The sequence below is a fragment of the Afifella sp. YEN Y35 genome (genome assembly GCF_047553465.1).
Lineage (GTDB): Bacteria > Pseudomonadota > Alphaproteobacteria > Rhizobiales > Afifellaceae > Afifella > Afifella aestuarii.
In genome coordinates this window covers 3610717-3812500 of sequence record NZ_CP180203.1, presented here as the reverse complement: position 1 = coordinate 3812500, position 201784 = coordinate 3610717, and the positions used below count along the sequence as shown (strand labels likewise).

The 201784-nt window shown below is 64.1% G+C and carries 176 protein-coding genes, 1 tRNA gene, 1 rRNA gene and 4 pseudogenes (2 of these 182 running past the window's edge); 83 read left to right on the top strand and 99 right to left on the bottom strand.

Going from position 1 to position 201784, the window contains the following annotated elements; all coding sequences use genetic code 11:
* A 16S ribosomal RNA gene (locus ACK8CP_RS18070) occupies positions 1 to 254 on the bottom strand (it extends 1214 nt beyond the left edge of the window).
* A 619-nt stretch (positions 255 to 873) separates the two neighbouring features.
* On the opposite strand from ACK8CP_RS18070, the gene ACK8CP_RS18065 reads away from it, so the two are divergent.
* The 4 genes from ACK8CP_RS18065 (at position 874) to ACK8CP_RS18050 (ending at position 4206) form a co-directional block, all read left to right on the top strand.
* On the top strand, positions 874 to 2811 hold the full coding sequence (locus ACK8CP_RS18065) for a peptidoglycan DD-metalloendopeptidase family protein (protein WP_234629120.1): 1938 nt from the start codon (positions 874 to 876) through the stop codon (positions 2809 to 2811).
* A 76-nt stretch (positions 2812 to 2887) separates the two neighbouring features.
* The gene (locus ACK8CP_RS18060) at positions 2888 to 3484 is read left to right on the top strand and encodes an SCO family protein (protein ID WP_414832737.1); all 597 of its coding nucleotides are present in this window, start codon (positions 2888 to 2890) and stop codon (positions 3482 to 3484) included.
* A gap of 95 nt (positions 3485 to 3579) precedes the next feature.
* Positions 3580 to 3738 (top strand): hypothetical protein, encoded by a 159-nt coding sequence (locus ACK8CP_RS18055; protein WP_164879548.1) that lies wholly within the window; start codon positions 3580 to 3582, stop codon positions 3736 to 3738.
* A 111-nt stretch (positions 3739 to 3849) separates the two neighbouring features.
* Positions 3850 to 4206, top strand: coding sequence for a DMT family protein (locus ACK8CP_RS18050; protein WP_414832736.1), 357 nt, complete (start codon positions 3850 to 3852; stop codon positions 4204 to 4206).
* Between the two features lie 22 nt (positions 4207 to 4228).
* On the opposite strand, the gene ACK8CP_RS18045 is transcribed toward ACK8CP_RS18050, so the two are convergent.
* Positions 4229 to 5056: a lytic murein transglycosylase gene (locus ACK8CP_RS18045; RefSeq protein WP_414832735.1), complete on the bottom strand. Its 828-nt coding sequence runs from the start codon at positions 5054 to 5056 to the stop codon at positions 4229 to 4231.
* Positions 5057 to 5306: 250 nt separating this feature from the next.
* Complete coding sequence (gene clpB, locus ACK8CP_RS18040) at positions 5307 to 7943, bottom strand: ATP-dependent chaperone ClpB (RefSeq protein ID WP_414832734.1); 2637 nt, start codon at positions 7941 to 7943, stop codon at positions 5307 to 5309.
* A 278-nt stretch (positions 7944 to 8221) separates the two neighbouring features.
* On the opposite strand from clpB, the gene ACK8CP_RS18035 reads away from it, so the two are divergent.
* Entirely contained in the window at positions 8222 to 8986 is a 765-nt protein-coding gene (locus tag ACK8CP_RS18035; protein ID WP_414832733.1) for an MOSC domain-containing protein, read from the top strand.
* Between the two features lie 151 nt (positions 8987 to 9137).
* Here the strand turns inward: ACK8CP_RS18035 and ACK8CP_RS18030 are convergent, their stop codons facing one another.
* From ACK8CP_RS18030 to ACK8CP_RS18010, 5 genes are all read right to left on the bottom strand, one after another.
* Complete coding sequence (locus ACK8CP_RS18030; RefSeq protein ID WP_414832732.1) at positions 9138 to 10055, bottom strand: DUF4167 domain-containing protein; 918 nt, start codon at positions 10053 to 10055, stop codon at positions 9138 to 9140.
* 251 nt (positions 10056 to 10306) lie between these two features.
* Positions 10307 to 11203 (bottom strand): peptide chain release factor N(5)-glutamine methyltransferase, encoded by an 897-nt coding sequence (gene prmC / locus ACK8CP_RS18025; protein WP_414832731.1) that lies wholly within the window; start codon positions 11201 to 11203, stop codon positions 10307 to 10309.
* A gap of 98 nt (positions 11204 to 11301) precedes the next feature.
* Entirely contained in the window at positions 11302 to 12381 is a 1080-nt protein-coding gene (gene prfA / locus ACK8CP_RS18020; protein WP_234629128.1) for a peptide chain release factor 1, read from the bottom strand.
* Positions 12382 to 12405: 24 nt separating this feature from the next.
* The gene (gene ptsP, locus ACK8CP_RS18015) at positions 12406 to 14673 is read right to left on the bottom strand and encodes a phosphoenolpyruvate--protein phosphotransferase (protein WP_414832730.1); all 2268 of its coding nucleotides are present in this window, start codon (positions 14671 to 14673) and stop codon (positions 12406 to 12408) included.
* An 87-nt stretch (positions 14674 to 14760) separates the two neighbouring features.
* Complete coding sequence (locus ACK8CP_RS18010; RefSeq protein ID WP_234629130.1) at positions 14761 to 16014, bottom strand: aspartate kinase; 1254 nt, start codon at positions 16012 to 16014, stop codon at positions 14761 to 14763.
* Positions 16015 to 16205: 191 nt separating this feature from the next.
* Here ACK8CP_RS18010 and ACK8CP_RS18005 point away from each other — a divergent pair, with 191 nt between their 5' ends.
* Positions 16206 to 16766, top strand: coding sequence for a CDP-alcohol phosphatidyltransferase family protein (locus ACK8CP_RS18005; protein WP_414832729.1), 561 nt, complete (start codon positions 16206 to 16208; stop codon positions 16764 to 16766).
* On the opposite strand, the gene ACK8CP_RS18000 is transcribed toward ACK8CP_RS18005, so the two are convergent.
* The gene (locus ACK8CP_RS18000) at positions 16704 to 17798 is read right to left on the bottom strand and encodes a hypothetical protein (RefSeq protein ID WP_414832728.1); all 1095 of its coding nucleotides are present in this window, start codon (positions 17796 to 17798) and stop codon (positions 16704 to 16706) included. The genes ACK8CP_RS18005 and ACK8CP_RS18000 overlap by 63 nt on opposite strands.
* 101 nt (positions 17799 to 17899) lie before the next feature.
* Here ACK8CP_RS18000 and ACK8CP_RS17995 point away from each other — a divergent pair.
* From ACK8CP_RS17995 to ACK8CP_RS17980, 4 genes and pseudogenes are all read left to right on the top strand, one after another.
* Positions 17900 to 18100, top strand: a pseudogene (locus tag ACK8CP_RS17995) (site-specific integrase); the annotation flags it as partial.
* A gap of 72 nt (positions 18101 to 18172) precedes the next feature.
* Positions 18173 to 18808, top strand: coding sequence for a tyrosine-type recombinase/integrase (locus ACK8CP_RS17990; protein WP_414834297.1), 636 nt, complete (start codon positions 18173 to 18175; stop codon positions 18806 to 18808).
* A 145-nt stretch (positions 18809 to 18953) separates the two neighbouring features.
* Positions 18954 to 19700 (top strand): bifunctional 2-polyprenyl-6-hydroxyphenol methylase/3-demethylubiquinol 3-O-methyltransferase UbiG, encoded by a 747-nt coding sequence (gene ubiG / locus ACK8CP_RS17985; RefSeq protein WP_234629406.1) that lies wholly within the window; start codon positions 18954 to 18956, stop codon positions 19698 to 19700.
* 93 nt (positions 19701 to 19793) lie between these two features.
* Positions 19794 to 20366 (top strand): YjbE family putative metal transport protein, encoded by a 573-nt coding sequence (locus tag ACK8CP_RS17980; RefSeq protein ID WP_414834296.1) that lies wholly within the window; start codon positions 19794 to 19796, stop codon positions 20364 to 20366.
* Between the two features lie 22 nt (positions 20367 to 20388).
* Here ACK8CP_RS17980 and trhA read toward each other — a convergent pair.
* Positions 20389 to 21035 (bottom strand): annotated as a pseudogene (trhA, locus tag ACK8CP_RS17975) (PAQR family membrane homeostasis protein TrhA).
* Positions 21036 to 21279: 244 nt separating this feature from the next.
* Between trhA and ACK8CP_RS17970 the strand changes: the two are divergent.
* The 3 genes from ACK8CP_RS17970 (at position 21280) to ACK8CP_RS17960 (ending at position 23165) form a co-directional block, all read left to right on the top strand.
* Positions 21280 to 21975, top strand: a complete 696-nt coding sequence (locus ACK8CP_RS17970) for a DUF1236 domain-containing protein (RefSeq protein WP_092814449.1) — start codon at positions 21280 to 21282, stop codon at positions 21973 to 21975.
* Between the two features lie 214 nt (positions 21976 to 22189).
* Positions 22190 to 22612, top strand: coding sequence for an antitoxin Xre/MbcA/ParS toxin-binding domain-containing protein (locus ACK8CP_RS17965; protein WP_414832727.1), 423 nt, complete (start codon positions 22190 to 22192; stop codon positions 22610 to 22612).
* A gap of 22 nt (positions 22613 to 22634) precedes the next feature.
* Positions 22635 to 23165, top strand: coding sequence for an RES family NAD+ phosphorylase (locus tag ACK8CP_RS17960; protein ID WP_414832726.1), 531 nt, complete (start codon positions 22635 to 22637; stop codon positions 23163 to 23165).
* Between the two features lie 60 nt (positions 23166 to 23225).
* Here ACK8CP_RS17960 and ACK8CP_RS17955 read toward each other — a convergent pair whose 3' ends face one another.
* From ACK8CP_RS17955 to ACK8CP_RS17935, 5 genes are all read right to left on the bottom strand, one after another.
* Positions 23226 to 24077 (bottom strand): cation diffusion facilitator family transporter, encoded by an 852-nt coding sequence (locus ACK8CP_RS17955; protein WP_234629135.1) that lies wholly within the window; start codon positions 24075 to 24077, stop codon positions 23226 to 23228.
* A gap of 188 nt (positions 24078 to 24265) precedes the next feature.
* The gene (locus ACK8CP_RS17950) at positions 24266 to 24754 is read right to left on the bottom strand and encodes a DUF1178 family protein (protein WP_414832725.1); all 489 of its coding nucleotides are present in this window, start codon (positions 24752 to 24754) and stop codon (positions 24266 to 24268) included.
* Positions 24751 to 25626, bottom strand: a complete 876-nt coding sequence (locus tag ACK8CP_RS17945; protein WP_414832724.1) for a carbon-nitrogen hydrolase family protein — start codon at positions 25624 to 25626, stop codon at positions 24751 to 24753. The genes ACK8CP_RS17950 and ACK8CP_RS17945 overlap by 4 nt, the downstream gene beginning before the upstream one ends.
* A complete protein-coding gene (grxC, locus tag ACK8CP_RS17940) occupies positions 25623 to 25892 on the bottom strand; it encodes a glutaredoxin 3 (RefSeq protein ID WP_414832723.1) in 270 nt (89 codons plus the stop codon). Before grxC ends, ACK8CP_RS17945 begins: the two co-directional genes overlap by 4 nt.
* Positions 25893 to 25982: 90 nt before the next feature.
* Entirely contained in the window at positions 25983 to 26774 is a 792-nt protein-coding gene (locus ACK8CP_RS17935) for a ComF family protein (protein WP_414832722.1), read from the bottom strand.
* Between the two features lie 51 nt (positions 26775 to 26825).
* On the opposite strand from ACK8CP_RS17935, the gene ACK8CP_RS17930 reads away from it, so the two are divergent.
* The gene (locus tag ACK8CP_RS17930; protein ID WP_414832721.1) at positions 26826 to 27707 is read left to right on the top strand and encodes a methyltransferase domain-containing protein; all 882 of its coding nucleotides are present in this window, start codon (positions 26826 to 26828) and stop codon (positions 27705 to 27707) included.
* A 62-nt stretch (positions 27708 to 27769) separates the two neighbouring features.
* Here ACK8CP_RS17930 and ACK8CP_RS17925 read toward each other — a convergent pair whose 3' ends face one another.
* The 4 genes from ACK8CP_RS17925 to ACK8CP_RS17910 are packed head-to-tail and all read right to left on the bottom strand — an operon-like array spanning position 27770 to position 30556.
* Positions 27770 to 27973: a Flp family type IVb pilin gene (locus tag ACK8CP_RS17925; protein WP_234629140.1), complete on the bottom strand. Its 204-nt coding sequence runs from the start codon at positions 27971 to 27973 to the stop codon at positions 27770 to 27772.
* 5 nt (positions 27974 to 27978) lie between these two features.
* A complete protein-coding gene (mutT, locus tag ACK8CP_RS17920) occupies positions 27979 to 28377 on the bottom strand; it encodes an 8-oxo-dGTP diphosphatase MutT (protein ID WP_128290911.1) in 399 nt (132 codons plus the stop codon).
* A gap of 11 nt (positions 28378 to 28388) precedes the next feature.
* On the bottom strand, positions 28389 to 29615 hold the full coding sequence (argJ, locus tag ACK8CP_RS17915; protein WP_414832720.1) for a bifunctional glutamate N-acetyltransferase/amino-acid acetyltransferase ArgJ: 1227 nt from the start codon (positions 29613 to 29615) through the stop codon (positions 28389 to 28391).
* Between the two features lie 2 nt (positions 29616 to 29617).
* On the bottom strand, positions 29618 to 30556 hold the full coding sequence (locus ACK8CP_RS17910; RefSeq protein WP_414832719.1) for a peptidylprolyl isomerase: 939 nt from the start codon (positions 30554 to 30556) through the stop codon (positions 29618 to 29620).
* A 213-nt stretch (positions 30557 to 30769) separates the two neighbouring features.
* Here ACK8CP_RS17910 and secA point away from each other — a divergent pair, with 213 nt between their 5' ends.
* From secA to ACK8CP_RS17880, 6 genes are all read left to right on the top strand, one after another.
* The gene (gene secA / locus ACK8CP_RS17905; RefSeq protein ID WP_414832718.1) at positions 30770 to 33556 is read left to right on the top strand and encodes a preprotein translocase subunit SecA; all 2787 of its coding nucleotides are present in this window, start codon (positions 30770 to 30772) and stop codon (positions 33554 to 33556) included.
* Positions 33557 to 33692: 136 nt separating this feature from the next.
* Positions 33693 to 35042: an adenylate/guanylate cyclase domain-containing protein gene (locus ACK8CP_RS17900; protein WP_414832717.1), complete on the top strand. Its 1350-nt coding sequence runs from the start codon at positions 33693 to 33695 to the stop codon at positions 35040 to 35042.
* A 250-nt stretch (positions 35043 to 35292) separates the two neighbouring features.
* Positions 35293 to 35520 (top strand): hypothetical protein, encoded by a 228-nt coding sequence (locus ACK8CP_RS17895; protein ID WP_139163753.1) that lies wholly within the window; start codon positions 35293 to 35295, stop codon positions 35518 to 35520.
* A gap of 403 nt (positions 35521 to 35923) precedes the next feature.
* Positions 35924 to 36463 carry a GNAT family N-acetyltransferase gene (locus tag ACK8CP_RS17890; RefSeq protein ID WP_414832716.1) on the top strand — a complete coding sequence of 180 codons (540 nt, stop codon included), beginning with the start codon at positions 35924 to 35926 and terminating at the stop codon, positions 36461 to 36463.
* A 154-nt stretch (positions 36464 to 36617) separates the two neighbouring features.
* Entirely contained in the window at positions 36618 to 37160 is a 543-nt protein-coding gene (locus ACK8CP_RS17885; RefSeq protein ID WP_234629148.1) for a TetR/AcrR family transcriptional regulator, read from the top strand.
* Positions 37157 to 38323, top strand: a complete 1167-nt coding sequence (locus tag ACK8CP_RS17880) for an MFS transporter (protein WP_414832715.1) — start codon at positions 37157 to 37159, stop codon at positions 38321 to 38323. The genes ACK8CP_RS17885 and ACK8CP_RS17880 overlap by 4 nt, the downstream gene beginning before the upstream one ends.
* Before the next feature lie 238 nt (positions 38324 to 38561).
* On the opposite strand, the gene ACK8CP_RS17875 is transcribed toward ACK8CP_RS17880, so the two are convergent.
* The 4 genes from ACK8CP_RS17875 to ACK8CP_RS17860 all read right to left on the bottom strand — a co-directional run bounded on the left by ACK8CP_RS17875 (position 38562) and on the right by ACK8CP_RS17860 (position 42161).
* Positions 38562 to 39764: a L,D-transpeptidase family protein gene (locus ACK8CP_RS17875; protein ID WP_414832714.1), complete on the bottom strand. Its 1203-nt coding sequence runs from the start codon at positions 39762 to 39764 to the stop codon at positions 38562 to 38564.
* Positions 39765 to 39983: 219 nt separating this feature from the next.
* Entirely contained in the window at positions 39984 to 40940 is a 957-nt protein-coding gene (locus ACK8CP_RS17870; protein ID WP_128290901.1) for an acetyl-CoA carboxylase carboxyltransferase subunit alpha, read from the bottom strand.
* Positions 40941 to 41055: 115 nt separating this feature from the next.
* The gene (locus tag ACK8CP_RS17865) at positions 41056 to 41934 is read right to left on the bottom strand and encodes a site-specific tyrosine recombinase XerD (RefSeq protein ID WP_234629409.1); all 879 of its coding nucleotides are present in this window, start codon (positions 41932 to 41934) and stop codon (positions 41056 to 41058) included.
* Positions 41935 to 42017: 83 nt separating this feature from the next.
* Entirely contained in the window at positions 42018 to 42161 is a 144-nt protein-coding gene (locus ACK8CP_RS17860) for a histidine kinase (RefSeq protein ID WP_092814517.1), read from the bottom strand.
* Between the two features lie 111 nt (positions 42162 to 42272).
* Here ACK8CP_RS17860 and ACK8CP_RS17855 point away from each other — a divergent pair, with 111 nt between their 5' ends.
* From ACK8CP_RS17855 to ACK8CP_RS17845, 3 genes are read left to right on the top strand one after another with little or no spacing between them, the layout of a single operon-like run.
* Entirely contained in the window at positions 42273 to 42875 is a 603-nt protein-coding gene (locus ACK8CP_RS17855; protein ID WP_128290900.1) for a shikimate kinase, read from the top strand.
* Positions 42872 to 44008 carry a 3-dehydroquinate synthase gene (gene aroB, locus ACK8CP_RS17850; protein ID WP_414832713.1) on the top strand — a complete coding sequence of 379 codons (1137 nt, stop codon included), beginning with the start codon at positions 42872 to 42874 and terminating at the stop codon, positions 44006 to 44008. The genes ACK8CP_RS17855 and aroB overlap by 4 nt, the downstream gene beginning before the upstream one ends.
* A 3-nt stretch (positions 44009 to 44011) precedes the next feature.
* Positions 44012 to 45304 (top strand): HlyC/CorC family transporter, encoded by a 1293-nt coding sequence (locus tag ACK8CP_RS17845; protein WP_414832712.1) that lies wholly within the window; start codon positions 44012 to 44014, stop codon positions 45302 to 45304.
* Positions 45305 to 45334: 30 nt separating this feature from the next.
* Here the strand turns inward: ACK8CP_RS17845 and ACK8CP_RS17840 are convergent, their stop codons facing one another.
* Complete coding sequence (locus tag ACK8CP_RS17840; RefSeq protein WP_234629153.1) at positions 45335 to 45607, bottom strand: BolA family protein; 273 nt, start codon at positions 45605 to 45607, stop codon at positions 45335 to 45337.
* 74 nt (positions 45608 to 45681) lie between these two features.
* Here ACK8CP_RS17840 and ACK8CP_RS17835 point away from each other — a divergent pair, with 74 nt between their 5' ends.
* The 3 genes from ACK8CP_RS17835 (at position 45682) to cobT (ending at position 49260) form a co-directional block, all read left to right on the top strand.
* The gene (locus ACK8CP_RS17835) at positions 45682 to 46308 is read left to right on the top strand and encodes a J domain-containing protein (protein ID WP_414832711.1); all 627 of its coding nucleotides are present in this window, start codon (positions 45682 to 45684) and stop codon (positions 46306 to 46308) included.
* Between the two features lie 63 nt (positions 46309 to 46371).
* Entirely contained in the window at positions 46372 to 47358 is a 987-nt protein-coding gene (gene cobS, locus ACK8CP_RS17830; protein ID WP_234629155.1) for a cobaltochelatase subunit CobS, read from the top strand.
* A gap of 15 nt (positions 47359 to 47373) precedes the next feature.
* Positions 47374 to 49260, top strand: coding sequence for a cobaltochelatase subunit CobT (gene cobT, locus ACK8CP_RS17825; protein WP_414832710.1), 1887 nt, complete (start codon positions 47374 to 47376; stop codon positions 49258 to 49260).
* Positions 49261 to 49351: 91 nt separating this feature from the next.
* Here the strand turns inward: cobT and ACK8CP_RS17820 are convergent, their stop codons facing one another.
* Both ACK8CP_RS17820 and rpmB read right to left on the bottom strand, forming a co-directional pair.
* Positions 49352 to 49960: a VUT family protein gene (locus ACK8CP_RS17820; RefSeq protein ID WP_414832709.1), complete on the bottom strand. Its 609-nt coding sequence runs from the start codon at positions 49958 to 49960 to the stop codon at positions 49352 to 49354.
* Between the two features lie 58 nt (positions 49961 to 50018).
* Positions 50019 to 50321 carry a 50S ribosomal protein L28 gene (gene rpmB, locus ACK8CP_RS17815; RefSeq protein WP_092814541.1) on the bottom strand — a complete coding sequence of 101 codons (303 nt, stop codon included), beginning with the start codon at positions 50319 to 50321 and terminating at the stop codon, positions 50019 to 50021.
* Positions 50322 to 50554: 233 nt separating this feature from the next.
* Here rpmB and ACK8CP_RS17810 point away from each other — a divergent pair, with 233 nt between their 5' ends.
* From ACK8CP_RS17810 to ACK8CP_RS17785, 6 genes are all read left to right on the top strand, one after another.
* Positions 50555 to 51373 (top strand): DUF3108 domain-containing protein, encoded by an 819-nt coding sequence (locus tag ACK8CP_RS17810; protein ID WP_414832708.1) that lies wholly within the window; start codon positions 50555 to 50557, stop codon positions 51371 to 51373.
* Positions 51374 to 51821: 448 nt separating this feature from the next.
* Positions 51822 to 55037, top strand: a complete 3216-nt coding sequence (locus tag ACK8CP_RS17805; RefSeq protein ID WP_414832707.1) for a helicase-related protein — start codon at positions 51822 to 51824, stop codon at positions 55035 to 55037.
* 30 nt (positions 55038 to 55067) lie between these two features.
* Positions 55068 to 55481 carry an RNA-binding S4 domain-containing protein gene (locus ACK8CP_RS17800; RefSeq protein WP_414832706.1) on the top strand — a complete coding sequence of 138 codons (414 nt, stop codon included), beginning with the start codon at positions 55068 to 55070 and terminating at the stop codon, positions 55479 to 55481.
* Positions 55482 to 55615: 134 nt separating this feature from the next.
* On the top strand, positions 55616 to 55954 hold the full coding sequence (gene fdxA, locus ACK8CP_RS17795) for a ferredoxin FdxA (protein ID WP_092814553.1): 339 nt from the start codon (positions 55616 to 55618) through the stop codon (positions 55952 to 55954).
* Between the two features lie 310 nt (positions 55955 to 56264).
* Entirely contained in the window at positions 56265 to 56828 is a 564-nt protein-coding gene (locus ACK8CP_RS17790) for a CarD family transcriptional regulator (RefSeq protein WP_128290889.1), read from the top strand.
* A gap of 161 nt (positions 56829 to 56989) precedes the next feature.
* Positions 56990 to 57850 (top strand): RNA polymerase factor sigma-32, encoded by an 861-nt coding sequence (locus tag ACK8CP_RS17785; protein WP_128290888.1) that lies wholly within the window; start codon positions 56990 to 56992, stop codon positions 57848 to 57850.
* 105 nt (positions 57851 to 57955) lie between these two features.
* Here the strand turns inward: ACK8CP_RS17785 and ACK8CP_RS17780 are convergent, their stop codons facing one another.
* From ACK8CP_RS17780 to ACK8CP_RS17725, 12 genes and pseudogenes are all read right to left on the bottom strand, one after another.
* On the bottom strand, positions 57956 to 59044 hold the full coding sequence (locus ACK8CP_RS17780; protein ID WP_414832705.1) for a methylenetetrahydrofolate reductase: 1089 nt from the start codon (positions 59042 to 59044) through the stop codon (positions 57956 to 57958).
* A 122-nt stretch (positions 59045 to 59166) separates the two neighbouring features.
* A pseudogene (locus ACK8CP_RS17775) lies at positions 59167 to 59673 on the bottom strand (methylenetetrahydrofolate reductase C-terminal domain-containing protein); the annotation flags it as partial.
* A gap of 195 nt (positions 59674 to 59868) precedes the next feature.
* Entirely contained in the window at positions 59869 to 60879 is a 1011-nt protein-coding gene (locus tag ACK8CP_RS17770; RefSeq protein ID WP_414832704.1) for an aldo/keto reductase, read from the bottom strand.
* 521 nt (positions 60880 to 61400) lie between these two features.
* Complete coding sequence (locus ACK8CP_RS17765) at positions 61401 to 61883, bottom strand: pyridoxamine 5'-phosphate oxidase family protein (protein ID WP_234629161.1); 483 nt, start codon at positions 61881 to 61883, stop codon at positions 61401 to 61403.
* Positions 61884 to 62465 carry a UbiX family flavin prenyltransferase gene (locus ACK8CP_RS17760; protein ID WP_234629162.1) on the bottom strand — a complete coding sequence of 194 codons (582 nt, stop codon included), beginning with the start codon at positions 62463 to 62465 and terminating at the stop codon, positions 61884 to 61886.
* Positions 62466 to 62484: 19 nt separating this feature from the next.
* Positions 62485 to 63495, bottom strand: coding sequence for an ABC transporter substrate-binding protein (locus ACK8CP_RS17755; RefSeq protein WP_234629163.1), 1011 nt, complete (start codon positions 63493 to 63495; stop codon positions 62485 to 62487).
* A gap of 18 nt (positions 63496 to 63513) precedes the next feature.
* Entirely contained in the window at positions 63514 to 64290 is a 777-nt protein-coding gene (locus tag ACK8CP_RS17750) for an ABC transporter ATP-binding protein (protein ID WP_414832703.1), read from the bottom strand.
* Between the two features lie 13 nt (positions 64291 to 64303).
* The gene (locus ACK8CP_RS17745) at positions 64304 to 65098 is read right to left on the bottom strand and encodes an ABC transporter permease (RefSeq protein WP_414832702.1); all 795 of its coding nucleotides are present in this window, start codon (positions 65096 to 65098) and stop codon (positions 64304 to 64306) included.
* A complete protein-coding gene (locus ACK8CP_RS17740) occupies positions 65095 to 66168 on the bottom strand; it encodes a pyridoxal phosphate-dependent aminotransferase (RefSeq protein ID WP_414832701.1) in 1074 nt (357 codons plus the stop codon). Before ACK8CP_RS17740 ends, ACK8CP_RS17745 begins: the two co-directional genes overlap by 4 nt.
* Before the next feature lie 23 nt (positions 66169 to 66191).
* A complete protein-coding gene (locus tag ACK8CP_RS17735) occupies positions 66192 to 66920 on the bottom strand; it encodes a hypothetical protein (protein ID WP_234629167.1) in 729 nt (242 codons plus the stop codon).
* Positions 66905 to 67936: a glutamate cyclase domain-containing protein gene (locus ACK8CP_RS17730; RefSeq protein ID WP_414832700.1), complete on the bottom strand. Its 1032-nt coding sequence runs from the start codon at positions 67934 to 67936 to the stop codon at positions 66905 to 66907. The genes ACK8CP_RS17735 and ACK8CP_RS17730 overlap by 16 nt, the downstream gene beginning before the upstream one ends.
* Entirely contained in the window at positions 67923 to 69275 is a 1353-nt protein-coding gene (locus ACK8CP_RS17725; RefSeq protein WP_414832699.1) for a UbiD family decarboxylase, read from the bottom strand. Before ACK8CP_RS17725 ends, ACK8CP_RS17730 begins: the two co-directional genes overlap by 14 nt.
* Positions 69276 to 69387: 112 nt before the next feature.
* Between ACK8CP_RS17725 and ACK8CP_RS17720 the strand changes: the two genes are divergently transcribed.
* Positions 69388 to 70194, top strand: coding sequence for an IclR family transcriptional regulator (locus tag ACK8CP_RS17720; RefSeq protein ID WP_234629170.1), 807 nt, complete (start codon positions 69388 to 69390; stop codon positions 70192 to 70194).
* Here the strand turns inward: ACK8CP_RS17720 and ACK8CP_RS17715 are convergent.
* The gene (locus ACK8CP_RS17715; RefSeq protein WP_414832698.1) at positions 70189 to 70680 is read right to left on the bottom strand and encodes a 4'-phosphopantetheinyl transferase family protein; all 492 of its coding nucleotides are present in this window, start codon (positions 70678 to 70680) and stop codon (positions 70189 to 70191) included. The genes ACK8CP_RS17720 and ACK8CP_RS17715 overlap by 6 nt on opposite strands.
* A 223-nt stretch (positions 70681 to 70903) precedes the next feature.
* Here ACK8CP_RS17715 and ACK8CP_RS17710 point away from each other — a divergent pair, with 223 nt between their 5' ends.
* Positions 70904 to 71356, top strand: a complete 453-nt coding sequence (locus tag ACK8CP_RS17710) for a hypothetical protein (protein ID WP_414832697.1) — start codon at positions 70904 to 70906, stop codon at positions 71354 to 71356.
* A gap of 141 nt (positions 71357 to 71497) precedes the next feature.
* Positions 71498 to 71842, top strand: coding sequence for a hypothetical protein (locus ACK8CP_RS17705; RefSeq protein WP_414832696.1), 345 nt, complete (start codon positions 71498 to 71500; stop codon positions 71840 to 71842).
* A gap of 519 nt (positions 71843 to 72361) precedes the next feature.
* Here the strand turns inward: ACK8CP_RS17705 and ACK8CP_RS17700 are convergent.
* The gene (locus ACK8CP_RS17700; RefSeq protein ID WP_414832695.1) at positions 72362 to 73570 is read right to left on the bottom strand and encodes a glycosyltransferase; all 1209 of its coding nucleotides are present in this window, start codon (positions 73568 to 73570) and stop codon (positions 72362 to 72364) included.
* 317 nt (positions 73571 to 73887) lie between these two features.
* Between ACK8CP_RS17700 and ACK8CP_RS17695 the strand changes: the two genes are divergently transcribed.
* Entirely contained in the window at positions 73888 to 75219 is a 1332-nt protein-coding gene (locus ACK8CP_RS17695; RefSeq protein WP_414832694.1) for a glycosyltransferase, read from the top strand.
* Positions 75189 to 76640 (top strand): oligosaccharide flippase family protein, encoded by a 1452-nt coding sequence (locus tag ACK8CP_RS17690; protein WP_414832693.1) that lies wholly within the window; start codon positions 75189 to 75191, stop codon positions 76638 to 76640. The genes ACK8CP_RS17695 and ACK8CP_RS17690 overlap by 31 nt, the downstream gene beginning before the upstream one ends.
* A 53-nt stretch (positions 76641 to 76693) precedes the next feature.
* On the opposite strand, the gene ACK8CP_RS17685 is transcribed toward ACK8CP_RS17690, so the two are convergent.
* The 3 genes from ACK8CP_RS17685 to ACK8CP_RS17675 form a co-directional block, all read right to left on the bottom strand.
* Positions 76694 to 78232, bottom strand: coding sequence for an O-antigen ligase family protein (locus tag ACK8CP_RS17685; protein ID WP_414832692.1), 1539 nt, complete (start codon positions 78230 to 78232; stop codon positions 76694 to 76696).
* An 82-nt stretch (positions 78233 to 78314) separates the two neighbouring features.
* Positions 78315 to 80291: an AAA family ATPase gene (locus ACK8CP_RS17680; protein WP_414832691.1), complete on the bottom strand. Its 1977-nt coding sequence runs from the start codon at positions 80289 to 80291 to the stop codon at positions 78315 to 78317.
* Positions 80281 to 81024, bottom strand: coding sequence for a sugar transferase (locus tag ACK8CP_RS17675; RefSeq protein ID WP_414832690.1), 744 nt, complete (start codon positions 81022 to 81024; stop codon positions 80281 to 80283). The genes ACK8CP_RS17680 and ACK8CP_RS17675 overlap by 11 nt, the downstream gene beginning before the upstream one ends.
* A 103-nt stretch (positions 81025 to 81127) precedes the next feature.
* Between ACK8CP_RS17675 and ACK8CP_RS17670 the strand changes: the two genes are divergently transcribed.
* From ACK8CP_RS17670 to ACK8CP_RS17660, 3 genes are all read left to right on the top strand, one after another.
* The gene (locus ACK8CP_RS17670) at positions 81128 to 82420 is read left to right on the top strand and encodes a polysaccharide biosynthesis/export family protein (protein WP_414832689.1); all 1293 of its coding nucleotides are present in this window, start codon (positions 81128 to 81130) and stop codon (positions 82418 to 82420) included.
* 163 nt (positions 82421 to 82583) lie between these two features.
* Entirely contained in the window at positions 82584 to 84224 is a 1641-nt protein-coding gene (locus tag ACK8CP_RS17665; RefSeq protein ID WP_414832688.1) for an amino acid adenylation domain-containing protein, read from the top strand.
* A gap of 42 nt (positions 84225 to 84266) precedes the next feature.
* Entirely contained in the window at positions 84267 to 85478 is a 1212-nt protein-coding gene (locus ACK8CP_RS17660; RefSeq protein ID WP_414832687.1) for a phosphopantetheine-binding protein, read from the top strand.
* Between the two features lie 41 nt (positions 85479 to 85519).
* On the opposite strand, the gene ACK8CP_RS17655 is transcribed toward ACK8CP_RS17660, so the two are convergent.
* The 8 genes from ACK8CP_RS17655 to ACK8CP_RS17620 form a co-directional block, all read right to left on the bottom strand.
* Positions 85520 to 87070 carry a hypothetical protein gene (locus ACK8CP_RS17655; protein ID WP_414832686.1) on the bottom strand — a complete coding sequence of 517 codons (1551 nt, stop codon included), beginning with the start codon at positions 87068 to 87070 and terminating at the stop codon, positions 85520 to 85522.
* 544 nt (positions 87071 to 87614) lie between these two features.
* Positions 87615 to 88757 (bottom strand): ABC transporter ATP-binding protein, encoded by a 1143-nt coding sequence (locus tag ACK8CP_RS17650; protein WP_414832685.1) that lies wholly within the window; start codon positions 88755 to 88757, stop codon positions 87615 to 87617.
* Between the two features lie 125 nt (positions 88758 to 88882).
* A complete protein-coding gene (locus ACK8CP_RS17645) occupies positions 88883 to 90301 on the bottom strand; it encodes an NAD(P)/FAD-dependent oxidoreductase (protein WP_414832684.1) in 1419 nt (472 codons plus the stop codon).
* 149 nt (positions 90302 to 90450) lie between these two features.
* A complete protein-coding gene (locus ACK8CP_RS17640) occupies positions 90451 to 91311 on the bottom strand; it encodes a carbohydrate ABC transporter permease (protein WP_234629185.1) in 861 nt (286 codons plus the stop codon).
* On the bottom strand, positions 91305 to 92276 hold the full coding sequence (locus tag ACK8CP_RS17635) for a carbohydrate ABC transporter permease (RefSeq protein ID WP_414832683.1): 972 nt from the start codon (positions 92274 to 92276) through the stop codon (positions 91305 to 91307). The genes ACK8CP_RS17640 and ACK8CP_RS17635 overlap by 7 nt, the downstream gene beginning before the upstream one ends.
* Positions 92273 to 93607, bottom strand: a complete 1335-nt coding sequence (locus tag ACK8CP_RS17630) for an ABC transporter substrate-binding protein (protein WP_414832682.1) — start codon at positions 93605 to 93607, stop codon at positions 92273 to 92275. The genes ACK8CP_RS17635 and ACK8CP_RS17630 overlap by 4 nt, the downstream gene beginning before the upstream one ends.
* An 848-nt stretch (positions 93608 to 94455) precedes the next feature.
* On the bottom strand, positions 94456 to 95298 hold the full coding sequence (locus tag ACK8CP_RS17625) for a sugar phosphate isomerase/epimerase family protein (RefSeq protein WP_414832681.1): 843 nt from the start codon (positions 95296 to 95298) through the stop codon (positions 94456 to 94458).
* Positions 95299 to 95441: 143 nt separating this feature from the next.
* Positions 95442 to 96137: a GntR family transcriptional regulator gene (locus ACK8CP_RS17620; protein ID WP_414832680.1), complete on the bottom strand. Its 696-nt coding sequence runs from the start codon at positions 96135 to 96137 to the stop codon at positions 95442 to 95444.
* A gap of 271 nt (positions 96138 to 96408) precedes the next feature.
* Between ACK8CP_RS17620 and ACK8CP_RS17615 the strand changes: the two genes are divergently transcribed.
* Together ACK8CP_RS17615 and ACK8CP_RS17610 are read left to right on the top strand one after the other, a co-directional pair.
* A complete protein-coding gene (locus tag ACK8CP_RS17615) occupies positions 96409 to 97422 on the top strand; it encodes an SIS domain-containing protein (protein WP_234629190.1) in 1014 nt (337 codons plus the stop codon).
* Positions 97409 to 98245 (top strand): PfkB family carbohydrate kinase, encoded by an 837-nt coding sequence (locus ACK8CP_RS17610; RefSeq protein ID WP_234629191.1) that lies wholly within the window; start codon positions 97409 to 97411, stop codon positions 98243 to 98245. Before ACK8CP_RS17615 ends, ACK8CP_RS17610 begins: the two co-directional genes overlap by 14 nt.
* A gap of 131 nt (positions 98246 to 98376) precedes the next feature.
* On the opposite strand, the gene ACK8CP_RS17605 is transcribed toward ACK8CP_RS17610, so the two are convergent.
* From ACK8CP_RS17605 to ACK8CP_RS17585, 5 genes and pseudogenes are all read right to left on the bottom strand, one after another.
* On the bottom strand, positions 98377 to 99576 hold the full coding sequence (locus ACK8CP_RS17605; protein WP_414834295.1) for a calcium-binding protein: 1200 nt from the start codon (positions 99574 to 99576) through the stop codon (positions 98377 to 98379).
* The gene (locus ACK8CP_RS17600; RefSeq protein ID WP_414832679.1) at positions 99552 to 101618 is read right to left on the bottom strand and encodes a calcium-binding protein; all 2067 of its coding nucleotides are present in this window, start codon (positions 101616 to 101618) and stop codon (positions 99552 to 99554) included. The genes ACK8CP_RS17605 and ACK8CP_RS17600 overlap by 25 nt, the downstream gene beginning before the upstream one ends.
* 362 nt (positions 101619 to 101980) lie before the next feature.
* Positions 101981 to 102052, bottom strand: a pseudogene (locus ACK8CP_RS17595) (hypothetical protein); the annotation flags it as partial.
* Positions 102053 to 102333: 281 nt separating this feature from the next.
* Positions 102334 to 103440 (bottom strand): hypothetical protein, encoded by a 1107-nt coding sequence (locus tag ACK8CP_RS17590; protein ID WP_414832678.1) that lies wholly within the window; start codon positions 103438 to 103440, stop codon positions 102334 to 102336.
* A 272-nt stretch (positions 103441 to 103712) separates the two neighbouring features.
* Positions 103713 to 104129 (bottom strand): hypothetical protein, encoded by a 417-nt coding sequence (locus tag ACK8CP_RS17585; RefSeq protein ID WP_414832677.1) that lies wholly within the window; start codon positions 104127 to 104129, stop codon positions 103713 to 103715.
* A gap of 80 nt (positions 104130 to 104209) precedes the next feature.
* Between ACK8CP_RS17585 and ACK8CP_RS17580 the strand changes: the two genes are divergently transcribed.
* The 3 genes from ACK8CP_RS17580 to arsH all read left to right on the top strand — a co-directional run bounded on the left by ACK8CP_RS17580 (position 104210) and on the right by arsH (position 106879).
* Entirely contained in the window at positions 104210 to 105370 is a 1161-nt protein-coding gene (locus ACK8CP_RS17580; protein ID WP_414832676.1) for a mandelate racemase/muconate lactonizing enzyme family protein, read from the top strand.
* 316 nt (positions 105371 to 105686) lie between these two features.
* Positions 105687 to 106049, top strand: coding sequence for an ArsR/SmtB family transcription factor (locus ACK8CP_RS17575; protein ID WP_414834294.1), 363 nt, complete (start codon positions 105687 to 105689; stop codon positions 106047 to 106049).
* Positions 106050 to 106162: 113 nt separating this feature from the next.
* A complete protein-coding gene (gene arsH, locus ACK8CP_RS17570; protein ID WP_414832675.1) occupies positions 106163 to 106879 on the top strand; it encodes an arsenical resistance protein ArsH in 717 nt (238 codons plus the stop codon).
* Between the two features lie 520 nt (positions 106880 to 107399).
* Here the strand turns inward: arsH and ACK8CP_RS17565 are convergent.
* A complete protein-coding gene (locus tag ACK8CP_RS17565) occupies positions 107400 to 108311 on the bottom strand; it encodes a LysR family transcriptional regulator (RefSeq protein ID WP_414832674.1) in 912 nt (303 codons plus the stop codon).
* A 114-nt stretch (positions 108312 to 108425) separates the two neighbouring features.
* Here ACK8CP_RS17565 and ACK8CP_RS17560 point away from each other — a divergent pair, with 114 nt between their 5' ends.
* Positions 108426 to 109010, top strand: coding sequence for a flavodoxin family protein (locus ACK8CP_RS17560; RefSeq protein WP_234629197.1), 585 nt, complete (start codon positions 108426 to 108428; stop codon positions 109008 to 109010).
* Between the two features lie 71 nt (positions 109011 to 109081).
* Here the strand turns inward: ACK8CP_RS17560 and ACK8CP_RS17555 are convergent, their stop codons facing one another.
* The 3 genes from ACK8CP_RS17555 to ACK8CP_RS17545 form a co-directional block, all read right to left on the bottom strand.
* The gene (locus ACK8CP_RS17555; RefSeq protein ID WP_414832673.1) at positions 109082 to 109519 is read right to left on the bottom strand and encodes a helix-turn-helix domain-containing protein; all 438 of its coding nucleotides are present in this window, start codon (positions 109517 to 109519) and stop codon (positions 109082 to 109084) included.
* A gap of 66 nt (positions 109520 to 109585) precedes the next feature.
* Positions 109586 to 110197, bottom strand: a complete 612-nt coding sequence (locus ACK8CP_RS17550; RefSeq protein ID WP_414832672.1) for a type II toxin-antitoxin system HicB family antitoxin — start codon at positions 110195 to 110197, stop codon at positions 109586 to 109588.
* Positions 110198 to 110316: 119 nt separating this feature from the next.
* A tRNA-Arg gene (locus tag ACK8CP_RS17545) sits at positions 110317 to 110393 on the bottom strand.
* 400 nt (positions 110394 to 110793) lie between these two features.
* Between ACK8CP_RS17545 and ACK8CP_RS17540 the strand changes: the two genes are divergently transcribed.
* Positions 110794 to 111414 carry a class I SAM-dependent DNA methyltransferase gene (locus tag ACK8CP_RS17540; RefSeq protein ID WP_414832671.1) on the top strand — a complete coding sequence of 207 codons (621 nt, stop codon included), beginning with the start codon at positions 110794 to 110796 and terminating at the stop codon, positions 111412 to 111414.
* A 123-nt stretch (positions 111415 to 111537) separates the two neighbouring features.
* On the top strand, positions 111538 to 111888 hold the full coding sequence (locus ACK8CP_RS17535; RefSeq protein ID WP_234629201.1) for a carboxymuconolactone decarboxylase family protein: 351 nt from the start codon (positions 111538 to 111540) through the stop codon (positions 111886 to 111888).
* A 133-nt stretch (positions 111889 to 112021) separates the two neighbouring features.
* Here ACK8CP_RS17535 and ACK8CP_RS17530 read toward each other — a convergent pair whose 3' ends face one another.
* Entirely contained in the window at positions 112022 to 113128 is a 1107-nt protein-coding gene (locus ACK8CP_RS17530) for an aldo/keto reductase (protein ID WP_414832670.1), read from the bottom strand.
* Between the two features lie 102 nt (positions 113129 to 113230).
* Here ACK8CP_RS17530 and ACK8CP_RS17525 point away from each other — a divergent pair, with 102 nt between their 5' ends.
* The 3 genes from ACK8CP_RS17525 (at position 113231) to ACK8CP_RS17515 (ending at position 115822) form a co-directional block, all read left to right on the top strand.
* Positions 113231 to 114127, top strand: coding sequence for a LysR family transcriptional regulator (locus ACK8CP_RS17525; protein ID WP_234629203.1), 897 nt, complete (start codon positions 113231 to 113233; stop codon positions 114125 to 114127).
* An 87-nt stretch (positions 114128 to 114214) separates the two neighbouring features.
* The gene (gene arfB, locus ACK8CP_RS17520) at positions 114215 to 114628 is read left to right on the top strand and encodes an alternative ribosome rescue aminoacyl-tRNA hydrolase ArfB (protein ID WP_234629204.1); all 414 of its coding nucleotides are present in this window, start codon (positions 114215 to 114217) and stop codon (positions 114626 to 114628) included.
* Positions 114629 to 114706: 78 nt separating this feature from the next.
* A complete protein-coding gene (locus ACK8CP_RS17515) occupies positions 114707 to 115822 on the top strand; it encodes a class II histone deacetylase (RefSeq protein ID WP_414832669.1) in 1116 nt (371 codons plus the stop codon).
* A gap of 93 nt (positions 115823 to 115915) precedes the next feature.
* Here ACK8CP_RS17515 and ACK8CP_RS17510 read toward each other — a convergent pair whose 3' ends face one another.
* The 4 genes from ACK8CP_RS17510 to ACK8CP_RS17495 form a co-directional block, all read right to left on the bottom strand.
* Positions 115916 to 116824 carry an MBL fold metallo-hydrolase gene (locus ACK8CP_RS17510; protein WP_414832668.1) on the bottom strand — a complete coding sequence of 303 codons (909 nt, stop codon included), beginning with the start codon at positions 116822 to 116824 and terminating at the stop codon, positions 115916 to 115918.
* Between the two features lie 229 nt (positions 116825 to 117053).
* A complete protein-coding gene (locus tag ACK8CP_RS17505; protein ID WP_414832667.1) occupies positions 117054 to 118262 on the bottom strand; it encodes an NnrS family protein in 1209 nt (402 codons plus the stop codon).
* A 3-nt stretch (positions 118263 to 118265) separates the two neighbouring features.
* On the bottom strand, positions 118266 to 118514 hold the full coding sequence (locus ACK8CP_RS17500; RefSeq protein ID WP_128290810.1) for a DUF2249 domain-containing protein: 249 nt from the start codon (positions 118512 to 118514) through the stop codon (positions 118266 to 118268).
* Between the two features lie 138 nt (positions 118515 to 118652).
* Complete coding sequence (locus tag ACK8CP_RS17495) at positions 118653 to 119468, bottom strand: APH(3')-I family aminoglycoside O-phosphotransferase (protein ID WP_414832666.1); 816 nt, start codon at positions 119466 to 119468, stop codon at positions 118653 to 118655.
* 335 nt (positions 119469 to 119803) lie between these two features.
* Between ACK8CP_RS17495 and nirK the strand changes: the two genes are divergently transcribed.
* Together nirK and ACK8CP_RS17485 are read left to right on the top strand one after the other, a co-directional pair.
* Positions 119804 to 120928, top strand: a complete 1125-nt coding sequence (gene nirK / locus ACK8CP_RS17490) for a copper-containing nitrite reductase (RefSeq protein WP_414832665.1) — start codon at positions 119804 to 119806, stop codon at positions 120926 to 120928.
* Positions 120929 to 121028: 100 nt separating this feature from the next.
* The gene (locus ACK8CP_RS17485; RefSeq protein WP_414832664.1) at positions 121029 to 121889 is read left to right on the top strand and encodes an SUMF1/EgtB/PvdO family nonheme iron enzyme; all 861 of its coding nucleotides are present in this window, start codon (positions 121029 to 121031) and stop codon (positions 121887 to 121889) included.
* 64 nt (positions 121890 to 121953) lie between these two features.
* Here ACK8CP_RS17485 and gyrB read toward each other — a convergent pair whose 3' ends face one another.
* Positions 121954 to 124389 carry a DNA topoisomerase (ATP-hydrolyzing) subunit B gene (gene gyrB, locus ACK8CP_RS17480; protein ID WP_234629211.1) on the bottom strand — a complete coding sequence of 812 codons (2436 nt, stop codon included), beginning with the start codon at positions 124387 to 124389 and terminating at the stop codon, positions 121954 to 121956.
* Between the two features lie 114 nt (positions 124390 to 124503).
* Positions 124504 to 125142 (bottom strand): TetR/AcrR family transcriptional regulator, encoded by a 639-nt coding sequence (locus tag ACK8CP_RS17475; RefSeq protein ID WP_414832663.1) that lies wholly within the window; start codon positions 125140 to 125142, stop codon positions 124504 to 124506.
* A 92-nt stretch (positions 125143 to 125234) separates the two neighbouring features.
* On the opposite strand from ACK8CP_RS17475, the gene ACK8CP_RS17470 reads away from it, so the two are divergent.
* A complete protein-coding gene (locus ACK8CP_RS17470; protein WP_414832662.1) occupies positions 125235 to 126455 on the top strand; it encodes an MFS transporter in 1221 nt (406 codons plus the stop codon).
* A 26-nt stretch (positions 126456 to 126481) separates the two neighbouring features.
* Here ACK8CP_RS17470 and recF read toward each other — a convergent pair whose 3' ends face one another.
* The 9 genes from recF to ACK8CP_RS17425 form a co-directional block, all read right to left on the bottom strand.
* Complete coding sequence (gene recF, locus ACK8CP_RS17465) at positions 126482 to 127621, bottom strand: DNA replication/repair protein RecF (RefSeq protein ID WP_414832661.1); 1140 nt, start codon at positions 127619 to 127621, stop codon at positions 126482 to 126484.
* A gap of 4 nt (positions 127622 to 127625) precedes the next feature.
* On the bottom strand, positions 127626 to 128741 hold the full coding sequence (gene dnaN / locus ACK8CP_RS17460; protein ID WP_414832660.1) for a DNA polymerase III subunit beta: 1116 nt from the start codon (positions 128739 to 128741) through the stop codon (positions 127626 to 127628).
* A 174-nt stretch (positions 128742 to 128915) separates the two neighbouring features.
* Complete coding sequence (dnaA, locus tag ACK8CP_RS17455; protein ID WP_414832659.1) at positions 128916 to 130361, bottom strand: chromosomal replication initiator protein DnaA; 1446 nt, start codon at positions 130359 to 130361, stop codon at positions 128916 to 128918.
* Positions 130362 to 130429: 68 nt separating this feature from the next.
* Complete coding sequence (locus ACK8CP_RS17450) at positions 130430 to 130864, bottom strand: rhodanese-like domain-containing protein (RefSeq protein ID WP_234629217.1); 435 nt, start codon at positions 130862 to 130864, stop codon at positions 130430 to 130432.
* A gap of 665 nt (positions 130865 to 131529) precedes the next feature.
* The gene (gene rpsT / locus ACK8CP_RS17445; protein ID WP_092814887.1) at positions 131530 to 131793 is read right to left on the bottom strand and encodes a 30S ribosomal protein S20; all 264 of its coding nucleotides are present in this window, start codon (positions 131791 to 131793) and stop codon (positions 131530 to 131532) included.
* A 312-nt stretch (positions 131794 to 132105) separates the two neighbouring features.
* The gene (locus ACK8CP_RS17440) at positions 132106 to 132924 is read right to left on the bottom strand and encodes an FAD binding domain-containing protein (RefSeq protein ID WP_414832658.1); all 819 of its coding nucleotides are present in this window, start codon (positions 132922 to 132924) and stop codon (positions 132106 to 132108) included.
* Positions 132925 to 132935: 11 nt separating this feature from the next.
* Positions 132936 to 135308 (bottom strand): xanthine dehydrogenase family protein molybdopterin-binding subunit, encoded by a 2373-nt coding sequence (locus tag ACK8CP_RS17435; protein ID WP_414832657.1) that lies wholly within the window; start codon positions 135306 to 135308, stop codon positions 132936 to 132938.
* Positions 135309 to 135389: 81 nt separating this feature from the next.
* On the bottom strand, positions 135390 to 135881 hold the full coding sequence (locus tag ACK8CP_RS17430) for a (2Fe-2S)-binding protein (RefSeq protein WP_128290803.1): 492 nt from the start codon (positions 135879 to 135881) through the stop codon (positions 135390 to 135392).
* A 78-nt stretch (positions 135882 to 135959) separates the two neighbouring features.
* A complete protein-coding gene (locus ACK8CP_RS17425) occupies positions 135960 to 136745 on the bottom strand; it encodes an SRPBCC family protein (RefSeq protein ID WP_414832656.1) in 786 nt (261 codons plus the stop codon).
* A gap of 140 nt (positions 136746 to 136885) precedes the next feature.
* Here ACK8CP_RS17425 and cysQ point away from each other — a divergent pair, with 140 nt between their 5' ends.
* The 4 genes from cysQ (at position 136886) to ACK8CP_RS17405 (ending at position 140539) form a co-directional block, all read left to right on the top strand.
* Positions 136886 to 137722 carry a 3'(2'),5'-bisphosphate nucleotidase CysQ gene (gene cysQ, locus ACK8CP_RS17420; RefSeq protein WP_414832655.1) on the top strand — a complete coding sequence of 279 codons (837 nt, stop codon included), beginning with the start codon at positions 136886 to 136888 and terminating at the stop codon, positions 137720 to 137722.
* On the top strand, positions 137712 to 138611 hold the full coding sequence (locus tag ACK8CP_RS17415) for a class I SAM-dependent methyltransferase (RefSeq protein ID WP_414832654.1): 900 nt from the start codon (positions 137712 to 137714) through the stop codon (positions 138609 to 138611). Before cysQ ends, ACK8CP_RS17415 begins: the two co-directional genes overlap by 11 nt.
* Positions 138608 to 139480: a TrmH family RNA methyltransferase gene (locus ACK8CP_RS17410; protein ID WP_414832653.1), complete on the top strand. Its 873-nt coding sequence runs from the start codon at positions 138608 to 138610 to the stop codon at positions 139478 to 139480. Before ACK8CP_RS17415 ends, ACK8CP_RS17410 begins: the two co-directional genes overlap by 4 nt.
* Positions 139481 to 139561: 81 nt before the next feature.
* On the top strand, positions 139562 to 140539 hold the full coding sequence (locus ACK8CP_RS17405; protein ID WP_414832652.1) for a complex I NDUFA9 subunit family protein: 978 nt from the start codon (positions 139562 to 139564) through the stop codon (positions 140537 to 140539).
* A gap of 119 nt (positions 140540 to 140658) precedes the next feature.
* Here the strand turns inward: ACK8CP_RS17405 and ACK8CP_RS17400 are convergent, their stop codons facing one another.
* Positions 140659 to 141465 carry an undecaprenyl-diphosphate phosphatase gene (locus tag ACK8CP_RS17400; RefSeq protein WP_414832651.1) on the bottom strand — a complete coding sequence of 269 codons (807 nt, stop codon included), beginning with the start codon at positions 141463 to 141465 and terminating at the stop codon, positions 140659 to 140661.
* Positions 141466 to 141621: 156 nt separating this feature from the next.
* Between ACK8CP_RS17400 and ACK8CP_RS17395 the strand changes: the two genes are divergently transcribed.
* Genes ACK8CP_RS17395 through ACK8CP_RS17385 form a run of 3 tightly spaced genes read left to right on the top strand, consistent with a single transcriptional unit; the run spans position 141622 to position 144316 of the window.
* Positions 141622 to 142314, top strand: coding sequence for a glutathione S-transferase family protein (locus ACK8CP_RS17395; protein ID WP_414832650.1), 693 nt, complete (start codon positions 141622 to 141624; stop codon positions 142312 to 142314).
* Positions 142315 to 142325: 11 nt separating this feature from the next.
* The gene (gene queG / locus ACK8CP_RS17390) at positions 142326 to 143450 is read left to right on the top strand and encodes a tRNA epoxyqueuosine(34) reductase QueG (RefSeq protein WP_414834293.1); all 1125 of its coding nucleotides are present in this window, start codon (positions 142326 to 142328) and stop codon (positions 143448 to 143450) included.
* Positions 143450 to 144316 (top strand): SDR family oxidoreductase, encoded by an 867-nt coding sequence (locus ACK8CP_RS17385; RefSeq protein ID WP_414832649.1) that lies wholly within the window; start codon positions 143450 to 143452, stop codon positions 144314 to 144316. The genes queG and ACK8CP_RS17385 overlap by 1 nt, the downstream gene beginning before the upstream one ends.
* Before the next feature lie 55 nt (positions 144317 to 144371).
* Here ACK8CP_RS17385 and ACK8CP_RS17380 read toward each other — a convergent pair whose 3' ends face one another.
* From ACK8CP_RS17380 to ACK8CP_RS17370, 3 genes are read right to left on the bottom strand one after another with little or no spacing between them, the layout of a single operon-like run.
* Positions 144372 to 145244: a BadF/BadG/BcrA/BcrD ATPase family protein gene (locus ACK8CP_RS17380; RefSeq protein ID WP_414832648.1), complete on the bottom strand. Its 873-nt coding sequence runs from the start codon at positions 145242 to 145244 to the stop codon at positions 144372 to 144374.
* Between the two features lie 56 nt (positions 145245 to 145300).
* Positions 145301 to 147943 (bottom strand): DNA ligase D, encoded by a 2643-nt coding sequence (gene ligD / locus ACK8CP_RS17375; protein WP_414832647.1) that lies wholly within the window; start codon positions 147941 to 147943, stop codon positions 145301 to 145303.
* A gap of 6 nt (positions 147944 to 147949) precedes the next feature.
* Positions 147950 to 148900 (bottom strand): Ku protein, encoded by a 951-nt coding sequence (locus ACK8CP_RS17370; protein WP_414832646.1) that lies wholly within the window; start codon positions 148898 to 148900, stop codon positions 147950 to 147952.
* Positions 148901 to 149064: 164 nt separating this feature from the next.
* Here ACK8CP_RS17370 and ACK8CP_RS17365 point away from each other — a divergent pair, with 164 nt between their 5' ends.
* Together ACK8CP_RS17365 and ACK8CP_RS17360 are read left to right on the top strand one after the other, a co-directional pair.
* Positions 149065 to 149844 carry a 3-hydroxybutyrate dehydrogenase gene (locus tag ACK8CP_RS17365; protein ID WP_414832645.1) on the top strand — a complete coding sequence of 260 codons (780 nt, stop codon included), beginning with the start codon at positions 149065 to 149067 and terminating at the stop codon, positions 149842 to 149844.
* Positions 149845 to 149884: 40 nt separating this feature from the next.
* The gene (locus ACK8CP_RS17360; RefSeq protein ID WP_414832644.1) at positions 149885 to 150472 is read left to right on the top strand and encodes an O-acetyl-ADP-ribose deacetylase; all 588 of its coding nucleotides are present in this window, start codon (positions 149885 to 149887) and stop codon (positions 150470 to 150472) included.
* 9 nt (positions 150473 to 150481) lie between these two features.
* Here ACK8CP_RS17360 and pyc read toward each other — a convergent pair whose 3' ends face one another.
* The 7 genes from pyc to ACK8CP_RS17325 form a co-directional block, all read right to left on the bottom strand.
* Entirely contained in the window at positions 150482 to 153964 is a 3483-nt protein-coding gene (gene pyc / locus ACK8CP_RS17355; RefSeq protein ID WP_414832643.1) for a pyruvate carboxylase, read from the bottom strand.
* A gap of 113 nt (positions 153965 to 154077) precedes the next feature.
* Complete coding sequence (locus tag ACK8CP_RS17350) at positions 154078 to 154353, bottom strand: glycine zipper domain-containing protein (protein WP_370642387.1); 276 nt, start codon at positions 154351 to 154353, stop codon at positions 154078 to 154080.
* Positions 154354 to 154487: 134 nt separating this feature from the next.
* Complete coding sequence (gene treY, locus ACK8CP_RS17345; protein WP_414832642.1) at positions 154488 to 157208, bottom strand: malto-oligosyltrehalose synthase; 2721 nt, start codon at positions 157206 to 157208, stop codon at positions 154488 to 154490.
* Positions 157201 to 158982, bottom strand: a complete 1782-nt coding sequence (gene treZ, locus ACK8CP_RS17340) for a malto-oligosyltrehalose trehalohydrolase (protein WP_414832641.1) — start codon at positions 158980 to 158982, stop codon at positions 157201 to 157203. Before treZ ends, treY begins: the two co-directional genes overlap by 8 nt.
* 116 nt (positions 158983 to 159098) lie before the next feature.
* On the bottom strand, positions 159099 to 160262 hold the full coding sequence (locus ACK8CP_RS17335) for a M20 aminoacylase family protein (protein ID WP_414832640.1): 1164 nt from the start codon (positions 160260 to 160262) through the stop codon (positions 159099 to 159101).
* Positions 160263 to 160349: 87 nt separating this feature from the next.
* Positions 160350 to 162491, bottom strand: a complete 2142-nt coding sequence (locus ACK8CP_RS17330; RefSeq protein ID WP_414832639.1) for a TRAP transporter permease — start codon at positions 162489 to 162491, stop codon at positions 160350 to 160352.
* A gap of 123 nt (positions 162492 to 162614) precedes the next feature.
* On the bottom strand, positions 162615 to 163625 hold the full coding sequence (locus tag ACK8CP_RS17325; RefSeq protein WP_414832638.1) for a TAXI family TRAP transporter solute-binding subunit: 1011 nt from the start codon (positions 163623 to 163625) through the stop codon (positions 162615 to 162617).
* A gap of 223 nt (positions 163626 to 163848) precedes the next feature.
* On the opposite strand from ACK8CP_RS17325, the gene ACK8CP_RS17320 reads away from it, so the two are divergent.
* A complete protein-coding gene (locus ACK8CP_RS17320; protein WP_414832637.1) occupies positions 163849 to 165147 on the top strand; it encodes a D-alanyl-D-alanine carboxypeptidase family protein in 1299 nt (432 codons plus the stop codon).
* A gap of 42 nt (positions 165148 to 165189) precedes the next feature.
* Here ACK8CP_RS17320 and ACK8CP_RS17315 read toward each other — a convergent pair whose 3' ends face one another.
* Positions 165190 to 165447, bottom strand: coding sequence for a sulfurtransferase TusA family protein (locus tag ACK8CP_RS17315; RefSeq protein WP_414832636.1), 258 nt, complete (start codon positions 165445 to 165447; stop codon positions 165190 to 165192).
* Between the two features lie 71 nt (positions 165448 to 165518).
* Between ACK8CP_RS17315 and ACK8CP_RS17310 the strand changes: the two genes are divergently transcribed.
* The 6 genes from ACK8CP_RS17310 (at position 165519) to ACK8CP_RS17285 (ending at position 173788) form a co-directional block, all read left to right on the top strand.
* Positions 165519 to 167357, top strand: a complete 1839-nt coding sequence (locus ACK8CP_RS17310) for a long-chain-acyl-CoA synthetase (RefSeq protein WP_414832635.1) — start codon at positions 165519 to 165521, stop codon at positions 167355 to 167357.
* An 8-nt stretch (positions 167358 to 167365) separates the two neighbouring features.
* The gene (locus ACK8CP_RS17305) at positions 167366 to 167917 is read left to right on the top strand and encodes a DUF924 family protein (protein ID WP_414832634.1); all 552 of its coding nucleotides are present in this window, start codon (positions 167366 to 167368) and stop codon (positions 167915 to 167917) included.
* Between the two features lie 105 nt (positions 167918 to 168022).
* Complete coding sequence (locus tag ACK8CP_RS17300; RefSeq protein ID WP_414832633.1) at positions 168023 to 169204, top strand: GNAT family N-acetyltransferase; 1182 nt, start codon at positions 168023 to 168025, stop codon at positions 169202 to 169204.
* Between the two features lie 168 nt (positions 169205 to 169372).
* Positions 169373 to 170611, top strand: a complete 1239-nt coding sequence (locus tag ACK8CP_RS17295; protein ID WP_414832632.1) for a matrixin family metalloprotease — start codon at positions 169373 to 169375, stop codon at positions 170609 to 170611.
* A gap of 124 nt (positions 170612 to 170735) precedes the next feature.
* Positions 170736 to 172190 (top strand): xylulokinase, encoded by a 1455-nt coding sequence (gene xylB / locus ACK8CP_RS17290; RefSeq protein WP_414832631.1) that lies wholly within the window; start codon positions 170736 to 170738, stop codon positions 172188 to 172190.
* 272 nt (positions 172191 to 172462) lie between these two features.
* Complete coding sequence (locus ACK8CP_RS17285; protein ID WP_414834292.1) at positions 172463 to 173788, top strand: NAD(P)-dependent oxidoreductase; 1326 nt, start codon at positions 172463 to 172465, stop codon at positions 173786 to 173788.
* 302 nt (positions 173789 to 174090) lie between these two features.
* Here ACK8CP_RS17285 and ACK8CP_RS17280 read toward each other — a convergent pair whose 3' ends face one another.
* Entirely contained in the window at positions 174091 to 174321 is a 231-nt protein-coding gene (locus ACK8CP_RS17280; protein ID WP_414832630.1) for a type II toxin-antitoxin system HicB family antitoxin, read from the bottom strand.
* A gap of 84 nt (positions 174322 to 174405) precedes the next feature.
* Between ACK8CP_RS17280 and preA the strand changes: the two genes are divergently transcribed.
* The 3 genes from preA (at position 174406) to ACK8CP_RS17265 (ending at position 176291) form a co-directional block, all read left to right on the top strand.
* Positions 174406 to 175740: an NAD-dependent dihydropyrimidine dehydrogenase subunit PreA gene (gene preA, locus ACK8CP_RS17275; protein ID WP_414832629.1), complete on the top strand. Its 1335-nt coding sequence runs from the start codon at positions 174406 to 174408 to the stop codon at positions 175738 to 175740.
* Between the two features lie 68 nt (positions 175741 to 175808).
* Positions 175809 to 176060: a DUF1902 domain-containing protein gene (locus ACK8CP_RS17270; RefSeq protein WP_414832628.1), complete on the top strand. Its 252-nt coding sequence runs from the start codon at positions 175809 to 175811 to the stop codon at positions 176058 to 176060.
* A 36-nt stretch (positions 176061 to 176096) separates the two neighbouring features.
* The gene (locus ACK8CP_RS17265; protein WP_234629248.1) at positions 176097 to 176291 is read left to right on the top strand and encodes a type II toxin-antitoxin system HicA family toxin; all 195 of its coding nucleotides are present in this window, start codon (positions 176097 to 176099) and stop codon (positions 176289 to 176291) included.
* Between the two features lie 6 nt (positions 176292 to 176297).
* Here ACK8CP_RS17265 and ACK8CP_RS17260 read toward each other — a convergent pair whose 3' ends face one another.
* The 5 genes from ACK8CP_RS17260 to rutR all read right to left on the bottom strand — a co-directional run bounded on the left by ACK8CP_RS17260 (position 176298) and on the right by rutR (position 180737).
* Positions 176298 to 177515: an NAD(P)/FAD-dependent oxidoreductase gene (locus ACK8CP_RS17260; RefSeq protein ID WP_414832627.1), complete on the bottom strand. Its 1218-nt coding sequence runs from the start codon at positions 177513 to 177515 to the stop codon at positions 176298 to 176300.
* Entirely contained in the window at positions 177512 to 178228 is a 717-nt protein-coding gene (locus tag ACK8CP_RS17255) for a methyltransferase domain-containing protein (RefSeq protein WP_414832626.1), read from the bottom strand. The genes ACK8CP_RS17260 and ACK8CP_RS17255 overlap by 4 nt, the downstream gene beginning before the upstream one ends.
* Positions 178225 to 179340, bottom strand: coding sequence for a type III polyketide synthase (locus tag ACK8CP_RS17250; RefSeq protein WP_414832625.1), 1116 nt, complete (start codon positions 179338 to 179340; stop codon positions 178225 to 178227). Before ACK8CP_RS17250 ends, ACK8CP_RS17255 begins: the two co-directional genes overlap by 4 nt.
* 116 nt (positions 179341 to 179456) lie before the next feature.
* Positions 179457 to 179975 carry a fasciclin domain-containing protein gene (locus ACK8CP_RS17245; RefSeq protein WP_414832624.1) on the bottom strand — a complete coding sequence of 173 codons (519 nt, stop codon included), beginning with the start codon at positions 179973 to 179975 and terminating at the stop codon, positions 179457 to 179459.
* 132 nt (positions 179976 to 180107) lie between these two features.
* Positions 180108 to 180737: an HTH-type transcriptional regulator RutR gene (rutR, locus tag ACK8CP_RS17240; protein ID WP_414832623.1), complete on the bottom strand. Its 630-nt coding sequence runs from the start codon at positions 180735 to 180737 to the stop codon at positions 180108 to 180110.
* Positions 180738 to 180857: 120 nt separating this feature from the next.
* Between rutR and ACK8CP_RS17235 the strand changes: the two genes are divergently transcribed.
* The 7 genes from ACK8CP_RS17235 to ACK8CP_RS17205 all read left to right on the top strand — a co-directional run bounded on the left by ACK8CP_RS17235 (position 180858) and on the right by ACK8CP_RS17205 (position 188470).
* Positions 180858 to 182126 (top strand): Zn-dependent hydrolase, encoded by a 1269-nt coding sequence (locus ACK8CP_RS17235; protein WP_414832622.1) that lies wholly within the window; start codon positions 180858 to 180860, stop codon positions 182124 to 182126.
* A gap of 193 nt (positions 182127 to 182319) precedes the next feature.
* Positions 182320 to 182625: an endonuclease domain-containing protein gene (locus tag ACK8CP_RS17230; RefSeq protein ID WP_414832621.1), complete on the top strand. Its 306-nt coding sequence runs from the start codon at positions 182320 to 182322 to the stop codon at positions 182623 to 182625.
* Positions 182626 to 182809: 184 nt separating this feature from the next.
* Positions 182810 to 184264, top strand: coding sequence for a dihydropyrimidinase (gene hydA / locus ACK8CP_RS17225; protein ID WP_234629255.1), 1455 nt, complete (start codon positions 182810 to 182812; stop codon positions 184262 to 184264).
* A gap of 59 nt (positions 184265 to 184323) precedes the next feature.
* Positions 184324 to 185172 carry an ABC transporter ATP-binding protein gene (locus ACK8CP_RS17220; protein WP_414832620.1) on the top strand — a complete coding sequence of 283 codons (849 nt, stop codon included), beginning with the start codon at positions 184324 to 184326 and terminating at the stop codon, positions 185170 to 185172.
* Positions 185173 to 185367: 195 nt separating this feature from the next.
* Positions 185368 to 186300, top strand: a complete 933-nt coding sequence (locus tag ACK8CP_RS17215; RefSeq protein ID WP_414832619.1) for an ABC transporter permease — start codon at positions 185368 to 185370, stop codon at positions 186298 to 186300.
* Positions 186297 to 187439: an ABC transporter permease gene (locus ACK8CP_RS17210; RefSeq protein WP_414832618.1), complete on the top strand. Its 1143-nt coding sequence runs from the start codon at positions 186297 to 186299 to the stop codon at positions 187437 to 187439. The genes ACK8CP_RS17215 and ACK8CP_RS17210 overlap by 4 nt, the downstream gene beginning before the upstream one ends.
* Before the next feature lie 32 nt (positions 187440 to 187471).
* Positions 187472 to 188470 (top strand): ABC transporter substrate-binding protein, encoded by a 999-nt coding sequence (locus ACK8CP_RS17205; protein ID WP_234629259.1) that lies wholly within the window; start codon positions 187472 to 187474, stop codon positions 188468 to 188470.
* A gap of 44 nt (positions 188471 to 188514) precedes the next feature.
* On the opposite strand, the gene ACK8CP_RS17200 is transcribed toward ACK8CP_RS17205, so the two are convergent.
* Together ACK8CP_RS17200 and ACK8CP_RS17195 are read right to left on the bottom strand one after the other, a co-directional pair.
* Positions 188515 to 189048 (bottom strand): MgtC/SapB family protein, encoded by a 534-nt coding sequence (locus ACK8CP_RS17200; protein ID WP_414832617.1) that lies wholly within the window; start codon positions 189046 to 189048, stop codon positions 188515 to 188517.
* A 161-nt stretch (positions 189049 to 189209) separates the two neighbouring features.
* Positions 189210 to 191384: a malate synthase G gene (locus ACK8CP_RS17195; protein WP_414832616.1), complete on the bottom strand. Its 2175-nt coding sequence runs from the start codon at positions 191382 to 191384 to the stop codon at positions 189210 to 189212.
* Between the two features lie 148 nt (positions 191385 to 191532).
* Between ACK8CP_RS17195 and ACK8CP_RS17190 the strand changes: the two genes are divergently transcribed.
* The 3 genes from ACK8CP_RS17190 (at position 191533) to pbpC (ending at position 199854) form a co-directional block, all read left to right on the top strand.
* The gene (locus ACK8CP_RS17190; RefSeq protein ID WP_414834291.1) at positions 191533 to 192183 is read left to right on the top strand and encodes a 5'-methylthioadenosine/S-adenosylhomocysteine nucleosidase; all 651 of its coding nucleotides are present in this window, start codon (positions 191533 to 191535) and stop codon (positions 192181 to 192183) included.
* Between the two features lie 97 nt (positions 192184 to 192280).
* On the top strand, positions 192281 to 197761 hold the full coding sequence (locus ACK8CP_RS17185) for an alpha-2-macroglobulin family protein (protein WP_414832615.1): 5481 nt from the start codon (positions 192281 to 192283) through the stop codon (positions 197759 to 197761).
* A gap of 62 nt (positions 197762 to 197823) precedes the next feature.
* A complete protein-coding gene (pbpC, locus tag ACK8CP_RS17180; protein ID WP_414832614.1) occupies positions 197824 to 199854 on the top strand; it encodes a penicillin-binding protein 1C in 2031 nt (676 codons plus the stop codon).
* A gap of 27 nt (positions 199855 to 199881) precedes the next feature.
* Here pbpC and ACK8CP_RS17175 read toward each other — a convergent pair whose 3' ends face one another.
* From ACK8CP_RS17175 to ACK8CP_RS17165, 3 genes are all read right to left on the bottom strand, one after another.
* A complete protein-coding gene (locus ACK8CP_RS17175; RefSeq protein ID WP_128290763.1) occupies positions 199882 to 200208 on the bottom strand; it encodes a helix-turn-helix domain-containing protein in 327 nt (108 codons plus the stop codon).
* A complete protein-coding gene (locus ACK8CP_RS17170; RefSeq protein WP_128290762.1) occupies positions 200195 to 200575 on the bottom strand; it encodes a type II toxin-antitoxin system RelE/ParE family toxin in 381 nt (126 codons plus the stop codon). Before ACK8CP_RS17170 ends, ACK8CP_RS17175 begins: the two co-directional genes overlap by 14 nt.
* A gap of 157 nt (positions 200576 to 200732) precedes the next feature.
* On the bottom strand, positions 200733 to 201784 hold the 3' portion of the coding sequence (locus tag ACK8CP_RS17165; protein WP_414834290.1) for a homospermidine synthase. The gene runs 394 nt beyond the window's last position; the window shows 1052 of its 1446 coding nt (coding positions 395–1446); its start codon lies off the right edge, out of view — the gene reads right to left on this strand; the stop codon is at positions 200733 to 200735.

The window sequence follows — 201784 nt, the reverse complement described above, 5'->3', positions numbered from 1 at the left end:
CGGATCGTTGCCTTGGTAGGCCGTTACCCCACCAACAAGCTAATCCGACGCGGGCTCATCCAATGGCAATAAATCTTTCCCCCGAAGGGCGTATACGGTATTAGCTCGAGTTTCCTCGGGTTATCCCGTACCACTGGGTAGATTCCCACGCGTTACTCACCCGTCTGCCACTCACTCCGAAGAGTGCGTTCGACTTGCATGTGTTAAGCCTGCCGCCAGCGTTCGTTCTGAGCCAGGATCAAACTCTCAAGTTGAATGAGAACTTTGATCGGCTATTGATCGCACGTCTTGACGAGGTCACACCGTCAAATACCCGCCGCTTCCGCAGCGTGCATCGACATGTGAGCTCAGAGAAAACGTCGACCGCCGAAGTCTCGTTCAGCTCTCAATATCCTCCGAAAAGGACATCAGAGCCGGCGGACATCGCCGTCCACGCTTCTCTTTCTTCAATAAACCAGATTGTCAAAGAACAGGCGATATCAACCGCCCCGGTCGCTCAAGTGAGCCTCTCGCGACCGCCAGAGTTTCACCGGTCTCGCCGGGATACGCCCTGGATAAGAATGGAAGCCGGCGATGAAGCGTCGAGCCCCGAAGAGCAGTGCTCCCCGCCGCCGGTGTCGCGGTATATATTCAGGCCGCCCCGACCTGTCAACACCGAGTTTTAAAAACATCGGCGCTTTTCAGAAAAAGCCGTCGAAAGCCCGGATTTCCGCGGCTTTCACTCGGTCGCGTTGACAGGGGGCACCCCCGCTGGCACGACGCGTCACGAAGCAGTCACATTCGCAACCCTATCGGAAGGCTGTCACACATCGCGCACGCGAGCTATACAGAGACGCGCATGCGGCGCGCATGCGGGGAAAGGAAAACGACGGGGTGCACCCTTTCTTGAAACAGCGCCCGGTTCCGTCCGTCGATCTGGGTGACGACGAACCGCTCTATCATCTCTCGCTGAAGCGGCGGCCAGACCGGCGGCGGCTCAGCCTGCGCTGGCTGGGTGGATCTGTCGTCACGGCCGTGTTCTCGGTGATCCTGGTGGGCGGCGCGCTGCAGGCGGCGATCGGGCTGAAGCCGGAAGGCATCATCCGTCCGGCCCTTGCCGCCATCGATCCGGGCCGTCTCGTCGGTGGCACCGTCGGGCGCAAGAGCGATCGCATTCGCGTCGAGCCCGACGGCGAAGAGCTGAAACGCGTCATTCAGGTTTCGACCGTCACCCGCGTCGACGACCGCGAACACATCAAGGTCCGCCCCTTCGTGCATGTCAGGCGCGCGCTCGCCGCCCCGGTCTCCGAAGACATCGTCGCCCGGGTGCCGAAGTTCAACGCGCTCGCTTTGTTTGCGGAAAGCAATTCGCCGGAGCCGTCCGAGACGGCGGCAGCCGAGACGATCTACGGCGCCGAGGTCGACGGCGAAGTGACCATCAAGAGCGAGCCCTTTCCCGTCAACGCCAAACGCTACGACGAGACCGCGGCGCTGAAGACGGCCGAAGTGGAGCGCATCATCCGCGAGAATGCGCCCTTCCTCGCCGAAGGCGCCGTGGAAGTCGCCTCGCTTCCCTATGTCGATCCCGGCCGCTTCGACGTGAGTTCGGCCGATCCCCTCTCCCTCAACAACCTCGCCGTCGCCATCGTCCCGGAAAACGTCTCTCTCATCGAGAAGAACGACGAGGCACCCGTCGACGAGGCGATCGAGGAAAAGATCGTCCAGGTCGCGACCGGCGACGCGCTGACCAAGCTCCTGGAGGCCGAAGGCGCCACGGAGGTGGAGGCGGCCGAGATCCAGTCGACGATGATCGCCAATTTCGCCTTCGATTTCCGTGCCGGCCAGAAGCTGCGCCTCGGCCTTGCCGAGGACGAAGCGGGCCGCGTCCGTCCGGTGCGCGTCAGCCTCTATTCCAACGGCCAGCATCTGGCGACGGTGGCGCTCTCAGATGGCGGCGCCTATGTGGCGGCGGCCGAGCCGAACTTCAGCGACGGAGATTTCGAGACCGCCAACATCGCCGACACGCGCTCCCGCTCTTCTCTTCCGAGCGTCTACAGCGCGCTCTGGCGCTCCGCCCTCAGCCTCGATATGGAGCCCGAGCTTGCCGAAAAGCTCGTGCGCATCTTCTCCTTCGACACCGATCTGCAGAGCCGGACCTCGAGGCGCGACGAATTCGAGGCCGTCTATACGGGCGATCCCGACGCGGAGGAACTCATCTACGCCTCGCTCACCGTCAACGGCGCCAAGCATCGCTTCTATCGCTACCGCGACGAGGAAGACGGCTCGATCGGCTATTACGATCCGGACGGCAAGAGTGCCAACAAGTTCCTCCTGCGCAAGCCGGTCCCGAACGGCGTCTTCCGGTCCGCTTTCGGCATGCGCAAGCACCCGATCCTCGGCCGCTACAAGCTGCATTCCGGCGTCGACTGGGCGGCGCCGCGCGGCAGCCCGATCATCGCCGCCGGCGACGGCATCATCGAGCGCGCCAGCTGGTTCTCCACCTATGGCCGGCGCGTCGAGATCAAGCACGCCAACGGCTATGTCTCCACCTACAACCACATGTCCGGCATCGCCAAAGGCATCAAGGTCGGCATGCGCGTCCATCAGGGACAGATCATCGGCTATATCGGCTCGACGGGTCTCTCGACCGGCCCGCATCTGCATTTCGAGGTTCTGGTCAACGGCCGCTTCGTCGACCCCTTGAAGATCCGCGTCCCGCGCGGCCACACTCTGACCGGTGCCGAGCTCGCCCGTTTCAACAAGGAGCGTCAGCGCATCGACGCCTTGATCGCACGCGACAATTCCTCCCGCGTCGCGACCCTCACCGACTGAGCCCGCAGCCCGGGCGCCGATCCCGAAAGGCGCCGGATCTCTCGTGGCGAAACCTGCCTGAAAGGAGCCTGACAACATGCGACGCGGCATCTTGATTGGACTTTGGATCGCGGTTGCCGCCGCTCTTGTCGGCGTCACGGCCCTCTGGGTCCTTTCCCGCAACCAGGGCGGCATCGCCGGCGGCGAGCGGCTCGGCGCCGATTTCACTCTCGTCGATGAACAAGGCGCGCCGGTCACCGAAGAGATTTTCGAGGGCCACCCCTCCGCCGTCTTCTTCGGCTTCACCCATTGCCCTGATGTCTGCCCGACGACGCTCGCCGACATGGCGAGCTGGCGCGAAGCGCTCGGCGACAAGGCGGACGATCTCGCCCTCGTCTTCGTCACCGTCGATCCGGAACGCGACACGCCCGAAGTGATGGCCGATTACGTCTCAGCCTTCGACGCCGGGATCCGGGGCATCACCGGCGAGCCCGACAAGGTGCGGGCCATGCTCGACGATTACCATGTCTTCTATCGCAAGGTGGAGACGGAGGGCGGCGACTACACCATGGACCACACCGCCTCGGTCTTCCTGCTCGACGGGGACGGTCGCCTCGCCGGCACCATCAATTTCAACGAAGACCGCGACGCAGCCCTCGCCAAGCTCAACCGCCTGCTCGACGGCGCTGCTTGAACGCCTGCCTGACGGCGCTGCTTGACCCATGCTTGACGGCCGCGCTTGACGGCCGCGCTTGACGGTGGAGCGCGCGACGGCGCAACATCGCCTCCATGAAGCTTCCCTTCGACGGCTCGCTCGCCTTCACCGCCGCCTCGGCCCTGCTCGCGCTCGCGGCGATCGTTTCCGTCTTTCTCGGCTGGCAGCTGAAGTCGGATGCGATCTTCATGTCGGTGCTGGTCTCGGGTCTGCCCGGCTGTTTCGGCATCTGAGACGCCTGTCCCGTCCGCGATTGATCACCGCGGCGGGAACGTTTCGGCGGTCTTCCTCATTGCTTCGCTCGCGGGAGCGTTGTCGGCATCCCGCCTTGTCTTAAGGTCACGATGACGCTTTCCATCCCGCCGCAGGTCGCGCCGATCCTGCTTCTGTCGGCATCCAATCTCTTCATGACGGTCGCCTGGTACGGGCATCTGCGCTTCACCGACCGGCCGCTGCCGCTCGTCATCCTCATTTCTTGGATGATCGCGCTGTTGGAATATTGCTTCGCCGTGCCGGCGAACCGCATCGGCTACCGCGCCTATAGCGCGGCGGAGCTGAAGACGATTCAGGAGGTCATCACCCTCGTCGTCTTCGTCGGCTTCTCCGCCATCTATTTGAAAGAGCCGATCACGCTCAACCAGCTCGTCGGCTTCGCCTTCATCGGGCTCGGCGCGTTCTTCATCTTCCGCGCGCCGATTTAGGCCTCCACCGGGCGATGCGCCGTCAGCTTCGCCCGGCCATTTTCGAGGCCATCACCGAGATCGTCTTCACGTAGACGTCGGCTTTGTTCCACTGGTGCAGCACGTTGTAATTCGTCGTGCCCGGTTCCCAGCCCTGCCCCGGCTGCCAGCCATAGGCCCGGAGATAATTGGCGGTGGAGGCGAGCACGTCCGGCACCGAATTGATGAGGTCGCGCCGCCCGTTGCCGTCGCCGTCGACGGCGAAGCGCAGATAGGACGAGGCGAGGAACTGCGTCTGGCCGAGTTCGCCGGCCCAGGCGCCGCGCATCTGCGCGGGAGCGATGTCGCCGCGCTGAACGATCTTCAGGGCCGCCAAGAGCTCGCCGGTGAAGAAGGCGGAGCGCCGGCAATCATAGGCGAGCGTGGCAAGCGACGGGAACGTCGCCATCGATCCGGAATTGCGGCCATAGCCGGTCTCCAGCCCCCAGATCGAGACGATCACCTCCGGCGGCACGCCGGTGCGCTTTTCGATCGACGACAGGAGCGACGAATACTGGCCGATGAGCTTGTGCCCCTTGCGGATCATCGCGTCGTTCACCCGCTTGCGGTAAAACTCGTCGAAGGAGAGCTTGAAGGAATGCTGGCCGCGATCGAGGCGAATGACCTTCGACTGATAGGAGACGCCCGACAGCGCCGAATCGATCACCCGCTGTGAGATGCCGGCTCTTGCCGCCTCCTGCTTGAAATCCTGCAGCCAGGCCGGAAAGCCCGCCGGCCCGTTGCCGCAGGATGCGGCCTGCGTCGTGGCGGAAAAACCTGCCGCCGCGCAGGCGAAAACCGCCGCGGCAACAACGCGTCTCATTGAAAGCATGAAAATGCCCCTGCCCTGTCATCCAAACGCTGCGACGTTAGCGCAGCCGGGAAGGACAAAGTCTTAAGGGCCAGGGGAGTTCCCGGCAGAGGCGCGCCCCGCCGCTGAAACGAGGCCGCTCGCGCGAGGGGCAGGAGGAAATGCCGGCACGCATAAAAAAACGCCCTCCCCGGGCTGCGGGGAGAGCGTTTGTGTCTTTTATGGAAAGGGACGGCGCCTCGCCGGAGCGGGGCGCCGTCGCCAAACGGCCTCAGGCGGCGATCGATTCGCCCTCCGTGCCGGTCTTGGAGCCGACGACATGGAAGAGGAGCCGGTCGGACCCCGCCGTCACCTTGACCTCAGCGCCGTCGCGGATCTCGCCGGCGAGGATTTTTTCCGCCAGCGGGTCCTGCACCTGCTTCTGGATCACCCGCTTCAACGGCCGCGCCCCATAGGCGGGGTCGTAGCCCTTCTCGGCGAGCCAGGCCGTGGCGCTGTCGTCGAGCGAGAGCTCGATCTTGCGGTCCTCCAGGAGCGTCTCGAGCCGCTTCAGCTGGATCGCCACGATCGCGGCCATCTGCTGACGCTTCAGCCTGTGGAACAGGATCACCTCGTCGACGCGGTTGAGGAATTCCGGCCGGAAGTTCGCCCGCACCACCTGCATCACCTCCTCACGCACGGCATCGACGTCCTCCGTCTCCTTGAGGTTGGAGAGGAACTCCGCCCCCAGATTGGAGGTCATGATGATGAGCGTGTTGCGGAAGTCGACGGTGCGGCCCTGGCCGTCCGTCAGCCGCCCGTCGTCGAGCACCTGCAGAAGCACGTTGAAGACGTCGGGATGCGCCTTTTCGATCTCGTCGAAGAGCACGACCTGATAGGGCCGCCGGCGGATCGCTTCGGTCAGCACGCCGCCTTCCTCGTAGCCGACATATCCCGGAGGCGCACCGATCAGCCGCGCCACGGAATGCTTCTCCATGAACTCCGACATGTCGATACGCACCATGGCGCTCTCGTCGTCGAACAGGAAGTCGGCGAGCGTCTTCGTGAGCTCCGTCTTGCCGACGCCCGTCGGGCCGAGGAACATGAAGGAACCGATCGGCCTATGCGGATCCTGCAGCCCGGCGCGCGCACGCCTGACTGCGGTCGAAACCGCATGCACCGCCTCGGCCTGGCCGATGACCCGCCGCGACAGCTCGTCCTCCATTCTGAGGAGCTTGTCGCGCTCGCCTTCGAGCATCTTGTCGACAGGAACGCCGGTCCAGCGCGACACGACATGGGCGATATGGTCGGGCGTCACCGCCTCTTCGACCAGTCCGCCGCCACCTTCGCCATTGGAGGCCTGCGCCTCGCGCTTTTCCGCTTCCTTCAGCTTCTTCTCGAGCTGCGGGATGACGCCATAGGCAAGCTCGCCCGCTTTGGCGAGATCGCCGCGGCGCTGCGCCTGTTCGAGATCGAAGCGCGCCTGGTCGAGCTCCTCCTTGAGCTTGGAGGCACCGGCGAGCTTTTCCTTCTCCGCCTGCCAGCGCTGGGTGAGCGCGGCCGATTCCTCTTCGAGGTCGGCAAGCTCCTTTTCCAGCTTTTCGAGCCGCTCATGCGAGGCCGCATCGGTCTCCTTCTTCAAGGCTTCCCGCTCGATCTTGAGCTGGATGATGCGCCGGTCGAGCTCGTCGAGCGCCTCCGGCTTGGAATCGACCTGCATGCGGAGCCTGGAGGCGGCCTCGTCCATCAGATCGATCGCCTTGTCCGGCAGAAACCGGTCGGTGATGTAGCGGTTGGAAAGCGTCGCCGCGGAAACGAGCGCCGAATCGGTGATGCGGACCCCGTGATGCACCTCGTACTTCTCTTTGAGGCCACGCAGGATCGAGATCGTGTCGGCGACATTCGGCTCGTTGACGAAGACCGGCTGGAAGCGCCGCGCCAGGGCTGCGTCCTTCTCGACATATTTGCGGTATTCGTCGAGCGTCGTCGCACCCACGCAGTGCAGCTCGCCGCGTGCCAGGGCCGGCTTCAAAAGGTTCGAGGCGTCCATGGCGCCTTCCGCCTTGCCCGCGCCCACCAGCGTGTGCAGCTCGTCGACGAAGAGGATGATGCCGCCGGCCGCCGCCTCGATTTCCGAGAGAACCGCCTTCAGCCGCTCTTCGAACTCGCCGCGATATTTCGCGCCGGCGATGAGCGCACCCATGTCGAGCGCGAGGAGCTTCTTCTCCTTCAGACTCTCGGGCACGTCGCCATTGGCGATGCGCAACGCCAGACCCTCCGCGATCGCGGTCTTGCCGACGCCCGGCTCGCCGATCAGCACAGGATTGTTCTTCGTGCGCCGCGACAGGACCTGGATGGCACGACGGATCTCCTCGTCGCGGCCGATCACCGGGTCGAGCTTGCCCGCCCGCGCCTCTTCGGTGAGGTCGCGCGCATATTTCTTCAAAGCGTCATAGCCCTGCTCGGCAGACGCCGAATCGGCCGTGCGCCCCTTGCGGATGTCGTTGATCGCGTCGTTGAGCCCGTTTGCCGTCACCCCGGCCTTGGAGAGAATGCCGGAGGTCGCCGCGCCCTTTTCGATGGCGAGCGCGAGAAGCAGCCGTTCGACGGTGACGAAGCTGTCGCCCGCCTTCTGCGCCACATCCTCCGCGGTCTGCAGAACCTTGGCGAGCGGCTGCGCCAGATAGAGCTGGCCGTTGCCGCCGGACACTTTCGGCAGCTTGGCGAGCGCCGCATCGTTGGCGAGCTGCGCCTCCTTCGGACGGCCGCCGGCGCGCGAAATGAGGCCCGCCGCCATGCCTTCCGGATCGTCGAGGAGAACTTTCAGAAGATGTTCGGGAAGGAACTGCTGATGCCCCTGCCCCAACGCGTAAGTCTGCGCAGACTGGATGAAGCCGCGCGCGCGTTCTGTGTATTTTTCAAAATTCATCGTTTGACCCCTTCCGGCGCCGGGACCCGAAGCATCCCGCACCTGACATGAGATTGAGGCCTTCTTCGGAAGCGCCCCGTATCGGGACCTCATATGGGTGTGGCTGATTTGCCACGCAATGGTCGCGGGGCCGATTTTCGAGCCTCGGCAACCGCTCTTTTGAGGGGGAGCGAAAAGCCCGCATTTGAGTAACCAGCAGCCCCCGGAAACGTACGTCTCCACCCTCCGGCGCGCACCGCCGGTTGACTTTCCCACCGCCGCAGCGGAAGCGAAAGCCCATGATCAAGGTCACCGCGCTTTACCGCTATCCCGTCAAAGGCCTGTCGCCGGAACACCTCACAGACGTGCGGCTCGACGAGGGCGAGACCATGCCCTTCGACCGCGCCTTTGCGATCGAGAACGGCCCCTCGGGCTTCGATCCGGAGAACCCGCAGCATCTTCCGAAGATCCGCTTTTTGATGCTGATGAAGAACGAGCGGCTCGCCACCTTCGAAAGTCGCTTCGACGAGGCGACGCAAGAGCTGTCGGTCAGGCCGAAGGATGGCGGCTCGGCCGGCTTTTCAGGCTCGCTGGCCACGCCGGAAGGCCGTGCGGCGCTCGAAGCCTGGGTGGCGGAAGAGTTCGCCGCGGAGCTGCGCGGTCCGCCGCGGCTTCTGCGCGTGCCCGGTCATTCCTTTTCCGACGTGAGCACGAAATCGCTGCATCTCGTCAATCTCGCAAGCCTGCGCGCATTCGAGGAAAAGCTCGGCCGCAGCCTCGATCCCCTGCGTTTCCGGCCCAACATCGTCATCGACGGGGCGCCGCCCTTTGCCGAATTCGACTGGATCGGCAAGACGCTGGACCTGCCGGAGATCACTCTCTCAGGGCGAAAGCGCACGCAGCGCTGCGCCGCCACCAATGTCGATCCAAAGACGGGCGCGCGCGACGCGGCCCTCCCGCGAGCCCTCTTGGAGCTCTACGGCCATTCCGATTTCGGCATCTATCTCACGGCCGCAACCGCCGGCTCGCTGCGCGAGGGCGACGCGTTTTCGCTTCCGGCCTGACGGCCTGAAACGGCAGGGTGAGGCAGGCGCCGAACCCGTAAATCGCGCAGGGCGGCAAGGCCGTCCGCCCATTCCGCGGAGCCGATAGCGGATACGAAAAAGGCGCGGGCCGAGACCCGCGCCTGATGTCACTGTTTCAATGAGCCGAAACTTATTCCGGAAAGGCTGCCAGAGCCGCAGCACCGTCGCGTGTCGGCTCGCCTTTTTCGTCGCTCTTGCCGTCGGCCTTCATCTCGACCTTGGCTTCGCCGTTGCCGTTGCCGTTGCCGTTGCTTTCGCTGTCGGCAGCCGCCGCCTTCTTGGTGCGGCGGCGTGGCTTCGGAGCCGGCGCGGCTTCGGCCGCCCCTTCGTCGCCGTCCGCGCCGTTCTCGGCCGCCTTGGCGGCTTTGCTGGAGCGGGAAGCACGAGCGGGCTTGGGCTTCTCGGCAGCGGGCTCATCCGAGCTCGCATCGTCCGAGTTGCCGGTGTCTGCGCTCTCGGCGACCGCGGCCGGACGACGGCGGGTACGGCGCGGACGGCGCTCGCTGCGCTCCTCGCCATCACCCTCGTTGTCGTCGTCGTTGTCGCTCGATGCGGCCTGTTCGTCGCGATTGCGGCCGTCGCGATTTCCCCGCCGTCCATCATCGCGGCGCCCGTCATCACGACGGTTATCGTCGCGGCGGTTATCGTCCCGATTTCCCGAGCCGCGCGTCTCGCGCTCGTCGGAATCGCGGTCGTCCTGGCGCGAATCGTTGCGCGAGGGCTGGCGATGGCCGTTCATCGGACGGTAGTCGTCGCTATCGTCGTCGTCGTCCTGATCCTGATTGTTGACGCTTTGCTGCTGCGGCATGTTCGCCTGCGCAGCCATCAGGATGCGGTTGTAGTGTTCTGCGTGCTGAAAATAGTTCTCGGCCGAGACATTGTCCCCCGAAGAAAGCGCATCGCGTGCCAGCAAGGCGTATTTGTCGGCGATGTGCTGAGCCGTTCCACGAACTTTGACGTCCGGCCCATTCGATTCATAGCTTCTCGAAAGAGGATTAGGCCCCTTGCGGTTGCGTCCCCGCGACCGCCTGTTCTGATTATGCCTCATCAACCGTTCTCGCTGGTTTAGAGCTTTTTGATCCGTGCCCCTACTCGCCACGGCTTGACCGAGGCTGAGTTTTCCAATCGCACGATTCCCAATTCAGCCGGAGCTGCCCGTGTCTTTAATGACCATCGGTGGCGAAGACGTGCAAACGATCCGCGCTGGGGGCGAAAACTTCGCCTGTCTCAAGGACATTTGTGTGGCGTTGTGCCCCGGATCGCCTCTTGACCGTAGCGAGATTGACTTGGATTTCCAAGTTATTTTTTCGCATTGCGGCAGGCGAAAGCAGCGTGTGCAACACTGTCATCACAAGCTTTCCTGGCGCTGACCACACGCACGATTCCGGCAAGATCGACTGTCTCGGAACATGCAGAAAGTCCGTTTTCCTTGAGAAGTGCCGTGACACTCTCCGCCTGGCCCGCGCCGATCTCAAGGATAAGTGCACCGCCTGGTTTCAAAAATTCGGGAGCGACCTCTGCGATCGCCCGGTAGGCGGCCAACCCGTCTTCGCCGCCATCGAGCGCCATCTTCGGATCGAAGCGTTCGACCTCCGGCATCAACGTCGCGACGACGTCGCTCTCTATATAGGGTGGATTGGAAACGATAAAAGTCAGGTTTTGCCGCGCGACCACCTCTCCGAGATCGCGGAAGTCGCCGTGAAACGGCAAAAATCGCTCATCCACCCCGTGCCTTGCGGCATTCTGCCGGGCCACATCGAGCGCTGCGGCGCTGAGATCGACCGCGACACATCGCGCTTCGCGAAGCTCCCGCAACAGCGCCACCGCGATGGCCCCGCTTCCCGTGCCGAGATCGGCGAAGAGGAGCGGCTCGCCACGCCCCTCGGACCCGAGAAAGGCGAGTGCGGTTTCGACGGCATGCTCCGTCTCCGGCCGCGGCGTCAAAACGTCCGGCCCGACCAGAAACGAAAGCCCCCAGAATTCCGCTTCTCCGAGAATGCGGACGACGGGCTCGCGCGCCACACGGCGGGCGATGAAGGCGGAAAACCGCGCCTCCTCCTCGCTCGTCACCAGCGCATCACCCGCAGAAATCAGCTGTTCGGCGGAAATCCCGCAGGCGGCAGCAAGAAGCAGCCGCGCGTCGCGCCCCGGATCGGCGATGCCGGCCGCCTTCAGGGTTGCGCGCGCTTGCTTCACAAGTGCGTCGCGGCTTGGCGCCCCGCGACCGGCCGGACGGCTCGCTATCGCCCCGCCCTCACGCCTGCGTCCTCATGTCCCGCCTCATGCCCGGACGCTCATGCCGGCTCGGCTTCGATCGCGGCAAGCCGGTTCGCCTGATCGTCGGCAACGAGCCCGTCGACGAGTTCGTCGAGCGCTTCGCCGGCCAGAACCTTGTCGAGCTTGTAGAGCGTCAGGTTGATGCGGTGGTCGGTCACCCGCCCCTGTGGGAAATTGTATGTACGAATGCGCTCCGAGCGGTCGCCCGTACCAACCTGGCTCTTGCGGGCCGAGGCGCGTTCGCTGTCGGCCTTTTCGCGCTCCATGTCATAAAGCCGCGCCTTCAGAACCTGCATGGCGCGCGCCCGGTTCTGGTGCTGCGACTTCTCCGACGAGGTGACGACGATGCCGGTCGGAAGATGCGTGATGCGCACCGCCGAATCGGTCGTGTTGACGTGCTGCCCGCCGGCGCCCGAGGCACGCATCGTGTCGATGCGCAGATCTTCCTGGCGGATCTCGATATCGACATCCTCCGCCTCCGGCAGGACGGCGACCGTCGCCGCCGAGGTATGGATGCGGCCGCCGCCTTCGGTCTCCGGCACGCGCTGCACCCGGTGCACGCCCGATTCGAATTTGAGCCGCGCATAGACGCTGCGCCCGGAGATGGAGGCGATCACTTCCTTGTAGCCGCCGACTTCGCCCTCCGAGACGGAGAGGATTTCGACCTTCCATTTCTTGAGGTCGGCATAGCGGCAATACATGCGGAAAAGGTCGCCGGCAAAAAGCGCCGCCTCGTCGCCGCCGGTGCCGGCCCTGACTTCCAGGATGGCGCTTTTGGAATCCGCCTCGTCGCGCGGCAGAAGCAGAACCCGGATCTCGTCGGCGAGCACGGCGATGCGCTTGCGCAGCGCATAGGCCTCTTCTTCGGCGAGTTCGCGCATCTCCGCATCGCTGTCGCGGTCGGCGGTCAGTGCCTCGGCGTCTTCGAGCTCCTGCTGGGCCGCAAGCAGCTCTTCGGCCTTGCCGGCCACCTCCTCGATCTCGGCAAGCTCGCGCGACAGGCGGATGAAGACCTCCGTCTCCGGCGCCTTGGTGAGTTCCGTGGTGATGGCGTTGCGGCGGGCGATCAGCCCGTCCAGTCGTTCTTTCGGTATCATCCGCTCTCTATAGCGAGAATTCGCTCACACGGGGATGCGTTCGATATTCGCCCAGGCCCGCAATTCGGTGCGGAGTTCCGAGGCGCTCACATCCCCGTCCAGCATGGCATTGAGCCGTTCGGCAAGGGGTTCGAGCCGCAATTCCAGGATCATCGCCTTGATCGGCCCGATCGACGACGGCGCCATCGACAGGGACCGGTAGCCGAGCGCCAGAAGCGCCATGGCTTCGAGCGGTCGCCCGGCGATTTCGCCGCACACGGAGACCGGCTTGCCCATATCGCGCGCCCGATGCGCGACCTTGCGCAAGGGGCGCAGAAACGCCGGCGACAAAGCATCGAAACGGCCGGCAAGCCGCGTCGAGCCGCGGTCGGACGCCATCAGAAACTGAAACAGATCGTTGGAGCCGACCGACAGGAAATCGACTTTCGCCAGAAGCTCGTCGAGCTGCCACAGAAGCGACGGCACCTCCAGCATCGCGCCGAGCTCCACCTTGTCGGCGGTCGGATGGTCGTGGCGCCGCAAATGCGCCTCTTCGCTCCGAACGATCTGCGCGGCGCGTTCAAATTCCGACACCTCTGTCACCATCGGGAACATGAGGCGCAAAGTGCGTCCCGCCGCCGCCTTCAACAAAGCGCGGATCTGCGTCTTCAGAAGCGCCGGCCGGTCGAGGCCGAGCCGGATCGCGCGCCAGCCGAGCGCCGGATTTTCTTCCGGATGCGTGCGGATATAGGGCAGCACCTTGTCGCCGCCGACATCGAGCGAGCGGAAGGTCACGGGCTTGTCGCCGGCCCCTTCCATGACGTCGCGATAAAACGCCTCCTGCTCGCCGAGGCGCGGAAACGACGAGGCGATCATGAACTGCAATTCGGTGCGGAAGAGCCCGATGCCCGACGCTCCGGATTCCTGAAGATGCGGCAGATCCATCATCAGCCCGGCATTGATCATCAAGGAGACGTCGACGCCGTCCTTGGTCGAGGCGGGTGTATCGCGCAGGCGGCGGAACTGCTCCTGCCGCCGCGCCCGGAAGCGCACCTTGTCGACATAGGCGAGCTCGATATCAGCCGGCGGGCGCAGATGCACCTCGCCCGTCTCCCCGTCGACGATGACGGGATCGCCCGATTCGGCGAGCGCCACGACGTTTTCCACCTGGCCGACGGTGGCGATGCCGAGAGCCCGCGCCACGATCGCCACATGATTCGTCGGCGCCCCGTCTTCGAGCACCAGGCCGCGCAGCTTGTCGCGGTCGTAATCGAGAAGTTCGGCCGCCCCCATATTGCGCGCGACGACCACCGCATCGGCCGGCATCTGCGCGCTGCCCGGACCGTGCGGACGGCCCATCAGCGTGCGCAACAGCCGGTTGCCGAGATCGTCGAGATCATGCAGCCGGTCGCGCAGATATGGATCGGCGCTGCGTGCGAGCCGCGCCCGCATGTCGCTCTGCACCTTCTCCACCGCCGCTTCCGCGGTGAGGCCCGCCGCCACCGCCTCGCGCAGCCGCCGCACCCAGCCCTGATCCTGCGCGAACATCCGGTAGGCTTCGAGAATGTCGCGATGTTCGCCTTGGCCCGCCTCCACGCCGCGCGCCAGAAGATCGTCGACGGACAGCCTCAGGCTCCGCATCGCCTCGTCGAGGCGCACGAGTTCCTGATCGACATCTTCCGCAATGAGCTGCGTCACCACCACGCGCGGTTCGTGCAGAAGCACTTTTCCGAGCCCGATTCCTTCCGAAAACGCCGCGCCTTCCAGACGAAAGGGACGGTTGAGATCGAGGTCGGCGCCGGGCGTGGCGAGGTCTTCGATTTCGCCGGCGGCAAACATTTCGGCGAGCACCATGGCTGTCGTCTGCAGGGCTTCCACCTCCTCCTCGGTGTAGGAGCGGTGGGCGCGGTTCTGGACGACGAGTACGCCGAGAGTGCGGCCGGCACGCAGCACCGGCACGCCGAGGAAGGAATTGTAGATCTCCTCCCCGGTCTCCGGCAGATAGGCGAAGGCCGGATGCTTCTGCGCATCGGGCAGATTGAGCGGTCGCGCCTCCGCCGCGATCAGGCCGACGAGGCCGCGGCCGACGCGCAGCGTGGCACGATGGACGGCCGAGGCCTTCAGACCTTCGGTGGCGAAGAGTTCGAGCGCCCCGTCGGCGCGCAGGATGTAGACGGAACAGACCTCCGTCACCATGTTGGCGGCGATCAGCCTGACGATCTTATCCAGACGATCTTGTGCGCCGATCGGCTCCGCCATGACTTCGCGGAGCCGCCTGAGCAGCACTCTCGGTCCGGCAAGCGTCTCTCGCATTGCGGGCAGACCCCCTCATCCCGTCGCCGTGCACAGTCTCTCACGGCCGCCCCGTCCCCCGTGAGCGCCGTATTCGACGTTAGCCCGTCAAGTCTTGTCCAGTTCGTATATTGAATGGAGGGTGCGTACGGCAAGTTCGGTATAGGCGGCGTCGATCAGGATGGAGATCTTGATCTCCGAGGTCGTGATCAACTGGATGTTGATGCCGCGCGCCGCGAGCGCCTTGAACGCCTCCGCCGCGACGCCCGCATGGCTGCGCATGCCGATGCCGATGACGGAGACTTTCGCAACGTCGCTCGACCCCGAGACCATCTCCATCGCCACGCCCGGCCGCATCCCCTCGATGAGGGCGAGCGCCCGCTCGAAATCGGTCGTGGTGACGGTGAAGGTGATGTCGGTGGTGCGCCCGTCCTCGGAAATGTTCTGCACGATCATGTCGACATTGATCGCCTGATCGGCGAGCGCGCCGAAAATGGTCGCGGCGACGCCGGGTCGGTCCTCGACGCGTCGGAGCGTGACCTTCGCCTCGTCCCTCGAATAGGCGATGCCGGTGACAAGCTGCTTTTCCACGATTTCGTCCTCGTCACAAATGAGCGTGCCGATGGGCAGATTGCCCTCGCCGACCTGCGGCGCTTCCGGGTCGTCGAAGGAGGAGCGCACGAAGGTTCTGACCCCGTGCACCATGGCGAGTTCGACGGATCTGACCTGCAGCACCTTGGCGCCGAGAGACGCCATTTCGAGCATTTCCTCAAACGCGATCTTCGGCAGGCGCCGGGCGCCCGATACGATTCGCGGATCCGTCGTATAGACGCCGTCGACGTCCGTATAGATGTCGCAGCGCTCCGCCCCGAGGGCCGCCGCGAGCGCCACCGCGCTCGTATCCGAGCCGCCGCGGCCGAGCGTGGCGATGCGGTTGTCGGGCGCGACGCCCTGGAAGCCCGCGACGACCGCCACCTGCTGGCGGCTCATGCGCTCGAGAAGCGTGCGGGAATCGATGTCGGCGATGCGCGCCACGCCGTGGGCGGCATCGGTGCGAAGCGGGATCTGCCAGCCGAGCCAGGAGCGCGCATCGACGCCGATCGATTGCAAGACGATGGCGAGAAGCCCGGCCGTCACCTGCTCGCCCGAAGCGACGACGGCATCGTATTCACGCGCGTCGTGCATCAGCGAGGCTTCGCGGCACAGTTTGACGAGCTTGTTCGTCTCGCCGGCCATCGCGGAAACGACGACGGCGACTTCGTGGCCGGCATCGACTTCACGTTTCACATGGCGCGCAACACGGCGGATGCGGTCGAGATCGGCGACAGAAGTGCCGCCGAATTTCATCACGAGGCGGGACATTTTCGGCTCGGCTAGGCCTGATGGAATTTGTGGGTACGACCCGCCAACAAAAATGGCGCAAGGCCGCGGCCGGGCACCCCGGCGCGCCGCTTTTAGCCGGGAATGCGCCCGGGGGCAATCGGGGCGGTGACGAGCAATCTGGACGGCGGTCCCCGCGGGGGGATCTCCTGAACAAACGATAACTCGGAATTATGAGCCTCACGACGAAGTCAGCGTACAAGACTGCCCTCGTCAACGCCTTGACGTTTTCTAGGTTGCTCGTCGGCGTTGCCTCAATCTTTCTCTTTCAGGATTCCGCCGGATTGTTGCTAGCGCTCGCCTTCCTGTACATGTTTATATCGGATTTGGCCGACGGCCATCTGGCCCGGCGCTGGGAGGCGGCAACTAGAGGTGGAGCAATCTTCGATTACGTCGTTGATCGCTTCAATATTTATCTTCAAATAGCGCTACTGGTCTCGATCGGCGTGCCGGTTTTATATTTTATGCCGTTCTTCCTGAGGGATACTCTCTATATTTTTGTCCAAACCTACATCGCCACACTTCGAATTGACGGGACAAAATCGATGAGTTTCGTGGGGACGGCATGCATATATTTGTATGTTCTATTTAGCTCATTGCTTGATATTCAAATTACGTACCTAAATAATATTTTATTCGCAGCTTTGATGTTATCTCTTGCTAATATGACCCTAAGAACCTATCGATTGCGAGCCCAGTTGATTGAGGAAGTTCGTCGTGATTTCCATATTTAATATATGTGGGGCAATTGCGACCAAGTAATTTAGAGCGTACTTGACCCAACCCCAATTACGGCGTTCTCGTATAAGTACAGCGAGGCGCTCATTGGCCTCGATTTCATCAATCAATTCCTTCGCGGGTCTGGACCTTTCGTCGGGCGGAACCAGCAAATGCCGATAAAGGTCGTTTTGATAGACCCCAATCCTCAGCAATTCCCGATCACGCAGAGCTCGTGCCAGCCTATGGAATGACAAGTACAATGTGACCGCAAGGCTCGTAGCAACCGTTGGCGCGCCCACCGCCAGCACCGTTGGCACAATTCCAAACTGCCCCCAACCTAAGTAGTTTGCGACTGCAATTAGAACGGTAAGGGATTGAATTATAAAGAATGGTCGGTCGAATACTCTAAGATATTTTTTTAGACCGCCGCTATAATCCGGATCGAACGGCTCATACCGGACATTTGTTCTCCTTAGCGCGACAAAGTACAATATAGCCAGCACGGCAGGTGTGGCCACGAGCAATGGATAGCAGATCAGGTATTGGTAGAATCGCACCAGCGTATAGGCTAAAAATGTTGGAAAATTACTGGTGGAGTCATAGACGTCAACCACAAAGCTTGCGGCCATTACAATGGAGGCCGCCAGCGCTATGATTCCCACCAAAACCGTAACTCCGTAAATAAACCACGCGAAACGGCTTTCGCCCAGCACACTCAAGAAAATTTCCTGAGCATTTGGCTGGTCTATTATCTCGTCGAAACTAAGTGTCGCCCTTCGTGCTATGGCAGCAACGAGCGGTACAGACGCTGTAGTTACTAGAAAATGAGCAAAGAACGGTGGATTTTCAAGGATTCCTATTCCGGTGTCATTCCAAATCATTCCTTCTGCAAATGCGATCGCCAAGAAGATGGCATACAAAGTAACAACAATTGCCAAATGAGCATCAACCAGTCTTTTAGGGTGAGGTTTAAATCCGGGAAATGCTCGGAACGGTGGAAGGAGCGAAAGAGCCTCAAAAGCCGAGCTTGTATCCCTTGCGCTCATAATTCCGAGTTATCCATCAGCGGTTTCGCACTGACAAGCCGCCCGCACTCCGTACAAAATAAACCATTTTGTGCAATCGCCGGCTTTTGCCGGAGAAATCAATGCGTTACCGGGAAGCGTGCGTCGAGTTTCTGTTTCATTGTGAGGTTGAGCGTAAACTCGCTTTCAACACTATTCAAGCTTATCGAAGCGATCTTTCAAGTTTTGGGGAGTTTTGCGGCAGCGGTTCTTTACCTCAGGCACTGGATGTCGAAGTTTTGAGGGCTTATCTTACTCACCTTTTGGGCGGACCGACTCCGGCGAAGCCAGCAACCGCGCGCCGCCACATGGCCTGCCTGCACGGTTTTTCTCGTTATGCGGCAAAGACATGGGGCGTGAGCGATCCGTTCAAGGAGTGGATGCCGGCGCTGAAGCGGCCGCGGCGCTTGCCCCGCGCCCTGTCCCTCGACGAGGTGCGAAGCCTGATCGCCGCCGGCCAGGCCGGGGCGGCTTCCGACCCCGACACGATCTTCGCTATCCTTCTCTTGAGCGCCACGGGCTTGCGCGTTTCCGAACTTTGTTCGATCCGCGCCGCAGACCTCTCGGGCGACGGATCCACCATCCATATCACCGGCAAGGGCTCGCGCGACCGGATCGTCTACGTGGCCGATGAGAAGCTCCGAAACGGCCTCATCGAACGCCGTGCCGCGCGCATCCATGAGGCCGGCATCACGGCGCCGCTTCTCCTCAACAGCCGCGGCACGCCGCTCCAACCGCAGACCTTGCGCCGTCGCCTCCACCGGCTGCGTCAGGGGCTCGGCATCGACAAGATCATCACGCCGCACATGCTGCGCCACACGGCCGCCACGCTTCTGATCGAGCGCGGCACCGATATCCGGTACGTGCAGCGACTTCTCGGCCACGCCTCTATCGCCACGACCGAACTCTACACGCGCGTCAACGATGTCGCCCTGAAGCGTGCTGTCGCCGCGGCCGATGTCGTGGGTTTTTTGCGCTCGCAGGCCGAATGAACAGCGCTTGCGGATGGCCGGAGGGGTGAGTGCAGCGCGCCGTTCCCCTTTGTCCATCCTCCTCCTGGAAAGCAGGTCGCAGCCGGGGAGGCTTGACTTCCGACCCGTTCGCCACCTCTTCTCCGCACGCGCCCAAGCGGAGGACATCATGCAGGCCGGCTCATCCACCATCGATCCCAAGGAAGTCGCCAAATTCGAGCAGAGCGCTCAGGATTGGTGGGGCGGCATCAAGAACAGCCCGCTGCATAAGCTCAATCCGGTGCGGCTCGATTATATCGTGCGCCATGTCTGCGAGCAGTTCGACCGCGACCCGCGCGCCCCGAAACCGTTTTCGGGGCTCGACATCGTCGATGTCGGCTGCGGCGGCGGGCTTCTCGCCGAACCGATGGCGCGTCTCGGCGCCAAAGTGACGGGCATCGATCCCTCCCCCGCCAACATCGAAGTCTCGACCGGCCACGCCGCCGAAAGCGGCCTCGTCATCGATTATCGCTGTGCGGCGGCGGAGGATCTCGCCGCCGAACGCGCCCTCTTCGATGTCGTCCTGTCGATGGAAGTGGTGGAGCACGTCACCGATGTGGAGGCCTATATCGCGGCCGCCGCAGCGCTCGTGAAGCCGGGCGGCCTCATGTTCCTCGCCACCTTGAACCGCACCATGAAATCCTTCGCGCTCGCCATCGTGGGCGTCGAATATGTGCTCGGCTGGCTGCCCCGCGGCACGCATGAGCACCATCGTTTCGTCAAGCCGCGCGAATTGGCCGACGCCTTGATGGCGGGAGGTCTCACGATCAAGGACGAGACCGGCGTCGTCTACAACCCGCTGACGGACAGAATGCGCCTGTCACGGGACATGGATGTGAACTATATGATGCTGGCAGAGCGGCCGGCACGCTGAGCGTCGACAGCCCGCACGTTTGAGCCTTTTCTTTTCGAACCTGCCAGTCACGTGATCACCAGCGCCGAGATCTGGTCGTTTCTGACCGTCGTCATGATCGACGTCGTGCTTGCCGGCGACAATGCCGTCGTCGTCGGCATGGCGGCGGCGGCGCTGCCGGCGAAGCAGCGCACCAAAGTCATTGCGATCGGCATCGCCGCGGCGACCGTCATGCGCATCGCCTTTGCGCTCGTGGCCGTCGAACTTTTGGAGATCATCGGCCTGTTGCTGGCCGGCGGCATCCTGCTTCTCTGGGTGTCGTGGAAGCTGTGGCGGGAACTCGAGGCCGATCGCAGGGCCTGCCACGAGAGCGGGCATCACGCCGCATCCATCGAAAACCCGCAGCCCAAATCCATGGCTCAGGCGGTCTTTCAGATCATTCTGGCGGATCTGTCGATGTCGCTCGACAACGTTCTCGCCGTCGCCGGGGCCGCGCACCAGCACCCCTGGGTGCTCGCCTCGGGCCTCGTTTTGTCGGTCGCGCTGATGGGCGTCGCGGCAAGCCTCATCGCCGACCTCCTGCACAAGCAGCGCTGGATCGCTTACGTCGGTCTTCTGATCATCGTCTATGTGGCCGGCCACATGATCTGGGAAGGCGTCGAAGAGATCGCCACGGTCGTCGCCTGAGAGCCCGCAGCGACCTGGCCGCTCACGCCGCCGCGCTCTTCAACACGGCGACGAAATGGATCGAAGCGGCCGCCACCACGAAGGCGTGCCAGATGGCGTTCTGGAACAGAAGCCGCTCCCAGACGTGAAAGATGACGCCCGCCGAATAGACGAGACGATGCCGCCGCCGATCACGAGCCAGACGACGGACGACGACAGCGCCTCCGTCAAAGGTCCGTAGGCGACGATGCCCGACCAGCCGAGGCCGAGATAGGCGACGAGCGCGACGCGATCGAAACGGTGCGGCACGAACAGTTTCCCGAAGACGCCCGCCGCCGCCACGCTCCACACGAAGGCGAGAAGCCACCAGGTTTCGCTCACCGCCATGAAGGGCGTGTAGGTGCCGGCGATCAGAAGGAAGATCGCCGAATGGTCGAGCCCCCTCAAGACGGCCTTCACGCTCCCCGCCGGCCACAGATTGTAGGCGGCCGAAATCCCGAGCGAGAGAACGAGCGTCCCGAGATAGACGCCCACCGCCGCCATTTCCCCGGCGGGCACGCGTCCGCTCAGGGCGAGCGGCACGGCGATCGCGGCTGCGATCGCCAGCGACAGGCCGAGCCCATGCACGATCCCGTCCGCCCACAATTCCGCCGGCGAATATTTGAACCGTGGTCCCGCCGCTCTGCGCATTCTGCCTCCTGTTCGCGACGCCGCCTGTCGCGATGGTTCGTCATCGTGGCTGATCATTGCGGCGCGTCGTTCGCTTTCGAGAATCACTTAGCGGGCACGACTGCGGCAGCAAGGCGCCTGCCGAACACGCTTGCGTCAGCGACTGTTGCGCACCCGCCACAGACTGGAGCGGTTTCGCGCAACGTGCCGGAACCGCTTCTCCCGCCTTCAGGTTGTAGCGCCATCAATCTGAACGGAGACGATCATGCGATTTGCCAAAAACGCGACGCTCGCAGCGGCCGCTCTTGCAGCGCTCTCGACCACCGCCCTCGCCCAGAGCGCGGCAACCGCCACCACCGACCTCAACATCCGCTCGGGCCCCGGGCCGGAATATCCGATCGTCGGCTACATTCCGGGCGAGGACGAGGTCACCGTGAACGGCTGCCTCCAGGGCAGCAAATGGTGCACCGTCACCCATGAAGGCACGCAAGGCTGGGCCTATTCCGATTATCTGACCGCACCGATCAGCGGCTCGCCCGTCGTCATGACCGACCATTACGCCGATGCCGGCGTGCCCGTGACCACCTACGAGCCTTCGGGCGCCGAAACCGGCGGCACGGCGGGCGGCGCGACCGGCATGGTCGGCGGCGCCGTCGCCGGCGCCTTGATCGGCGGCCCGGTGGGTGCGGCGGCGGGCGCCGCGATCGGCGGGGCTGCCGGAACGGTCGGCGGCTCTGCGGCCGGCGCCATCATCGACCCGCCGGAGACCGTCACCACCTATGTGCAGACGAACCCGGTGCAGCCCGTCTATCTCGACGGCGAAGTCGTGGTCGGCGCCGGCGTGCCCGAAACCGTCACGCTGACGCCGATCCCGGATTACGACTACGAATACGCCTATGTGAACGGCCAGCCGGTCCTCGTCGAACCGGGCAGCCACCGCATCGTCTACGTCGTCCGCTGATCCCGCAGGAGAAGGCCCGGGACCCGGGTCTTCTCACCCCCCCCAGCGGGCCTCCCCCCGGCCCGCAAAGACCCAGCCCAGAGACCCGCCCGCGTGGCGGGTCTTTCTGTGCGGCGCTCCTGAAATGCAGACACCTGGCAAGATTGCGCGATCTATGCCATATTGAATGGCATGTTGAGCGGACGTTTTGTCCGCGAAAACGCAGGAGCCTCAGATGACCTCGCAACCGGCAGCGAGCCTTCCGTCCAGGCGCCCGGCGCCGGGCACGCCCTTAGAGGGTGCCGGTCTCGTGGCGGCTTTTGTCGACGAGAAGGGCGGCATCGCGCTCGACGGCGTCGCGGAGCATTTCGGCATGTCGAAAACGCAGCTCGCCGAAACCATCGGCGTCAAGCGCGATACGCTCTACCGCGCCTCCCGTCTCACGGCGCCGAAGACGCAGGCACGAGCCTTGGAAATGCTGGAAATTCTGGGCCGTATCGCCGGCTGGGCAGGCGGCGAGAGACAGGCCATGGCCTGGTACCGCGCCGAGCCGATCCCGGCCTTCGGCGACCGCACCGCGGAAGCTCTGGTGAAAGACGGCAAGGCCGCAGCCGTCCGCGATTATCTCGACCATATCGCGCTCGGCGGCTTCGCCTGAGCCACCTCACGCGGAGGAAACGATGCGCTGGCAGGGGATCGCCTACCGCGCCCATGATCCGCGCTTTGCCTTCGCGCCGACATCCGGCGAAGGCGCCGCCGCCAAGGGCGGCCGCTTCAATCCGGTCGGCACCCCGGCGCTCTATCTCGCGCTTACCCTCGAAGGCATGTTCGTCGAGATGGGCCACGGTTTCGGCCACCGCCTCGAGCCGCTGACGGTCTGCTCTTACGACATCGATGTCGACGATCTCGTCGATCTGCGCGACGAGCGATCGCGGGGCCAGGCCGGCGTGACATTGTCCGAGATGGCCTCGCCTTGGGCCCTCGATCGGGCGGAAGGCCGCATTCCCGCCTCCTGGCGTCTGTCGCGCCGTCTCGTCGATGAAGGTGCCGCCGGCATTCTCGTCCCGTCCTTCGCACGCGGCGCACGGTCCGACATGGCCAATCTGGTCTTGTGGCGCTGGGGCCCGGACCGGCCGCACAAAGTGACCGTCCACGACCCGTCCGGCCGCCTCCCGAAAGACATCTCGTCCTGGAGCGCCGACGAGAGCTGAGGCTGCCATTCGCTGGCCAGCCCCGCACCGCGGACTGACGCACGCCCCCCCCGAACGAACCTAAGACGCGCGCTTCATCGCCTCGTCGGCGCAATGCAGGCCTTCCACCTCGATCGTCGCATGATCGATGTCGAAGCGCTCGGCGATGCGCGCCTTGATCGCCCGCACGGTGATATCGGTCGCCACCCCGTCGGCCAGCCGCGCATGCAGTGTCACCATCGGCCGCTCCTCGCTGATCGCCCAGGCATGCACGTGATGCACGTTGAGGACGCCTTCGACCGATTGCGGCAGATCGCGCTCGATCTCGCGCACATCGACGCCCGCCGGCGCGCCTTCGAGCAGGATATGCCCCGCCTGGCTCGTCACATACCAGGCGCTGCGCAGGATCAGGAGGCAGACGAGAAGCGACAGAAGCGGATCGATCGGCATCCATCCCGTCATCAGGATGACAATCGCAGCGATGATCGCGGCGACGGAGCCCAACAGATCCCCGAGCACATGCAGGATGGCGCCGCGCATGTTGAGGTTCTGCTCCTCGGAGCTGTGCAGCACGAAGAAGACGGCAATGTTGATGATGAGGCCGAGGACGGCGATCACCAGCATCGGCGTGCCCATCACCTCGACCGGCGCATTGAAGCGCCGCACCGCCTCCACGATGATCCACACGCAGATGGCGAGAAGCGCGATGCCGTTGACGAAGGCGATCAGAACCTGAAAGCGGTCGAAGCCATAAGTGCGCTTCCAATCCGCCGGGCGCCGCGCGATGCGAAAGGCGAACCAGGCGAGCGACAAGGACGCGAAATCGGTGAGCATGTGGCCGGCATCGGCGAGAAGGGCGAGCGAGCCGGAGAGAAAACCGCCGATCGCTTCGGCGAGCATGAACGAGCCGGTGAGCGCGGCGGCGATCGCCATGCGCTTTTCGTTGCCGCCCGCCCCGTGCGCATGCGCATGGCCGTGAGCATGGGAATGCCCGTGCGCGTGATCATGGCCATGATGATGATCGTGATGTCCGCCGATGGGAGCCTCCCGTGCCAATCCCCGCCGGTTTAGAAAACTCGACGGAAAAGGTCTAGATTGCTTTCACGCGGGACGGGCGCGGCCTAGTTGAAATCTTCCGGCAGGACCGGCAGCGGCTGGAACTCGATGCCCTCGTCCTTGAGCTCTTTGATCTCTTCGCGGCTCGCCTCGCCATAGATGCCGCGCGGATCGCTTTCCTTGTAATGGATGCGGCGCGCCTCTTCGGCGAAGCGGTTGCCGACGTAATCGGCATGCGCCTGAACATATTTGCGCACCTCGCGCATCGCCTCCAGAAGCGGCGCCGGCACGGTGGTCGCCACCTGCTGCCCCTTGCCGCCGCCGGCCGCGACAGGCGCATCCGCCGAACCCTGCTCGGGGGCAACGGCGTGGACCGGCTCGCGCTCGCGCCCGCCCGCGATCGCCGGCGCCATCAAGGCGCGTTCGACGGACGCCGAGCCGCAATGCGGACAGGAGAGCAGCCCGGCCTCCTGCTGCTCTTCGAAGGCTTTCGAGCTTGCAAACCAGGCGTCGAAGCCGTGGCCCTCGTCACAACGCAAATCGTAATGGATCATGATGCCGACCTCATCGGCGGCGCGACGGATGGCGCAAGGGATGGCCCGACTGAGGGCTGCGTGAAATTACGCTCGTTGGCGAGCGAGGGAATGCGGCCTCTGGCCTCTGCCGATTGCGCCGTGTCGATGTCGGCGAGGATCACCTCTTCGCCGTCCCCGCCCGCCTCAGACAGAACCTCGCCCCAGGGCGAGACGATGATGGAATGCCCAAAAGTCTCCCGGCCGTCGCGATGGGTCCCCGCCTGGGCGGCGGACATCATGAAGGCACCGTTCTCGATCGCCCGCGCGCGCTGAAGAACATGCCAATGCGCCTCGCCGGTCTTGCGGGTGAAGGCGGCCGGCGCCGTCAACACGTCCGCCCCCGCCTTGGCGAGCGCCCGGTAGAGCTGCGGAAAACGCACGTCGTAGCAGATCGAGACGCCGAGCGTGGCGAAGGCGAGCGGCACGAGCACCGCCTCGCCGCCCGCCGTATAGGTCGCCGATTCCCGCCAGCTCTCGCCGCCCGGCAGATCGACATCGAAGAGATGGATCTTGTCGTAGCGCGCCAGAATGGCGCCGTCCGGTCCCACCACGAAGCCGCGGTTGGCGATCTTCCCGTCCTGACTTTTCAGGGCGAGCGAGCCGACATGAAAGACGATGCCGAGCTCAGAGGCGAGCGCCCGGCAGGCGGCAAGCGTCGGATCGTCCGCTTCCGTCGTGATCGCCGCAAACAGCTTCTCGCGGTCGCGCTCGATGATGTTGCTCATCTCCGGCGTCTGCACGTAATCCGCCCCCGCCTCGGCGGCGCGGCGCGCCAGCCGTTCGATCGTGGCGATATTGTCGGCAACGACATTCGTGGCATTGAGCTGCAGACAGGCTGCCTTGAAACTCACGACCCGGCCTCCTCGCCCGCCAGCATGGGCTCCAGCCGCCCCTGCCGGTCGAGCGCATAAAGATCGTCGCAGCCGCCGACATGCCGGCTGCCGATGAAGATCTGCGGAAACGTCTGGCGTTTCGAGCGCGCCATCATCTCGGCCCGCTTGTCGGGCTCGAAGGTGGCGTCGATCTCTTCGTAATCCGCGCCCTTCTCCTGAAGCAGGCGGATCGCCGAGCTGCAGAAGCCGCAAAACTGCCGGGTATAAATGGTGACTTTGGCCATGAATGCTCCAAGCGTTGCCCCAGATATAGCCTCACGGAAAACTTCCGCAACAGAACCATCGGCTTAACGCCGCGCACCAGGATCGGAGCCTCACCCGAGCGGGACGACGCCGGCGCGCGCGAAGGTGACGACGTCGACCTCCTGCGCCCCCGCCTTGAGAAGCGCCTTCGTTGCCGCCTTCACCGTCGCGCCCGAGGTGTAGACATCGTCGACGAGAAGGATGCGATGGCCGGCGACGACGCCTCTTTGCGCGTCGCGCACCTTGAAGGCGCCGCGCAGATTGGCCTGCCGCTCCTTTTGCGACAGACCGACCTGCTGCCGCGTGCGCCGGCTGCGGATGAGCGCCCGCGGCACGAAACGGAGGCCGAGCTCCTCGGCGATGCCTTTGGCGAGCACGGCCGATTGATTGAAACGCCGCTGCCACAGACGCGAGCGGTGGAGCGGCACCGGCACCACGAGCGTGCCCTCGCGGACGAGGCCTCTCGCAGGCCGCAAAGTCAGCGCGATGAGCGTGCGGGCGACGGCCGCCTGATCGTAATATTTGAACTGATGCACGAGGCTGCGCGCCGTCTCGTCGAAGAGGACGGCCGACCGCGCCCGCGAAAACGGCGGCGGATCGGCAATTGCCTGCGCCGACAAAATCCCGTCTCCGAGATCGGCGGCGAAGGGAATGCCGAGCACCGGGCAGAACGGCTCTTCGATGAAGCGCAGCTTCGCCCAGCATTGCGGGCACAAGAGATCATGCGCGCCGACGGCCCGCCGGCACACTGGGCAGAGCGGCGGCAGAAGCAGGTCCGCGACCTGTCTCGCCCCCGCTTTGACGATATCGCGGACGCCGCTCCTGGCGCGGACCGGCTCCGATCCCGCCGCACGAAGAGACATGTCCCGTCGCATTGCGCTTCACCATCGCGCGTCTTGCGCTAGAACCCGAGCATGACCGCTCCCCCGATCCTCGACAAGCATCTCCTTCGCCGCCGCGAAGAGCGCGCCGCCCCCGCACCGGAGGGCATCGATTTCCTGATGCAACGGGCGATCGACGAAGTCGCCGTGCGCCTTGCCATGGTGGAGCGCCGTTTCGAACGAGCGGTCGCCGCCTTCGGCCGGGGCCCCGCACTTGCAGAGGCCCTTCTGGCGAGCGGCAAGGTGGATCAAATCCTGTCCCTGGAGCAGAGCCTTGCTGCGGCCAGATTGCACCCCGGCCAGGTCGCCGTCACCGACGACGAGGCGCTGCCGCTGGCGCCCGAAAGCGTCAATCTCTTCGCCTCCGTCCTCAGCCTTCACAACGCCAACGATCTGCCGGGCGCCCTCATTCAGATCCGCCGCGCCTTGCAGCCCGACGGTCTCTGCCTCGCCGTCTTTCCGGGCGGCGGGACGCTCGCCGAACTGCGCCACGCCTTCATGCACGCGGAAGCCGAGATGATGGGCGGCGTCAGCCCCCGCGTCATGCCTTTTGCCGATATCCGGGATGTCGGCGCGCTCCTGCAGCGGGCCGGCTTTGCCCTGCCGGTCGTCGACCGCGAAGTGGTGACCGTGCGCTACCGCGAGCCCTTGACGCTGATGGCGGAGCTGAAGGCGATGGGGGCCTCCAATGTGCTGTCTGAACGCGCCCGCAAACCGGTGACGCGGGCGCTCATCGCCCGTGCGGCGGAAGCCTACCGCGAACTCTACGGCGATGGAGAAGGACGGGTGCCGGCGACGTTCGAGCTTTACGCCGTGTCCGGCTGGGCGCCGCATGAAAGCCAGCAGAAGCCTGCGAAACGCGGCTCGGCGCAGGTGAGTCTTGCCCACCTTCTGGAAGAGAAGAACCGGAAATGAGCGGCCGCGCCTGAATGGGTCGGGAATGGGTGGGCCGGAGTGGGTCGGCCGAGAGGCGCGCTCTAGCCCCAGCCCATCTCGGCGAAATGCTCCGCGATTCCGTCGTAAAGGGCCGTCAGCGCGGGAATGAAGACGCTGAAGCCCGCCAGGAGGGCAATGGTAACCAGCGAGCCGATGAGGGCGTATTCGATCGCGGTCGCGCCGGATTCGTCACGACGGAGCGAGGTCCAAGCCAAAGCGAGTTCGCGCAGGCGCGATCTCAACATGTCGATCACAACAGATCGAGCAGATGGGAAATCAGCGGTTCGTCAGCTGGCGGCATGGCAAACTCTCTCATCTTTTGCGGCCGGACCCAGCGCAGTTCCTGTCCTTCGAGAGCCTGCGCCACGCCAGACCAGCGTCGGCAGACGTAGAGTGGCATCAGCAAATGAAGATTTGGATAAGCATGGCTGGCGAACGTCAGCGGCGCCAGACAGGCTTCCTGCACATCGATCCCGAGTTCCTCGCGCAATTCCCGGATGAGAGCAGCTTCGGGACTTTCGCTTGCCTCGACCTTGCCGCCGGGAAACTCCCACATGCCGCCGAACTCCTTATGGTCCGGGCGGCGGGCCAGAAGCACGCGCCCGTCGGGATCGACAAGCGCCACGGCGACGACGAGGAGAAGCTTCATCGCGGCCTCGTTCAGCTGCGATAATCGCCGTTGATGGCGACATATTCCTTGGTGAGATCGCAGGTCCAGACGGTCGCCTGGCCGGTTCCGAGACCGAGATCGACCTTCACCGCAAGTTCGTTCCCCGTCATATAGGCGGAGGCCGCCTCTTCCGAGTAATCCGGGTCGCGCGCACCGTCGACGGCGACGCGATGCGGACCGAACCAGATGGCGAGCCGGTCGCGGTCGGCGGGCTCGCCCGCCTTGCCGACGGCCATCACCACCCGCCCCCAATTGGCGTCCTCGCCGGCAACGGCCGTCTTCACCAGGGGTGAATTGGCGATCGAAAGCGCGATCGTCTTCGCCGACGCATCGGTTTCGGCGCCCGTCACGGCGACTTCGAGGAATTTGCGCGCGCCTTCCCCGTCCTTCACCACCTGGAAGGCGAGCTCGCGACAGACCTCGGTCAAAGCCTCCATGAAACTCTGAAAATCGCCACTTCCCGGCACGATCTCCGCACCGGCGGTGCCGGTGGCAAAGGCGAGCAGCGTGTCCGACGTGGAGGTATCGCTGTCGACGGTGATCGCGTTGAAGCTCGTCTTCACGGCCTCCGACAATGCCGTCTGCAAGGCCATCGGCGAAATCTTCGCATCGGTGAAAACGAAGGCGAGCATCGTCGCCATGTCCGGCGCGATCATGCCGGCGCCCTTGGCGATGCCCTGCACGTTCACCGTCCGGCCCCCGATCGTCACCTCTTGATGGGCGAGCTTCGGAAACGTGTCGGTGGTCATGATCGCTTCCGCCGCCTCGCGGAAACGATCGCCGCGCGCCTCTTGAGCGAGCGGGCCGAGATGCTGCCGGAACGGCTCCGGATCGAGCGGCTCGCCGATCACGCCGGTCGAGGCGAGAAAGATGTCTTCCGGCGCGCAGCCGAGGGCGTCGGCGGCCGCCTCTGCGCTCGCCTTCGTCGCGGCCGCGCCCTTGGCGCCGGTAAAAGCGTTGGCATTGCCGGAATTGACGACGAGCCCCGCGGCACGTCCGCGCGGAAGCTGCGCCCGGCACCAATCGACCGGCGCAGACGGGCATTTCGACCGCGTGAAGACACCGGCGACCGTCGCCGGCGGATCGAAGGCGATCAGAAGGAGGTCGGTGCGGCCCTTGTAGCGGATGCCGGCCGCAACCGTCGCAAGCCGAACTCCCTCAAGTTGCGGCAGCTCCGCGAATTCGCGGGGCGCCAGCGGCGAAACGCTTGCGCTCATTCTTACTGGTTCTGCCCCGCATCGGAATCGGAAGGAGCCCCGTCTTCGGCAGCCCCCTCATCGGACCCGGCTTCGGCATCCGCCGCAGGCTCGGCATTCGCCTTGTTGTAGACTTCGATGGTGGTGTCGTCGCGCAGCTTCGTCATCACCTCGTTGAACTTCTGCCGCACCAGAACGCCGCGCAGCTGTTCCTTGATGTCGTCAAGCGGCGGCGGGCTCGACATGCGCTTGTCTTCGAGCTTGATCACGTGCCAGCCGAATTCCGACTTCACCGGCTCCTCGCTGTATTCGCCGGGCTCCAACTCGAACACGGCCTTGTCGAATTCCGGCACCATGCGGCCTTTCGGGAAATAGCCGAGATCGCCACCCTGCGGGCCGCTCGGACCGGTCGACTTTTCCTTGGCGAGCTCGGCGAAATCCTTGCCGGCATCGAGCTCTTTGATGATCTCTTCGGCTTCTTCCTTGGTCGTCACGAGGATGTGGCGGGCATGCACCTCTTCCTCGGGTTTGAAGCCGGAAATCTGCTTGTCGTACTCCGCCTTCACCTCGTCATCGGTGACGGCGTTGACGATCTCCTTCTCCACATACTCGTTCCTGAGCGCGCGGGTCTTCAGGAATTCCAGGCGCTGGTCGAAATCCGGGGTCTTGTCGAGGCCCTTCTCGCGTGCCGCTTCCGCCAGGAGCTCCATGTCGACGAGGACGTCGACGAGAACGGCGCGCCGGCGCGGGCCGGGCACGCGGTCGAGTTCGTCGGAGAAATCGTTCGCCGCTTCCGACAGATCCTTTTCGGTGATGATCGTGTCGCCGACGCGGGCGACGGCATCGGGTGACGGCGCGTCCTGCGCCTGGGCTGACGCCATGAAGGCACCGGTCGCGATGACGAGAGCGGCGAGGGCGCCGCTCGCGCCGCCGATCTTGCACGACGTGTTCCGGATGGTCATGATAGGTCCTCGATCGACATCGGCGCGATGTCTGCGCAAGCGCCGCAGATTGACATGATTCACCTGCGTTCTTATCTCTCCCCCGGCCCGCCGTCCAGAAGCGGGGGCGCCGGCTCGACGGCTTTCAACGCTGATCCCCGCGCCACTTCAGAAGCGATGAGCGGCCTCACGACACGCCGACATCGGTAATTTGCCGACGAAGAGGATGTATTTATGCTGGGCTTGGGCAGTTTGGGCCGCAAGGTCTTTGGCACCCCGTCGGACCGCCGCGTCAAAAAGTATCGTCCCCTCGTCGATCAGATCAATGCGCTCGAGGACGAGACGGCAAGGCTGAGCGACGAAGAGCTCGCCGGCCGCACGCTGGAATTTCGCCAGCAGCTCGAAAACGGCGCCAAAGTCGACGATCTCCTGGTGCCGGCCTTCGCCACCGTGCGCGAGGCGGCCAAGCGCGTTCTCGGCCAGCGCCCCTTCGACGTGCAGCTCATCGGCGGCATGGTTTTGAACGAAGGCGCCATCTCCGAAATGAAGACGGGTGAAGGCAAGACGCTCGTCGCCACCCTGCCGGTCTATTTGAACGCGCTCACCGGCAAGGGCGTCCACGTCGTCACCGTCAACGATTATCTGGCGAGCCGCGACGCGGACTGGATGGGCCGCATCTACCGCTTCCTCGGCCTGTCCGTCGGCGTCATCGTCCACGGCCTGTCGCAGGACGAGCGCCGCCGCGCCTACCGTGCCGACGTCACCTACGGCACCAACAACGAATTCGGCTTCGACTATCTGCGCGACAATATGGAATACGACCTCGGTGCCATGGTGCAGCGCGGGCACCATTACGCCATCGTCGACGAGGTGGATTCCATCCTGATCGACGAGGCGCGCACGCCGCTCATCATTTCCGGTCCCGTGGAAGACAAGTCGGAACTCTATCAGGCGATCGACGCCATCATCCCGCAGCTGAAGCGGGAAGATTACGAAATCGACGAGAAGGTCCGCTCCGCAACGCTCACCGAAGACGGCACCGAGCATGCCGAGCGTCTCCTGGAGGCGGCCGGGCTTCTGAAGGGCGACAACCTCTATGACGTCGAAAACGTCGCCGTCGTCCATCATCTCAACAACGCCTTGAAGGCGCACAAGATCTTCCAGCGCGACAAGGATTACATCGTCAAGAACGGCCAGGTCGTCATCATCGACGAATTCACCGGCCGCATGATGGAAGGCCGGCGCTATTCGGAAGGCCTGCACCAGGCGCTGGAGGCCAAAGAGCACGTCAAGATCCAGCCGGAGAACCAGACGCTCGCCTCCATCACCTTCCAGAATTATTTCCGCCTCTACGAAAAGCTCGCCGGCATGACCGGCACGGCGATGACGGAAGCCGACGAGTTCATGGACATCTACGGCCTCGACGTCGTCGAGGTGCCGACCAATGTCCCGGTCGCCCGCATCGACGAGGACGACCAGGTCTTCCGCACGGTGGAAGAAAAATACGCCGCGATCATCGAGACGATCAAAGATTGCCGCGAGCGCGGTCAGCCGGTTCTCGTCGGCACCACCTCGATCGAAAAGTCGGAGCTTCTGGCGGAGCGCCTCAAGACGGGCGGCATCAAGGACTTCAACATCCTCAACGCCCGCCATCACGAGCAGGAAGCCATCATCATCTCCCAGGCCGGCAAGCCCGGCGCCATCACCATCGCCACCAACATGGCCGGCCGCGGCACCGACATTCAGCTCGGCGGCAATGTCGACATGCGCCTCGCCGCAGAGCTCGGCGAGATGGAGGAAGGGCCGGAGCGCGACGCCAAGACCCAGGCGATCAAGGCCGATCTGGAGCGTCTGAAGCGCGAGGCGCTCGATGCCGGCGGCCTGATGGTGCTCGCCACCGAGCGCCACGAAAGCCGGCGCATCGACAATCAGCTCCGCGGCCGTTCCGGCCGTCAGGGCGACCCCGGCCGTTCGCAATTCTATCTGTCCCTGCAGGACGATCTGATGCGCATCTTCGGCTCCGACCGCATGGACGGGATGCTGACGAAGCTCGGCCTCAAGGAGGGCGAGGCGATCGTCCATCCCTGGATCAACAAGGCCTTGGAGCGGGCGCAGAGCAAGGTCGAGGCGCACAACTTCGACATCCGCAAGAACCTGCTCAAATACGACGACGTCATGAACGACCAGCGCAAGGTCGTGTTCGAGCAGCGCATCGATCTGATGCGCCAGGAGGAGACGGCGGAGACCGTCCGCGACATGCGCCACGAGACGATCGACGAGATCGTCTCCAAGCACATCCCCGAGCGCGCCTATGCCGAGCAATGGGATGTGGAGGGCCTGAAGGCGGAAGTCGCACAGATCCTCGCCCTCGATCTGCCGATCGACGAATGGGCGGCGGAGGAAGGCATCGCCGATGCGGAGATGCGCGAGCGCATCGAAAAGGCCGCCGACGAGCTGATGGCCCGCAAGGCGAGCCGTTTCGGCCCCGAGCTCATGCGCATGGTCGAAAAGCAGATCCTCCTGCGCACGCTCGACCAGCTCTGGCGCGAGCATCTGGCGCAGCTCGATCAGCTCCGCTCGGTCATCGGCTTCCGTGGCTACGGCCAGCGCGACCCGCTGAACGAGTACAAAACCGAAGGCTTCGAGCTCTTCCAGGCGATGCTCTCCGAGCTTCGGCGTGCCGTCACCGCACAGCTCATGCATGTCGAACTCGCCGAGCGCGAGCCGCTTGAAGAGACGCTGCGCCCGCCGGAAGGCATCGCCCATCATGTCGATGCGACCACCGGCGAGGACGAATTCGCCATGGCCGATGGCGGCGGTTCGGAGCGGGCCGGCGCCGGCGCGCTTCCCGTCGGTGCGGGTGCGGTCGCCGCAAGCAGCGCCTATGCCGGCGGCGAAGGCGCAGGCGCGGCCACGATCGACCCGAACGACCCCTCCACCTGGGGCAAGGTCGGGCGCAACTCGCCCTGCCCGTGCGGCTCCGGCAAGAAGTTCAAGCACTGCCACGGCGCGCTCGTCTAAAGAGCCCGGCCCTACAACCAGCGCTCTAGCCGGCCCCCACCTGGCCGGCTAGAATTGTTTTGAGCAACAGCCCAGGATGACATCACCGCTCGTGCCACAGGCGCGAGCGGCTCTCGGTGTCGGCCAAGGATCTTTCATGTCCTCAAGCACACTCGTCGACAGCGTCACCTCCTGGCTGGTCGAGCAGGCCTTTGGCGAGCCAGACCCGACCGAGCTTTTTCAAGGCATGTGCGACCGCATCTTCGGCGTCGGCATCCCGATCGGCCGCGCCATGGTCAATTGGACCACGCTCCACCCGCTCTTTCAGGTGGAGGCGGTCATCTGGCGCGAGGGGCAGGAAGTGGCCTTCGAGCAGATCGCCTACAATCCCGAGCCCGATCATGTCAGCGAGGCGTGGCGGCAAAGCCCTTTCAAGGTGCTTGTGGAGAGCGGCAGCGACGTCTTCCGGCGCGCGCTCCAGGGGCCGGAGAAACTCGTCGATTTTCCTGTCCTGCAGGAATTCGCCGACGAAGGCTTCACCGATTACATCGCCTTTGCGATCGACCTCGCCATCCCCGGCACCGGCTTGGCGAACTCGCGCAGCGGCATCATCGTCTCGTATTGCTGCACGCGCCCGAGTGGCTTTTCGGATGGCGAGATCGCGGCGCTGCAGCGTGTCACCCGCCGCTTCGCCCTTTCCGGCAAGGTGATGATCCTGTCGCGCATGGCCGATACGATCGCCGAAACCTATCTCGGCCATCGCGCCGGCCCGCGCGTGCTCGGCGGCCAGATCCATCGCGGCGACGGCGAGACGGTGCCGGCGATCATCCTCTACAGCGACCTCAGAAATTCGACCGCCTTCGCCGAGCGCATCCCGCGCGCCGATTACATCGACCTGTTGAATTCCTATTTCGATTGCATCGCCGCCTCCATCGAAGAGGAAGGCGGCGACATCCTGAATTTCATCGGCGATGCCGTCATCGCGCTGTTCCCTCTCGATTGCTGGTCGTCGGAGAACGAAGCTGCGCAGGCCGCGAGCCGCGCCATCGAAAAGGGCTGGCAAAGGCTCGCGCTCTTGAACGAGGCCCGAATTGCGGCCGGTGAAGAGCCGCTCGATTACGGCGTCGGTCTGACGCGCGGCAACGTCATGTTCGGCAATATCGGCACGGCCTCGCGCCTGTCGTTTTCGGTGATCGGCCCGATCGTCAATCAGGTTGCGCGCGTTCAGGCGATGACAAAGGTTTTCGGCGTGCCGGCGCTTGCCGTGCAGAAGGTGGCGGACCACGCCCCGGCCCATTGGACGCCCCTCGGCGAACACACGCTCAGAGGCTTTTCGGAGCCCGTGGCGCTCTATGCCTGGGCGGGGCCGACGCCGCACCGCCTCCCCGAGCCGGTCATGGAAACCGGGGATCCGAGCGCACCCCCGAAAAAGCGCGCCCATCGCCCGCGCGAAAGCGCTGCCGAAATGGACTTCCTGGCCAACCGCGCCGTCCGCGCCAAGGGATGAGGTGGCATGCGAGCCCGTCGGTTCGCCGTCCCGCGTGCAGAACACAGCGTCTCTGAGCAGACAAGCAGCCCACAAAAAGCGCGAGGTCTGCGGTCAGAGCCGGCGTGCAGGAAAGACGCTGCGGCGCCGCTCTTCCCAAAGGTGCCGTGTGACGACGACGCGTCTTGAACCAGGAGTGCGCTCCCGCAAAAGTTGATCCACTGCGCATGAAGTATCTAAGCGTCAAATGGCAGTGCGGGGGACATTGCAGATGGCGGAAGTGAACAGGCGGCGCTGTGCGCTAAAGGTCGCGGGATGCGCCGGCGCCGCTTTTCTTGCTCTTTCCGCTTCCGTCGATAATTTGGTGACCTATTTATTTGGGCCCGGCTACCTGTGGATCGTCGGGGGAACGTTCATCGCCGCCTGCTGGGGCTACGAAGCTCTATGCCACGGCTTCAAGGTCGATGATTTCTTTGGAAAGGACGAAGCAGATGACTAGCAAATCCGGCGGCTGCGCTGTTTGCGTCCTGTTTGGGGCCATCGTTCCGTGGAGCGGCTTGTTCGTGGGCGGGATCCTTGGCTTGCTGCCAAACACCCCACCGGCATGGGACCGGCTGAGCGCATATATGGTGGCAATCTCACTGCTTTTGATGGCGGGAAGCTTCGTCCTGCGTCGCGTTCCGCGCATCATATTCTAGCCGGCTCACCGGCCAGCTATCGACGCCTCGTCACCTCGTAAACTGCAGCTCTCAGCGTCCGGGAGAGAGCGTGACGATGCGGCCAATACCGTGCGGCCTGTCCCGGCAAGACGGTCGAAAAAGATGCCAGATGCTCTGCCTCAGGTTGCCGCCTTCGAGATAGGCTCGGTCACCCAAACGCATCCTTTGAGGCCCGAGACATCCATGCCCGCCACGATCTCCCCTTACGAGGAAGCCGACCAGCAGGGCGTGCTCGATCTCATCCTGCCGATCCAGCAGCACGAATTTGCGATCCCGATCACGCTGGAGGAACAGCCTGACCTTCGTGCCATCGAGAGCTTCTACCGGGTTGGCAAGGGCGATTTCTGGGTGGCGAAGGAGGGGGAGCGCGTCGTCGGCACGATCGCGCTCAAGGACATCGGCGAAAACCAGGCCGCCTTGCGCAAGATGTTCGTGGCGGCGACCCATCGCAGCCGCCCCCACTCCGTCTCCTCAGGGCTCTTGCAAACCGCGCTCGCCGCCGCGGCAGAACGCGGCCTCGCCGAAATCTTCCTCGGCACGACGGCAAAGTTTCTCGCGGCCCACCGCTTCTACGAGAAGAACGGCTTTGCGGAGATCGACAAGACCGAGCTGCCGGCAAGCTTCCCGCTCGTCGACGTCGACACGAAATTCTACCGGATCGCGATCCTCCCTCTTCCCGCAACACCGGACTCAGGCGACGGGCATCTCCCAGCGAGCGGCTAAGTCGCCCTCCCCTGAACGGCCTCCCTGTCCCTCACACCCTGTGAGAGCGCCCCATCGGCCGCACGGCAGCCTCCCGTGCCCGCACACCGCGCACGCCGAGCGGATTTCGAAGCCAGTCCTTGAATTGTAAAACGTACGTTTTACATGCTCTCTTATGGAAACGAAAACCCGGCTCCTCGCCGCCGCCGAACAGCTCTTCGACCTGAACGGTTTCACCGCCACCGGAATGGACCGGCTGACGCAAGCCGCCGGCATGTCCACGCGCACCCTCTACAAGCACGCCGGCAGCAAAACCGACCTGATGGCCGCCGTCCTCGCCGAGCGCGATCTCCGCTTCATGCGCACGTTCCAGGGCCTCGAGAGCGTCGACGGCATCTTTGCGGCTTTGGAGACGTGGGTGCGGGAAGAAGGCGCCCGCGGCTGCCTTTTCCTGCGAGCCTTCGGAGAGACCGGCGGCAACATCCCGGAAGTGCGGGCCGCCGTTCTCGCCCACAAGGAAACCTTCCGCAAACGCCTGACCGAGATCCTCGTGACCGAACTCGGCGAGGCGGCGAGCGCGCACCTCACGGAAGAGATCCTGGTCCTCTACGAGGGCGCCACGGCAGCCTCCGTCTATCGGGGCCCGGCCGCGGTCGCGGCGGCACGCCGGGCAGCGGCAATTCTTGTCGCCGACGCTGACGCCGGACAACGCCCGTGAGCCCGGCCCTTCGCCTCGGCGCCGTCGGTTTCGGCCTGATCGCCGTCTGTTACGGCTTTGCCCGTTTTGCCTTCGGTCTGTTTCTGCCGGAGGTCGATGCCGATCTGTCGCTCGGCCCGGCGCTGTCCGGCATCCTCTCGGGCGGTTCCTTTCTCGGCTATTGCCTCACGATCATTGCCTCGGCCGTCCTCACCGAACGTTTCGGGCCGCGCGCCGTGGCGATTGCGGCGGCCCTCGTCGCCGCGGCCGGCATGGCCGCGATCGCCGCCGCGCCCAATGCCGCCTGGCTGGCCGGCGCCGTGCTTTTGGCAGGGTCGAGCACCGGCCTCGCCTCCCCGCCCATGGCCGCGGCCGTCGCAGCCTCGGTCCGGGCCGAGCGGCAGGACGCCACCAACACCGCGATCAATGCAGGCACCAGCGCCGGCGTCGCACTCTCCGGCCCCGTCGCCCTGGCGATCGGCGGGGAATGGCGCCTCGCCTTTGCGGGCTTCGCCGCACTTGCCGTTGTCGTGGCGCTCGCAGCCGCTGTCGCGGTTCCGCCGACGCGGCGCAACTCCGCGAAAGGCAGTCGCCTGCCACCCGTAACCGGACCTTTGATGCGCCTCGTCGCAGCCTCTTTACTCATGGGCGCCGCAAGCACCTCCCTCTGGTCCTTCGGCGGCGAGCTCGCATCGCAAAGGCTCGGCTGGGGCACGAGCGGCATCGGCGGTTTGTGGACCGCCATCGGCATTGCGGGAATCGCCGGCGCCTCGGCCGGCACCCTGGTGAAACGCTTCGGCATCGACCGGACGCATCGCGCCTTTCTGGTGACGATGGCGCTCGGCATCCTCGCGACCGGCTCGGCCCTCGCCACCCCCGCAACGACGCTCGCAGGCGGCGCTCTCTTCGGCGCGGCCTATGTGATGCTGACCGGAATCTACCTCGTCTGGGGTGTGGCGGCACTTTCCGATCGCCCGGCGACGGGGCTGATGATCGGCTTTCTCACCATCGCCATCGGCCAGACGGCGGGAGCGCCCCTCTTCGGTTTCATCCTGGACGCCTTCGGTCCGGATCAGGCCGTCATCGTCTTTGCCGCGATCGGGCTCGCGGCCGGGATGATGGGCTACGAGCGCCTCGGCCTTTTCGGGGCACCGGCCGCGCGAAGATGCCCCGAGGTCCGATGAGGCCGCGGCCGAAAAGCCGAGCCACTCGAAAGATTGCATGGCGTCTGAACGGCATCGCAGGCGAAACGGCGGTCGCGACAAGACCCCCGAAGCAATGCAGGGAATGCGCGAGCGAAAACGAAGAATGAGCACGCCCCAAACAAAAAACGGCGCGGTCGCCCGCGCCGTTCATGTGCTGTGAAGCCGTCTTTTGAAATCGCTGGCCTGGCCCGAAAGGTCGCGGCCAGCGAGGCGCGCGCTACCAGACCTTCTTGATCAGCCGCGACAGGAGGCCGGCCTCTTCTTCCTGCTGCGGCGCGTAGGCGGTCGCCATCGGGGGCTCTCCGCCCGCCGGCGTCTCGGAGGCGACCTGCGTCTCCGCACCCGTCTTGCCGCTTTCGGAACGTTCCGGAATGCTCGCCGTCATCACAGGCGCATCGGCCGGCGTCGACATCGGGGCATTCTGCGGAGCGCTCGGCGTCGCCGCCTCGGCCGGCATCGTGCCACGGGCGAGCGCCAGAAGCGTCGGCGGCACTTCGTTCTTCTGCCGCGGATCGCGCATCAGGTCCGCGACGGCGATCTTGGCATAGTCGCGGTCGTTGAGATTGCTCGCGATCTTGTCTTCGCGCAGCTCGTCCTCGGCGCGCTTCTTGGCGACCGCGAGACGAACCGAATCGTCCACCTTCGGGGCGCAGGAGGCGCTCGGCGAATAGCTCATGCCGGCCTGGCGCTCGGTGCCGAAGACATACTGCTTCGAGCACACGGCGACTTTCGGCTCCTGGCGGGTGAGTTCGAAGACGTCGCTGCCTTCCTTCAGCATCTTCCAGAAGGCGTAATTCTCGTTGCGGCGGTGCTTGGCGAGATTCTCCGGCGTCATGCGGAACGGGAAAGCATGCACCTGGAAGGATTTCTGGCCGCCCTGGAAGGCGAGCCGCGCCAGCGTGTAGATTTCCTGGATCTGGTCGTCGTCCATGGCATAGCAGCCGCGCGACGAGCAGGCGCCGTGCACCATGAGATGCGAGCCGGTGCGCCCGAGCGAACGGTCATAGGCGTTCGGGTAGCCCATGTTGAACGACAGATAATAGGAGGAGTTCGGGTTCAGCTGCGCCGGCGTGATCGTATAAAAACCTTCCGGCGCCTGGCGGTCGCCCTCCTGCTGCTTCGGCCCGAGCTTACCCGACCATTTGCAGATGTCGTAGGTTTTGAGGAGCGCGTAGCGGCCGGTCGCCTTCTCCTGCTTCCAAACCTCGAGCTCCGATTCCTCCTTGAACAGGCGAACCAGGATCGGGCTCGTTTCGCTCATGCCCTTTTTGGCGATGAGCGATTTGGTGGAATGCGAAAGCGGCCGAAGATGTTTGGCCATGCCCTCGAAATCGTTGCAGCCGGCCAGGATGAGTACCGCCAGACCTGTAACGATGAGAGCCGCGACGCGCGCAGCGCGTGAAAATAGTGCTGTCATCATGACCCGAAGAGCCTCTTCCCCTGTCTCTTGCGGATTTCTAAAGGCATATCGTTGCCGGGAGGTTTAAGCCAATGAAATGCGGCGATTTCCTGCTGGAGCGCAGGCGAATTTCGCCGAGTGTGACGGAATCGTCGCAGACACCGCGAATTTCGCGGTGTCTGGCACTTTTCCCCGGTCAAATTGGCCAAAACTCTTCGGACGCGGCTCAAGACCGCGGAATCAGCCGAGACTGCGTCCGATCGCCAGGAATTTTTCCCGTCGCTGCAGCCGGATATCGTGCGCCGGCAGGCCGCGGAATTCGCCGAGCGCGCCGGCTATGACGTCGCCCACGGCGGCGATCACGGCGTCCGGATCGCGGTGCGCACCGCCCACCGGCTCGTTGATGATAGAGTCTATCACCTTGAGATTCTTGAGATCTTCGGCCGTCACCTTCATCGCGGTGGCGGCCTCTTCGGCGCGTGTGGAATCCCGCCACAGGATCGATGCGGCCCCTTCCGGCGAAATCACCGAATAGATCGCATGCTCGAGCATATAGACGCGATTGGCCGTCGCGAGCGCGATCGCGCCCCCCGATCCGCCCTCTCCGATGATGACGGAGACATTCGGCACGCCGAGCCCGAGACAGGCTTCCGTGGAGCGCGCGATCGCCTCTGCCTGGCCGCGTTCCTCAGCCCCGACCCCCGGGTAAGCCCCTGCAGTATCTACGAAAGCGATCACCGGCAGCCCGAAACGATCGGCCATTTCCATGAGCCTGACCGCCTTGCGGTAGCCCTCCGGCCGGCCCATGCCGAAATTGTGTTTAAGCCGCGACTGCGTATCGAAACCCTTCTCCTGGCCGAGGACAGCCACAGGCTCGCCGCGGAACCGCCCGAGACCGGCGAGAACCGCGCGGTCCTCGGCAAATTTCCGGTCGCCGGCAAGCAGCGTGAAATCCTTGATCAGCGAGGAGATGTAACGGCTCGCATGCGGCCGGTCGGGATGGCGGGCGACGAGCGCCTTCTGCCAGGGCGTCAACTTGGCGTAGAGGCCCTTCAGCGCATCCCGCGCTTTGGTTTCCAGATTGGCGATTTCCTCGTCGGTGGAAACGCTGTCATCACTTTCCTGCAGCCGACGCAGCTCCTGAATCTGGCCTTCGAGGTCGGCGACGGGTTTTTCGAAATCGAGGAAGTGGCGCATGTAAGGCAGTTGATCCTTAAGGTGGCCGCAAACTGGCGATGGGGCGTTGTCAAGTCAAGCGGAGGCGACAATCGGCCCCCATCTCATCGCCAGCCGGGCTTTGAGGGCGACATCATCAGCGCATGCGCCCGAGAGGGTGATGCTCCTGGACGAGCGTCTTCATGCGCTCCTCCAGAATATGGGTATAAATCTGTGTGGTCGAAATGTCGGCATGGCCGAGCAATGTCTGCACGGCCCTGAGATCGGCGCCGCCTGACAGGAGATGCGTCGCGAAAGCATGACGCAAGACATGGGGCGACAGGCGCGCGGGCGATATGCCCGCCTCAATGCCGACCTCCTTCAAGTCGCGCGCGAAAGCCTGGCGCGTCAGATGCCCGCAGGCCGACGCCGCCGGAAACAGAAACGGGCTTCGGCCCGCCTGCCGCTCATCGAGGAGTGCGCGGTAATCGCGCATCGAAAGGCGGGCGTCTTCGTTCAAAGGCACGAGCCGCTCACGCCCCCCTTTGCCGGTCACGATCAGGAAAGGACGCTCGCCGGTCGCCGCACTCGCCGGCAGTCCGACGAGCTCCGAAACCCGAAGGCCGGTGGCATAAAGAAGCTCCAGAAGCGCCCGCGTGCGTGCCGCCGCAAGGCGCCGTGCGGGCGGCGCCTCGCGACCTGCCCGCGCGCGCGCCGTATCCAGCAAGGTACCAACCTCTTCGACGGACAAGGTCTTTGGCAGGCCGCGCCGTGGCTTCGGACGATCGAGGACGATCGTCGGATCGTCGCTGCGCAACCCTTCGGACAGGAGGAAGCGAAAGAACTGGCGCAGCGCAGAAACCCGTCGGCTCTGTGTCGCCGGGCTCATGCCGCGTGCTGCAAGTGTGGCGATATAGTCGCGCACCCCGTCGCCGCCGACCTCGCGCAGGTCGCTGACAGTGCCAAGCGCATCGAGAAGGTCGCGCCGATAGGCCGCAAGCGTATTGGCAGAAGCCCCGCGCTCAGCCGCCAGCATCTCCAGAAATGCTTCGATATCCAGAAGATCGCGCGGTCGGCGCGGGCGCGGCCCAGCATCCCCCGCTGGGGACGAGGCCGCACTCACTGATTGACCCGCTCCGCAGGAATACGCACGCTCATCTCTCTGGGATTGGGCTCCACGAGAAGCGTCAGCGCTATCATGCCACCATAGACGATCGCGGCCAGAACCGCGATGACAAACAAGAAGCGAAAGAGACTTGGCATTCGAACCGCCCGTTTACGTGAGCCCCTTATCGCCGCTTCCGCTGCTATTTCAAGGGATGCACGGCAACAGATAAAGCTTTATAGCGAGCCGATTGTGGGCCGGGACGGGGCATGTTGCGAACTGACAGCAAGAAATATTCACGCATCGAGGAAGGCGCCGCGGAACGCGTCGTCGAGCGTTTGGGTGCGCGAAACATCGTCCTCGTGGGGATGATGGGCGCTGGCAAGACCAGCGTCGGCCGCCGCCTTGCTGCGACACTCAACCTGCCTTTCAAAGACGCCGACCAGGAAATCGAAGCAGCCGCCAACCTCACTATCGCCGACATTTTCTCAACTTACGGCGAGGCGCATTTTCGTGACGGTGAGAAAAAAGTCATCCGGCGTCTTCTCACCACCGGCCCGACAGTGATCGCGACCGGCGGAGGTGCCTTCGAAGACGCGGAGACACGTCAGGCGATCGCCAATGACGCCGTCTCCATTTGGCTCAAGGCCGATCTCGATCTCCTTTTCGACCGTGTCAGGCGCCGGTCGAACCGGCCGCTCTTGCGCAAACCGAACCCGAAGGAAATCCTGGCGGATCTCCTCGCCCGCCGAGAACCCACCTACGCCCTCGCCACGCTCACGGTCGCCTCGCGCGACGTGCCCCACCACACCGTCGTGGCAGACGTTCTTTCCGCCCTCGATAAATTTCTGACCAGCGAGAACCCATCATGAGTTCCGTACATGTGGACCTTGGCGAGCGCAGCTACGACGTCCTCGTCGCCGCCAACCTCATCCCCAATCTCGGACGCCACATGGCCGCGCGGATGGACGCGCGCCGCGCCGCGATCATCACAGACGACAATGTCGGCCGTCTTTATCTTGACCCCGTCCGCCAGGCCCTAAGCGATGCGGAAATCGACAGCGTCGAGATCGTCGTCGCGCCGGGGGAAGCCTCCAAGAGCTTCTCCACCCTGGAACACGTTGTGAGAGAGCTGCTCGCAGCCCGGCTCGAACGCTCCGACATCGTCATCGCGCTTGGCGGCGGCGTCGTTGGCGACCTCGCGGGCTTTGCGGCTGCGATCACCCGTCGAGGCATGAGCCTCGTCCAGGTGGCGACAAGCCTTCTTGCACAGGTGGATTCATCCGTCGGCGGCAAAACCGGCATCAATACGCCGGAAGGCAAAAACCTCGTCGGTGCCTTCTTCCAGCCACGGCTGGTCCTGGCCGATACGAGCGCACTCGATACCCTCCCGCCGCGCGAGTTTCGTGCCGGTTATGCCGAAGTCGCAAAATACGGCTTGATCGACGATGCGGATTTCTTCTCGTGGCTCGAGGACAACAGAGAGGCCGTCTTCGCCGGCGAGGAGGCACGCGGGGAAGCCATCCGCCGCAGCGTCGCGGCAAAGGCGCGCGTCGTCGCCGCCGACGAGCGTGAAGCGGGAACACGCGCCCTCCTCAATCTCGGACATACCTTCGGACATGCGCTTGAGGCTGCTTGCAACTACGACGCCAGCCGCATCATCCACGGCGAGGGTGTGGCCATCGGTATGGCCATGGCCCATCGCTTTTCGGTCCAGCAGGGCCTTTGTGCGCCGGAGGCGGCAGAGCGCGTCGAGAGGCATCTTGCCGCCGCGGGTCTGCCAACCCACATGAACAGCATTCCGGGAAGCGGATTTTCCACCTCGGAATTGATGGATCACATTGCCCAGGACAAAAAGGTCAAAGCTGGCCGCCTCACCTTTATCTTGAGCCGAGGGATCGGTGAGGCTTTCATCGCGGAGGATGTCGTGCCTCACTCGGTTGAGACGTTCCTCGCCGATGAGCTCGCGGCCGAGCCTGCACCCGCCCTTCAGACAGGAGAATAACCCATGTGGCTCGCAGCCACTCTGCTTGCCATTGTCATTCTGCTTTTCCTTTCCGCCTTCTTCTCCGGATCGGAGACCGCTTTGACGGCGGCATCACGCGCCCGCATGCACCAGATGGAGCGGTCGGGCGATGCCCGAGCGGGCATCGTTTCGCGCCTGATCGATCGCCGCGAACGCATGATCTCCTCGCTGCTTCTCGGCAACAACCTCGTCAACATCCTGGCATCCGCCCTCGCAACGGCCGCCTTCATCGACATTCTGGGCGATGCAGGTGTGGCGGCGGCGACCTTCGTGATGACGGTCCTGGTCCTCGTCTTTGCAGAGGTGTTGCCGAAGACCTGGGCAATCACAACGCCGGACCGCTTCGCGCTTGCGGTCTCGCCCTTCGTCTCAACGGTCGTTCGGGTTTTTGCGCCTGTCGTGATGGCAGTTCAGCGCTTCGTCTCGGCCCTCTTGCGTCTCTTCGGCGTCGCCGCGAGCCATGACGTGCTCTTGTCCGGCCACGAGGAACTTCGCGGCGCCGTCGATCTCCTGCACCGCGAAGGCAGCGTGCAAAAGGGCGCCCGCGACATGCTGGGCGGCCTTTTGGACCTCAACGAGCTCGACGTCTCCGACGTCATGGTTCACCGCACCGCGATGCAGGCCCTCAACGCCGATGATCCGGCGGAGAAGCTCGTCACCCAGGTGATCGAGAGCCCCTTCACACGCCTCCCCTTGTGGCGCGGCGAGACCGAAAACATTGTCGGGATCCTGCATGCCAAGGACGTCTTGAGGGCCCTCGCGGCAGCCGGCGGCGATGCAACCGCTCTCGATATCATGGCGGTCGCCTCAAAGCCCTGGTTCGTGCCGGACACGACCTCTCTGCAGGCGCAGCTCAACGAGTTCCTGCGCCGCAAGATTCACTTCGCGCTCGTCGTCGACGAGTATGGGGAGGTGATGGGCCTGATCACGCTCGAAGACATCCTGGAGGAAATCGTCGGCGAGATCGCCGACGAGCATGACGTGGAGATCCAGGGCGTGCGCCAGCAGCCGGACGGCTCCATTATCGTGGAAGGCACGGTGCCGATCCGCGATCTCAACCGCGCCTTCGACTGGAACCTGCCGGATGAGGAGGCGACAACCATGGCGGGCCTCGTGATCCACGAAGCGCAGACCATTCCCGAAGCGGGACAGGAATTCACCTTCCACGGCTTCCGCTTCAAGGTTCTGCGCAAGACACGGAACCGACTGACGCAGATAAGGGTGACACCGGTCACGCCGGTGGCGCCGGCACAGGCGACGAGCTTGCCGGTCTAGGCCGCCCGTTCCATTCAGGAGGCCGGCCGCCTACCGGCCTTCGCCCGGCGCATACGCCCTTACGGCCAGCGCGTGCACTCTGGCCTTCAGCTCTTCAGCCAGGATCTCATTGATCATGCGATGGCGTTCAACGCGGCTCTTCCCTTCGAAGGCCGCAGACACAATATGGATGCGGAAGTGGCTCTCACCCTCAGGATGCGCGCCACCATGACCGGCATGAAGATGCGATTCATCGGTAATGGTCAGCTCCTCGGGGGAAAGGGCACCATTAAGTTTGTCTTCCATTTTTTCACGAACGCTCATCGTTCCTCCGGTTCTGTCTGATTGGCGTTGAGGTACGGCTTGAGAGGGCCCGCCGGGGCGGGCATATTGATTCCATGAAGCTTGAATCGGACCTGTTCGACAAGATTAGAACCCGCAAGGGAACGAAGAAGCCCAAGCAGGAAGAAAGGGCGACGCGCGTCTGCAAAGCCGAAGGCTGCAATGCGCCCGCGACGCATCGCGCACCCAAGGGACGCGACGCAGAAGGCGAGTATTTTTGGTTCTGCCTGGAGCACGTGCGCGCCTACAACAAATCGTACAATTATTTCGCCGGGCTCGACGACACCGACGTCCAATCCTTTCAGAAGGAATCGATCATCGGCCACAGGCCGACCTGGCGGATGGGCTCCAACGCGCGCTCAGATGAGGGCCCACGGCCCGGAGGACGCGCCAAATACGGCTTTACCGGCAAGACCGACGACCCGTTCCATCTTTTCGGCGAGGGCTTCAGAAGCCGCCCGTCCGAAGAGCCGACCCGCCGCACCGTGCGCAACATGGAGAGGAAGTCGCTGGCGACTCTGGGCCTTGACGAGACCGCTGGCCCCGACGAAGTAAAGGCCCGGTACAAGACGCTCGTGAAGCGCCATCACCCCGACGCCAATGGCGGCGACCGTTCTCTGGAGGAGAAACTCCGGGAAATTATCCAGGCCTACAGCTATTTGAAGAGCGTCGGTTTCTGCTAGATCAGGGTTCTCTGACGCCGTGAAAAGAGCCGGCGCATACGGCGCCGAAAGAAGGAATTTGTCATGCAGGAAGCCGTCGAGAACACCCCCGCCGTCCCCGATATGAAGGTGTCGGTCAGGCAGGTCTTCGGCATCGATTCAGACCTCGAAGTGCCGGCCTTTTCGCAGGGTGATCCGCACGTCCCCGATCTCGACGAGGATTATCTTTTTGACCGCGAGACGACCTTGGCGATCCTTGCGGGGTTTGCCCATAACCGCCGTGTGATGGTCACGGGCTATCACGGTACCGGCAAGTCGACGCATATCGAGCAGGTCGCAGCGCGCCTCAACTGGCCGTGCGTGCGCGTCAATCTCGACAGCCACATCAGCCGCATCGATCTCGTCGGCAAGGACGCGATCGTCGTGCGCGACGGCATGCAGGTGACCGAATTTCGTGACGGCATCCTGCCCTGGGCGATCCAGACCAACACCGCCCTCGTCTTCGATGAATACGATGCAGGCCGGCCGGACGTGATGTTCGTCATTCAGCGCGTGCTGGAGGTTTCCGGTCGTCTGACGCTTCTCGACCAGAACCGGGTCATCCGCCCACATCCGGCGTTCCGTCTTTTTGCGACCGCCAACACGGTCGGGCTTGGCGACACGTCGGGCCTTTATCACGGCACGCAACAGATCAATCAGGGTCAGATGGACCGCTGGTCGATCGTCACCACGCTCAATTATCTGCCGCACGACAACGAGGTCGACATCGTTCTCTCGAAGGTTGCGCATCTGCGCAATCCGGAAGGCCGCGACCAGGCAAGCCGGATGGTGCGTGTCGCGGATATGACCCGCAACGCCTTCGTCAACGGCGATCTGTCGACGGTCATGAGCCCGCGGACGGTGATCACCTGGGCGGAGAATGCCGAGATCTTCTCAGATTTGGGCTTCGCCTTCCGCGTCACCTTCCTCAACAAATGCGATGAGCTCGAGCAGCCGCTTGTGGCCGAATTCTATCAGCGCTGCTTCGGCAAGGAGCTGCCGGAATCGGCAGCCAACCTGGTTCTGAGCTGAGGCGCGGCACACGGCATGAGCGGACGCAACAAGGAAACTCCGACAGACCCGTTCAAGCGGGCTCTGTCGTCCTGTGTGAAGGCGGTGGCCGGCGACCGCGAACTCGAGGTCGTCTTCGCGTCCGATCGGCCGCAGCTTCTCGGCCACCGCGTGCGCCTGCCGGAGCCCGCCCGGCGCATGAGCGCCAACGACATCGCCATCACCCGAGGGCTTGGCGATGCCATGGCGCTTCGCCTCGCCTGCCATGACGACAAAATGCACCGTCGCTTTGCGCCGCAAGGTGAGCAGGCGCGAGCAATCTTCGATGCCGTGGAACAGGCCCGCTGCGAGGCGATCGGCGCGCGGCGCATGACGGGCGTGCGTGAAAACCTCTCCGCGATGCTCGAGGACAAATACCACCGCGGCCAGTATGAAGAGATCCGCGATCGCGCCGACGCGCCACTGGAAGATGCGCTCGCTCTGCTGATGCGCGAGCGGCTCACCGGCCAGGCGCCGCCGAAAAGCGCGGAAAAGGTCGTCGAGCTGTGGCGCGACTTCATCGAGGAGCGGTCCAGCGCCGAACTCGACCGGCTGTCGCAATCGATTTCCGACCAGAATGCCTTTGCCCGCGCACTCCGCGATCTGCTCGCTTCCCTCGACATGGGCAGCGAAGCGGGTCAGGACGGCGAGAGCGAGGAGGATGACGGCGGAGACGACAGCGACGAGACCTCCGACACGAGCGAAGGGGCGCGCGGCGAAGCCGACGACGACAACGACGCCTCCGCCGAGCCGCAAGAGACGGAAGCTTCCGGCGAGGACGACGACGAGGTCTCCGAGAGCGAGCGCACCGAGCAGACGACCGAAGAGTTTCTGGAGGCTGAGGATTCGGCCGAGACCGACCCCTTTGCCGATGGACGACGGCCGGACTTCTACGGTCAGAACACCCCGGTCAGCGATTACAACGTCTACACCTCAAAACACGACGAGGTGGTGGCCGCGCAGGATCTCTGCCCGCCCGAAGAACTCGATCGTTTGCGCTCTTATCTCGACAAGCAGCTGGTGAGCCTGGCGGGCGCCGTTGCACGCCTCGCCAATCGGCTGCAACGGCGGCTTCTGGCGCAGCAAAACCGCGCCTGGGACTTCGATCTGGAAGAAGGCGTGCTCGATCCCGCAAGGCTGTCGCGCGTCGTCACAGATCCGTTCGCCTCTCTGTCTTTCAAGCAGGAGCGCGACACGGAATTTCGCGACACCGTGGTGACTTTGCTTCTCGACAATTCCGGCTCCATGCGCGGGCGCCCGATTACGGTTGCCGCGATCTGTGCCGACGTTCTCGCCCGCACGCTCGAACGCTGCGGTGTCAGTGTGGAGATCCTGGGCTTTACGACGAGGGCATGGAAAGGTGGTCAGGCGCGCGAGGAATGGCTGCGCGCCGGCAAGCCGCCGCATCCCGGCCGTCTCAACGATCTCCGCCACATCATCTACAAAAGCGCCGACGCGCCCTGGCGGCGCTCAAGGCGCAATCTCGGGCTGATGATGCGCGAAGGGCTGTTGAAGGAGAATATCGACGGCGAGGCGCTCGATTGGGCGCATCAGCGGCTTCTGGCAAGGTCGGAACAGCGGCGCATCATGATGGTGATTTCCGACGGCGCGCCGGTCGACGATTCCACGCTCTCGGTCAATTCCGGCAATTACCTCGAAAAGCATCTGCGCCACGTCATCGACGAGATCGAGAACCGCTCACCGGTTGAGCTTATGGCGATCGGCATCGGCCACGACGTGACGCGCTACTACAAGCGTGCCGTCACGATCGTGGATGCAGAGGAGCTTGCCGGCGCCATGACGGAAAAGCTCGCGGAGCTGTTTGAAGCGGACATTCCCGGCGTCACGCGGCCCCCGCGAATGCGCCGCAATCGCGCCGCGTAACGCGGCTCAGAGCTTCGAAAACGCCAGAGACAAAAAAAGCGGGCCTCGCCCGCTTGATCCGCCCCCTGCCAGAGCCCCGGCGCGATCCGTGTCACCCGCGCGCGATACCGGTGTGCGGCTGCCACGGCGTCACCAGACGGATGAGGAAACCGTAGGGAACGAGCGCCAGAGCCGCAATCAGAAGCTTCACGGAAAAATCGCCGAGCGCCCAGGACACCCAGCGCGGCACCTCGATCAGAGGAATGGCGCCGAAGAGGGGCGCCGTCTCGATCGCGAACGCATCGTTTGCACCGAGAATCCCGAAGACCGCGGCGAAGGCGAGCGAAAAGAAGATCACCGTATCGAGGGCGGAGCCGATAAGGCTCGACACCACAGGCGCGCGCCACCAGCGCCCGGCCCGCAGGCGATGAAAGATACCGACATCCATCATCTGAGCGGCGAGAAAAGCCGAGCCCGAGGCGACCGCGATCCGCGGCGTGGCAAGAACGGTGGAAACGATAACGGCGAGAAGGAAACCGACGAACACGACCCGACGGGCCGCCTGCGGCCCGAAGGTGCGGTTGGTCATATCATTGACGAGGAACGCGAGCGGATAGGTGAACGCGCCCCACGTCAGAAGATCGGCCAGGTTGTAACCGCCGATATGCCCCTGCACCGGGTACTGAACGAGAATGTTCGACGCCACCACGACCGCAGCCATGGCGGCGACCGCGGTCAGAAAACCGCGTCTCCGGTGCGTCGGGAAGATGGCCGTCAAATCAGGCCGCAGCCGCGTCGGCGCTGGCCGCCTTCTTGGCGATCTCGCGCTTCAGAAGCTTCGCCTTCGGCGACAGCTCGTCGGCCTGCGCCTTGAGAAGGAAAGCGTCGAGCCCGCCACGATGCTCCACACTGCGCAGAGCGGCGGCAGAGATGCGCATCCGCACAGCGCGCCCGAGCGCATCGCTCATCAGCGACACATTGCACAGATTGGGAAGGAACCGACGCCGGGATTTGTTGTTGGCGTGGCTCACATTGTTGCCGGTCAGGACGGCCTTGCCGGTCAGCTCGCAACGGCGCGCCATGGAGAACCTCATGATCTGATCTGGAGGGCGGACCGTCCTGCGCATGACGCAGCCGGGACGGCACTTCAAGCCCGGTTTTTCGAAAGCGCTCCTATAAGGAGTGTGGCCGCAAGGGTCAAGTGATCAGCCGCAGTGGGGCTGGCATACACCCACAAGATGGGCCCGAAAAAGGCCGGCTTTCGTCCTTAGGCAGAAGACAAGGGTGCCCCGCCACCAAAATGGAGCTTCCGCCAATGCGGCATCCGCACACTCGAAGCGCTTTCTTCCTGCCGATGGTCACAGTCCTCACCATGCTGGGGGGTGCGGCACTTTCCGCCCCACCGGCTGCCGCGACCACACTGACGGTGCGCTACGGCGCCTCTCTCATGGGTGTCCCGGTCGGCAAGGTGAAGGCCAGTCTGAGCGTCGACAAACGCAGCTATCATGCGGAAGGATACGCGAAGGCAACCGGCTTCAGCCGGCTTTTCTCCGATGCGCGCGTCAATGCCGAAGCCACCGGCACCCTCACGGATGCCCCAGAGGCGCAGAGCTATCATCGCCATTGGGTGGAGGATGGAAAGGCTGAGGATTTGTCGCTCTCCTTCGCCAATGGTCGTGTGAGCGATCTTCGTTTCAAAGCCGACAAGCCTCCCAAAGAATATGCCGATCGCGTGCCGGTGAAACCGGAGCACAAGACAGGTGTCATCGATCCTTTGAGCGCGCTCGTGATGCCGATCGCCGGCCGCCGCGGAAAGGACCTGTGCGAAGAACGAACGCCGGTCTTCGAGAACAACAAGCGCTTCGATATCACGATGCGCTTTGCGCGCACGGAGCGTTACAACGGCGGCAGCAAGAGCTATTCCGGCCCGGTCGTCGTCTGTGCCGTTCGCTATGTTCCCATCGCCGGCCACCGCGCGCACAAGAAGAGCGAGCGCTTCATGGCGGCAAACAAGGATATGGAAGTCTGGCTCGCGCCGATCGAGACGGTGGGACTTGCGATCCCCGTAAAGATGCGGGTGCGAACGGAATTGGGCGTTCTCACAGCCACGGCCGACCGCCTCAATGTGCGGTGAATGTCCCGTTTTGAGACGAAATCGTTAAGAAGCGCCTTTGCCCCCTTGATCATTGAGGGCGCATGGCCGCACGGTGGCCCGCAGATCTTGCGCTCTGCGGACGCTACCCCCCATATGTGGAGAGAACGGAAGTTGAACTTGTTGAACCTGCCGATTCGTCGGCGATTCGTTCGTCAAAACGGCCTATGCTTGAACCAGCTGCCGTCCTGCGGCGGGCGGGCGTTTGCTTTTTGCTAACCTTGTTTCAAGGCCCCGACCGCATATGTCACCTGCTCTCGCTAACACGCTTGTGAGCTTCAAGGTCGAGCCCGTGGAACGAATCCTGAATCCGGACGAGTCGTCGATTCGATCCGCTTTTGTTCAAGAGTCGTTCGAGTCGGGCCGGAACCATTAAGTCAAGCCGCGCTCGCGCATTCGAACTCGTCCCAACGGTTTTCGCCATCGCCTGATGAATGTGACATCCGACAATCCACGGCAGTGGAGCGCCCGCAACGTCACAGCGGTGCTCGGCCCCACCAATACCGGCAAGACGCATCTCGCCATCGAGCGCATGCTCGGTCACGAGACCGGCATCATCGGCCTGCCGCTCAGGCTTCTGGCGCGAGAGGTCTATAGCCGCGTCGCGCAGCGCGCCGGCGCCGACAAGGTGGCCCTCGTCACCGGCGAGGAAAAAATCGTCCCGGCGGAACCGCGTTATTGGGTCTCCACCGTAGAGGCGATGCCGCGCAACACGGATGCCGCCTTTGCGGCCATCGACGAGATTCAGCTCGCCGCCGATCTCGAACGCGGCCACGTCTTCACCGACCGAATCCTGTCGCTGCGCGGCAGCCAGGAAACCTTGCTGCTGGGCGCATCGACGATGCGCGGCGTCATCGAAGGCCTTCTGCCGGGCGCGCATATCGTCACACGCCCGCGCATGTCGGTCCTCGCTTATGCCGGGCAGAAGAAGCTGACACGCCTGCCGGAACGCTCCGCGATCGTCGCCTTCTCGGCCGACGAGGTCTATGCGATCGGCGAGCTGATGCGCCGCCAGCGCGGCGGTGCGGCAGCCGTTCTCGGCGCCCTTTCGCCACGCACGCGCAATCGTCAGGTGGAGCTCTATCAATCAGGCGATGTCGATTTTCTGGTCGCCACCGACGCGATCGGCATGGGCCTCAATCTCGACGTCGATCATGTCGCCTTCGCATCGGCCCGCAAGTTCGACGGATACCAGCACCGCCCCCTGACGGCCGCCGAACTCGGCCAGATCGCCGGGCGCGCCGGGCGTTACATGCGCGACGGGACGTTCGGCGTGACGGGGACGGTCTCTCCCTTCGAGCCGCCCCTGGTGGAAGCGCTGGAAAGCCACCGTTTCGAAGGGGTTCGGGTGCTGCAATGGCGCAACGACCGGCTCGATTTCTCGTCCCACGAAGCCCTGCGCGCCTCGCTGGAACAGGCACCGAAGCATCCTTTTTTGACGAAATCGCCGCCAGCGGCCGACCAGGTCGCGCTCGAGCTTCTGGTGCGCGATGACGACATCACCGACCGACTGACGCACCCGAAGGCCGTGGAGCGTTTGTGGGATATCTGCCGGCTGCCTGATTATCGACGCATTGCGCCTGCTCAGCATGCCGGACTGATCGGTTCGATCTTCACTTTTCTTATGGACAAAGGCTCTGTTCCACCCGACTGGCTTGCGCCGCAGGTGAAGCGAGCCGACCGCACCGATGGCGACATCGACACATTGTCGGCGCGCATCGCAGAAATTCGTACGTGGACCTTTGTGGCCAATCAGCCGGACTGGCTTGCCGACCCGACTTATTGGCGCGAAGAGACGAAGCGCGTTGAGGATAGGCTATCTGACGCACTTCACGACAGGCTTACAAAACGCTTTGTCGATCGGCGAACTAGCGTTCTGATGCGCCGGTTGAAGGAGAATACAATGCTTGAGGCCGAGATCACCCCGGGGGGCGACGTGCTGGTGGAGGGCGAGCATGTCGGCACGCTGATCGGCTTTCGCTTCACACCCGACGCCAAGGCGGAGGGGTCGGATGCAAAAACGGTTCGCACAGCGGCAGCAAAGGCGCTGGGCACGGCGGTCGCCGAGCGGGCTGAGCGTCTGTCCCGTTCAGACGATGCGGGATTCTTGCTGACGTCCGGCGCGATCATCCGCTGGCACGGCGAACCCGTGGCGCGTTTGATTGCCGAAGCCGAACCTTTGAAGCCGCGGATCCTGCTCCTTGCTGACGAGCAGCTCACGGGCCCAAGCCGCGAGAAAGTCGAGGCGCGGCTGACCGTCTGGTTGTCCAATCAGATCGGCACGCATCTGAAACCGCTTCTCGAACTGGAAGCCGATGAGAGTCTCTCCGGTCTGGCCCGCGGCATCGCCTATCAGCTGAAGGAAAAGCTCGGCATTCTGGACCGCCGCGACGTGCTCGAAGAAGTCCGCTCGCTCGACCAGGACGCCCGTGCCGGTCTGAGGCGCCACGGCGTCCGCTTCGGCGCCTACCATATTTATCTGCCGATGCTGCTGAAGCCGGCGCCGGCAACTCTGCTGGCGGAGCTCGAAGCTCTGCACAAAGGCCGCGACGACCGCGACAGCATCGCCGAGGTGGCCTCCGTCTCGGCTTCCGGCCGCACCTCCGTCAACGTCGACCCAGAGATCGATCCGGCCATTTACCACCGGTTCGGCTACCGCATCTTCGGGCGTCGCGCCGTGCGCATCGATATTCTCGAGCGACTGGCCGATCTCATCCGTCCCGCCCTCACCTGGCGGCCTGGCCGTGAGATCGAACCGCCCGCAGGCGCGATCGAGGAAGGCGGCGGTTTCACCGTCACGTCCGCGATGACGTCTCTCCTCGGCGCCTCGGGCGAAGATATGGGTGTCATCCTGAACGGCCTCGGCTACCGCGTCGAGCGGCGCCCCTTGCCGCAGACGCCTGCGACGGAAGAGGCGGTGCAAAAAGCGGAAGCCGCCGCAGCAGCGGACGGCCCGGACGTGGCCGCGACCGCCGAGGCGGCAGAAACCGAAGCGCCCGTCGCAGCCACCGATGCAGAGGTAGCCGCGCACATAGAAAGCGCCGAAGTCGCAGAAGCCCCCCACGAAGAAACGCCCCTGGAGGGGAGCGAAGTCGCAACCGGGGCAGGATCTGACGCCGGCATGGTCGCCGGCGAAGGCGCGGCGAGCCCGCTCGCACCGGAAGACGCAGCACCTGCGCCCGAGACGGAACCCACAGCGGAGCAACTCGCGGAAACAACCGATGCCACGAATGCGGACGCTTCCTCCGAGGGGACAGGCGAGGCACAGCCCGTGGCCGAAGAACAGCCCGAGACCGAAGAAAAGGCCGAGCCGGCCTTTTTGGAGATCTGGCGCTATGGCGGCATGCCCCGGCGCGAGGAGCGTCGGCCCAGCAAAGCGAAGCGCTCTCCGCGCCGAGCCACAGGCCGCGGCGGCGCCCAGAAGCCTGCAACCGAGGGCGGGGAAGCGGCGGCGGCCCCGCACGGCCCGGCCCCGTCCAAACCGCAGCACAAAAAGGGCAAGTTCCGCCACCGCGGCGAGCAGGGGCTGCCCAAGCGTCCGCCCCAGCGTCCCCAGAGGCAGGAACGGGAAAAGCGGGCTGATCCCGACAGCCCGTTCGCGGCCCTTGCCGCTCTGAAGGAGAAGCTCGGCTCCTCCGACAAGTAGGGGGGCCGGAAAGGCCGAAAGGGAGCGCGATTGGCGAAAGCGTCGGCGGACGAAGCGGGCACGACAGAGGCGCAGCGGCTCGACCGCTGGCTCTGGCACGCGCGCTTCGTGCGGACACGCTCCGCCGCGCAGAAATTCATCAGCGACGGGCATGTACGCATCAACCGGCAGAAGGTCGATCAGGCGAGCCGTCTGGTGCGCATCGGCGACGTTCTCACCCTCGCTCTGCCCGGCGGTGTGAAGGTCGTGGAAGCGCTTGGCTTCAGCGAGCGCCGCGGCTCTTTTTCGGTCGCGACGACGCTTTACCGCGACGTCGGCGCGAGCGTTGAGACCTCCTCCGGTCAAACGGCCCCAGCGCCCGACGATGCGCCTCCGCCCGCACCCCAGCACCGCCCGAGCCCGCGCGAACGGCGAGCGCTCATTGCGATGAAGCGGCGGAACTGACGGGCGCTGCTAACTCTCCGGGCACGCTCATTATTAAAGCGCCTGCGGCTGCATGTCTGGGTTGGCCGCACACCCTTGCACCCTTGCCGAAAAGCCATTAGGCCCCGAACGCAAGCGCTGACGCGGAGTAGAGAATGACCTACGTCGTGACCGACAATTGCATCCGGTGCAAATATACCGATTGCGTCGAGGTGTGCCCGGTCGACTGTTTTTACGAAGGCGAGACGATGCTCGTCATCCACCCTGACGAATGCATCGATTGCGGTGTGTGCGAGCCGGAATGCCCGGCCGATGCGATCCGCCCCGATACCGAGCCGGGGTTGGAGAAGTGGCTGACGCTCAACGCCGAATACGCGGAGAAATGGCCGAACCTCACCATGAAGCGTGATCCTTTGCCCGACTCCAAGGAACACGATGGCGAGGAAAACAAGCTCGAGAAGTACTTCTCGCCGGAAGCCGGTGAAGGCGACTAAGCCGGCCGCCCAATTCTGCACCTGACGGCGCGGAGGCACCCCGCCCCCGCGCACGTTTGCCGTGCGCGTGCAACAAATCCTTGATTTCTACGCCCTTTTGAACTATGTTCGGAAGATCGGACGTGCTCGTGTTCCGATCTCATAATTCCGGCATGGAATAACGACAGGATGATAGCCGCTGCCAGAGGCAGCGGTAAACTTTGTGTCGTCAGCCCTGTGTCGTCAGAAAGGTCCCCCGCGCAGACTAAAGCGCCCTCGGCACCACGCCCCCGGCGAAGCTGCCTTTTCCGAACTCAGGAGTCGCACGCGTATGACAACAAAGAAGACGTTGAAGCGTCAGGGTTTTCGTACGAACGAGAGCATTGTTTATCCGGCCCACGGCGTCGGCCGCATCGTCGATGTGGAGACGCAGGAAGTTGCCGGAATGAGCCTCGAATTGTTCGTCATCGACTTCGACAAGGATAAGATGACGTTGCGCGTCCCTGTCGCCAAGGCGGCTTCTGTCGGCATGCGCAAGCTTGCTGACGAACCGACCGTCGCCAAGGCCCTGGACACGGTCTGCGGACGCGCCCGCGTCAAGCGCACCATGTGGAGCCGCCGCGCGCAGGAATACGAAGCCAAGATCAATTCCGGCGACCTCATCGCCATTTCGGAGGTCGTTCGCGATCTCTATCGCTCCGAGGCGCAGCCGGAGCCGTCCTATTCCGAGCGCCAGCTCTACGAAGCGGCGATCGATCGGATGGCGCGCGAAGTGGCCGCCGTGGAGAAGACCTCCGAGACGGAAGCGCAGCGCAAGATCGAAAAAATGATCGAGGCGAGCCCCAAGCGCAAGCGCGCTCAGGAAGAGGATGAGGCGCGCGAAGAAGCCGCTTAAATCCGGGGCGTGGCCCATTTAGGGCCAAAAACGCTTTTGTGAACAGGGAACCCGACCGGCAGGTCGGGTTTTTCTGTTTCAGCGGAAACAAAACGGTGTTTAGAAGTGTTACAGGGAAGGGACGCAGACGGGCAGAGTTTCACACAGGCGGGAAGGTTGGCATGAACGATTCCAGCAACTCACGACGCCAGATAGTCCGGGCGGCCATGAAGGCCCCCTATCTTGAACGGGACGAAGAGCGCGAACTCGCGGTCGCGTGGAAGGAAAAACGGGACCAGCAGGCACTGCATCGCCTCACCTCGGCCCATATGCGATTGGTCATTTCGATCGCAGCACGCTTCCGGCATTTCGGGCTGTCCATGAACGATCTCATCCAGGAAGGCCATGTCGGGCTCCTGGAGGCCGCGGCTCGCTTTGAGCCCGAACGGGAAGTGCGCTTTTCCACCTACGCGACATGGTGGATCCGCGCCTCCATTCAGGATCACATCCTGCGCAACTGGTCGATCGTGCGCGGCGGAACCTCGTCGGCGCAGAAATCGCTCTTTTTCAATCTCCGACGTCTCAGAGCTCGCCTCTCCCGCGGCTCCGAGATGATCAATGCACCGGAGATGTACAACGAGATAGCGCAGGCGATCGGCGTGTCCACCAACGATGTCGCCTTGATGGATTCCAGGCTTTCCGGCCCGGATACCTCCCTCAACGCGCCGATCATCGAATCCGACGGATCCAGCGCCGATCGGCAGGATTTCATCGCCTCGGACGCCCCTCTCCAGGACGAGACGGTGGGCAACTATATCGATTCAGAGCGCTGGTCGGGCTGGCTCTATTCGGCCTTGAGTGTGCTGAACGAGCGCGAATTGAAGATCGTCCGCCGACGCCGTCTCGAAGAAGACGGTGCGACGCTCGAAGCGTTGGGTCAGGAACTCGGCATTTCCAAAGAGCGCGTGCGCCAGATCGAAAGCCGTGCCTTGGAGAAGCTGCGCACGGCGCTGACGGAAGACAATCGCATCACGCTCGCCTGAAGGGCGCGCGGCGACAAGATAACGGGCGCAGTCGCAAGACTGCGCCCGTTTCGTATTCGGAACGGCCGCAGTCGACAGAGCGATGCCCCGGGCCGTTGCAGGCTTTCAGCGCGCCCCGTCGTCAGATGGCCGTGCCTCCATCGAGGCCGCGGACCCTTCTTCTCCCGTCTCTCGGCCTGACCTGGAGCCGGGGATTGTCCTTGCCCGCCTCGACCCTTCGGGTCTCCGCCCCTTCAGAACGCCGGATTCCAGAATAATCTCGGAAACCTGATGTTCGCGGCGATAGGCCATGACATGCACCCCGGCGACACCCTTGATCTCCCGGATCTGCTGAATGAGCTCGATCGCCAGACGCTTGCCCTCTTCGCCGGGCTTCTCGGCCTTCTCCAGGCGCTCGATGACATGATCAGGGATATGGATGCCAGGGACGTTGGAGCGCATCCAGCGCGCCGCTTTCGCGGAAGCAAGCGGACCGACGCCAGCGAGGATGAACACCTTCTTGTCGAGACCGAGATCGCGCACACGCGCCATGAAGGCCTCGAAGACCGGCATGTCGAAGATATAGTTGGTCTGGATATATTCCGCCCCGGCCTCGATCTTTTTGCGCAGCCGCTCCGGGCGCCATTCGAGCGGCGGCACGCAGGGGTTTTCCGCCGCTCCTAGGAAGAGATGCGGCGGGCTGCTGATCTTGCGACCCGACAAAAAAGCCCCCTCATCCCGCATCGTTTTGAGCGCCCGCAAGAGCGAGATGGAATCGAGGTCGAAAACCGGCTTCGCCCCGGGCTGATCCCCCACCCCGACGCCGTCCCCGGTCAGGCAGAGGACATTCTTGACCCCCATCGCCGCAGCCCCGAGGACATCGCCCTGGATGGCGATCCGGTTCCGATCCCGGCAGGAGATCTGATAGATCGTGCCATAGCCGGCCCGGGTCAGAAGCGAGCAGATGCCGATCGACGACATATGACAATTGGCGCCGGACGCATCGGTCGCGTTGATGGCATCGACGACCTCCGCAAGAGGCCGGGCCGCCTCGAACACATCCTCCGCATTGGCGGAATCCGGCGGGTTCAATTCGGCCGTCACGGCAAAACGGCCTTGTCGCAGGACCCGCTCCAACCGGCTTCCGGAGGAATGCCCAGGCGGCGGCGCCTCGTAAGCCTGGAATGGATGGGTGAATTCGCTCGACCCGCTCACCGCTGCGCCTCCTGATTGACGGCGCTCGACGGCTCCTCGGCAAGAGGTGCGGAGGCGGGCTCATTGCGCCTGGCGCCGGAAAAGGCGCGGGCGACGATGGCGCGCGCCCTGCTTCGCACCGGCGCGGCCCGCCGTGCAGCCGCTTTCTCGCGCGCCACGCGAAGCCAGGAGGACGAGCCTTTGAGACTGCGATCGACCGGCGGCAGGACCTCTTCGATCCAAGCCCCGTTGCGCATTGTCTGCGCCCCGCTCCAGGCGTCCACCCAGACGCAACGCATCCATGGCCGCACCTCGCAAAAGCCCCCGGGCCTGACGCCGCCGCAGGGGCCATTTCGAAGCTGCTTGGGGCAGTTCATCGGGCAGGACATGCCTGTCGACGACAACACGCACTGACCGCACATCTCGCAATCGAAGAGGAGGCCTTTCACGTTGCGCTCGACGAAGGCGATCGGACGCTCGACGCGGTCGTAACCGAGCCGAGAGAAGAGCGGGTCAAGTGCCACCATCGTGCCCTCGACCCACTTGTAGAGCCGCTCCAGACCCCTGGAATGGCGCACGGACCATAAGCGCAGCCGGTACATAGGATCCCTGCCCTCCTGCCCCCGAAGCATGACGGCCGAGAGCGCCACGGCGGCTCCGGCTTTCCCTTTGTGCCTGGAATGAGGACGTTGGACTTGGCCGTCCGCGTCACGCAGCGGTTTCGTTTGCGCCGCCTCGGCCGCCGAAGCACGGCCGCCACCGAACGAGGAAACACACACGCCCTCCGAAGACCGCACGTGCGAGGAACTCTTCCGCCAGCCTCCACACGCAATTATCCGGCGGCCTCAGGGCGCTCCACATGAGACGCCGAATTCCTCGGTGTCGATCTCACTTTGGACGGCGGCGCTGTAACGCGCACCGCGCACGGTCTTCTCGTTGATCAGGGCATCGAGGCGTGGAAGCGCTCCGGCAGGCAGGACGATATCGCCCGCCTCGGCATTCTCCCGAAGATGCGCCCTCGAGGTCGTGCCCGGGATCGGGATGATGTCGTCGCCCTTGGCGAGAAGCCACGCCAGAGCCACCTGCGCCATCGTGCAGCCGGCGTCGTCGGCAATCTCCTTGAGACCGTCGATGAGCTGCATATTGGCGACGAAATTGGCCCCCTGGAATCTCGGCATGTTGCGGCGCAAATCCCCGGGCTTAAGTTTCGCAGGATCGCACAGCTGGCCGCTCAAAAGGCCGCGCGCGAGAGGCGAAAAGGCAATAAACGTAATGTCGAGTTGTCGGCAGGCTGCCAGCATGGCGATTTCCGGGTTGCGGGTGAAAAGCGAATACTCGCTTTGAACCGCAGAAATCGGATGCACCGCATGCGCGCGCACCAGAGTGGGCACCGAGACTTCGGACAGACCGATCGCCTTGATCTTCCCTTCCTGGACGAGCTCCGAGAGCGCGCCCACACTCTCTTCAATCGGCACCACCTTGTCCCAACGGTGCAAATAATAGAGATCGATGACATCCGTCTGGAGGCGCTTCAGGCTGTCTTCGCAAGCGCGCTTCAGCCTCTCGGGACGATTGTCGATTACACGAGTCCCGTCTTCGGCACGGAAGATGCCGCATTTGCTGGCGAGCACAAACTCGTCTCGCCGGCCATTGAGAGCCTCGCCGATCAGCGATTCATTGGCCCCGTATCCGTAGATCACCGCGGTGTCCAGGAGACTATATCCACACTCCAGGGCTTGATTGAGGAGACGTTCAGCATCCGCGCGCGCCAACGGCGTCCCGTAGGCGTGCGAAATGCTCATACAGCCAAGACCAACGGCCGATACGGAATAGCGCCCAAGCTTTCTCTGCTGCATACGCAGATGATCCTTTGGCTAATCAATTCTCGCAGACAACAAGATAAACGATTTTTGTTTCATTATGCAGGCAGCAAATCCCAAACTATATTTTTTAAGATGTCCGACGGACGAGACACGACGAACTTGAGACACCGACACCACGGCAATTCTCACGACCGCGCGGACCCTGCCTGCTGCAACCGAAGAGGATATATAAACCCAGGGTCGTAGCTCGACCATGAGTCTATTGTCGCAGAGAGCTCGCTCCGCGAGATGAATGGTCGATCATTTCTATTAAAAATAAGGATGATAGCCGAAGCCCGGGCACGATGAGGCGGCGCTATCGTATGACACAGGTGGCGCAGCCCGGCCCGATGCACAACCTTTTGGTGCAGACGCGATTCAAGCGAGGGCTGCTCCAGCGCTTCTGCCGTATCGCGGTTGCGGGAGAAACCGGAGGCGTCTGCACGAGCGCTTCGCCGTCGTGCGAGGTGCTTGGAAGCATTGCGTCGAGGGAGATGTCATCTCCGGCGAGCCGGTCAGTCTTCGCGGCGCCAGAGGATTTTCGTGCCGAAGCCGAGACTGTTGTCGGTGTATTTGAGAAAGTCCGCCGCGAGGAGCCAGACCGGAGCCGGCATCTTGCTCGCAACCGGGAAGCGCGCTTCATAAAGCGCCCGCACGGCAACGGCAGAGGCGTCGGGGAGGCACGTCGCCCGTGCGGAGAACTGCACGCCCTTGATGTCCTCGACCTTCTCCGGCTGCCCTGCGACGCAGCCCGCCACCTCGTCTCGTGCCCGCATCATCTCCGCATGGCGGGTCGAGCCATCGGTCAAGATTACGAACGAAGCCGACTGCGGCAGCCATAGATAGAAGCAGTTCGCAGCCCAGACCTCTTTCCCGTCCGAGCATGCAAGCGCGAGGACGTGGTGCGAAGCGAGAAACGTGTTGATGCGGGGGTCGGGAAGAGCGTCTTCCGCCAGCCGGCCGGGCTCAGCATCCCCGTGTTCGCCGCCTTCCGACATTCAGGCCTCGGCTTGCGGCGTCGGTTCGCCCCAGCGACGAACCTTGTCGTTGTGGAGACCGAGAAGGTCGAGGGCGCGAGCCACACTTTGTTCGACCATATCGTCGAGCGATCGCGGCTTGGCATAAAACGCGGGGACCGGTGGCATGATGATCGCGCCGGCTTCCGTCGCCTGGGTCATCGTGCGCAGATGCCCGAGATGCAAAGGCGTCTCGCGGACCATGAGGACGAGGCGCCGGCGATCCTTCAAGACGACGTCGGCGGCGCGGCTCAGAAGCCCTGCCGTAACCCCCCAGGCGATTTCGGAAAGGCTGCGGATCGAACAGGGTGCCACCAGCATCCCCTCCGTGCGGAAGGAACCGCTGGCGATTGCCGCGCCGATGTCTTCAGGCTTGTAGACGACATCGGCGCGGGCGTGGACATCGGCCACTTTCAGGTCGGTCTCGTGCGCCAGCGTGATCTGTGCGGACTTGGTCATCACCAGATGCACTTCGACGTCGAGCTCGCGAAGCAGGTCGAGAGCCCGAACCCCGTAAATGACACCGGATGCACCACTGATACCGACGACGAGACGCTTGCGCACGAGGACTTACCTACCTCTTTCAGTTCTTCGGGAGGAAATCGTTGGTGTAATAGACCGAGACGTCGTCCACCGTCTTGGTCAGCCCGCCGAATTCCGCCATCAGCTCCTGCGTCTGTTCGAAGCGCGCCTTGTCGGAATAGCCGATGCCGTGCTCGTCGGTCACGTCGGAGGTCATCAGCTCCGCCGTCGCCTTGAGCTTCTCCACCGCCACGTCCTTGTCGCGGGTCGGCGAACGCTTGATCAGGGATTCGATCGCCTCTTCCGGATGTTCCAGAGCGTAGGCATAGGAACGCAAGGTCGCCTTGACGAAGGCGGCGATCATTTCCGGATCTTCTTCGATCGTATCGGTATTGGCGGCAAGAGCGTCGCCCATCGTGTCGATGCCGAAATCGGAATACATGAAGTAGTCGACATCACCCTCGGTGGTCGCCTTCATGCCGAGATAGGAATCGTTGGAGAAGCCGGTCAGCGCCGCGGCGCGCTTCGCCAGGAAAGTCTGGTTGCGGGTGCCGCCGTCGGTCGCCACGATCTTGACGTCGTTACGCTCGACGTCGTTACGGGCGAGAAGCGCATAGAGCATGGTCGTCGTCGTGTCGCCCTGCAATGTGGCGACGGTCTTGCCGACGAGATCGGCCGGCTTCTTGATGTTCTCTTCCTTCCAGCTGATCACCGCATTGGGGCTCACCTGGTACAGCTGCGCCACGATGCGCAGCGGCATGCCCTGGGCCGCGCCCAGCATCAGCGAGGGCGGATCGATGATGGCAAAAGTGTCCTGCTTGTTGGCGACGAGCTGCATGGACGATGTCACGCCCTTGCCCTCGAGGACTTCCACATCGAGGCCTTCTTCCTCATAGAAGCCCTTGTCGACTCCCAGAAGGTACGGCGAACGGTGGCCGTTGTAGTTGAAGGCGAGACGGACGGTGACCTTTTTCAGGTCTTTGTCCTGCGCCAGGGCCTCGGTCATCCCCGCGGGAAGGGTCAGTCCGAGCGCCGTCGCGCAGACAAGAAGGGTGCGTCGCGTGAGTTTCATTCGATCCTTCTCCAAATATCAGTACTTCTTCAGCACACCATGTGCCTCGAAGAGGTGGCGGATATGGGCGACTTTCTGCGTGAACTTCTCACTCTCCATGATGTCTGGTGTGCGCTGGAGAGGGAGATCCACCTCGATGATCTCAGCAATTCGACCAGGCCGCGGCGTCATGACCAGCACACGCTGTGCCAAGAGAACCGCCTCCTGAATATCGTGCGTGACGAACATCACGCTTTTGTGCGTGCGAAGCCAGATGTGATGTAGCTCCATCACCATCTGTTCGCGCGTCAGCGCGTCGAGCGCCCCGAAAGGCTCGTCCATCAGAAGAAGCGAAGGATTGTGCACGAGCGCCCGGCAGATGGAGACCCGTTGGCGCATGCCCCCCGAGAGCTCGTAGGGATATTTCTCTTCGAAGCCGGCAAGCCCGACAAGCTCCAAAAGCTCGCGTGCCTTGCCTTCATACTCGCTCGTCTTGAGGCCGCGCATTTGCGGCTGGATCATCACGTTCTGAAGGACGCTGCGCCAATCGAGCAGCGCATCGGTCTGGAAGACGATGCCGATGTCGGTGACGGCCCGATCGATCATGCGGCCCGCCGTCTTGACGGTCCCTGCGCTCGGGCGCTCCAGCCCGGCCGCGAGAGACAGGAGCGTGCTCTTGCCGCAGCCGCTCGGCCCGAGGACGGCGAGAAATTCGCCCTCGGCGATGGAGAAGCTGACATCGTCGAGAGCCTTCACCGGCCCGCTGGATGTCGTGAAGGTCTTGCTGACGGCGGAAAAATCGAGGGCGGGTTCCATTGTCACCGTCTCCTCACGAGCGCTGCGAAACATGCCAGGGAAGCGCCAGGCGCTCGGCGAGATCGACGAGGGCAAACAACAACATTCCCATGACGCTCAAGACGATCAGGATACTGAAGGAGAGCGTCACATCGAGCGAACCGTTCGCCACGATGAGCTGATAGCCGAGCCCGCTGTCGGCGGCGACGAACTCCCCGACGATCGCCCCGACGATGGCGAGTGTCGAAGCCACCTTCACGCCGGCGAAGATGTTCGGCAGAGCCGCCGGCACCTGGAAATGCAGGCAGACCTTCCAGCGCGACGCCCCGGTGGAGCGGGCGAGCCAGGCGATTTCCTTGGGCATGGAGCGAAAGCCGACGAGGGAATCGACCAGGATCGGGAAGAAGCAGATGAGGAAGGCAATCAGGATCTTGGGAAACAGCCCAAAGCCGAACCAGACGACGAGCAGCGGCGCGATCGCCACCTTCGGCACCGTCTGCGAGGCGACGAGAAGCGGATAGAGCATCCGCTCGACTAGTGGGAACTGCGCCAGGATCGCGGCAAGCGGGACGCTGATCACGATCGACAGAAGAAAGCCGATCAGGACCTCTTTGGCGGTGACCAGAGAATGGCTGAAGAGCAGTCCGAAATCAGAATAGATGCGCTCCGCGATCGCCGAAGGCGGCGGCAGGAGATAGGCGGGAACATCGCCGAAATACGTGACCGCCTGCCAGGCGAGAACGACGGCGAGGCACAGTATGAGGCTGTCGAAGGGCAGGCGCGCCTTGCCCCGCCCCTTTTTCTCGGTCTGTCCCGATGAGGCGGTCATGGCAGCTCCTTCAAGGCCTTGATGAGCTTGTCGTTGTCCGCCCGTGAGCGCAGCGAAATGCGCAGGACGTGATCGTTTTCAAGCCCGTGGAAGGATGTGGCGTCGGCGACGATGAGGCCGCGGCGCGCGAGGTTTTCGGCCGCTTCGCCAGGATCACGCCCACCGAGATCAAGGAGGATCATATTGGCGTTGTGGCCGCGCACCTTAAGGCGCGGATCGGTCGCGATCTCCGTCAGGAAATGCGCGAACTCTTCGGCAAAAGTCGCTTTGCAGCGCGCCAGAAACTCGCGATCCGAAAGGGCCGCGATCGCCGCGTCGAGCGACGGCAAAGCGATGTTGAAAGGCGGCCGCCCGACCTCGGCGACGGCCACGAGATCAGGGCTCGCGATCGCATAACCGACGCGCATGCCGGCAATGCCGAAATATTTCGAGAAGGTGCGCAGGACGACGAGATTGCGGTGATTGGCGACGAGGCCGACGGCCCCCTCCTCTGCCGGATTGATCAAGGCTTCGTCGACGACCAGGATGGTCTCCGGCGCCGCTTCTGCGAGCCGCGCAATCTCGCTCCGGGTGAGACGCGCGCCGGTCGGGTTGTTCGGCGAGCAGATGAAGGCGAGCGCGGGCTTGTGCGCCACAAGCGCGCTTTCGATCCGCGCCGCGTCGATCAGCTCCGGCTCGTCATTTTCCACCGCAACGATCCGGCAGCCGCGCAGGGAGGCCTCGAGCTCGTAACGCGGAAACGTCGGCAGATGCACGAGGACGTCGTCGCCCGCGCTCGTCCAGGCCTGTAGAATGAGCTTGATGACGTCGTCGAGCCCGGCGCCGAAGAAGAACATCGCCTCGTCGACACGGTGGCGCGCGGCAAGCGCCCGCCGCAGCTGCGAATAATTGAGGTCGGGATAAAGGTGAATGGCACCGCAGGCACGCTGCGCGGCCTCGACGGCAGCGGGCGGCGGGCCGAAAGGGTTCACGTTGAGGGAGAAGTCGATGACGGCCTCGCGGGCAAGACCGTACCGCTCGGCGATCAAATCGGGCGAGGTCTCCGCTTCGTAGAGGCGCGTTGCAGACATTTCGGCGCTTTGCGGGTTGAGCGTCATGCGAGCAGCTTCCCGTAACCTGTGATCGCGGGCAGCCCTCCGAGGGCATTTCGGACGCCCCACAATGTGACCTGGTTGCTCGTCAAAACGGGCTTGCCGCATTCATGTTCAAGCTCCTCGGCGACCTCGAGCGCCCGCAGATCGGTGCAGCTCACGAAAATCGCCTCGCTGTCCGGCGTATCGACATCACGCACCAGCTCCTTCACACGCTCAGGCGGCACTTCGCGGATCGCTTTTCCGGAAAGCCCGAGCCCGCGCAGATTGGTCACCGTCAGGCCATGGCTTTCAAGAAAGGCCAATTCGGCCGCATTCACCTCGTCGAGATAAGGCGTCGCAAGGGCGACCTTAGTCGCGTTGAGATGGGCCATCGCTGCGACGATGCAGCGCGAAGTTGAAACGACGGGACAACCGACGCGCGCCTCGATCGAAGCGATCTGGCGGGCGAGGCCCTCCTCGCCGTCGATGAAGGAGCCACTGGTGCAGGCGAAGGCGACGACATCGGGGGTGACGGAAGCGATGAGATCGGCGGCGGCCGCAACGCCATCGTTCATCTGACGAAGGCCCTCGGGCGTCGTCTCACGCAGCATGACGCGCGTCGCATGAAAGGTGACATTGGGCCAGGCGATACGCGCGCAATCCGGCTCGATCACCGCATTGACCGACGGCACGATGAGGCCGACGCGGCGCCTGGAGAGAGCGGAGCCCGCGGTCACCGCTTCTGCCATGACGTCTGATAGTCTGTGACGTTGGCACCTTCCCGGCTCAAGACGACCAGCGAGCGCAACAGATCGACCATGGCCGCATTGGTGCGCGCGTCGGTCCCGTCGACATAGAGCCGGAACTGCCCGCCGACGGGGTCGATCGCGCCTGCGCGCACGCAAGCCTCGATCAGCCGCTCTTCCTCTCGCCCATCGTGGAAAGCGGCTTCCCGCCCAGTCGAGGCGGCGAGACAGGCGGCAATCCCGTAAGCGCCCCAGTTGGAGATATTGGCGACGACCGTCACGTCGGCCGGCTGTTCGGCGGCGATCGTCTCGCCGAGAGGCACATATTCCCGGACCTCGTCGGCGACCGTGCCCATGCCGAGCTCGTTGCCGAGATCGCCGATACCGATCGTGGCGATGCCACGCTCGCGTGCCATCCGGTAGAGAACGTCGGTTTTGGCCGTGAAGCCAGAGATCTCGAAACCGCCGCCGCCGTGATAATGCCCGTCCGCGCCGGCGCCCGGCCGTTCGACCGCGATGACGGCTTTCGGCTGATAGCGGTCGAGAATATCGGCCGCCGCGCGCTCCGCCTCGGCCGCATCGACAGGAAAGTCGAGGAGTGCGCAGCGATTGCGTCCGGATCCGAGGCTTTCAGGCGCCGCCGGGATGAGACCCGCAGCCGAAAAACACGCCTCCATGCAGGGCACGACAGAGGCCTCGGAGATACCGACCGGTACGGCGCCGAGACCGACTGCAAGGGCGCGCGCCAGAACGGCCGCGCCGATCGGCCCATCCGTTTCCGGCAGCCCGTAATCTCGCATGATGAAGCCGCTCAAAACGAGGACCCGGTCACCTGGCCCCACGCGATTCTCCAGAAGGCGCGTAGCCGTGAGCGTCACCGCCTCCCCGCCAGCTTTCTCCCGGGCTCGCGCATAAAGCTTCAGAAGCGGAATGCCTTTCAGGATCGTCCAATTCGACATGGGCGCCGTGACCAGATGGTCGATCGCCTCGCCGATATTCTCAAGGCTAACACCCGCCATCGATATACTCCTCCAGACGCACGTCAGATTCTCCCGGAAAGCGTCGTCGCTCGAACAATTTCTTCATATGCAGCGGCACGGTCGCATCGATGCCGATCTTGCCGCGATGCACCTCCCGCACGTCTTCGCGTGTATAGCTCGGCACACGCGGAAAAACGTAAACGCCGGTATCGGGCGTCGCACGCGTCTGAATTGCCCATAGAACATCGGCCGCGTTGAAAGGATCAACGTCCTCATCGACGACAACGACGACTTTCGTCCACGAATAGGCAGCAAGAGCCGCAAGCACGGCATTCTTCGACTGATCCTCGCTCTTCTTCTCGATGGAGATCACGCAGCCGAAGACATAGCCAGGAGTGGCGATGTCGCGGATGCGCGGCACGAAGGACGAGACCTTTTTGTAGATCTCGGTCTGGATCGGAACGCCGACGAGATTGAGATCTTCGGTGCCGCCGGCGAGGATCGCATGATAGATCGCATCGCGCCGCCGCGTGATGGCGGTCACACGGAAGACGTGGTTCTTCATCACCGGCACGTAACCGTCGGTGAATTCGCCGAAGGGACCTTCATCCTCGCGCACGCCGGCGATGACTTCCCCTTCGATCACCATCTCCGCATCCGCTGGTACATCGACGGGGATCGTCTTGCAGCGCGTGACGCGCAACGGGCTGCCCTGCCAGGCGCCGGCCACCTCGAGCTCGTCCACTTCGAACGGCACCTTGGAGGCGGCGGAAAACATCACCCCCGGAGGCGCCCCGATGACGATGGCGCAGGGGAGGTTCTGCCCCTTCTCCTCGGCCACCTGATGATAGCGGCCAAGATGCTGAGGCGGCATCATCCGCACGCGCATCCGGTCGCCGCCAACAAGCTGGCAACGGTTCCATGACGCATTGTAGACGCCGGTTTCCGGATGCGGCGCGATCAGGACACCGGCCGTCAGATAGGCCCCGGCATCGAGCTCAGAGAACACCACCTGCGGAATATCGCGGGAGACGTCGACATCGGCGCCGGCCACGACGACTTCCTGAACGGGAGCCTCGTCTACTCTTTCCGTCGGAAGACGCTGGTTCTCCAATTGGACGAGCGAAGAAAGCAGATCGGCCTCTTCGAGACCGAGGGCAGCCGCCACGTGGCTGCGGAAACCGAAGACATTGGTTACGACCTGCTGGTCGGAACCGGCAACGGAACGGAACAGAAGCGCTTTGTTCTCGCCCTTCTGCATTTGCCGCATGACAGCCGTCAGTTCGTGCTTGGGATCAACTTGCCGCGAGACGGTTGCAAGGGCGCCTCGCGCCTCGAGTTCTCGCACCACCTCGCGGAATACCGTTTTGGCCTTCATCAAATCGTTTCCTGTTGTTGCGCATTGCGCAACGCTGTTGCGTTTAGCTATGATTGACTTTCATCTGACAGAGGTCAAGCACAAGATGCCTCGAAAAGGTCAGAATGCAGCGATGCCTAAGAATTCAGCAGAACCGACCGCCCGCCGTCCCGGAGTTGCCGCCGCAAGGCACGCCGTGGAGGTTCTGCGCTGCGTGTCGCAGGCCGGCGGAAGCATCGGCATCAACGAGATCGCGCGCCGCATCGGGCTCCACAAAAGCTCGATTTCACGCGTCGTCGCCACGCTCGAAGACGAGGGGCTTCTGGAGCGCGAGCCGGCGAGCGAACGCATCATCCTGGGCATCGGCCTGATCGCCATCGCCGCGCCGATCCTGACGAGCCGCGGCATCTCCACGATCGCCCACAAACACATGGAGCGCCTGGCGCACGACACAGGCGAGACGGCGAGCTTCAGCGTCTGGAACGGGCTGGAAGCGATCAGCCTCGACCAGGTCATCGGCACCAACGCGATTACGCATTATGCAGGGCCCGGCCAAAGCAACGCACCCCACTGCACGGCCTCGGGCAAGCTGCTTCTGGCCTTTGCGCCCGAAGCGGAGATCGAGGCGATCCTCGCAGAGACCCTGCCGCGCCATACGCCCCACACAATCACCGACCCGCAGGCACTTCGCGGCCAGATCGACGAGATCCGCATGCGCGGCTTTGCCATCAATCGCGGCGAGCTTTCGGAAGATGCAGGCGGCATTTCTGCAATCGTACGCGACCTTCGGCACCGCCCCGTCGGCGCCATCACCATCACGCTGCCCATGTACCGCTTCGACGAGGCCCGCCAGGATGAGCTGGTCAGGCAGGTCTGCAATGCGGCATCGCGGATCTCTCTGGAGATGGGCTGCACGGAGGGCGGCCCGGGCAAGTTATGAGGCCTTGATCCGGCCCCCGTCCGGCCACATCCGGCATGCCCCGTTCAGGTGTGCGCGGCAAAGCGAGGAAGAGAGCACCCGCAGACCTTCCCGCGTCACGGCCACGGCTCCGACAAACCCCGGCACCGGCACAAAACTCCGGAGCCCATAGGAGCCGAAATCTGGAACCGCACCGCTTCGCGCCAGGAGCCGGCGCCCCTGCCGGTCGAAAGTGAGAACGACTGTATCGGGATCGACCGTCAGGCCGAGGCCCGACGCCTTCAACACCGCCTCCTTCCAGACCCAGATCTGAAGCAGAACGGAACGATCGAGCGGCAGGCCGAGCAGGTGAAGTTGCCGCTCCTCCTCCGCCGAGAGGATCCTGCGGAGCTCGATATGCCCCGCCGTTTCCGCCTCGATATCGATCCCCACTTCACCGCCGCGGCACAGTGCGACGGCAGCGATGTCACCGGCATGCGAGAGATTGAACGCCAGGCTGGCGTCCAAGCCCAGGCAAGGCTTCCCGAACCGACCTTCTTTCAAAACGACGTCCGAGGGCTCGCCACCGAGATAATGGGCCAGCAGAAACCGGAGACCATTGCGGGCCGCGGCAAAGCGGATCTGAGCATGAGGCTCAGACAGATCTGCGCAGCGATCTCTCTCCTCAGGGGTGAGCCAGTCACCGCACGCACTCAGGAAATCGCCGTCGAGCCGCCAGGTCCAGATGTGAATGGCATCTTCAGCCAGCGAAGGTGACACGACATCACCCACTCCGGCGCAGCAGGACCCGGTCTACACCTGCCTCTCTCTCGATGAGGCTCCCTGCCTCGCTGCGCATGAGGGCAATTCGATCGGCCGCGACCTGCGGCACGAGGACACCGACATTCAGCGCATAGCCAAGGTAGAAAGGAGAGAGAAACGTCCGCGCGAATTCGAACGGAATGGCGATCCGCCTGGAATCCGGAACCTGACACGCACCGCTTTCTGCCGATGCCGCACAGCCCACCACCCAATACAAGGCGAACCAGCATCCGACAGCAGCACAGACAAGGAAGAGGCCCCGATACGCCAACATATCCTCGACACCTTCAATCTGCAGCGGCATCGGTCCGAGACGGCAGGGGTCGCGGATTCCTTAGCTTGGCATCACATCAAGAAAATAGAAAAAGTCAACAAAATGTAGCAGTAGACGCCGCAATTTTATCCTATCGCCCTAGAAATTCGTGCGACCATGAACAAGATTTAGGCTGGGAAGCAACGATTCGGGACGCCCGGCAGGCCACCTGGCGTCTCCGATCAGCAATCCGGAGGGAGAATTTCGAACATGATGATGCGGCCGTTCCTGGAGAGGCCTGAATACGAAATCCTCTCACCGGAGGCGAAAGTCAGATACCTGGAGGCGCAACGCGATTATTGCCTCGCCGCGGCGGCTGCGCTCGACGAGGCGATCGCACAACTCCGCCCGGGCGGGCAGGCGAGTCCTGTCGACCTCAGCGCGTTCAACCCCGCCTGGAAAAAGGGCGACCGGCTGACGCGCCTCGGCAAGACCGCGGTCTATGCCGCCTTCGATCGCGGCATGAAACAGATCGAAGTGGCAAGGCTGTTTCAGATCTCGACACCAAGCGCGCATCGCATCCACACGATCTGGGAAAACGATCGGCGCCCATAGCGGCCTCTGCGCGGCATCCCCGAAATCACGCATCCCGAAATCGCGCACCGCCGACCTCCGGAGACAGCGGTGTGATCATCGAATGTGCCTCGACATGTCGGCGCCCGAGCCCCGACCGAAGCGCGATCCGTGCTTAAAGCAGCTCCGCCACTCTCGGCCGGAACTCTCCGCACCAATCCGTCGGCGGCACCATCGGATAGACCCGCTTTAACTCCAGCGGGCGCCCAAGCGAGCCTTCCGCATAATGCGGCGGATAACGACGACATTCGCCGGCAAATTTTTTGCCTTGACGCGCCCAGAAACGGCATTGCTCACAGCTTTCGCCATTGGAGATATTGCGACACGGCATAAACCCCTCACCTACAAGCAATGACCTGCGAAAATTATATGGAGAAATTATAAGCATAACAAGATGCCTTGCAAAATGGATTAAAATACGACGCATTTTCTAAGGGAACTTTCCGGTTTCTTTGCGTGACCGGAAGGTATGACTATCGAACACCTGCCGGTACACAAATTTCAAAGGCGCATTCGCGCCGGAAACCGAGGCTCCGCTTGCCAGTCCGGAGAACTCGCCTTCGGACTGCCGCCGAGGTCTGGCTCATCGACGCTGGCGACACTGGTTTCGCTCATCCTCCGAGAATAGAGACGGACCGAGCGACCGAGAAAGCTGTTCAGCTTTGTCCGAAACTGGCGGCTGTCGAAAATTTCTGCATGCCGGCGAATGAAAGCAGGATCATAGCGCTCCGGATTGAAGTGTCGGAGGGTCCGTTTGAGGCTCTCGCAGGTCTGTTCGTCAAACAGCTCCCCGGTCTCGCCGGGGATGACCGTGTCGAGAGCGCCCCCCTCACCCAATGCGATCACGGGACGCCCGGAGGCCATCGCCTCAAGCGGCGTAATGCCGAAATCCTCCACCGAGGTGAGGATCAGGGCGGTGCAATTGCGATAAAGCTCGGCCTTTGCCTCCCCGTCCACGCGACCGACGAATTCGACACTCGGCCCGGCAAGGGCCTTGAGGTGCCGCATCTCCCGGCCGTCACCGGCCACGACGAGTTTCACGCCGAGCTCGCTGCAGGCTTTGACGGCGATATCGGGCCGCTTCCAACCGACGAGACGCATCAAGAGCAGGAAGTACTCGCCACGACCACTTCCCGGCCGGAACTCGTTCACATCGACGGGCGGGGGGATGATGGTGCTGCGACGGCGGTAGGTCTTCCGGATCCGCTGTTCCACGAGAGTGCTCGTGCTCACCCAGAAATCGACCCCCTGCGCCGCGGCCCGGTCCATGGAACGAAGCCGCGGCAGCATGGATTCCACGACCCGCCGTTTCCAGACGCCAAAGCCCTCGCGCCGGGCATAGGCATTGTAATCCCAGAGAAAGCGGGGCGGAGAATGGCAGTAGCACACATGGCAGCTCTCCGGTGGCGTGACCACGTTGTGCGCGAAGTTGAAAGAGCTGCTGATGACGAGGTCGTAGCCGGAAAGGTCGATCGAGCTCATCAGCAGAGGATAGAGGGGAAAGAGCGCGCGGTGATGGCGCCGCACCAGCGGCAGCCGGTTGATCCAAGTGGCACGAATATCGGCCTTATGGAAAATCTCAGGAAACGCTGACGGCTCGTAGAGCGGAACGAAGACGGGAGCCTCCGGAAACATCCGCATCAGCTCCTCGAGCACTTTTTCGGCCCCGCCGTAGACGGTCAGCGCTTCGTGGATCAGAGCAACCCGCATTCTCCCTCCAGACCCGAAAACCCCTCGCCCTGCCGCTCCCGAAGGAGACGACGGCCCGGCCGGCCCAGCGACCACGCATGTGCGCCCCAACCGCAGGCCCGATGCCGCAGCACCCGCTCTGCGACGGCTTTCCGCCATTCGAGCGCCTGGGCCATCCAGGAATTAGCATAATTATAATTTAATTAGCATTCTATATTGACTGCGCCAAGAATATTCCGTCTTCATCTAAAAACTTAGCCAAACGGCACGCCGTTCTGAGCCGACGCTCGGCACGGGTCCGCGCCCGTGCGCCAAGGGTTGAAGACAGAGGTCCCAGCATGTGTGCAGAGCGCGCCGTTCTTCATGTGAGCCGCGTCGGCTTTCTCGGCGGCGCCGAGCGCGTGATCCTGACGCTCGCGCGAGGAATGGAGCCTTACGGCTATTCCCCTATCCTCGCCTGCCCCGGCGGCGGTGATCTTGCGGCGGCGGCCCGCTCGCTTTCGATCCCGCTTGCCGATTGCGGCTTCGAGCGGATGCGCGCCACCTCGGACCCTCTCGCGCTATGGCACTATCTCCAGGCCTGGCGCGCCGGCAGCCGCCAGATTGGACGACTGCTCGCCTCCGGAGAGATCAAGCTCGTTCACGTTCACCACCCTGTCGGTGCGCTATACGCGCTCCCCGCCGCCCGTCGCCTCGGCATTCCGGTCGTCATGCATGTGCATGAAGTCCTGCCCATCAAACCACAGCACCGCCTCGCGCTCCGCTGGACCGCCAGTCATGTGGACCGCTTCATCTGCGTTTCCGGAGCGAGCCGCGAACTTCTCGAGACGATCGGCGTCTCCCACGAACGCATCGAGATCGTCCCGAACGGCGTCGATCCGGAGTTCATCGAAAAGGCGGCCAGAGCACGCCCGGCCGCGCCGATCGTCGAAAAAGACGCGCGCTACAATATCGGCATCTTCGGCGTCATCGAGCCGCGAAAAGCGCAGCATATTTTCCTTGAGGCCGCCGAGAAGATCGCAGCCCAAGAGCCCGACGCGCATTTCTGGGTCGTCGGCCCGCTCGCCCTCAAAGACAAGGAAGACTACGCAACGCGTCTTTATCGCATGGCGGAGACCCCGGCCTTGCGCGGCCGCGTCAGCTTCACCGGCTTTCAGGCCGACATGCCATCGTGGATGGCCGGGATGGATGTCGTGGCATTGACCTCAACGAGCAACGAATCCTTCGGCATGGTCCTCGCCGAGGCACAAATCGTGGGGCGACCGGTCGTCGCCACGGATATCGGCGGCGTGCGCGAGGCCGTCTGCACGGAGACGGGAGGCACTCTCGTCCCCAGGGACGACGCGGACGCCGTGGCCGAGGCCGTGCTCGCGGTCCTGAGACAGCAAGAGCACGTACCTGCCTCTTTTGTCGCGAGCATCGCGCGGAAGCAGTTTTCGCCGGACGTCTTCCGGGCCCGTATTGCCGAGATCTACGAGAGGGTTCTCGGCGACCGCAGGATGCGGCTCGCCTGCGAAGAAACCACCTCGGGTCGGCGCTGGCATCCGGGCCTCTTTGCGGCCTCTCGGCCGGACTCGTCACAGGCGAACCCGGCTCTCATCAAAGGCAATCCCGGCACCGCCAATCAAGACGGGTCCGAATGCACCCGAAAGCCCGCCCTGTGGGTGTAGGAGCCGATCAGGCGAAAGCCGACATCGCGGCCGTCGACATCGCGCCCCTCAATGGCGATGGCGCCGCGGCCGCCCCATCCATGCGCGCCATTCTCGCCGCGAGCCTCCTGCATCTGCCGGGCCGGATCCTCAAAGCACCCACCGCCATCTATGCCGTCATGCAATCGATGGCGACCTTTGCCGCCATCCTCTTCGTCAATATCGTCACCGGCATCATCACCGCGCGGCTGCTCGGGCCGGACGGTCGCGGCATCTATTCCGCGGTCGTGCTCTGGACGCAGTTCCTGGCTTTGATCTCCACGGCCGGCATCGGCGCCGCCACGACCTATCATGTGGCCAAGAACCGCGATGACCGGGCAAGGATCGCGCAGATCGCTTTTGTGCTGGCGGCCGGCTGGGGAAGCCTCGTTCTGACGGCCGCGCTCCTCGCGATCCCCCACCTGATGACGCAGTACGATCAGCAAGCGATCCTCTACGCCCGCATCGCAGCTCTTGCCTCTATCTTCGGCGGTTCGCAGGCGCTTCTGTGCTGCGTCCTCATCGGATTGGGCGCCTTCACCTTCAACAATTACGGCCGCCTCGCTCCCAACCTTTTCTATTTCTTCGCGCTGATGGGAGTGCTGGGCTTCGCCGACCTGAATTGGCAAGCCGCCGTCCTGGCGTCGATTGCGGGGATCAGCCTGGCTCTCGTCACGCAGGTTCCGGCCTTCTTGGTCCGCATGGGCGTCGCCCGAGGCAATTTTCGACGCCATGCGCGATCGATGCTCTCCTACAGCCTGCGCGCCGGGCCCGCCGACATCGTCACCACCTGTGCGGAATATACCGACCGTCTGATCCTGATCGGCCTCGTCGCTCCCGCCGAGCTCGGCTTCTATGTGATCGCCTTCAGCTTTTCACGCATCGCCATGGCGTGGATCATGCCGATCAACAGCGTGCTCCTCTCCAAGATGGCGAGGGCCGAAGCGAACATTGCGAAATGCCATTTCGACCAGACCTTTCGCTTTGCCCTTGCCCTTCTTCTGATCACCTGGCTGGCAGGCATGTGGTGGGGACCGCCGCTCCTGGTGCTGCTCTATGGCCAGGAATTCGCGCCCGTGGTTCCGATCTTCCACGTCCTTCTTGCCGAGGCGATCATCTTCGGCCTCGCCAATATCAGCGCGCAGCTCTTCCAGGCCTTGAACCGCCCGGGCTATGTCTCCGCCGTGGAGGCGACATGCTTTGCGGCCATGCTGGTCTCGGTTTACGTCATGGCCTCCCGTGACGGCGCACTCGGAGCGGCCTGGGCGATCCTCGCGGTCACGCTTCTCCGCCTCACCCTCATCCTGATCGGGATCAAGATCTCGCTGAAGCTGCCTCTGCCGCGTCCTTATCTGACCCTTGCGGACCTCCGCTATCTGCGTGATCGGCTCATCCATCTGTAAGAGGCCGCCAGGCGGCGCGCTGCCGACCATCGATTCCGGACTGAAAGCGGCGATCAGGGGTGCGTGGGAAGGGTGGCGGCGACAGGGCCGGCCACGACGCCGGCATCCAGCGAGGCTCGATCCTGTGATGGCAGTCGCATCCTCGCACGCGCAGCCGTGATCTGCGCCACCCCCATCCCGAGCATGAACCAGAAGACGACCCCATGCTCCCCGAAAGTGGCCGGGATCAGGAGGCTCATCACGAGATAGGACACGGCGATCGCCTGCGAGGCGAGAACGAGCGCCCTCTCCTCCGCCCTCAACGCGGCGCCCTGAACGAAGAGAAAGGCAACGACGAAGCCGATCCCGACGTAATAAACGAGAGCGCCGACGACACCCACCGCCAGCATCGCGGCGATCGGGCCGCTATCGATCTGCATCGCCTGAACGCCGCTCTTGGTGGCCGGATCTGCCCGCGATCCCCCGAGACCGGAGCCGAAAACGTGCCGCTCCATCTCCTCGAACGCCGCCGAATAGACGTGGAGCCTCTCATTGGCACTGACGTCGGAGCGGGCATCGAGCATGGATTCGATCCGCTGACTGACGATCCTCGCCCCCTGGTCGCTCAACAGGGCCATAGGCGCCACCACCACGAGCACGAGGGCGAGCGCGAGCATCGAGGTTCTGATGCGGCCTGAGCCGAGGAGAAAACAATAAGCACCGATGATGAAGATGCCGACCCAGGCGGTCCGCACCGCCGTGAGGCCGAGCGCCACGAAGCCGAGCGCCAAAGCGACCCAGCGCAGGGCGTCTTTTGAAACGATGAGCATCGACAGCGGCAGGAGCAGAAACAAGGCCAACGATGCGGGCGAGTTCATCGTAGCGAAGACGCGAACCTTATAGGGATAGGGTTCGCCGATCGTCGGCATGAGCGTCTTCTTCATCCAGAGCGCGTCCCAGCCGGGCATGTAGCGAAACTGATAGAGCGCGTAGAGGCCGAGAACGATGCCCGCAAAGAGCGAAAACACGGTGAGATCGCCCCGCAGCTCTCCGACCCAGGAGGGGTTGCACGCCACGAACATGCCGAATGCCGCCGGCAACACCCAGAGAAGGAAATCATAGGCGCCAGGGAGAAACTGGCCGTTGAGAGCAGCCAGCATCAGCCCATAGACCGCAGCGGCAACAACGAGGAGAAGCCCGGCCGACATCGGGTGACGGAGATTCGCCATGGCAAAGGCAAGGGCGCCGGCAGACGGGGCGAGCGCTGCATAAGGCGAAAGCAGCAGAGGGCTGTAATCGAGAAAGCCGGCGTGAAAATCGACCATCCGCCGGATGAACGGCGTCAGAAGGAAGAGCCAGAGGCAGAAGGCGATATACCGCCTCATATCGCCCCGCAGCAGAAAGAAAACCGCAACGGCAAGAGCCCCCGCCGGAAGGCCGAGCCGCAGATGGCCGGCCGCGCTCGTGAACGCCGGCGCGGCCATGATGCCGATCAGCGCCAGAACCTGCACCTGCAGCAAGGCGCGCCCGAGAAGCCCGTCAGAGGCAGACCCGTCAGAAGCGGGAACGAGCCGGCCCGGCCCGAAACCGTCAGGCGCAGATCCGCTGGGCAACACCCTATTGGGCGAGGCTCCGGCGGAAGCCCCTCCCCGCCCAGTGTCGCTTATAGGCCGCGGCGGACCCCCGGCTCTCATTCTACGACGGAGAGGCAGCCGCAGCTTCCGGCAGGGATGCCCCACCAACGGGCTGCGGGGAAGGATAAGCCTTCACGAGCGAGGCGCCCGCGAGGGTCGGGCGCAGTCTCGTAAGCCCCTTTTGCGCCCGCGACGGAACCGGCGCGCCATGGCGCAAAATGCCCTCTTTCGCGAAAACGCTGTTGCCGGTCAGAACGACACCCGAGATCTCCGCGCGGCAGGCGCGCAGGAGCGTGATCGTCTGGTCGACGGCATCCGGCGAGAAACGCCCGATATGACAGAGAAGCAGCGTTTGATCGGCGAGCGTGGCGAGGGAGGTCGCGTCCGAGACCACGTTGAGAGGCGGACTGTCGATGACGATCACGTCGTAGTCACGTCTGAGGACTTCGATGAGCTTCGGCAAGACCGGCGACGCGAGAGCATCGATAGCCTTTGCGTCACTTCCAGCAGCACTCCCGGCAGCGAGAACATGAAGCGAGGTCCCCTCGACCGCCATGATCGCGTCACGCAGCCCGGCTCGTCCCTTCCCGCCATACGCACCGAGAAGATCGCTGAGCCCGGTTTTCCCAGCCGATGGCGCGGCCGCATGGTCACCCGCCCCATGCCGGAGATCGGCATCCAGCAGAAGGACCCTTCTCCCCGTCGCCGCGAAGCTTTGAGCGAGCGCGACCGCGGCAAGCGACCTGCCTTCCCGCGGCATCGCCGAGACGACAAGCACCACGCGCGTGGGTTTCCCGTTGTCATGAAGCAGGCGGTTGCGGACGAAACGGATTTCCTCCCAGAACCTCACACGGCTGCCCCGGTTCGACGGAAGGCGGCTTAAGACGTTGAGCGAGATCGTCCCCAAGATCGGAAGACCAATGCCTTCGACCTGAGCGGCATTGCGCCGCCACCGGCTTGCAAGATGATCGACCACCATCGCGACCGCGAGGCCAGCCGCGAAGGAAACGATGGCGGCAAGGAGGAGGAAAAGCGCCACCTTGGGAAAGATCTGGCGCGTCGGCACAGAAGCCCGCGACACGACTTTGGCATCGTCGGCGACGAAATCGGCGCTCTGCAGCTGGCCGTCGTGCAATCTCGATGTGGCCTCGACAAGCCGGCTTTGTGTCTGCGCCAGCGCACCCCGGGCTCTGTCGAGATCGCTTTGGAGATCCGGCAGCGAATCTCCGAGCGAACCTGCCACCGGACCGGCCCCTGAACCGAAGACTGAACCGGCAAGCGGCGCGTTCCCGCCCGATACGGCTTGAGCCGATGCCAGCGCATCCATCGCCGCTTCGACCTCCGCACGGCGCTCTTGCATCTGCGCGCTCAGAAGGTCGACGACATGCTGGAGCGCGAGCGTGCGTCGCTCGACCTGCATGCCGATATAGGCCGCCGCGTGCGCGTTGACGATTTTTGCGGCGAGATGCGGATCCCTCCAGGTGAAGCTGATCAGTGCGGCCGTCGACAACCCGTCATTATAGGTGGAGAGCTTCTTCATATAGATTTGCAGAAGCCGGTCCCGCTCGAGCTCGTCGGCACTCCAGGCCGAGGCTCGCACCTCGTTTTCTCCGAAGAAGCGCGCGCTCCAGCTCCGCAGCCTGGTTCGCCAGGACGGTTTCTCGGCAAAACTCGGCTCGTCCTGGAGATCGAGCGTCTCGATGACCCTGCGGGCGACTTCCTCGCTGCCCAGAACGGCCGCTTCCGACGCGATGATGAAGGAAGGCAGCATGGGTGAGACGGTCTTTTCCTCGGCCGTCCGCGGATCATCAACCGGCACGGAAGGGAGCAGGACGAGAGCCGTGGCGCGGTAGGAAGGCGTCAGTTTCGCAATCACCGCCGCCATCCCGATGAAGACGACCGCGGCGACGAGCACCACCACCCATTTGCGCCGGACGAGGAGGCCGAGCATCCACAGGAGACTGCCGGCACCGGTTTCGACGCTGGATTGAGCGGGCGTCTCCTGCGCCCCGACTATGGAGAGAGGGTCAGTACGCATCTTTGCTGAACAACACGTAGATGATGGTCACGACGAGGATGCGGGTATCGAGGAGGAGCGAAGCTTCGCGCACATATTCCAGGTCGGAATTGACGCGCTCTTGCATCACCTCCACCGTCGGCGTCTCGCCCCGCTGCCCGCGGATTTGGGCGAGCCCGGTGATGCCCGGTCGCGCCTGCAACCGGCCAGGATAGCCCTGCACGAGCGTGGCATACGCCGCATCGAGCGACGCGACATGGGGGCGTGGTCCCACGATCGACATGTCGCCGAAGAGCACGTTGAAAAACTGTGGAAGCTCATCCGCGCTCGTCATGCGCAGAAGCCGTCCGACCGGCGTCACGCGCCCGTCGCTGCGACCGGCCTGGCGAAAATCCTCGCCGATCGAGAAATACATCGAGCGGAACTTGTAGATCTGAAAGGGTTGCCCTCGCAGACCGCTTCGCTCCTGCCGAAAGATGACCGGCCCCCGGCTCGTGATCCTGACCGCGGCGTAGATGAGCACCATCAGCGGCAGAAAGAGCGCGATCAGCGCGAGAGCCAAAACAATGTCGGCCGTCCGCTTGGAGGAGGCAAGGAGATAAGGGCTCCCCTCGCCAACATCGACATCACAGACCTCTCCCCTGACGAGGACAGGCCTTCGCCGCGACAGGATCGCGGCCTCCTGCACGGCAACAGGACTGACAGACGCATTGCCGGGACGCGAGGCAAACTCGAAGTCCGAAAGCTCGCTCATCGACAGCACCAGCCTCAAAGATTAACATTTTTCTAATTTCAGTTAGACATTTGTTAGAATTCCTGTCAACATCCTCTTTAAGTGAAACTTGAGCGGAATAGGAATGCGCCCGCCAAACCGCACTTTCTCCACAAGTTTAAATATGCCGAGAAAGCTAATGAAACTAGTTGTTCTCATTCTTTTGCTTTCGATCAGCACCGTATCGGCGGCCGACGAACTCCCGCTGCAAGCGGGCGACACCGTAGAAATGACCGTCACCGGCGTTCAGGATCTGACACGGCGCACCACGGTTGCAGAAGACGGCGTCGTTTCACTGCCTCTCTTTGGAGACATCAAAGTCTCGGGGCTTTCGCCCTCACAGGTGCGCGCGCGGCTGAAACACGATGCACCGGGAAAAAGTTACCGTCCGAAACTACAAAATCCTAATGGGCAGGTCGTATCGATCACGGCAGAGGACGTCTTCTTCGATCTCGTTGCGAGCCGCCCCGTCTACGTTCACGGCGATGTGGGCAAACCGGGCGAGGTCACGTACCGCCCCGACCTCACGGTCCGCCAGGCCGTGACGCTGGCCGGAGGTTACGATGTGGCACGGCTGCGCCAGGCGGACCCCTTCATCGAAATGGAGAACGCCCGCACCGATTACGCAGCTTTGTGGATCGCCTTTGCGCATCAGCAGGCAACCGTGTGGCGCCTCGAAGCCGAGCTGCAGGGACGCGACGACATCGGGCACACGGACATCCCCACCGTCCCCGTCGACCCTGAACTGATCTCCCAGATCCTCCAGACCGAGAAAAAGCAGCTCGCTCTCGACCTTTCCGATCACGTTTTGGACCGCGAGCAGCTCGCCAAGACCCTCAAGGAGACCGAGCGCCAGATCGCCACGTTGGAAGAGCGGGACGACATGCAGACTGCTGAACTGGCGGCAGCCCGAGCGGAACTCGACAATCTGAAGGAGCTGGACAAGAAGGGCCTCGCGCAATCGACGCGCATCAGCGATGCACGCCGAGCCATCTTGCTGACGAGCAGCCAGCAGCTTGAAACCACCGTTGAAAAGCTGCGCGCGACCGTCGAGCGCGACGGGCTCGCGCGCCGCTACGACACCCTCGACGCCGAGCGCGAGGTGACCCTGCTCAAAGCCCTGAAGGATGCCCGCCTCGAGCTGGAAACCACCCGGACGGGGCTGCGCTCGGCGGGCCAGAAACTCCTCTACGCCGGCTTGTTGCAGTCCGACCTCGTGCGCCGCCACGCCCCCGCGGACATCATCATCCATCGCAGCAATCCAGAGGGCAAACCACAGAGCATGCCCGCCTCCGAAGATGCGCGGCTGATGCCGGGCGATGTCGTCGAGGTGAAGCTGGAGCTGCCGAGGGAGCTTTTCACAACGCAACTCAACTGATCGCACGGCGCAGAGTTTTCCGACAACTCCACGCCGTCTTCGGAACGAACGACAGGGACGCGAAATGGCTTTCACGGGACGAGGTGCCGGCAGGCTTGCAGCACTGTTCGGCGGCAGCAGTCGAGCTCAGACAGAGCGGGCGGCCGGGCGGCCGATAGGGCCTATGGAAATGGAATCTGACGAGGGAACGCCCCAGGCATCGGCCGCCTCTCGCTCTGTCGTCAGCTGTTTTGCCGAGCAGGTTGCCCGGCGCCCCTCCGCCGCAGCACTTCTCGCCGATCCTGGCCCGATCACCTATCTCGCGCTCGACCAATGGTCGAACCGCATCGCCCAGGTTCTGAGGCGACGGGGCGTCGGACACGGCGATCTCGTCCCGACCCTCACCCTCCAGAGGCCAGCCAGTGTGGCGGTCTATCTTGCCATTCTGAAGCTTGGCGCCGCCTATGTGCCGATCGATCCGAACCTGCCCGACGGCCAGATCGGCGCGCTCTTCGCACGTTTGAACGCGCCTCTCGCAATGGCCGACGAAGAGCTGCTCGCCCGCCTTCCCGCAGGCACCGAATGGACCGGCGACGTCGTCTGTCTGCAGCATGAGGCCGAGCGGATCGCCACCGCCGGCCCTCGCCTCGAAAGCCCTCCTCCCGGCGCGGAGGATCTCGCCTACATCATGTTTACGTCCGGTTCGACGGGCGCGCCGAAGGGGGTCATGGTCCCGCATCGAGGCATCGTGCGTCTGGTAAAGGGCTCCCACTATGCCCGGATGGACGACAGCGAAGTCTTTCTTCAATTCGCCCCCCTCGCCTTCGATGCCTCGACCCTCGAGATCTGGGCGCCGCTTCTCAATGGCGGCGCACTCGCCTTCATCGACAATCCGAAGCCCTCGCCGCTCGATATCGGCGAGGCCGTTCGCCGCCATGGCGTCACGACCTTGTGGCTGACCTCCGGTCTCTTCAATCTGATGATCGAAGAGGTGCCGGAGGATCTCACCCCCCTCCGGCAGATCCTGACCGGCGGCGACGTTCTCTCCGTCGCACATGCGGAAAAGGCGCGCCGACTGCTCCCCCACGCGCGTCTCATCAACGGCTACGGACCGACGGAAAACACCACCTTCACCACCACCCACACACTGCCATCGACGGGCCCCCTGCCGTCTCCGGCGCCGATCGGCCAGGCGATCTCCGGCACCACGGCGCATATTCTGGATAGCGAGATGCGTCCGGTCCCGGATGGCGAGGTCGGCGAGCTCTACACCGGCGGGCTCGGCGTGGCGCTCGGCTACTTCGCCGACAAGGAGCGGACCGAGCGATCGTTCCTCAACGATCCCTTTGCCGAAGAGAGCGGGGCGAAACTCTACCGCACCGGGGACCTCGTGCGCAGAAATGCCGAGGGAGACATCGAATTCGTCGGACGTGCCGACCTGCAGGTGAAGATCAACGGCAAACGCGTCGAGCTGTCCGAGATCGAAGCCATCCTGGAGGATATGCCGAACGTCGCTGACGCGGTCGCGACGGTGCGCGAGATCCGTCCTGGCGAAAAGCAGATCGTCGCCTTCCTGCGGCCTGCGCGGGCTTGGCCCGACGAGGCGGCGATCATGGCAAGGCTGCGCGAGACCCTCTCGCCGGAGGCTGTCCCGGCAAGATTGATCGTGATGGAAAGATTTCCGGTGAACCGGAACGGCAAGCTCGACCGGACCGCACTTCTCGCGACACTTCTCGAGCCTCCCGAAAACCCGGGCGGCGAGAACGGCGGCGAGCCGGTCATGGCGCCGGCCCAGCACAGGGTAGCGAGGGAAGAGGCCGCATGAGAGAGGACAGCACGACCAGGCACCATCGCAGGGAGCCCGATCTTGACTGAGAACGTTTTCCCGGAGGGCGCTTTCGTCGAACCGGAAGAGCCTTATCAGAGCGATGACGCCCCGACGCGATCATCCGATCCTGCCTGCGGGAGCGCGCCCATCACCGCTGCGCTTTTGACGGCGTGGGAAGATCTCCTGCATGTGACGGAGATTGGCCCGAACGACGATTTCTTCGCCCTCGGCGGCTCGTCGCTCACCGCCTATCGCTGTCTTGCGCAGATCCGCAGGCTCTATGGCTGCAACATTCCGCTCGAGACCTTCTATCGCGCCCCGACCGTCACGGCGCTTGCCGAAATCATCGCGGCGAAAAGCGAGCCGCAGGCGCGCGCCATCGCCCTCCAGCCCACAGGCTCCCGAACTCCGATCGTCGCCGTGCACGATACGGTCATCTACCGCGAGCTTGCAGCAAAACTCGGCCGCGACCAGCCCTTCCTCGCCGTGCCGATGCCGGACGAGGTCGATCCTCTTTCCCAGTCCTATTCGGACATCGCGGCGCATTTCGTCACCGCAATCCGCCATGCGCGCCCTCGGGGGCCCTATATCCTCATCGGCTTCTGTTTTGCGGGACGTCTCTCGCTCGAAATCGCGCGCCAGCTGAAGGAGACGGGCGAGACCATCCCTCTCGTCGTCGTCGTCGATGGCTGGGCGCCAGGCTATCGCGCCGGCGGCGGGACGATGCTCGGGCGAACGGCCTTCTTCCTGCATCGCGCCTCGGCTCATCTCGGAGAGGCGCTGCCGAACGGAATATCCGGGCTCCGTGACCTCCACCGACGGAGCGACACGGTGCGCCGGCGGCTGATCGCAGCGCGCAATCTCGTTCGACGTATGATGAACGAGCCGGAACAGGCGCTCGATCCGGAGGACCTCGCCCTGTTCAGGGCGATCGACGCAGCCGGCGAAAGGCAGCCCGCGCCGGATTACCGTGGCGACGTCCTGGCCATCTGGAGCGACGATCAGCCGAAAAGTCGCTTCATCGACCAGGCCTTCGGCTGGACCGGGCTGGTCCATGGCACCCTCAGCCACGCGCGGGTGGCAGGCACCCACACGGAAATCTGGAGCGGCCTCGGCCTCGACCAGATGGTGCGCGCCCTCGATGAGGCACTCGCCCGCTGCAACAGCCCCACCGAGGACACATCCCAGGAGGTTTGGAGCGCGCACCTGCCCGAGCCGGATTGTCCCCCGCCCGTGCCGCAGATCATCTGAACCGGTACGGCCGCGAGATTCTCGCCCCGATCAAACGCCGGTCAAAACGTCAGCCAGTCCGACTGCAGCACATCATCGAAGATATCGGCCAATCCGTGCGCGGCATGGTCGAAGGCCTCGACACCCAATCCGAGATCGGCGCTGGCGACGGACCGCGAGACGGCGTGGGAAATGAAACCGCTGGCGGGCTCGTGATCTTCACCCGCCGCCGACGCGCCACGCTGCTCGGAGCGGGCTGCAAACGCCCCGAAGAGGCTCCGCGGCCCCGTGGAGGAATCTTGCCCGGCGGGCGCGGCCGGCGCCACTTTCGGTGTGACGGGAAGCGATCCGCCGGCCGGCGACACCACTGAGCCGTCATAGTCGCTGATCTCGATGACGACTGGATGGTCGGAGAGTTCGAAGGAAACCCGCTTGCCGTCTTCGGTGTGCGCGATCGCGTCGGTGCCGCTGACCATGGGATCGTAGACGGAGAGGTCCGCGGTGCTTTCGACCGTCACTGTCGAGACGTAGGCGGAGGCGGGCTTTTCGCTGGCCGTCGCACTGTCCCAGATCAATTCCTCGTTCCAGATGACGAGATCGACCGTCCCGTCGGCCTCCGTCAGAACCATATGCTTCGCCGTGTCGGGAAGGTTTTCGATCCCGTATTGCAGCGTCCCCTGCACCGTCGCCGAAACATCCGAATTGTCGGCGAGGATGGTCGTCAGATTGTGCAGAGCCGTCGCCGCCACTTTCGGCGAGCCATCGGGGTTGAAAAGCCCCCAATTGTTCTCCGGATCGAGGTTGCGATCGCTGTAGGGGTCCATCAGCTGATAGATGTAGGTTTTCTCGACGCCGTCTTCGGTCGCGTCCATCAGCACGTTGAGGATCTGTTTCGCCTGCACCTCTTCATTCACGCCCATCGTGGTGTCGGACAAGGTGTAAAAGCCGGTCTCCGTCACGACGACAGGCTTGTCACCGGTCGGAATCCGGCTTGCGTCAAGAATGGTGTCCCACTGCTCCTGAGGCTTCGAAGAGTTCGGAAAATAGATGTGGGCGTTGCCGTAATCAGCCCATTTCGAGAGATCGCCGAGCGAAGTCATCAGCTTCTCGTTGGCATACGCCACCGAGAACCCGACCACCGGAACATCGCCAAGGACGGCATTGGCGTTCACGGCCTGATAAAGATGCTCCTGGATCGAACCGCCGGCGGCAAGACCCGATTTGCCGGCAAAGTTCGCCGGCCAGAGATTGATCTCGTTGGGAGCTTCGATCGCATCGATGCTGCCGGGATGGGCTTTCAGAAAATCAGCGGCCGCCCTCACCCCTTGATCGATCAGAGGCGTCCCGTCGACCACCTGAACGAGAAAGTTGAAGTCGTACCCCTTGGCCGCGAAATCCTCATAGACCTTGGCCTGGAAATCGAGCGGGATCACGTCCCGCAGATTGTCGATACCGAGATAGGCGAGCTCACTCTCAACGAGCCCGACCCGGGCATAGGCTGTGTCCGTCCAGTTCAGATGCGTGTTGACGCCGATCGTATCGACGAACGCATCGGCGCTCATTGCACTCTTCAAATCGACGGTGAGCGCATCCGTGCGTGTCGTGGAAGCCATATCAATCCAACTGTTGTTGACCGTTGGAGTTGATGCCGGGGCGAAACCTGCGCCGAAGAGGCCGAAGCAGAGTCCGACCGCCCGCAAAAACTCGGGGCTACCAAGCGCACGCAGATTGTTAGAAATGAGATAAGAAACCGCCATCATTGCGACAAGTTATGTTCTAGTTAACTTTAGATCATAGAGATTACTCTACTTCACTATAAGATAATTGCAAAAAACTTATAGAAATTATTTGATAAAATTAGCTCTAAGCCGCTTTCACGAGTTGGAAAGCCTAACGCCGCCTTCCGCAGCCAGGAAGCGGCGATGACGGCCCAAACGGGAAGAATGGCGTCTCGGAAGGTGCCGCGCCAGTAGAGGCCAAGGAAATCCGGACAAACGCCGAAGAGCGGCGAGCGGAAGAAGCCAACCGGCGGGGCCCAGCACGCGCCGTGGTCATCGCGGCGCCGGGAGCGGAGAAGCCGGAAACGCAGGCGGTCGGGCGGGCGTGAGACCCGGCCCGCGCGGCGAAAACCATCCGCCGCAAGCCTGCGTCTCTTGTTTAGGAGTGCGGTGCCATCACCGACGAACGCACGGCGCCCTCGCCTTCCGGCGCGTCTTTGCCGCGAAACGCCCGGCCCTCGGCATCGAAGACATGCAGGCTGCCGACATCCGCCCCGAGTTTGAGACGCGCCCCGCGCTCGACATGCACGTTGCCGGGAAGCTTGGCGATGACCGGGTGGGCGTCATCCTCGGTCTTGAAATAGACGAGCTGCACCTCACCGAGATATTCCGCATAATCGACGATGCCCTCGAAGAGATGCTCGCCCTCGGTGATGCGAAGCTCCTCCGGCCGCACGCCGATATCGACGGCAGCCCCTTTGGCAGAAGCGGGCGTCGGAACCGGAACCTGCATCCTCGTGCCGTTGGCATAGGCGATGAGCGTTTTCGGACCGGGTTCCTCGATCTGCGCCCGCACAAGGTTCATCGCCGGTGAGCCGATAAACTGGGCGACGAACAAGTTCGTCGGCTCCCGGTAGAGCTCTTCGGGCGTCCCCACCTGCTCGATGCAGCCGTCCCTCAACACCACGATACGGTCGGCCAGGGTCATCGCCTCCACCTGATCGTGCGTCACGTAGATCATCGTCGTGTCGGGCAGAGATTCCTTCAGCTTCGCCACCTCGATGCGGGTCGCCACCCGCAGGGCCGCATCGAGGTTCGACAACGGCTCGTCGAACAGGAAGACCTCCGAATTGCGGACGATCGCACGACCGATGGCAACCCGCTGCCGCTGCCCACCGGAAAGCGCTTTGGGAAGCCGGTTGAGATAGGGGGTGAGCTGCAGGATCTCCGCCGCCTGGCGCACGCGCGCGTCGATCTTCGCCTTCTTCTCGCGCGCGATCTTCATGCTGAAGGCCATGTTGTCGTAGACCGTCATATGCGGATAGAGCGCGTAGGACTGGAACACCATGGCGATGCCGCGCTTGGCGGGCGGCACGTCGTTCATGAGCCTGCCGCCGATCCGCAACTCGCCGGAGGTCATTTCCTCGAGCCCCGCGATGACGCGCAACAGGGTCGATTTTCCGCAACCCGACGGCCCCACGAAGACGATGAATTCGCCGGGATCGATATTGAGATCGATGCCGTGAAGAACCTCGTGATTGCCGTAGGATTTCTTCACCTGCTTGAGCGCAACACCCACCATGGCTTACTTCCTCGTTGCTTCGTTCCGGTGGCGCTGCCTCGCGCGGCACCGGGCAATCCAAAATCGTCTTCTCTCTCAACCCGGCCGGAGCGAAAGCCTCACCCGGCCTGCTCTTTCGACACGGCTCAATGCTCTGACGCGCCCGGCATCAGCTTGATCACCAGACGTGTCAGCGGACCTGGAACGCGGTTGCGAATCTCCGCCTCGTTCTTGCGGTTGATCGCAGCCCCGACGAGCTTCGCGCCGATATAACGGAACGGTTCCGGCGGCAGGCTCGCACGTCCGGCAAGGCCCACGAGCCCGCATTGGCTCCAGCGATCTTTGTGACCGAGCGCCAGGCTCGCGAGGATACGGCCGCCGATCGGCGCCTGCGCGATGCCCGTGCCGTTGTAGCCCATGCCAAAGAAGATGTTGGGGTGGCCCTTCAGGTGATCGAACACCGGCACATGTTCCGGCACGCAGTCGATCGGCCCGGCCCAGTCGAATTCGATCGGCACACCACGCAATTGCGGGTAGAGGCGGTGAAGCTCGCGCACATTATCGCGCGCACCCTGCGGGTTGCGGTTGAAACTCGCACCGAAATCGCCGCGGAACGCGACGCCGCCGGTGCCGCGACCGAGAACGACGCGCCCCTCGTCCGTCCGCTGGTAATAAAGCACCTGGTCCTGGGAATCGCAGATGGCCGCCCCGTCTCGCCAGCCGATGCGGTCGAGCGTGTCGGGCGTCCTGCCCGTCGCAATCACCCGGCTGTCGACCACATACATATGGCGCCTGAGTTCCGGCAGGGCGGACAGCCAGGCGTTCGCCGCCAGCACGATCTTATCGGCCTCGACCACGCCGTTCGGCGTGCGCAACTTTGAGGGCGCGCCGGGAACGATCTCCTGCACGGGGCTGTGCTCATGGACCGTGACACCGCGCGAGATCGCAAGATCGCGAAGACCGCGCGCCAGCTTCGCCGGCTGCACCGTGCCGGCGTTTTTCTCGACGACGCCGACATAAGATGCGCTCGACCCGGTACGCTGCGCGATGTCGTCTGCGCTGATCAGCTCGAAGCGATCGGCGCCCGCCGCCTCGGTCATGGCAACGGCTTTCGCCCAGGCACCTTCCTGCGCGATCGAACTTGCCGTCCACAGCCAGCCGTCGAGCCTCAGATCCATATCGACGAGACCGGAACGCTGCAGCTCGTCGAGCTCGGCGATCGCATCGACGGAGGCCAGGCAGAGGCTTCGGGCCTCCTCTTCGCCGACGACCGCACTCAGCCGGTCGATCTCGGCGAACCAGGAATGCACCTGGCCGCCGTTTCGCCCCGAGGCGCCAGAGCCGCAGAAATCCGCCTCCAGCAGGACGACGCGGGTGTCGGGCGCGGCTTCCTTGATCCGCAAGGCGGTCCACAGGCCGGTATACCCGCCCCCGACGATGGCGATATCGGCGCACACGCTCCCCGCCACCGGCGGCGTTGCCGCATCCGCTCCGATATCCTGGAGCCAGAACGCCCGGTCGCTCGGTTGCGCGGCACTCGGCTGCCTCAAAGTGATTGTGGCCATCAGATTTTCCTAGCCGTAACGACGAATTGCGGAAGCCCGGACGACGCGGTCAGCCGGCCGGACTTTGCGACCGGGGCCGCGGCAAGTCCGCCCGCAACGACAGACCCCTGCCGGCCCCCGAGATATCGAAGATCCCTCGCGCCCATCGCCTATTTGCCGATGCCCTCGGCAAGACCGCGGATGAAGTAGCGCTGGGTCGCGAAGAAGATGATGACGATCGGCAGAGCCGAGATGGTCATCGCGGCGAAGACGACGGAATAGTCAGTGCCGTGCTTGGCCATGATCGCCGTCAGACCGACCGGCAAAGTCGTCATGTCCGTGCCGCTCGTGAACACCATCGCGAAGATGTATTCGTTCCAGGCGAACAAGACGTGCAGGATGATGCAAGACGCGATGATCGGCCGACACATCGGCAGGATGATCCGCCAGAACCTTTGGCCTTCGCTCGCACCGTCCATCGTCGCCGCCTCGTCGAGCTCGCTCGGCAGATCGAGCATGTAGGCACGAATGAGGAAGGTGGTGAACGGCACGCGAAACGCCGTGTAGAGGATGATGAGCGCCCAGAAGGAGTTGTAGAGGCCGAGCGCCTGAAACATTTTGACGAGCGGAATGAGCGCCACGGTCGGGCTGAGCATCAGGCCGCCCAGAACCACGATCAAAACGATCGGCTTGCCCGGCAGTTTGCTGCGCGTCAGCCCGAACGCCGTCCAGGCGCTGATCATGACCGTGCAGATCGCGGACGCGACCGTCACGAGGGCGCTCACGACCACATAATCGCGCACACCCTGGTTCCAGGCACGCACGTAGTTCTGCCAGGACCAATGCGTGGGCAAAGCGAACGGATCGCCAAAAATCTGGACGTTGTTCTTGAAGCCGTTCATCGCCATCCACAGAAGCGGATAGACGACGACGATCCCGAGGCAGATGAGGAACGACCACAGGAAGGCCTTGGAGAGCGGCGTCCAGATGCTGGTTTCCTTGACGGGGGCCGCCGTTTCCGTGCTCACCATTGCACCCTCCGCCGCTTCGTATACCAGAGCTGGGCGATGCCGGTGAGGAGCGTGACGACGAAGACCACCGCCGCGATGGCCGCGCCATAGCCGAAATTGTTCTCGATGAAGCCCTGCTGATAGAGCCAGGTTCCGAGGACCTGACTGCTGTTGTTCGGCCCGCCGCCCGTCATCACCATGACTTCGTTGAACACCTGGAAGGCGCCGGTGATGGTGACGATGACCATGAGACCGGTCATCTCGCGGGTGAGCGGAAAGGTGAGGCTCCACAGCCGCCGGATCGGACCCGCCCCGTCCATGATCGCCGCATCGAACAATTCGCGCGGGATCTTCTGGATGGCGACAGCAAACAAGAGCGTCGAATAGCCAAAGCCCTGCCATTGGCTCATCGCGATGATGGCGTAGATCGCCGTGTGTTCGCTGCCGAGCCAGGGTTGAATGAGAAAACCGAGCCCGACATTCTCGAGGGCCGCGTTCAGGAGGCCGATTTTGGGCTGGTAGATGAAATAGAAGAGAAGGCCGGTGACGGTGATCGAGATGGCGGAGGGAATGAAATAGACCGCGCGCCAGAAACGCCGCCAGCGATCGCTTGCGAGCCCCTCGATGGTCGCCGCCAGAACGAAGGCACCGAAGACCTGGAAGACGATCGACAGCCCGGCATAGGCAAAATTGTTCCAGAGCGCGCGCCAGACGACGGGGTCGTTGATCAGCCGCTCGTAATTGGCGAGCCCCACATGCAGGACCTCGCCGGTAAAAATGTCTTCCTCGGTCGTGCTGATCAGAAAATTGTCGACGATCGGATAATAGACGAACCAACACAGGACGATCAGCGAGATCGCCACCCAGCGAAGCGATGCGGCGTTGCGCAGGTGGACGCGCCAGCGTCCACCTGCCACCGTTTCAAACGCATCTTCGTTTCCGGTGCTGACGGAAAGCCGCCCCAGATCCGAACCTGTCGTTTTCACCGACGGGCCTCCGCCTTGGCCGCCTCCCGGACCTTCTCCACGACCTCTTCCGGGGTCATGGTATCTCCGGCGAGCGCCTGCAGGCTGGTCAGCCACGCCGCGGCCACATGCGGCGTGTTGGCCGTGTCGAGCCAGGGCATCAGGTAGGACGCCTCGGCGATATCCTGCATGCCCTCGACAACGGTCGGGCTCGACACCTCTTCGTTGACGACGCCCTTGACCGCGGTCGGCTGGCCGTAAGGGGGTGCCGACACGATCTTGGCGTTCTCAGGCGAGGTCACGAACTTCATGAAGTCGATCGCAAGCGGGATGTTGGAGGAGCGGGCATTGATCATGTAGCCCTCCGGCGCCCCCTCGATGGCCTTCGGATCGCCCTCCGCGTCGGCCGGCGCCGGCAGCTGGAAGAAGCCGAAATCCTCGACCTTCAGAGGAGAATCCTCGGTCGCGCTTTGATCGAACTCCAGGATTTCCTGATAGTACATCGCCGACTGAGCGTTGCTGAACGCCTGCAGAGCGGACGCATAGGACGTGCCGTTCATCGAGGCGCCGTCCGTGCAATGCTCTTCGATCTCTTTGAACTCTTTGAGGGCTTTCACGTAGCCGGGATGCGAGTATTCCGCCTGTTTCGGATCGAAATCCTTCTCGAGCGTCGCCTGCGGCACGTTGTAGGCAAGCAGCTGGCCGACATAATGAACGACAGGCCAGGCTTCCTTGTTGCCGAGCGAGATCGGCGTGACGCCCGTCTCCTTGAGGGCGTCGCAGGCGGAGATCAGATCGTCGAAGGTTTCCGGCTTGTCGATGCCGGCCTTCTCGAACATCGCCTTGTTGTAGCCCATGAACTTGGCGTCGAGATAAAGCGGAATGCCGAAATATTTATCGTTGTAGATGAACGATTTGACGGCAGCCGGCGCGAAGGTCTCGCCCCATTCCGTGCCTGGTCCGATCACCTTCGTCAAATCGACGGCGCGGTTGCCGCGGACGAAATTGTGGCCCCAATTGCCGGTCCAGGTGAAATAGATGTCGGGCAGCGAGTTGGAGGCGACAAGTGTCTTCGTCTTGCCCTTGACGCTGTCGTCGCTCTCCTGGTCGAGCTCGACCGTCACGCCCGGATGCAGCTCTTCATATTTCTTCGCCAGATCCACAAAGAACGGCGAAAGCTGCTCCAGACCGAATTTCGTGAGGACGGAGACCGTCCCCTCATATGTCACAGGGGCGTCGGGATCGGCCACCACGACCTCTTTCAGCGGTGCAGCCGAACCCGCGGCCGTCGAAAGGGTCAGTGCGGAGACGGCGACGCCTGCCATCACCGCGGCCTTCAGTGGATGCTTCATTGCTTCTCCTTCAGTGCGGTTGAACCCATTGTTCGCATCGCCCCGCGGGCGAGGTTTCTGTCGAGGAGGCGGCCATTCCAGGCTGCCGCCGGCATATCGAGCGGCCGGCGCCCAAGGGGCACGCATCCGCAAGGCAAATGGGTTTGCGGCAGAACTAGTCTGACATCTTTTGAGCGAGAGGCGACGTCCGCATGGGGGCGGCTGCCCTTGCCAACGCGGCCAGATCGAGAACCGATTGCAGATCGCACCGAAGGCAGCGCGGACGCTCCCCGTGCCAACCGGCCTCCTTCATGGCGGACGCGGGCGGCCTCCGAGGCGCGTGGAAAATCCTGCGCAGGCACTCGGGGAGAGGCCTGGAAACGGGCGTTATCGGCGGACTTGCGAGCCTTCAGGGCGCTGGCGAGCTGTGCTGAAGCACGCGCGCAGCAGTTTGTGTCTGCCACCGCGCCAAAATTGAGCCCGGCGTCGACAGGGGTTGCCGCAGCAACACTGATCTCGCCTGAGCCCATCGCGCCAACCCCTTTGGCATGGTGTCAAAGTCGCTGAAAAGAGGTGACCCTTTCCATTAGACGTCAGACAACATTGCCGTCGACGGAGTGTCAAGGCGGAAATTTCGCCGTGCTCAATATTGCTGCAATGCAGCATTCGCGAGTCCCGAAACCTGCATTCTTTGGCTTTTCCGAGAAAAGCAGGACAGCAGCATCCGGGATAAAGCCGCACGCTACGGTAGCTCTGACCCGAAACGGCAGCCAACAAATTGTGCTTTGCAAACGAAAAAAGACAGGCGCTGAAAAGCCTGGCGCGCGAAGAGACGCCGCCCCGCCCTCTGCCTCACCCAGCCTCGGACCTTACAGCTTCTGAAGCTCGCCGCGGATCAAGGCCGCGCTGTCGCGCATCGGCGGCAAAGGGTCGAGCCAGTACTGGGACGAGGTGAATTCGAACGAAAGACTTCCCGCATAGCCGCCGCTCTGAAGCTCGGCGAGGAACGTGCGAAGCGGGTAGGATCCGTCGCCCCAGGCGAGATGGGCGCCCGCATCATCGCCATCGATGAAATGCACATGCGCCAGATCGGGGCCGAAGCGGCCGAGATAATCACCGATCGTCTCGCCGGCGGCCACCATCGCCGCCGTATCGAGGATGGCCTTCACGGCCGGCGAGCGAAGCTCCGCGATCATCCGGGCGAGATCGGCGCTCGTATTGATGACGTTCGATTCCGCCCGTGTCAGAGGCTCCAGCAGAAGCGTGATACCGAGCCTTTCGGCGTGCCGGCAAAGCAGCGAAAGGCCGTCAGCCGAGCGTTTCCAGGCCTCTGCCGCATCCTGGTCGGCATAGCCCCAACCCGGCGTCACGAGGAGATAGGGGCTCTCGAGCTCGACGCAGGCCGACAGGCTCTCGAGGAAATACCTCAAACTGCGCTCGCGGATCACAGCCTCTTCGGCCGCGATGTTGATCGGATAGACGCATTGTTCCGGCGTGAAACAGACGAGCTCCAACTCCCGCACCCGAAGATCGTCGCGGATCTTGCGCGCCGATTGGAGCCACGGATCGCCGAGGTAGAAATGCGGCTGCGCGCCCCACAGCTCGACACGCGTCAGACCGGCTTCCGCGACATCGTCCAGAAACCGCGCAAAGGAGTGGCGGAAATAATGGAAGTTCATCCCGCAAAGCTGACCTGCCGCAAGCCTCGCCATGATTTCCCTGCCCGGTTTTCTGTTCGTCACGCGATTTCGCGGCAGATCGATACCAGCAGATCAGACGTCTGACAATTCAGGAGCACATGCCGCGGCAGCACCGCTTCCACCGGCAACAGGCCTCCACGGACGCCGCAGCCTCCTCACTTTCGCGCAAAATTGAAGGCGAAATGGCTGCCCTTGTACCAGTCGCTGGCAAACATGATCGGCTCGCCGGAGCGCGTAAAAACCGTTTCGTCGATCAGAAAGGCCGGGCCGAAATCGGAGAGCCCGTGGCGGGAGACGGCACTTTCCGGCAGCATTTCCGCGCGCGCCTCCGCCGTCGACATGCGCGGCGGGTAGCCGTAGCGTCCGAGGACGGCATTGAGCGAGCCGCTCCAATCCACCTCATAGATCGGATCGGAAATCAGGCTGCGGCGGATCATGGCGAGGCAGTAGATGAGCGGCTTGCGCTCATGCAGCCGCAGCCGCTCCAGCCGGATGATGGTTTCGCCGGGCGCCAGCTTCAGCGCCGCCCGCACCGCCTTGTCAGGCGTCTCCTCGGAAAACCCCAACACACGGTTTTCATAGCTGTAACCGAAATGGCCGGCCATCTCGGTAATGCTCTCGAATTGCGTGATCGAGCGGGCGACATGCAGCGTCCCGGCCGCCGTCAGAAAGCGGCCGCGCCCATGCTCGACGGAGAGAATCCCCGCCTGCTCCAAAAGCTTGAGCGCCTCGCGGATGGTCGGGCGCGAGCCGCCGAGATGCGCCTTGAGCTCCGCCTCCGTCGGGATCTTCTCGCCAGCCTTCAGGCCCCGTTCCGCGACGAGATTGAGAATGCCGTCGCGGAACCGCATGACCGTCGTCTGCCCTCCTCCACCAGCGCCAGCCATGTCTGCGTCCTCGCCTCTTTGCGGCATCGGGTCGTCGGTCCTCCCGAATCCCTGCCTCAATCCCTGCCCCAGTCCCTGCCATGAACGGGCGCTGAGCGCCCGCATCGACACCTTACCCGCCTAAGGCGGAACGTAGCGAGTTGACAAGTGCCTGTTGTCGGGCCATCAACTTGTCAGACAACATGGCCGCCGCCGAAAGGCGACCTGTCTGGAAGGCTAGAAGGATCATCCGCTGATGCTCAATTTTGACGAAAAGCGTTTTCTCGCGATCCAATCGGGCGCGGTTGCAACGGCCGGAGAGCTCGACGCGATCGTGGGCGCGGCTCTCGAGGCCGGCGCGCCCAACATCTTCTTCCTCGGCACGGGCGGCGCGGCGATCCTGATGCAGCCCGCCGTGGACCTTCTGCGCGCCCGCTCCGCCTTCCCGGTTTTTGGCGGCCACACGGCGGAGCTTCTCGCCGCCGGCTCCACCAATCTCAAAAAGGGTTCGCTCGTCATTCTCCCGTCCTTGTCCGGCACGACGAAGGAGAGCGTCGCCTTTCTCGAACTCGCCAAGGAACGTGGCGCCGAGGTCGTCTCTCTCGTCGGCCACGCCGATACGCCGCTCGGCCGCGACGCCGACCATGCGATCGTCAACTTCGCCGCCGACGACACGTCATCGGAGAGTTTTTACGTCCAGTCGCTCTTTGCGGCGCTTTCGGTGATGAAACACCGCGGCGAGATCGACAATTACGAGGCCCTCGTCGCCGAAATTCAGCACTTGCCGCGCGAGCTTCTGCGCATGAAAAAGGCGGTCGAGCCGAAGGCGGAAGATTACGCCAAGGTGATCGCGGGCTCCGACTGGCACATCGTCTGCGGCGCCGGCAATGTCTGGTACGAGGCGTTCTATTACGGCATGTGCATTCTGGAAGAGATGCAGTGGATCCGCACCCGCCCGATCCATGCGGGCGACTTCTTTCACGGCACTTTGGAGCTCGTGGAAAAGGGCGTCTCCGTCATCCTGATGAAGGGCGAAGGCCCGAACCGGGCGCTGGCCGAACGCGTCGAAGCCTTCGTGCCGAAGGTCGGCGGCTCGCTCACCATCCTCGACACCAAGGATTACCCGACCGAGGGGCTGTCGGCGGAAGCGCGCGAGCTGCTCGCTCCGGCCTTCCTCGCCACCATGCTGGAGCGCATCAGTGCGCGCCTTGAGGTGATGCGCGACCATCCGCTCACGACGCGCCGTTATTATCGCCGTGTCGAATACTGAGCCATGGCTTGCAGCCGTCGGTGACAATTGCATCGACGAAATCGGGACGAAGCCGGACGAAGGCGCCGGCTTCCACCCCTCGGTGCGCCTTGCCGGCGGCAATGCCGTGAATGTCGCGGTGCAGGCCCAGATCTTGGGCCTGCCCTCCGCCTATTTCGGCGCCGTCGGGCGCGACGACAATGGCGACATCATCGCCCGCGAGCTTCACCGCAATGGCGTCGATACGAGTTTCCTCGTCCGCCGGGCGAAGCCGACCTCCGTCACCCAGGTGCATGTGACGGACAAAGGCGAACGCATCATCGCGCTTGAGGATTTCGGCGCCTGCGCCGGCTACCGGCCGAGCGAAGCGGCGTTTGAGCGTCTGCTTGATGCCGCGCACATCCATATCGGCTGGTTCGACGATGGCGGTGCGCTGAAGCGGCGCCTCAAGGCGGCCGGCTGCTCGCTCTCCCAGGATCTCTCGGTCAACAACGCGCCGGAGCACCTGACGCCCGACGCCCTCGACATCGCCTTCTGCTCAGAGCCGGGCTCACCGCAGGCCGCAGAAACGCTCGGCAAAGGCCTGCTCGAAAAAGGCGCAGGCCTCGTCGTCGTCACGCGCGGGGCCGAGGGCGCTTCCGTGATTTCCCCAAGCCGCAGCCTGCATCTGCCGGCGGAGCCGATCAGCCCCGTCGACACGACGGGCGCCGGCGACAGTTTCATCGCGGGCTTCCTGGTGGCGCGCCTTCAAGGCGCCAACGACGCGGAGGCGGCCAGGGCCGGCATTCGCCGCGCCAGCGCAACCTGCCTGCACGAGGGCGGCTTCCCCCAGCGAAGCGAATAGGCCCGAGCCAAGCGGATAGGCGCGAGCGAATAGTTCGCGTGCCAAAAACACCCGCCTCAGAAAAGCGAACGGCCCGGGGATGGATCTCATCCCCGGGCCGCTCTTTAAGCGTTGATGTCGGTATCAGCCGATCAGAACTGGAAATCGGACTGATCGAGATCGGCGGCGTCGACCCCGACGAGGGTCAGGATGTCGCCGTCACCGAGATCGATCGTGGCATTTCCATCGGCATCGCTGCCGATCGACCCTTGAACATCGGCGAAGCTTCCGAAGCCCGATCCCGTCAGGTTGATGAGATCGGTGCCGTCCTCGAAGCCGTAGACCATGTCCGAGCCGTTGTCGGCAACGGAGACGTAGATGTCCTGCGCCCCGTCATTGGCGCCGAGATAGATGACGTCGTCACCTGCGCCGCCATAGGCGACGTCGGCGCCGTCGGAGGCGAAGATCGTATCGTTGCCGGCACCGCCATAGATGGTGTCGTCGCCAGCGCCGGCGCCCAGCTGATCGTCACCGAGACCGCCACCCGAGACGTCGTTGCCGTTGCCGGAGAGGACGACGTCGTCCTCGTCACCGCCATAGCTCGTGTCGTCATCGTCGCCGCCATAGGTCGTATCGGCCCCGTCGGCACCGAAGAGCACGTCCTGGCCAGCTCCGCCGAAGCCGAGGTCGTTGCCGGACCCGCCCCCGATGAAGTCGTCACCGGCACCGCCGGCCTGCTGGTCGTCGCCGGCACCGCCATACATCTGGTCGTTGCCTTCGCCGCCGGCCGCCGTGTCGTTGCCGTTGCCGCCGAACATCAGATCGTCGCCGTCGCCGCCGAAGGACAGATCGTTGCCGTCGCCGGCATAGATCGTGTCGGCACCGCCGCCGCCTTCGATCGTATCGGCCCCGAGACCGCCTGCGATCGATTCCGAATTATCCGTGCCGGGAAGGCTGTCGTCTTCGTCCGTGCCGACCGGCGTCGTCGGGCCCGAAGGGCCGCCACCCGGAACAGCGTAAGAGATCGTCCCGCCGCTGACGGAGAAATAGCTGGCGTTCAGGCCGTCCGTCACATCGATGGTGATCGAGCTCGTGGTGATGCCATTGTCGACGTCGAAGGTGAGCAGACCATTGCTGTAATCCAACGATTCGATGGTGTCGCTACCGCCGAGCTGCACCGAGATGACATCCCCCAGACCGAAGTCGGTGATGGTGTCACCGTCGAGATTGGAGGCAAGGCCTGAGAACGTGTCGTTGCCGGCACCGCCGGTCAGCGTATCGGCACCCGCTCCACCCTGGATGGAATCGGCGCCGTCGCCACCAGAAATCACGTCCACGCCGGCGCCACCAATGAGGGTGTCGGCCCCGGCACCGCCGGAGATCGTGTCGTCGTCGTATCGGCCGCACTTCCGCCGCTCAACGTGTCACTGTCCGTCCCACCAGAAACGATGAAGCTCTCGGCATTATCCGCCGTCGCGAGCGTCGTGGCGCCCTGGTTGAACGTGGCGACATTCCCGTTATCGACACTGAAGGTCAGCGCCCCGGTGACCGAGGAATCGGCGGTCAGGGAGACCGTGTCGGCTCCATCCCCACCATCGATGGTATCGCCGCCACCTGCGGTCACGGTCATGAAGTCGTCGCCGGCTCCTGCCGTGACGGTATCGGTTCCAGCGCCTGCATCAATCGTGTCATTCCCGGCACCGCCATCGAGACTGTCGGCCCCGTCGCCGCCATAGATGGTGTCGTTGTCATCGCCACCGGAGATCGTGTCGTTTCCGACATCGCCGGTGAGATAGTCCGCCCCGACCCCGCCGAGGATAAAGTCGTCGTCATTGCCGCCGTAGATCTGATCGTTGCCGGCATCGCCGCTCAGGCTGTCGGCACCGTCGCCGCCACTGAGCGTGTCGTTCCCGTCACCACCTTCGGCCGTATCGTTACCGTCATTCCCGCTGAGGTAGTCGTTCCCGGCCCCGCCGATGACAGAATCATCGCCGGTGTCACCGTAGAGGTAATCGTTGCCGGCGGCGCCATCGAGCGTGTCGTTGCCGCCGTTGCCGTCGACCGTGTCGTTGCCGGCGCCGCCCGTAATCGTATCAGCGATAGAGCTGCCGGTGACATCGAACGCTTCGACGTTCTCGAACGTCGCGAGCGTCGTCGTACCGTCGGTTACAGTGGCCACGTTGGTTTCGCTGACGCTCATGGCGAGGCCGGTTCCGCCTTCCGCGCTGATGTAAGCGGTGTCGTCGCCTTCACCACCATTGATGCTGTCGCCACCCCCGGCAAGCACGGTGATGTAATCATTGTCAGCGCCGCCATCGACGGTATCGGTTCCCGTTCCGGTCAAGATCCGGTCAACGCCCGCACCACCGAAGAGCGAATCGTCGCCGTCATCGCCGAGGATCGAATCGGCGCCACCGCCACCGAGAATAGAGTCCCCGCCCAAGCCGCCGACCAGCGTGTCATCACCGCCGCCGGAGTTGATCGTATCCGCGGCGTCGGAGCCGACGATCCTGAAGGATTCGATGCTGTCAGCCGTTGTCAGTGTACCGCCGGCATCTGTCATGACGCCGTGCAGAGAATCGTCACCCGTAAAGGTCACCGGCCCGTTATTGCTGCTCGCATCAATGTAGAGGGTATCGGTGCCCGCGCCGCCGTCGACCGTATCGGTCTCTCCGTTGTCAGCCACGACATAGATGCTGTCGTTGCCGTCACCGCCGTCGACGTTATCGCTGCCGTTGCCGGCGTTGAGGGAATCATTCCCGCCACCGCCGAGGATGCTGTCCGCACCATCGCCGCCGAACAGCGTGTCATTGTCGACATTGCCGCTCAGCGTATCGGCCGCTGCCGTACCCGTCACATAAAACTGTTCAATGTTGACGGCTGTAGCCAACGTATCAGCCGGGTCACTCGCATCGGTCATCACGCCGCCGTCAGAACTGTCGCCGGTGAAGATGACCGGGCCGGTCTGGTTGCTGGCGTCCAGATAAAGCAGGTCGATGTCAGCCCCGCCGTCGATGCTGTCGCCGTCGCCCGCCAGAACCCTGATCGTGTCGTAGCCCGTGCCGCCATCGACCGTATCGGCGCCCTCGCCACTTACAATCGTGTCACTTCCCGCACCGCCGAAGATCGAGTCGGCTCCAGCACCCGTCGAAATTGTATCGTTTCCGTCGCCGGTCGCGATCGTGTCGTTGCCATCGCCTGTGCTGATATTGAAAACTTCAACGTTTTTGACGCTCGCCAGAGTCTCTGGGCCCCCGGCGGTCATGTCGGTCATATTACCCTGTACGGTGTCCAGCTCGAACGCCACCCCGGTGTTGTTGGCGCCCGCGTCAAGGGTCAGGGTATCATTGCCGCTTCCACCATCGATGCTGTCGCTGTTGGCGGTATCGGCCACGACACTGATACGATCATTGCCATCTCCGGCATCGATCGAATCGGCGCCTTCGCCGGTCGAGATCGTGTCGCCAAGGCACCAGTGGCGATCGAATCATCGAAATCGCCAGACGTTGAGATGTCGAAGCGTTCGACATTGTCGAGGCTCGCCAGCGTGTCGCCACCCGATGTCATGAGGCTGGTGCCCCCATCGACCCACGTGAAATCCACGGCTGCGGCGATGCCGGTCGCATCAAGCCGCGCAGTGTCCGTCCCTTCGCCACCATCGATCGTGTCGCCGGCACCGGTAATGGAATCAGCATCGGCAACCACCCGGATGTCATCGCCGCCACCGAGGGCGGAGATGGAATCGGCGCCCGCATCCCCGAAGATTGTGTCGGCAAACTCCGATCCTTCGAGCGTGTTGTTTCCAGCATCGCCGTTATAAGTTGGCATGGTTTTCGTCTTCCTTGTTTGGTGGGAGGCGAGCAAATTGCCGCACGTCGCCCTCACCGCTAGACAACAAATATTGCGAGAGGATTAATGGCCGCATTATCGCCCGATATGCAGCTACAGGTAGAACATTTTTGGTTAAACCGCAAATTTTAGCCAGCTATATGAATTTACATGGCGATGATCTGTAGTTTATAAGAATAAAACATAGAAAATAACCTTATTTCTAGGAAAAAATGCAAATACTATATAATACTACATTTTTATTTTAAATCTAAGTGCAGTCATGTCGTACAAATTGAACTGACAAGGGCCGGCGCCGAAATCCGGAGTTCGCGCCGCAGAGAGCAGGCAAAATCGGACGCACGCGACCGCCGAGCGTGCCCCCCCGAGCGCGCGAAACAGAGCGTCCGCCGCACATCCTTGGTGAAGCTGTTGCCGGAGGTTGCGGGGGCCCGAGAGGCAGGGGAGCAGGGACCGCTCAGCTCCTTCCCGGCTGAGGCCCCTGGATCGCCTTTGAGCGACAACCGGCCTGCGTGACCGAGGTCGCCGCGCTCGATCGCATAGAAATCGGGCGCGTAAAACTCGGGGCGGCCGGCGAGCGCGACGAACACGCCACGATACAGGCCGGTTTCGGGCTGATGCTGGATGGCCGCCGCTTCGCCGTCGATCCGGAGAAGAAAAATACCGGGCCGCTTCGCCAGGTTCGTCAGCTCAAAAAACGAGAACTGTTGGAGCTTGCCGCGACGCAGCGCATGGACGCGCTCCACCGGAATATCGAGGAGCTGCTGCGCGCGCTCAACGGAGAACCCGTCGAGCGCCTGATCGAGACACATCATCAAATTGGAGCGCGAGCGCATCTCCACATTCCCCTGATCCACACCGAAATCCGAGATTTCGACAAACTCACCCTCGGTCGAGACACAGACGAAGTCGCCCGTCGTCGGCGCCGCGCCCCATTCGCGCAGCTGGCGGGCGACGGCCGCGAGGTCCGACGAGCCCGACTTGTCCACGATGCGATCGAGGTCCCACTCGTTGAGGCAACGCCCGTCGAGCCCCCAATCGTCCTCGATCGCATAAGGATTTGGCCTGTCCCCGTCATAGCTGAAAGAGATACGCGTGATCGTCGTATAAGGATCGCGGAGCTCCGCCGTGGCCAGATCGATATGGCGGCCGAAGAAACGGAGGTCGCGCTCGCTGTCCTCGAAGAAGCACTTGGCCCGATCCGGCGCTTCGTTGTCGCAGAAAGAGAAGCCGATCGCTTCTATGGCGGCATCTTTCGCCATGCCGAGCTGCACGCCGACGACGCTGAAAGGCTGGGCATTGTCCTCAACGACCGGCTCGCGGCTGCAGGCACCGATCAGTGCGCTTGCCACGATGAGAGCGGACATTGATGCCAGTCGGTGCAACGTCATGATTCTGCTTCTCCTTTGTCGCCCGAGGCGACGTACCGGCGCGAAACCGGCGCGTCCAGGCCCGCCGGGTGTTTTTCACGCCCCACAGACCTGTTGGAACGGCAGAGGGAGCAGACCGCCCCGCCCCACAGCCCGCAGCGAGACCCCGGCGGAGGTCGCGACTGGCGAAAGGATCTTCGTGTCGAAATGATGCAATGCGAGGAAGCGAAGCGCTCCAGCCACGATCGCGTGCACGCTGCGGGACCGAGCTACTTCGCCGGAGCGTCCACGGCCATGCCCCGCACCAGAGCCGCGAGCTGGCCGCCCTCGAGGGCCTCCAGAACGGCCATCGGATATTCGCTGTTCCACCGCTCCGCCCGCGCCACGGAATGCAGCCACTTGCGGCGCTCCTCCGCGGAGGCGCCGGCAATCCATTCCGGCGATCGGCAGGAGAACTCGCTGTCGAGCTCGACGTCGGGTCCGCTGAGCCCGCATTCCACCGCCGCCTCCAGCATCTCGTGGTAGCCGGGCAGCGTCGTGATCGTCTCCGGGGTCTGATGCGGCTGGCGCTGGTACTGGTCGAGCAACTGCCGCGCAGAAGCCAGGAATTCGTCCATTGTCGGTTTGTCCATCTGATCGTCGCGCACCGTCACCTTCGCCGGCAGCGCCTTGTTTTCATTTTTCACGCGTTTGACAGGGTTCTTAGCCTTGCCGAAGATCGCCCGAAAGTCGGCTCTGCCGCCACAGTCGAACAGCAGGAACCCTCGTGAAAATTACCTCTGCAACCGTCTACCATGTCAAAGGCCAAGGGCTGACGCCGGTCATCGTCGAGCTTCAGACCGACGCCGGGATCACGGGATTGGGCGAAGCGGCGCCCTCCTTCGGTTGCGGAGGCAGCGGAGCGGCAGGGATGATCCGCGACCTCTGCGAGCGGTTCGTCGTGTCGCGCGATGCAAGGCGCATCAACGCGATCGTGGCCGAGATGATCGACCAGGCATTCTGGTTGCGCAATCCCGGCGGGATCGCCGCCTCCGCGCTCAGTGCAATCGAAACCGCTCTCTGGGATATCAAGGCGCGCTCGCTCGACCTGCCGGTCTATGATCTGTTCGGCGGCCGCCTGCGGGACAATCTCGATTACTACGCCAACGGCTGGTATTTCGGGGCGAAATCCCGTGCCGAAGTCATCTCGAAGGCCGAAGCGGCCGTTCGCGATGGGCATCGCGGCCTGAAGATGTATCCGCTCGCCCGCATCCGGCCGAACGGCACTCTGCGCCACCCCGACAATCGCTTCGCGGACGACCGCACCGTGGTCAAGGACGCCATCGCCTTCGTGCGGGACATGCGCGCGGCCATCGGGCCCGATGTCTTGCTGATGCTCGATCTGGCGGGCGGGCTTTCCCACTCGGATACGATCCTGTTCTGCAAGGGGATCGAGGAATACGACATCTCCTTCGTGGAAGAGATCATCGATCCGGGCGATCTCGGCGCGATGCGCCAGATCGCCCCGCATATCCAAATCCCGATCGCCACCGGCGAGCGGCACCACCTGATCAACGGCTTCCGCGACCTGCTCGAGACGCGTTCCGTCGGCATCCTGCAGCCCGATATCGGCAATGTCGGCGGCTTCGCCGAAGCCTTCAAGGTCGCCGCCCTCGGCGAGGCCTACGGTCTGAAGGTCCAGCCGCATGTCTGCGCAAGCTCGCTCGGGGCGAGCGTCGGCGCGCATCTCAGCGCATGCATCCGGAATTTCTACATCCAGGAGCATTTCCCCTACTGGTCGACCATTCCCGGCTACGTCGAGGTCGCGAACGAACCCTTCGAGACCTGCGCCCGCAATGGCGTGCTTCCGGTGCCGGAAGGCCCGGGCTTCGGGGTGACACTCAACAAAGTCGTCATGGAAAAACATGTCGTGGCACACCTCGACTAGCAGCCTCTGAAACACCCTGGCGAGGCCGTCTCGTCACGGACAGCATCATCGCGCCGCCTCACTCAGATAGGCACGATCAGACGTCTTTCTGATGCCGGATCAGCGGCCGGCCGGGGAGCGGCACGAAGCGGTCATGGCGCGCCACGCCGGCGGAAGACGAGGACAGCGTCCACGCGATCCTCCCCCCCACCGCTCCTTCGTGGCGTCAGACCGGCCGGCCTGGCCTCCACCGATAGACGCACGAGATTTGTGCTGGCGTTCTGTGCAACAGCGCCCTATCTATCATCTCAACGATTCTTGAGTTATTGAGATGATGATGCACGAGGAAGAAGCGCTGACCGCCTTTGCGGCGCTGTCGCAGGAAACGCGGCTTCGCATCGTCCGGCTGCTGGTTGCGGCAGGCCCTACAGGCATGGCCGCCGGGGCGGTCGGCGAAGCGATCGGCGGGGCGTCGTCGTCTCGCATATCCTTCCATCTCAACCACCTCGAACAGGCGGGCCTCGTCACATCCCGGCGCAAGGGCCGCTCGATTATCTACAGCGCCGCGCTGACGACGCTTTCCGGCCTTGTCGAATTCCTCATGCGCGATTGCTGCCAGGGAAATCCGGAGGTGTGCGATCCCGCAATCGCCGCGCTGTCCACATGCAGCAGCCCCACAAAGGCGACACCGCATGCGTGATGCACGTGCTGATCGCGTCTTCGACCACCTCCCGCTTGCCGCCTCCGATCCTCGCCGACAGCCTGGCATGAGCGCGGCGACAGAACATTCAAACAAACCGAGGCACACCATCGATGCCGAATGAGCTTCCCAATCTCGATGAGAGCTGCGTGGATTTTCCCAGCCTTGACCGGCTGCACACGGCAAAACCTGCAACCCATCCACCGCGGATCCTGCTGCTTTACGGCTCGCTGCGCGAACGCTCCTACAGCCGTTTTCTGACCTTCGAGGCCGAACGCCTGCTGAAGCATTTTGGCGCGGAAACACGTATCTTCGATCCGCACGGCCTGCCCCTGCCCGATGGCGATGACGTCGACCATCCCAAGGTGCAGGAATTGCGCGAACTCTCGCTTTGGTCCGAGGGGCAGGTCTGGACCAGTCCCGAGCGGCATGGCGCGATGAGCGCCGTCCTGAAGGCGCAGATCGACTGGGTTCCCCTCTCCGTCGGCTCGATCCGTCCGACTCAGGGGCGCACTCTTGCGGTGATGCAGGTCTCGGGCGGCTCACAGAGCTTCAATGCCCTCAACCAGATGCGCGTTCTTGGCCGCTGGATGCGGATGATCACGATCCCGAACCAGTCATCGGTCGCCAAAGCCTGGCAGGAGTTCGACGAAGCCGGCCGGATGAAACCGTCACCCTTCTATGCCCGCGTCGTCGATGTGATGGAGGAACTGGTCAAGTTCACGCTGCTGACACGCGACGCCTCGCCATACCTGACGGATCGCTACTCCGAGCGAAAGGAAAGCGCCGAAGCCTTGTCGCAGCGGATGAACCTTTCGGCCGCCACATAGCTGTGCCGGGCTGATGCGAGCCGGAAAGGTCGTGCCTGAGCCACCTCTCCGCCGCCTCTCCGCCGTTTCGATCTCGGCCGGCGAATTCTGCGAATGCCCTGCGCTTGACCAGATGCTCGGGCCAGACCACGCCGATCCCTGCCTCTTGCGACGAACCCGCGGCAGCGCTTGCGTCAATCGCTGCTGGCCGGCTTTCCCATAATCTGGTCCTCCATGGGTTTCCCGAAATTGCCCGTTGGACATGGAGAAACCGCAAAGGAGCGTCTGCACGACATGTGCCGGCAGACCATGTGGGCGGGCCACCATGATGGCGAGCGGCGCCCGATGATGGCGAGCGCATCGGCAGCAAATTTGAGCACGAAGCCATGCGCCAGCAGCAGATATCGTGACCAGAAAACCGCTCCGTTGGCGGGCAGACGCCGCCACAATGGCATGTGCCTGCCGTTAGCCTTCGTGATGGTGCAGAGGAGCGGAGCTTCCGCCACGCCACCAAGTGGCTCGGCCGTTCGCCCCCGGAGGCTCATACCAGGTACGGCGTGAGCACCTCTTCGATCCATCCCATGAACGCTCGGACGCGGCGCGAAAGGTTATGGCGATGGGCCACGACCAGCGACACTTTGAGCGGCTCGGGACGGAAATCGGGCAGGATTTCCACCAGTGCTCCGCTTTCGAGGTGCTGCCGTATCCCATAGAGCGCCGCCTGGATCAGCCCGAGCCCGGCAAGACCGGCAGCCTCGTAGGTCTGAACGCTGTTGACGTGCACTCCGCCAGGCAGCGCGAGCGTCGCGTAGTCGTCCGTGCCGATTATCGGATACTCCCATCCATAGGGTTTTCCGCCGAGCGTCCTGCTGTAGTGGACCATCCGGTGTTCTTGAAGCCGCAAATCCTCCAGCGTGCGCGGTACGCCATGGCGCTCCAGATATGCGGGGCTTGCCGCGTTCACCATGCGCAACTGACCCAATGACCGGGCAATCAGCGTTTCATCCCCGATCGGCCCGATCCGCAGGACGCAATCGAACCCTTCTTGGACCAGATTCACCTGTCGGTCCGTGCTCGAGATTTCGAGCTCCAGTTCGGGATGGGTGGCGATGAATGCCGGCAATGCCGGCATAACCGTCGTGCGCGCGATCTCGGTAGGAAGGTCGACCCGCAGACGCCCTCGCAGGGCCACGCGATCCTCTGCAAACATCGTTCGCAGGTCGTCGACATCAGCAAGGACGTCTCGCGCTCGCGCATGGAAGGCGCGTCCATCCTCAGTCAGTTGAACGCTACGCGTCGTCCGGTGGAGAAGCCTGACGCCAAGCGCCTCTTCAAGCTTCCGAACCGCTGTGGAGGCGCGTCCCTTCTGGATGCCGAGGCTGTCGGCCGCGCGTGTGAAGCTCCCCATTTCGGCGACGCGGATGAAAATGCGGATGGAATCAAGGCTCGGCATGTCAGCGCATTCAGATTGTATTGCACTGGAAGAACAATGTGTTCGTCTCGACGCAGTTTATCGTTTTGAGGATGCACAATATGTCAGATGGCAAGCACCGCCAAGGAGACAGACATGAAGCCATCCGATGCCAAAATCGCCGTCGTCTACCATTCGGGATACGGCCACACGAAGCGCCTGGCGGAGGCTGTCGCGGAAGGTGCCTCGGCATCGCTGATCGCGATTGATGCCGACGGCAACATCCCGGAAGACGGATGGGAAACACTGGCGGCGGCCGACGCCATCATCTTCGGGTCGCCGACCTACATGGGCGGCCCGAGCTGGCAGTTCAAAAAATTCGCGGACGCTTCCTCGAAACCATGGTTCGAAGGGAGATGGAAGGACAAGCTCTTCGGCGGCTTTACCAACAGCGCAAGCCTCAACGGCGACAAGCTCAACACGCTGCAATATTTCCTTCTGCTTGCGGGTCAGCACGGTGGCCTGTGGGTCAGCCTCGCCGTCAAGCCGGCGAACGTGAGAGCCTCGCAGCGCGACGATCCGAACCGCATGGGCGCGTACATCGCGCCGATGGCGCAGTCGGACGCGGACGCGCCGCCGGAGGAGATGTCGAAAGGCGATTTGGAGACGGCCCGGCTTTACGGCGCCCGCGTGACCGAGATCGCCGGCCGCTTCGCACCGGCGCAGATTGCATGCGGGTGACGGAGTTCGTTCTGAGACTTGCCCCCGTGAGACCGGGCAAAACCCGATGAGACCCGGTCGCGCTGCAGCGGTTACGGGCGGCCGCCAGGCCCTTCCTCGACGCGGGCTTCCCGATACGTCTTGAGCGACAACCGCCCCTCCCGCTCGAGGTCGGCGCGATCGGCAGCGTAGAAGTCGGCACCTCCGGCGAGCGCGATGAATTCGCCGCGGTGCATGCCGATTTCGGGGTGATGCTGGATCGTGGCAGGCTCGCCGTCGATCTCGATGACCGAGATGCCGATCCGCCTCGCCAGGCCCATCAGCTCTTCCAGCGAGAACAGGTCGATCTTGCCACGACGAAGCGCGTCCAGACGATCGGTCGAGACCCCCAGAAGCTGCCGCGCACTGGCGTCGGAGAGGCGATTGAGCAGCTGGTCGAGGTGCATCAGAAGGCGGGATCGCGAGCGCATCTCCCGCGCCTCTTCTGGCGTATCGCAGATTGCATCCCAGACGCAGGTGTATCTCTCCATGGCCACCTCGTATCGCCGTCGTAAGGGTTCCGACCGAATCCGCCAGCAACACTCGCGGGTTCTGGCTCAGCTGCCAAGGGACGAGTGTTCGCTGGCCGGCGGATCGTCGCTGAAGGCAGGGCGCACCTGATACTCATCGGGCTCGGCCGCGGAAGGCGTTGGAAGGGTGTGCCCGTCGAGGATATGCCCTTCCAGCGCGACCGCAAGCGCATCGGCCATCTCGCTCAGCGTCTCGTCGACGGTCTCACCCTGGGTGATCGCGCCGGCCACGTCGCGCGCCCGGGCGACAAAGCCGCCGTCTGGATCCGGCGTGAGGAAGACGGGGAAAGGGACGCTCCCCAGGTCGTGGGTGGCACGGAGGTCCACGGTCACCGCGTCGTACGGGAAGACAAACCGGTCACCCTCCGCGCTCACCACACCGGCCGTCGCGAGGACGGCAAGATCGTTGCGCAGCTGGGCGGCCTCGCGCCGAAGGATCGCCGCCAGATGCTCGGCGGTCACCGGTCCGGCGCCGGCCATGGCCTGGACGATCGGCCACCGGTGCGGCGGCAGGATCTGTTGCATCAGATCTTTGGCGGCGAAGGTCAGGACCTCGCCCTGCGCCTCGCCGCGGAAGGCAGCCACCGCCGTCTCCGACGCCTGTTCGGGACGCGCTATGCTGACGGTGACCACGCGCACGACAAATCTCCGGGTGTGGTGGGCGATTTGGAACGAAGCATGCCGATTTGCCGCCTGGCGGACCTGAGACCCCGCCGTCGGAAAGGCGCCCTCGCCAGCGCTTGCAATTTAAGGAAAATTGGCGCACCCGACAGGATTCGAACCTGTGACCTCTGCCTTCGGAGGGCAGCGCTCTATCCAGCTGAGCTACGGGTGCAGCTCACGCCCATGTAACCGATCAAAGGCGGGCCTGCAACGGCGTGTCGACGCCTGCGGCGCGTTTGTGAAAACCGGGAGCGTGAGACGCACCTATCCGCCCCTCAGGCCGGGCCTCGTCAAAGGCGTGAGGATCGTCTGCCCGCCCCTTGAAAGCGGCATTGCCCCGTCAGCGAGCCTCGCCGCCTAAGAGGTTGCCCGAGCTGGACCACCCCCGACCCACCGCCGCCTCGCCGCGGAAGGCAGCCACCGCCGTCGAACCACCGCCGTCGAACCATCCAGCGCCCGCAAAGACGCGTCCCGATCGCAGGCAGCCGCGTGCGCACTCTCCGGCCCCCGATTTGCCATCGCGCGCACGTCTGCCTAGTTCTTGCTCAAGCGAAGCAGGGAGGCACAAAGCCATGAGCGACAATCCGATCCTGAAACGCGTCTATGCGCTCGCCGGAGACCGCGACGAAACGCGCAATGTCTATGCCGCATGGGCCAGGGACTACGACACCGACACGTTGCGCGGCATGGGCTACGTCGCGCCGAAGCTTGCGGCCGCGGCCCTTGCCGACCTCGTCGACGACACGGCGCGCGTGCTCGATGCCGGCTGCGGCACGGGCCTCGTCGGCGAAGAACTCTCCCGCCATGGGCTCGGCGCCGTCGATGGCATCGATCTGTCGCCGGGCATGCTGGATGTGGCGGCGGAGAAGAACGTCTACCGCAATCTCGACGTGGCGGATCTGACGGAGCCTTTGAACATTGCCGACGACAGCTATGACGCGGCGATCAGCGTCGGCGTGTTCACCTCCGGCCATGTCGGCCCCGATGCGATCGCCGATCTTGCCCGCGTGGTGAAGAAGGACGCGCCTCTCGTCATCACCGTGCACGAAAATGTCTGGGAGGCGCAGGCCTATCCCGATGCGCTCAGCCGCTTCGAGGCGAACGGACATCTGCGCATCAACGAGCTCATCGAAGCGCCCTATCACGAACGCGAGGGCTATCGCTGCCGGCTGTGCCTTCTGTCTGCCGCGTGAGGCAGTCCCGTCTCGGGAGAGACGCAAGCGCGTCAATACGTGTCACGCCCTGCCCTCGAAAGCCGCGATAGCATGGTCTTGCCAAGGCCCCGCGCCACGGCCCCAGCACAGAGGAGCAGGCCCATGAGCGAGAACTTCCCGGAAACCCTGCAGGAGGTCACCGACGGCATCGAGCTTTTGCAAGGCGCCATCCCTGACCTGATGCAGGCCTTCGGCGCGCTCGGCGAAGCCGCCTCCGAGGAGGCCGCCCTGTCGCCGAAGGTCAAAGAGCTCATTTCGCTCGCAATCGCCGTCTCGGTGCGCTGCGATGGCTGCATCGCCTACCATGCCAAAGCCGTGGCCGATTGCGGCGCCACGCGCGCGGAGGTGGCCGAGGCGATCGGCACTGCCATCCATATGGGCGGCGGCCCCTCGGTGGTCTATGGAGGTGCGGCCCTCAGAGCCTTCGACGCCTTCCTGGAAGACCACGCCTGAACGCCGGGTCCCGGGCCAACACCGCACTTGCGGAAAACGAAGTCGAAGAACGCATTGCCAGCCCCCTCCCCGGCGGGTCGGAACCTGCTGGAGCAAGCTAGCGTTGGCTCCCACGTGCGAAGTTGGCCGGCGTCTACCGCCACCCACGCGCGGACGTGACGCCGAAGCGCATCGCGGGCGGAAGCTGGAAGATGAAGTAGGGATTGAGCGAAGGCAGCGCGCTCACCTGGTCGAGGCGCCGCTCCTGATCCTCCGTCAACGTGACATCAAGCGAGCCGATGTTCTGGGCGATCTGCTCGGCGCGGCTCGCACCGATCAGCACGGACGAGACCCCCGGACGCGTCGCAACCCAGGCCAGGGCGACTTCGGCCATCGAGCGACCGATCTCGCCGGCGACAGCCCGGAGCGTCTCCACGATATCGAAGTTGCGTTCCGTGAACAGCATGCCGCCGAACGGGTTGTCGCCCTTCAGTCGCTCGCTGCCCTCGCGCGCCTCATTCTCACCCGACACGCTCTTGTCGGGAAGGCTCGCAGACCGGCTGGCCTCGCTCAACATCTCGCGGCCGTACTTGCCCGTCAGCAGGCCGCCCCCGAGCGGGCTCCAAGGCACCATGCCCAGATCGAACTCGCGACCGGCAGGCAGAATGTCGAGCTCGATGCCGCGATCGAGGAGAGAGTACTGGTATTGAAGCCCGATCGGAACCGGCAGACCGTGGGCCTGAGCCAGCGTCGCAATCTTGGCGACATACCAGCCGGGCGCATTGGAGAAGCCGTAATGCAGGATCTTGCCGGCTCTGACGGCATCGGTCAGAGTCTGGAGAACCTCTTCCGCAGGCGTAACGCGATCCCACACGTGCACCCAGTACATGTCGATATAGTCGGTGCCGAGACGGCGGAGCGACCCTTCAAGGCCGGCGCGCATGGCTTTTGCGCCGTTGCCACCGCTGTGCGGGTTGCCATCCTGACTGCGGGCGAACCCGGCCTTGGTCGCAATCACGACGCGGTCACGGATCCCCTTCTCGCGCACGAAGGCACCGACCATCTCCTCGCTGCGTCCGCCTGAGTAGATATCGGCGGTGTCGATGAAATTGCCTCCGGCCTCGACATAGGCGTCAAACACGGCGCGCGATTGGTCCCGCCCCGACCCCCATCTCTCGGCGCCGAACGTCATCGTGCCAAGCGCCAATGGGCTGACGAGAAGTCCCGAGCGGCCAAGTGTGCGGTAATGGGTCAGGGTCATCGATCGCCTCCATGCGAATTGGGTTCGATCCGGTAGATAGATTGCGCCGTCCGTCGTGATTAGCGGTTGCGGCTCGCATGGGCTTGTGAGCATCGTGCATGAATGCAGCGGACTGAACTCAACGATCTGCTCGCGTTCGAGGCGATTGCGCGCGAGCGCAGCTTCACGCGCGCAGCCGCCCGGCTCGGCATGTCGGCGTCGGCTCTCAGTCACGCCATGCGCGGGCTTGAAGAGCGTCTGGGCGTGCGCCTTCTCGCGCGCACCACGCGCAGCGTGTCGCCGACAGAGGCGGGCGAGCGGCTGCTCCGCTCTCTGACGCCGGCTCTTGCCGAAATCGAGGGTGGACTGGCGAGCCTTGCCGCCTGGCGGGAGACACCATCCGGCACGGTGCGGTTGACCACCTTCTCCTATGCGGCCGAAACGATCCTCCAGCCGAAGCTTCCGGCCTTCCTGCTCGCGAACCCGGACGTCAACGTCGAGATCGACGTCAATGACGGGCTGACCGATATCGTCGAGGCCGGCTTCGATGCCGGGATTCGCTTCGGCGAGACCGTCGCAAAGGACATGATCGCCGTGAAGGTCGGTCCGGACCTGCGCACGGTCGTCGTCGGCACACCGGATTATTTCAACCGCCACCCGAAGCCCGAAACCCCGGACGATCTTCGCCGGCACGTTTGCATCAACTATCGCCTGCGAACGAGTGGCGGACTTCTCCCGTGGGAGTTCGCGGTCGGCGAACGCGACATCAATGTTCGTCCGACCGGCCAGCTGATCACCAACGACGGACCTCTCGTGGCGGCGGCCGTCCGCGCTGGCGCGGGGCTTGGCTACATCCTCGAGCATGAAGTCGCAGAGGATGTTGCTGCCGGCCGCCTCGTCCAGGTTCTCGCCGATTACTGTCCCGTCTTCCCGGGATGCCGGCTCTACCATTCGAGCCGCCGACAGACCCCGCCGGCATTGCGGGCTCTGATCGACGCTCTGCGAGACAATCGGCCATGAACGTCCTTGAAGGAGCCGCCCCTCTTCGGGCATTCACGAAAGCAGTCTGATGACAGAGAAAAACGAAATCGGCCGCGATCTTTGAGCATGATCCGCATCTCCACCAACATCGCGCTTGCCGAAGACGAAATCGAAGAGCGCTTCGTCCAGGCGTCCGGCCCCGGCGGGCAGAACGTCAACAAGGTGGCGAGCGCGGTGGAGCTGCGCTTTGCGCTCGCCGCTTCGGAAAGCCTCCCGCCGGACGTGAAGCAGCGCGTCACTGGCCTTGCCGGCCGCCGCCTGAACAAGGACGGCGTCCTCGTCATCCGCGCCGAACGCTTCCGCAGCCAGGAGCAGAACCGCGAGGATGCCGAAAAGCGCCTCGTCATGCTCATCCGCCAGGCTCTGACCGCACCCAAGAAGCGCCGCCCGACGCGACCCACCCGCGCCTCCAAAGAGCGGCGCTTGCAGACGAAGAAGGCCCGCGGCGCGCTGAAGAAAGAAAGACGCGGCGAATGGTGACAAGGTAAGCCCCGGCGAAATGCCCGGCTCGCCTTCTCTTTGCTTGTGAGACAAGAACGGGCAGTCTAGCCATATCAGATGAGCGATGGACTGAGACATACCGGCTTCTTCAGCGACGAGGCCTGTTTCTGGCACGGTGGCGGCAATTACGCCTTCATGGTGCCGGCCGGCGGGCTGGTTCAGCCCATGAACGGGCTACCGGAAAGCCCGGAGAGCAAACGGCGGCTCAAGAACCTGTTGGAGCGCACCGGCCTCATCGCCGAGCTCGACCTGCGCTCCGCCGCACCGGCGACGGACGAGATGCTGCGCCGCGTCCATCCCGAACATTATCTCCGCGAATTCAAAAAACTCTCCGACGCGGGCGGCGGCGAGCTCGGTCAACGCACCCCGTTCGGACCGGGCGGTTACGAGATCGCCGCTCTCTCGGCAGGCCTTGCGACGGAAGCGCTTCGCGCCGTCCTCGGCGAGGAAATGGTCAACGCCTATGCGCTGTCGCGCCCGCCGGGACATCATTGCCTGCCGGATCGGCCGATGGGCTTCTGTCTCCTCGCCAATATCGCCATCGCCATCGAGACGGCTTTCGCCGAGCGGCGGGCGGAGCGCATCGCCGTCGTCGATTGGGACGTGCATCACGGCAACGGCACCGAGGCGATCTTCTACGGCCGCAGCGACGTCCTGACGATTTCGCTCCACCAGGAAAACAATTACCCACCCGGCTCGGGGCGGATCGAGGCCCGCGGCGAAGGCGCTGGCGAAGGCTATAACATCAACGTCCCGCTCCTGCCGGGCGGCGGCCACGACGCCTATCTCTACGCCTTCGAGAAGATCGTGAGCCCGGCCCTCACGCGGTTTCGGCCGGACGCGATCATCGTCGCCTGCGGCTTTGATTCCTCCGGCGTCGATCCGCTCGGGCGCATGCTGACCTCGGCCTCGACCTTCCGCCAGATGACACGGATTCTGATGGAAAGGGCGCTCGAACTCTGCGGCAGTCGCCTCGTCGTCGTCCATGAAGGCGGCTATTCGGAGCTGCATGTGCCCTTCTGCGGGCATCAGGTCATCGAGACGCTGTCGCGCTCGCAGATCCATGCGCCGGATCCGCTGGAGGAGCGCATCGCGGGCCAGCAGCCCTCGCCGCGCGCCCAGGCTTTCCAGCGCGTTTTGATCAACGAAATGGCGGGCTTTCTCGGGTTTTAGCGGCCATCCGCCGGCTCAGGAGAACTCTCCCGCGCAAGGCGGGAGATTTTGGTGCAAGCGCGCTGGGCCTATCTGCGCCGCTCAAGGGCCGCGTCAGCTGACGCCCTTCAAGACCGGCATCCACTGCGCCGGCACGTAGCGATAGCCGTCGCCATCCTTGCCGATATGGCCGGTCGCCGGGAACGGGAAGTGATAGGAAGCGATGCGCATGCGCTCCTCGGCCACCATGTCGAGAATGCGGTGGCGCGTCTCGCGTGCCGCATCGGCATCCTGATCGAACACCGCCGACCATTCCGGATGCGTGACGAAAAGCGCCGGATGGTTGGTCGTATCGGACAGGAACATCATCTTCTCGTCGCCCGATGCGATCGCGAAGACCGTGTGTCCCGGCGTATGGCCATGCGCGTCGATCGCGGTGATGCCGGGCAAAAACTCCTCGTCCCAGGAAAACTGCGTCAGGCGATCATCGAGCGTGCCGAAAATCTGCTGCGCGAGATCGAAATTCCCGCGCCGCCCTTCCGGCGCGTTGGCCTTGTTGTCGTCGCTCATCCAATAGGCATATTCCGGCTCCGGCACGAAGACTTCGGCGTTCGGATAGACCGGCGCGCCGTCCTTGGTGGTGAGCCCCATGATGTGATCGCCATGGAAATGGCTGATCACCACCTTGGTGACGTCTTCCGGCGCCATGCCCGCCGCCGCCATGCCGCGCTTCAGCTGGCCGGCCGTGGGCGGGCCTTTCTCGCCGAAGCCGGTATCGAAGAGGATGAGATCCTCGTCCTTGCGCAATGTGAGCGGCGTGAACGGAATGAAGAGCTTGTCCTCCGGCAGAAACGCCTCGCGCAACGCCGCCTTCACGTCCTCAAGCTCGGCATTGACGACGAAACCGTCCTGAAGCGGGCGCTCCGCCATACCGTCGGAAAGCTGCGTGACGAGAAAATCGCCGAGCTGATAGCGATAGGCGCTCGGAAGCTGCTCGTCCGGCGCCGCCGACATTCCGGCCATCTCTTGCTTTCCTTCAGATGCGCTCTGCGCGTCAGCTCTGCCGATGCCGCGCGTCAAGGCGGCTGCACCGGCTGTCCCGGCGGCCAGGGTGAGAAAAAGTGATCTCCTGTCGAGATGCATATGAACCTCCCTCACGGTCAAGTCTCGCAACCGAAACTAGGAGGCAGACGGCGCTTGTCAGGTCGCCGGCAGCACGCCTTGGACAAATCGCTGTGAGGCGAGAGGCTTTTCAGGTTCCGCGGATGCGGCCGCGTCCCGCAAAGAGCGGTGTTATCTGAACGACGAAAAAGAGAAAAAAGGCGGCCGACCAGAACGTCCCGCCACTTACCAGGAGCGGACGGTAGAAATCGACGACGAGCGGCGCCGCGACCCGCAAAAGGGCACCCGCATGGACGAGAACAAGGGCGAGCCGCACCGCCTTCCCGAGCAACCGCCCCGGTTCGGCCGAAACCGCAAGGCGCGCCATGACGGCAAGCGTCATCGTGCCGATCGCCCCGGCAGAGAGCGCATGCAGCGCCGCATCGGCGGGCACGAGAGAGGCAGGCGGCGCGGCAAGGGCGGCGAGGCAAAGACCGGCGATCAGCCAAAGATAGCCGCCGTGAAGGGCAAGCGTCGGCAGATCACCGAGAAGGAAGCCCCGCCAGCGCAGGAGGCGCACAAGGTTGATGAGGGCCGCCATCCCCGCCAGCACGAATGTGAGCGGATGTGACGGCACGAGCACCCAGGCGACAAGACCGGCTGAGAGAGACAAGAGCGCGATCAGATCGAAGCGGCGATAGGGCTCCGGCACGCGCCCACCCGCTTCATCTCCGAGGGCGAGACGCGTGAGCTCGGGCACGAGACGCCCGCCGACGGCCCCGATGAGGAGAGCCCCGACGGAAATGCCGAGGCGGGAGAGAAGTGCCACCATCTCATAATCGGCCGCCCCGTCACCCAAAGCGAAGACGCGATGCGCCAGCGAGGCCGCCGCAAGAAGGGGGAAGAGGACGAGCCCGTGCTTCGACTGTTTTGCGCCCGGAAAGCGCGACAACTTTAAGAGCAGGCCCGCAACGGCGAGAGGAAAGAGAACGTCGACTGCCGTTCCGATGGCGAATGGCACGACGAGCGGCAGCAGGCGGCCGGCGATCCAGAGGAAGAAAAGAAGGGCGAGCGACCGCCCGGGCAGTGCCCCCTCTCCCGCCCCCGCACCAGCAAGCGACAGAAGATACCCCGCCATCACCGCCGGCAGATAGCCGAACACCATCTCATGCGCGTGCCATGCAAGTGCCGGCATGCCGGCAACCTCGACGGGCTCGATCAGATAAAGCCACAGCCAGACGGGTACGGCCGAGGCGGCAAAAAGCGAGGCGCCGATGAAGAACGGTCGGAAGGGTGCAGCAAGAAACCAGCCGCTCCGCCGACCGGGATCCGCGGCGGCCGCAGCAGAAAAGGCAGACATCGCTCAGCTCGAAATCCGGCCGATCCTGACGCGCCATTCGTCCGGGCCCCGCTCGACATATTCCCAGGTGAAGTCGCCCGGGATGGCGATCTGCAGATAATGAAACAGACCCATCGGATCGTGGTCGTTGACGATGAGAAGGGCCTCGCCCGTCTGAAGCTCATCGAAGGCGGCAAAGAAGGCGACGCGGCGCATCGGTTTCGTGACCTCGCGCAAATCGACGAGCCGGTCCTCGGCGGCAGAAACGGTCATGCCTTCATCCTCCACGTTTCAAACACGTCTGAAATCTAGGCCGGCGACCGCCGCCGCTCGTTGCGCCACCACAAACTGGGGACACGAGGCCTCCTCTGCGAAGGGACGACGCACTCATCTGGCCGCCTCTCCCTGCCCTTAGAAAAACTCATCCAGCATGAGGTGGAATTGCAGCCGTCGCCAATCGACGTCGACGACGCCATATTGCTGGAGAAACCGCTCCTGAAGCGAACGGTCGAACTCACCAAGACAGTTCCACATGATGGCAAGGTCCTGGTATCGATCCGCGACACCGGCCTTCCCGACATCGATGCACCCCGTCACCTCACCGTCGAAGATCAGGAGATTGTCGAGCGAAAAATCGCCATGCGTGACGACCGCATCCGGCGCAAGCGGCAGCAGGCGATGCATCTCCTCCCACACCTGTTCGGCCGTCCATCCTTTCCGCTCGGCGTCGAAATCGTCGACATCGACCAGGCCCGCATCGAGGCGCTCTCGCGCACGGGCGAGGCTGTAAGCATGATCGCTCGTGAAGGGGCAGGCGCACACCGGGATCGCATGCAGCCGGCGCAAGAATGCCGCCAGCGCGTCGACAATGGCGAAGCGCACCGCGGGATCGGCCTCCAACACCTGATAGGCCGTCTTCCCGCGGAGAGCCGTCGTCACAAGCCATGCCTCGCTGGACGTCCGCGTGAAGCTGATGAGGGCCGGCACCGATATGTATCCGGCGAGCCAGCGCAACCTCACCATTTCATCGCTCAGATCATCGGCAAGGCCGCCTTCGCCGTGCTTCACAAACGCGTCCGGGCCGTTCGGTTTGCCGTGCAGCCGAAAGACAGAACCGCCCGACTGACCGACCCTGTCGCGCATCCACCGATACCCCGCCAGGTCGCCGGACATGAGGCCGGGCACCGGCGCCGGCTCACACGCCTCTTCTCGATCCGCATCGCTCATCCACAAAGCCCCTCTGCAAGGAGGCGCTTTCCATAGGCCCCAAATGCGGCCTTTGCTGCAGAGCTCACGGGACAGGACGACGCGCCCGAAGCCTGCTTGTCACGTCTTTCCGAGCCACCGCAGCACGCTGACGCCGCCGACAAGGCCAATAAATCGGCGGCCTCCGCAGCAGTTTTGACAGAATGTCGCAGCCGTCCTATCCGTCTTTACTGACAGAATGTCGCACCGCCCCAAATGGGCGAACGTTCGGTTCTTTGCTTTTCCGCAAAAAAGCTTTCCGCGATCGGGTGTTCATTCCTGTCATCGAACGAGATCGAGATAGAAGGACGAGATCGATGATCACCCGCCGCTCCGCATTGATGGGTGCCGCCAGTGCCGCCACAGCCGCCTTTCTGGCGAGCGCTCCTGCCCGTGCCACCGAGAAGGCCTCCGATGGCCTCACCCCCGCGACCACGGTCGGCGATCTGCCGCGCGTGAAGGGCAAGCTCGTCACGCCGCCGCATGTCATGGCGCACGACCAGGTCGCCAAGGGCGGGCCCAAGATCGTCGAATTCAAGATGACGGTGCAGGAAAAGAAGGTCGTCGTCGACGACCAGGGCACCGAATTCCAAGCGATGACCTACGAAGGCTCCATGCCCGGACCGACGATGGTGGTGCATGAGGGCGACTATCTGGAGCTGATCCTGGTCAATCCGGAAACCAACACCATGCCGCACAACATCGACTTCCACGCCTCCACGGGCGCTCTCGGCGGCGGCGGCCTCACCCTCATCAATCCGGGCGAGCAGACGGTGCTGCGCTTCAAGGCCTTCCGCCCCGGCGTCTTCATCTACCATTGCGCGCCGACCGGCATGGTGCCCTGGCACGTCGTTTCCGGCATGAGCGGTGCGGTTCTGGTTCTGCCGCGCGACGGTCTCAAGGACGGCGACGGCAAGCCCCTGCACTACGACCGCATCTACACGATCGGCGAATTCGACCTCTACATCCCGCGCGACGAGGACGGGAACTACAAGACCTATGACGGCCCCGGCGAATCCTATTCCGACACGCTCGACGTGATGCGCGGCCTCATTCCGACCCATGTCGTCTTCAACGGCAAGGTCGGTGCGCTGACCGGCGAGAATGCCATGACGGCCAAGGTCGGCGAGACGGTGCTCTTCATCCATTCCTGCGCCAACCGCGACAGCCGCCCGCATCTCATCGGCGGGCACGGCGACTGGGTCTGGGAAAACGGCAAATTCGCCAATGCCCCGCAGAAGGACCAGGAGACCTGGTTCGTGCGCGGCGGCAGCGCGGCGGCGGCCGTCTACACCTTCCGCCAGCCCGGCATCTACGCCTACGTCAACCACAACCTGATCGAGGCGGCGGAGCTCGGCGCCACCGGCCATGTGAAGGTAGAAGGCGACTGGGACAACGACCTGATGACCCAGGTGAGCGCTCCCGGCCCGATCCAGGCCTGAAGATCTAACAACGAACCTTCCCGCCGACCGACAGGCCGGCGGAGCGGCCCGCCACGCCCCCCGGCGGGCCGCCCTACCCTCAAGATGCGAGGAGGGGACGATGCAGCTTCATAAGACGCTTCGCGACGCCATGGCCTCAGGCGCGCTCCTCCTCGCCCTTTCCGCTTCCGCTTTCATCGAGTCCGCGATCGCCGCGGACAAGGCCCAGGACGATCCCGTCTTCGTGCGCATCGAGAGCCAGGAAGTCGCTTACAGGCCCTCCGGCGAATTTCTTCGCGGCAGCCATCCCGTCGATCCCCCGCTTGCGAAGATCACCCCGGAACGCGCCTTCTTCATCATGAAACGGCAGGTGACGCGCGGCGAATATTCCGCTTGCGTCGCCGCGGGTGCCTGCCGGGCGCTGGACGAGGCGGGAGAAGCGGCGCTCCCCCTCGTCGGCGTCAGCTACGACGATGCGATGGCCTATGCCGCGTATCTGTCGGAGACGACCGGCGACCATTACCGCCTGCCGACGGACAAGGAATGGGCGATCGCGGCCGGCTCGCGCTTTCAGGACGATGGCCTCGGCGTCACGACCGATACGGACAATCCGGCGGAGCGCTGGCTGGCAAGCTATGACGCAGAGGCCGCGCGCGCCCGCAAGGTCGAGGCCGAACCGCGTCCCATCGGCAGCTTCGGCGAGAACGAGAACGGCCTCTTGGATGTCTCAGGCAATATCTGGGAATGGACGTCGACCTGTTTCACGCGCCACCGGCTCGACGAAACGGGCGTTGCGAGCAGCCATGAAAGCTGCGGCGTGCGCATCGCCGAAGGCGAGCACCGGGCCTATCTGACGAGCTTCGTGCGCAACCCGTCGGCCGGCGCCTGTTCGGTCGGCATCCCGCCCGCCAATCTCGGCCTCCGGCTGGTGCGGGAAGAAACGACGTTCTTCGGACGCATCGGCGAAATCTTCGGCCTTTGAAACGAGCGGCAGACGCACCTCGCCCCGGCAAAGCACCGGGGCGCGTCCATCGCTGAGCCGAGCCTCAGACGTCGAGGTTCGCCACCTGCAGCGCATTCGTCTGAATGAACTCGCGCCGCGGCTCGACATCGTCGCCCATCAGGCCCGAGAAGATCATTTCGGCCGCATCGGCGTCCTTGACCGAGACCTGCAAGAGCGAGCGGCTTTCCGGATCGAGCGTCGTCTCCCACAGCTGGTCCGGGTTCATTTCGCCGAGCCCTTTGTAGCGCTGCAGCGTGATGCCCTTGCGCCCGACGGCGAAGACGCCCTCCAGAAGCTGAATCGGTCCGAATACCGAGCTGTCGACCTCTTTGCGCCGCAGCCGCGCCGGCTCTTCGAAGACCGACATCAGCGGCTGGGCATGATGATTGATCGACTTCGCATCGGCCGAGCCGATCAGCGCCGAATCGAGACGCACGACCTCGGTCACGCCGCGCAAGGTGCGCTGCAGGAGCACGCCACCATCGCGGACTTCGCCCTGCCAGCCCTTTTCGGTCTCATCGGCCATACGATCGAGGCGTTCGGCCGTCTTCGCGGCGATCTGCAACGCCTCCGCCGGCACCGCCATGCGCTCCGCATCGAGAGCGCCGGCAAGCGCCGCCTGCTCCACCACGGAACGATTGTAGCGCGAATGCAGCCGGTCGAGCGCCGTGCGCAAGCCGCGCGCCTCGTCGATGATGGCGCGCAGATCCTCGCTCGCCCGCTCCTCGCCATGGGCGAGCGTCAAGACCGTCTCTTCCAGGCCGCCGCGGATGAGATAATCCTCGAGCGCCCGCTCGTCCTTGAGATACTGCTCGGAGCGGTTGCGCGTCACTTTGTAGAGCGGCGGCTGGGCGATAAAAATGTGCCCGCGATCGATCAGCTCGCGCATCTGCCGGTAGAAGAAGGTCAGAAGCAGCGTGCGGATATGCGCACCATCGACATCGGCATCCGTCATGATGACGATGGTGTGGTAGCGCAATTTCTCAGGATTGAACTCTTCCTTGCCGATGCCGGTGCCGAGCGCCGTGATCAAGGTGCCGATCTGGTCGGAGGACAGCATCTTGTCGAAGCGCGCGCGCTCGACATTGAGGATCTTGCCCCGAAGCGGCAGCACCGCCTGATAGCCGCGGTCCCGGCCCATCTGCGCCGAGCCGCCGGCCGAATCGCCCTCCACGATGAAGAGTTCGGACTTGGCGGGATCGCGCTCCGAACAATCCTTGAGCTTGCCGGGCAGCGAGGAAATGTCGAGCGCGCCCTTGCGGCGGGTGAGATCGCGCGCCTTTCGAGCCGCCTCACGCGCGGCCGCAGCCTCGACCACCTTGCTGACGACGATCTTGGCTTCCGCCGGATGCTCCTCGAACCAGGTGGACAGCGCCTCGTTGACGACCGATTCCACGACCGGGCGCACTTCCGAGGAAACGAGCTTGTCCTTCGTCTGCGAGGAAAATTTCGGATCCGGCACCTTCACTGACAGGACGCAGGACAGTCCTTCGCGGCAATCGTCGCCCGTCAGAGACACCTTTTCGCGTTTGGCGATGCCGGAGCTCTCCGCATAGGCCGAGACTTGTCGCGTCAGCGCCCCGCGGAAGCCGGCGAGATGCGTGCCGCCGTCGCGCTGCGGGATGTTGTTCGTAAAGAGAAGCACCGTCTCGTGGTAGCTGTCGTTCCACCACAAAGCCGCCTCGACGGTGATCCCGTCGCGCTCGTGATAGACGGCGATCGGCGCCGGCATCAGCGGCTTCTTCGCCCGGTCGACATAGCGCACGAAGGCTTCGAGCCCGCCTTCGTATTCCAGGATCTCTTCGCGCACATCGGCATGGCGGCGATCGGTCAGGCGGATCTTGACGCCCGAATTCAGGAAAGCGAGTTCCCGCAGCCGGCGCTCCAGCGTCGCGTAATCGAACTCCGTCATCGTGAAGGTTTCGGTGGACGGCATGAAGGTGACTTCGGTGCCGGTCATATCGCCCGCCTCACCGATCACCGCGAGCGGCTGCTCGGCCACGCCGTGCACGAAACGCATCTCGTTGATTTTGCCGTCGCGCCAGATCTTGAGCTTGAGCCAGGAGGACAGCGCATTGACGACGGAGACGCCCACACCGTGCAGACCGCCGGAAACCTTATAGGAATTCTGGTCGAACTTTCCGCCGGCATGCAGCTGCGTCATGATCACTTCGGCGGCCGAAACACCCTCTTCGGGGTGCAGATCGGTCGGAATGCCGCGACCATTGTCCATCACCGTGACGGAGCCATCGGAATTGAGCGTGACCGACACTTCGGAGGCCCAGCCTGCAAGCGCCTCGTCGATGGCGTTGTCGACGACCTCGTAGACCATATGGTGCAGGCCCGAGCCGTCATCGGTGTCGCCGATATACATGCCGGGTCGCTTACGCACGGCATCGAGGCCCTTGAGGACCTTGATGGAGCCCGCCCCGTAATCTGACGGGAGGCTAATGCGTGGCGTCTCGGGTGTGTCCGTCATAAGCTTTCGAATCGGCTAGAGAGATGGTTTTCCCCTTATAGATGGGGATTGTGGCAACGCCAATGAAGGCGGCGGCCATGTTTTTTAGCGTCCACGCCTGATGTTGAGGATGACTTACGAAACACGGGCCGAATTGCCCGGCAAAGAGCCGTCCTTGGGGCCGTGAGGCGCCTCTCCCGCAGGAACGAGTCGCTCCAGCAAACCTTGCGCAAAGCCGAAGCTCACATCCTCGCCGGCAAAGAGCAGGCGGTACACAAGCGGGGCGAACACGTGGTCCATGAGCGCCTCGCTATCGGGCGGGCTCTCTCCACGCCGCGCCGCCCTCTCCCGGATCACCTCGAACTGCTCGCGCAACGCGCAGGCGCATTCACCCGCATTGGCCGATGTCTGGCCGCCGACGAGATCCCGCAAAACGGAGCGGCCAAAGGCTGACGACATCTCGTCGATGTATTGGGCAAGCCATGCTTCCATGTCGCTGCGAAACGACCCTGTGTCCGCCGGCGCACCGTCAGGGCGCAGACGCTCCAGGGCGACGTCGGAGAGAAGCTGCGAAAGGTCTCCCCAGCGCCGATAGATCGTCGATGGCGTCACCCCGGCCCGGGCGGCAATCGCCGGCACGGTCAGTTCCTCCCGGCCTGCCTCTCGCTGAATGTCCCGCACGGCCTGGTGAACCGCAGCCTGCACGCGCGCACTGCGCCCTCCCGGGCGAGGGCCCTTCCGTCCGCCCGCAACCGGATCTTCCTCACGTGTCATTCTGATCGCCACTAACGCAAATTATTTGCGTTAAGTGAAAACGTCGGATATTACAAAAGCACATTTTTCGCTTTTGTCTCACAGGTCGCCCCATGTCAAACGAATCTGCCCTGCCTGGAACGCCGGCCGCAACGACCGCGCTTTCGGTGCATACCGCAACAACGGTGATTTTCCTCGCCGCATCGAGCGCCCTCACCCCGCTCTACCGGCTTTACCAGGCCGCCTGGGGGTTCTCGCCAGGCATGCTCACCTTGATCTTCGGCGTCTACGCCTTCGCCTTGCTGACGAGCCTCGTCCTCGCGGGGTCCTTGTCCGACTATCTCGGACGTCGGCCGGTCCTCAGCCTCGCATTGCTGCTCGAAGTCGCCGCGATCACGCTGTTCCTGATCGCGACATCGCCAGGCTGGCTGCTTGCAGCGCGTCTTGTGCAGGGCGCGGCGACCGGCCTTGCCACCTCGACGCTCGCAGCGGCTCTGATCGATCTCGACCACCAGCGGGGTGCCCTGATCAACAGCATCTCCCCGATGCTCGGCATGGGCTTCGGCGCGCTTGGCACCACAGCTCTCGTCGAAATCGCCCCGGCGCCGTTGCACCTCGTCTTCGTCGTGCTGCTGGTGGCGCTCTGCCTGCAGCTCGTCCTGACGTGGCGGACACCCGAGACGGCGCAGCGGCGGCCTGGGGCTCTCGCCTCGCTGCGGCCACGGATCTTCGTGCCCCAAAACGCATGGACGGAGCTCCTCGCGGTCACCCCGATCAATGTCGCGGTCTGGGCGCTTGGAGGCTTCTACCTGTCGCTGATGCCCTCGCTCATCGCAACCGTCACGGCCGCGCATTCAACCTGGCTCGGAGGCCTCACCGTCGCGGCGCTGACGATGAGCGGCGGCCTCGCCATCCTCCTCCTGCGCCAGTCCGCGCCTTTGACGGCGCTTGTGAGCGGCGCATGCGCCCTGATCCTCGGCGTCTCCGTCACCCTGGTCGGAGCCGATCTGCATCTCGGAAGTCTTCTGCTTGCCGGCTCGGTCATCGGCGGTCTCGGTTTCGGCGCTGCCTTTCTGGGCGCCATGCGCAGTGTCGTGCCTCTGGCCGCACCACACGAAAGGGCGGGTCTGATGGCCGCCTTCTACATTGAGAGCTATCTGGCCAACAGCGTGCCGGCGATCCTCGCCGGATATATGGTACGACGGCTCGACCTTCTCGCCGTTGCCAACCTCTACGGGGGAGCGCTCATCGTTCTCGTCGTCATCGGCCTGATCCTGACATCGACGCGCCACGGCCGTGCCGCTGCCGCCAACGTCTGCACCTGCCCTGCCTGATCCGGCCTGCAGAGGCGGCTCTAGGCCTATAAAAGCTGTCCGTCGACAACCTCGATGAACTGGGCGCTGTCATTGACGGCGGCAAAGAGGGCCTTGTCGGTGCCGGTGAGAAAACTCTGCCCGCCGAGCGCCTCGAGACGCGCAAGAAGCGCCGCCCGCCGTCCCTCGTCGAGATGGGCGGCGACCTCGTCGAGGAGGAGGATGGGCGTCATTCCGGCAACGCGGGCAACGAGCTCTGCCTCCGCCAGGATGATGGCAAGCAGCAGCGCCTTCTGCTCGCCGGTGGAGGAAAGCGCCGCCGGCGCGTTCTTGGCGGCAAAGGTGACGGCGAGATCGGAGCGGTGCGGCCCCGAAAGGGTTCGCTTGGCGGCGCGGTCGCGCCCTCTCTCCGACGCAAGCGCCGCCCGATAGGCTTCCTCCGCCTCGCTTGCCGAACGGCCCGCCACCAGCTCCGCCTCGAAATCACCCTCAAGCGCGAGCCCGGCGGAGGGAAAGGCGGAGGTCTCGTCATGGGAGGCGATCAAGCCAGCGAGGAGCGCCACCGTTTCCTGGCGGGCGAGCGAGACGGCGAGCGCCGCTTCGGCGAGCTCCGCCTCCACCGCGGAAAGCCAGCGCGGTCCGGCATCGTCTTCGAGCAGACGATTGCGGCTCGAGATGAGCCGGTCGAAGGCGCGCACCCGCGCCCCGTGCCCCGGATCGATCGCAAGCGTCAGGCGGTCGAGAAAACGCCTTCGGTCTCCTGGCGCGCCGGTGAAGAGCCCGTCCATCGCCGGCGTCAGCCACAAAACCCGGCAATACTCCGACAGGGCTTCCGACGAGGGCGCCGTCGCCCCGTCGACGCGCACCTCCCGGCTTGCCTCTTCCGCGGAGCGAAGCCCGGTGCCGACGCGCCTAACGTCCTCGCCGGCAGCGATATCGGCCGCAACCGCCCAGCCCCCAGAGCCGTCGGTGCGGGCGACCGAGCCGAGTTTTGCCCGCCGCAGGCCCCGGCCGGGCGAGAGGAAAGACACGGCTTCCAGAAGGTTGGTTTTGCCGGAACCGTTGCGGCCCGTGAGCACGACGAGCCCCGGCCGGAGGTCGCACCCGACCGTCTTGTAATTGCGAAAGTCCGTCAGCTTCAGGGAAGCGAGCGTGACCTGCTGCCAAGCCGCAGGCGCCGCGATCATGACCTCACACGCGCATCGGCATCAGCACATAGAGCGCGTCGCCGCCCTCTTTGTCGCAAATGAGCGTCGGCGATCCGGGATCGGCAAGCTCGAAACGCGCTTCGCCCGTCGTCAGCTGGTCGGCGATGTCGAGGAGATAGCGCGAATTGAAGCCGATCTCCAAAGGCTCGGCATCATAATCGACATCGATCTCGTCGGTGGCGCTGCCGGAATCCGGATTGTTGACGGTCAGAACCAGACGCCCTTCGGAAAGCGCCAGCTTCACCGCCCGGCCGCGATCGGAGGAAATGGTCGAAACCCGGTCGACGGCATTTTTGAAGATATCCTTGGAGACGACCATCTCCTTGTCGTTGCCGGACGGGATGACCCGCTCGTAGTCCGGAAACGTGCCGTCGATGAGCTTCGAGGTGAGCACGATCGAACCGGCGCTCAGACGAATCTTGGTGTCGGAGAGTTCGAGCGTCACATTGGTGTCGCCGTCCTCCAGAAGACGCTGCATCTCGCCGATCGTCTTGCGCGGCACGATGATGCCCGGCATCTCGTCGCTGCCTTCCGGCGCGGTCATTTCCGCCTTGGCGAGACGGTGCCCATCGGTCGCCACGGCGCGCAGCCGCCGCTCCGCGCCCTCGCCCGCGACGTGGAAGAAGATGCCGTTCAGGTAGTAGCGGGTCTCTTCCGTGGAGATCGCGAACTGCGTGCGCTCGATGAGGCGCCGCAGCTCGCTCGCCGTCAGCGCAAAGCGCACCGGAAGTTCGCCCGGATCGAGGTCCGGGAAATCGGAATCCGGCAGCATCTGCAATTCGAAGCGGGCACGCCCCGCCATCAATTTCATGGTGCCGCCGTCGCCGGTCGTCAGCGAGATCTCCGAGCCTTCCGGCGCCTTGCGCACGATGTCGTAGAGCATATGCGCCGGCACGGTGGCGGCCCCCGGCTGCTCGACCATGGCCGGCATCCGATTGGACACCTCCAGATCGAGGTCGGTGGCTTTCAAGAGCACGCCGCCCTCGACCACGCGCAACAGCACATTCGACAGGATCGGAATGGTGTTGCGCCGTTCGACGACGCGATGGACGGGGGTCAGGGCTTTCAGGAAGGCAGCCCTTTCGATCGCAACTTTCATACCGGCATTCCAGGAATTGGAGGGCCCGAAGCCCCTGCGGATACGGGTGCATCGCAGCGGCGGGCGGTCAAATTGGCGCGCCTCACTGACAAAAGCAAGTGCGCGTGGCCGCTTGCGCGGAAGAACCACGAAGAGGGGCGCCGGCGGTGGACGACACCGCCGGCGCCGGAGGACTTAATCCTGCAACAGCCGACGCAGGAGCTCGATCTCGTCGGAGAGCTTTTGATCGGCGCCGACGAGCCCCTCGATCTTGCGCACGGCGTGCAGGACCGTCGTGTGGTCGCGGCCGCCGAAGCGCTTGCCGATCTCCGGAAACGAGCGCGGCGTCATGGTCTTGGCGAGATACATGGCGATCTGCCGGGGCCTGACGACGGTGCGCGTGCGCCGCGCAGAGACGAGGTCCTGCCGGCTCACATTGTAATGGCGGGCGACGATCTTCTGGATGTCCTCGATGCGGATGCGCTTCGGCTCGCGGTCCCCGATGAGATCGGCGATCGCCAGTTCGCAGGCCTCGACCGAGATCGGCTGGTCGGAAAACTGGGCGCGACAAATCAGCCGGTTCAAGGCACCGTCGAGATCGCGCCCGTTGCTCACCACCATGCGGGCGATGAAGTCGAGCACGTTGTCGGGCACCTGGATCTTGGGATCGCGTTCGCGCGCGGCCGCCAGACGAAGATCGAGAATTTTGCGGCGCATCGCCGTATCCGGGCGCGCCATGCCGACCACCACGCCACCCTTGAGGCGGGAGCGCACGCGCTCGTCGATCCCGTCGAGCTCGCCCGGCGCGCGGTCGGCGGCAACGACGACCTGCTTGGAGCTGTCGAGGAGCGCATTCAGCATGTGGCAGAATTCCTGCTGCACGCTGCGCCCGGTCAGGAACTGCATGTCGTCGATCAGGAGGATGTCGATCGAACGCAGCTTTTCCTTGAAGTCGAGCGCGGCCTTGTCGCGCAGGGCGGCGACGAACTGGAAGGTGAAGCGCTCCACCGTCAGATACATCACCCGCCGCTGCGGATGCAGCTTGCGCGTCTCATGCGCGATCGCCTGCAACAGATGCGTCTTGCCGATGCCGACGCCGGCATGGAGGTAGAGAGGATTGTAGAGGGGAGGTGCACCGTCGGGCGCCGTGGCCACGGCCCGGGCCGCGCGGAACGCGACCTCGTTGGAGGCGCCCTCGCAGAAACTGGTGAAGGTCAGCCGGGCATCGAGAGGCGAACCGGCGAAGCGGTCTTCCGCCTCCTCCTGCGCGGCCTGAGGCTGGGCCGGCGTCGGTTCGGAATGCACAACCTTGACTTGCGCAGGAAACTTGAGAGGGCTGCGCTTGACGACATCGACCCGGCGCACGTCGCCATATTCGGCGTTCCAGAGCGCCACCAGGCGGTCACTGTAATGACTCTTGATCCATCCCTTCAAAAACAGGGTCGGCGCCGAAAGGCTGACGACACCCGCCGCAACCCCGTCGCATTCGATGCGCGCAAACCATGACGTAAAGACGTCGTCACCGAGCTCCGTCCGGAGCCGCTTTTTGACGCGCGCCCAGGCTTCGTCCCAGTCACGCCGCTCGACGTCTGTCTCCGCCACGTCCTGCTCCTTCATGATTTTCGCCGCCTCTGCAGACATACTGCCTCGTCCTCCTTGCGCCGGGCGCTGACGCGCCAAGCCTTTCACCTCATGCACCCGAACGACAGTCAAGACTGCGTCCAGGGCAGTCCCACCGCTTTCCAGCCGTTGATCTGCCCGCGATGTCCAGCCTCGTTGCGGTCCCCCTCGAACCCTCCCGAAACGTTGAAACATGGACCATACCCTGCCGCCGTCATGGCCGCCGCCGCTGCAGCGGAGCGCACGCCCGATCGACAGATGAAATAGAGCGGCACGTCCTGTCCGACCCCAGCCTCCCCCAGGGCTGCGACAAGCTTTCCGGCAAAATCCGGATCGACCTGTTGCGTGGGAAAGGACTGCCACTCCGCCAAAAAAAGCTGACGCCCCAGGGGCGACAGATCCGGGACACCGACATAGGCCCATTCGGCACGCGTGCGCACATCGACCAGCACGGCATCCGACTCTGAGAGCCCCTTCCAGGCCTCCTCCGGTCCGACGTCGCCCTGATAAACCGTTGTACGCAAGACAAATGCCTCCTGTCCGCCCGAGCCATGACCCGGCCGCCAAAAACACCCGTAAGAGGGGATCCCAGCCTTTTGGTTTTGACGGTCTTGAAAGACCGCCGCGACGGAGCGAACCCCAGGTTTGGACCCGCCCAGGCGCAAGGCATCCACCACGCCAGAAAGGATTCCTGGCGCCGTTCGGCTTCACCTTTTGCTGAGGGCATCGGGTCGCCCCGTCGTGGCGATCTAAAAACCACAGAGCTGAGGGGGGGGCAACCATCGAATCCGACGCAGACGGAACGAACTAAAAACGACTCCGACGTGACCTTCGGGAAGACCGTCCCAGCGTCGCGCCGCAAGCCCTTGGAGTCTCAGAGTCTTGGGCAATATGTGCGTTTTCGGCAACGGCTTTCGAAGTGAGTCAGAATCGTTGCCGCGCAATTGGGCTTGACTCGCAATCCGCTCCAAAAATCCGGGTCCGGACGTCCGTCTTGCCCATAAACTTTTGTTAATGAATGGATAATTCTGACAGCGTGGCTCAACCAGACTCTGCCGGGAGCGTTCGACGCCGGCCGCAAAAAGGGCACTGCAGCGTCTCTTTGGCTGTGTGTGGAAAGCGGGCAAAGCCCGCCCTGCCATGTCATCTCAGGCGAAGGCGGCGCACCGAAGACGCCGCCAGGTTGCGCTCAGCCGAGGGCCTTCACGCGCTGTGCCAAACGCGACATCTTCCGCGCCGCGGTGTTCTTGTGCAGGACGCCTTTGGAAGCGCCACGCATCAATTCCGGCTGCGCCTCGCGCAGAGCGCTCTGGGCGGCCTGGGAATTCCCCGAGGCGATGGCCTCTTCGACCTGCCGCAGGAAAGTGCGCAGGCGCGAACGCCGCGCCTTGTTGGTGGCCGTGCGCTGCTCGATCTTCCGAGCAGCCTTCCTGGCCGAAGGTGTATTGGCCATATCAAGATCCGTTCGTTGCCAATTGAAGGGCTCTGTCGGCGCCGACAATTGTCGCTTCGGCCCAACAGAAAGCGCGGCCGTAAACGGCCGCGTTGTCGCCCGATGCTATAGTTGCGCCCTGCCCGGCAGTCAACGGCAAGCTCCACCTGCAGCAACCAAGCATTTTTACGCGACCTGAGCGACACAGACTAGCCCCGCCGCTGTAACGCGCATCGGCGGCGCAAAGGCCCGACTTTCCTTGCCGTCCCGCTCTCCACAGTGAAACGGCCGCAGCCGCGGCCGTTCCCTCTTACCTTTGCCGCGTGCGATGCCTCAGATGATCGCCTCGGCCGAGCCGAGATTGGCGAGCGCCCGCCGTGCCATCACGGCGACGAGGTTCGCCCGGTATTCGGCCGAGCCGTGAATGTCGCCCATCATCAGGTCGGGGTCGACGCTGAGGCCTTCCAGCGCATTGGCGGAGAAATCTCCGGCAAGCGCCGTCTCCGCCGCATGCCAGCGGAAGACGCCTTCATTGCCGGCACCGGTGACGGCGACACGGACCGAGCCATCGCGATGGCGTGCCACAAAAACCCCGGCCATCGGATAGCGCGAGGCGGGATTGCGGAACTTGGCATAGCCCGCCGTCTCGGGAATGGCGAAGCTCACGCCTGTCACGATCTCGCTTTCCTCCAGCGCCGTCTCGTAGAGCGCCGTGAAGAAATCGTCGGCCGCGATCTCGCGGCTGTCGGTCGTGATCGTGGCGGCAAGCGCCAGCGCGGCCGCGGGATAATCGGCGGCCGGATCGTCATTGGCGATCGAGCCGCCGAGCGTGCCGCGATGGCGCACCTGCGCATCCCCGATCGAACCGGCGAGCGCGGCAAGCGACGGGATCGCCCGCTGCACCTCGCTGGAGCCCGCGACCTCCGCATGCGTCATACCGCCCCCGATGCGGACCCGATCGCCTTCGACCGAGATCCCCTTCATGGAGCCGATGCGGGTGAGATCGACGAGCACGTCATGCGCGGCAAGCCGCTGCTTCATGGTCGGCAGCAAGGTGTGGCCGCCGGAGAGATAGGCGGCATCGGACGCTTCCTGGAACAAGCGCCGCGCCTCTTCCACGCTGTCTGCACGCTTATAGGTGAGAGAATACATGGGCTTTGCTCCTATTCCGCCGCCTGCCGCATCGGTGTGGCACCGGCCCGCAGGGCCCGCCACACCTTCTCCGATGTCGCCGGCATGGAAAGGTCGTTGTTGTCGATCGCATCGGTAATGGCGTTGATCACCGCCGGCGGCGTGCCGATGGCCCCCGCCTCGCCGCAGCCTTTCATGCCGATCGGATTGGACGGACAGATCGTCTCCGTGGTCGACACCTTGAAGGACGGCAAATCGTGCGCCCGCGGCATGGCGTAGTCATTGTAAGACGCCGTGATGAGCTGGCCGCTCTCCGCATCATAGATGCAGCCCTCCAGGATCGCCTGCCCGACGCCCTGGGCGATACCGCCATGCACCTGGCCTTCGACGATCATCGGGTTGATGACCCGCCCGAAATCATCGGCCGCCACGAACTGGACGATCTCGGTGTGGCCGGTATCGGGATCGACCTCGACCTCGCAGACATAGGCGCCGGCCGGGAAGGTGAAGTTCGCCGGATCGTAGAAGGCGCCCTCTTTGAGGCCCGGCTCCATGCCCTCCGGCAGATTGTGCGCTGTATAGGCGGCAAGGCAGACCTCATGCCAGCCGAGCTTCTTGTCCGTGCCGGCGACCCGCACCTCGCCATCGGCGATTTCGATATCGCCCTCGGCCGCCTCCAGGAGATGCGCGGCGAGTTTTTTCGCCTTCGCCTCGACCTTGTCGATGGCTTTCGAAATCGCCGACATGCCGACCGCGCCGGAACGCGAGCCGTACGTGCCCATGCCGAACTGCACCTTGTCGGTGTCGCCATGCACGATCGAGACATTGTCGATCGGCACGCCGAGGCGCTCCGCCACGAGCTGGGCAAACGTCGTCTCGTGCCCCTGGCCGTGGCTGTGCGAGCCGGTGAGAACCTCGATCGTGCCGACCGGATTGACCCGCACTTCGGCCGATTCCCACAGCCCGACGCCCGCTCCGAGCGACCCCACGGCCTGCGAGGGCGCAATGCCGCAAGCCTCGATATAGCAGGAGAGGCCGATGCCGCGGAGCTTGCCGCGACGCGCGGCTTCCGCCTTGCGCTCGCCGAAACCGGCATAATCGGAGGCCGACAGAGCGGCGCTCAGCGAAGCTTCGTAATCGCCGGCGTCGTAATTCATGATCACCGGCGTCTGATGCGGGAATTCGCGGATGAAGTTCGTCCGCCGAAGTTCCGGCGGCGCCACGCCGAGCTCGCGCGCTGCCGTCTCCATCATCCGTTCCACGACATAAGTCGCTTCCGGCCGCCCGGCACCGCGATAGGCATCGACCGGCGCGGTGTTCGTATAGACGCCGCGCACATTGCAGTGGATCGTCGGGATATCGTACTGCCCCGACAGGAGCGTGGCGTAGAGATAGGTCGGCACCGAGGACGAAAAGAGCGACATGTAGGCGCCGAAATTGGCGATCGTGTCGATCTTGAAGGCGGTGATGCGATTGTTCGCATCGAAGGCCATTTCGGCGACCGTGACATGGTCGCGGCCATGCGCGTCGGTCAAAAACGCCTCAGACCGGTCGCCCGTCCATTTCACCGCAAGACCCGTCTTGCGCGCCGCCCACAGGCAGGCGACCTCTTCCGGGTAGATGAAGATCTTGGAGCCGAAGCCGCCGCCGACATCCGGCGCGATCACCCGCAATTTGTGTTCCGGCGCCACATTGTAGAAGGCGGAGAGAACGAGCCGCGCCACATGCGGGTTCTGCGACGTCGTCCATAAGGTGAAATGGTCGTCCGCCGCATCGTATCGGGCGAGCGCCGCCCGCGGCTCCATGGCGTTCGGAACGAGGCGGTTGTTGACGATCTCCATGCGCGTGACATGGGCGGCCTCCGACAAAGCCTTGTCGGCTGCGGCCTTGTCGCCGATCTCCCAATCGTAGATCAGGTTGCCCTTCGCCTCGGGATGAAGCTGCGGGACGCCCTCCCCCAAAGCCTTCGCCGGATCGGTGATGGCGGGAAGCTCCTCCCATTCCACAGCCACGACATCGGCCGCATCGCGGGCCTCGCCGCGCGTTTCGGCGATCACCATGGCGACGGCCTGGCCGACGAAGCGCACCACTTCCGGCGCCAACGCCGGCCATGCGCCCATATTCATCGGCGTGCCGTCCTTGGAATGGACCATCCAGCCGCAGATGAGATTGCCGATGCCGTCGGCAACGAGTTCCGAGCCCGTGAGGACGGCGAGCACGCCCGGCATATTGCGCGCCTGTTCCGCATTGATGCCGCCCACCTTCGCATGGGCGTAAGGGCTTCGCACGAAAGCGACATGCTTCATGCCCGCGACGCGCATGTCGTCGACGTATCGTCCCTTACCGGTGATGAATCGCTTGTCTTCCTTGCGCGCGACCCGCGCGCCGATCCCATTTTGAGCCATGTTTCCTCCTTCGGCCGCACCCTTTTGCCGGACCCTTTGTCGGGTCTCTTGCGGGGCGGTCCGGATCCAAGATCAACGCGTCTATTCGGCGGCCTGGCGGACCTCGCCATGCATCTCCTGCGCCGCGGCGAGGATCGCCTTGACGATGTTGTGGTAGCCCGTGCAGCGACAGATATTGCCCTCGAGCTCGTGGCGCACCGTGTCCTCGTCGAGCTGGCCCTCGTGCCGGCGGATGATGTCGACGCCGGACATGATCATGCCGGGCGTGCAATAGCCGCATTGCAGACCGTGATGCTCTTTGAAGGCCGCCTGCAGGGGATGCAGATCGGCGCCATTGGCGAGCCCTTCGATCGTCGTGATCGACGTCCCGTCCGCCTGCGCCGCAAGGATGGTGCAGGATTTGATCGCCTTGCCGTCGAGATGCACGACGCAGGCGCCGCATTGCGAGGTGTCGCAGCCGACATGCGTGCCGGTCAGCTCCAGATCTTCGCGCAGAAAGTCCACGAGGAGGCGGCGATCTTCCACCTCCTTGGAGACCTGACGGCCATTCACCGTCATCGTCACAGTGACCATTGAAACCCTCCCTATGAGTTTTGTTATGGGGGCGTGGCGCCCGTTATCCAGATCGCGGCCGGCGATGCGGCCACGACCTTAAAGAATCGCCCAGAGCGCGATCAGAACGAGGATCGCGATAAAGCCCCAGACCATGGGCCCGCCGAGGAACCCGCCGGCGGCGCGTTCTTCGACCGCCTCCTCGGCCTCTTCGGCGGCATGCTCCAGCTCGTGGGCGGCATGCGAAAAGGCTGATTCATGCTCGCCCTCGCGCCTGGCCTCGCTGCTCGTGCCGGCGGAGGTCTCTTGGCCGCCCACTTCCGGCACGCCCGTCGCAAGAGGCGGCACGGTGGCCCCTGGGATCGCAGCCGTGCCGGCAGGCTCTGAGAGCACGGCTTCATCGGCCGTGCCGGCAGCCGGCGCCGCCTCATCGGCCTTGACGGTATGACCGCCGGCCTTTTCGGCGAGGCAGGAGAAGAACTGGTCGGCGAGCTTCTTGGCTGTCGATCCGACGAGGCGATTGCCGAGCTGGGCGAGCTTGCCGCCCACCTGCGCATCGGCGTCATAGGTCAGGATCGTCGTCTCGCCGTCTTCGGCAAGGCGCACATCGGCTGTTCCCTTGGCAAAGCCCGCGACCCCGCCCTGGCCTTCACCGGCGATTCGGTAGCTCTCGGGAGGCTTCACATCCTGCAATTCGACCGTGCCGTTGAAGGTCGCCTTCACCGGTCCGATCTTCGTCGTCACCCGCGCGGACAGGCCGCCGGTTTCGGTCTCATGGAGTTCTTCGCAGCCGGGCAGGCATTCGCGCAGCACGTCCGGATCGTTGAGCAGCGCCCAGACCTTCTCTCGCGGCGCCGTGATCACGTATTCACCGGTGAGTTTCATACTGCCTCCCTACGCCCCCTTGTTGATTGCGTTCGATTGTGCACACAGGCCCATTCATACTCAACTGGCAAACAAACCCCGGCAAAGGCTATTTGATGGCAAGACCGGAGACGACAAGGCCGGAGACAACAAGGGACCTCATGCCACTCAGCCAACTGCCCGCGCCGCTCGATACGCTCATGACGATCGCGATCGCTGCCGGGGAGGCCATTCTCGAAATCCATGACGGCGACCTCGCCGTGGAGAAGAAGGCCGATTCATCACCCGTATCCGCAGCGGATCGGGCGAGCGAAAAGCTCATCACCGAAAGATTGCGCCACGACTTTCCCGACATCCCGATCGTCGCCGAAGAGGCCTGCTCGGAGTTCGGACCGCCCGAATGCGGCTCCCGTTTCTTCCTCGTCGATCCGCTCGACGGAACGAAAGAATTCCTGAGCGGCAGCGGCGAATTCACCGTCAACATCGCCCTCGTCGAGAACGCACATGCCGTCGCCGGCGTCGTCTACGCCCCGGTGCTCGGCAAGTTCTTCTGCGGCCTCAAACAGGAGGCCTGGCGCGGCGAGGTGGAGCGGCCGTCGGGGATCGTCACCGACCTGCAGACGATCGCCATCCGCCCCGTCCCGGAAACGCCGATCGCGGTCGCGAGCCGCTCGCACATGTCGCCGGAGACGGCCGCATTTCTCGACCGTTTCGAAGCCGCGGAGACGCGCTCGATCGGGTCTTCGCTCAAATTCTGCCTGCTTGCGGCGGGCGAGGCCGATTTCTACCCTCGCCTCGGCCCGACCATGCAGTGGGACACGGCGGCCGGCCAGGCGGTGCTGGAGGCGGCCGGCGGCCAGGTTCTCAACCTCGATGGCACGCCCTTTCTCTATGGTCGCGAACACGAAGGCGGGCCCCGCCCTTTCCAGAATCCCTATTTCCTGGCGATCGGCGACCCGACGCTCACAGAAACTCTGATCGGCAATCGTGCAGACTGACCCCCTTCCGGACGACGCCACCTTTCAACCGCGGGTGCTCGCAAGCCGCGGCCACGAGGATTACGCGCTTCTCGACAGCGGCAACGGCCGCAAGCTCGAGCGCTTCGGGCCGATGCTGCTCGACCGGCCGGAGGAGCAGGCGATGTGGGCGCCTTCTCTCCCGGAGAAACAATGGCAGCGGGCAGACGCCGTCTTCACCGGCGACGTGGAAGAGGAAGGCGCCGGACGCTGGCGGCAGAACGCCAGCGAGACGGAATGGACGTGCCGTCACGGCGCGCTCGCCTTCACCTGCCGCCTGACATCCTTCCGCCATGTCGGCGTCTTCCCCGAACACGCCGTGCATTGGGATTTCGTCGAAGAGCGGCTCAAGGGACTTGAGGCGCCGAAACTCCTCAATCTCTTCGGCTATACCGGCATCGCCTCGCTCGTCGCCGCGCAGGCCGGCGCCCAGGTCACCCATGTCGACGCCTCCAAAAAGGCGATCGCCTGGGCGCGCGAAAACCAGGCGCTTTCCGGGCTCGATGACAAGCCGATCCGCTGGCTCCTCGACGACGCCGGCAAGTTCGCCGCCCGCGAGGTGCGCCGCGGCAATCTCTATGACATGATCCTGCTCGATCCGCCGAAATACGGCCGCGGGCCGAAGGGCGAGACCTGGCATCTGTTTGAGGATCTGCCGGAGATGCTGAAACTCTGCGCCCAGTGCCTGAAGCCCGGCGGGACGCTGATCCTGACGGCCTATGCGATCCGCGCCTCCTATCTCGCTTTGCACCAGCTTTCGGCCGATATCGTAGGCGGCAGGGTCACGTCCGGCGAAATGGCGCTTCTCGGCGAAGGCCGCGCCAAGGCCTTGCCCACGGCCCTATATTGCCGGGCGGAGAAACCACAATGAACGAAGCCGAGGAAGAGTGGCGCCCAGGCTTTCACCGCGTCACCAGCCCGTCGAACCCCATCGTCAAACAGCTCTCAGCCCTTTCGGCCAAGAAGAAGGAGCGGGACCGCACCGGCCTCTTCCTCGGCGAAGGCCTGAAGCTCGTGCGCGACGCGCTGGAGACGGGCTTTCGCGTCCACGATTTCATTGCCTCTGCGGAGAGCCTGCAGGAGGGCGCGGTTGCCGACACCGCCGCCGCCGTCAAAGGTGCGGGCGGGCGCGTTCTGTCCGTCAGCCGCCCGGTGCTCGAAAAGCTCTCCCGCCGCGACAACCCGCATTCCGTCATCGGCGTCTTCGAGCAGAGGCTGGCGCCCCGCAAGGAGATCGGCCGCGAAGGCCTGTGGATCGGGCTCGACCGCATCCGCGATCCCGGCAATCTCGGCACCATTTTGCGCACGGCGGATGCGGCGGGCGTCGCGGGCGTCGCACTCATCGGCGAATGCTGCGATCCGTTTTCGCTGGAAACGGTGCGCGCCTCCATGGGCTCCTTCTTCCACGTGCCGCTGGCCACCGCCGATGAGGCGGCCTTCCTCGCCGCGGCGAAGGCCAATTCGGCGCGCCTTCTCGGCACGCATCTTTCGGCCACAGAGGATTTCCGGGAGGCGGATTATGCGCCGCCCCTCGTCCTCGTCATGGGCAATGAGCGCCAGGGTCTGACCGACGCGCTCGCTGCCGCCTGCGACGGCCTTTTGCGCATCCCGATGCGCGAAGGCGCCGATTCGCTCAATCTCGCCGTCGCCACCGGCCTGATGATCTACGAGGCGCTCAAACATCCGCAAAACGCTGCAGCCTTGGGAAAGGCTCAACCTTTACGAAGCACGGGCCGTTGATGGCCGCATGCCCCCGAGACTATATGTGTCCGAAACCCATGCTTCTCGCCTGAGAAGCCACACGCCTGGCAGGAGTTGAACGTGCAACCACCGAGCGAACCGACCCGCCTCGTCACCGTCTTCGGGGGCTCCGGCTTTCTGGGCCGTCATGTCGTGCGTGCCCTTGCACTGCGCGGCTGGCGCATCCGCGTCGCCGTGCGCCGGCCGGATCTCGCCTTCCACCTGCGCCCGCTCGGCTCGGTCGGTCAGATCGTCCCGATGCAGGCGAATTTGCGCTATCCCTGGTCGGTGGAACGCGCCCTCGACGGGGCCGATGCCGCCGTCAATCTGGTCGGCATCCTCTACCAGGGCGGCGCCCAGAGCTTCGACGCCGTGCAGGCGAAAGGTCCGCGCACCATCGGCGAAGCGGCCAAGGCCGCCGGCGTGGACGATATCGTGCATGTCTCCGCCATTGGCGCCGACGCGAACTCCGATATCCCCTATTTCCGCAGCAAGGCGGAGGGCGAAGCGGGGCTGCGCGAACACCGGCCGGAAACCATCGTCATGCGTCCGTCGATCGTCTTCGGGCCGGAAGACGAGTTCTTCAACCGCTTTGCCGGCATGGCGGCGATGTCTCCGATCCTGCCGATCATCGGCGACGGCAGCTCGCGCTTTCAGCCGGTCTTCGTCGGCGATGTGGCCGAGGCGATTGCGAACAGTCTCGAAGGCAAGGCGAAGCCCGGGGCGACCTACGAGCTCGGCGGCCCCGAGGTTTTGACCTTCCGCGAATGCATGGAACTCATGCTGAAAGTCATCAACCGCCGGCGCAAGATCGTGTCGATCCCCTTCAGCGTCGCCAAGCCGATGGGCCGCATCATGAGCAAACTGCCCTCGCCGCCCCTCACCTACGATCAGGTGCGTCAGCTCCGGCTCGACAATATCGTCTCGGAAGAGGCGAAAGCGGAAGGCCGCACACTGGAAGGCCTCGGCGTCGATCCTGCCGCGCTGGAGCTCATTCTGCCGACCTACCTCGTGCGCTTCCGCGACCATGGGCAGTTCGCCGAGAAGCATCCCGTCTGAGACAGGGCCAGAGCGCGAAACGCTAAGAAGCCGCGCTCCGAAGACAGTCAGAACGTTGAAGCGGCGGGGCGAGCTCCCGCCGCGCCGCAGAGATCAGACGAAGAGATCAGGCGCAGAGATCAGCCCCAGAGCCAGAGCCCGATGAGGCCCGCCGTGCCGACGGCGATGCGCCACCAGGCGAACGGCGTAAAGCCGTGGCGGGAGACGAAGTCGAGCAGGCTGCGCACCACGACGAGGGCCGCCGCGAAAGCGAAGACGAAGCCGACGCCGATGATCACCGCATCGTCGGCGGACAAGAGCGCGCGATTCTTGAAGAGATCGTAGGCGAAGGCGCCGGCCATCGTCGGCATGGCGAGAAAGAACGAAAATTCCGCCGCAGAACGCTTGTCGCAGCCCATCAGAAGTGCGCCGGCGATGGTCGCACCGGAGCGCGAAACACCCGGGATCATCGCAAGGCACTGGAACACGCCGATCTTGAAGGCGAGCCCCGGCGGATACCGCATCGCGTCATGATGCACCGGCTTCAGGTCCAGCCGATCGATGAACGCGAGAATGACGCCACCCACAATCAGGGTGATACATATCAGCACCGGCGTCTCGAATAAGACATTCTTAATAAAATCGTGCGCGATGACACCTATGACTGCGGCCGGCAGGAAAGCGAGGAGGATCGCGATGACGAAGCGCCTTGCATCGGGGCTCGTCGGAAGTTGTGTCGCCACGCGCCACAACCGCCCAAAATAGACCGACAGAATGGCCAGGATGGCGCCGAGCTGGATAAGGACTTCGAAGGTCTTGCCCGTCGATTCGAAGCCCAGGAAATGGCCGGCGAGCAGAATGTGCGCTGTCGATGAAACAGGAATGAACTCCGTCAGCCCTTCGACCAAACCGAGGAAAGCGGCCTCAACGATGGTCCCGATATCCAAGCTCTTTCCTTTCCCGCCTAGGCGATCGCCCAACCTTCGCCCGATTGCGCCGCCATGGCACAAGGGCGCTCGCGAATCGTCGCGAGCGTGCGGCTCCTACCACGCCGCAATGAGCTTTCCCATTTCGTTCGACCAGTTTGATAGCCAGCCCCGCTGATGATCCGGCTTTACCACCATCCGTTGTCCGTTCCCTCCCGCTTCATTCGTCTGGCGGTGGGGGAATGCGACCTCAATTGCGAGTTGATCGAGGAGCGCCCCTGGGAGCGCCGTGAGGACTTCCTGCTGATGAATCCGGCTGGCACCCTGCCGGTGATGCAGGAAGACAACGGTCCGCCGATCGTCGGCGCCTGGCCGGCCTCTGAATATCTCGACGAGACCCGCGGCTTTGCCCTCGACGAACACCGGCTTCTGCCGGCGAGCGCCGATGGCCGCGCCGAGGTTCGGCGGCTCCTCGACTGGTTTCTCGGAAAGTTCGATCCCGAAGTGACGGTCTATCTCGCCGAAGAGCGGGTCATCAAACGCGAGATGTCTCGGCTCGGCATGGATTCCTCGCCCGATTCCTCGCTCCTGCGCGCCGGCCGGGCTAATATCCGCATGCATCTGCGCTATATCGACCACCTGATCGTGGAACAGAGCTGGCTTGCTGGCGACCGCATGAGCTACGCTGATCTCGCCGCCGCCGCAGCGCTTTCCGTGGCCGATTTTCTGGGTGAGGTGCCCTGGCAGGAATATGAGGAAGTCAAGGATTGGTACGCGAGGATCAAATCGAGACCGTCCTTCCGTCCGCTCCTCAACGACCAGATGCGCGGCGTGACACCACCGGCCCATTACGCCGATCTCGACTTCTAGAGGCGGAACGCCTGAAGGCGTTTCTGGCCGAAATTGCCCGTGACGAAGGCTTCACCACCCTCGGCGTGACGCATCCGGAGGGGCTCGGAGACGCCGGCAAGCGCCTCGGCATCTGGATCGACGAAGGCCGCCACGGCAGCATGGAATGGATGCCGGAAACAGCGGACCGGCGCGCCGATCCACGCCGCATCTTCCGCGATGCTCGCTCCGTCGTCATGCTCGGCATGAATTACGGCCCCGAAGGCGATCCCCTCGCCACGCTCGCGGAACGGCAGAAGGCGACCATTTCCGTCTATGCCCGCAACCGCGATTACCACGACCTCATCAAGGGCGCGATGAAGCGCATCGGCTCGCGCTTCGCCGCCGAAGCGCGCCGCCGCGATATCCCCGACGAGATCAAGGTGTTTGTCGACACCGCCCCCGTCATGGAAAAGCCTCTGGCCGCCGCCGCCGGCCTCGGCTGGCAGGGCAAGCACACCAACCTCGTTTCGCGCGACCACGGCTCCTGGCTTTTTCTGGGCGCGATCTTCACCGCCGCCGAACTTCCGGCAGATCTCGCCGAGACGGATCATTGCGGCTCATGCCGGCGCTGTCTTGACGCCTGCCCGACGAACGCCTTCCCGGCGCCCTACCAGCTCGATGCCCGCCGCTGCATCTCCTATCTGACGATCGAAGACAAAGGCCTCATCCCGCGCGAATTTCGCAAGGATCTCGGCAACCGCATCTATGGCTGCGACGACTGCCTCGCCGCCTGCCCGTGGAACAAATTTGCCGAAACCGCCTCTCAGGCGAAGCTGAAAGCCCGCGAAGATCTTCAGGCGCCTTCCCTGAAAGACCTCGTCCGCCTGGACGATGCGGCCTTCCGGCAGCATTTTTCCGGCTCGCCGATCAAACGCATCGGACGGGCGAAATTCGTCTCCAATGTCTTGATCGCGATCGGCAATTCGGGCGATCCCACACTTGCATCGGAAGCCCGGGCAAGGCTCGATGACGAAAGCCCGCTTGTGCGCGGCGCGGCGATCTGGGCACTCGCCAGGCTCGCCCCCGAAACGGCAGAGAGGGCACGGGCAGAACTTTTGCCGCAAGAAGACAATGCCGCCGTGCGCGGCGAATGGAATTTGCTTGGCGAGGATTGATGGATCTCTTTTGCTTTGGCCTCGGTTATTCGGCCCGCTTCACCATGGACGCACTTGAACCCGAAAGCGTCTGGGGCACGACGCGCAGCGCCGAAGGCCTGCATGCGATGGCCGCGCTCGGCGCCATGCCTCTCCTCTTCGACGGAAATGCCGGCGCGCCCCATAACGGTGCCGTCTCCGATGCGCTCGCCGAGGCAACCCATGTCCTCGTCTCCATCGCACCCGACGAGACGGGTGATCCCGTGCTGAACGTCTTCGGCGATACCCTGTCGGAAGCGGGGCCCAATTCGATCTGCTACCTCTCAACGGTCGGCGTCTATGGCGACCATGACGGCGGCTGGGTCGACGAGACGTCGGAATGCCGGCCGGTCTCGAAGCGCTCCAAGCAGCGGGTCGAGGCGGAGAACGCCTGGCTCTCGTTCTCAGAGACGACTGGCATTCCCGTTTCGATCGTCCGCCTCTCCGGCATCTACGGCCGCGGCCGCGGCCCGTTCGAAAAGATCCGCAGCGGAACGAGCCGCCGCATCATCAAGGACGGACAGGTCTTCAACCGCATCCACGGCGAGGATATCGGCCAGATCGCAGCCGCCGCTCTCCGGCAGAATGCGTCCGGCATCTTCAACGGCACCGACGATGAGCCGGCCGCACCGCAAGACGTGATCACCTATGCCGCCGAGCTTCTGGGCGTCGAGCCGCCGGAAGAAGTCCGTTTCGAGGCCGCGAATATGAGCCCGATGGCACGCACCTTCTATGGCGAGAACAAGCGGGTCAAAAACGACAAGATCAAGAACGAGCTCGGCATCACCCTCGCCTACCCGACCTATCGCGAGGGCTTGAAAGCCATTCTCGCCGCCGAGAACGACTGAGCCCTCTCTGCGGGCCTGCCCGGCAGGACGCCGGCTGACACAGCCTGCGTCTTTTCTACCGGCGCTGTTCCTGCGGCGCCTGTCCGCGGGCGACGAGGAGACAACCGTCAAGCGCGCCACCTTGCGGCACATCGAGCTGCTGACCGAGCCGCCTTTCGATGCGGGCGCGCAAGACCTCCGCAAGCCCGCCCAGAAGATACATCGGTTCCTCTTCCTTCTCGCCAAGGGCCCGCACCAGATCGGCGGCTTCGTCGGCCGCCGCCTCCAACAGTCCCTCGGCAGCAGGATCGCCGGCCTCCGCCGATCTCACGACATCGGGAACGAGTGAGGCACATTCCCGCGCCCCAGCCTGCAGCAGCCAGTCCAGAATCGCGGCCTCACTGCCGCCAAGCCGGGCCACGAGCCGCTCGGATAGGAGGCTCTCAGGCGCCGCCCCGTCAAAGCTCTTCAGCGCGGCCTCCACCGCCCGGCGGCCGAGCCAGGCACCGGAGCCCCGATCTCCCCCGAGAAAACCCCAGCCGTCGCGCTGGATCGAGGTCCCATCGGCAAAAAGCCGGTGGCCGGCCGCACCCGTGCCGAGGATGACGAGGCGCGCTGGCCGCCCGCCGCTCGCTCCGACGAGCGCCGCATAGCCGTCCGACATCGCCATGATCTCGAGGAACCCTTCAACGGCGGCGAGAAAGGCGGCGCGCCGGTTGACATCGACGAGGCCCGCCACGCCGAGGCTGAGAACCACCGATCCGCGTTCGGTGGCCGGCGTCGTCTGCCGGCAGAGAAGATTGATGAGAGCATCGAGAACGGCAATCGCACCTGGAAGGTCCGTAGAGGGATTGCACGCGCCGCCCTCGCCGCTTGCCACAAGCGTTCCATCGGAGGCGACAAGGCGCGCACGGCACCTCGTGCCGCCGGCATCGACTGCCAGAATCATTCTTTCCATAAAGGTCTGTTCTCGATGCCTTGCGACGCGGAGGCAACGGTCCGCGCTCAATCGCCTTGCACCGCCTTCATCGCCGCCTTCGTGAGCGACTGCCGCACCGATTGATATTCGTCCCACGGATCTCCGCGAAGCGCCGTGAGCCGCTTCGGCAGATTTTCCACTGTGTAGACGTTCGCCGCCTTCACCGATGAGAGCTCGTCCCAGGAAACCGGCGTCGCCACCGGCGCCCCGTCGCGCGAGCGCGTGGAGAAGGGTGCGATGGCCGTCGAGCCACGCTCATTGCGGAGATAATCGAGGAAAATCCGCCCCTTGCGCTTCGCCTTCGACATCGTCGCCACGTATTTCTCCGGCGCCTCCTCGGCGAGCCTCATCGCAAAGCCGCGCGCGAACGCCTTCACCTCGGGCCATTCGGCGCGCCGCGTCAACGGCACGATGACATGCACGCCCTTGCCGCCGGAAAGCATCGGAAAACTCTGAAGGCCGAGATCGGCGAGCCGGTCGCGAAGGTCGAAGGAGGCCGTCTTCACATCACCGAAATCGAGCCCTTCATCGGGGTCGAGATCGAAGACGATACGCTCCGGCTTCTCGACCTGATCGATGCGCGAACCCCAGATGTGGAATTCCATCACCCCCATCTGCACGCCCGCGAGGATGCCCGCGAGATCGTCGACATAGAAATACTGCTCTGTGTCGCCCGAACCTTCGGTGATTTCCACGCGCTTCATCTCGTCGGGAAAACCGCCGGAATCGTGCTTCTGGAAAAAACACTTCTTGGCACGCCCCTGCGGACAGCGCACGAGGCTGAGCGGGCGCTCGGCGAGATAAGGCAGCATCCATTCACCGATCGCCGCGTAATATTCCGCAAGATCGCGCTTCGACAGGCCCTGGCTCGGAAAGACGACACGATCGGGCGACGTCAGACGCACGCCAGCAACGCGCATGTCGTCGCCGTCGCCCGCAGCGCTTGCGGCACCCGCAGGCGACGCACCGCCCGAGCCCCGCTTCCCGGACCCTTGCTTTCCCGGCTCTTGCTTCGACTTCGACGAGGTTTCGGCGTCTGTCGCCGCAACAGGTTTTTCGAGGCTCACTTTGCTGGCCTCCTTGTCCTCGCGCAGTCCCAGGAAAGAGGGATGGCGCAGAATGTTGTCGCCGGTGAATTCGGCAAAGGCGATCTCGGCGACGAGCGCAGGCTTCACCCAATGGGCGCCGCGCGCCACCGCCTTCGGCACATCGGCGAACGGAGGCGTCTTGCGTTCGATCGCTTTCAGCCGCGTCGACAACGCGTCGAGATCGTTCTCATCGAAACCCGTTCCGACACGCCCGTTGTAACGAAGCTTGCCGTCCTCGAAGGTGCCGAGAAGGAGAGATGAAAAGCCGGTGCGCCGCTGCGAAGGCGACCAGCCGCCGATGACGAATTCCTGCCGCTTCGTGCATTTGATCTTGAGCCAGGTCTTGGTACGCCGCGAGCGGTAGGACGCATCCGCCTTTTTCGAGACGATGCCCTCATGCCCGCCGGCACAGAGCGCCGACAGCACCTTCTCGCCTTCGCCGCGCACATGTTCGGAAAACTGCACGACGGAATTTTTCGGCAGCGGCTTCAAGAGCTCTTTGAGCCGCGTCTTGCGCTCGCTCAGTTTTTCGCCGGTCACGTCCTCACCGTCGATCTCGAGAAGATCGAAAGCGAAAAAGGCAAGATCGCCCCCCTCGCCGATCGCCCGCTGCAGGCTGGAAAAATCGGTTCGCCCCTTGTCGTCGAAGGCGACGAGTTCCCCGTCGACGAGCGCAGAGCGTTCGGAGAGTGGCGCGAAGGCCTTGGCGAGCTTGGGAAATTTCGCCGTCCAATCCTGGCCGCTGCGGGTGAAGAATTTCGGGCCTCCTTCACCCAGCGCCACGATCAGACGGTAGCCGTCATATTTCATCTCGTGGACCCAGCCGACACCCGACGGCACGGCATCGACGAGGGTTGCAAGCTGCGGCGAGCGGAAGGCCGGCAGCGCGGCCTTGGCGCCTTTCGTCCTTGCGCTCTTCTTGGCAGCCGCCTTGCCCTTGGACCCAGCCTCGCCCTTGGCAACCTCGCTGCCTTTCTCGGGCTCTGATTCCCACACGGGCGAATCCGCGCCCTCCGCGATCGCCTGCATGCTGCGCCCGGTCGCAACGCTGGTTTCATGGTCTTTCAGAAGGGGATCGCTCTCGTCGGCCGTCTCGTCGCGCTCCTTGATGAGGAGCCAGTTCTCGCGCTTCTCCTTCGGCCGCCCGCGCATTTTGACGAGCGCCCAGCCGCCCTTCATGCGCTCACCGTTGAGCCGGAAATGCAGCTTGCCCTCTTTCAAGCCCTCATGCGGATCATGGAGCGGTTCCCAGGTGCCGCGATCCCACAGCATCACCGTGCCGCCGCCATACTGGCCCTTGGGGATCGTCCCTTCGAAGCCGCCGTAATCGAGAGGATGGTCCTCAACATGCACGGCCAGGCGTTTTTCGCCCGGATCGAGGCTCGGGCCCTTGGTCACCGCCCAGCTCTTCAGAACGCCGTCGAGCTCGAGGCGGAAATCGTAATGCAGGCGGGTGGCATCATGCTTCTGCACGACGAAGCTGGCGCCCTTGGCCTTGCCGCGTTTGCCCTTCGGCTCCTGCGTTTTGGCGAAGTCGCGCTTGGTGCGATAGCTCTTGAGAAGATCTGCCGTCGCCATCAACTCTCCTTAAGCCGATTTGCGCTGGCGGCCGGACGAGCTGGAGGATTTCGCCCGCGACGAAGACTTACCGGTGCTCGGCTTGCTCTCGCGCGTTTTCGACGTGGATGCTGACGTCGTCTTCTTCGCCCGTGAGGATTTGCCACCACTCTTTCCGCTATCGTCGCTCTTCTCCAGGCTCTCCTTCAGCGCCGCCATCAGATCGATGACGTTGTCGCCGCCGCGTTTCGGCGCCTCGTCCTCGTCGCTTTCCACGACCTTGGGCCGCTTCTTCTTGAGCTTTGAGTCGATCACGTCGCGCAGCGCCTTCACGTAATGATCCTTGAAAACGGCCGCATCGAAAGGCGCGGTCTTGCGCTCGATCAGCTCCGAGGCGACCCCCAGAAGATCCTCGTCCGCCTCCTCCTCGCCGATCCCGGAAAAGAAGGAATCCGATTTGCGGATCTCGTCTTCGTAATGCAGCGTCTCCAGGAGAAGCCCCGTCCCGCAGGGCTTGATGGCGACGAGATATTCCTTGCCGCGAAGCGCGAGCTGCCCGAGCCCGACCTTCTCCGACTGTCGCAGCGCATCGCGCACCACGCGAAAAGCGTCCTCGGCAAGATCGTCCTGCGGCACCATGAAATACGGCTTGTCGAAATAAAGCGGGTCGATCTCGCAGGAGCCGACGAATTGCGTGAGCTCGAGCGTCTTCTTGGTCTCGAGCTTGACCTCGTCGATCTCGTCTTCCGACAGGAGGACGTAATTCCCCTTCTCGTATTCGAAGCCTTTCAGGATTTCATCTGTATCGACCGGCCCGACACCCGGAACCACTTTCTGGTATTTCACGGGCTTGCCCGAAGGCTCGTGAATTTGACGAAAGGAGATCTTGGAAGACGTCTTCGTCGCCGAGTAGAGTTCGACCGGGATGGAAACGAGAGAGAGGCGCAGCTGACCTTTCCAGACAGGACGGGCGGCGGGCATATCGGACTCAACTAACTGATAAGACTCACGGACTTTATTCAACGCCGCGCCCGCAGGCGTTGTTCCACTGCGCATGCCCGCCCTGCGGCCACGGGAATTGGCCTGGAAAACCGCGCCTCCCGCAGCATTTTCACGTGCAACGAAGAAATCGCAGGAGAAGAAGCATGTTGAAAGGCAAGACCGCCGTCGTCACCGGATCGAATTCCGGGATCGGCCTCGGCGTCGCCAGGGCGCTCGCCGCCGAAGGCGTCAATGTCGTGATCAATTCCTTCACGGATCGCCCCGAAGACCACGAGCTCGCCGAGAAGATCGCCTCCGAATACGGCGTGACGGCGAAATATGTGAAAGCCGACATGTCGGTCGATGCGGAATGCCGCAGCCTCGTCGAAGAGGCGGCCAAGATCGGGCCGGTTCAGATCCTCGTCAACAATGCCGGCATCCAGCATGTGGCGAAGGTGGAAGATTTCCCGGCCGAGAAGTGGCACCAGATCATTGCGATCAATCTCTCCTCCGCCTTCTTCACCACGGCGGCCGCCGTGCCCGGGATGAAGGAAGCCGGCTGGGGCCGGATCATCAACATCGCGTCCGCCCACGGTCTCACCGCCTCGCCCTATAAGAGCGCCTATGTCTCCGCCAAGCACGGCGTCGTGGGCCTCACGAAGACGGTGGCGCTGGAGCTTGCCGAGACGCCGATCACCTGCAACGCCATCTGCCCGGGCTATGTGAAGACGCCGCTGGTGGAGGGGCAGATCGAAGATCAGATGAAGACCCACAACATGGACCGCGAGACGGTGATCCGCGAAGTCATGCTGGAGCGCCAGCCGACGAAGCAATTCGTCAAGATCGAGGATATCGGCGCCATGGCCGTCTTCCTGTGCTCCGATGCCGCGGCCCAGATCACCGGAACGCCCTTGTCAATCGACGGCGGCTGGACGGCTTTATAAGCGGAGGGAACAGAAGCCGGCCGGGGGGCCTTCTGGGAAGATGGACACGCTCACAATCGCCGAGACGCACCTCTCGATCATCATCGCCGACATCACCACGCTTAACGTGGATGCGATCGTCAACGCCGCCAACCAGTCGCTTCTGGGCGGCGGCGGGGTCGACGGAGCGATCCATCGCGCGGCCGGCCCGCAGCTCCTCGAAGAATGCCGCAAGCTCGGCGGCTGTCCGACCGGCGAGGCCCGCCTGACGGACGGCTACGATCTGCCGGCCCGCCATGTCATCCATGCCGTCGGCCCGCGCTTTAAAGGCGGTGGGCATGGCGAGGCGGAGCTTCTCGCCTCCGCCTACAAGCGCTCGCTCGACCTCGCGGCCGAGAACGGCCTGAAATCCATCGCCTTCCCGGCGATTTCGACCGGCATCTACGGCTTTCCCTCAGATCGCGCGGCGACGATCGCAACCGCCACCTGCGTCGGTTATTCGGAAGGCCATCCGGGCGCGCTGTCGGAAATCATCTTCTGCTGTTTTTCCGAAGAATCGGCAGAGCAGCATCGCCGCGCCCTCGCCGAAATCGGCCAGGAGGCGGAAATCGCCGAAGAAGAGGCCCGGGCAGGACACCCGGGCCGATAATCAAAGAGCCTATTCGGCCGCCTCGTAGCGGATCAGAAGGTCCTTGGCGTCGACGGCATCGCCAGCCTTGACGATGATCGCTTCGATCGTGCCGTCGCGGTCGGCATGGATCGCCGTTTCCATCTTCATCGCCTCGATCGACAAGAGCACGTCGCCCGCCGTCACCTTCTCGCCGGCCTTGACCGCGATCTGCGAGATGACGCCCGGCATCGGCGCGCCCACCTGATCGGCATTGCCCGCTTCGGCCTTCGGACGCCGCGCCGCATCGGCCGCGCCATGCGCCCGGTCCGGCACGCGCACGAAGCGCGGCTGGCCGTTGAGCTCGAAGAAGACGCGCACCTGCCCCTCTTCGTCGGGCTCGCCGACCACCTGACAGCGGATCACGAGCGTCTTGCCGCGCTCGATCTCGACCATCACCTCGTCGCCGGCTTCAAGGCCGTAGAAATAGACGGGCGTCGGCAGAACCTCCGTCGGCCCATAATCCTCCTGCGCCCTGGCGAAGTCGGTGAAGACCTTCGGATACATGAGATAGGAGGCGAGCTCCTCGTCGGAGATCTCGTGATCGGCCGCTTCCGTGGCCTTCGCGCGCTCCGCCTCCAGATCCGCCGGCTCCATCAAGGAGCCCGGCCGCACGGTGATCGGCGTGTCGTTCTTCAGAACCTTTTTCTGGATCGCTTCCGGCCAGCCCCCGGGCGGCTGACCCAGCTCGCCGCGCATCATCTTGACGACGGAATCCGGGAAGGCGATCTCACGGCTCGGATCGACGACGTCGTCGACGGAGAGATCCTGGCTCACCATCATCAGCGCCATATCGCCGACGACCTTCGAGGACGGCGTCACCTTGACGATGTCGCCGAACATCAAGTTCACGTCGTGATAGGTGTGCGCCACCCGGTGCCAGCGCGATTCAAGCCCGAGGGACCGCGCCTGCTCCTTGAGATTGGTGAACTGCCCGCCCGGCATCTCGTGGAGATAGACCTCGGAAGCCGGCGCCTTGAGATCGCTTTCGAAGGCCGCATACTGGTAGCGCACGGCCTCCCAGTAGAACGCGATCTTGCGGATCGCATCGCGCGTCAGGCCCGTCGCCCGCTCGCCCGAGGCGAGCGCTTCCACGATCGAGCCGAGTGCCGGCTGCGAGGTGAGGCCGGCGACGGAATCCATCGCCGCATCGACGATATCGACGCCTTCCTCGACAGCCGCGAGCACCGAGGCGGCCGAAATGCCCGACGTGTCATGCGTGTGGAAATGCAACGGCAGATCGGTCGCCTCGCGCAGCGCCTTGAACAGCGCCTTCGCCGCGGCGGGACGTAAGACGCCCGCCATATCCTTGACGGCGATCATATGCGCGCCGGCTTTTTCAAGCTGCCTGGCGAGATCGACGTAATAGGCGAGATTGTATTTGGAACGGTCCGGATCGAAGAGGTCGCCGGTGTAGCAGATCGTGCCTTCGCAGATCTTGCCGCTCTCGATGACGGCATCCATCGACACCCGCATGTTCTCGACCCAGTTGAGGCAGTCGAAGACGCGGAACACGTCGACGCCCGCCTCGGCCGCCTTGGCGACGAAGAAGCGGACGACATTGTCGGGATAATTGGTGTAGCCGACGCCGTTGGAGCCTCGAAGCAGCATCTGCATCAAGATGCCCGGCGCCCCGGCGCGGATGCGTTTCAGCCGCTCCCACGGATCTTCCGTCAAGAAGCGCATAGCGACGTCGAAGGTCGCCCCACCCCAGCATTCGAGCGAGAAGAGCTCCGGCAGCGCCGCCTGATAGGCCGGCGCGATCGCCGCGATGTCATGCGTGCGCATGCGCGTGGCAAGCAGCGACTGATGCCCGTCGCGCATGGTCGTATCGGTGACGAGCGTCCGCTTCTGTGCACGCACCCAGCGCGCCAGCCCCTCCGGCCCGTCGCGGTCGAGGAGCTTGCGGGTGCCGACGAAATCCTCCGGCATCGCCTTTGCCTCGAACAAAGGCGGCACGGGCGGCGGCACATCGGCCGGCGGACGCGGCCTGTTGCGTGTCTCCGGATGCCCGTTCACCGAGACGTCGGCGATATAATTCAACAGTTTGGTGCCGCGGTCGCGGCGCCGCACCGTATCGAAGAGCTCCGGCGTCTCGTCGATGAAGCGGGTGGTGTAGCTGTTATCCTGGAAAGACGGATGCGTGATGATGTTTTCCAGGAAGGTGAGATTGGTCGCCACACCGCGGATGCGGAATTCGCGCAGCGCCCGGTGCATCCGCTTCAAGGCGTCTTCCGCCGTCGGCGCCCAGGCCGTCACCTTCTCAAGAAGCGGATCGTAATAGCGGGTGATCACCGCGCCGGAATAGGCCGTGCCGCCGTCGAGGCGGATGCCGAAGCCGGTGGCGCCGCGATAGGCGGTGATGCGACCGTAATCCGGGATGAAATTCTCTTCCGGATCTTCCGTCGTGATGCGGCATTGCAGGGCATGGCCGTTGAGGAAGATCTTCTCCTGAGCCGGCACACCGGACGCCGGATCGCCGATCCTCTCGCCCTCGATGAGCTTGATCTGCGCCTTGACGATATCGATGCCCGTCACCTCTTCGGTGACCGTATGCTCCACCTGAACGCGCGGATTGACCTCGATGAAGTGGAACTCGCCCGTCGCGGAATCCTGCAGGAACTCGACGGTCCCCGCACAGACATAATCGGCGGCCTTGGCGAGCTTCAGCGCATAGCCGCACAATTCCTCGCGCTTTTCGGCGCTGAGATAAGGCGCCGGCGCGCGCTCCACGACCTTCTGGTGGCGCCGCTGCACGGAACAATCGCGCTCGAAAAGATGCACCTGGTTGCCGTGCCGGTCGCCGAGAACCTGCACCTCGACATGGCGTGCATGCTCGACGAGCTTTTCCAGATAGACCTCGTCCTTGCCGAAGGCGGCCTTGGCCTCGCGCTTCGCCTGCCGCACGGTCTCCACGAGTTCCTTCTCGTTGGCGATGACGCGCATGCCGCGTCCGCCGCCGCCCCAGGAGGCCTTGAGCATGACCGGGTAGCCGATCTCGCTCGCGACTTCTTTCCAGCGGCTTTCGTCGTCCGGCAGCGGCTCGCTCGCCGGCATCACCGGCACGCCCGCCTCGACCGCGAGATTGCGCGCCGCGACCTTGTTGCCGAGCCGGCGCATCGTCTCCGGCGACGGACCGATGAAGGTGATGCCCGCCTCGCGGCAGGCTTCGGCAAATTCCGGGCTTTCCGACAAAAAGCCGTAGCCCGGATGGATGGCGTCCGCACCGCTCGCCTTGGCGACGCGCAGAATCTCGTCGATCGACAGATACGCCTCGATCGGCCCCATCTGGTTCGGCAGATGCGATCCAGAGCCGATCAGATACGCCTCGTCGGCCTTGAAACGATGCAGGGCGAGCTTGTCTTCCTCGGCGAAGACGGCGACCGTCTTCAGCCCCAGCTCGTTGGCCGCGCGAAAAACGCGGATTGCAATTTCGGAACGATTGGCAACGAGGAGCTTAGAAACTTTCCGCAAGGCCACCCTCTCTCTGCAAGAACGCACTTTCTTACCGGCCGGTTTTCGGCGACGCAAATGAAGAGGCCCCCGGCTTGCGCCGGAGGCCTCTCTTTCAACTCAGCTGCGCGCGATCAGTAGCCCGCCGGGCACTCCGCGGTGTAGCGACGACCATAACGGTCGCGGTAGTAGCAATAGCCGGGGCGGCTCGCCACCGAGCCGATGATGGCGCCGGAAGCGGCACCGATCGCGCCACCGACCACGGCGCCTCCAACCGATTTTGTCGCAAGCCCGCCGATCGCTGCGCCACCGACGCCGCCGATGGCAGCACCGGTCGCTGCGTTCTTGTCCGTCTGCGTACAGGCAGTGATGCTGAGGGCAGCAACAGCAGCAATGGCAATGGCTTTAATTTTCATGCGTCCATCCTCTCCGTGTCCGGGTGCGGTCAACCGTTCTCACAACACGGGCACCCATGCCAAGGTTCCAAAAATTTCATCATCCATGCCGGAGGTTTAGGCGCGACATCGCACTCGCGGGCAAATTCTCAGGACACCGAGGCGAAGAGGAGCGCCAGCGGCGCGCGGCGGAAAAGCTCCGAAGCCGCGATCCGATCGCCCTCGACATCGCCACCGCCGAGAAGATCGGCGAAACGGGCAACCCCGCCGGGCAGCGACACGAACGTGTCGGCAAAGGCGTCGGCGCGCAAAGTGAGCCCGTCGTCCCGCTCGAGCAGCGAAAGCGGCAATCGCGGTACGATCACGACGAGGGTCTCGCCCTCCACACGGCGCGCATAGGCGGTGATCTGCGCCGCCATCGGACCTTCGACGGCAAGCGGTTCGTAACTGCCCTCGAGGAAGAGCCCGCGGTGCTCGCCGCGCAGGCCAAGCAGACGCTGCACGAGCCATGCCTTCGGCACGGCCTCGCGCCATCGGGAGAGCGCATCCGGAAAACTCATCTCGCCGAATTCGTCGAGCCCGAATTCGTCGAGCAACGCCCGGCGCCTGTCGAAATCGACAGGGCGGCGGTTGTCGGGATCGACGAAGGAGAGATCCCATAATTCCGTGCCCTGATAGACATCCGGCACGCCGGGCGCCGTCAACTTGATCACCGTCTGAACCAGCGAATTGACCGCACCGGCTGCAAAGAGCGGGGCGCTCACCTTGAGGAAATCCTGGCGATAGGCGGCAAAATCGTTGGAAAGCGCCGAACGCACGAAATTGGAGAGCTTTTCCTCATAGGCCGTATTGGCGGCCGTCCAGCTCGTCCGCTCCTTCGCCTCGCGCACGGCCTTCAGCATGAAGGCTTCCAGCCGCTCGACGAGATCGCGCATGCCGTCATGATCGTCCGGCTGAAGCTCCAGCGGCCAGCCACCGAGGAGCGCCTGGTGGAACAGCCAGACGACATTCGGCTCCGGCGCCGGCCCGTCGTCGATCTCCGCCACGAGCGGCAGGAGGATCGCGTTCCAGCGCTTCACCGCGTCCGCCCATTCCTCCGCCATTTCGCTGATCGTGGAGATCCGGGCGCGCGCATCCTCGCCGCGTTTGGTGTCGTGCGTCGCCGTCGTCGACAGCGCCTGCGGCTGCGTTTCGAGCCGCTCCTGCATCGCGGGGTGAAAGCTCGCCTGCGGGCCCGGCTCCGGCTCGCCGCCCACCTCGTTGAGCGCAATCAGCCGATTGAAGCGGTAGAAGACCGTGTCCTCCAACGCCTTCGCCATCATCGGACCGGTCGTCTGCTGGAAGCGGCGGGCGAGATAAAGCGCGCTTGCGATCGTCTCGTGATCGGAGAGGTTTTCCAGAAGCAGAAGACCGACCAGGAAATCGACGACCCCCGGATCCTCAACGAAGGGCGACAGCTTCGCCTCCTCGCCGGCTTTTCGCAGGAGCTTGCGATCCTGCTCGGATGCGCCGGACAGGTCGACATAGCTGCGATAGACGGGGAAGGATGTCGCGATCTCGATCAACGCACGACGCAGCGAATCCGGTCCGTAATCGCGCGTCAGCGGATCGTTCTCGCCGATTTCGCGGGCGCGTTCGACGAGATAGGCGAGCTCGCCCGCGAGATTGTAAGTGAGAATGCGCCGCTTGGTTTCGCGCACGATCTCCGAAAACGGCCGCGTTTCGCCCGTCTCCTCGCGCCACGCCGCGTCGAGGCGGGAAAGCCCCTCCGTGTCGACCTGCAGCGCCGTCAAGGCGTGGGCGAATTCGTAGCCGGTCGTCCCCGCCGTCCGCCAGGTTTCCGGCAGCCTTTCGTCGGGGCCGAGGATCTTCTCGACCACGACATAGGGCGCGTTCTCGATCTCCGCGAGCTGCGCGAGATAGGCCTTGGGGTCCGCAAGCCCGTCGATATGATCGATCCTGAGACCGGCGACATCGCCTCTCTCCGCGAGCTCTTTGACGAGCGCATGCGTCGCCTCGAAGACCGAGGGACGGTCGACCTGCACGCCGACGAGATCGGTGATCTCGAAGAACCGGCGATAGGTCAAAGTCTCCCGCGCCATGCGCCAATGGGCGAGCCGCCAGTTCTGCGCCTCGTGCAGATCGTGCAGCGCCTCTCGATCTGCCGCGATCTCGCCAACCGCTCTTTCGATCTTGGCGAGCGCCTCGGGATCTTCGGCAAGCGTCGCAAGCCGCTCCTGGAGAAGCCCCGCCCCGTCGGCCGAACCCGTGGCGAAAGTCAGCGACAGCTCCTGAAAATCCGGCTCGTCGATCTCGCCCAGAATCCGGCCATAGGTATTCGGCGCCAGCGGCAGCGCGATGTCGTAATAGGTGAAGCGGAAGCGACCTTCGTCCTTGTCGAAACGCAGCCCGAATTCCCCGTCTTCGAGAACCTTGCCATAGGGCGCACCGAGCGCCGGAATGAGCAGCTTCGCCGCCGACCAGTCGATGTCGAAATAGCCGGCATACTGGCTCTCCTCGCCCCATTCGAGCACGTCCGCCCAATAGGGATTGGCCGTCGACGCGCCCATATGATTGGGTACGATGTCGAGGAGAAGCTTCAGGCCGTTTGCCTTGAGAGCGTCAGCGAGGCGGGCAAACCCCTCCGCGCCGCCGAGCGCCGGATCGAGCTCGGCGAAATCCGCGACGTCATAGCCATGGGTCGAACCCGGCACCGCCGTGAAGATCGGCGAGGCATAGAGGTGGCTGATGCCGAGGCGCTTCAGATAGGGCGCGAGCCCGGCCGCTGTGTCGAAATCCATCCCCTCGCGAAACTGCAGGCGATAGGTGGCCGTCGGCACCGCCTCGAGCGGCGGACCTGCCTCACGCATGAGACGTCTCCATGAAGAAGGCGACGGCGAGCGCCGGCACGAGCCCGTCGGCGATTTCCGCGTCGACGCCCGGGCCGGAGACAAAGATCGGAGCCGACGGCTTGAAGCTGTCGGTGGAAACGGGCGTATCGCCGAGATTGGCGAGAAGTGTCAGATGAGCCCCGTCGCCCATCGTCCAGGTGACGCGGAAGCCGTGGTCCCCAAGACGTTCCGTCTCGGCGTTCATCGCCCGCATGCCGGCAAGGCGCGGCACGATCTCGCGATGACGCAGATGCAGGAGCTCGCGCGTGAAGGCGAGATGTTCGTGCCCTTCGCCGCGCGCCGCACCCGACCAGTCGAGGCATGAGCGCTCGAACGTCTTCACATCGTTCGGGTCGGCGATCGCCGCCCGGCGCGCGGGGTCGCGAAAGCTCTCCCAGGCCGTGAACTCACGCCGCCGGCCCTCGCGCACGAGATCGGCGAGTTCCCCATGAAAATCGGTGAAGAAGAGGAAGGGCTGCGTCTCGGCATATTCCTCTCCCATGAACAGGAGCGGCAATTGCGGCTGCAGCAGATGAATGGCCGTCAGAAGCCTGAGCATCTCTTCATCGGCGAGCACGGCAAGCCGTTCGCCGTCGGCGCGATTGCCCACCTGGTCGTGGTTCTGCAGGAAGGTGACGAAGGCCGTCGGCGGCTGGCCGGCGCTCGCGACGCCGCGCGGCCCGCCCCAATGCTCGGACACCTCGCCCTGATAGGCAAAACCCTCGCCCAGGATCCGCATCAGATGGCCGACGGGATCATCGGCGTAATCCTTGTAATAGCCCTCATGCTCGGCCGTTGCCGCACAATGCGCGGCGTGATGGAAATCGTCGTTCCACTCCGCCGTGAAATAGCGCGGCGCGCCTTCCGCGTCGCGCTCGTGCAGAGAGACGATGTTGCGCTCGTCCTCCGTCGTCAGATGGATATGGCGGTCGGGCCATTTTTCGCGGATGCGGGAGGAAAGTTCGGGCAGGAGCGTCTCGGCGCCCGGCCCCTTGATCTGATCGATCGCATCGAAACGCATGCCGTCGAGCCGGAATTCCTCCAGCCAGTAGAGCGCATTGTCGATGAAGAAGGAGCGCACGGCCGCATCGTCGTAATGGATGCCCGCGCCCCAGGGCGTGTGCCGCTCCGGATCGAAGAAGGACGGGGCATACATGTGGAGATAATTCCCGTCCGGCCCGAAGTGATTGTAGACGACGTCGAGGATGACCATCAGATTTCGCTGATGCGCGGCATCGACGAGCGCTTTCAGCCCTTCCGGCCCGCCATAGGCGCTGTGCGGCGCATAGAGCAGCACGCCGTCATAGCCCCAGCCGCGATTGCCGGAAAACTGCGCCACCGGCAGAAGCTCGATCGCGGTGACGCCCAGATCTTCCAGATAATCGAGCCGTTCCTCGACCCCCGCAAAGGTCCCGGCCGGGCTGAACGTGCCGACATGCAATTCGTAGGTGACGAGCTCTTCGACCGGGCGCCCGCGCCAGCCCGCGCTCTGCCAGCGATAGGCCTTCGGATCGACGAGCCGGCTCGGCCCATGCACGTCGCCCGCCTGCGCCCTTGCGGCCGGATCTGGGACGGCAAAACCGTCTTCCAGCACGAACTGATAATCCTGCCCCGCCTCGGCTTCCGGAACGGTGAGCTCGAACCAGCCGCGATCGGCCTTGTTCATCGCCAGATCCTGGCCTGCAAGGCGCAGCGTCAGCGCGTTCTGAGCGGGAGCCCACAGGCGGAAACGGGCGCCGCCTTCCGGGCGCATGAAAGCGCCCCATGTCGTTTCAAATAAGAAGCTCTGGGTCACGTAAGATATCAGTCGATAAGGTGTTGCGGGTGCAGTGGCCGGTCAACGCTCAGGCGATCCCAGCGTTCCGAGCCTCACGCCGGCATCGCCGTTTCGACGAGACGCGCCAGATAGCTCGCCCCGTAAGGTGCTGCACTGTCGTTGAAATCATAGGCCGGGTGGTGAAGGCCGGCGGAATCGCCATTGCCGAGAAAGATGAAGGCGCCGGGCCTCGCTTCCAGCATGTAGGAGAAATCCTCCCCCGCCATCAGCGGCGGCGTCTCTTCGGTGACCGCCCCCTCCCCGACGATTTCGCGCGCGACGGCAGCCGCTTTGTGTGTCTGCTCCTGGTGATTGACCGTCACCGGGTAATGCCGCTGGTAATCGAGGCGGGCGCGCGCCCCGAAAGCCTGACCGATCGTCGGCACGAGCTCGTTCATGCGCCGCTCGACCAGATCGCGGATGGCCGGATCGAGCGTGCGCACCGTGCCCTTCAAGGTCCCGCGCTGCGGGATGACGTTGAACGTGTCGCCGGCGTGAAAGGTCGTTACGGAGACGACGGCACTCTTCAAAGGATCCACATTGCGCGAGGCGACCGATTGCAGCGCATTGACGATCTGCGAACCGACGAGAACGGGATCGACGCCCGCATGCGGCTTGGCGGCATGTGATCCCTTGCCCTCGATCTGGATGACGAAATTGTCGGTCGCCGCCATCAGCGGACCCGGGCGGATGCCGAACTGGCCGACGGGAATGCCCGGCATATTGTGGAGACCGTAGATCTCGCTGATGGCAAAACGCTCCATCAGCCCGTCTTCGATCATGGCGCGCGCACCGGCACCGCCTTCCTCGGCCGGCTGGAAGACGATCACCGCGCGGCCGGCGAAATTGCGCGTTTCGGCGAGATAGCGCGCCGCACCAAGCAGCATCGCCATATGCCCGTCATGGCCGCAGGCATGCATCTTTCCGGGCGTTTCGGAGCGCCATGGCTTGCCGCTCTCCTCCTCGATCGGCAGCGCGTCCATGTCGGCACGAAGGCCGATGCCGCGATCGCCGTCTCCGCGACCCCGGATGATTCCGACGACACCGCTTCGCCCGATGCCTTCCACCACCTCGTCACAACCGAAAGCGCGCAGTTTGTCCGCCACCACCTTGGCCGTGCGCGGCACCTCGTAGAGGAGCTCCGGGTTGCGGTGAAAATCGCGCCGCCATTGCGTGATCTCGTCGGCGGCTTCGGCAAGGGAGTTGATGACGGGCATGAGGCGGCTCTCTCGTGAAAGAGCCGATGCTAGCGCCTGTGCCGCACCTGGCAAGCATAGAGAAATTGCCAGGCTTCGCGTTGGCGCTCAGGCGACCGCTTCGGCCGCCCGGCCGCGACGGTCGAGCCGGATCGTCCATAGGAGCAGCGCAAAAGTCATCGCCGCACCGATCGCCGTGGCGACCGGCAGGCCCGGCCACAGCACGACGACACCGGCGACACCTGCAAGAAGTCTGAGCGGCCAGACGAGCGGCGCCTCCATATAGCCTTCGAAGGCGGCTCCGACGGCATAGGAGCCGATCACCGCCTGCGCGAAGACGAGAAGCACCTCCGGCACGCTGCCGTGCAGGAACGGCGTATAGGCGAAGAGGATCGGCACGATGTAGAGCCCCTTGGCGAGTTTCCAGGCCGTCATCCCCGTCGCCATATGCGGCGTGCGGGCGATCGCCGCGGCCGCAAAGGCGGTGAGGCAGACCGGCGGCGTGACGTTGGAATCCTGCGACAGCCAGAAGATGATCATATGGGCCGAAAGAAGGGCTGCCGTGATCAGCGCCGGATCGAGTGCCTGGCCATGGACGAGGCGCAGGACTTCCGCGGGGGCCGCGGCGATGAAGGCGTTCGCCGCCTCGCGGCTCATCGGTGCGGCAAGCTTCGTCATCGCCTCGGGATCGGCGAGCAGGAAGGGCCCGCGCGCCGCCTCCGGCAACGTACCCGAAGTCAGAAGATCGACGAGGTAGCCGTTCTCGATCATGCCCTGAAGGGCAGGCGCGGAGAGCGTCGCGAGCACGATATAGGCGGCTGTCACCGGCAGCCCCATGCCGAGCACCAGCGAGGCGAGCGCAATCAAGAGGAGCGCGATCAGAAGATTGCCGCCCGCCCACTCGGCGATCATCAGCGAGAAGGTGTTGCCGATGCCGGTCATGGCGATGACGTTGACGATGAGCCCGACGGCGATGAGAAGCACCGCCGTCATGATCATGTTCTGCGCCCCGAGCGCCAGGGCCTCGAGAATCGCCTTCGGCCCCATGCGGTTCTTGGTGAGCCAGGAGGCGGCAACGACGGAGAGGATCGCCCAGCCGGCGGCATAGACCGGGGTGAAACCGTAGATCAGAAGCGAGATCAGGGTTGCGACGGGGATCAGAAAGGCAGGGCCTCCCGCCTTCAACACCTCCCAGGCGCTGCGGCTTTCATCGTCGACGCCGACGATATGGTGCTTCTTCGCCTCGATCCGGACGAAGAAGGCGACGGTGAGGAAATAGGCGATCGCCGGCAGCGCCGCGACGGCGACGATATCGAGATAGGGAATCTGAGTGTTCGACGCCATGACGAAGGCGCCCGCCCCCATGATCGGCGGCATCAGCTGCCCGCCGGTCGAAGCCGCAGCCTCCACGCCGGCGGCGAAGCGCGGCGGAAAGCCCGATTTCTTCATGAGCGGAATGGTGATGACGCCCGTCGAGACCGTATTGGCGACGGCCGAACCCGAGATCGTGCCCGTCAGGCCCGACGCGAAGACGGCGACGAAGCCGGGGCCTCCGACGAGGCGGCCGGCGAGCGCCCGGGCAAGGTCGATGATGAAATCACCCGCTCCGGAGCGCACCAGAAACGCCCCGAAAAGGATGAACATGAAGACGAAGCTCGCCGATATCAGGCCGATCGTCCCGAACATGCCCTCATCGGCGAAGATCGAGCGGAAGAGAACCGTCTCGGTGGAGAGGCCGGCGAAACGGAAGACGCCGGGGGCATAGGCCCCGAGAAACGAGACATAGGAGAGCGCCAGGATGATGAGGACCGGGATGATCGGCCCCGTCGTGCGCCGCGTCAGCTCGATCGCGCCGAGAATGACGAGAATTCCGGCCACCCAATGCTCGGGCGACAGACGCACCCCCTGCGCATAGATCGCCGTCTCCGAGCCGATGATGAAGAGCGTCGCGCCGGCGATGACGGCGCCGGTGATGGCGTCGAGCCAGAGTGGCGCCACGAAGCGGCCGAGCTTCATCGGATAGTGCAGGCAGGCGAGAAAGGCGAAACCGGCAAAGTGAATGCCGACGAGCCACAAGGTGGACACGCGCCCGTCGATGTTCGCCCAGATATGGAAGAGCGAAATCGCAATGCCGCAGGCGGCGAAAACCCGGGCTGGCCAGGAGACGAGGCTCCTGACATGGGTTTCGACTTCGCCGTCGACATCCTTCTGAGGCGCGGCCTGCTCAGACGCGTCTTGCGCCTCGCTCATCGTCCGATCCCTGCAGCTGGAAAACTTTCGCGGAGAGCGAAAGACGCCGTCCCAGCCGAGCGGACCGCATGCCAGCGCACGCGGCCCGTGGCCAGGCCTGAAGCGGCGTTTCGCACGCGCCTTTTATTCGGCCGAAACCTTGAGACGGTCCGGGATCGTGATCCCCTGCTCTTCGTAATAGCGCGCCGCGCCCGGATGCAGCGGCAGCGGCAGACCGGCGATCGCCGCTTCGAGCTTCATATTCTTCGTCGCCGGATGAATGCCCTGCAGGAACGGCAGGTTCTCGTAGATCGTCTTCGTCATCTTGTAGATGGTCTCTTCCGGCACATCGTCGCGCACGGCGAGGAAGTTCGGCTGCGCGATCGTGTTGATCTCCTTCTCCTGCCCCGGATAGGTCCCGGCCGGGATCGTGAAACGTGTCCACAATTCATCGAAATCGCCGTTCGCCTCCTGCATCTCCTCATCGGTGAAATCGAGGACGGTGATGTCGTTGCCCATATTGGCGAAGGCCTGGCTGATCGCACCGACCGGCGGGCCCGCCGGCGTCGAAATCAGCACCACCTGACCGTTCTGCAGGGCTTCCGCCGCCGGGCCGTAACCGGAATAAGCCAGGGTGAAATCCTGATCGATGTCGTAGCCGAGATTGCCGAGGATGGTGCGGTTGGAGCCGAGCGTGCCGGAATTCTGCGCGCCGAGATTGATCGACTTGCCCTTGGCGTTCGCGACATCGGCGATCGTGCCGGTGTCGGCGAGGTCGGATTTCAGGACGAAGTGCTCCACATTCGGCCACAGCATGGTGACGGAGCGGAGGTTCTTCTGCGGCCCTTCATTTTCCAACGGGCCGGAGCCCTTCTTCGCATAAGCGCCATAAAGGCCTTGCAGGATGGCGAACTGAACCTCGTTGTCGCGCATCAGCTTGATGTTCTCGGCCGAGCCCGCGGAGTTGATCGCCGACAGGCCGATCTTCTCAGTCGGCTGCAGCTTGACCTTGATGAGCGTGGCAAGAGCAACACCCACCGGATAATAAGTTCCTCCCGTTGAAGCGGTCGCCAGAAGGTAATTCTGTTCTTCCTGGGCTCGCCCCGAAGAAGGCCAGGCAATCGCGCCAACGAGAGCAAGGCTCGTCGCAGCCATGACAAAGGAGCGTAAAACTTTGCGTTGGAATAGCATTCTGTTCCTCCCACCATTGCAGTCTTATTGTTTTGGAAGACTGAGCTTATGGGCTATCGGCCGGAAAGCAAACCCCGCGCGAGCGCTCACGGAAACTCAAGCAAGGCGCGTTTGTGAAAGTGAGCCGAATTGTGTTACGCAGCGGCGGTCGCGTAAGTCTGACCCGGACAACTGTGGGGCCGAAACCTTGACACCTCCGCTTCGCATGCTTTCGGGGGCGCGCCTGCTGCTCGCTCTCCTGTTTCTTGTGACAGCTCCCCTTGCCGCCGCCGCCAACGAAACGGCCGACGATGGCGACGTCGTGGGACCTTATCTCCTGGTCGATGCGAAGAGCGGGGACGTCCTCGAGGAGCACGATGCGCTCCGCCCCTGGTATCCTGCGTCCACCACCAAGCTGATGACGGCCTTCGTCGTCTTCCGCGCCCTCGAGGTTGGCGAGATCACGCTGAAATCGCCGGTGGTGATGTCGCAGCACGCCTACAACCAGCCTTATGCGGCGCGTTTCTTCAAACCCGGCTCGGTCCTGACGGTCGACAACGCGCTCAAGGTCATGCTGGCGCGCTCCTCCAACGACATGGCGATGGCGATCGCGGAATCGGTCGGCGACGGCTATGACAATTTTCTGCTGCGCATGAACCTCGAGGCGAAGCGCCTCGGCATGACGCGCACGCAATTCGTCAACCCGCACGGCCTTTACAGTCCGCACCAGGTCACCTGTGCGCGCGACCTCGCGCTTCTGACGCGGGCGATCTTCGACGAATTCCCGCGCTACCGGCATTATTTTAACGTGCCCGCCATCAAGGTCGGGGGTGCGGTGAAGCGCAACACCAACCTTCTGATCGGCCGCTACCGCGGCGCCACCGGGATGAAGACCGGCTATATCTGCGATTCCGGCTGGAACCTGGTCGCGACCGCGCAGCGCGGCCGGCGCGAATTGATTGCGGTCGTTCTGGGCGCCGACAACGGTATCGACCGCGCCGAACGCGCCGCCCGTCTGCTGGATGCAGGCTTCGACCGCGGCGGAGGGCTCTTCTCAGGCGGCCCCGACATCAGCCGCATCAATTCCGGCTCCCGCTACACCGAGCCCTACGACATGCGCGATCAGGTGTGCAGCCCGCAGAAGGGCAAGCAGGTCGCCTCCAAGTCGAACCCGATCTACAAGCCCATGAAGGGCGGCCTCATCATGGTCGACGAGGGAGACGGCTTCAAACCCTCCCATATCGGCCAGCGCAAAGGTCCCGTGACCCCGATCGAGGTGGCGACCGGCGGCGTCGAAGGCCCGGGTGTCGATGACCTTGCGCAGGAGATTCTGACGGCACAGCTCGGCGTCATGCCACGGCCGCGCCCGACGATCGCCATCCCGCCCCGGCCGCAGCTCGCGACGGCGTTCGCGCCGAGCGAAGAGGTGAACAAGGCCGCGCCCGTCGATCCCGTCCTGCTCCTTGCCGCCCCGGCCCTGATGCCGCGCCCGCGGCCCGACCGGTAAGCATAAGCGCCGCCCGGCCCGGCGGCCTTTCGACAGGGATTCTCAGCCGCCGGTTTCGATCTCGTAGCGGCTGACACCCTCGTCGTCGTGACGCCCCAAAAAGCGGTGGCCGCGTTCGTTGCAGAAATGCGGAATGTCGATCGCCGCCATCGGGTCGGTCGCCAGGACCACGACCCGCACGCCCGGTGGCAGCGCCGCGATCCCCTTGGCGGTTTTCAAGACCGGCAGCGGGCATTTCAGCCCGCGCACGTCGATCACGTGGCAGTTGTTTTCTTCATCCCCTGAATGAATGGCCAACATCGGCCTCCTTGCAGGCTTGACCTCTTCAATTTCCGTCCCTGGTATGGGAAGAGATGCCAGAAACAGCAAGAATGCCGCGGGCTCTTCTGCCTGAAGCGGCGGGGGAGACGATGGGCTTTATCGAAAGAATCAAGAGCGAACTCGCCTATGTACGCGGCGCCCTGCGTGCACTTCGCAAAGTCAGCTCGGCGGCAAAGAACCGCAACCGCACTTTTCCCGATCTGATCGAGGACATCGCAAAAGAGCATGGCGACCGGCCGGCGATGATCGCCGAGAACGAGCGCATGAGCTACCGCGAATACAACGAGCGGGCCAACCAATATGCCCGCTGGGCCATCGCCAACGGCGTCAAAAAGGGCGATTGCGTCGCCCTGATGATGCCGAACAAGCCGGAATACATGGCCGCCTGGCTCGGCATCGCGCGGGCCGGCGGCGTCACCGCCTGCCTCAACACCAATCTGCGCGGGCCGGTCCTCGCCAATTGCGTGAACATCGTGGAGCCGAAGCACATCATCGTCGACACGGCGATCTCCGACGGCTTTCACACCGCCGATCCCTTTCTTCAGACGAAAGCGGAATACTGGGCCTATGGCAGCGGCGTGGACGCGTGGAAACGGCTCGACGAGGCGCTCGACACGTTCAGCCGCGCTCCGCTCGAAGCCTCCGAAAGGCCGAAGCTGACCACGTCGGACCGCTGCCTCTTCATCTATACGAGCGGCACGACCGGCATGCCGAAGGCCGCCAACATCAACCACTACCGCGTGCTCGCCATCTCGCTCGGCTTCAACGGCGCCATGGATATGAAGCCGCACGACCGCATCTATGTCTGCCTGCCGCTCTATCATACGACCGGCAGCGTGCTCGCGTCCGGCGCGGCGCTGACGGCGGGCGCCAGTGTCGTCATCCGCGAGAAATTCTCCGCCAGCCAGTTCTGGGACGACGTCGTCGACTACGAATGCACGATCTTCCAGTATATCGGCGAGCTCTGCCGCTACCTCTTGAACAGCCCGACGCACCCCAAGGAACGCCAGCACAAGCTTCGGCTTGCCTGCGGCAACGGTCTGCGCCCCGACATCTGGGAAGATTTCAAGAACCGCTTCGCCATCCCGAAGATCCTGGAATGGTATGCGGCGACGGAAGGCAACGCCGTCTTCTTCAATTTCGACGGCAAGGTCGGCTCCGTCGGGCGCATTCCGAAATGGGCGGAGAAGCGCTTCGTCACCGAGATCGTCCGCTTCGACCATTCCTCCGAAGAGCCGGAGCGCGGTCCCGATGGCTTCTGCATGAAATGCGCGCCGGGTGAAATCGGCGAGGTGATCTCGCAGATCATCGACGATCCGAGCCGTCCGAGCCAGCGTTTCGAAGGCTACGCCGATCCCAAGGCGACCGAGAAGAAGATCCTCAAGGACGTCTTCACAAAGGGCGATATGTGGTTCCGCACCGGCGACCTCATGAAGAAGGACGAAATGGGCTACTTCTATTTCGTCGATCGCATCGGGGACACCTTCCGCTGGAAGGGCGAGAACGTCGCCACCTCCGAAGTGGCGGAGGCGATCACCGTCTATCCGGGCGTCAAGGATGCCAATGTCTTCGGCGTTTCGGTGCCCAACACCGACGGACGCGCCGGCATGGCCTCGCTCGTCGTCGAAGACGCCTTCGATATGAACGGCTTCTACGTCCATGTGGAACGGCATCTGCCGCGGTATGCGCGGCCGATCTTCCTGCGCCTGCAGCAGTCGATGGAAATGACCGGCACCTTCAAGCAGCGCAAGGTCGACCTCGTGCGCGAGGGCTTCGACCCGAACCGCATCGCCGATCCGCTCTATATGCTGCACCCGGAAAAGCAGACCTATGTGCCGCTCGACACGGGCCTCTATGAAGAGGTCGAGAGCGGCGATCTCCGGCTTTGAGGCGAGTGATGTCACCGACAAATCCGGGCCCGCACGACGTGATCGCCTTCTGGCGCGAGGCGGGCCCGGAGAAGTGGTTCAAGAAGAGCGACGCCTTCGATCGCGAGATCGGCGAGCGTTTCGGCGCCCTGCATGAGGCCGCATCGAAGGGCGCGCTCGAGGACTGGGCCGAGACGCCGGACGGCGCTCTCGCCCTCATCCTCCTCCTCGATCAATTCTCTCGAAATCTCAACCGTCAGCGGCCGGAGGCCTTCGCCAACGACGCGGCGGCGCTTCGGCTGGCCAGGAAAGCTCTGTCTGAAGGCTACGAGAACCAGGTGCCGGCGGACGTCGCGAAATTCTTCGTCATGCCCTTCATGCATTCGGAGAGCCTTCCCGACCAGGACCGTTGCGTCGCGCTCAGCCACCGGCTCGACAAGGCCGGCACGCTCTCCTTTGCCCTGGAGCATCGGGACATCATCCGCCGTTTCGGCCGCTTTCCCCACAGAAATGCCGTGCTTGACCGGCACACGAGTCCCGCGGAGCGGCGGTTTCTGGAGGAAGGCGGTTTTTCCGGCTGAAGCGGCGTCCGATCCTGCGGTGCGTTGTGCGAAGTTGAGCGGCCTTGTTAGGGATAATTTTACCTAATTCCCTCCCCGCCGCTGGGCCTCTGCTACCGTTGTATAATGGAGATGATGCCCCTGAAGAGCGACGCCGGATGGGTGAAAACCCCGGGCCCTGCCACCGAGCCCACATTCCGCCTTCTCATCGAGAAGCCGGAAGCGTTGAGCGTCCACGCCGACGAGATCGAGAGGCTGGCAGACGAAAGCCTCGACGCCAATCCCTTCTACCTTCCGGCCTTCCTCGGCCCCGCCATCAGGGCGTTCGGCAACGGAGAGGTCGAGCTCGCGCTTTTCTATGCCGGCACCCGCCTCGTCTTTTTCGCGCCGATCCTGTGCGCACCTTTTCGCCGCGGCGCGCTGCGCATGGCCCAGATCTGGAGCCACAATTATGGCCCCCTCGGCGTGCCGCTGCTTGATCGCGCCCGCGGACACGCCGTCGCCCGGGCGCTCTTCGCCGATCTCGCAGACGCTGGCATCGAGCTTTTGATGCTGAGCGACACGCCCGTCCTCTGCGACACCTGGATCAGTCTGCGGCGTGCGGCCGAGGGTCGGGTTCACACGATCTTTCGCGAAGAACGTCCCATCCTCACCGCCGAGCCGGATGCCCTCCAGGAATTCGAAGCCGGCATCTCGTCACAGCGCCGCAAGGACATCGGCCGCCTTCGCCGCCGGCTGGAGGAAGAGGGCCCGGTGGAGTTTTCGACGGCGACCGGCGCGGCGCTTCCCCCGGCACTCGACGATTTCCTCGCGCTGGAGGCCGCCGGCTGGAAGGGCCGCCGCGGCACCGCCATCCTCACCCATGCCGGCAGGCGCTTCGCCGAAGATGCGATCCTCGCGCTCGGCGCGCGCGACGCTGCCAGAATCGAGCGTCTGACGGTCGGCGGCAAGCTGGCCGCATCCTCGATCACGCTGGTCTCCGGCTCGCTCCTCATCCCCTGGAAGATCGCCTTCGACGAGAGCTTTTCGCGCTTTTCGCCAGGTGTTCAGCTTATCCTGCGCAACACCCGGCTATGGCTCTCGGATCCGGCCATCGCCCGGATCGATCCCGTTTCGAACACCGCCGATGCCAGGCTCCTCACACATTACTGGCACCATTCGGAGCCTTATGAAGCAGCCGTTCTGGAGGTGACGCCGTCCGCCACGAGGGCGCGGCTTGCCCGCTCGGCCGAGCATGGGCGCTGGCTTCTCCGTCAGCAGGCGCGGGCCGTCCGCGACCGCCTGCAAGGACGCTTCCGCCGCAACTGACCCGAGCCGCAAAACGCCCGTGCAAGCTTCGCGCAAGACAGGCGCGATAAGCTTAAATGACCCTCGGCAAAATTTCCTTCAGGTTTTAGCCGCAATCGTTTCGTCCTCTCAGGAGAATATTACGAATCTCGTGTAACGAGCTGACAGCGACCTCAGAGGAATTGAACCATGGCCAACTACGGAACGACGTTCGACCAGGCGATCATAACCTTCGCGTCGACGGCGCCCGATTATGGCTTCAACATCGCTGATGCCTTTGCGATCTGGGATCCGTGGATGGAACCCGATTTCGTCAGCGCTGCCAATTTCATGTCCGCCGACATCCAGATTCTTCAGGGTCCGATCGACGGCTATGGCGGCACGCTCGGCAATTGCGTGACCTATATCAGCGGCACGACCATCACGAGCGCCGAGATCACCATCGACGAAGCCGATCCGGATCAGGATCACCTGTCGGTGCTCGCCCACGAGATCGGCCACGCCATCGGCCTCGACCACGACGATGATCCCACCTCGATCATGTATCCCTTTTCGATGGGCGTGATCACGCTGAATGCCGCGAACATCACCGAGCTGCAGTCCCTCTACGGACCGGACAGCGGCGACAATTATCTGGTCGGCACCGCCGAGGCCGACAATTTCTCCGGCGGCGCCGGCGCCGATACCATGTTCGGCGGCACGGGAGCGGACAATCTCCGCGGCGGGGACGGCGCCGACCTCATCTTCGGCGGCCAGGGCAATTTCGCCGATTATCTCGATGCGGGCAGCGGCAATGACACGGTCTATGGCGGCGACGGGGTCGACACGCTCTACGGCGGCACCGGCAACGATGCGCTCGGCGGCGGCAGCGGCACCGATCACATCTATGGCGGCGATGGCGCAGATCTTCTCTTCGGCGGCGGCGATGCCGCGGCCGACGATCTGAACGGCGAGGCTGGAAACGACGCCCTCTACGCCGGCGCCGGCAACGACACCTTGAAGGGCGGCATCGGCAACGACGAGCTGGGCGGCGCCGCCGGCAACGACGTGCTCCAGGGGGGCGACGGCAACGACACGCTTTATGGCGCGGCCGGCAACGATACGCTCTACGGCAGCAATGGCGCCGACCTCCTCTTCGGGGGCACGGGCGACGACCAGATCTATCTCGGGACGTCCGACGGCGCCGCCGACATCTACGCCACCGTCGCAAACAACGGCGACGACACCGTCTTCGGATTCGAGAACGGCATCGACCGCATCGACGTCTCCGATAACGGCTTCAGCAGCTTCTCAGAGCTCACAATTGCCCAGGACGGCGCGGGCAACGCCTTGATCGATCTCGACGGCGGCGACGTTCTGACATTGAACGGCATCGCCGTCAGCGCTCTCGACGAAAGCGATTTCATCTTTCAAACGCTGACGAGCTGACACCCGCCTGCCTGGCCTCCCCGGCCTGCGGCGCCCACAGCGCGCCATCCTTCCGGGCATGCCGATCTCGACCTCAGCCCCCTCCGCCGCTAAGAGGTAATCGAGGCAGCAAGGGGTTTTTTCCGTGTATCTCGGCATCGATATCGGCACGTCGTCCATCAAGGTCATCCTGATGACGGCGGCACAGGACGTTCTCGCTTCCGCCACCGCGCCGCTCGACGTGATGCGGCCGCAACCCGGATGGTCGGAGCAGGATCCGAACGCCTGGATCGCCGCGCTCGGCACGGCCATGGACGCCTTGAAGCGCGAACGTCCGGCCGAGGTAGCCGCCGTCAAAGGGATCGGCCTCTCCGGTCAGATGCATGGCGCCACGCTCGTCGCCAAGGACGGTGCGCCGATCCGCCCCTCGATCCTGTGGAACGACGGACGGTCCGCCGAGGAAGCGCGCCGGCTCGACGCCGATCCGCGCTTCCATGAGATCACCGGCAATCTCGTCTTTCCGGGCTTCACCGCGCCGAAGCTCGCCTGGGTGAAGACGCATGAGCCGGAAAACTTCGCCGCGACCGCCAAGGTGCTGCTGCCCAAGGATTTCGTGCGCCTTTATCTGACGGCGGATGCGGCAACCGACATGTCGGACGCCTCCGGCACCTCCTGGCTCGATGTCGGCAAGCGCTGCTGGTCGCCGGAGCTCCTGGCGGCAACCGACATGGACGAAAGCCAGATGCCGAAGCTCTACGAGGGCTCGCAGGCAACCGGCACGCTGCGCCCGGCACTGGCCCGCCTCTGGGGCATGACCGGCGAAGTGGTCGTCGCCGCCGGCGGGGGCGACAATGCCGCGGCCGCCTGCGGCGTGGGCGTCACCCATCCGGGCGCCGCCTTCGTCTCGCTCGGCACTTCGGGCGTCGTCTTCGCCGCAACGGAGGCTTTCGCGCCCAACGTGGAAAGCGCCGTTCACGCGTTCTGCCACGCCCTGCCGAACACCTGGCACCAGATGGGCGTCATCCTGTCGGCCGCAGGCTCGCTCGAATGGCTGAGCCGGCTTCTCAAGGAGCCGGTGCCCGATCTCATCGGCCATCTCGGCGCCACCCCGGATTACCCGGCGCCCGTTCTCTTCCTGCCTTATCTTTCCGGAGAGCGCACGCCTCACAACGATGCGGCGGCGCGCGGCGTCTTCATCGGCCTTGCGCAGGAAAGCGACCGCGCCACCCTCACCCAGGCGGTGCTGGAAGGCGTTGCCTTCGCACTCGCCGATTGCCAGGCAGCCCTTGCCGCCGCCGGCACCACCATTCCGCGCTATCTCGCGGTCGGGGGCGGCTCGCGCTCCAAGGCCTGGCTGACGATCATGGCGAGCGCCCTCAACACCCCGATCGGCATTCCCGAAGAAGGCGATTACGGCGCCGCCTTTGGTGCGGCTCGTCTCGGCCTCCTGGCCGCAGAGGGCGGCGACCCCGCCGAGATCCTCACGCATCCGCCGCTCGCCGACACCATCGATCCGGTTCCGGCCCTGAGCGAAGCCTACCGCGACAGCTATGAGCGCTGGCGTGCACTCTATCCGGCGGTGCGCGACGTCATGCGGTAAGCCCGCGCGGCCACCGCATCTCGCCGGGAGATCGCCGACGGCCCTGCTGAGCCGGGGTGCGGCGACCACGTCCGCCCTCCCGCAACCCTTTGAACAAAAAGCGCTCGCGCCTGCTTTTCAGGCGCCTCAAAGTGTTGCGCAAATGAAAAATTTGACCAACTGGTCGAAAATGCGCATTCTTCCCGTGGGAACAGCAATATTCACGGGAGAAAGAAGCCGTGAACCAGATTTCGTCAGGCCGGCCGGCAGCAACACCGGTCGGCGAACCGGACATTTGTGCCGCCCGCCTAAATGTTGAAGATTATCTGAAGAATTTTTCTGACCTGCACCCGCCGCTTTCGCCACACGAGGCGCTGGTGGAGGCTGACCGTTGCTATTTCTGTTTCGACGCCCCCTGCACCGAGGCCTGCCCGACCTCGATCGACATCCCGCTCTTCATCCGCCAGATCCAGGCGCACAATCCGAAGGGCGCGGCCGAGACGATTTTCGAGCAGAACATTCTGGGCGGCATGTGCGCCCGCGTCTGCCCGGTCGAGACGTTGTGCGAGGAAGCCTGCGTCCGCAATCTCGCCGAGGACAAGCCGGTGAAGATCGGCTTCCTGCAGCGCTTTGCGACCGACGCGATGATGGCGGCAGGCGAGCATCCTTTCGAACGCGCAGCGCTAAGCGGCAAGCGCGTCGCCATCGTCGGTGCGGGACCGGCCGGGCTCTCCTGCGCCCATCGGCTGGCCATGCACGGCCACGACGTCACGATCTTCGAAGCGCGCGACAAGCCCGGCGGCCTCAACGAATACGGCATCGCCGCCTACAAGACCCCGGACGGCTTTGCGCAGAAGGAAGTCGAATTCCTGCTCAGGATCGGCGGCATCACCATCGAAACGGGCAAAGCGCTCGGGCGCGAGCTCACCCTCGACGGCTTGAAGGCTGATTACGACGCAATCTTCCTCGGCCTCGGACTTGCCGGCGTCAACGCGCTCGGCGCTGAAGGTGAGGATGCCTCAGGCTCCGCCGACGCGATCACCTGGATCTCCGACCTGCGCCAGACGCTCGACCTTTCCACGCTGCCGATCGGGCGCCGCGTCGTCGTCATCGGCGGCGGCATGACCGCCGTCGACGCGGCCGTGCAGTCGAAGCTTCTCGGCGCCGAAGAGGTCACGATCGTCTACCGCCGCGGCCCCGAGGCCATGAAGGCCTCCGGCTTCGAGCAGGAGCTCGCCCAGACGAAGGGCGTCACCATCCGCCACTGGGCCAAGCCGAAGCGCCTCCTCTCCGAGAACGGTCATGTGGCAGGGATCGAGCTCGAGCGCACCCGCGAGGAAGACGGCCGCCTCGTCGGCACGGGCGAGACGTTCGCCCTCGCCGCCGACATGGTGTTCAAGGCGATCGGCCAGACCTTTCTGCCCGCCTCGCTCGACGGCGCGGCGGACGCCATCGCGCTCGCGCACGGCCGCATCGACGTCGACGACGAACGCCGCACCTCGGTTGCCGGCATCTGGGCCGGCGGCGACTGCGTCCCGGGCGGCGAAGATCTCACCGTCGCCGCCGTCGAAGACGGCAAGGTCGCGGCCGAGAGCATCCACCGCGCATTGATGGGGTGAGTGTCATGCCGAGCCTCTCAAACAGCCTCGCCCCTCGGATCGGGGCACTATCAGTCGCAACAGGCTCCACTCCTCTCCCCCTTGGGGAGAGGTGGCCGCGCGCCAACGGCGCGAGGTCGGTGAGGGGGCGGCGTCTCAGCCGGTCGCAGGAAGAGCTGAATGGGGAAAGGCAGCCCCCTCACCGCCCGCTACGCGGGCACCTCTCCCCAAGGGGGAGAGGAACGGAGCTGAGCCGCAATGCTGCACGCCAAATGCAGTCGCCGTTTCACGTGAAGGAAAAGCAAGGGCTCGGTGCCGGATCGCTAAACCGAGATTTCGACGCTTCTGAAGATCGGTTCGATATCGTCCGGGATACCTTCTCCGCGATCACGCCGCACCTCAAGTGCAAGCTCGATGGCCTCGCGTGCCATCGCCAGGCTTCCTTCCTCAGTGTCACCATGAGTCACGACTTCCGGAAGAGCCGGGACGAGGACGGTGTATCCACCCTCCGGCTGCGGCAGGAGAAGGACAGTATATCTCCGCTCGTCCGCCATACTGAACACACCCTCCCGCTCTGGTGCGGCCGCTTCGAATTTATCTCGTCTCGCCGAAACTCCCAAGCCTGAGAGGTTCTTCTCATGGTCAGTCTCGCTTCGAACTTCCTCGGCATCAAATCGCCGAATCCGTTCTGGCTCGCCTCCGCGCCGCCGACGGACAAGGAGTACAACGTGGTGCGCGCCTTCCGCGAAGGCTGGGGTGGCGTCGTCTGGAAGACGCTCGGCGAGGACCCGCATATCGTCAACGTCAACGGCCCGCGCTACGGCGCCATTCACGGGCCGGACCGGCGGCTTCTGGGCCTCAACAACATCGAACTGATCACCGACCGGCCGCTGGAGGTGAACCTTCGCGAGATCAAGCAGGTGAAGCGCGACTGGCCGGATCGCGCCGTCGTCGTCTCCCTCATGGTCCCCTGCGAGGAGAGTAACTGGGTCAACATCCTGCGCCGCGTGGAAGAAACCGGCGCCGACGGGATCGAGCTCAATTTCGGCTGCCCGCACGGCATGTCGGAGCGCGGCATGGGCTCCGCCGTCGGCCAGGTGCCCGAATACATCGAAATGGTCGCGCGCTGGTGCAAGGCGAACACCCGCATGCCCGTCATCGTCAAGCTGACGCCGAACATCACCGACATCCGCTACCCGGCGAGGGCGGCGCAGAAGGGTGGCGCCGACGCGGTCTCCCTGATCAACACCATCTCCTCCATCACCGGCGTCGACCTCGACCTCTTCGCCCCGGAACCGACCATCGACGGCAAGGGCTCGCATGGCGGCTATTGCGGCCCGGCGGTGAAGCCGATCGCCCTCAACATGGTGGCCGAGATCGCCCGCGATCCGGAAACCCGCAACCTGCCGATCTCCGGCATCGGCGGCATCACCACCTGGAAGGATGCGGCCGAGTTCATGGCGCTGGGGGCGCAGAACGTTCAGGTCTGCACGGCCGCGATGACCTACGGCTTCAAGATCGTCCGCGAGATGGTGGAAGGGCTCGAGCGCTGGATGGCCGAGAAGGGGTTTGAGACCCTCGACGACTTCATCGGCCGTGCCGTGCCCAACGTCACCGACTGGCAGTATCTCAACCTCAATTACGTCACGAAGGCGCGCATCGACCAGGAGCTCTGCATCAAATGCGGGCGTTGTCACATCGCCTGCGAGGACACTTCGCACCAGGCGATCACCCACATGGTCGACGGCAAACGCCATTTTGAGGTGATCGACGCCGAATGTGTCGGCTGCAATCTCTGCGTCAATGTCTGCCCGGTCGAGAACTGCATCACCATGGAGCAGGTCGCCGATTACGATCCCCGCACGAAAAAGCCGATCCCGGCCGAATACGGCAACTGGACGCGCCACCCGAACAACCCGATGGCGAAGCCCGACGCCGACATCGAAAAGATCGTCCCGGACGCGGCGGAGTAGCGCCAACGCCGGCTGCGCTCGCCGCATCGTCGTGATATTCTCGGGCAACCAAGAGCGAGGATCGACGGATGACTGAAAGCTCAACCCATTCGATCGAAATCACGGCAGACTGGGACGCTGAGGCAAGGGTGTGGGTCGCGGTCAGCGAGGACGTGCCGGGACTGGTGGTAGAGGCACGCAGTGTTGACACGCTTGTCGCGGAGATCGAGGCGCTCATACCGCAACTCCTGAGAGCAAACGGGCATCATTCGGACGCCCCCGCAGGGATCGAGTATCATCTGACAGCCCACGTTCGGAGCACCCTTTCCGCTGCTGCGTGAGATCCTTCTGGCTCATCGCGATCGGGGGCGACGGCGATGGGAAACTACTACCGAGATTTGGCAAAGATACTCAGGGCCAACGGCTGTCGCTTCGTACGGCAGGGGACAGGCAGCCATGAAGTCTGGTACAGCCCGCTTTCACAACAGCATTTCACCGTGGCGGTGACCGTAGCTTCGCGCCACACCGCGAACGCGATACTCAAGCAAGCTGGCATATCCCGAAAGCTGTAGAGCGGCTCAGCTGAGTCGCATCCGGCCCACCCCGACACGCTCATTCGACATTTCTGCGATCGTCTTCGTCTTCCCCGAAAGCCGCGCGCCGAGCGTGAGGAGGGCGGGCAGCGCTTCGATCGCGCCTCCCATCAGCCGCGCGCCAGCCGGCCTCAGAGCGAGCCCGGCGATGGCGGAAGCGGCGAGGATGCGTGCACCGAACTGGGCGCGCCAGCGGCGGGAATAGCGGCGACCGGCTGCGTCGCGTTCGGCACGTTTCGCCGGATCGATCGCTTCAAGCTCGTCTACGAGAAGCCAGGCCGATTGCATCGCCATCGAAATCCCCTCCGCGATCACCGGATGCGATTCCCCCGCCACATTGCCGATGCGGAAGACGTCGTCCCGGTAGCGGGCGCGCATCCCCGGTCGGATCGGCCCCGCGGCGAGCCACGGCCCTTGACGTTGCGCCTCGCCGATCGCCGCGCGCACACCGCGACAGGAGGCGAGGAGATGGCGGTGCACCGCATCCGAAGCCGAGCCGCCGCCGGTCTCCCTGCGAAGGGCTGCGAGCGCATCGCGGCGGATGCAGAGCGACAGCGAAAGCCGGCCACGATCCGCCCAGACCATGCCGCCATAGCCGCCGGGAAAGACGAGAAGCGGCATCAGGTCCGGCTCCAGCCTCGCCCCCGAAAAATGCGCCTTGAAGCCGAGGAGATCGGATGGAGCGTTGGTCTTCTGAAGCTGGCTCGGCAGGCCGCCCGGCTCCCAGGAACCATGGGCGGCGATGACGACCGGGGCCGACAAGGTCGCCTCCTCATCCCGCGAGGCGATCGTCACCGTGCTCCCGTCCCCGCTCGGACGCACACCGGTGGCGCGGAACGGCTGGAAGAGCGTGGCGCCGGCACGCGACGCCTCCTGCACCAGAAGTTCGTCGAGCACGTCGCGACCGAGCGCCCGCCCGAATCCTGCCCCATGCGCGGCCGGCATCCGTGCCGTCACGACGCGTTCGCCAGAGAACAGCGCGACGCGCCGCACCTCCGGCCCGGCGAGCGACCGCCATGCGCTTCCGAGCCCCAGACGGTCGATCACCGCAAGGCTGGTTGCGGAAACGAACTCGCCGCAGACCTTTCGGCGCGGAAATTCCGCCTTCTCGACGAGCGCGACCTGAAAGCCGCGGCGCGCCAGAACGATCGCCGCGGTGGAGCCCGCAGGTCCGGCGCCGAGGATGATCGCATCGAAGCTCATGTGGCCGCCGCCTCGCTCCGTCGCGCCACGAAGGCCTGGGTGAAGAGCCCCCGCCGCCCCTCCTGAAGCCTTCCGCGAAAGCCTGCCGGCCAGAGCGCCGAGAGCTCCCTGCCCGCAAAGCCGGCGCGCACGCTCGCCACCGCGTCGTGGCGCGTGACGTCGTTGGCGCCGATCGCCCAGAGCATGTGCGCCGTAACGAGAGGCAGCTTCCCGCGGAGCGGCTCCGTCGCGACGAACACCGGCGCGATCTCCGCAACCCGGGCAAAGAGACGGCCGAGCTCTTCGTCGTCAAAATGGTGCAGGAAGAGGTTTGCGGTGACGAGATCGAAATCTCGGTCTGCCGATCGCTCGACATAGTCGAAGACGTCGGCCTGGACGGGCCGCACCGTCCAGCCGAGTGCACCAAAGGCGGCAAAACTCTCATCGCTCAACAGATGCTGCCGGTCGAGGAGAACGAGGTCGACATCCCGCCAGTGGGGCGCCAGCCGTCGCGCGAGCTTCACCATGAAGGTGCCGTCGCCCGCGCCGATCTCCAGAATACGTTTGGGCGGTTTCACGAGGCTCCCGCGCAGAAGACCCGCTGCGATCGGCGCCTGCGTCATGATCACATTGATCCACTTCAAGTCGCGGCGAGAGCCCACCGCCCGCGGATCCTGCTCCGACAGCTGATCGAGGATCTCCGGCTCGACCCGCCGAAACGCCAGGCCGCTCATGGCTGCCGTCCCACGGCTTCAAAGCGCATCGTCTCCGCCGTCAGACCCGGGCCGAAGGCCATACCGCAGCCACGTTCGCCGGCCTTTGCCGTCGCCAGCATCTTTTCCAGCACGAACATGACGGTCGCCGAGGACATGTTGCCGTTGTCGCGGAGAACCGCCCGCGAGCGGTCGAGGGCATGCGCGTCCAGAGCGAGCGCCCGCTGCACCGCATCGAGCACGGAGCGTCCGCCCGGATGCACAGCCCAGAGATCGATGTCCTCAACCGCCGTGTTGCCCAAAACCTCCCGCTGACGGCCCCCGAGCAATTCATGAATGACCGCCGGAACACGGCCCGAGAGCACCATGTCGAAACCGTCGTCGCGCACGTTCCAGGTCATCAACTCGCGGCTGTCGGCGGCAAGGAGCGTGCGAAAACTGTCGAGCCGAATGCCGACCGGGTCGGCCGAGACGAGCGAGGCGGCGCAACCGTCGCCCCAGAGGCAGAAGGAGAGAAGCGCCTCCATGTCGACGGTGTCTTTCAAGTGCAGGGTGCAGAGCTCGATGTTGACGACGAGCACCCGCGCTTCCGGTTCGGAGCGCACGATGTGGCGGGCGAGTTTCAGCGCGTTGAGCGCCGCGTAGCAGCCCATGAAGCCGACGAGCGTGCGCTCCACCGTTTGTGCAAGGCCGCAGCGCGCGACGAGTTCGAGATCGATGCCGGGCGCGGAAAAACCGGTGCAGCTCGTCACGATGAGATGCGTGACGCGGTCGCGCTCCTCTTCGAGATCGAGCCGCTCCACGGCAATTTCCGCGAGGTCCGGCGCATGGCTCTCATAAAGGTCCATGCGCTGCGCCGTTCCCGGAAACGCACCGCGCAGGAAAATACCCCCCGCATCGACCTTGATGCCTTCGGGGTCCTCGGCCGGGGCCACACAGGAATAGCGGTGCTCGATACCGCCCTTGTCGGCCATCCGCGAAAAGATCGCCCGCTGGCGCGGGTCATCCTTCAGCTGCGCCGCGGCAAAGCCAAGGAAATAGCGGTGCACGTCGTTGGCGGGCACCGCCGTCGCAATGCGGTTGATATAGGCTTCGGCCAAAATGCCCTCGACGCGAATTGCTGTTGTCAGCAAGATTAAGTAGCGCCCATCGGCACATGACAAAGGCAAACGCCACTCGAATTTCCACTTAGACCGTCACGACGACGCCAAGAAACCAAATCCCTTTTGGCAGCCTGCTCGGAATGCTTCTATTCCGCCCCGCTGGCCGGCACGATCAGCCCCTCGGGCACCAGCACCTTGTCGATGACGTCGATCAGGCCGTTGCTGGCCGCGATATCGGCCTTGCGGATGCGCGCCTCGCCGACCATCAGCTGATCGCCGATCGAGGTCACGGTCAGCTTGGAACCATCGAGCGTCTCGACCTCCGTCTCGCCGTCGAAGGATTTCGTCGGCAGCGCCGCCTCCACGATATGGTGGCGCAAGAGGGCCGCGAGCGTCTCCTTGCCGTCCGGCTTCTTCAGCATCTCTTCAAGCTCGCTCGGCAATTGCTCGAAGGCGACATTGTCCGGCGCGAGCAGCGTCAGCGGCTCATCGCCCTGCAGCGTTTCCTTGAGGCCGGCTTTCTCGACAGCCTCGGCCAGCGAGGAGAGTTCCGGCCGGTTTTCGATCGCGCTCCACAAATCCGCCTCGGCGGCAAGCGCAGGTGCACTTTGAAGCCCGAGACCGACAACAGCAGCAGCGGCGAGAATTTTCAGATGATTGCGCACGATATCCTCCCTCGTTGCGGGATCAACGGCGCGGGCCGGAACCCGTTCGACGGGTGCAGTCATATTTGCGCGAGGCGTCTTTCTGACGACGACAAGGAGGCGGAGGTGAGGCGCGCCCGGTCAGCCGCCCCGTCAGCGTGGCAGGAGGCCCTCGAGAACCACCCGCCGCACGGTCTCGGCCGCGGTGTCGAAACGCGTCTCGTCGTCGGAGGCGAGCACCGCACGCACCTGGACATCGAAATCGGCGTAATGCTGGGTCGTCGCCCAGATCATGAAAATGAGATGGCGGGGATCGACCGGACGGAGGCGGCCGGCCGCGATCCAATCGGCGATGATGCGCGATTTTTCATCGACGATCGCCTTCAACGGCCCGTGGAGGAATGCGGTGATGGCGCCGCCGCCCTGCAGGATCTCGCTCGCGAAAAGCCGCGACGCCGCCGGATTGTCGCGCGACATGGCGATCTTGGCGTCGATATAGCGAGCCAGCTCGTCCGCCGGATCGCCGTCGGCCTTCATCGCGGCAAGGGGCGCGAGCCATTGCGCCAGCGTCTCTTCGAGCACCGCGACGTAAAGGCTCTTCTTGCGCGGGAAGTAATAAAGAAGATTGGGCTTCGACATGCCGGCCTTTTCGGCGATCTCGTCGAGCGTGGCGCCACGATAACCATAGGCGGAAAAGACGGAAAGCGCTGCCTGCAGAATGGCTTCGCGATTGACGGTCTGAATGCGCGTTCTCTTCCTCTTGGAGATGGCATCATCCAGCATCTTTGCCCCGCCCGAACGGATGCCTACTTGCTAGGCAGTCAGTCCAGCTTTTCGCCTTGACCGTAAATTAAGCCCCACCTAGCGTGAGATTTGACCATTTAGTCAAGTTTTCTGCCCCGCATGGCAGAAACCACAGGGGGGAATGCTGTGGACTCCAATCTGCGGATCAATGCCGACCGGCTTTGGAATTCCATTCACGAAATGGCCGAGATCGGACCGGGCCTGCGCGGAGGCAACAACCGCCAGACCTTGACCGATGACGACGCCGAGGGCCGTCGTCTGTTCAAGACATGGTGCGACGAGGCCGGGCTCACGATGGGCATCGACGAGATGGGGACGATGTTCGCCCGTCGCGAAGGCACGGACCCGGACGCCCTGCCCGTCTATGTCGGCTCGCATCTCGATACGCAGCCGACCGGCGGCCGCTATGACGGCGTTCTGGGCGTGCTCGGCGCGCTGGAAGCCGTGCGCTCGCTCAACGATCTCAACATCAAGACGAAGCACCCGATCGTCGTCGTCAACTGGACGAACGAGGAAGGTGCGCGCTTCGCACCGGCGATGCTCGCCTCCGGCGTTTTCGCCGGCGTCCACACGCTCGATTACGCCTATGGCCGCAAGGATCTCGAAGGCAAGACCTTCGGCGAGGAGCTCGCCCGCATCGGCTGGAAGGGCGACGAGACAGTCGGCGCGCGCAAAATGCACGCCTATTACGAATTGCATATCGAGCAGGGCCCGATCCTCGAAGCCGAGAACAAGGAAATCGGCGTCGTCACCCATTGCCAGGGTCTCTGGTGGCTCGAATTCACGCTGACCGGCAAGGAGGCCCATACCGGCTCCACGCCGATGGCGATGCGCGTCAATGCCGGCCTCGCCATGGCCCGCATTTTCGAGATGGTGCAGAAGGTGGCGATGGACGCCCAGCCGAACGCCGTCGGCGGTGTCGGCCAGGTGACGTTCCAGCCGAACTCCCGCAACGTCCTCCCCGGCAAGGTCGTCTTCACCGTCGATATCCGCACCGTCGATCAGGAGAAGCTCGACGGCATGCGCGCCCGCATCGAGAAGGAGGCGGCCGCGATCTGCGCCGAGATCGGCGTCGGCTGCGAGGTGGAGGCGGTCGGCCATTTCGATCCGGTCACCTTCACGCCCGAGCTCGTCGCCACCGTGCGCAAGGCCGCGGAGACGCTCGGCTATGCCCATATGGACATCGTGTCGGGCGCCGGCCACGACGCCTGCTGGGCGGCAAAAGTCGCCCCCGCCACCATGGTCATGTGCCCCTGCGTCGACGGCCTGTCGCACAATGAAGACGAAGACATCTCCAAGGAATGGGCCGAGGCCGGCGCCAATGTCCTCTTCCACGCAGTACTCCAAACGGCGGAGATTGTGAGCTGAGCGGCACTCACTGCCGAAGCGTTCGGGCTCAGGGAGGATCGGATGAGATGTTCGGTACGGTCTCCTTCGACCCCCCCCCTATCCCCTCCCCACAAGGGGGAGGGGGATATGCCGTGCTTGCCGGGTCATGCCGATGACACCCTCCACGATCGAACCTCGGACGATCGGCCTGGCGCGCGCATTCCGGCGCGACATGACGCTCGGCGAGAGGAAGCTATGGAACGAGCTGCGCGAGCTTCGCCGGCTCCATGGGGTTCACGTGCGAAGGCAGGCACCCATAGGGCCGTATATCGCCGATTTTGCCGTTCACTCCGAGAAGCTCGTCATCGAAGTGGATGGCCACCATCATCTCCACAGCAGAACCGCTGCGAGAGATCGCACGAGAGATGCGTGGCTGAAAACTCAAGGATATCGCATCCTGCGCTTTTCGACCGCCGAGATCGACGAAGCCTTCGACGGATGCGTGGAGGAAATCCTGCGGGAGCTGGGGATTGCGTGAGAAGAGAAATCCCCCGTTCCGCGCGAAGCGCCGATCTCGAGGGAGAGCCCCAGCCACAGACAAAGCCTCGATTGCAGAAGCTGGGCGGGGCAGAGTGGTCATCCCTCCCCCTTGTGGGGAGGGAATGAGGGTGGGGGTCTTCGGAGTGCAAGTCCGGAAAAGAGTTTAGGGGAGCAAGAGCGCCATGACCAAGATCATCAAGGGCGGAACGGTCGTCACCGCTGACCGCACCTACAAGGCCGACGTCTTCATCCAGCACGACAAGATCGTGGCGATCGGCCCCGATCTCAATCACGACGCCGATCACGTGATCGATGCGACCGGCTGCTACGTGATGCCGGGCGGCATCGACCCGCACACCCATATGGAAATGCCCTTCATGGGCACGCATTCGACCGACGATTTCGATTCCGGCACGGCCGCGGCGCTTGCCGGCGGCACCACGATGACGGTCGATTTCTGCCTGCCGGCGCCGAACCAGGGCCTCATCGACGCGCTCCAGCAATGGTATCAGAAGGCTGGAAAAGCGCGCACCGACTACTCCTTCCACATGGCCATCACCTGGTGGGACAAGCAGGTCTTCGACGAGATGCCGAAGGTCGTCGCGCAGGGCATCAACACCTTCAAGCATTTCATGGCCTACAAGGGCTCCTTGATGGTGAACGACGACGAGATGTTCGCCTCCTTCTCCCGCTGCGCGGAGATCGGGGCGATGCCGCTCGTCCATGCCGAGAACGGCGATGTCGTCGCCTTCCTGCAGCAGAAGCTTCTCGCCGAAGGCAACAACGGGCCGGAAGCGCACGGCTTTTCGCGCCCGCCGGAAGTCGAGGGCGAGGCCGCCAACCGCGCCATCATGATCGCCGACCAGGCGGGCGTGCCGCTTTATATCGTGCATGTCTCCTGCGAGCAGACGCATGAGGCGATCCGCCGGGCGCGCCAGAAGGGCATGCGCGTCTTCGGCGAGCCGCTCATCCAGCATCTCCTCCTCGACGAGACGGAATATCTGAACGACGATTGGGACTATGCCGCCCGCCGGGTGATGTCGCCCCCCTTCCGCAGCAAGGACCATCAGAACTCGCTCTGGGCGGGGCTTGCCGCGGGTTCTCTCCAGGTCGTCGCCACCGACCATTGCGCCTTCACCACGGAGCAGAAGCGCATGGGGCTCGGCGATTTCACAAAAATCCCGAACGGCACCGGCGGCATCGAGGAGCGCCTGCCGCTTCTGTGGACCTATGGCGTCCGGACGGGTCGACTGACGATGAACGAGTTCGTCGCCGCCACCTCCACCAACATCGCCAAGATCCTCAACATCTATCCGCGGAAGGGCGCGATCGTCGAAGGCGCCGATGCCGACATCATCATCTGGGATCCCGAGGCGACGAAGACGATCACCGCAGGGAGCCAGAAATCGGCGATCGACTACACGGTCTTCGAAGGCATGCCCGTGCATGGCCTGCCGCGGATGACCCTGTCGCGCGGCCGCGTCGCCTATGAGGAGGGCGAGGTGAAGGCCGGCACCGGCGATGGCCGCTTCGTGGAGCGCCCGGCCAATCCGCCGGTTGCGAAAGCGCTGTCGACATGGAAAGAGCTCACGGCCCCGCGCCGCGTGGAGCGCGCCGGCATTCCGGCTGGTGTTTGAGGAGCCACATGCACAACGCCTCTTTCATCCCATCAACGCCTTCGGGAGCCTAGAGGCCCATGGTCGAAGCTGACACCACACCCGCAACGGCCGCGCCCCCCAAATCGGCGCCCCCCAAACCGGCGCATACCGGCGCGGTCATCGCCGCATCCGGTCTCTCGCTCACCTTTCAGACGGCCGACGGCCCCGTCCAGGCGCTCGCCGACATCGATCTTGCGATCCATCGCGGCGAATTCGTCTCGCTGATCGGCCCGTCGGGTTGCGGCAAGACCACCTTGCTGCGCGTCATCGCCGATCTCGAACAGCCGACCTCGGGTGAGATCACCGTCAACGGCGTCTCGCCCGATGCGGCGCGCCGCGAGCGCTCCTACGGCTATGTCTTTCAGGCGGCGGCGCTTTATCCCTGGCGCACCATCGCCAAGAACGTCGCTTTGCCGCTCGAAATCATGGGGCTGCCGAAGGCGGAACAGCAGAAGCGGGTCAAAAAGAACCTCGATCTCGTCAACCTGGCGGGGTTTGAGCGCAAATTCCCCTGGCAGCTTTCCGGCGGCATGCAGCAGCGCGCCTCCATCGCCCGCGCGCTCGCCGTGGAGCCGGATCTTCTCCTCATGGACGAGCCTTTTGGCGCCCTCGACGAGATCGTCCGCGACCACCTCAACGAACAGCTCCTGCAGCTCTGGGCCAAGACCAACAAGACCATCGTCTTCGTCACCCATTCGATCCCCGAAGCGGTGTTTCTGTCCTCGAAGATCGTCGTCATGTCGCCGCGCCCGGGCCGCATCTACGACGTCATCGATTGCGGCCTCCCCCGCGACCGCGGCCTCGACATCCGCGAGACGCCGGAATTCCTGGCAATCGCCCACCGCGTCCGCGAAGGCCTCCGCGCCGGCCATTCCTATGAGGACTGAGATGTCGGAGCGCGACCTTGAGATCGATCCGACCGGAGCGTTTTTGCGCTCACAAGCCGGCCTGAAACAGTGGGGCGGCGGCGACGCAATTGGCGTTCCCCTCCCCCTTGTGGGGAGGGGACAGGGGTGGGGGTCGAACGAAGACCTGAAGGCGGCCGCTTGTCCGCCCAAAAGCCCAGTCGGAGAGCCCCGCCTATGAGTGAGATCGCGGAGCCCGGTGGCGGGGTCGGTTATGCGCCGCGCGTGTGGGTTCAGCGCATCTTCGCTGGCCAGACGGGCCCAGTTCTCGTCGTCGTCGCGGCGCTGATTCTCGTCTGGTATGCGGGCGCGATCTATCTCAACGCCCCGCAGCAGATCGATCGTGACCGCCGTGCCGGCATCGAACGCAATTTCATCGATTTCGCCGCCGCCACCTACGCCCAGGAGCGTCCGGTCCTGCCAGCCCCGCACCAGGTCGCCGCAGAGATCTGGAAGACGACCGTCGAGGTGAAGCCGACCTCGAAGCGCAGCCTCGTCTACCACGGCTGGGTGACACTCTCCTCCACTCTCACCGGCTTCGGCATCGGCACGCTTCTCGGCATCGTGCTGGCGATCGGCATCGTCTCCTCGCGCACGCTCGACAAGAGCCTCATGCCCTGGATCATCACCTCGCAAACGATCCCGATCCTGGCGATCGCGCCGATGATCGTCGTCGTCCTCGGCTCGCTCGACGTCCCGCCGATCTGGGCGAAAGGCACCGTCTCCGCCTATCTCGCCTTCTTCCCCGTGGCCGTCGGCATGGTGAAGGGGCTGAGATCGCCCGACCCGATGCTGCTCGATCTGATGCGCACCTATTCGGCGAGCCCGGCACAGACGATGGCAAAGCTGCGCCTGCCGGCCGCGATGCCGTTCCTGTTTGCGAGCCTCAAGGTCGCGATCGCCATTTCGCTGGTCGGGGCGATCGTCGGCGAGATGCCGACGGGCGCCCGCGCCGGGCTCGGCGCGCGCCTTCTCTCCGGCTCCTATTACGGTCAGACGGTGCAGATCTGGTCGGCCCTCCTCGTTGCAGCCTTCATGGCGGCGATCCTCGTCACCATCGTCGGCATCGCCGACCGCATGGTGCTGCGCCGCATGGGGGTGAAAGCGTGAGCGCAGCACATGTCACCGCCGAGCGGCCGCAAAGCCAGGGCGCGTTTCTTCTCACCCTCCTCGCGGCGATCCTCGCCATCGTCGCGCTGCCGTTTCCGGTGGCCGAAGGCGGGTCGCGCGTCGCCGGTTCGTCGCTTCTCCTCGGCGCTCTTCTCCTCGTCGTGCCGATGGCCGGCTGGCCCCGCATCGTCGGCTTGCGCCTTCTCCTCAATGCCGTCATCGCGACGGCGGCCTTCACCCTGCTTCTCTTTTTTCTGTCTGCCATTGAAGGCCGGGCGGGGCTCGGCTTTTGGGCGACCCTTGCCGCAACCGCCCTTCTCACCGTGCAGGTGATGCGCGATCTCGCGCGCCTGACGGAGGGGCGGCCGACGCCTCTCCGCCGTGCCTTCTCGCTCGCCGTACCCGTCGTCTTCGGCCTTTGGCTCCTGATCTTGTGGGAATGCCTGGTGCGCGGCTTCGGCGTGCCGCCGGTGCTGTTGCCGCCGCCGAGCGCGATTGCCGTCACCTTTGCCTCCTCGCTTCCCACGCTCTGGGCCGATTTCAGGCAGACGTTTCTGAAAGCCGTCATTGCCGGCTATGCGATGGGCTGCGGCGCCGGCTTTCTCCTTGCCCTTCTCGTCGACCGCGTGCCCTTCCTGAAGCGCGGGCTCCTGCCTGTCGGCAACCTCGTCTCGGCGCTTCCGATCGTCGGCATCGCCCCGATCATGGTGATGTGGTTCGGCTTCGACTGGCCGTCGAAGGCGGCCGTCGTCGTCGTCATGACCTTCTTTCCGATGCTGGTGAACACGGTTTCGGGCCTCAATGCCGCCGGCGCCATGGAGCGCGACCTCATGCGCACCTATGCGGCGACCCACACCCAGTCGCTCATCAAGCTACGCCTGCCGGCGGCGCTGCCCTTCATCTTCAACGCGCTCAAGATCAACTCCACCCTCGCCCTCATTGGCGCGATTGTTGCAGAGTTTTTCGGCACGCCGATCGTCGGCATGGGTTTCCGCATTTCGACCGAAGTCGGACGCATGAACATCGACATGGTCTGGGCGGAGATCACCGTCGCGGCGATCGCCGGATCGCTCTTTTACGGCCTCGTCGCCATGATCGAGCGGGCGCTGACATTCTGGCATCCGTCCTATCGCCATTAGGGCGGCGGCCCCAAAAAGAGAGGGAGAATGGTATGAAGCGAGTTTTGGCAGCTCTCGGACTGGCCGTCGGCATGTCCGCCGTCGCCGCCGGCCCCGCAGCTGCGGACGACAATGTCGTCTTGCAGCTCAAATGGGTCACGCAGGCCCAGTTCGGCGGCTATTACGTGGCCCAGGACAAGGGCTTTTACGAAGAGGCCGGCCTTGATGTCGAAATCAAGCCGGGCGGCCCCGACATCGCGCCCGAACAGGTGATCGCCGGCGGCGGCGCCGATGTCATCGTCGACTGGATGCCGGCCGCCCTTGCGGCCCGCGAGCGCGGCGTCCCCCTCGTCAACATCGCCCAGCCCTTTGCGAAATCCGGCATGGAGCTCACCTGCCTCAAAGAGACCGGCATCACCAAGCCGGAGGATTTCAAAGGCAAGACGCTCGGTGTCTGGTTCTTCGGCAACGAATATCCGTTCCTGTCCTGGATGAGCCATCTCGACATCCCGACGACGGGCGGCGAGGACGGCGTCACCGTCATCAAGCAGGGCTTCAACGTCGATCCGCTGATCCAGAAGCAGGCCGATTGCATCTCCACGATGACCTACAACGAATACTGGCAGGTGATCGACGCCGGCATCCCGGAGGATGAACTCGTCGTCTTCAAATACGAGGATCAGGGCGTCGCGACCCTCGAAGACGGCCTCTACGTCATGGAGGAGAACCTTCAGGATCCCGAATTCGTCGACAAGATGGCCCGCTTCGTGAAGGCCTCCATGAAGGGCTGGGACTATGCCCGCGAGCACCCGGACGAGGCGGCCGAGATCGTGCTCGACAACGACGACACCGGCGCCCAGACCGAAAAGCACCAGAAGCGCATGATGCGCGAAATCAACAAGCTGACCGAAGGCTCCGACGGCACGCTCAATGTCGAAGATTACGACCGCACCGTGAAGACGCTGCTCGAAGGCGGTTCCGACCCGGTCATCACCAAGGAGCCGGAAGGCGCCTACACGACAGCCGTCACCGACAAGATGAAGGAGATGTGAGCCGGGCTCACGTCACATCGCGCGCATGACAATGAAAGGGAGGCTCAGGCCTCCCTTTTTTCTTCCCCGCCGGCACGGCTGTCCCCATCACCCTCATCGCCCGGCACTTTCGCGGAGACGATCCTGAGCGCCAGGATGATGAAAAGCCCGATCCCGGCCCCAAGCATGGCGATGATGCCGTAACCGAGGCCGGCCGCGGCGCCGATCGCCCCCGACAGCCACATGCCCGCGCCCGTCGTCAGCCCTTCGACCCGGCCGCGCGCATGCAAAATCACACCCGCGGCAAGAAAGGCGACGCCCGCCGTGATGGAATCGATGAGCCGGATCGGATCTGAGCGCACATTGTCCCCGGCGCCCTCGTAAAGAGCGACGATCTCGAGCGTCAAAACCGCAAACGTCGCAGCCGCGAGCGCCGTCACCATATGCGTGCGCAGACCCGCGGGCTTTGCCTGCCACTCGCGTTCGAGACCGAGAATCGCCCCGAGCACGGCCGCCAGAATGAGCCGTGCCGCGATGACCGCGACAGGCGTCGTCGTGGTCTCGAACAGACCGTTCAGGGCCAGGCTCAGTTCCTCCATGCCGTTCCTCCTCGCCGTTCCTCAGACAGGGAGCGAACACATGTCTTGCCCTCCGGTTGCGTCGCATTCCAACCGGAGCAGAGCGCCGAAACGAAAACGGCAGGCGTTGGGGCCTGCCGTTTCCTTACTCGTCGATTTGCCACAAATCGGCCGCGAGGGGCTCAGCCGTGCTTCGCCTTCGCCTCGATGCGCCGGCGATAGAGGATGGGCTCGGTATAGCCTGAAGGCTGCACCCGGCCCTTGAGCACCAGATCCTTGGCCGCCTGGAAGGCGACGCTGTCGTCGTAGTTCGGCGCCATCGGCCGGTAGCTCGGATCGCCCTCGTTCTGGCGGTCGACGACCTTCGCCATGCGCTCCAGCGTCTCCACGATCTGCGCTTCGCTGACGACGCCATGGTGAAGCCAGTTCGCCATATGCTGAGACGAGATGCGCAGAGTGGCGCGGTCTTCCATCAGCCCGACATCGTTGATGTCCGGCACTTTCGAGCAGCCGACGCCCTGGTCGATCCAGCGCACGACATAGCCCAGAATGCCCTGGGCATTGTTGTCGAGCTCGGCCTGGATCTCTTCGTCCGTCCAGTTCGGGCTCTCCGCCACCGGAATGGTGAGGATGTCGTCGAGGCTCGCTTTCTCGCGGCTCTTCAATTCCGCCTGGCGCTCGAGCACATCGACCTTGTGGTAGTGGATCGCATGCAGCGTCGCCGCCGTCGGCGACGGCACCCAGGCCGTGTCGGCGCCGGCTTGCGGATGGCCGATCTTCTGCTCCAGCATCGCCGCCATCTTGTCCGGCATCGCCCACATGCCCTTGCCGATCTGCGCGCGGCCTCGAAGCCCGCAGGCAAGGCCCACATCGACGTTCCAATCCTCATAGGCGCGGATCCAGGCAGAGCCCTTCATGTCGCCCTTGCGGATCATCGGGCCGGCTTCCATCGAGGTATGGATCTCGTCGCCGGTGCGGTCGAGGAAGCCCGTATTGATGAAGACGACGCGGTTCTTCGCGGCGCGAATGCATTCCTTGAGGTTGACGGTGGTGCGCCGCTCCTCGTCCATGATGCCCATCTTCAAGGTGTTGCGCGGCAGGCCGAGCGCATCCTCCACACGCCCGAAGAGCGTGTCGGAGAAGGCGACCTCGAAGGGGCCGTGCATCTTCGGCTTGACGATGTAGACGGAGCCGGTGCGGCTGTTGCCGCGACGCCCGTTCGGCCCGATGTCGTGCAGCGCGATCAGGCTCGTGCACATGGCGTCGAGCATGCCTTCGAAGACCTCGTCGCCGTTCTCGTCGAGCACCGCGGACGTCGTCATCAGATGCCCGGAATTGCGCACGAGCATCAAGGAGCGGCCGGGCAGGACGAGCTCCGATCCGTCGGGCGCGGTATAACGCCGATCCTCGTTGAGCGCGCGGGTCTTCGTCTCGCCGCCCTTTTGGAAGGAGGCGGTGAGATCGCCCTTCATCAGGCCGAGCCAGTTGCGATAGACGAGCGTCTTGTCCTCGCCGTCGACCGCGGCGACCGAATCCTCGCAATCCTGGATGGTGGTGACGGCCGATTCCAGGATCACATCGGCGATGCCGGCCTGATCGGTGCCGCCGATCGGGTGATCGCGGTTGATGACGATCTCTGCGTGCAGGTGGTGGTTCGCAAGAAGGACGGCCGAGGGCGAACCCGCCTCGCCGCGGAAGCCTGCAAACTGCTCCGGCGCTTTGAGACGGACCGAACGCCCCTCCTCGACCCAGACGGCGAGCGCCTGGTCCTGCACGGACAGCCCCTTCGCGTTGCGCCAGCTGTCGCCATCGAGCGGGAAACATTCATCGAGGAAGCCGCGGGCGTAGGCGATCACCTTCTCGCCGCGCTTCGGATTGTAGCCGCTACCGATCTCCGCCCCATCGTCTTCGGAGATCGCGTCGGTGCCGTAAAGCGCGTCGTAGAGCGAGCCCCAGCGTGCATTGGCGGCGTTGAGCGCATAGCGCGCATTCATCACCGGAACGACGAGCTGCGGGCCCGCGATGGTGGTGATTTCGCGATCGACATTGTCGGTCTCGACGGTGACCTCGCCGCGCTCTGGCTGCAGATAGCCGAGCTCGCGCAGGAAGGCGGTATATTCCGCCGCTGAGGTTCCCTTGCCGCGACGCTGGCGGTGCCAGTCGTCGATGCGCGCCTGCAGCCGCTCGCGCTCTGCCAGGAGTGCGCGGTTCTTCGGGGTGAGATCGCGCACGATCGCCGCGAAGGAATCCCAGAATGTCTCCGGCGCGATGCCTGTGCCGGCCAGAGCCTCGTTGTTGACGAAATCATAAAGCGGGCGGGCAACCTTCAGTCCCCCGGCCTCGACACGGTCACTCATGACGCATCCCCCTGTTCTCGCCCTCCGGTCGCTTGCCAACGTCCGGAGCATGGTGTTGTTGCCGTGTGATCTAAGGAATTTTCCATTCTGTCAAACTGGCGGAAAGGCTGAGAGGCGGGGTTCGAAAGTGTCAGAGCCGAAAATCGAAATGGTCGGAGGCTTCGGCCTCCTCTTCATCATGGCGACCGAGCAGGAATATCGCAGCGAGCTGCGGGCGCGCATTCACCCCCTGATCACCGGCGTCGGCCCGGTGGAAGCGGCCATCAGCACCACGGCCTTTCTCGCCCAAGCGAAGCCAGAGGAACGCCCGGATCTCCTCGTCTCCATCGGCAGTGCCGGCTCCAGGGCACTCGAGCAGGGCGCGGTCTATCAGGCGAGCCACATCAGCTTCCGCGATATGGATGCCTCGCCGCTCGGCTTCGAGAAGGGCCGCACGCCCTTCCTCGATCTTCCGGCGGAAATCGAAATCCCGCAGCAGATCGGCGACGTCGCCGCCGCAAGGCTGTCGACCGGCTCCAACATCGTCTCCGGCGCCGCCTATGATCTCATCGATGCGGACATGGTCGACATGGAAGGCTTTGCGGTGATGCGCGCCGGCCATGCCTTCGACCTGCCGACGATCGCCCTCAAAGGCATCAGCGACGGCAAGGCGGACCTCCGCCATTTCCGTGACTGGGCCGACTATCTGGAGGCCGTCGACGAGTCTCTCGCAAAGGTGATCGACCGGCTGGAGGGCGCCATCGCCGCCATGGATCGCGCCTACTGGACGCAACTGCCACATCGCACGGCGGCGCGCTGAGAGCCCGCCGTACGCAGGGTTTCGGCAGGAGCCGCTTTACCGCCATAGAGGCGCCCCTTATGCTCGCCTGACGCAGAAAAGTGTTGGGGAGCGTGCGGTGTTTGCACTGTTTCGCGGATTTCCGGCGGCCCTTGCCGCCCTTGCCGTCGTCTTTCTCACTCTCCAGCCAGAGCCTGCGAACGCCCAGGCACAGGAGCGCCGGCTTCTGACCACGGAAGGCGCCGATTATTTCGGCGGCGATTACGACGTCATCAAGGATGTCGAGCTCGAAGGCTGCAAACGCGCCTGCGTCGTCGATGGCCGCTGTGCCGCCTTCACCTACAACACCAACGCCAAATGGTGTTTTCTGAAGGAGGAGGTCGGCGATCTCCGCGCCGTCAAGGCCGCCATCTCCGGCCGCATCGTCACCTCCGATCTGCCGACCTTGTCGCTTGCCGAAGAGCGCACGGCCGAGCTCTCCTTCCTACCCGCGCGCTTCATCGACGAGGCGCGCCGCCTCTCCGGCGATCTGGCGCGGGCCGACAGCGCCCCCTCGCTCGACGCGGCACTCGCCCTGGCCGACAAGGCCGCGGTGAACGGCAATTATCTCTTCGCCGCAACGCAACTCAAAAGCGCGCTCAAGATGGCCCCGGATCGCGTCGATCTGTGGCTGCGGCTTGCCGCCGTCAGCGCCGAGGCGACCTCCGACGACTGGCAGACCCGCCAGCGTCTCGCCGAAGAGCGCACGGCCGCCGCCGTCGACGCCTACCTTCACGCCCGCGGCTCACGCGACCGCGCCGCAGCTCTTGCGCTTCTTGCCCGCTCGCTTGGCGAGCGTGACGAGTGGAAGCCGGCAATCAAGGCCTACCGCGCAAGCCTCGCGCTCGAAGAGCTGCCGGACGTGCGAAGCGCCTATGAAAGTGCGGTGGCCGAACACGGCTTTCGCATCGTCGACCATCAGGTCGATTCCGACGCCGCCGACCCGCGCATCTGCCTCAATTTTTCCGACCAGCTGCCCGCGACGCGTTCCGATCTGAGCGATTTCGTCTCGATCGAAAATGCCGACAATCTCGCCGTCGAGGCAGAGGGCCAGCAGATTTGCATCAGCGGCGTCGAACATGGCCGCCGCTACCGCATCACCGCCCGCGCCGGCCTGCCGTCTGCCGACGGCGAGGCGCTTCTGAAATCGGCGACCCTCGACATCTATGTGCGTGACCGCTCGCCCGCCGTGCGCTTCTCCGGCAATGCCTATGTCGTGCCGGCCGGCGGCAGCGCCTCCCTGCCCGTCACCACCGTCAACACCTCGACCGTCGAGGCTTCGCTCTACTGGATCGCCGATCGCGGCATCGCCGAGACCCTGCGCAACGGCAATTTCCTCGACCAGCTCTCGCAATGGCAGGCGGACGAGATCGAAAGCGAGAGAGGCCGCAAGGTCTGGGAAGGCAGTGTCGACGTCGAAACCCGCCTCAACCGCGAGGTGGTGAGCGCCATTCCGATCGGCGAACTCGTCGACGATCTTGAGCCCGGCATCTATGTCCTCGTCGCAAACGCGGAAAACGACGCCCAGGATTGGGGCGCGAAGGCGACGCAGTGGTTCCTCGCAAGCGATCTCGGGCTTGCGACCTTCGCCGGCAATGACGGGCTCAATGTCAGCCTGCGCTCGCTCGCAAGTGCGGAGCCCGTCGAAGGCGTGCATCTGCGCCTCATCGCCACCAGCAATGAGATCCTCGGAGAAGCCGACACCGATGCGGACGGCAAGGCGAATTTCGCCCCCGGCCTCATTCGCGGCACCGGTGGCATGGCGCCGGCCCTCCTCGCCGCCGAGACGAAAGACGGCGACTACAATTTCCTCGATCTCACAAAACCGTCCTTCGACCTCACCGACCGTGGCGTCGAAGGGCGTGCGGCGCCCGGCCCCGTCGACGTCTTCCTGACGACGGAGCGCGGCATCTACCGCGTCGGCGAGACCGTCTATCTGACGGCGCTGGCCCGCGATTCCCGCTCAACGGCGCGCACCGATCTGCCGCTGACGGCAAAGATCTTCCGCCCGGATGGCAAGGAAGACCGCCAGGAGCTTCTCGAGGATGAAGGCCTCGGCGGCGCGCTCGCCGAGATCGCACTCTCCGACAATGCCATGCGCGGCCAGTGGCGCGTCTCGGTCCATACCGACCCGAAAAAGCCGGCGATCGCCGAGACGACCTTCCTGGTCGAGGATTTCCAGCCGGAACGCCTCGACTTCACGCTGCAAACGGAGGCGACGCAGTTCGAGCCGGCGAACCCGCCGGAGATCACCGCCGATGCCCGCTTCCTCTATGGCGCACCGGCCGCGGATCTCGACGTGGAGGCGGAAACCATCGTCTCCACCGCCGACGAGCTTGACGGCTGGGCGGGCTACCGCTTCGGCCTTGCCGACGAAACCTTCGACACGCAGACCGCGCCCCAGTCGGGCCTTGCAACCGACGAGAACGGCCATCTCGCCTTCCGTCCGCAGCTTCCCGAGACGGCCGTCTCTTCCCATCCCCTCAAGGCGACGGTGAACGTTCGCGTCATCGATACGAGCGGCCGCCCGGTCGAGCGCAGCCTCACTTTGCCTTTGGCAGGCGACACGCCCCGGCTCGGCATCAAGCCGGCCTTCGAGGACGAGGTCGGCGAGAATTCGACTGCCAATTTCAGCGTCATCGCCTTGTCCGACGACGGGTCGCGGATCGCCGCCGACGGCCTCAGCTGGACCCTCTCCAAGATCGACACGAATTACCAATGGTACCGTTCCGACGGGCGCTGGAACTACGAGACGATCGAGACGCGCCAGCGCGTGGCAAGCGGCGATGTCTCGATCTCCGCCGAGGACCCGGCCAAGATTGCGGCCGATGTCGAATGGGGCAAGTACGAGCTTGAAGTCGCCAAGGCGGACGGCTCGCTCCTTCCCGCCAGCATGACCTTCGAGGCCGGCTGGTATTCCGCCCCGAAGACGCTCGAGACACCGGAATTCCTGAAACTATCCCTCGACAAGGAGCGCTACCGGATCGGCGACACCGCAACCGTGCATCTGGAGCCGCGCTTTGCCGGCATCGCCCAGGTGATGGTGATCGACGACCGCATCGTGGCGACGAAATCCGTCGAGGTGTCAGAAGGCTCCACCGAAATTACGCTTCCCGTGACCGAAGACTGGGGTGCGGGCGCCTATGTGACGGCCGCGCTCTACCGCCCGATGGATCTTGAGGCCAAGCGCATGCCGGCGCGCGCCCTCGGCCTGTCCTGGGCGGGCGTCGAGAACCCCGCGCAGCGGCTCGCCGTCACCATCGACGCGCCCGAAAGCGCCAAACCGCGCCAGGCTTTCGAGGCGAGCGTGGAGATCGCCGATCTCGCCGAGGGCGAAGAGGCTTATGTGACGCTCGCCGCCGTCGATCTCGGCATCCTCAACCTGACCGGCTTCGAAACGCCCGATCCGGAAAGCTATTATCTCGGCCAGCGCCGTCTCGGCGTTGAAATCCGCGACATCTATTCGTCCCTGATCGACCGTTTCCAGGGCGCACCGGGCCGTGTCCGCACCGGTGGCGATGCGGCACTCGCCCGCTTCGAGGGCCCCGCGCCGACCGAGAACCTCGTCGCCTGGCATTCCGGCATCGTGAAAGCCGGGCCGGACGGCAAGGTGACGGTCTCCGTGCCGATCGGCGATTTCAACGGCACCGTGCGCCTGATGGCGCTCGCCTGGAGCGAAAAGGGTGTCGGCCATGCCGAAAACGACGTCCTCGTCCGCGACCCGGTGGTGGTGTCGACCGCCCTGCCGCAATTCATGGCGCCGGGCGACCAGTCCCGCCTCGCGCTCGATCTCACCCATGTGGAAGGCCCCGCCGGGCCCGTTTCGGTCGAGGTCGCAAGCAGCGACGACGACATCGTGAGCGTCGCAGGCTCCCCCGTCGAGACGGACCTCGCCGAGGGCGCACGCAGCCAGCTCCTCCTGCCGGTGACGGCCGGCAAGGAAGGCGATGCGACCCTTTCGGTCCGCCTCACCACACCGTCGGGCGAGGTTCTGGAAAAGGATCTGGCGCTCACCGTTCGCGATGCGACACCGGAAGTCGTCCACACCTCCTTCGTCACGCTCGCGCCGGGCGGATCGGTCGATCTCTCGTCCGACCTTCTCGACGGCCTCGTCCCGGGTTCGGGCAAGGTGCGCGTCTCCGCCTCCGGTGCTGGACGCATCGACGTGCCGCAGATCTTGAGGAAGCTCGACCGCTATCCCTATGGCTGCGCCGAACAGCTGACGAGCCGCGCTCTGCCGCTCGTTTATCTCAACGACGTTGCAGTCGCCGCCGGCCTCGGCAGCGATGCGGAAACCGACAAGCGCATCGATAAGGCGATCGAATCGGTCCTCGCCTATCAAAGCGCCAGCGGCGGCTTCGGCCTCTGGGGACCGGGCTCCGACGATCTCTGGCTCGATGCCTATGTGAGCGACTTCCTGACCCGCGCCCGCCGCGCCGGCCACGAGGTTCCCGACACGGCCTTCACGATCGCGCTCGACAATCTGAAGAACCGCATCGCCTATGCCTCTGACTTCTCAGATGGCGGCGAAGACATCGCCTATGCGCTTTATGTGCTCGCGCAAAACGGTCGCGCCGCGATCGGCGACCTGCGCTATTACGCCGAGACGAAGCTCGGCGATTTCGCCACCCCGCTCGCCAAGGCGCAGATCGGCGCGGGCCTTGCCCTTTATGGCGATCGCAGCCTGTCGCAGACGGTCTTCCGGCTCGCGGTGTCCGAACTTCAGGAGGCATCATCGAACGAGCGGCGCAGCGATTACGGCTCCAAGCTCCGGGACGGCGCGGCGATCCTGACCCTCGCCTCCGAGACGAGTGCCGATTCCGTCGATCTGCCGCTTCTCGCCAATTTCGTCGCCGACCGTCGTGCCGAGGAAAAGCGCACCAGCACGCAGGAAGACGCCTGGTCGCTGATGGCCGCCCATGCGCTGATGCAAAGCGCCGCCCGGCCGGAGCTCGAGGTCGCAGGCAAACGCTATGACGGGCCAATGTCGACGGCGATCGAGGAAGACGCGCTGCAAGGCGAGGGACCGAAAATCGCCAATCTCTCCGCCTCGCCCGTCGATGTGGCGATCAGCGCGACCGGCAAGCCGGCCTCGCCGGAACCCGCCTCCGGCAATGGCTATCTGATCGCGCGCGAAACCTTCACGCTCGAAGGCGATCCTCTCGATCCGAGCCATGTGGCGCAGGGCGACCGCCTCGTCGTCGTTCTGACCGTCACCGCCGAACAGACAGGCTCAGGCCATCTCATTCTCGACGATCCGCTGCCGGCGGGTTTTGAGATCGACAATCCGAACATCCTGCGTTCCGGCGATGTCGGCACCCTCGACTGGCTCGATCTGTCGACCGAACCGGCGCATGTGGAATTCCGCGCCGACCGCTTCGTGGCGGCCCTCGATCGCCAGCCCGACGATCAGACCCGCTTCAGCCTCGCCTACATGGTTCGTGCCGTCTCGCCGGGGGATTTCGTGCAGCCGGCCGCCACCATCGAAGACATGTACGAGCCGGAGCTTCGCGCCCGCACCGACGCCGGACGCGTGCATGTGGAGGGGCCGCTGCGCTGAGCGAGAACGGCCCCCACACGCGCGGCCGCCGCCGGGGACGACGCCGCCTCGGCATCGGCCTCGTGCTGGCCTGCGTCCTCGCGCTCGCAGCGCCCGCGGGCCTGCGGCTCGCAGTGCATCTCACGCCTCTGCCCGACCTTCACCCGCCGACCTCGCAGCTCGTCGTCGACCGCAACGGCACGCTGCTCCGCCCCTTCCCGGTGGCGGACGGCATCTGGCGCCTCGACGCCGCGAAAGGTGATGTCGACCCGCTCTTCACGCGTCTCCTTCTCGCCTATGAGGACAAGCGCTTCTTCACCCATCACGGCGTCGATATGGCCGCGATGGGCCGCGCCTTCTGGCAGATGCTGCGCCACGGGCGCATTGTCTCCGGCGGCTCGACGCTCACCATGCAGGTGGCGCGACTTCTCGGCGACGACGACACGCGCAGCCTCGTCGGCAAGGCGCACCAGATCCTTCTGGCGCGCGCCCTTGAGACGCGCCTGTCGAAAGACGAGATCCTCGATCTCTATCTCCTGCTTGCCCCCTATGGCGGCAATATCGAAGGCGTACGCGCCGCCTCGCTCGCCTATTTCGGCAAGGAGCCGCGCCGTCTGACCGCGGCCGAGGCCGCGCTTCTCGTCGCCATCCCGCAATCGCCGGAAGCCCGCCGGCCGGACCGTTTTCCGAAGCGGGCAAAAGAGGCGCGCGACCGTGTGCTCGCCCGCGCGGCCAAGGCCGGCGCACTCCGCCCCGAAATCGCCCGCCAGGCGCGCACCGAAGCCTCGCCGGACACGCGCCATCCCTTCCCGATGCTCGCGGCCCATCTCGCGAACCGCCTCGCCCATCAGCCGGACGCGCCCCCCGTCATCGCCCTTTCGATCGATGCGGATGCGCAGGCCCGCCTGGAAGCTCTGGCGCACAAGGCGGCAAAGACGCTCGGGCGCAAGACGAGCGTCGCCATCCTCGTCGCCGACCACCGCACCGGCGAGATTCTGGCCTCTGTCGGCTCCTCCGATCCGCTCGATTTCGCCCGCGCCGGCTTCATCGACATGACGGAGCGCGAGCGCTCGCCAGGCTCCACCTTGAAGCCCTTGATCTATGGCCTCTCCTTCGAACTCGGTCTCGCCCATCCCGAAAGCCTGATCGACGACCGGCCGAGCGCCTTTTCAGGCTACACGCCGTCGAGCTTCGACGGCGAATACCGGGGCACCGTCACCGTGCGCCGTGCCCTGCAACTGTCCTTGAACGTGCCGGCAATCACCCTTCTGGAAGAGGTCGGCCCGGCGCGGCTTCTCGCCCGCATGCGCCGCGCCGGCGTGCGCCCCGCTTTATCCGACGTCTCGCCGCCGGGCCTTGCGATCGGCCTTGGCGGGCTCGGCGTCACGCTCCGCGATCTCGTCACCTTGTCGGCGGCGATCGCCCGCGGCGGGCGCGCCATGTCATTGACGGAGGAAAATGGTGAGACCGGCAAGCCGCTCGGCCGCGTCCTCTCCGAGGCGGCGGCCTGGCAGGTTTCAGACATCCTCGCCGGCGCGCCGACGCCGCTCGGCGCCAAGGCCGACAACATCGCCTTCAAGACCGGCACCTCCTATGGCTATCGCGATGCCTGGGCGGTCGGTTTCGACGGAAACCACGTCATCGGCGTCTGGGCCGGCCGCGCCGATGCGACCCCCGTTCCGGGCCTCGTCGGCATCGAGGCCGCCGCCCCGATCATGCTGGAAGCCTTCGCCCGCCTCGGGCCCACAAGGCGCCTGCGCGCCGCCCCGCCGAACCTCCTCGATGTGGCGACGGCCGATCTCCCGCCACCGCTCCGCCATGTCGCCCGCGGCGCCGAGCCGGGCACGCCGGGCCCCGAAATCGCCTTTCCGCCCGATGGCGCCCGCATCGATCTCGGCCTCGCCGACAGACATGGAGAAGGCCATGGCGAAGCGCTCGCCGTGAAACTCCGCGACGGTGCCCCACCCTTCACCTGGTTCGTCAACGGCCGCCCGGTCGGCCGCACCGCCTTTCGTCGCGAGCTCTTCTTTGAGCCGGACGGTCCGGGTTTTGCCGATGTCACGGTGCTCGACCGAACCGGCAAAGGCGCCTCCGTCCGCGTCTTCCTGCAATAGACCGCTGCCGCACCGCTCTCCGCCAGACTAAGCGATCGCTCGCAGACCGCGGTTTCGAACGAGGCTCAGGAGCTTGAGAGATGGACCTGCAGGTTTCTTTTCGCCGCGCTCCCATTGACTGACGAGACCCGCCGTCACGTTGAGATAGCGCGCGAAAACCGCCTGGCTCACCCGCTCACGCTCGCGCAGCGCTTTGATCTCGTCGGGAGAAAGCGCCTTCACAGGTGTCAGACAAAGCATGTCGAAACCACGCAGGGTCTCTTTGTCCATGAGGCCCGCCTCATGAAGGTCCGACGCCGTCTCGTGCACGGCAGCGAAAGCATCGCTTCGATACGTGTCGTCAGCCGATTTCATCACAAAGAACCTCGATCAGGGCACCGGACGCGACGGCCTTTGCCAGGGCTGCTGCGTCATATTTCAGAAACTCGGAAGCAAGCCGCTTGAACGCAACGACTTCGTCTCTCCGCAGGTTGGCACGACGGCTCTTGGCAAAAGCGTAAACGAATATCGCCCGATCACCGCAACGAAATAAGAGGATCGTTCGAAAGCCTCCAGACTTGCCTCCCTGCGGACGAGCCAGCCTTTGCTTGATCACCCCGCCCCCCAGATCAGCGTCGATTAAACCCCTCTCCAGATAGGCAACCGTTGCGCAAAGGACTTCGTCTTCGATCGCTTCATTCCGAGCAAATCGAGCGAACCACTTGTTCTTGAAAACCTTCATGCCGGCACACCCGGCCATCCCCCAACCAGGAAACAATATATAACCCTGAGTGTTACAGAACAAGTCTCCTGCGCCTCGCCGAAACGCGGCCCCCGACCAAACAAAAAGGCGGCCGCCGGAGCGACCGCCTTGTTTCTTGCCGAAGAGTGCGTGCCAGCTATCCGTGCACGAGCACGTTGCGGAACTGCCAGGGATCGCTGTCGTCGATGTCTTCCGGGAAGAGCCCCGGCCGGTCCGTCAACGGCGTCCAGTCGGTGTAATGGCCTTCGACGGGCCCGAGATAGGGAAGCTGCACCTCGAGGCAGCGGCGGAAATCCATCTCGTCGGCCTCCACGATGCCCGCTTCAGGATGTTCCAGCGCCCACACCATGCCGGCGAGCACGGCCGACGTCACCTGCAGGCCGGTCGCGTTCTGATAGGGAGCGATATCGCGCGTCTCCTCGATGGAAAGCCGCGAGCCGTACCAATAGGCGTTCTTCTTATGGCCGTAGAGCAGCACGCCGAGTTCGTCGATGCCGTCCTCGATCTCGTCCTCGTCGAGAATATGGTGCTTCGGCTGCGCCTGACCGGCCTGGCCGAACATTTCATGCAACGACAGAACGGCGTCGTTCGCCGGATGATAGGCGTAATGCACCGTCGGCCGGTATTCCGGTTCGAGCCCTTCGCCGATCGTAAAATAATCGGAGATCGACACTGATTCATTGTGGGTGACGAGGAAGCCGTACTGCGCACCGGGCGTCGGGCACCAGGTGCGGACACGGGTATTGGCCCCCGGCTGCAGCATGAAGCGGGCCGATTGGCACCCCGTCTGCTGCGCCCGCATATTTTCGGGCATCCATTTTTCATGCGTGCCCCAGCCGAGCTCGGAGGGCTGCAGGCCTTCCGAAATGAAGCCCTCCACCGACCAGGTGTTCCAGAAGACGTTCATCGGCTTCGGATGCTTGGCACGCTGCGTGTCGCGCTCGGCGATATGGATGCCTTTGACGCCGACATCGCGCATCAGCTTCGCCCAGCCGGCGCGATCGTCCTGCGCAGGCTCTTCATAGGAAAGCTGCAGCGCCTCGGCGAGATCGACGAGCGCCTGCTTCACGAACCACGACACCATGCCCGGATTGGCGCCGCAGCAGGAGACGGCTGTCGTGCCGCCCGGCGAACGCGCCTTCTCGTCGCGCACGGTCTGGCGCAGCGCATGGTTGGTGCGTTGCGCCT

What these genes read in the sequence shown, in the direction of transcription:
- ACK8CP_RS18060 (WP_414832737.1), top strand. Translation starts at nt 2,888, where the DNA reads ATGCGACGCGGCATCTTGATTGGACTTTGGATCGCGGTTGCCGCCGCT.
- ACK8CP_RS18055 (WP_164879548.1), top strand. Translation starts at nt 3,580, where the DNA reads ATGAAGCTTCCCTTCGACGGCTCGCTCGCCTTCACCGCCGCCTCGGCC.
- ACK8CP_RS18050 (WP_414832736.1), top strand. Translation starts at nt 3,850, where the DNA reads ATGACGCTTTCCATCCCGCCGCAGGTCGCGCCGATCCTGCTTCTGTCG.
- ACK8CP_RS18045 (WP_414832735.1), bottom strand. Translation starts at nt 5,056, where the DNA reads ATGCTTTCAATGAGACGCGTTGTTGCCGCGGCGGTTTTCGCCTGCGCG.
- clpB (WP_414832734.1), bottom strand. Translation starts at nt 7,943, where the DNA reads ATGAATTTTGAAAAATACACAGAACGCGCGCGCGGCTTCATCCAGTCT.
- ACK8CP_RS18035 (WP_414832733.1), top strand. Translation starts at nt 8,222, where the DNA reads ATGATCAAGGTCACCGCGCTTTACCGCTATCCCGTCAAAGGCCTGTCG.
- ACK8CP_RS18030 (WP_414832732.1), bottom strand. Translation starts at nt 10,055, where the DNA reads ATGAGGCATAATCAGAACAGGCGGTCGCGGGGACGCAACCGCAAGGGG.
- prfA (WP_234629128.1), bottom strand. Translation starts at nt 12,381, where the DNA reads ATGATACCGAAAGAACGACTGGACGGGCTGATCGCCCGCCGCAACGCC.
- ptsP (WP_414832730.1), bottom strand. Translation starts at nt 14,673, where the DNA reads ATGCGAGAGACGCTTGCCGGACCGAGAGTGCTGCTCAGGCGGCTCCGC.
- ACK8CP_RS18010 (WP_234629130.1), bottom strand. Translation starts at nt 16,014, where the DNA reads ATGTCCCGCCTCGTGATGAAATTCGGCGGCACTTCTGTCGCCGATCTC.
- ACK8CP_RS18005 (WP_414832729.1), top strand. Translation starts at nt 16,206, where the DNA reads ATGAGCCTCACGACGAAGTCAGCGTACAAGACTGCCCTCGTCAACGCC.
- ACK8CP_RS18000 (WP_414832728.1), bottom strand. Translation starts at nt 17,798, where the DNA reads ATGAGCGCAAGGGATACAAGCTCGGCTTTTGAGGCTCTTTCGCTCCTT.
- ACK8CP_RS17980 (WP_414834296.1), top strand. Translation starts at nt 19,794, where the DNA reads ATGATCGACGTCGTGCTTGCCGGCGACAATGCCGTCGTCGTCGGCATG.
- ACK8CP_RS17970 (WP_092814449.1), top strand. Translation starts at nt 21,280, where the DNA reads ATGCGATTTGCCAAAAACGCGACGCTCGCAGCGGCCGCTCTTGCAGCG.
- ACK8CP_RS17965 (WP_414832727.1), top strand. Translation starts at nt 22,190, where the DNA reads ATGACCTCGCAACCGGCAGCGAGCCTTCCGTCCAGGCGCCCGGCGCCG.
- ACK8CP_RS17960 (WP_414832726.1), top strand. Translation starts at nt 22,635, where the DNA reads ATGCGCTGGCAGGGGATCGCCTACCGCGCCCATGATCCGCGCTTTGCC.
- ACK8CP_RS17955 (WP_234629135.1), bottom strand. Translation starts at nt 24,077, where the DNA reads ATGGCGATCGCCGCCGCGCTCACCGGCTCGTTCATGCTCGCCGAAGCG.
- ACK8CP_RS17950 (WP_414832725.1), bottom strand. Translation starts at nt 24,754, where the DNA reads ATGATCCATTACGATTTGCGTTGTGACGAGGGCCACGGCTTCGACGCC.
- grxC (WP_414832723.1), bottom strand. Translation starts at nt 25,892, where the DNA reads ATGGCCAAAGTCACCATTTATACCCGGCAGTTTTGCGGCTTCTGCAGC.
- ACK8CP_RS17935 (WP_414832722.1), bottom strand. Translation starts at nt 26,774, where the DNA reads ATGTCTCTTCGTGCGGCGGGATCGGAGCCGGTCCGCGCCAGGAGCGGC.
- ACK8CP_RS17930 (WP_414832721.1), top strand. Translation starts at nt 26,826, where the DNA reads ATGACCGCTCCCCCGATCCTCGACAAGCATCTCCTTCGCCGCCGCGAA.
- ACK8CP_RS17925 (WP_234629140.1), bottom strand. Translation starts at nt 27,973, where the DNA reads ATGTTGAGATCGCGCCTGCGCGAACTCGCTTTGGCTTGGACCTCGCTC.
- mutT (WP_128290911.1), bottom strand. Translation starts at nt 28,377, where the DNA reads ATGAAGCTTCTCCTCGTCGTCGCCGTGGCGCTTGTCGATCCCGACGGG.
- argJ (WP_414832720.1), bottom strand. Translation starts at nt 29,615, where the DNA reads ATGAGCGCAAGCGTTTCGCCGCTGGCGCCCCGCGAATTCGCGGAGCTG.
- ACK8CP_RS17910 (WP_414832719.1), bottom strand. Translation starts at nt 30,556, where the DNA reads ATGACCATCCGGAACACGTCGTGCAAGATCGGCGGCGCGAGCGGCGCC.
- secA (WP_414832718.1), top strand. Translation starts at nt 30,770, where the DNA reads ATGCTGGGCTTGGGCAGTTTGGGCCGCAAGGTCTTTGGCACCCCGTCG.
- ACK8CP_RS17900 (WP_414832717.1), top strand. Translation starts at nt 33,693, where the DNA reads ATGTCCTCAAGCACACTCGTCGACAGCGTCACCTCCTGGCTGGTCGAG.
- ACK8CP_RS17895 (WP_139163753.1), top strand. Translation starts at nt 35,293, where the DNA reads ATGGCGGAAGTGAACAGGCGGCGCTGTGCGCTAAAGGTCGCGGGATGC.
- ACK8CP_RS17890 (WP_414832716.1), top strand. Translation starts at nt 35,924, where the DNA reads ATGCCCGCCACGATCTCCCCTTACGAGGAAGCCGACCAGCAGGGCGTG.
- ACK8CP_RS17885 (WP_234629148.1), top strand. Translation starts at nt 36,618, where the DNA reads ATGGAAACGAAAACCCGGCTCCTCGCCGCCGCCGAACAGCTCTTCGAC.
- ACK8CP_RS17875 (WP_414832714.1), bottom strand. Translation starts at nt 39,764, where the DNA reads ATGATGACAGCACTATTTTCACGCGCTGCGCGCGTCGCGGCTCTCATC.
- ACK8CP_RS17870 (WP_128290901.1), bottom strand. Translation starts at nt 40,940, where the DNA reads ATGCGCCACTTCCTCGATTTCGAAAAACCCGTCGCCGACCTCGAAGGC.
- ACK8CP_RS17865 (WP_234629409.1), bottom strand. Translation starts at nt 41,934, where the DNA reads ATGCTGGCGGCTGAGCGCGGGGCTTCTGCCAATACGCTTGCGGCCTAT.
- ACK8CP_RS17860 (WP_092814517.1), bottom strand. Translation starts at nt 42,161, where the DNA reads ATGCCAAGTCTCTTTCGCTTCTTGTTTGTCATCGCGGTTCTGGCCGCG.
- ACK8CP_RS17855 (WP_128290900.1), top strand. Translation starts at nt 42,273, where the DNA reads ATGTTGCGAACTGACAGCAAGAAATATTCACGCATCGAGGAAGGCGCC.
- aroB (WP_414832713.1), top strand. Translation starts at nt 42,872, where the DNA reads ATGAGTTCCGTACATGTGGACCTTGGCGAGCGCAGCTACGACGTCCTC.
- ACK8CP_RS17845 (WP_414832712.1), top strand. Translation starts at nt 44,012, where the DNA reads ATGTGGCTCGCAGCCACTCTGCTTGCCATTGTCATTCTGCTTTTCCTT.
- ACK8CP_RS17840 (WP_234629153.1), bottom strand. Translation starts at nt 45,607, where the DNA reads ATGAGCGTTCGTGAAAAAATGGAAGACAAACTTAATGGTGCCCTTTCC.
- ACK8CP_RS17835 (WP_414832711.1), top strand. Translation starts at nt 45,682, where the DNA reads ATGAAGCTTGAATCGGACCTGTTCGACAAGATTAGAACCCGCAAGGGA.
- cobS (WP_234629155.1), top strand. Translation starts at nt 46,372, where the DNA reads ATGCAGGAAGCCGTCGAGAACACCCCCGCCGTCCCCGATATGAAGGTG.
- cobT (WP_414832710.1), top strand. Translation starts at nt 47,374, where the DNA reads ATGAGCGGACGCAACAAGGAAACTCCGACAGACCCGTTCAAGCGGGCT.
- ACK8CP_RS17820 (WP_414832709.1), bottom strand. Translation starts at nt 49,960, where the DNA reads ATGGCTGCGGTCGTGGTGGCGTCGAACATTCTCGTTCAGTACCCGGTG.
- rpmB (WP_092814541.1), bottom strand. Translation starts at nt 50,321, where the DNA reads ATGGCGCGCCGTTGCGAGCTGACCGGCAAGGCCGTCCTGACCGGCAAC.
- ACK8CP_RS17810 (WP_414832708.1), top strand. Translation starts at nt 50,555, where the DNA reads ATGCGGCATCCGCACACTCGAAGCGCTTTCTTCCTGCCGATGGTCACA.
- ACK8CP_RS17805 (WP_414832707.1), top strand. Translation starts at nt 51,822, where the DNA reads ATGAATGTGACATCCGACAATCCACGGCAGTGGAGCGCCCGCAACGTC.
- fdxA (WP_092814553.1), top strand. Translation starts at nt 55,616, where the DNA reads ATGACCTACGTCGTGACCGACAATTGCATCCGGTGCAAATATACCGAT.
- ACK8CP_RS17790 (WP_128290889.1), top strand. Translation starts at nt 56,265, where the DNA reads ATGACAACAAAGAAGACGTTGAAGCGTCAGGGTTTTCGTACGAACGAG.
- ACK8CP_RS17785 (WP_128290888.1), top strand. Translation starts at nt 56,990, where the DNA reads ATGAACGATTCCAGCAACTCACGACGCCAGATAGTCCGGGCGGCCATG.
- ACK8CP_RS17770 (WP_414832704.1), bottom strand. Translation starts at nt 60,879, where the DNA reads ATGCAGCAGAGAAAGCTTGGGCGCTATTCCGTATCGGCCGTTGGTCTT.
- ACK8CP_RS17765 (WP_234629161.1), bottom strand. Translation starts at nt 61,883, where the DNA reads ATGTCGGAAGGCGGCGAACACGGGGATGCTGAGCCCGGCCGGCTGGCG.
- ACK8CP_RS17755 (WP_234629163.1), bottom strand. Translation starts at nt 63,495, where the DNA reads ATGAAACTCACGCGACGCACCCTTCTTGTCTGCGCGACGGCGCTCGGA.
- ACK8CP_RS17750 (WP_414832703.1), bottom strand. Translation starts at nt 64,290, where the DNA reads ATGGAACCCGCCCTCGATTTTTCCGCCGTCAGCAAGACCTTCACGACA.
- ACK8CP_RS17745 (WP_414832702.1), bottom strand. Translation starts at nt 65,098, where the DNA reads ATGACCGCCTCATCGGGACAGACCGAGAAAAAGGGGCGGGGCAAGGCG.
- ACK8CP_RS17740 (WP_414832701.1), bottom strand. Translation starts at nt 66,168, where the DNA reads ATGTCTGCAACGCGCCTCTACGAAGCGGAGACCTCGCCCGATTTGATC.
- ACK8CP_RS17735 (WP_234629167.1), bottom strand. Translation starts at nt 66,920, where the DNA reads ATGGCAGAAGCGGTGACCGCGGGCTCCGCTCTCTCCAGGCGCCGCGTC.
- ACK8CP_RS17730 (WP_414832700.1), bottom strand. Translation starts at nt 67,936, where the DNA reads ATGGCGGGTGTTAGCCTTGAGAATATCGGCGAGGCGATCGACCATCTG.
- ACK8CP_RS17725 (WP_414832699.1), bottom strand. Translation starts at nt 69,275, where the DNA reads ATGAAGGCCAAAACGGTATTCCGCGAGGTGGTGCGAGAACTCGAGGCG.
- ACK8CP_RS17720 (WP_234629170.1), top strand. Translation starts at nt 69,388, where the DNA reads ATGCCTAAGAATTCAGCAGAACCGACCGCCCGCCGTCCCGGAGTTGCC.
- ACK8CP_RS17710 (WP_414832697.1), top strand. Translation starts at nt 70,904, where the DNA reads ATGGCATCTTCAGCCAGCGAAGGTGACACGACATCACCCACTCCGGCG.
- ACK8CP_RS17705 (WP_414832696.1), top strand. Translation starts at nt 71,498, where the DNA reads ATGATGATGCGGCCGTTCCTGGAGAGGCCTGAATACGAAATCCTCTCA.
- ACK8CP_RS17700 (WP_414832695.1), bottom strand. Translation starts at nt 73,570, where the DNA reads ATGCGGGTTGCTCTGATCCACGAAGCGCTGACCGTCTACGGCGGGGCC.
- ACK8CP_RS17695 (WP_414832694.1), top strand. Translation starts at nt 73,888, where the DNA reads ATGTGTGCAGAGCGCGCCGTTCTTCATGTGAGCCGCGTCGGCTTTCTC.
- ACK8CP_RS17690 (WP_414832693.1), top strand. Translation starts at nt 75,189, where the DNA reads ATGCACCCGAAAGCCCGCCCTGTGGGTGTAGGAGCCGATCAGGCGAAA.
- ACK8CP_RS17680 (WP_414832691.1), bottom strand. Translation starts at nt 80,291, where the DNA reads ATGCGTACTGACCCTCTCTCCATAGTCGGGGCGCAGGAGACGCCCGCT.
- ACK8CP_RS17675 (WP_414832690.1), bottom strand. Translation starts at nt 81,024, where the DNA reads ATGAGCGAGCTTTCGGACTTCGAGTTTGCCTCGCGTCCCGGCAATGCG.
- ACK8CP_RS17670 (WP_414832689.1), top strand. Translation starts at nt 81,128, where the DNA reads ATGCGCCCGCCAAACCGCACTTTCTCCACAAGTTTAAATATGCCGAGA.
- ACK8CP_RS17665 (WP_414832688.1), top strand. Translation starts at nt 82,584, where the DNA reads ATGGAAATGGAATCTGACGAGGGAACGCCCCAGGCATCGGCCGCCTCT.
- ACK8CP_RS17655 (WP_414832686.1), bottom strand. Translation starts at nt 87,070, where the DNA reads ATGGCTTCCACGACACGCACGGATGCGCTCACCGTCGATTTGAAGAGT.
- ACK8CP_RS17650 (WP_414832685.1), bottom strand. Translation starts at nt 88,757, where the DNA reads ATGGTGGGTGTTGCGCTCAAGCAGGTGAAGAAATCCTACGGCAATCAC.
- ACK8CP_RS17645 (WP_414832684.1), bottom strand. Translation starts at nt 90,301, where the DNA reads ATGGCCACAATCACTTTGAGGCAGCCGAGTGCCGCGCAACCGAGCGAC.
- ACK8CP_RS17640 (WP_234629185.1), bottom strand. Translation starts at nt 91,311, where the DNA reads ATGGTGAGCACGGAAACGGCGGCCCCCGTCAAGGAAACCAGCATCTGG.
- ACK8CP_RS17630 (WP_414832682.1), bottom strand. Translation starts at nt 93,607, where the DNA reads ATGAAGCATCCACTGAAGGCCGCGGTGATGGCAGGCGTCGCCGTCTCC.
- ACK8CP_RS17625 (WP_414832681.1), bottom strand. Translation starts at nt 95,298, where the DNA reads ATGGCGAGGCTTGCGGCAGGTCAGCTTTGCGGGATGAACTTCCATTAT.
- ACK8CP_RS17620 (WP_414832680.1), bottom strand. Translation starts at nt 96,137, where the DNA reads ATGCGGTTCCGCGACGGCATTCTCAATCTCGTCGCGGAACGGGGCCTG.
- ACK8CP_RS17615 (WP_234629190.1), top strand. Translation starts at nt 96,409, where the DNA reads ATGCTCAATTTTGACGAAAAGCGTTTTCTCGCGATCCAATCGGGCGCG.
- ACK8CP_RS17590 (WP_414832678.1), bottom strand. Translation starts at nt 103,440, where the DNA reads ATGTCCGCTCTCATCGTGGCAAGCGCACTGATCGGTGCCTGCAGCCGC.
- ACK8CP_RS17575 (WP_414834294.1), top strand. Translation starts at nt 105,687, where the DNA reads ATGCACGAGGAAGAAGCGCTGACCGCCTTTGCGGCGCTGTCGCAGGAA.
- arsH (WP_414832675.1), top strand. Translation starts at nt 106,163, where the DNA reads ATGCCGAATGAGCTTCCCAATCTCGATGAGAGCTGCGTGGATTTTCCC.
- ACK8CP_RS17565 (WP_414832674.1), bottom strand. Translation starts at nt 108,311, where the DNA reads ATGCCGAGCCTTGATTCCATCCGCATTTTCATCCGCGTCGCCGAAATG.
- ACK8CP_RS17560 (WP_234629197.1), top strand. Translation starts at nt 108,426, where the DNA reads ATGAAGCCATCCGATGCCAAAATCGCCGTCGTCTACCATTCGGGATAC.
- ACK8CP_RS17555 (WP_414832673.1), bottom strand. Translation starts at nt 109,519, where the DNA reads ATGGAGAGATACACCTGCGTCTGGGATGCAATCTGCGATACGCCAGAA.
- ACK8CP_RS17540 (WP_414832671.1), top strand. Translation starts at nt 110,794, where the DNA reads ATGAGCGACAATCCGATCCTGAAACGCGTCTATGCGCTCGCCGGAGAC.
- ACK8CP_RS17535 (WP_234629201.1), top strand. Translation starts at nt 111,538, where the DNA reads ATGAGCGAGAACTTCCCGGAAACCCTGCAGGAGGTCACCGACGGCATC.
- ACK8CP_RS17530 (WP_414832670.1), bottom strand. Translation starts at nt 113,128, where the DNA reads ATGACCCTGACCCATTACCGCACACTTGGCCGCTCGGGACTTCTCGTC.
- ACK8CP_RS17525 (WP_234629203.1), top strand. Translation starts at nt 113,231, where the DNA reads ATGCAGCGGACTGAACTCAACGATCTGCTCGCGTTCGAGGCGATTGCG.
- arfB (WP_234629204.1), top strand. Translation starts at nt 114,215, where the DNA reads ATGATCCGCATCTCCACCAACATCGCGCTTGCCGAAGACGAAATCGAA.
- ACK8CP_RS17515 (WP_414832669.1), top strand. Translation starts at nt 114,707, where the DNA reads ATGAGCGATGGACTGAGACATACCGGCTTCTTCAGCGACGAGGCCTGT.
- ACK8CP_RS17510 (WP_414832668.1), bottom strand. Translation starts at nt 116,824, where the DNA reads ATGGCCGGAATGTCGGCGGCGCCGGACGAGCAGCTTCCGAGCGCCTAT.
- ACK8CP_RS17505 (WP_414832667.1), bottom strand. Translation starts at nt 118,262, where the DNA reads ATGTCTGCCTTTTCTGCTGCGGCCGCCGCGGATCCCGGTCGGCGGAGC.
- ACK8CP_RS17500 (WP_128290810.1), bottom strand. Translation starts at nt 118,514, where the DNA reads ATGACCGTTTCTGCCGCCGAGGACCGGCTCGTCGATTTGCGCGAGGTC.
- ACK8CP_RS17495 (WP_414832666.1), bottom strand. Translation starts at nt 119,468, where the DNA reads ATGAGCGATGCGGATCGAGAAGAGGCGTGTGAGCCGGCGCCGGTGCCC.
- nirK (WP_414832665.1), top strand. Translation starts at nt 119,804, where the DNA reads ATGATCACCCGCCGCTCCGCATTGATGGGTGCCGCCAGTGCCGCCACA.
- ACK8CP_RS17485 (WP_414832664.1), top strand. Translation starts at nt 121,029, where the DNA reads ATGCAGCTTCATAAGACGCTTCGCGACGCCATGGCCTCAGGCGCGCTC.
- gyrB (WP_234629211.1), bottom strand. Translation starts at nt 124,389, where the DNA reads ATGACGGACACACCCGAGACGCCACGCATTAGCCTCCCGTCAGATTAC.
- ACK8CP_RS17475 (WP_414832663.1), bottom strand. Translation starts at nt 125,142, where the DNA reads ATGACACGTGAGGAAGATCCGGTTGCGGGCGGACGGAAGGGCCCTCGC.
- ACK8CP_RS17470 (WP_414832662.1), top strand. Translation starts at nt 125,235, where the DNA reads ATGTCAAACGAATCTGCCCTGCCTGGAACGCCGGCCGCAACGACCGCG.
- recF (WP_414832661.1), bottom strand. Translation starts at nt 127,621, where the DNA reads ATGATCGCGGCGCCTGCGGCTTGGCAGCAGGTCACGCTCGCTTCCCTG.
- dnaN (WP_414832660.1), bottom strand. Translation starts at nt 128,741, where the DNA reads ATGAAAGTTGCGATCGAAAGGGCTGCCTTCCTGAAAGCCCTGACCCCC.
- dnaA (WP_414832659.1), bottom strand. Translation starts at nt 130,361, where the DNA reads ATGTCTGCAGAGGCGGCGAAAATCATGAAGGAGCAGGACGTGGCGGAG.
- rpsT (WP_092814887.1), bottom strand. Translation starts at nt 131,793, where the DNA reads ATGGCCAATACACCTTCGGCCAGGAAGGCTGCTCGGAAGATCGAGCAG.
- ACK8CP_RS17440 (WP_414832658.1), bottom strand. Translation starts at nt 132,924, where the DNA reads ATGTATTCTCTCACCTATAAGCGTGCAGACAGCGTGGAAGAGGCGCGG.
- ACK8CP_RS17435 (WP_414832657.1), bottom strand. Translation starts at nt 135,308, where the DNA reads ATGGCTCAAAATGGGATCGGCGCGCGGGTCGCGCGCAAGGAAGACAAG.
- ACK8CP_RS17430 (WP_128290803.1), bottom strand. Translation starts at nt 135,881, where the DNA reads ATGGTCACTGTGACGATGACGGTGAATGGCCGTCAGGTCTCCAAGGAG.
- ACK8CP_RS17425 (WP_414832656.1), bottom strand. Translation starts at nt 136,745, where the DNA reads ATGAAACTCACCGGTGAATACGTGATCACGGCGCCGCGAGAGAAGGTC.
- cysQ (WP_414832655.1), top strand. Translation starts at nt 136,886, where the DNA reads ATGCCACTCAGCCAACTGCCCGCGCCGCTCGATACGCTCATGACGATC.
- ACK8CP_RS17410 (WP_414832653.1), top strand. Translation starts at nt 138,608, where the DNA reads ATGAACGAAGCCGAGGAAGAGTGGCGCCCAGGCTTTCACCGCGTCACC.
- ACK8CP_RS17395 (WP_414832650.1), top strand. Translation starts at nt 141,622, where the DNA reads ATGATCCGGCTTTACCACCATCCGTTGTCCGTTCCCTCCCGCTTCATT.
- ACK8CP_RS17385 (WP_414832649.1), top strand. Translation starts at nt 143,450, where the DNA reads ATGGATCTCTTTTGCTTTGGCCTCGGTTATTCGGCCCGCTTCACCATG.
- ACK8CP_RS17380 (WP_414832648.1), bottom strand. Translation starts at nt 145,244, where the DNA reads ATGATTCTGGCAGTCGATGCCGGCGGCACGAGGTGCCGTGCGCGCCTT.
- ACK8CP_RS17370 (WP_414832646.1), bottom strand. Translation starts at nt 148,900, where the DNA reads ATGCCCGCCGCCCGTCCTGTCTGGAAAGGTCAGCTGCGCCTCTCTCTC.
- ACK8CP_RS17365 (WP_414832645.1), top strand. Translation starts at nt 149,065, where the DNA reads ATGTTGAAAGGCAAGACCGCCGTCGTCACCGGATCGAATTCCGGGATC.
- ACK8CP_RS17360 (WP_414832644.1), top strand. Translation starts at nt 149,885, where the DNA reads ATGGACACGCTCACAATCGCCGAGACGCACCTCTCGATCATCATCGCC.
- treY (WP_414832642.1), bottom strand. Translation starts at nt 157,208, where the DNA reads ATGCGTGAGGCAGGTCCGCCGCTCGAGGCGGTGCCGACGGCCACCTAT.
- treZ (WP_414832641.1), bottom strand. Translation starts at nt 158,982, where the DNA reads ATGCGCCCGGAAGGCGGCGCCCGTTTCCGCCTGTGGGCTCCCGCTCAG.
- ACK8CP_RS17335 (WP_414832640.1), bottom strand. Translation starts at nt 160,262, where the DNA reads ATGCCCGTCATCAACTCCCTTGCCGAAGCCGCCGACGAGATCACGCAA.
- ACK8CP_RS17330 (WP_414832639.1), bottom strand. Translation starts at nt 162,491, where the DNA reads ATGAGCGAGGCGCAAGACGCGTCTGAGCAGGCCGCGCCTCAGAAGGAT.
- ACK8CP_RS17325 (WP_414832638.1), bottom strand. Translation starts at nt 163,625, where the DNA reads ATGGCTGCGACGAGCCTTGCTCTCGTTGGCGCGATTGCCTGGCCTTCT.
- ACK8CP_RS17315 (WP_414832636.1), bottom strand. Translation starts at nt 165,447, where the DNA reads ATGTTGGCCATTCATTCAGGGGATGAAGAAAACAACTGCCACGTGATC.
- ACK8CP_RS17310 (WP_414832635.1), top strand. Translation starts at nt 165,519, where the DNA reads ATGCCGCGGGCTCTTCTGCCTGAAGCGGCGGGGGAGACGATGGGCTTT.
- ACK8CP_RS17305 (WP_414832634.1), top strand. Translation starts at nt 167,366, where the DNA reads ATGTCACCGACAAATCCGGGCCCGCACGACGTGATCGCCTTCTGGCGC.
- ACK8CP_RS17300 (WP_414832633.1), top strand. Translation starts at nt 168,023, where the DNA reads ATGGAGATGATGCCCCTGAAGAGCGACGCCGGATGGGTGAAAACCCCG.
- ACK8CP_RS17295 (WP_414832632.1), top strand. Translation starts at nt 169,373, where the DNA reads ATGGCCAACTACGGAACGACGTTCGACCAGGCGATCATAACCTTCGCG.
- ACK8CP_RS17280 (WP_414832630.1), bottom strand. Translation starts at nt 174,321, where the DNA reads ATGGCGGACGAGCGGAGATATACTGTCCTTCTCCTGCCGCAGCCGGAG.
- preA (WP_414832629.1), top strand. Translation starts at nt 174,406, where the DNA reads ATGGTCAGTCTCGCTTCGAACTTCCTCGGCATCAAATCGCCGAATCCG.
- ACK8CP_RS17270 (WP_414832628.1), top strand. Translation starts at nt 175,809, where the DNA reads ATGACTGAAAGCTCAACCCATTCGATCGAAATCACGGCAGACTGGGAC.
- ACK8CP_RS17265 (WP_234629248.1), top strand. Translation starts at nt 176,097, where the DNA reads ATGGGAAACTACTACCGAGATTTGGCAAAGATACTCAGGGCCAACGGC.
- ACK8CP_RS17260 (WP_414832627.1), bottom strand. Translation starts at nt 177,515, where the DNA reads ATGAGCTTCGATGCGATCATCCTCGGCGCCGGACCTGCGGGCTCCACC.
- ACK8CP_RS17255 (WP_414832626.1), bottom strand. Translation starts at nt 178,228, where the DNA reads ATGAGCGGCCTGGCGTTTCGGCGGGTCGAGCCGGAGATCCTCGATCAG.
- rutR (WP_414832623.1), bottom strand. Translation starts at nt 180,737, where the DNA reads ATGCTGGATGATGCCATCTCCAAGAGGAAGAGAACGCGCATTCAGACC.
- ACK8CP_RS17235 (WP_414832622.1), top strand. Translation starts at nt 180,858, where the DNA reads ATGGCAGAAACCACAGGGGGGAATGCTGTGGACTCCAATCTGCGGATC.
- ACK8CP_RS17230 (WP_414832621.1), top strand. Translation starts at nt 182,320, where the DNA reads ATGACGCTCGGCGAGAGGAAGCTATGGAACGAGCTGCGCGAGCTTCGC.
- hydA (WP_234629255.1), top strand. Translation starts at nt 182,810, where the DNA reads ATGACCAAGATCATCAAGGGCGGAACGGTCGTCACCGCTGACCGCACC.
- ACK8CP_RS17220 (WP_414832620.1), top strand. Translation starts at nt 184,324, where the DNA reads ATGGTCGAAGCTGACACCACACCCGCAACGGCCGCGCCCCCCAAATCG.
- ACK8CP_RS17215 (WP_414832619.1), top strand. Translation starts at nt 185,368, where the DNA reads ATGAGTGAGATCGCGGAGCCCGGTGGCGGGGTCGGTTATGCGCCGCGC.
- ACK8CP_RS17205 (WP_234629259.1), top strand. Translation starts at nt 187,472, where the DNA reads ATGAAGCGAGTTTTGGCAGCTCTCGGACTGGCCGTCGGCATGTCCGCC.
- ACK8CP_RS17200 (WP_414832617.1), bottom strand. Translation starts at nt 189,048, where the DNA reads ATGGAGGAACTGAGCCTGGCCCTGAACGGTCTGTTCGAGACCACGACG.
- ACK8CP_RS17195 (WP_414832616.1), bottom strand. Translation starts at nt 191,384, where the DNA reads ATGAGTGACCGTGTCGAGGCCGGGGGACTGAAGGTTGCCCGCCCGCTT.
- ACK8CP_RS17190 (WP_414834291.1), top strand. Translation starts at nt 191,533, where the DNA reads ATGGTCGGAGGCTTCGGCCTCCTCTTCATCATGGCGACCGAGCAGGAA.
- ACK8CP_RS17175 (WP_128290763.1), bottom strand. Translation starts at nt 200,208, where the DNA reads ATGAAATCGGCTGACGACACGTATCGAAGCGATGCTTTCGCTGCCGTG.
- ACK8CP_RS17170 (WP_128290762.1), bottom strand. Translation starts at nt 200,575, where the DNA reads ATGAAGGTTTTCAAGAACAAGTGGTTCGCTCGATTTGCTCGGAATGAA.